Here is a 170,489-nt window from a genome sequence, read left to right on the forward strand (position 1 = left end):
CTCGCAGCAGTGCCCTCATGCGTCGGCGCATGACGTACTCATCGCGTTCAGGGTAGAGCCCGGCCCACAGCTGCTTGAACTTTGTCTGCCGCGGCGGCCGGCGATTCGTGTTCCCACACCCGGACGACGTGCCAGCCCTCGGCGGTCAGCCGGTGGTCGGTATCGCGATCACGCGTCACGTTCGCGGCGAGTTTGTCGGCCCACCACGCGGCATTGTTCTTGGGGTCCGTCGCATGGTCGGGGCAGCGATGCCAGAAGCAACCGTCGACGTAGACGGCAACGCGACGCCGCGGAAAGACGAGGTCGGCGCGTCGACGTAGTCCCGGCAGCGGCGCCCGATCGACGAAGAAGCGGAGTCCCCGCCGGTGCAATTCGCGACGCAGCGCCACCTCCGGTTTGGTGTCGCGACGGCGTTGTTTGCTCAGCCGAGCGCTTGTCGCTGGGTCGGTGGACGGCACCCTGCCACGGTAGGCCTGCTCGTCAGTCGTCGGATTCCGGTTCGGACCAGGTGGGTGCGAATCGGTTGCGCCGCTCCACCTCCGCGTGGACGGAATCGACGAAATCGTCGAAGGACAGCGTGATCGACTCCGGCGGTCGGCCGTTGCGCGGCGGCGCGTTCTCGACGTCGAAAAACCGAACCGAACCCTCGGTGTCGTACAACCCGATGTAGACCTTTTCGAACAGATCGTGCCGGGTGTCTTCGGCGCCGAGGTCGACCCACAGTTTGTCGTCGCCACCGAGCACAGGCCGTTTGCCGCGGCCCGTTCGCTTGGCCAACGTTGTGACGTGGTGCGCGAACGACGACTTGCCGATATCACTCGCCTTCGTCGGATCGCCGTCGTCGCACGTGGTGTACGGCTCGAACATCACCGCAACCAAGACGCTGTACGGCTGACGCTGATGCAACACCATTGCCTCGCCGCGCAATTCGTGATCGTTGCGGACGATGTTCTTGGTCCAGCGTCCCAGTTTGCCCGAGGTCGGGCTGTAGTCCTGGAAGCTGTAGGTCTTGATCGACACGCACAGCACCAGGCCGAGCGTCGGGTCGATCGACTTGACGTCCAACCGTTTTCGGCCTTTTGCGACGTCGACGGTCGCTTCCTGGCCTGCGCCGCTCGCGGTCGGTGTGATGTCCGGGTAGCGGGATCGAAGTGCGTCGGCGACGGTCTGCGCCAGATGATTCGAGAGGCGCTGCGCGTAGTTCTTCTTCTCGCCGCGGTCTGCGTCGGGTGCGGGTTTCGTACCGCTGAGGCGAAGTGCGCGTGCGAGAGATTTGGGTGCGGGCACCGGGAACAGCCCGTCGGTCATGCGGCGACTTCCGGGTAGCCGCCCATACGGTCCAGATGACTTTCGACGCCATCGAGGAAGCCCGCCGGAAAGCGGAGGTTGCCACGTCGAGTGCGACGAAGAAAACCTGCCGTTGCGCGTGCCGACAGTAGTCGTGAGTCGTCGAGAAAGCCGGAAAGGTCTTCGTAGGGTTCGTTGACCGGCCAGGTCGAGCAGTGGACGCGGTAGGCCTTGCCTTTGCTACCCCATGCTGCGGTCGGCCAGCGTTGCCCGTGCTCGAGCAGGGTTTCGCCGGTGGCGTCGTACGGGATCGGGTTGTCGAGTCGATTGCCGACCCACGACGCCATCCGGACGCTCACCGCATTGCCGATCAGTTTCCAGCGATGACCTGGACGAACGCCTGGCGCATCGGTCGTGGGGGCCGTCCAGTCGGGGTCGAAACCCTGCAGCCGTTCGGCGTCGACGATGCCGGGGGTCACGATCTCGCCGGACGGCAACAACACGGCCGGCGGACTTGCGATGCCGATCGTCGAGCCACCTTTGAGTGTCGGCACGGCGTTGACTGCCCAGCCGAGGCCGCGGATGCCTTCGGTCCAGTAGAAGCCACACGGGTGCTCGTCGGCGTCGCCCATCTCGGTCGGCGCGGCGTCTTCGCCGAACAGCACGGTACGAGGATCGTCGGTTCTCGACGCGAGCATCAACACCCGCTGGCGACGTTGGGGGAGTCCGAAAGCGCGCGCATCGACAACTCGATAGGCCCAGGTGTAGCCGAGCTCTTCGAGTGCATCGGTGATGTGTCGCATCGCAGCACCCTGGCCGAGGGCCAACATAAACGGCACGTTTTCGATCAGGAGCCAGCGTGGTCCACGTTTGCGTTTGACCAAGCGGAAAACCTCGTCGACCAGCCCTGATCTGGTGCCGCCGATGCCTGCCGTACGCCCGGCCTGGGACAGATCCTGGCAGGGGAATCCTGCTGCGACGAGTTCGATTCCGGATGGCAACGACCGGAGTCGGGTGACGTCGGATTGCAGCGGAACGTCGGTGAATCGCGCTCGCAGGACTGCCTGCGCACCGGCATCGATCTCGCACAACAGCTCTGTGCGCCAGCCGTGCTCGCTGAGCCCGAGCTCCAACCCGCCGATTCCGGCGAACAGCCCGACCATGCTTGCGGCAGCCACGCACAACCCTTTCGAGACAGATAGTTCCGGCGATCTTGCAACGACTTCTCGAGGAACGTTACTCGAGCCCGCCGACAACATCGCGCAACGACGCAGCGCGAGGCCTTGACCTCAACCGAGCTTCAGGTTCGAAACTGTTGTTGCAGGAATGAGGCGACCGGAAAATCGGTTGGTTCTGTCGGTACCCGGTGGGACCATCTCGCCAAGGGGAAATCAACAAGTCTGGGGTGTTCGGTGTCGGTAACGACGGAAGTGCAAACACCGGATTGGGATCTGCTCGATGCGCACAACGAGCGATTGCAGTCCGGCGTCGAGCCGCAGCCGCAGCCGGACACCCGCAATTCGCTGCTCCGCTTCTGGCCGCACATCAAGCAGTTCCGCCTACCGCTCGGTGGGTCGATCCTCCTGTCGTTCGTCGCGATGATGACCGGCATCGTGATCCCGTTGATCACCGCCCGCATCATCGACGGACCCATTGCGGATCGCCATTTCGGCGCCCTGTGGCTGCCAGTCCTGGTCGTGCTCGCGTTGGGTTTGGTCGACGCCGCAGGTGTGTGGGGTCGCCGTTGGCTGGTCGCGCGCCCGTCGAGCCAATTCGAAATCAATATGCGTGCCAAGCTTTTTGCGCGCTTGCAGACGCTGTCGGTCGGCGTGCACGACGGGTGGGATTCGGGCCAGCTGCTGTCGCGGGCAATCTCCGACATGTCGACGATGCGCAGATTCGTCGCGTTCATCGCGCCGTTCATCGTGATCAACACCGCGACGGTGATCGTCGGATTCGTCGCGCTGTTCGTACTCGATCCCAAGTTCGGACTCGTTCAGTTGGCGATCGCAATTCCATTGCTGTTCTTGTGTATTCGCTTCGAGCGTTTGTACAGGGTCGCAGCACGGCGGGCCCAGGATCAGACCGGTGATGTCGCGACGACGGTCGAGGAGGCAGTGCAGGGCATTCGTGTCGTCAAGGCGTTCGGTCGCGCTGCGCACGTCGGCGGTCTGTTCACCCGGCAGGCTCGCGACCTGAAATCCACCGAGCTGCTCAAGGTTCGCTACGGCGCGTTCCTGTGGTCGGTGATGGTCAGTTTGCCCGCTGTGTCGATCGGTCTGATGCTGGCCGTTGGAGCGCACGCGATAGTCGACGGAACGATGACGCTCGGCACGTTGGTTGCCGGCATCACCTTGGCGACGTTCATCCAGTGGCCCATCGAATCGTTCGGCTTCCTGCTTGCCGAGCTCAACAATGCGCGCACTGCCGCCGACCGATTCTGGGAGATCATCGACCTGCCGATCGACATCGACGAGCCCAGAGCCCCGCGCGCGCTACCCACGCCGTTACGCGGCGACCTTCGCTTCGATCAGGTGGGCTTCCGCTTTCCCGATGCCGAACGCGCTCAACTCGACAACGTGTCGCTGACCATCGGGCCAGGTGAAACTCTCGCGCTGGTCGGAGCAACCGGTAGCGGCAAGACGGCACTGCTCAACCTCGTGCCGCGGCTGTTCGACGTCACGGCAGGGTCGATCACCGTCGACGGTGTCGACATCAGGTCGCTGCGTTTGGAAGATCTTCGTTCGATTGTTGCGGTCGCGTTCGAAGAGCCGGTGCTCTTCTCGGCGAGTGTGCGCGAGAACGTCGCGCTCGGCCGGCCCGAGGTGAGCGACGACGAGGTTCGCGACGCGCTGGAAGTAGCGCACGCAACGGAGTTCGTCGATGCATTGCCGTGGGGACTCGACACCAGGATCGGCGAGCAGGGGCTCAGTCTGTCCGGTGGGCAGCGACAACGCCTTGCGCTCGCTCGGGCTGTGCTGTCGAGGCCACGGATCCTCGTTCTCGACGACCCGCTCTCGGCGCTCGACGTCGACACCGAGGAACGTGTTCAGGCCGCGCTGCGACGCGTACTCGAACACTCGACCACATTGCTTGTCGCACATCGACCGTCGACGGCCGCACTCGCGGACCGAGTGGCTGTGCTCGAGGGCGGCCGCATCACCGAAACGGGAACACACGAGCACTTGCTCGAAACATCGAAGCAATACCGAAACCTGATGGGAGGTGTGCACGATGACCGACACCGCTGAGGCCGGAAAAGACACGGCGACCCAGCCGACTCCGATCGACCTTCGGAAGGAGTCATCCGCACCTGCCGCGGAATCGTGGCGTGGCGTCGCGAACGAGGACAAGGAAATAACCGCCGCCGGAAATCTGGTGCTGGCGAGCCGTTCTCGGCGATTGCTCGCGTCGCTCGTGCGGCCGTACAAGCGGTCTGCGTTGCTTGCGCTCGCGATCATCCTGATCGACAACGTCGCGATGGTCGCGGGACCTCTGTTCGTCGCGTACGCACTCGACGTAGGTGTCGACAAAGCGCTCGGCGGCAACTGGGGTCCGCTGTACTGGGCGGTCGGCGGCTTCATCGGCATGGCGGCGCTGGGTGCTGCGACGACGTATGTCTTCCTCCGTGTCTCGGGCAAGTTGAGCCAGAGCATTCTCTTCGACCTGCGGCTGCGGGTGTTCGATCACGTGCAGCGACTCAGCGTCGGCTTCCACGAGAAGTACACGTCTGGTCGGATCATCTCCCGCTTGACCAGCGATTTGGAATCGTTGGAGAGCTTGCTGGAGAGCGCACTCAACGATGCCATCAGCGCGATCCTCTCGGTGGTCACCATCGCGGCGATCCTCGTGTACCTGGATGTTCCGCTTGCGCTCGTCGTCATGGCAGGCTTCGTTCCCCTGATCTACGTCACTCGCTCGGCACAGCGTCGCCAGCGTGCGGGATATCGCCGAACCCGCGGCACCATCGCCAAAGTGGTCGTCCACTTCGTCGAGTCGATGGGCGGCATTCGCGCGGTGCAGGCGTTTCGCCGTGAGGTCCGCAACGAAACGATTCTGGCGGGCGAGGATTCGCAGTATCGGGCCGCGAACGCCGACGCGCTGCGCGGTATGGCGACCTACACGGGGCTGACCCGACTTATCGGCAACGTCACGACCGCGGTCATCCTCGTGGTCGGCGGTTGGCGAGTGATCAACGGCCACATCGAGGTCGGCGTGCTCGCGGCCTACCTGCTCTACCTGCGGCGGTTCTACGGTCCGCTCGACGAGCTTGCGCAGGTCTTCAACTCCTACCAGTCGGCGGCTGCTGCGCTGGAGAAGATATCGGGAGTGCTCGAAGAAGAGCCGGAGGTCGTCGAGCCGCTGCATCCGCAACCTATCGGATCGGCAACGGGGGCAATGACATTCGACAAGGCCTGGTTCTCGTATGCCAACGATCCGGCCAAGCCCGTCCTGCCGTCGTTCTCGCTGGACATTCCCGCGGGTCAAGTCATCGCGCTCGTGGGTGCCACAGGCGCGGGTAAGTCGACTCTGGCGAAGCTGCTGGCCCGCTTCTATGACCCGTCGGGCGGTGTCGTGAAACTCGACGGCATCGACTTGCGCGACATCAGCGACAACGATCTTCGTCGCAATGTCGTCATGGTCAACCAGGAGTCGTTTCTGTTCTCCGGCTCGGTTGCCGACAACATCCGACTCGGTCGGCCGGACGCGAGCGATTCTGATGTGCACGACGCAGCCCGAGCAGTGGGTCTGTACGACGTAGTGATGGCACTGCCGGACGGGTTCGACACCGATGTGCGGCGTCGCGGTGGTCGGCTCTCGGCAGGGCAACGCCAGCTTGTCGCGTTTGCGCGCGTCTTCTTGGCGGCGCCGGCCGTCATCGTCCTCGACGAGGCAACATCGAGTCTGGACATTCCAAGCGAGCGGCTGGTCCAGCGCGCTCTGGAAACCGTTCTCCGGGACCGGACCGCGCTGATCATCGCGCACAGGTTGTCGACGGTCGCCATCGCAGATCGGGTTCTTGTGATGGACGGCGGCCGCATAGTCGAAGACGGTTCGCCGGACGACCTGATTGCCGGCTCTGGCAGATTTGCGCGTTTGCATGCAGCGTGGCGCGAGTCGCTGGTGTGAATGGGACGAACTTGGAAGATCTTTGCCACCGCTGGTGCTGCCGGGCGCTGCGTCGCATAACGTAGACGAGTGACCAATCCAGCTCAGGGGTCTGCACCGTCAGACGAAGCCGTCAGCGCTTGGCCTGCGATTCTGACATGGCAAGCCCACAACGCTCCTCGGATGGAATCGGTGCGAGTTCAGGTCAGCGGCAACCGAATAAAAGCGTCAGGCCGCATCATCGGCGGCAAGTGCTCCGACCACCCAGCGTTCAGCGCCTCCTACGACCTCGTGACCGACGAGAACGGCGTCACTCGTCGCCTGTCGATGCGCACGTCCATCGCGTCGGGCGAGCGGCAGACCTCGATCAGCCGTGACGAAGAGGGCTACTGGATGATCGAAAGCGGCAGCACCCATCTGCGTTCGACCTTCGGGGGAGCGCTCGATGTCGACGTCGTGCTGAGTCCGTTTTTCAACACGTTGCCGATCCGGCGTTACGGCTTGCAGACGGCCACCGAGGATCGACAGGTGCCCGTTGTGTACGTCAACCTGCCCGATCTCGGAGTGCAGGAAGCGAGCCTCACCTACAGCAGCGGCAGCGATGGCATTCATGTGCTGTCGCCGGTGTCGAGTTCTTCGGTGACGGTCGATGCCGAGGGCTTCGTAATCGACTATCCAGGCCTCGCAGTTCGCATCTAGGCGGCTCCGCCGCTCGTGCGTCTTTTCGGCGGGCCCGCCCACCGAAAAGACTCACAAGGCGCGAAGCGCCCCACCCCGTCGCCCGGCGTCACGAAACGCCTCCAACCAGCCGATATCGCCTGGAACGATGCCGGTGATGTCCCAGCGTTCCGCTTTTTCGTAGCGCTGGCGTGCGTCGAATCCGGCACCGACCAGATCGGCAAGCGACCCTGCCGCAAGCGTCTCGCGCGCTGCGGCGAGCACGGCTAGCGTCTCGTCCAAAGCGTCGAGCAATGCGTCGGCGTTCGCCTCGCACATCGCGCGCACCAAGTCGGGTGCCGTCGCCGCTACCCGTGTGCCATCGCGAAACGACCCGGCAGCGAGGCCGAGTGCCAGGTCCCCACCAGCCGCGCCCGATGTTGCCAGCGCCTCGGCAAGGACGTGCGGAAGATGCGATATGCGGGCGACCGCACGATCGTGCTCGTTTGACTCGGCAGGTATCACAACCGAGCCGCAGGCCAGCGCCAATCGCGTCACTGCCGACCACACCGCGGGGTCCGCGCCGTCCTCTGCCGCGACTACCCATACCGCGTCGTTGAACAGCTCAGCGAACGATGCACCCCAACCCGAGTCGGCGGTGCCAGCCATCGGGTGACCGCCGACGTAGCGTTCGGTCAAACCGACGCGAGCAACGGCCGCGGCAACGGGTGCCTTGACACTCACGACGTCGGTCAAAGGGCACCCGGGAGCGTGCTCGGCCACCGCTGCGAGCACGGCATCGACCGCAGGCATCGGCACCGCGACGACGATCAGTGCGTTGCCCTCACGTGCCCTGACCAGTGCGGACCTCAAGTCCGAGGTCGCATCGAAACCATCGGCGACGGCGTCACGAACCGGATCGGCCGACCTGTTGTAACCCCAGGCAGTCCGGCCGGCGGCGACGGCCGCACGAAGCAACGACCCCCCGATCAGACCGAGTCCGAGTACGCAGATCGGCGGTTCGACGTGTTCTGACACGCACTCAGGTTTTCACACTCGCCGCTGTTCACGGACTCTGACTTCAACATTTCAGGGTGGGCGGACTACCGTTGCGCGCATGGCTGCACAGCGTTCGAGTATCAACACAGCACCCTCGGACGACTTCGACGATCTCGAAGGATTCGGCGTTGCGGTGACGCGGGAAGAGGGTGTGTGGAAATGCACTCCACTCTCCTCCGGTGCTCTCACAAGCCTGCACACCGCCGAGACCGAGTTGCGCGAGCTGAGAAGTTCGGGCGCGGTGTTCGGGTTGCTGGACATCGACGACGAGTTCTTCGTGGTCCTGCGTCCGGCGCCTTCGGGCACGCGGATGTTGCTGTCGGACGCCACGGCCGCGATCGACTACGACATCGCAGCCGAGGTGCTCGACGCGATCAACGTCGAAATTCCGGACATCGACCCTGACGAGCTCGACGACATCGAACCGTGGGAAGAGGGCGACCTCGGTGTGCTCGCCGATCTCGGTCTGCCGGAGCCGGTATTGAGTGTCATCGTCGCGGAGACCGACCTCTACCCGGACGAGCAGATCGGCATGATCGCGGCTCGCCTCGGCTTCGCAAACGAGCTCGCGGCTGTGCTCGACAAGCTTCCCCGGTAGCGGGTTTTGGACGACGAGACGCTCATCCGCGCCGCGATCGACGCTGCGTCACTAGCGGGTGACGGCGACGTTCCGGTCGGTGCAGTTGTCGTCGATGCTGCAGGCAACGTCCTGGCTCGCGCAGCCAATGCTCGTGAGGCGACGGGTGATCCGACGGCGCACGCCGAAATCCTTGCGTTGCGTGACGCCGCGCGGGTCCACGGCGACGGGTGGCATTTGGACGGGCTCACCTTGGCCGTCACTCTCGAACCCTGCACCATGTGCGCGGGCGCGCTCGTTCTCGCACGCGTCGAGCGAGTTGTGTTCGGCGCGTGGGAGCCGAAAACGGGTGCGGTCGGGTCGCTGTGGGACGTCGTCCGTGACCGTCGATTGAATCATCGCCCGCAGGTCCGGGGCGGTGTCCTGGCAGATGAGTGCGCTGCGCTGCTCGACGACTTCTTCCGTGCACGACGCCGCGACGTCGGCGAACTCTGAGCAAGCAAGTTTCTTCGACTCCCGACGAAAAAAGACAACTTGGTGCGAATATTGCCTCTGTGCCGGACGACCCGGCGCGCAAACTCTGACGGAGGAACCATGGGTATTGCAGACGATGCGAAGAGCACGGCTGAGAACATCGGCGGTCAGGCGAAGGAAGTAGTCGAAGGCGCGCTCGGCAAGGCAGAGGAGCTGGCCACTGCTGCAAAGGATGCGCTCCTCGAGGGTGTCGACAAGGCAAAAGAGGCAGCAACCGATCTCAAAGACAAGGTCACCGGCGGCGGATCCGGCGTCTAACGTCGCGATTTAGCGCAACTGCCGATCTCCGGTAGAGTCTGCGGCGGTGGCGTGTCCGAGCGGCCTAAGGAGCACGCCTCGAAAGCGTGTGACGGGTAACCCCCGTCCGAGGGTTCAAATCCCTCCGCCACCGCCATAGAAACCCCTCGCTTAGCAACTCAGCGAGGGGTTTCTTGCTGTCAGCGTGCATCGAATCGGGTCGGCGTGCATCCCGACTGACGCACGCCGACCCGAATCGACGCACACCGATCGACCCAAACCCCCTACCGCACGAACGTCGCGGTGTAGTCGATGTTGTTCAGCACGTTGGAGTCCCTTGTCGTGGTGTTGATGCGGCCGATCACAAGTCCGAGGCCGAGTCGAGGCTGAGCTTCCAAAACGACCGTATAGGTGACCGTCTGCTGCGGTGCGAGCGTCGGTATTGCGAATGTGACGGTGTTGCCCGCGACCTGACCGCCTGCTGGGTCGACGATACGGGCGAACATCAGGTGCGACACCGTTACGGTGACACCATTCGATGGCTGCGCACCGTTGTTACGCACGGTGATCGTCGATGGGACCGTCGACCCTCGTGGAGCGTTCTGCGGGGTGGCGATATCGATCGACACATCCGAGGGCGCGTCGCCGGGTTGTTGGCCGACGTTGAGGACCGACAAGCTCAGTTGCCCCGTACTCGGCCCGATTCCTGCCGCCGTGTCACCCGTGTACGCGGCCGTGATGACGTGCGCCCCGGACTTCAACTTCGAGAAATCAGCCTTGACCAGAACGGCTTTGCCGTTCACCACCGGCACAGGCCCGCCCATTGCCGCCCCGTCCGCAGCGAATTGCACCGTGCCCGCACTGACCGGCCCGGTTGGATCGGTGGTGATCGTGGCGGTCAGGTCCAGTTGCTGGAAGAAGGCGACCGGGTTGCGGTTGGCGGTGACGGTCGTTGTCGATGACCGGGTGTAGACGTCGATCTGTTGTTGCGCAGTCGATTCCAGGTAGACCTCGTTGCCCAGATAGCGCGCTTCGACGCCCCCCGTGCCAGCAGCGAGCGGCGGTGACGTCGCGCTACCGTCGGCATCCAGCGGCACCGGCTCGCCGAGACTCGTCCCGTTCTGCGAAAATGCAATGGCACCAGTTGGTTTGGGTGCACCGGCCGGTCCGGTGACCGTCGCGCCGACCACAGCCCCCGCAAGCACAGGCGGCGGTGGCAGGGTCAGGCGAGTCTCGGTCCCGAGCTTGGCGACGTTCTGGTCCAGCGTCTTTGTGTTCGACGCGAATCGAGCATCGCCCGAGTATTTTGCCGTGACGACTGTTGTGCCGAGCGGCAGATTGTCCACCGGAACGCTTGTCGCCGAGGCCGGTCCGGTTGCGGCGAGTGGTACCGGCTCACCGACCGGATTCCCGCCTATCTCGAATTGCACTGTGCCGGTTGGTCGATCGCTCACACCGGAGTCCGGAGTGACAACGGCCGAGAACGTCACAGGCTGGCCGGGATAGGACGGATTGTGGGACGACTCCAAGGTCATCGTCTGACCGTCGGCGTCGACGAGCAAACCGACGCTGCCGAAAACGGGAGCGAAGGTCTTGTTCGGATCGTCGCCGAGGTAGGTCGCCAGAATGTGGTGGGTGCCAGGCAGTAGGTTGCTCACCGGTGGCAAAGTCACTGTGCCGGAGTTCAATTCGAGCGGACCGCCGACGTCGTTTCCGTCGATCTTGAACTGAACGTGACCGCTCGGCGTACCGAAGGACGGAGTTGTACCTTCTTGCTGCGATATCTTCGCGGTGAAGGTCACCGGTTGTCCGGGCTGCGAGATGTAGTCGGTCGCATCGGTCGTCACCTCGATGCTGGTGGGTACCTCGACATCGTGCAGCCGGAAGGTTGTCTCACCGATGAGGTGCGCAGGATCGTCGGTGACCGTTGCGTTTACGACGAAGCCTTCCGGCAGTGACGCCTGCTCGGCAGCGGGCAATGCTCTGATCGTCGTCTCGGCGAACCCCTCCGAATCGGTGTTCACCGAGATGCTGGACTCGCCATTGGAGAATTTCGCTGCGGCACCCTGCGTCGACGGCAATGTGAACGTGATCGATTTGTTCGCCTGCGGACCCTCGATCGCATCCACGAATCGCACTCGAAGGGGTTGCGCGAACTGCTGATCCGAGTACGCACTCTGACTGTTCCCCGAAATCAGCTCCACCCGACTGCGTTTGGCTGGGATCGGGACCACCAGGTCGACGTGTCCGTCGTTGCGGCCTTCCTCGTTGCCGAAATCGCCGTTCGGTCCGCTGTAGTAGGACGGCGTTTGGCCGGGCACGCTACGAGCGAGGGACTCGCCACCCCCGCCTCCGCCGCCACCGCCGTCGTCACCGTCGTTGGCGCCGTGACCTTTTCCGCCGCCGCGGTGTCCGCCGCCGCCGCCGCCTCCTCCTCCGCCGGTGCTGCTGCCGGAGCCGTCGCCGCCCTTGGTTCCGCTCTCCTCACCGCCGAGACCGCCTGGGCCGCCACCGAAGCCGCCGCCCTTGCCGTCTTCGGGATCGACACCTGCGGCTCCACCGTCCCCACCGTCTGCGCTGAATCCGTTGCCGCCGCCACCGCCGCCGCCCCCGCCGATCACCAGGTACTCGGAGCGTGCGTCGTGAGTCGAGGCATCGCAGTCGGCGTCGGTCTGGCTCACCGATGTCGAACCGCCGCCACCTGCGCCGCTGTAGGACGCGTCCGAGTCGGCGGTCCCTCGGCCACCGCCCCTGCCATTGCCCCAACCGCCGCTGGCGCCACCGTAGTGCCCGACTTCGATCTTCAGCTGCTTGCGTTCGGTGACCGCAACGACGGCTTGGACGCCGCTGCCGGACCCGCCGGTGCTGACATTGTCGTCGAAGTCGCGGCCGCCGCCACCACCGGATCCGCCGAGTGCGTCGACGTAGAGCTCGTTGACGCCGTCGCCGACGCAGTAGTACTGCGCTTCCTCGCCTCGGACGCCGAACGATTTGGTGCGAACGCCATCGGCGGACGTCAGAAACAGAATGTAGCCGTCACCCGAGACGGACGCCGTCTGGATGTTCGAATTGGTGAGTGCCTGTGCGGCAAAGGATGTGCCGCCACCTCCGCCCGCGCCGCCTGCACCTTTTGCGGCTTCGGGTCCGTGCACGATCGGGGTCGCGGGTGCCTGGGCGCCACCGCAACCGCCGTGTTCGTAACCGCCTCCGCCGCCACCTCCACCGCCTCCGCCGCCGGTGGTGTCGAAGGTGCCGCCGGCACCGCCTTCTTTTGGACCAGTGCAGCTCAGCCCGCTCGAGGTGTCGCCCGCTGGGTTGTTTTCACCGGCGCCGCCCTCGTACGGCGGAACGTCTTCGTAGCTGAACGGACCGCTGCCGTCGCCACCGTCGCCACCTTGGCGTCGAGGTCCGCCGCCGCAATAGAAAAACGTCGAATCCCGCACGGGCGAAACGGAATAGCAGTCGGGCGCGCTGCCACCCGATCCGCCACCGCCACCGGCAACAGCAATGGGTTCACCGTTGTAGAGCACGGCCGAGGCACCGCCGCCGCCACCGCCGTCGTAACCGTTCGAGTACACGGTGCCGAAGTTGGTGACGTTGGCGATGGCGAGTCCCTTCGGACCACCGGATGCGTAGGGGGAATACCCGCCGTCGCTGGTGCCGCGGCACCCGACCTGCACGTCGAACTCCTGTCCTGGCGTGACGCGCAGGCCGCCGGTGACCTGTCCACCGAGCCCGCCGATCCCTGCGTAGTTCGGGTTCGGCGTCTGGCCTTCGCCGCCGACAGCCTCGATGTAGAGACTGGTCGTCCCCTCGGGGACTTTGTACTTCTGATTGCCCGCAGTGCAGTGATAGGCGTGAATGGTGATCCCGGTTTCGGCGTCGAACAACACGTCGGGTGCGATCTCGACCGGCGGGGGCGGTGCGGCGGCGGCCAGCGGCGGGTCGACCAGCACGGCGGCGGTTCCGGCGCCGACGAGGATCGCGCACGTCGACACCACCAGAAGACGATCGAGGAACCCACTCCTGGACATGGGAAACTCCGTTTCGGCCCGCGTGCCCCCGCGAGCAGAACGTTAGTGACGGCACAGTCGAAATTTGTGTTCGACATGCGGGGAAAGGCCGGATTTGCCCGACCGATCTCCGGTCGGTCGGAGATCAAGTCATCAGAGTGCGTCGTTTCGGGTCGGTGTGCTCCCGATCGAGTGCACACCGACCCGAACTCGTGCTCCCTGACCGATCGTCCACCGGACCGATGAGTCCGTAGCTAACTGTGCGCACGACCTCCACCGATCCACACCACACCGAAAGGCCCCCATCTGCGCGAGATGAGGGCCTTTCGTCGTGTTCCTTGGAGCGTCAGGAGATCTTTACCGGCTCCGGTTCCTTCGCCACATCGCCGTGCCTGCGAAGGTTCAACTTCTCACCTTCGACGTCGATGTTCGGCACGATGCGGTCGAGCCACTTCGGCATCCACCAGGCTGCGTCACCGAGCAGCGCGAGCAGCGCCGGGATGATCAGCATGCGCACGATGAATGCGTCGAGGAGAACGCCGACTGCCAGTGCGAAGCCCATCGTCTTGGCGGTGGGGTCGGATTCCAGCATAAATGCGCTGAATACCGAGATCATGATGATCGCCGCCGACGTCACGACGCGCGCGCCGTGGTGGTAGCCGGAGATCATCGCCTCCTTGGCAGGCTTGCCGTGGACGTATTCCTCGCGCATACGAGTCACGAGGAACACCTGGTAGTCCATGGCGAGACCGAACACCAGGCCGATCAACATGATCGGTAGGAAGCTCACGATCGGGTGTGGATCGGCGATCAGCCCGAACTTGCCTTCCTGGAAGATCAGCACAGTCGCACCGAAGGTCGCTGCCATCGACAACAGGAACCCGAGTGCACCGATCAGCGGAACCAGGATCGAACGGAACACCAGGATCAGCAGCAGGAACGCTGCACCTGCGACGATCGCGATGTATGGAACGATCGAGCCGAGTAGCACGTCGTCGACATCGGCAAAGATCGCCGTCGTACCTGTGACGCCGTACTCCAGCCCGTATTCGTCGGTCAGCGCCGATTCCGCGCCGCGGACCTCCTTGACCAGATCCTTGGTGTCCTGGTTGTTCGGGCCCGACTTCGGAACGCCGTCGAACGTTGCGCCCGCTCCGTCTTCGCTTTTGTTCGGTCCGATCACGTAGTCCATATCGGAGTACGAGACGAGTTGCTGGCGGACTGCGTCGAGTGCTGCGTCACGACGATCCGGTGCAACATCGGCAAGGTCGACCGCGATTTGCAGTACGCCGTTGCTGCCCTCGCCGAATCCGTCGGTCCGCAGTTCGTAGGCCTGGCGGACGGTGGTGTCGGTCGGTGCACTCTCGTCGCCGGGGAGGCCGAGGTTGAGGTTGACCGCGGGCAGTGCAAGCAGGCCGAGGACGACGATGCCGAACGTCAGCGCCACGGCCGGTGCCTTGCCGATCCACTTTGCGACGCGCTGACCGTTGGATACGACGGAGTCGTCCTCGGGATCGTGCTTGGCGATGAACGGCAGCTTCGGTTTGAACAGAGCCTTACCGAAGGCTCCGAGCAACGCGGGCATCAATGTGAGCGCCACCAGCACCGCGAACGCCGCTGCGATTGCGCCGCCGATACCCATGAAGGTCAAGAATTTGACGCCGACGATGCTGAGGCCGCTGAGCGCGATGATGACGGTGAGACCAGCGAACACGACCGCAGAACCAGCTGTACCGAGTGCGGCACCGGCTGCCTCTTCGGGTGTGTCGGCGACCGTGAGTTCGTGTTTGTATCTCGACACGATGAACAGCGCGTAGTCGATCGAGAGGGCGATACCGATCATCGACGCGAGGAACGTCGTGAAGGTGGGGATGGAGATGATCGATGTTCCCGCCATGATCAGCATGGTGGCTGCGCCCAACCCGACGACCGCGGTGATGAGCGGGATGAACGGTGCGACGAGGGCGCCGAAGGCGATGATCATGACGATCAGTGCGACACCCATACCCATCAGTTCGGCGGAACCGCCGGGCGCTGCGTTCTCCTGTGCGATCGAGCCGCTTAGCTCGACGGTGAGGCCGGCGTTGCGCGCGTCGTCGGCGATGTCGTAGGCCTTCTCACGATCCTCGGGCGTGATGTCCTGGAACTTGGCGATCGTGAACTTGGCGCCCAATGTTGCGACGGTGTCCGGCTTTTCGGTGTTGAGAACGTTGAGCGGTGCACCACTGCAGTCGGCTCTGAACTGCTCCGCTGTGCGGTCGGCCGTGAGACACGTTGCGCCATCGCTGGTTTCGAGCTTGCCGGCCGTGGTGATCGGGCTTTCGATCTGCTTCTCGTGATCGACGATGTCGAGACCGTTGAGCTTGTCGACCAGCGCGTTGATCGCCGCTTCGTTGTTGGGGTCAGTCAGCTTCTGCCCCTCGGGAGCGGCGATGACGTAAGTCCCTGTGACGGCGTCGAAATCGAACGCGTCCGAGGCCCCGGGAAAGTGCTTGTCCAAGATTTCCGTTGCCCTCTCGGAGGGCAGGTTGGGCATGGTGAAGTCGTCTTCCATCGGCTGCGATATCGCCGACGACAGGACGCCGAGTCCGATGAGCAACACCAGCCAGATCGGCAAGACAAGCCATTTTCGGCGGAACGCGAACTTCCCCCACCGATACAAGTAAACGGACACGATTTTCTCCTCGATGGCACGTGTGGATGTAGGGCACGAAATCGCACAGAGTCGAGCTCCCCCTCCGAAACTGCGTGCTCCTACCGTTCGGTAGGTACGCTACCTACCGCACGGCAGGTAGACAATCGAGTTTTCTGAGTCGAACCTGTGAGAATCGCAATAGGAAGCTGTCGACCAATGAGGGTCCGGGACACAAAAGGGTCCATCCGAACGACCGCGATCCGTCTGATTGCGGCCAAGGGCTTCGATCAGACGAGCTTGCGCGAGGTCGCGGACGAAGTCGGTATCACCAAGGCCTCGTTGTACTACCACTACGCATCCAAAGCGGATCTGCTCGCCGAGATCGTCGCGCCGATTTTCGACGAAATGCGGCTCATTGCAGTAGATCTGGACGAAACGCCGTATAGCGCGAAGGCTGTACAGGATTTGTTGGGCCGCTACGTCGCGAGCTTGGTTCGGCAGCGTGACGTCGGCGTTCTTTTCGTCCGCGACGCGGTTGCCATCATCAATGCGGTTGGGGATCGGTTCCCAGAGTTGATGCAGATCAACGAGCGGATGCGTGAATGGCTCGCCGGACCGAATCCGTCTGTCGAGGTGCAACTTCGCGCGGCCGCCACGCTCGAGGTGCTCGGTGTCGCACTGACTGCCAACGAATTAGTGCCAGATGCGACGGTCGTGGACATAGAACGAGTGCTGTTGGGTGTCGCGTTGTCTGTTCTGAACGGCACGCCCGCCTAAACTGACGCCACCTAGGAGCAGGGGAGGACGGTCGGCGTGCACATCACCGCGAGGGTGGACTACGCCGTGCGGACGTTGCTGGAGTTGGCACACGCTCCGGAGAGTCCGACCAAGGCCGACGGACTCGCGCTCGCACAATCGATTCCGCCGAAATTGCTCGAGACGATTCTCGCCGAACTGCGCCGCAGCGGACTCGTGGCCAGCCGGCGCGGGCCCGACGGTGGGTATTGGCTCTCGCGGCCGGCAGCGGAGATCAGCATCGCTGACGTCATCCGCGCTGTCGAAGGTCCGCTTGCGTCGGTCCGCGGCGAGCGACCCGAAGATGTGCAGTACACGGGGTATGCCGAGCCGCTGCAGCGCGTGTGGATCGCGGTGCGCGTGAATCTCCGAGCGGTACTCGAGCGGGTGAGTATCGCCGATGTCGCGATGGACGAGCTGCCCGACTTCATCGCCCAGCTCACCGCGGACCCACAGGCATGGCAGCGCCGCGAAACCGTCAGTCCAACCGTCGATCCGTAGGCGCGAGTGGGCCCGCCATTCTCGGACCCGAGAGTTTTCGTTCCATGCGGCCGAGTCCGGTGCGCAGCGGTTGGGCGAGGTACTCGCCGAGGACGACGCCTGCGGCCAGCGCCAAGCCGATGCCGATCGCGGTCATGATCGTCGAGGTACTTCCTCCCGGTTCGACACCCAGTTCGTACAGGCCGCGATACAGGGATAGGCCGGGAAGCAGCGGCGTCAGTCCAGAGACGGCCACCACCAGCGGCGTCACCTTGATGCGGCGTGCAATAACACCGCCGCCGAGGCCGACGAGCGTCGCGGCGACCGCGGACGAGCCGATCGCACCCAGGTCTGTGAGCTTCAATGCGCCGTACACGGCACCACCGATTCCGCCGGCAATGCCCGCAACCGCCATCGCCCGGATCGTCGAATACGACGCAAGTGCGAAGCAGGCGGCCGCCCCGATGCTGCCGAGGATGATGACCGGCAACTGCTGCGGCGTCGAGTCGACGACCTCCGGTAGTGGGGTTCGGGGCAAGCCGAGCAGTACAGCGGATTTAAGCGCGAGGACGACGCCCGCGATCAGGCCCGCGGTCATCAGCACGGTCTCCATCGTCCGACCGGCGGCCGTGACGTAATAGCCCGTGATCGCGTCCTGGACCGCGGACACGGTCGAAAGTCCGGAGAGCAACACCGTGACCGCAGCGGCGACGACCAGCGTCGGTTTGTCGGTCGTCAGCAAACTGCTGCTCACAACGGCCATCGCGGTCAGCGTCGCTACCAGACCGCCGATGACCTGCTGGAAGAAGAACGGCAGCGCAAAGCTGTTGAGCAAACGACCTATCCGGTCGACCACCGCGCTGATCACCATCGCGACGATCGCGATGTCCCAACCGCCGCCGAGGATCAACGTGATGAACGCGGCAAGACCGCCCCAGGCGATCGTTGCAACCCAGCGCGGATACGGGTGACCGACTTCGGTGATCTTCTGCAACTCGATCTGTGCAGCGTCGGCACCGATGCTGCCTCGGACGATCTTGCGGATCAGCACCTCGGTCGCGGTGAGCCGGGTGTAGTCCAGGCTGCGGGACCTGACGACGCGCAATGCGGTGACGGGAGCCATCGTCGTTCCGCGATGACAGGTGACGGTGATCGACGTGAAGATCACGTCGACCTCGCAGTGCGGCAAACCGAGCGCGGAGGTGAGCGCGAGGATCGTTGCCGTCACGTCGGAAGCGCCCGCGCCGCTCGACATCTGGACTTCGCCGATTCGTAGGGAGAGGTCGAGCACGAAGTTGACGGTGGAGTCGTCGGGAAGTTGCGGGCCGATCACCTCGGTGGTGTCGGAGTCGGTCGGCGACGGTGCCGTCGGATGCCACGCGCGGCGGCGGAGCAGGTTCGTTCGTCGCACGCGATTGGACGTGGTTCCGGTGTCTTCGCCGGTCCGAGTGTCGAGCAGGTGCCAGCGATGACGCGAGTTGGTCGTCGCTGCTCGTTTGTTGCTTTTCACGCTCTTACATCACCTCCACGTTCTGTTCAGGGTGCCTGGTTTCGAGTGACGGCGGACACATTCGGGCACGTCGTGTAGCGGATCACACAAATATTGCACCGGTCTGCAAACTTGCACGGTTCTGCAAGTTCCGTACAGTTAGTCGCATGACCAGTTCAACCGGACTTCGAGACCGTAAGAAGGCTGCGACCCGAGCAGCACTCAGCGCGGCCGCGGTTCGACTCTCCCGTCTGCACGGTCTCGACGCTGTGACCGCAGAAGCCATCGCCGCCGAAGCCGATGTCTCCACCCGTACCTTCCACAACTACTTCCCTTCGAAAGAGGACGCAATCCTCTATCAAGCGGAGTCCTCGGTTCAGGAGTGGGTCAACGACCTTCGCGCGCGCCCTGCACACGAGCCGATCTGGGATTCCCTCGAAGCTTTGGCCATCGCCTACGTCAGCGACGACAGCCGCGATCTCGAAGATTTGAGCGTCGTTTCTCGGCTGGTCGAGCAGTCACCTGCATTGATGGCCAGGACGGTGCAAATGCACAACACGGTGTCGCGGCTGTTCGGCGAAGCCATTGCCGACCGCACAGGCACCGACATCGACTCAGATCTTTATCCGAACCTGCTGCAGGTTGCAGTCGGGGGAGCGATGAAGACCGTGATCGAACTCTCCATAAGTGAAAACGCCGGCGGCCGGACGCCCGAGCAACTGGTGTCCGAAGCATTCGCGCTCCTTCGCGCAGGGCTACCGCAGCCCACTCACAACTGACGACCGACAACTTTCACGAGGAGAATCGTGGCTACCTATCTGTATCGAATCGGTAAGTTCGCCTACCGAAGAAAAGGCGTAGTGCTCGCCGCCTGGCTGGTACTTCTTGTACTTGCCGGTGTCGGCGCGGCCACGCTGTCCGGGCCGACGAGCGAATCGTTCTCGATCCCGGGTACCGAGGCGCAAAAGGCTCAGGACCTGATGGCCGAGCGCTTCCCTGATCGCGCCGAAGATCCGATGAACTCGCTCAGCGCGCGGTACGTGATCCAGGCTCCCGCCGGGCAGACGCTCGAGTCGCCGCAGAATCAAGCGGCGATGGACGCGATGATCGCCAAGGTCCGCGAGATTCCGGACATCAAGGGTGGTGCCGAGCAGGTATCCAATCCCGTTGTTGCCGAGCAGAACATGACCCAGATTGCGCTCGATCAAGCTGCCAAGGACGGGTCGTCGCCGGATCAGGCGCTCGCCAACGCCAAGGCAGTGTCGTCGCTGAGTCCCGACAAGACCGTCGGCTACTTCGAAGTTCCGTTCAACGGTGGCATGAGTGACGTCACGCCGGAACTGCGCCAAGAGATCGGTGACGCGGCCCAGATCGGCCGCGATGCAGGCCTCACCGTCGAGGTCAGTGGCAATGCGGCCACCGAGCAGACGATGCCGGGTGGAGCCGCCGAACTGGTCGGCATCGGCGTCGCAGCAGTAGTTTTGATGATCACCTTCGGTTCGCTCGTCGCAGCTGGTCTGCCTCTGATTACCGCGATCATCGGTATCGCCATCGGCAGCCTGGGCATCACCATCGCGACGGGGTTCATGGATCTCAGCTCGATGACGCCCACATTGGCGATCATGATCGGTCTCGCTGTCGCGATCGACTATTCGTTGTTCATCGTCAGCCGCTACAGGCATGAGCTGGAGGAAACCGAAGACCGCGCGGAAGCCGCAGGTAAAGCGGTCGGCACCGCCGGGTCGGCAGTGGTGTTCGCCGGCTTGACCGTCATCATCGCGTTGGTCGCTCTCCGCGTCGTCGGGATTCCGTTCCTGTCGGACATGGGTGCAGCTGCGGCATTCACCGTGCTGATTGCTGTACTGATCGCACTGACGTTGCTGCCGGCCCTGCTTGGACTGTTCGGCCGCAAGGCGATCGCCGGTGGGATTCCGTTCCTGAAGTCGCGTGTCGGCGAAGGCGATCCTGCGAAGCCGAACAGGGCTGTCCGCTACGCACGATTCGTGACGAAGGCTCCGGCGCTGACGTTGGGTGCAGGCATTCTGTTGCTCGGCTTGCTCGCGATCCCTGCGACCAACCTCGCGCTGTCGCTGCCGAACGAAGGCACCGCTGATCCGACGACGAGTGCACGCAAGGCCTACGACCTCGTCGGCGAAAGTTTCGGACCGGGCAAGAACGGTCCGCTGCTGGTGGTCGTCGACGCCAAGGACGCGCGAGTCCCAGCAACCGACGCCTTCGCCGATGTCGTCCGGACCATCGAGGCGCAGTCGGATGTGTCGAACGCGCAGATCGTCGGCGTCAACCAGGCCGGTGACACAGCGCAGATTCTCGTCACCCCCGAAAGTTCACCGAGCAGCGACGCGACGAAGGATCTCGTCCAGAATCTTCGTGACGCGGAATCGGAACTGCAGTCGAGCACGGGTGCCAGCTACGGCATCACGGGTCAGACCGCGTTGGAGAACGACATCTCGGACCGACTGCAGAGCGCGCTCATCCCGTATCTGGCAGTGGTCGTCGGCCTCGCGTTCGTGCTGCTGATGCTGGTCTTCCGGTCGATCCTCGTACCGCTGACCGCCACGCTGGGCTTCCTACTGAGCGTTGCCGCGACCTTCGGTGCGACGGTCGCGATCTTCCAGGAAGGCTGGCTCGGGCTCATCTCGAATCCGCAGCCGATCGTCAGCTTCATGCCCGTCTTCCTCATCGGCGTGGTGTTCGGTCTGGCGATGGACTACCAGGTGTTCCTGGTCAGCCGGATGCGTGAGGAGTACATGAAGGGTGCGAGCGCCAAGGAGGCTGTGGTCGCCGGGTTCAATCACGGTGCCCGCGTTGTCACCGCTGCGGCGATCATCATGATGTCGGTTTTCGCGGCCTTCATGGCAGAACCCGATTCGTTCATCAAGGCAATGGGCTTCGCGCTTGCCGCGGCTGTTTTCTTCGACGCCTTCATCGTCCGGATGGTTATCATTCCGTCGGTCATGGCACTGCTCGGAGATGCTGCCTGGTGGCTGCCCAAGTGGCTCGATCGAATTCTGCCGAACGTCGATATCGAGGGGCAGAAGCTCCAGCTCGCTACCACTGACGAACTGCGGAAGGATCTGCAGCCAGTCAGCTGAGTCTCCAAAATCGACGGGCCCATCGGTCGGACGCCGAAGCAAACAAGCAACTTGCTTCCAATTCCGGCAGGTGGGCCCGTCGTCGTTTTCGTTGGACAGTTGTTCAAATTCGATAGTTGGCTCGATTTCGCCCCGTGAGGTTCTCCAAATGGGAAGTCGGCGACCGATGAAATGGGTTCGTTTCGGATTGCGTTGCGGCACTTGATCTTCCCGACCGGCTCGGGATGTGCCAATATGTCGCCGTGTTTCCCTACTCCTCTGGTCCGGCTGCTGGATCCATGCCGTAAGTGATCTCGACTAGGCGACACGCCCAAAAATTTCTCGGCCCGACACGCCGGTTGCGTAATTATTGCGCGACTCACACCGATGGACTGGCTGTGAGCACCCTCATACTGCTACCGTTCCGCACCGGGCCGGGGAAGAAGGAAGTGCCCCGCATGGCTTCAAGTCGCAGAACGCGTCGTGGTGTCGGCGCTGTTTCGATTGCGACCGGTCTGATCTTGGGTGGCTACACCGCCCTCGCAGGTTCGGTTGCTTCAGCAGCGCCCTTCACGTCCACGGTGACCGGTGGATCGACGGGCACCGTCACGCCTATTTTTACGACGGGAACGATCACCGGCTCGTCCACCGGAAGTTCCACTGTCGGCAGCGCAACAGGCGCGAGCACCACGGGCAGCACCCTCGGCTCGGCAACGGGCGGAGCCACCGGCATCACCACAGGATCCGTCACCGGTGTCTCTTCCGGGAGCGTGACCGGCGCAACCACAGGTTTGACGACTGGCGCGACGACCGGATCGGTGACATCGTCCACCACCGGTGCGGCGACCGGACTCACGACAGGCGACACAACGGGTGTGACGACCGGCGCGGTTACGGGCACGACGACCGGCGCGGTGACGGGTGCGACGACTGGCGCGGTCACGGGTACGACTACGGGTACGACAACTGGCGCGACTACGGGGCTTCCGACGGGAGATACGACCGGTCTGCCGACCGGGACCGTGACAGGAACGACAACAGGCGCGGTCACGGGGCTTACAACAGGTGACACAACGGGTCTGACGACTGGCTCGGTTACGGGGACGACGACGGGTGTGACATCCGGTGCAGTGACGGGTGCAACCACAGGCGTGACGACGGGGTCGGTAACTGGGGCGACGACGGGAGTTACGTCCGGAACGATCACCGGGACGACAACGGGAGTCACCACCGAGGCTGCCACAGGTCTTTCTACGGGCTCGGTGACATCGTCGACCTCCGGCGGCTGGATCACGTCAGGCTTCACGACAGGCGCAGCAACGGGTAGTGCGACCGGAACTACTACCGGCATAACTACGGGTGCCGTGACCGGCACGACGACTGGTTCGACCACTGGCGTGACTACTGCGGGTGCCACAGGAATTACGACGGGTGCGACGACAGGTGCCACCACGGCAGGCGCGACGGGCATTACAACGGGTGCGGCCACAGGCATCACCACAGGCAGCGTCACTGGAATTACCACGGGTGCAGCGAGTGGTTCTGCGACTGGCATTTCGACGGGTTCAACGTTGAGCGCAGCCACCGGCGTCACGAGCGGGTTCACATCCGGAAGCGTCACGGGCATTCCGACGACAGGCACGACAGGCTTCACAACTGGAACAGTCACCGGAATCAGCACCGGCGGGACGACGGGTTCGACCTCCAGCACCTCCATGAGCGCAGCGACGGGCGTGACGTCTGGCTTCACGACGGGTATCCCGACCACGGGTACAGCCACCGCTAGCGGTTCCGCGACGGGCATCACGTCGGCGACAAGCTCGGTCACAGGCATCACCTCCGGCACTGTCGCCAGTTCGGTCACCGGAATCACCACCGGCACGGGGATCACGACCGGCACGATTACCGGCACAGGAATTACGTCGGCGACAGGCTCAGCGGCCGGCATCACTACCGGCGCCGTCACAGGCATTCCGACTGCTACTGGGATTACTACCGGGACGATCACCGGCATTCCGACAGTGACGGGTGCGGTGACCGGTGGTCCGACGGTGACGGGCGCGGTAACCGGGATTACTGCCGGCACGATCACGGGTGTTCCAACTGTGACAGGTATACCGACCACAGGTTCGGTCACCGGAACGGTGACGGGAATTCCGACCTCGGGCGCCGTGACCGGTGTTCCGACGGTGACGGGTATCCCGACCTCGGGCACGGTGACGGGAACGGTGACCGGTGTTCCGACCACTGGTTCGGTGACTGGTATCACGACGGGCACGATTACCGGCATTCCGACTGTGACCGGTGTTCCGACGGTGACTGGCATTCCGACCACGGGAACGGTGGCCGGCACGGTGACTGGTGTTCCGACGGTGACCGGTATTCCGACCACGGGAACGGTGGCCGGCACGGTGACTGGTGTTCCGACGGTGACTGGTATTCCAACGACTGGTTCGGTGACTGGTATTACGACGGGCACGATCACCGGCATTCCGACTGTGACCGGTGTTCCGACGGTGACTGGCATTCCGACCACGGGAACGGTGGCCGGCACGGTGACTGGTGTTCCGACGGTGACCGGTATTCCGACCACGGGAACGGTGGCCGGCACGGTGACTGGTATTCCGACGGTGACTGGTATTCCAACGACTGGTTCGGTGACTGGTATTACGACGGGCACGATCACCGGCATTCCGACTGTGACCGGTGTTCCGACGGTGACTGGCATTCCGACCACGGGAACGGTGGCCGGCACGGTGACTGGTATTCCGACGGTGACGGGTATCCCGACCACGGGTATTCCGACGGTCACTGGCACGGTGACGGGCATTCCGACAGTGACCGGTGTCCCGACCACGGGTATTCCGACGGTCACTGGCACGGTGACCGGTATTCCGACGGTGACGGGTATCCCGACCACTGGTGTTCCGACAGTGACGGGCACGGTGACCGGTATTCCGACGACCGGTATCCCGACGGTGACCGGAACGGTGACGGGTATTCCGACGGTGACGGGTATTCCGACCACGGGTATTCCGACCGTGACGGGCACGGTGACGGGCATCCCGACAGTGACCGGTATTCCGACGACTGGTATTCCGACCGTGACTGGCACGGTGACCGGTATTCCGACGGTGACGGGTATCCCGACCACGGGTATTCCGACAGTGACGGGCACGGTGACCGGTATTCCGACGACCGGTATTCCGACGACCGGTATTCCGACGGTGACTGGCACGGTGACCGGTATTCCGACGGTGACGGGTATCCCGACCACTGGTGTTCCGACCGTGACTGGCACGGTGACGGGTATTCCGACGGTGACGGGCATTCCGACGACCGGTATTCCGACGGTCACTGGCACGGTGACGGGTATTCCGACGGTGACGGGTATTCCGACCACGGGTATCCCGACCACGGGTATTCCGACGGTCACGGGAACGGTGACGGGTATCCCGACGGTGACGGGCATCCCGACAGTGACCGGTATTCCGACGGTGACGGGCATCCCGACGACCGGTATCCCGACCGTGACTGGCACGGTGACCGGTATTCCGACGGTGACGGGCATCCCGACGACCGGTATCCCGACGGTCACTGGCACGGTGACGGGTATCCCGACGGTGACGGGCATCCCGACCACGGGTATCCCGACGGTCACTGGCACGGTGACGGGTATCCCGACGGTCACGGGCATCCCGACAGTCACGGGAACGGTGACGGGCATCCCGACGGTGACGGGCATCCCGACCACGGGCATTCCGACAGTGACCGGCACGGTGACCGGTATTCCGACGGTGACGGGTATCCCGACGGTGACGGGCATTCCGACGACTGGCATTCCGACCGTGACTGGCACGGTGACCGGTATTCCGACAGTGACGGGTATCCCGACGGTGACGGGCATTCCGACGACTGGCATTCCGACCGTGACTGGCACGGTGACCGGTATCCCGACGGTGACGGGTATCCCGACAGTGACCGGTATCCCGACAGTGACGGGTATCCCGACCACGGGTATTCCGACGGTGACCGGCACGGTGACGGGTATCCCGACGGTGACCGGTATTCCGACCACGGGTATCCCGACGGTCACTGGCACGGTGACGGGTATCCCGACGGTCACGGGCATCCCGACAGTCACGGGAACGGTGACCGGTATTCCGACAGTGACGGGTATTCCGACAGTGACCGGTATTCCGACAGTGACCGGCACGGTGACCGGTATTCCGACGGTGACGGGTATCCCGACAGTGACCGGTATTCCGACAGTGACGGGTATCCCGACCACGGGTATTCCGACGGTGACCGGCACGGTGACGGGTATCCCGACGGTGACCGGTATTCCGACCACGGGTATTCCGACGGTGACGGGAACGGTGACGGGTATTCCGACCACGGGCATTCCGACAGTCACGGGAACGGTGACCGGTATTCCGACAGTGACGGGTATCCCGACCACGGGTATTCCGACGGTCACTGGCACGGTGACCGGTATCCCGACAGTGACGGGTATCCCGACCACGGGAATTCCGACAGTGACCGGCATCCCGACGACCGGTCTGCCTACAACGGGTCTGCCGACAACCGGCTTCCCGACGACAGGGTTCCCGACGACGGGCACGCCGACTGGCGTGGCTACCGGACCGACAACCGGCCTCCCAACGACTGGTCTTCCAACAACCGGCTTCCCGACAACCGGCTTCCCGACGACCGGCACGCCGACTGGCGTGGCGACCGGGCCGACGACCGGTCTACCGACGACGGGTCTGCCGACAACAGGTGGGCCGACCGGTCTGGCTACCGGACCGACAACGGGCTTCCCGACCGGCCCGACGGGTGTGACGGTTGGCGGTCCTACCGGGACGACGTTGGTGAGTGCTCCGACAGGCGGCGCGACGAGCTTCGGCCAGTCGACCGGTGTTCCGGAATTGGCTGGTCGAGTTCAGGCGGGCCCGGAGAACTTCGCCGGCTTCTTGCCGACGACGGGCGCGAAACTTGTTTCGCTGATGGTGATTTCCGGTTTGGCGATTGTCTTCGGAAGTCTGTTCATGGTGGTTGGACGACGCAAGTCGCAGGGTAAGCGGGTCTGAAACGTGGCTGAAAAGAAGAACATGCGGACGAATCTTGCGACTTTGCAGGAGCGGCTGGAGCGCACCGTTTTCGGTGAGGCATTGATCAGTGCGATGGTGGTGACGGCAATACTCGTCGCAGTCGTGTGGTCGATGCCCGAGTCCACGATCCGTAGGGCTGTGCTTCCGCCGTTGGCGCCTATCGCGATAGGTGTTGGGCTGGATCAGAATTGGCGCGTGTTCGCGCCGGATCCGCCGCGTCGTCTGGACACGATCGAGGTCCACGTCTTTATGCCTGACGGCTCGGATCGGGTGTGGACGTTGCCACACGGCGATCCGATCATCGGGCAGTATTCGTGGTATCGCTGGCAGAAGTTGAAGGAGAACCTGCTGACGAACCTCCAGGTCACCGATCAGGCTGTGCAACTGTTGAATCCGGAGTTGTGGACCAATTTCGTGCACTGGGTTGCGAAGGAGATGGCTGGCTCTGAACAGCCGGCGCGTGCGCAGGTTCTGTTGCAGATGGAAGCTCTGATTCCGCCGGGGTCGACCGCGCCCCCGCAGATAGCTCAGCGCATCGTTTACGACGAGTTCTTCGAGGTCAAGCCATGACGACAACGACCAAATCCCGGTTCTCCTGGGTGTCCGCGGGCGTCGAGGCATGGCGGAAGTTCTGGTTCGAGCCGCAGTCGGCGGCGACGCTCGGCTTCATCCGCATCGCGTACGGCGTGCTGGCGATCGTGTGGACCGTGTCCCTGCTGCCGGACCTGCACGACCTGTTCGGCGAATCGGGTGTGCAGCCAAAGGCAGCTCCCGGCGACTATCAGTGGAGCGTTCTCAACATCTGGTCGGGCGACATCGCTGTATGGGCCGTCTGGGGAACCTTGATGGTCGGATCGATTGCGCTGACCCTCGGTTGGCACAGTCGGCTCGCGGCTCTGCTCGTGTTCGTCTGCATGGTTTCTTTCCAACGTCGCGACATCTACGTCTTCAACTCCGGCGATGTCCTCGTTCGGATGGAAGCGCTGATGCTGGCACTCGCTCCGTGTGGTGCGGCATTGTCCTTGGATCGACGCCGAACCGCCGGTTCGTTCTGGTCGGCACAGTTGCGGGCGCCGTGGGTAATTCGTCTGATGCAGGTGCAGTTGTCGTTGATCTACTTGGTCACCGTGCACGGCAAGGTTGCAGGAACGACGTGGAACGACGGCACTGCTGTCGCGTACGCGCTGCAGTTGCGAGATTTGCAGAATTTCGCTGCGCCGGAATGGCTTTGGACGAGTCCGTTCTTCATGAACGTCGCAACCTGGGGCACGTTGCTGGTCGAGTTGGCATTGGGTGTGTTCGTTTGGAACAAGCGTTTGCGCCCGTATGTGCTGATCGCGGGCGTCGTCATGCACCTGATGATCTTGACCAGTCTCGCTGTCGCCTTCTTCAGCTTTGCGATGTTCATTCTGTATCTGTCGTTCGTGTCGCCGGAGACGGCTATGCGTTGGGCCGAGAATTTGAGCGGCCGCGCGTTGCGTGACCGGAGCCGTAAGGTCGTCGGCGTTCTTGGACGAGAAGGTAAGGCCGCCGCAGCCGAACCTGTCGCCGCCGTGGAACCGAGGAGTGCCGACGCCACACAATCAGCTGACGACGCCGACGAGCCTGCGCGGAGTCGGCATCGTCGTGAACTAGCCGAGGCGGAATCGTCACGGCTGCAGGAGAAGTCGTCACGGCGGTCACGTCGCCGGGCAAAGGCGGCCGATCCCGAGCCTGTGGATTACTACGCCGACGCACCCGAGGCATTTACGCCACCGGAAGCGATCGAGCCGAATCCGCCCGGTCAGCGGCGTTTCGACGCCTTCTCGAGGGACTGATTCGATTACCGAGTCGTACGTGCAGCCGCGATCGTCGCGGGAGCGCTGGTCTGACCACGGTCGTCTGCTGGCTCGGGGTCTAGGTCAGACTCTGCTCACGGTCGGCGTCGTTGTCCTGCTGTTCGCGGTGTATCAGGTCTGGTTCACCGGTGTGATGAACAGCTATCGGCAGTCGCAGTTGACGAACGCTCTGACCGAGCAGTGGGACCGTGGCGCCGATCCTCTCGCGGCGGATTCGGGTTCGCTTCCGACCCCGCCCATCGGGTCCGGGGTTGCGTTGATTCGGATCCCCGCGCTGGGCAGTGACTACGTGAAAGTGATCGTCGAAGGTACGACGCAGGACGCTTTGACCGATGGGCCTGGGCATTACGTAGGTAGTGCTCGTCCAGGTGAGGTCGGGAACTTCGCCGTTGCCGGGCATCGGGGCGGGTACGGCTCGCCGTTCGACGATCTGGACAAACTTGTCGCAGGCGACGCGATCGTGATCGAGACGCGCTCCGACTACTTCGTCTACCGGGTCCTCGGTGATCGAGCTACCGGCGATCCAACGGTTCGCGATCAGGAGGGCCTGCCAGGTAGGGAGGTTGTCGATGCATCGCGGATCGATGTCGTCCTCCCTGTGCCATCGCGTCCGGGCGAGCTGCCGACGAGGCGACTGCTCACTTTGACCACGTGCCAGGAAAGATACTTCACCCTCGATCGAATGATCATTCATGCTGAAATGGTCGGTGATCCGCGACCGAAGGCGAATGGATTGCCGGAAGAGTTGAGGTGATCGAATAATGTACGGTTGGATTTGGCGAAAGTTGCCCGGAGGAACGTTCGCAAAACTGGTCGGTTGTCTGGTTTTGTTTGCGCTGACGGTAGCGGTACTGTTCTTGCTCGTATTTCCCGCAGTCGAACCGTTGCTGCCGTTCGATAATATAACTGTCAACAATTGAGACCGCCGACCTGAGTCAACGTGTCAGGCGAAGAATCCGCCCATCGTCGGCGTCAGCGCGCACGTTATTCCGTTGACGTATGACAATGAACCGTACAGCGTCCCGACGATTCGTCCGGTACCCGATTTGACGGTCTTCGACAATTGCGGCACATCGCCGATCACGTCGTCGAGCGTTTCCAGTCCGCCGATGTTGGTGTCGACGTTGAGCCACGCGAACTTGAGGTCCGAGTGTGCGGGCAGCACAGGGATGGTTGGTGCGGCGTAGACCTTGACTTCGCCCACCGGAACTTCGGGCACGGCCGTCGGTCCGGGGTGAACCCATGCCCGCGTCATTGCGACGGGGGTGATTCCACCGCCGCAGCCGCCACCGAATGTAGGCGCTGCCTGCGGAAATGGCTGCGGGACATTGGTTGCCGGCGAAAACGATCCCGTGCTCGGACCTGCGAAATGCAGTAGGTCCTCGGCAATGGCAACCGCTTCCGGCGAATCGGCAGCTGCGATTGCCATGAGGTCGCCCGACGTCGGAGCGGCGGGTTCGGCAGAAGCGGCCCCCGAGGTGGCGAAGGTCAACGCCGCGATGGTCGCGACGAGTGCTGGTCCCCAGCTGCCGATGCGGTGTGTCCTCATTGTGCGCTCCTCCGGAAACGAGCAGGTCAACCCGCCCTCGTGCATGCCTGAATCGGAACTATCGAAAGACTGCACCACAGCCACCGGGCGCAGTCAACTCATTGTTCAACTATCGCGAAGATTACTGAAGACTTCGCGCGAGCCAATCTTCTCCGATCGCAAACAATGGATTTGGAGCGAGGTATTCGTAGCCGAATTACGTCCGGATGAGTGACTATTTCGATCGTTATGAAGCCGTTATGAACGGCCCTCGATGGTGACGCACGAACAATGCTGACAAGGCAACTGACGCGCAAGCGATGCGCACTCTCGGACTGTGCTCCGGTAAATCGAAGAATGCGAAAGGTTGTGAGACATCCAGGGTTGCCATGGCAACGAATGTGACAAGAGAAGACCCTGCGGGCATAGGTCGGAGCTGACAGGGATCGATTGCCAACACTGAATAGGGGGAGTTCGTTGACTACTGGACGTGCGCCCATCCCGTCGGATGCGTTCCCACTGTCGTCCGCGCAGCGCCGCATGTGGTTCGCGCAGCAGCTCGCCCCTGAGGTACCCATCTGCATCGCTCAGTACGTCGACCTGTACGGCGATTTGGACTTCGAGCGGCTCCGTCGGATCACGTTCGAGGTCGCTCACGAGTTCGGGTCGCCCTTCCTGCGGGTGGTCGAGGTCGACGGCGAGCCGTACCAATACGTGGACCATGACGCGAAGGATCGGATCCTCCTCCACGACTTCCGTGACGAAGCAGATCCGATGGCAGCAGCACGGAAGTGGATCGACGACGACTACCTGAAGCCCGTCGACTTCGAGCGTGACCTCCTCATTCTGAATACGGTTCTCCGCGTCGGCGAGCGCCACTACCTCTGGTACAGCCGGATTCACCACATCGCACTCGACGGCTTCGGTGCGGTGACGATGCTGAACAGAATCGCGGGCCAGTACACCGCCGAGGTCGAGCAGACCGAGCTCAAGGTTGCACCCGCAGCCGACCTCCGCACGCTGTACGACCTGGACCTGGAGTACCGCTCGTCGAGTCGTTTCGAGAAGGACAGGGCCTACTGGGCGGGCCGGGTCGAGGGGCTCGAAGACGGTTCGACGCTTGCCCGACGAGTCGGCGAGCCGACCGCACACGTGAGTTTGGAAAGTGCGGCGTTGCCCGACGACGTCGTAACCCGACTCGAATCCAGCGACTCGTCCGCCGCCGTCGTTGTCGCCGCCTTCGCCACCTACCTGTCGAGGTTGACGGGTAAGCAGAGTGTGCTGATCAACCTGCCGGTGCTTGCCCGCGGAACCGCGCTGCTGCGACGCTCCGGCGGAATGCTCGTCAACATGGCTCCGCTGAACATCAGCGTCGAGCCGGGCGACACCGTTGCCGAATTGGTCGCACGCGTGCAGCTCGAGCTGACCGGTGCACTACGGCATCAGAAATGCAGCCTCGAAGACATTCGCCGCGACGCCGGCGTCCGTATCGGTGAGCGCCGTTTCACCGGGCCGATGATCAACGTGATGCTTTTCCATCAAGAGGTGCGACTCGGCGACGTCGTCGGCGAGTACAACATCGTCACCTCGGGACCCGTCGACGACCTGCTTGTCAACGTCTACCAAAGTGGTACCCCCTCCAAGACGTTCATCGACTTTCGTGCCAACCCCAATTCCTACGACGATGACGAGCTGCGTACGCATCACCGTGCATTCGTCGAGTTGTTCCACGAATTTGTCGAAGCGGATACCGCTACGTCCCTGGCAACGATCCATCGCGCGACCGCCGAGACCGGGGACCTGCTTCGGCGGGACAACGATCGCCTCGCCTTCTGGAGGCGCGAACTCGCCGGTGCTCCGGAGTTGCTGGAGCTGCCCGCAGACAGGGCGCGACCGGTCAGCCAGTCGCACGACATCGGCTACACCGACGCCGACGTTCCCGGCAAGGTCGGCTACGCCTTGTCCCGACTCGCAGACGACTGCGAGACAACGGTTTCCGCAGTAGTTCGCGCGGCACTCGCGCTGCTGCTGGCACGGTTGTCGGGAACATCCGACATCGCCATTGCACTGCGCCCGAACGAACCGTCGTCGAACCCGGTGGTGTCACGGACGCTGATCGAGGCGGCGGAACCCTTCTCCGATTTGCTGGGCCGAGTCGATGCCGCGGGAGCAGTCGCCGCGGCACACGGCGGAGTGCCGGTCGACGATCTGCTCACCGAACTCGGCGTCGCGCGTAACGAAGCTTTCGCGCCCTTCGCACAGGTGTTGCTCGAGGTGTTCGACGACGCAGGAGTCGAGCCGGTCGAGCATCGAGACCACTTCGATCTGCAGGTGGCCGTGTTCGAGAGCCGTTGCGCGCACTGCAGTGCAGAAAGCCTGAAGGTGCAGGCGCGGTACGCAACCGACCTGTTCGACGAGACGACGGTCAGCGCGCTGGTGCAGCGGTTGGTTCGAGTTCTCGGTGTCGTGACGTCGCAGCCCAAGGTCGCCGTCGGCGACATTGCGGTAGTGACCATCGAAGAGTCGGAGGCGCTCGTCCCCGCTTACCGCCCCGCAGTGGAGTCGGAATTCCTGCCGACGATCCTCTCTGCTGCAGCCCGCTTGATTCCGGAATCGATCGCAATCGAGTACGGCGATCGCACGGTGTCCTACAGCAAGCTCGACGAGTGGTCCTCGCGTCTGGCGCGCGTCCTGATCGCAGCCGGAATCGGACCGGAAACATATGTGGCGCTGGCACTTCCGCGCTCGATCGAATCGGTTGTCGCGGTCTGGGCGGTCGCCAAGTCGGGTGCCGCCTTCGTCCCTGTCGATCCGAACTATCCACGCACGCGCATCGACTACATGATCGAAGACTGTGGTGCCGCAGTCGGTCTGACGGTCTCGCGGCACGTCGCCGCGCTCCCGACGTCGACGAAGTGGCTGTTGCTCGACGATCCACAGGTCGCGGACGGCATGGCCAACGGGCCTGTGACGGACGCGGAACGCTGCCGACCGCTGCGACTCGAAAATCCTGCCTATCTGATCTACACCTCGGGCTCGACAGGATTGCCCAAGGGCGTTGCCACTGCACACGCGTCGATCGCGAACATCGTTGCCGAACAGCGTGTCCGAGTTCATCCGACCGGTATGTCACGGGTTTCCGCGTTTTCGTCGACGAGTTTCGACGCCAGCATCTTCGAGCAGTTGCTCGCGTTCGGCAGCGGCTCCCGGCTCGTCATCATTCCGCCCTCGGTATACGGCGGCGACGAACTGCGAAACGTGTTGCGGACCAAGCGAGTAACCCACGCCTTCTTCCCACCGGCAGCATTGGGTTCCCTCGATCCCGCTGGGCTCGAAGCGCTCGAAGTGATCACCGTCGCAGGCGAGGCGTGCCCGCCGGAACTTGCAGCACGTTGGGCGCCCGGCCGCCGGCTGTACAACGCGTACGGTCCGACCGAGACGACCATTGTGGTCAACATCAGCGACCCGCTGGTCGAAGGCGAGACGATCAATATCGGCTCGATTCTGCCGGGTGTTCGCGAAGTTGTGTTGGACGACAAGTTGCGGCCAGTTCCCGTCGGCGCGGTCGGCGAGTTGTACATCGCAGGTCGCGGAGTCGCCCGTGGCTACCACGGCCGTGCAGGGCTGACCGCGACGCGATTTATGGCAGATCCGTACGGTGAGCCGGGCGATCGTATGTATCGCACAGGCGATCTTGTTCGTTGGATCGGTCCGGTGTCGGCGCCCAAGATCGAATACGTCGGCCGCTCCGACTTCCAGGTGAAGATTCGCGGATTCCGCATCGAACTCGGCGAGATCGATGCAGCGTTGACGGCACATCCCGCGGTGTCGTTCGCCGTCACGGCCGGCCACGCTGCGCCGTCGGGTGAGACTGTGCTCGTTGCGTACGTCGTTGCCGAAAACGGTGCGACGATCGCCTCGGACGGGCTCAAAGCCTTTGCAGGTGAACGGCTCCCGTCCTACATGGTTCCGCAGACGATCATCGTGCTCGACAAGATTCCGCTGACGCCTGTCGGAAAACTCGATCGCGCAGCGTTGCCAACCCCCGACTTCACTGCGAACGCCGACACGTATCGCGAGCCGACCACGGCAGCCGAACAGGTTGTCGTCGAGATCTTCGCCGAACTTCTCGGCCTGGAGCGGGTCGGCGTGGACGACGGCTTCTTCGACCTCGGTGGCAACTCGTTGGTCGCGTCGCGGGTGATCGCGCGCATCAACGCTGCGCTCGGCACCAACGCCGGTGTGCGCGAACTGTTCGACGCGCCGACCGCGGCCTTGCTCGCCGATCGGGTGCAGCAGTCGAGCGGTCCGGCGCGTCCGGTGCTTCTTGCCCGCGAACACACCGACCGGGTAGCGGTCTCGGCTGCGCAGCAACGTATGTGGCTGGTCAACCAGATGGATCCGACAGCGGCGACCTACAACATTGCGATGTCGATCCGGTTGACGGGCGCGTTGGATATCGATGCCTTGTCTGCTGCCGTTGCCGACGTCGTCGAGCGGCACGAGTCCCTCCGCACCATCTACCCAGGCACCGACGACGGACCGATCGCACACATCCTCGGCGCCGGCGCCTTCAGTTTCGACACGCAGGTCGCCCCCGCGACCGAGGCGGACCTGCCGGTGCGCCTGAACGAATTCGCTTCCGCCGGTTTCGATGTGAGCCGTGAACTGCCGATGCGGACCGCCGTGTTCGCTCTCGCCGCCGACGTTCACGTCGTCGCGTTCGTCGTTCATCACATCGCAGCAGACGGTGCGTCGATGGCGCCGCTGGCACGCGATGTGATGACCTCCTACATCGCGCGCAGCCACGGTGACAACGCGCAATGGTCCGCCCTGCCGGTCCAGTACGCCGATTACGCGCTCTGGCAACAGGAACTGCTCGGCGACCCCACGGACGCGGACAGCGTTGCCAGGACCCAGCTCGACTACTGGACGACCGCGCTTGCCGAGGTGCCTGAGGTTTCGGCACTCCCGACGGATCGGCCACGTCTGCCCGGACGATCGGCTCGCGGTGACGTCGTCCGCTTCGCGATACCCGCCGAATTGCGGGGCACATTGAGCGATCTCGCGCGTCGACACGATGCGACGCTGTTCATGGTGTTGCATGCGGCGCTCGCCGTGGTTCTCGGTCGCCTGTCAGGTGCCCGCGACATCACCGTCGGCACTCCGGTGGCGGGCCGCGGCGACGGATTGCTCGACGACCTAGTCGGCATGTTCGTCAACACCGTCGTGCTGCGGACCGTACTCGACCCGACGGCCTCTTTCGACGATCTCGTCCGCCGGGCTCGCGAGGTCGATCTCAACGCCTTCAGCAACGCCGATCTGCCGTTCGATGTGCTCGTCAATGCTGTTCGGCCGCAACGAACTCCGACCCACACACCGCTGTTCCAGGTGATGCTCGCCTACCAGAACAACACGGCGGCGCATTTGGAACTCCCGGGTCTCACCATCGACGTCGACGAGGTCGACACCGGTACAAGCAAATTCGACCTGCACCTGATGTTGACGGAGGACCCGGAGCAGACGGGGGAGCCGATCGATGCGGTTCTCACCTATGCGACGGACATCTTCGACGAGAGCACAGTTACTGCGTTCGCGCAGCGTTATCTGGCAGTTCTCGGCGACGTGGCGTCGTCAGCCGCAACGCCGATCGGCGACCTGGAGATCCTCGGCAGCACCGAGTTGGCGTTGCTCGCCACGTGGAATGCGACAACCGTCGAGGTTGCCGACGAGATGTTGCTCGATCGGTTCGCAGCGCAGGCCGCGCTGACCCCAGACGCCGTAGCGCTCGAATTCGGTGATCGCACAATGACCTACGCGGAATTCTCCGCCGAGGTCAACGCGCTCGCTCGACACCTGATCGGTGTCGGCATCGGACCGGAATCGATCGTCGGACTGGCGATGCGCCGCTCGGTCGACCTGGTCGTAGGAATGTATGCAGTCGTTGCCTCGGGCGCGGCCTACCTGCCTATCGATCTGGATCATCCAGCCGAGCGCACCGACTATGTCATCGACAGTGCACGTCCGGCGGCCGTGCTGACAACCGCCGCCGAGCGCTCCGAATTAGCTCTCGCGGCACCGGTTTTCGTCATCGATTCACTCGACCTCACCGCCTACGCAACGACGCCGATCGAGCAGCGGGAGCGCACGGCGACCCTCGGGCCGGACAACACGGCGTACGTCATCTACACCTCCGGTTCGACAGGACGTCCGAAGGGCGTTGCCGTCACACATCGGGCCATCGTCAACCGGCTGCGGTGGATGCAGGCCGAATACGGACTGACCGAATCCGATGCAGTGCTGCAGAAGACGCCGTCCACGTTCGACGTATCGGTGTGGGAGTTCTTCTGGCCCTTGCAGATCGGTGCACGCCTTGTCGTCGCCGCACCGGACGGCCATCGTGATCCCGCCTACCTCGCCGACATCATCGGTCGTCGCGCGATCACCGTCGCACACTTCGTCCCGTCGTTGCTCGCCGTGTTCACAGCAGCTGCGGACCGCGATCGGTGCGCGCCGTTGCGAATGGTGTTCTGCAGCGGCGAAGCGCTGCCCGCTCCGACGGCCACCGCCTTCCTCGCTCTGTCCTCGGCTCAGCTGCACAACCTGTACGGACCCACCGAGGCGGCTGTCGACGTCACCTACTGGGAATGTGTCGACACCGACGAGACGACCGTGCCGATCGGTGCACCGGTCTGGAATACGCAACTGCACGTGCTGGATTCGCGGCTGCGGCTCGTCCCGCCCGGAGCGGTCGGCGAACTGTATCTTGCCGGATCACAATTGGCCCGCGGCTATGTCGGAAGGGGTGGACTGACGGCCGACAGGTTCGTCGCGTCGCCCTTCGAATCCGGCGCCCGGATGTACCGGACCGGCGACCTGGTGGCATGGCGCGCCGACGGGAACCTCACCTACCTCGGTCGCTCCGACTTCCAGGTGAAGCTGCGTGGTCTACGGATCGAACTCGGCGAGATAGAGCAAGCGCTGCTGGAAGATTCGTCGGTTGCTCAGGCCGCCGTTGTCCTCAAGCACTCCGACACTCTTGGTGACGTGCTGGTCGGCTACGTCGTTGCAGCCTCGGCTGCAGGCGTCGACACGATGGGACTGTCCGCCAGGATTGCCCGTCGCCTGCCCGCCTACATGGTGCCGACGCAACTTGCGGTCCTCGACGAGTTCCCGTTGAGCGCGAACGGAAAGCTCGACCGCAACCGGCTACCGATGCCTGAATTCGTCTTGCCGGTAACCGATTACGTCGCACCCCGCACCGCTGCAGAGGCGGTCGTGGCCGGCGTGTTCGCCGACATGCTCGGTGTCGAGCGCGTCGGCATCGACGACAATTTCTTCGCACTCGGCGGCAATTCACTTGTCGCCATGCGGATGGCTGCGCGAATCGGGGCTGCTCTCGATACCGAGGTCGCTGTCCGCGAGTTGTTCGATGCGCCGACCGTTGCGCAGCTTGTCGAGTTGCTCGATTCGACCGCCGCAGACAAGGCAGGCCGTCCGCAGATCGTCGCCGCGTCGCGTGACGGTGAGCTGCCGCTGTCACCCGCTCAGCAGCGGATGTGGTTCATCAATCAGTTCGACACGAACTCGTCGGCATACAACCTGGCGTTCTCGCTCCGGCTCACCGGCGCCCTCGACATCGATGCACTGCAAGCCGCCAGCGCCGATGTGGTCGCACGGCACGAGTCACTGCGGACCCGCTACCCACTCGGAGCAGGCGGACCTGTCCAGGTGATCGAGCAGGCTGTCGAACTTCCGCTCGAAACCATCGAGATCGCCGACGACGCAGAGCTGACCGACCGGATCCAGCAGGTGGTCGCCGCGGGATTCGACGTCGCAACCGAAGTCCCGATCCGGACCCGACTCTTCCGTCTCGGCACCGCCGATCACGTCCTGACCGTTGTCGTGCAGCACATTTCGGCAGACGGCTTCTCGATGGCGCCGCTGGCACGTGATTTCATGGTCGCCTACCAGCACCGCGTCGGTGGCACCGCACCCGATTGGGCACCGCTCGAGTTCCAGTACGCGGACTACGCACTGTGGCAACGCGACGTGCTCGGCGCAGAGAGTGATCCGAACTCGCTCGCGGGGCGGCAACGCGAATACTGGGAGACGACTCTCGCGGGTGTGCCCGACTTGCTCGAACTCCCGACCGACCGCCCGCGGCCTGCGCAGCGCTCCGGAGCAGGCGCTGTCGTCGACTTCGAGATTGCACCTGAGCTCCATGCAGCGCTGATGCGTCTTGCCCGAGACAACGGTTCGTCGATGTTCATGGTCGTCCATGCGGCCCTTGCGATCGTCGCCTCCCGACTGTCCGGCAGCGACGACATCGTGATCGGTACGCCGGTCGCCGGCCGCGGTATCCGCGAAGTCGACGACGTCGTCGGGATGTTCGTCAACACCCTGGCGCTGCGAACCGCCGTGCGAGACGACGAACGCTTTGCCGACCTGCTGCGCAGCGTGCGGTCCACCGACCTGGCGGCCTTCGCCAACTCGGACGTGCCGTTCGAGCGGGTCGTCGAATTGCTCGATCCGGTGCGCTCGGCTGCGTTCACGCCGCTGTTCCAGATCATGTTGGAGTTCCGCGACATCCCGCGTCCCGACGTGGAACTGCCCGGGCTGTCGGTAGCACTTGTCGAAGCAGATGCCGCGTTGGCACATTTCGACCTGATGTTGTCGTTGTCCGAAACGTTCGACGCAGACGGAACGGCTGCAGGGGTGCGTGGCGGGATCCGCTATGCGACAGATCTGTTCGACGCCGCGACGGCGCAGACCTTCGCCGAGCGCTTCGTCCGCGTGCTCGAGGCAATCACCGCCGACTCGGCAGCCGTTGTCGGCGATATTCCCATCGCCTCGACCTCCGAGCTGGCCGAGTTCGCGCCCGCTTACGGACTTCCGAGTCTTCGGGCAAAGTTGTGGCCCGAGATCATGGCCGGCGCCGTTGCCATGCGCGGCAGCGCAATCGCGATTCGAAGCAATGGCCGATCGCTGACTTACGACGAGATCGATGCCTGGTCCAACCGGCTCGCGCGTGTGCTGATCGCGCGCAATGTCGGACCTGAGTCGTTCGTCGCGCTGGCGATCACACGCTCGGTCGAGTCGGTCGCCACTGTCTGGGCCGTCGCGAAAGCGGGCGCCGCGTTCGTTCCGGTCGACCCGAACTATCCCATCGAGCGAATCACCTACATGCTCGACGATTGTGCTGCCACGCTTGGCATTACAACGGGCAACCAGATCGGCAAGGTCGCGGCTGCGCAGATCCCGTGGCTGCAACTCGACTCCGAGGAAGCTCGCGACGACATCGCAGCACAGTCGGCTGCACCGATCACCAATGTTGATCGCACGGCACCACTGCGCATCGAACACCCCGCCTACGTCATCTACACCTCCGGTTCGACGGGTCGGCCGAAGGGTGTCGTCGTCACGCACACCGGGCTCGCGAACCTCACTTCCGAAGTGCGTGAACACTTCTCGATCACACCGGCATCCAACGTCTCGCACCTCGCATCGCCGAGCTTCGACGCATCGGTCTTCGAGCAGACGATCGCGTTCTCCGGTGGAGCCACCCTCGTCATCGTTCCGCCTGAGGTCTACGGCGGAGCCGAACTCGCACGGCTGCTCGTCGCGGAGGATGTGACGCACACGTTCATCACGCCGTCCGCCCTTGCCTCCATCGATCCTGCTGACCTGGTCTCGCTGAACACGATCGTCGTAGCAGGCGAGGCATCTCCGCCGGAATTGATCGCGCGCTGGGCACCGGGTCGCCTGGTGTTCAACGGCTACGGTCCGTCCGAAGCGACCATTGCATCCAGCATCAGTGCTCCGCTGCAGCCGCACGGCGTGATCGACATCGGCAGCCCCGCAACGGGTTTCCGGCAGGTTGTGCTCGATGCGCGGTTGCGTCCAGTTCCGGTCGGCGTCGTCGGCGAACTGTACGTCGCAGGCCCGGGCCTTGCCCGCGGCTACCACGGTCGCAGCGCGCTGACCGCTGCCAGGTTCGTCGCAGATCCGTTCGGCGAGCCGGGGCAACGCCTCTACCGCACCGGCGACCTCGGTCGCTGGACCCATAGTGGCGTTGTCGAATACGTCGGTCGCAGTGACTTCCAGGTGAAGGTCCGTGGGTTCCGTATCGAACTCGGCGAGATCGATGCGGCGTTGTCGCAGTCCGACGATGTATCGTTTGCAGTCACCCTGGGCCACGAAGCGCCGTCGGGGGAGACCGTGCTCGTCTCCTACGTTGTGCCGGAAGCCGGCCGTGCCATCGATGTCAGTGCGCTGAAAGATGCTGTGGCACAGCTACTGCCGTCGTACATGGTGCCTTCGGTCATCACCGTGCTGGCAGCTGTGCCGCTGACGCCGGTTGGCAAGCTCGATCGCTCGGCCTTGCCGGTACCCGACTTCGCCGCTGCCGTCGACAGCTACCGGGAACCGGCGACCGCTGCCGAGACGATCGTCGCGCAGATCTTTGCCGACCTGCTCGGCGTCGAGCGTGTCGGTGCCGACGACAGCTTCTTCGAACGCGGTGGGAACTCCCTTCTCGCGACTCGAGTTGTGGCGCGAGTCAACGCAGCACTCGGATCCGCAATCGGCGTCAAGACGCTGTTCGACACCCCGACCGTCGCAGCGATCGCAGCTCGGGCGCAGGAACGTGACGGTGCCGCAACGCGTCCCGCCCTGCAGACGCGCGAGCGCACGGCCGCCGGCCCGCTGTCCTGGGCGCAGCAGCGGATGTGGTTCGTCAACCAATTCGACACGGCCTCATCGGCGTACAACATCCCGCTTGCGATTCGCATCACCGGCACGCTCGACGTCGAAGCATTGCGCGCGGCAATGTCCGACGTCGTCGGCCGCCACGAAGCACTGCGCACGATCTATCCGAGCGGTGCAGACGGTCCCGTAGCGCAGGTGTTGGACGCGTCCGTCGAGTTCGTTGTCGAGACTCGCTCGGTTGCCGAGAACGACGTCGTTGCAGAGGTAACGCGTTTCGTCGCAGCAGGCTTCGATGTCACCACGCAGCTACCGGTTCGCTTCGGCCTCTTCCAGATCGGCGAGAACGACCATGTCGTGGCTGTCGCCGTCCACCACATCGCGGCGGACGGTGCCTCGATGGCGCCGCTGGCCCGCGACGTTGTGACCGCTTACGCGGCGCGTTCCAACGCCGTCGCCCCCACGTGGGAGCCACTCGCGGTTCAGTATGCCGATTACGCACTGTGGCAACGAGAATTGCTCGGCGACGCCTCGGACCCGACCAGCCTGGCAGCAGCGCAAGCGAACTTCTGGACCGACGCACTCGCCGAGCTGCCGGAGTCCCTCGCGCTGCCGACCGACCGCCCGCGGCCGGCCCGTCCGTCGCTGCACGGCGATGTGATCCGGTTCGCGCTCACGCCCGCACAGCACGCCGGTCTCGTCGACCTCGCTCGCAGCCACGACGCCACCATCTTCATGGCGGTACACGCGGCACTGTCGGTACTTCTTGCCCGACTGTCGAATACGGCCGACATCGCCATCGGAACGCCGGTCGCCGGTCGCGGCGAGGAAGCATTGGACGATCTGGTCGGAATGTTCGTCAACACGATCGTGCTGCGGACCCGACCCGACGCCGGACTCACCTTCGCCGAACACCTCCGGCGGACGCGAGAATTCGACGTCGCGGCATTCGGAAACACCGATCTTCCGTTCGAGTCTCTTGTGGACACGCTCGCCCCGGCGCGTGCGACCGACCGTTCGCCACTCTTCGGTGTCCTGCTCGAATTCGGAAATCATGGTGGGGCGCAGTTCGAACTCGACGGCCTCGGTATCGAGGCTTTCGAGCCGAGTCTCGCGGTTGCGAAGTTCGATCTGCAGTTGTCGATCAGCGAGCGGTCAGGCGGTGGACTGGACGCTGCATTCACCTACGCCACCGACCTGTTCGATCACGCAACGGTGCAATCCTTCGCCGACCGCCTCGCGATGATCGTGAACCAGGTTGTTGCAGAGCCGAATACGACCCTCGGCGACATCGACCTACTGACCGCTGCCGAGCAGCAGACGATTCTGACCGAGTGGAATCACGTCGGCGCGGACGTCGAGGCTGTGACGTTGGTCGACCTGTTCGATCGCTCGGCCGCGCTACGCCCGACCGCGGTTGCCGTTACCGCAGGCGATCGCACCCTGACCTACGCCGAACTGTCGGGGCGGGCAAATCAGCTCGCCCGACTGCTGATCGCCCGCGGTGCGGGCCCGGAAACGCTTGTCGCCGTTGCGCTGCCGCGCTCGGCCGAACTCGTCGTCGCATTGCTCGCCGTACTGAAGTCCGGCGCGGGCTACCTCCCCGTCGACGTGACCTACCCGGCAGACCGTTTGGCGTTTATGTTCGCCGACGCCGCGCCTGTCTGCGTGCTGACGATGGACAGCGAATCCGCGGGGGTGCCCGACACCGAGGTTCCCGTCGTTTCGCTGGATTCGGCATCGATCGTTGAGCAGATCGACAGCTTCTCGACCGCGCCGATCACCGACGTCGAACGTCGGGCCGTTCTTCGGCCCGACGCGACCGCGTACGTCATCTACACGTCCGGCTCCACCGGACGCCCGAAGGGCGTCCTGGTCCCGCACGCCAATGTCGTTACGCTGCTCACCAATACGGCCGTGCAACTCGCCTTCGACGAGCGTGACGTCTGGACGATGTTCCACTCCTACGCGTTCGACTTCTCCGTGTGGGAACTGTGGGGACCGCTCGCCTACGGCGGCAGGCTCGTCGTCGTCGACTACCACACGGCACGGTCGCCGGAGGCCTTCCTCGAGCTGCTGCGGCACGAGCAGGTCACCGTCCTCAACCAGACGCCGACGGCGTTCTACCAGCTGGCAGCCGTCGAAACCGCAGGCGCGCAAACGGTATTGCCGCTGCGCCTTGTCATCTTCGGTGGGGAGGCACTCGACCTCGCCCAGCTCGAACGGTGGTACACCCACCACTCCGACAACGCGCCGCTACTCGTCAACATGTACGGAATCACCGAGACAACCGTGCATGTGACGGCGCTCGAACTCGACCGCGAGTTCGCGCGCAACGCATCGGCAAGCGTTATCGGACAGGCCATCCCGGGGCTGAGCACCTACATCCTCGACGACCGCATGCGGCCTGCGCCGATCGGCGTGACCGGCGATCTGTACGTCGCAGGCGCGCAGCTTGCGCGCGGCTACCTCGGCCGTACCGACCTGACGAGTAGCCGGTTCGTCGCGAACCCGTTCGGCACCAACGGCGAGCGGATGTATCGAACGGGCGACCTCGCCCGCTGGAACCGTGACGGCCTGCTGGAATACCTGGGCCGCAGCGACTTCCAGGTCCAACTACGCGGGTTCAGAATCGAACTCGGCGAAATCGAAGCGGCGCTCACCCGGTTCTCCGGGGTTGCACGCGCCGTTGTGAAGCACCACGTAGCCGACGGGCGTACCCCCGAGCGCCTTGTCGGCTACGTGGTCCCACAATCGGACTCGTCGGTCGACAACGTGTCCATAAATATCGAAGAGGCGCTCGAATTCGTCGGCCAGCAATTGGCCGCCTACATGGTTCCGGCGACACTGCTGGTCCTCGACGAGTTGCCGGTCACCTCGACGGGCAAACTCGATCGAAAGGCGTTGCCGAATCCCGACTTCAGCAGCAGGTCGGTCGCGTCACGCACGCCGGCCAACCAGCTCGAGCAGACGCTCGCGCAACTGTTCGCCGAGGTGCTCGGACTCGAGTCCGTCGGCGTCGACGATTCGTTCTTCGCCCTCGGTGGCGACAGCATCATGTCGATTCAGCTCGTCTCGCGTGCCAAGGTAGCCGGTGTGCAGTTCGCACCGCGTGACGTCTTCGAACGTAAGACGGTCGCTCGCCTTGCCACCGTCGCGCAGTTCGGCTCCAGCGCAGCGCCTGTCCTCGAAGAGCTCGCTGGCGGTGGCGTCGGTGACCTGCCGTCGACCCCGATCGTGCGCTGGATGCACAACCGTGGCGGCACCTTCGACCGCTACTCCCAGGCAGCGCTGCTGACCCTCCCGGTCGGCATCGACGCGAACAATCTGATCGGAGCCGTCGCTGCCGTCGTCGATCACCACGACATGTTGCGATCGCGCCTATTCGAAGGTGCGCTGTCCGTCGGTGAGGTCGGCAGCATCGATGCAGCGGACATCGTGCGTCGCGTCGCCGTCGAATCTGTCGCCGATTCCGACGAGTTCTTCGCCTTCGCCGGCTCCGAACTCGACGCCGCAGCGGATCGTCTCGATCCGCCGTCGGGAATCGTGTTGCAGCTGGTGTGGTTCGATGCCGCCCGCGGTGCAGGTCGATTGCTCATCGTCGCCCATCACATCGCGATCGACGGTGTGTCGTGGCGAATCCTCGTACCGGACCTCGCTACCGCGTGGGCGCAACTGAGCCAAGGAGCCGAACCGCAACTTGCTCCCGTCGGTACGTCGATGCGCCGCTGGGCGCACGGCCTCCTCGACGAAGCGCCGAAGCGTCGTGGCGAACTCGCACACTGGGTGCGGACACTCTCGGTCGACGAGCAGCCGATCGGATGGCGTGCGCTCGACCCGAGCATCGACGTCAACGCGACCGTGCAGACAGTCTCCGTCGCATTGCCCGCAGACGTCACCGACCTCGTGTCCAGCAGCTTGCCCGCAGCGTTCCACGGCTCGATCAACGACGGTCTCGTCGCTGGTCTTGCTCTGGCACTGACGAAGTGGTGGCGCAGTCGCGGCTCCGACATCAGTTCCGAGCTGATCAGTCTCGAAGGTCACGGACGTGAAGAGTCCGCTGTCGACGGCGCCGACCTCGCCAGGACGATCGGGTGGTTCACCACGATCTTCCCGGTCCGGCTCGATGTTGCGGCGCTCGATGTCGACGACGCATTACGCGGCGGTCCCTCGGCCGGTGCGCTGGTGAAGGCCGTCAAGGAACACCTGGCTGCGATTCCCGATCACGGCATCGGGTTCGGGATGCTCGCGTACCTCGACCCCGAGAGCGCGGCGGTGCTCGCCGAGCTGCCGACCCCACAGATCAGCTTCAACTACCTCGGACGCTTCACCTCCGCGGTGGAATCGGCTCCCGAGTTCGGTTGGTTGCCGGTCGAAGGTTTCGATCGCGGCAGCGCGTCCAATCCCGAGATGCCAGCGGCGGCAGCACTCGATATCAATGCCGTCACGCGCGACACCGAACGCGGCGCCGAACTGCACGCAAGCTGGTCGTTCCCATCCGGCGTGCTCGCAGCCGAGGACGTGGAAGAGCTTGCAGCACTGTGGGTAACGGCGATGACAGCACTCGCACGTCATGCGGCACAACCTGATTCGGGTGGCCTGACCCCGTCCGACCTGCAACTCGTGCACCTCGATCAGGCCGCGATCGAACGCCTGGAGGAGCGTTATCCGACGCTCGAATCGGTCTGGTCGACGTCACCGCTGCAGTCCGGGCTGCTGTTCCACTCCCTGCTGAGCGCCGACGATCTGTCCAACCCCGCCTACATGGTTCAGCTTCGGCTCGAACTACGCGGCACGGTCGACGCAGACCGGATGCGACGTGCGGGGCAAACCCTGCTCGATCGGCATGCGAATCTGCGGACGGCATTTGTTGCCGACGAGGCGGGCCACCACCTGCAGGTTGTCGTCGGCCAGGCGGAATTGCCGTGGCGTGCGGTCGATCTGTCGACCGTTGCCGAGTCCGAACGGGCAGCGGCATTGCAATCGGCGCTCGCGGCCGACGCCACCGCCGGCTTCGATACGACGGCGGCACCGCTGCTTCGGATGTGCCTGTACACGTTGGGTGACGGCGAGTTCACGCTGTCGATCACCAATCACCACATCCTGCTCGACGGCTGGTCGATGCCGCTGCTGATCAAAGAACTGATCGTGCTCTACGCGACGGACAGCGTCACCACCGAGTTGCCGAGCCCACGCTCCTACAGCGAGTACCTCGCGTGGCTGGGTGCCCAAGACGCCGACGAGGCTCGTGCGCGGTGGACCAAGGCGTTGCACGGCACCGAGGATCCGACTCTGCTTGCTGGCGTCGTTGCTGCCGAAAGTAGCGCGCCGTCACAGGATCTCGTCCTCGACCTCGGTTCCGACCTCACGACCGAACTGCAGCGAATCGCCGCGGATCGCGGCATCACGCTCAACACGATGATCCAGACCGCGTGGGGAATCGTGTTGGGAGCGTTGACGTCACGTCGCGACGTCGTGTTCGGCACCACGGTGTCGGGTCGGCCGCCGCAGCTGGCGGGCATCGAATCGATGATCGGCTTGTTCATCAACACGATTCCGGTCCGGATCACCCTCGACCCGTCGGAGAGTCTCGGCCGGATGCTCGACCGCATCGCAGGCGAGCAGGCGGGACTTCTCGACTGCCACCACGTCGGTCTCACCGAGATCCAGCAGGCAGTCGGGTTGGGCGCTTCGTTCGACACGCTGAGTGTGTTCGAGTCGTACCCGGTCGACGCGGCCGGTATGTCGGACGACACCGATATCGCAGGTATGCGCATCGTCGACGTGGCGGGCACGGACGCCGCGCACTACCCGCTCAGTGTCGTCGCGTACCTCGACGACGAGTTGCACCTGAAGATGAAGTACCTGCCCGACCTCTTCGAGGCCAACGCCGTCGAGGCGATTGCGGCGCGGGTGCAGCGAGTGCTCACGGCGATGGTTGCCAACCAGGACCTGCCGCTGGTTCGGCTGTCGGTGCTGTCCGACAACGAAACTCAGTTGCTGGCACCGGTTCGCGGTGCGGCGGGTGGAACCGTTCGGACGCTGCCGCAACTGTTGTCCGATACCGCGGCGGCAGTGCCGGATTCGATTGCGATCCGCTACAACGGACGGTCGGTCACCTACCGTGAACTCGACGCCGAATCGAACCGCATTGCTCGGGTTCTGATCGACGAGGGTGTGGGTCCGGAAACATTTGTCGCGGTTGCGTTGTCGAGGTCCATCGACTCGATCACCTCGATCTGGGCGGTGGCAAAGGCGGGCGCAGCGTTCGTTCCGGTCGATCCGAACTACCCGACCGACCGCGTCGACTTCATGCTCGCCGACTCCGGCGCAACAGTCGGACTCACCACACGGACCTTCGTCTACGGCCTGCCCGGCGGCATGCCGGACGATCCGGGGACCGTCCGGTGGCTCGTCCTCGACGAGGCAGGTACCAAACGCCGAATCGTCGGCAAGCCGGCCGGCCCGATCTCGGATACGGACCGTACGCTTCCGGTGCATCTCGCGAACCCGGCCTACCTGATCTACACGTCCGGCTCGACCGGCAAGCCGAAAGGCGTTGTCACAACCCATGCGAGCTTGGAGAACTTCGCTCTCGATCAGATCGGCCGCTTCGATCTGACGGCGGCGGCTCGGGTTTCGCACTTCTCGTCGCCGAGCTTCGATGCGTCGATCTTCGAGTACCTGCTCGCCTTCTCGTCCGGTGCCGCGCTTGTGATCGTCCCTCCGTCGATCTACGGTGGCGACGAACTTGCCGAACTGTTTGCAGCAGAGGGTGTTACCCACTGCTTCGCAACCCCGGCCGCATTGTCCTCGGTGCATCCGCACGGCCTCGACGCGCTGCAGTACCTCCTCGTCGGTGGTGAAGCGGTGTCGCGTGAGCTGACGAGCATCTGGGCGCCGGGGCGCAATTTCGTCAACGTGTACGGACCGACCGAGACGACGATCGCTGCAACGATGAGCACGCCGTTGGCAGTCGACGGACCGGTGACGATCGGCTCGCCGATCAGCGGTGCGAGCGCAGTCGTCCTCGACGCGCAACTTCGGCCGGTTCCGGTCGGCGTCGCGGGCGAGTTGTATCTCGCGGGTATCGGTTTGGCGCGGGGCTACCATGACCGCCGTGGTATGTCGGCGTCGCGCTTCGTCGCCGATCCATATGGTGCGCCCGGCACCCGGATGTACCGCACCGGCGACCTGGTTCGTTGGGCCACAGACGATTCCGGTCGCCTGACCATCGACTACATCGGTCGCTCCGACTTCCAGGTCAAGGTCCGTGGCTTCCGTATCGAACTCGGCGAGATCGACACGCAGCTGATGAACCATCCCGACGTCTACTTCGCCGTGACTGTCGGCCACAGGGCACCGTCCGGTGAGACCGTTCTCGCTTCCTACGTTCTGGAAGCCGAAGGCTCCACCATCGACACCAGGGAACTACGCGACCACCTTGCGAAGCAGGTTCCCGCCCATATGGTTCCATCGTGGATCGCCGTGCTCGACGAGGTGCCGCTGACGCCGGTGGGCAAGCTGGACCGGCGTGCACTGCCGATCCCGGACTTCTCGCGCGACGGCGTCGACTACTGCGCGCCGGAGACGAACCTCGAAGTCGCTGTCGCCGCGGTGTTCGCAGACGTTCTCGGCCTCGACAAGGTGAGCATCGACGACAGCTTCTTCGACATCGGCGGCAACTCCCTCGTTGCGACGCGGGTGATCTCGCGCCTCAACGCCGAGTTGGGCATCAGCGTCGGCGTGCGCGCGGTGTTCGAGGCTCCGACAGTCCGACGCCTTGCCGAAAGAGTTTCCAGCGAAACCACATCGACAATCTCGCGCGCAGCTCTCGTGCGGCAGGAACGACCGGACATCATCCCCGTCTCGGTACCGCAGCAGCGGATGTGGTTCATCAACCAGTTCGACCCGACCTCGGCCGCCTACAACATCCCGATGGCAATCAGGCTGTCCGGCAAACTGGATCGGTCCGCGCTGGTCGCGGCGGTCCGCGACGTTATCGAGCGGCACGAAATCCTGCGCACGGTCTTCCCCGACACCGCTGCAGGTCCGAGTCAGCAGATTCTCGACACCGATCAGGTGGTCGTCGATCTCAACCGCATTGCTGTCGACGAGTCCGAATTGCTCGGCAGGATAACGGCCTTGGTCAGCCTCGGCTTCGACGTGACACGTGACGTGCCCGTCCGCGCCGGGTTGTTCGCCCTCGGCGAGGACGAGCACATCGTCGCCTTTGCCGTTCACCACATCGCGGCAGACGGTGCGTCGATGGCACCGTTGGCGCGCGACATCGTCAGCGCCTACGTCGCCCGCTCGGCGGGAACGGCACCGCAATGGTCCCCGTTGGCAGTGCAGTACGCCGACTACTCACTATGGCAACGCCAGATCCTCGGATCCGAAACCGATGCCGCCAGCCTCGTGTCGACCCAACTCGACTACTGGCGTACCCAGCTGGCAGGCGCGCCGGATGTTCTTGCGCTTCCGACCGATCGCCCGCGTCCGGTGCAACAGTCGTTCGCCGGCAGCGTCGTTCGATTCGAGATCGACGCCGACCTGCATCGTGCGCTCACGTCGCTTTCGCGTCACAACGACGCGACCATGTTCATGACGTGCCATGCGGCGCTCGCCGTACTGCTCGCGAGACTGTCTGGGGCGCAGGACATCTCGATCGGCACACCGATTGCAGGCCGAGGTGAACGCGAACTCGACGACCTCGTCGGCATGTTCGTGAACACGCTGGTTCTGCGCACCCGGATCGACTCGTCGGCGACCTTCGCCGACCTGCTTGCCTCCCATCGGGAGACGGACCTGACAGCGTTCACCAACGCCGACGTTCCGTTCGAACGGCTTGTCGACGTGTTGCAACCGACACGCTCGACTGCGTACTCGCCGCTGTTCCAGGTGTCGATCGAATTCCAGAACAACGAACGCCCGCACCTCGAGCTTCCCGGCCTGCGCGTCGAGGGTCTCGACCTCGCACCGTCGGTCAGCAACTTCGACCTCGAGCTGATCCTTGCGGAGTCGACAGGCGACGACGGTGGCCCCGGCGGTATCGAGGCGGCGTTCACCTTTGCGACCGACCTGTTCGACGCGCAGACCGTGACGGCGTTCGCCGAACGTTTCGTCAGGATCCTCACCGCGGCCACGGAGGCAGCGACGTTGCCGGTCGGCGACATCGACCTCATGACAAGTGCCGAAGTAGCCGAACTTGTTCCTGCGCAGGGCAACCTGTCGGTGCAGCCGCGCCTGTGGCCCGAGATTCTCGCCGGTGCGGCCGCAACCAGCCGTCGTGCAGTCGCCTTGCGGTGCGAAGGCCGCTCGGTGTCCTATCGCGAACTCGACGAATGGTCCAACCGGCTGGCGCGAGTCCTCATCGCGGCAGGCGTCGGGCCGGAATCGGTTGTCGCGCTGGCATTGCCGCGATCGATCGAATCGGTGTCGGCAGTCTGGGCTGTCGCCAAGACCGGTGCCGCGTTCGTTCCCGTCGACCCGACCTACCCGGCCGATCGCATCACCTACATGCTCGGCGATTGCAGGTCCGCAATCGGTCTGACCACCGCGGCCGTTCGCGATGGACTTCCCGATTCCGTGGCATGGACTGTCCTGGACGACCCGAAAATCGAAGCGCAACTGCGGAATACCTCGTCGGCCACGCTGCGGGACGCCGAGCGGACCGCGACTCTTCGCCTCGAGCACCCGGCCTACGTCATCTACACATCGGGCTCGACGGGTCGGCCGAAGGGTGTCGTCGTCACCCATGCCGGTCTTGCCAATCTGGCCGAAGAGGAGCGGATGGCGCTGGCGCTCACGCCCGAATCGGTTGTCTCGCATCATGCTTCGCCGAGCTTCGACGCGGCGGTGTTCGAGCAGATCATGGCATTCTGCGCCGGCGCGACGCTCGTGATCGTGCCGCCGACCATTTACGGCGGCGACGATCTCGCAGACCTGGTGGCTCGTGAGCACGTCACGCACATGTTCATCACACCGACCGTCCTCGCAACGTTGGATCCGTCGGACATCGGAGCGGTCGAGACACTGCTGGTCGCAGGCGAAGCGTGCCCACGCGAACTCGTCGACCGCTGGTCGCCGACGACACGCATGATCAACGCCTACGGACCGACCGAGTCGACCATCATGGCGACCCTGTCGCAGCCGATGACCAGCGACGGCGCGATCACGATCGGCCGCCCGTCGCGCGGCTTCCATGTCGCAGTCCTCGACACGCGCCTTCAGCCGGTACCGGTCGGAGTTGCAGGCGAGCTGTACGTCGCAGGACCAGGCTTGGCCCGCGGCTATCACGACCGGCCAGCCTTGACGTCGTCGCGCTTCGTCGCCGACCCGTTCGGTTTGCCAGGTGCGCGGATGTACGCAACCGGGGACGTCGTGCGCTGGATCGCAACACCGACCGGCACCGAGATCGAGTACGTCGGCCGGTCGGACTTCCAGCTCAAGGTCCGCGGCTTCCGGATCGAGGTCGCGGAGATCGACACCGTCCTGAGCAGCCACGCGAGCGTCTCGTTCGCGACGACACTCGGCCACACGGCGCCGTCCGGCGAGACTGTCCTCGTGTCCTACGTCCTGCTCGACGGCGACGAGGACACGACGTCGGAGCTGCGGGAGTTCGCCGCCGAGCGGTTGCCGTCGTACATGGTGCCGACCGCGGTCGTCGCCATCGACGAGGTGCCGCTGACTCCGGTCGGTAAGTTGGACACCCGCGCATTGCCTGCACCCGACCTCACCTCGACGACGCACGAATATCGCGCGCCGTCGAACGAGATGGAGACCGCGATCGTCGAGGTCTTCGCGGAGTTCCTCGGCATCGACCGCGTCGGCGTCGACGACAACTTCTTCGACATCGGTGGTACGTCGATCATGGCGACGAAGGTGCTCCCCGCCCTGCGGGACCGCCTGAACAGACAGATTCCGCTGCAGGCGATCTTCGTCCAGTCGACCGCAGCCGATCTCGCGACGCATCTGGCGGCCACCAGCGACACGACCGATTCGATCGACGAGGCGCTGCGGGTGCTCGTGCAACTGAAGACGGGCGGCACGAAACCCGCGCTCTTCTGCGTACATCCTGCGGTCGGGCTGTCGTGGGGCTACGCGCGACTCGCCCATCAACTAGGCGACGATCGCCCGGTCTACGGTCTGCAGTTGCCTGCGTTGAGCGGCGAACCGAAGTTCGAGTCGATCCCGGATCTTGCCCGCAGGTACGTCGAAGAAGTTCGCGCCGTGCAGCCGCAGGGCCCGTATCACCTGCTCGGCTGGTCGCTCGGTGGAGCGATCGCGCACGAGATGGCCGTCGAACTGCGGGCCGCCGGCGAGGAAGTTCAGACGTTGGCACTGATGGACAGTCATCTCGCAGGGCCGGACGGGTTCGACGAGACCGAGCGCCCCGGGTTGAGCTTGAAGGAGATGGTGCGCCACCTCGGCGTCGAGCTCAACGGCTACAGCGGCGTTGCCGAGCTGACCTTCGAGCAGGCGATCGAACTCATCGACGAGTCACTCGGTCATCAGACGGGTCTCACACCGACGCATCTGAAGCGGATCAACGCCGGTTTCGAGAACGTCGCCTCCTTGATGAACGACTTCACACCCGACGTGTTCGACGGTGACGCGCTGTTCTTCACCGCGGCCAACTCGTCGCGGGGTTCGGAGTTGGTCGGGGAGTGGGACAGGGCGGTCGGCGGACAGATCGTCGAGCACGCCGTCGATTGTGAGCACCACGAAATGATCGCCGGCGAAGCGGTCGACGTAATCAGTGAGGTGTTGCAGAGCTACATCGAGAGGTAATTCGATTACGTCGACGCCGATAGGGCAAGAAGGCTAGGAGAAGGCGAGCAGTCATTCGACTGTTCGCCTTCGGTCGTGTGTAAAACAATGGTTGCAATATTCAGTGCACACAAAAACCCCGATATCCGCTGGAGTCGAATATCGGGGCGCTTGTGGGGTTGTTTATTTGACGAGCGTGAATTGCATGATGTCGAAATAGCCGTCGCGGAACATCGTCGCGCAGCCCGACAGATACTTGATGTACCGATCGAATACCTCTTGCGAGGCAATCTCCACGGCGTCGTCGTGACGGTCGATCAGGTTCTGGGTCCAGATTTCGAGAGTCTGTGCGTAGTGCAGCTGCAACGGATGGATTCGCTCCACGCGGAAGCCGACCGCTTCTGCTCCGGTCCGGACCCACGGCGGCTCGGGGAGCTGACCACCGGGGAAGATTTCGTCGATCAGAAACTTGCAGAAGGAGAGGTAGTTCCGGTCTACCTTCAAGCCCATGTCGCGCAGTTGATGCCGGTGGTATCCGACGATCGTGTGCAGCAGCATCCTGCCGTCGGCGGGGAGCAGATCGTGGCACAGGTTGAAGAAGGCGTCGTAGCGTTCCCTGCGGAAATGCTCGAACGCGCCGATGCTCACGATGCGATCGACGGGTCCGCCGTCGTACTCTTCCCAGCCCTGCAAACGGACCTCGGCAGAGCGATTGCCAGGCAGTTTGTCGAACAGACCCTGCACGTAATCGTGCTGGTTCCGCGACAGCGTCAAACCGATGACGTTGACGTCGTACTTCTCGATGGCGCGCATCATCGTGCCGCCCCAGCCGCAGCCGACGTCGAGCAGTGTCATACCCGGACGAAGATCGCACTTCGCAAGTGCAAGATCAACTTTGGCGACTTGAGCCTGCTCCAGCGTCATGCCTTCGTGTTCGAAGTAGGCACAGCTGTAGGTGCGGGTCTTGTCGAGAAACAGCCCAAAGAAGTCGTCCGAGAGGTCGTAATGGGCTTGCACATCCGTATAGAACGGTGCCAGATCCGTCATCTTCGAGTCCCTCCGCCATGTTCGGTGGGTGCTCGAAAGTGCTACCCACAGACATTATTCGGAGCGGACGACCGGGCGGATTGGACTATTTCAGCAGATCACAATGATGCCGATGCACGTCTTCAAGACGGCGGGCGGCGGTGGAGTTGCCAGTTCGTCGAAGCCTGGATCTCCAGGCCCTGCAACGGGTTTGCGCTCGATCTTCACAGCCTGTACCCGCACCGAATCGGTGACGACCAACTCGCCGAGGCTGTTGATACCCAATGCCTGCGGTGCGACGAGACCTTCGATCGGCACCTCGAACGGCGTCGTCGTACCTGCGGCGAGGCCGAGTACACGGTTGTGTCCGGTGTCGGCAACGAAGACGTCGCCCGCGCCGTTGGCAGTGACAGCCATCGGTCCTGCGAGCGGGCCGAAGGGCAGCGTCGACGGTCGGGCAGTGGCGGTCATGTGGACCACCTGATTGGTCGGGGCATCGGCGATGAACATGCCGCCCTGCTGGCTGAAGGCCACGTTCGGGGCCGCATTCATGCTTGTGATCGGCGGTGGCGCGACGGGCATCGGCTCGGCCGATGCGCCTGCAGGCGCGAACGTCGCGAGACCCAAGGCGAGGAGAGCGGAGGCGGCCAAAGTTCGCCGACCTGTCGTGAAATCTTGTGTACGCATCTCTTCTACCCAACGTTGCTCGGCACCGACCACAGGCAACCTAGCACTCGGACGGGGTTGTGGTAACCAGTCCGCACGTGCGCTTGCATGCGTCGAAATCGGTTCGAGGTGAGGTCTGCCGGGCAAAGAATTGAAATGAATTGCAATTCGCCATTGACTCGGAAAGTGCCGCCGTGGTGAAGTTATTTATGGCGACAATTCGAGAGGCCTCGCCTGTCTTCATGTCGAGCGTCATGTCGAGTCCCATGCGCAGTCTTCTGTGCAGTCCTATTCGCACCTGCCGAAAATAACCTCTCTCCTTCTAGGAGCAAAGAATGAAGCTGTATCCATCGATCCGTCGAGTCTGCGCAATTTTCGCGGTAGTTGCGGCCGGCGCCGTCGTCCCTGCAATTGCGAGCGCTGCCCCACCCGTGCCATTTCCTTCACCGGTATTCACGCTCGGCTGCGCACAGCCTGCGCCGCTGACCCTGTCCGCGGCATCCGCCCAATCCGGACCCGAGGCGAACCCACCGATCGGTGCGGGCCAGGTCCGGTTCGAGGCGCGGCCGGCCGTGCCGTTCCTTTCCGGCGCCGGGCGCATGGTCGTCGGCTGGGTCAATACGAGTAACGGCGCGAACGGCATGGTCGACCTCGACGGTCCGCTGCCGGTGCTCTCGAAGACGGTCACAACAGGGTCGGGACGAATTCTCGTCGCGATGTTCGCGCCGATCGACGGGATCCTGTGCCAGGTGAATCCGTCCGCATCGGTGATCGTGGCCTAGCGGTCGATAAGCGGGGCACGCCCGTCAGCGTGCGCCCATTCGGGTCGGTGTGCACCATGCTGAGTGCACACCGACCCGAACCGGAGCATCCTGACGTGTCATCCAGGCCGAGTCGGCGAGGGCCGTGGCGATCCGGTTGCGAACGCTCGACGTAGGCGCTCCAGAAATGCTGCAGGCTCTGCGAGATCGCTCCAGGTCCACCGAACAACGGTCCATCCGGCTGCGCGGAGACCGTCTTCTCGGAGCTTTTCGGCTACGACGACGTCTCCCGGCGTTTGGCCAGGAGCGAGGTGGCGAACGTATTTGCCGAGTCCGTCGAACTCGCCGATCACGCCGAACTGCTCCCACAAGAAGTCAACCCTGGCCAGCCAACCGCCGAGCACGGACAACACATCGATCTGCAGACTGGGTGCAGGCAAACCCGCAACATGAATCGCGACTCTGCTGCGCGACTCGCCGACGCTCTCCGACCGACCGTCGACAAACGAGACAACTCTTCGGGCGGCACCTGCACCTCTGCGATGACGATGTCGTTCGGGCGCAACGTCCACGGCACCCTCCTCGAGCCGCGTTGCAGCGTCGCCGATCACCACCGCCTGCTCGAACGGCAGCAGCCGACCTAGATCAACAATCGTTCGCGCGGGCGTGGTGACCCGAAGACCATCGACAATCCGAATCTGGTCGGGTGCGATGCCAACCGCGTGGGTCCGTATGCGGCTGGACGATCGGGCGGTTGCACCACTCCTCGTCACGTGGACCTTGGACAGGTCGACGTTCCAGATCGGCAAGCCGTAGATCGCGGCTGCAGAGATATGGCTGAGCACAGCGTCTGTGTGTAGTCCTTGGACAGTCGCTCTGGCCACAACGCGATGACGTTCGGCGAAGTCCAGCCGAGCCATGTCCTCGCTGGAGGCGTAGACGCCCGGACGAAGTCGAGTCAGCGCGCCGTTGCGGCACCACCGTCTCAGCTCATCGTCCGAGTAGCCATGTGCGAGGCCATCCGATCGTCGCAGCAGACGCGGATCGTTCGATTCCATAGCTTGCGATCGTGCCCGACCGTTCCGCCGCCCCACTTCGGCCGACCTGGGCTTTCGTCTCGCCTGTGGATAACTTCAGGCCTGTGGATGACACGTCAGGATGCACCGCTCAGGGTCGGCGAGCATCAAATCAATTGCACACCGACCCGAATCGGCGCACCCTGATCGACCTACAACACGACAAGCAACACACCATCGGCAGCGCTGCGGCGCACGCGAGCCAGGGAAGGTAGCCTTCGGGAAGTATGTTGATCAGGCTGCTTCGCACTTATCTGCACCCCTACCGCAATCAGTTGGTGGGGGTCGTTGTGCTCCAACTGATCTCCGTGATCGCGGCGTTGTATCTGCCGAGCCTCAATGCCGACCTCATCGACAACGGCATCACCAAGGGCGACATCGGCTACATCTGGTCGACCGGCCTGATGATGTTGGTGTTCACCTTCGTCCAGATTGTCTGTGCTGTCGGATCTGTCTTTCTCGGTGCTCGTGCGGCGATGGCCGCCGGTCGCGACATTCGAGGCGCGGTGTTGCATCAGGTCGGCACGTTCTCCGCGCGCGAGATGGGCCACTTCGGTGCGCCGTCCCTGATCACGCGCAATACCAACGATGTTCAGCAAGTTCAGCTGCTTGTCGTCATGAGCTGCACGATCATGGTCATGGCGCCGATCATGTGCGTCGGCGGCATCTTCATGGCATTGCGCGAAGACCTCGGTCTCTCGTGGATCCTTGTCGTCGCGGTGCCTGCACTCGGACTCGTGATGGGCTACATCATCGTCAAGATGGTGCCGGAGTTCCGCTCGATGCAGGTGAAGATCGACGCGGTCAATCGTGTTCTGCGCGAACAGATCACCGGTATTCGAGTGGTCCGCGCCTTCGTCCGCGAACGTAACGAGACGTGGCGATTCGGCGTTGCCAACACCGAACTCACCGAAACCGCGCTCAGTGTCGGTCGGCTGATGGCGCTGATGTTCCCGGCGGTGATGCTCATCAGCAACATCACCAGCGTCGCTGTCATCTGGTTCGGCGGGTACGAGATCGAGTCCGGCGACATGCAGATCGGTTCGCTGACTGCGATGCTCAGCTACATCATGCAGATCCTGATGTCGGTGATGATGGCGTCGTTTATGGCGATGATGGTGCCGCGAGCCTCGGTCTGCGCCGAACGCATCAGCGAGGTGCTCGACACGGAGACGAGTGTCCAGCCGCCACGCAAGCCCGAACCTTTCGCCGCCCACCCGGGACTCGTCGAGTTCGGTTTTGCCGAGTTCGCCTACCCGGGCGCCGCGGAACCGGTGCTCAAATCGATCAGCTTCCGCGCCGAACCCGGCGAGACCACGGCGATCATCGGCGCGACCGGGTCGGGCAAGTCGACGTTGCTCAACCTCATCCCACGCCTGATCGACGTCACCGACGGCGCTGTCTACGTCGGCGAGACGGACGTCCGCAATCTCGACCCCGATCTGTTGCGTTCCCAGATCGGCGTGGTGCCGCAGAAGCCGTACCTGTTCTCCGGAACGATCGCCAGCAACCTGCGCTACGGCAACCCCGATGCGACGGACGACGAACTGTGGCGCTGTCTCGAAATCGCTCAGGCGGCCGACTTCGTCAGGGAGATGACCGAAGGACTCGAATCGCCGGTGTCCCAGGGCGGTACAACGGTCTCCGGCGGTCAGCGGCAGCGTTTGGCGATAGCACGGGCGTTGGTGAAGCGACCGAGTATCTACCTCTTCGACGACTCGTTCTCGGCGCTCGATCTCGCGACCGACGCGCGCCTGCGTGCGGCGCTCAAACCGGTGACCGAGCAGGCGACCGTCATCATCGTTGCGCAGCGGGTGTCCACCATCAAGGACGCGGACCGAATCATCGTGCTCGACGACGGCGCAATCATCGCGATGGGTAAACACGACAAATTGCTCACCGAATGCCCTGAGTACGCCGAGATCGTCGACTCACAGATGGCGGCGACATGACCCGCCCGGGAATGGTCGCTCCAGGAGCGCCCGGCACCAAGCCGAAGTCGTTCGGCCCGTCGCTGAAGCGCCTGTTCAACCGCCTCGCGCCGGAACGTCTAGCACTGCTGATCATCGTGGGACTCGCCGTCATCAGCGTTGTTCTGACGACGCTCGGACCGAACATTCTCGGCCACGCGACCAACATCATCTTCGACGGAGTCGTCGGCAAGGATCTGCCTGGCAACACCAAAGAAGAAGCGATACAACAACTTCGGGCGAGTGGCGACAACACGGTAGCCGACATGCTCGGCAACATGGACGTGACGCCCGGTGTCGGTATCGATTTCGGCGCCGTCGGGCGAGTGCTCCTGCTTGTGCTCGTGATCTATGTCGTTGCATCGGTGTTCCAGTGGTTGCAGGGGTACCTGCTCAACATCACGATCCAGCGGACGGTCAAGCGCCTGCGCAGCGACGTCGAAGACAAGCTGCATCGACTGCCGCTGAGCTACTTCGACGGGGCAGCCCGCGGCGATGTGCTCAGCCGCGTCACCAACGACGTCGACAACGTGTCACAGAGCCTGCAGCAGACGATCAGCCAGATGATGATGTCGGTCCTGTCGGTGCTCGGCATTCTCATCATGATGCTGTGGATCTCGCCGGTCCTGTCGCTCATCGCCATCCTGACGGTGCCCGCGGCCATCATCGTGACGGCGGAGATCGCCAAACGGTCGAAGCCGCACTTCGCGGACCAGTGGAAGCACACTGGCTTGCTCAACGCTCAGGTCGAAGAGGCGTTCACCGGGCACGAGTTGGTCAAGGCCTTCGGTCGCAGTGCCGAGGTCGAGGAAGCCTTCGACAAGCGCAACGAGGAACTGTTCCAGTCCAGCTTCAGGGCGCAGTTCATCTCCGGAATGATCATGCCTGCGATCATGTTTCTGGGAAACCTGAACTACGTCCTCGTCGCGGTCGTCGGTGGTCTTCGGGTCGCGTCGGGTCAGCTCAGTCTCGGCGAAGTCCAGGCGTTCATCCAGTACTCCCGTTCGTTTACCCAGCCGCTCACCCAGATCGGTGCGATGGTGAACCTGCTGCAGTCGGGCGTCGCCTCGGCCGAGCGGATTTTCGAGATTCTCGACGCAGACGAGCAACGGCCCGATCCTGATCCGGAGGAGCGGCCGAACGTCGATCGCGGGCGCGTCGAGTTCGAGAGCGTCTCTTTCCGCTACGAGAAGGACACCCCGCTGATCGAGCGGTTGTCGCTCGTCGCCGAACCCGGTCAGGTGATTGCGATCGTCGGGCCGACGGGTGCGGGCAAGACGACGCTGGTGAACCTGATCATGCGGTTCTACGAACTCGACTCCGGCTGCATCACCCTCGATGGCGTCGACATCTCGAAGATGAGCCGCGACCACCTGCGGTCGCGAATCGGCATGGTGCTGCAGGACACCTGGTTGTTCGGCGGAACGATCAAGGAGAACATCGCCTACGGGAACCCGATGGCAAGCGAGAAGGACATTCTTGCTGCAGCGCAGGCGGCATACGTCGACCGTTTCGCGCACTCGTTGCCGGACGGTTACGACACCGTCATCGACGAAGAGGGCGGGGGCGTCAGCGCGGGTGAGAAGCAGTTGATCACGATTGCCCGTGCATTCTTGGCGAAGCCGTCGATCCTGATCCTCGACGAGGCCACCAGCTCGGTCGATACCCGGACCGAGTCCCTCGTTCAGCACGCGACCGCGGCGCTGCGCAGCGACCGCACCAGTTTCGTTATCGCACATCGACTTTCGACAATTCGCGACGCGGACCTGATCGTCGTGATGGAGCACGGACAGATCGTCGAGCAGGGCACGCACGATCGGCTGCTCACCAGCCGTGGCGCTTACTATCGGCTCTACAACAGCCAGTTCGTCGGCGCGGCTGCTGACGCCTGAGCACGCCTGGTTGGATGGGAGGGTGCCCTCCGAATCCACGCCCGACCTGTTCACCGTCACAACACAACTGCCTGGCAAGCATGGCCGAACGGGACTGCTGACCACACCGCACGGCGAGATTCGGACCCCCGCTTTCATTCCGGTCGGCACCAAGGCGACGGTCAAGGCAGTTCTCCCCGAGGCCGTGAAAGAGCTTGGCGCGCAGGCAGTTCTGTCGAACGCCTACCACCTCTACCTGCAGCCCGGATCGGACATCATCGACGAGGCAGGCGGTCTCGGCGCGTTTATGAACTGGCCTGGACCGACCTTCACCGACAGTGGCGGCTTCCAGGTCATGTCACTCGGCGTCGGGTTCAAGAAGGTGCTCGCCATGGAAGCGGTCGGCGTGCAGAACGACGACGTCATCGCGTCGGGAAAAGAACGTCTGGCCAAGGTCGACGACGACGGGGTGACGTTCAAATCGCACCTCGACGGGTCGGCGCACCGGTTCACTCCCGAAGTGTCGATGCAGATTCAGCATCAGCTCGGTGCTGACATCATCTTCGCCTTCGACGAGCTGACCACTCTGCTGAATACCCGTGGCTATCAAGAACGATCGGTCGCTCGGACGCAGGCGTGGGCGATCCGGTGCGTTGCCGAACACGAGCGATTGACGGCCGAGCGGTCGCACAAGCCCTATCAAGCGCTGTTCGGCGTAGTGCAGGGTGCGCAGTACGAGGATCTGCGTCGTGAAGCGAGTCGCGGGCTCGCATCGATCACGGGTGAGACCGGTCGTGGATTCGATGGTTTCGGCATCGGCGGTGCGCTGGAGAAGCACAATCTCGGCACGATCGTCGGGTGGTGCAGCGACGAGTTGCCCGAGCACAAGCCGCGCCACATGCTCGGCATCAGCGAGCCCGACGACCTGTTCGTCGCCGTCGAGAACGGTGCGGACACGTTCGACTGCGTCAATCCGTCACGAGTAGCTCGAAATGCCGCAATCTATTCTCCGACTGGACGTTTCAACATCAACACCAGTCGATTCCGCCGCGACTTCACGCCCATCGACGACGAGTGCGACTGCTACACCTGCGCGAACTACACCCGCGCCTACCTGCATCACCTGTTCAAGGCGAAGGAGATGTTGGCGTCCACGCTGTGCACGATTCACAACGAACGATTCACCATTCGACTCGTCGATCAGATCCGCGAAAGCATCGACGGCGGCTGGTTCGACGACTTGAAGAAGCAGACGCTAGCCGGCTTTTACGGGAACTGAGACCGACGCTGCGTACGAGGGTTCGCGCTTCTTGATGAACGCGATCGCACGGTAGGTGATCGGGAGTACCAACACCTCGACGAGCGTCTTCCACAGGAAGCCGACGATGACGTAGTTGACGAAATCTCGCCAGGTGGTGATGCCGATGACGCCGGCGGCGATCGAGCAGAAGATCAGCGTGTCGGCGAGTTCGCCGACGACCGTCGAGCCGATCAATCGTGCCCACAGATGCTTTTCCTTGGTGCGTTCTTTGATCAGCACCAGAACCAGCGAGTTGAGCAACTGGCCGACGAGATAGGCCATCAAGCCGGCGAACACCAGACGCGGCACGACACCGACGACGGACTGGAACGAGTCCTGGTTCTCGTAGAACGACGCCGAAGGCAGTTCGACGGCGACCCAGAAGCAGAACGCACCGAGGATCAGCGCACCGAAGCCGAGCAGAATCGCCCTGCGCGCAGCCTTGAAGCCGTACACCTCGCTGAGAATGTCGCCGAGAATGTAGGCAAGTGGGAAGAGGAAGAAGGCGCCATCGGTGTTGATCGGCAGAATCTGGAGCGGACCGAGCGAGAGCTCCGACGTCCCGAAGAACGCCACGCCCTTCGACGCACAGACGTTGGAAATGATCAGCGTCGCGGTGAAGAGGGCAACAATCGTCGGGTAGAACCCCCTGCCGACGTGCGCAAACGCGGTGTCGGATGAGGCGGGGTCCTGCTTGTTGGGCTCGGTCACGCGCTACATCCAATCAGCAGGATGACCAGAGCGCACAATCGAGCGGTGGCCTCAGGCGCGAAGTTTGCGTATCGCCCCTCTAGTCTTTCCGCTATGACCAACGCTGGCGGTAATGACGACTGGCTGCGCAAGCGCGACGATTCCGGCGCGGCGCCGGGTGCGACGCCACCCGCGGACGAAACCACTGTGAACCCATCGCCGTATCCACCGGCCGATGCCGGACCTCAGTACTCGGGTTATCCCCTCGATCCGAACGCCGGAGCGGCCCCGCAGCCGTACCCGGGTTACGGGGCCCCGCCGCAGGGGACGCCGTACCCGACACAGGCGTTTCCTCCGCAGCCCAGCTACGAGCAGCCCGGTTACCCACAGCAGCCGAGCTATCCGCAGCAGCCGGGTTACCAACAGCCGGGCTATCCGCAGCAGCCCGGTTACCCGCAGCAGCCGGGATATCCCACCGCGTATCCGCAGTCGTTCGGTGACGTCCCGCGCCCTCAGGGGACCAACGGAATGGCCATCGGATCGCTGATCACCTCGATTGCGGCGATCCCGCTGTTCTTCTTCTGCTTCTTCCTCGCGCCGGTCGCGTCGATCGTCGGCGGGATTCTCGGGTTCGTCGCGTTGAATCAGGTGAAGCAGACCGGCCAAGAGGGACGCGGAGTTGCACTCGCGGGCCTGATCGTCGGGGCGGTCGGGCTGGTGTTGACGATCGTCCTCGCAATCATCTTCATCGTTGCGATCGGCAGTATCGACTACACCTACTGAGTCACAACCCAGGGCGTGCGGGGGAGTTGAGCCGGGTCGAACCTGTCGAGCAACTCCGCCGGCGTCGTTCCGTTCAGCTGCAGTGATGCCGCGATGATGGCGACGACATCGCTCGTGGTGCGGCCGGCGGCGAGGTGGTCGGCCAGCGTCACCGGTCCGTCGCGTTTGGCGAGCCGCTGGCCTTGTGAGTTCAAAGCAAGCGGGACGTGGACGTACGCGGGGACCGGCAGGCCGAGGGTGTGCGCGAGATAGACCTGGCGAGGTGTCGACGGCAGCAGGTCGTCGCCGCGGACCACTTGATCGATCTTCTGTTCGGCGTCGTCGACCACGACCGCGAGGTTGTATGCGGGAGTCAGGTCGCCGCGGCGCAGGACGAAATCGTCGACGACGCCGGTGTAGCGGCCGTGCAGTTCGTCGGTGATCGTCAACTCGTTGACCGTTGCGCGCAACCGCAACGCGGGAGCCCTACCTGTGGCCCGCAGCGCAGCACGCTCGGAGTTCGTCAGATCGCGGCAGGTGCCGGGATAGGCGCCCTGCGGCGCGTGCGGCGCCGAAGCCGCCTGCTGGATTTCGCGTCGTGTGCAGAAGCATTCGTAGGTGGAACCGGCATCGTGGAGTCGGGCAATCGCGGTTTCGTAGCGCGGCAAACGCTCGGATTGCCGAACGACGTCGCCGTCCCAGTCGAGTCCGATCGCAGCGAGATCGGCGAGCTGATGCTCTTCGGAGCCGGACCGCGCGCGGTCGAGATCTTCGACCCGCAGCACAAAGCCGCGGCCTGTGGATCGCGCGAAAAGCCATGCGAGCAAAGCTGTTCGAAGGTTGCCGAGGTGGAGGTCACCCGACGGGCTCGGTGCGAACCGACCGTGACCCGCAGCCGACCGCGGGACGAATTTTGCTGGGTTCACAACCGCCCAAGATACTGCAGGCGGCTACGCCGCTCGTGCGTCTTTTCGGCGGGCCCGCCCTCCAAAAGGACTCACGAGCCGCTTGCGGCCTCAGGCTTTTCGGCCGAGAAATGCGAGCACCGCGGTCTGCTGGTTGGCATCGACGGGTGCGTCCAACTCCGGACCGAAGGCGCCGGGTGTCCGAATCGCCGGACCCATGCTTTTCGCGAACGCGTCGACCCACTCGAGGTCGGCAGCGTCGATCGTGTCCTCGATGCCCGTCGCGTGGGCGATGTCCCAGCCATGGACGATGAGGTCGGCGCAGAAGAACGTGTCGAACGACGCACGCAGAGTGGTCGTGCCGAAGCCGCCGTCGTACTCGCGATCGGCCTTGGCGGGATCGTCGAGAATGCTCTGCACCGCATCACGCGTGTGGTGCCACGCTGCGGACGGATCGTCGTCCACTGACGGTCCGGGCGCCACCGAGAGGTCGACCTTCGTCACGAAGTCGGCTTGGCTCTCGACGACGTGGCGAAGTACGTCCCTCGCGGTCCATCCTTCGCAGGGAGACTGCGCGTCCCAGTTCTTTGCCGGCACAGCGTCGACACGATCGGTCAGCGCGGCGGCGAGCCGACGGTAACGGTCGGCTGTGGGCTCTTCGGGTGTACTCGTCGTGTTCATAAATTAATTGTCAGCCTGGACCGCTGTCCGGCGATTGCACATTTCGGACAACTTCGAGGCGGGGTCGCAACTGCGTCAGGTCGATCTCGTCGCCGTGTTCCAGCTTTGCCGATATCCCCGCGGCAAAGAGAACGAGACCCGGCCCGTCTATTTGGTGTGGTGGGGCTTCGCCTTCGTTCGCCAACCGAAGCTCGGCCCGCCGCAGCAAGGTCAGTGCACCTTTGACATTGCCGCGCTGAATGTGGGTGATCCCGACCGCTAGTTGTGCGAGGCCCTGCCACAGTTCACGCTCGGACTGGGGCCCGTTCTTCCACGCCGCCTCGAGTACTTCGTGCGCGTTGAAAGCCAGGCCGCGGTCCAGCAAATCCTGTGCGTAGGTGAGCGTTTCGGCAGGTGGAAGGTCGAGGTCGTCGGGGATGCGCTCGACTCCCTCGCTTCCCGGCGGCAGTGGTCGACCGAGTGCGTCGCGGGGTCGTGAGCTGCGCGCCCTGCCGTCCTCGTCGCGATCACGTTCGATGTCGGGCACGCCCCGATCCTACGTGCGTCACGATCACGTCCAATTCCGCAGAATCGCCGTCGAGGCATACGTGAGCTGTACTAACGTCGCCCAGATGAGCGACATCGCCGTGGTCGTCGGCGAACTCCGCGAGGAGTGGGGGACCACAGACCGAATGATCGCAAAGCTCTCGTCGGCGCAATGGAATCTCGAGACGCCGAGTCCAGGCTGGCGTATCAAAGATCAGATCGCGCATCTCGCAACCAGTGACGCTGCTGCCTTGGCCGCCGCGAAGTTTGCTGGCCTCGCGACGCCGCCGTCACCGGCGGAGGTCACGGGCAAGGCGTTGGATCCGTCGGTGCTCGGCGACCAGTCCGCGCGACTGACCGCGCGTATGCCCCAGCCCGTTGTCGTCGGTCTGTGGCGTGCCACCCGACGAAAGCTTGCCGAGACCTTGATCGAGTTACCGAGCGACCGCAGAATTCCGTGGTTCGGCCGGTCGCTCACCGCGTCGGCGATGGCAAGTGCTCGCATCATGGAGACGTGGGCGCACACCGTCGACATCTCGGACGCCCTCGGGCTCGGGATCGACGCAACCGATCGACTCAGGCACACCGCGTACATGGCGGTCGAGAATCGTGACGGCTCGTTTCGAGCGCACGACCAGGACCCGCCCGACGAAGAAGTTCGCCTCGAACTCACGCTGCCGAGCGGCGTCGAGTGGATTGCCGGACCCGCGCACACGTCGTCGAGAGTGCTTGGAACGGCGCTGGATTTCTGCCTGGTCGCCGCGCGCCGCAGACATCGCGACGACACGGATCTGCAGGCCGTCGGTCTTGCGGCCGACAGGTGGTTGCAGGTGGTTCAGGCCTACGCGGGAGCCGCTGGAAGCGGTCGGCAGCCTCGCGCCCTCGAGTCCAAGGCCGACATCTTTATGCCCGACAACGAAAGACGTGCCGATGAGCAACAGCAGTGAGCAAGCATTGTCCGACGAATTGGGCGGTTCTCTACCCGAACGGTTTCGAGAGCTGAGCGAGGAGCGGCTCGCCTGGCTTCTCGAGACCCTGAAGTCGGCGAAGGTCGTCCAGCTCGCCGACCTGGACAAGAGCACCGAAGACACCATCAACGGTCTTCCGATGATGTTGCGCGGGCCCGTGCGAGCGATCATCGGAGGAAAGAAATGACCGAGGTCGTCGATACCAGGGCAGAGTTGGTCAAGCTGTCGAGGATCTTGAACGTCGACGTCTCCGAACTGGCATTTCTGGAGACGGTCGGGTGGCAGGCGTTGCGAGAGTTTCGGCAGCAGGCGACCGATCAGTTTTTCGTCGCGGCCGAGTCGAGGCTCAAGAATCTCGCCGCTGCCGCCAAGCTGGTGCCCAATCCGGTGATCGTGAAGCTCGCACCGAAGTACTTCGAGCCGAGGATGGCGGCGGCGGTGGCCAGCTTGATCGACGAGGACAAGGCGCTCAAGCTCGTTCCGAAACTTCCTGTGGGGTTGATGGCGGACGCGTCGGTGTACATCGATCCCCGTCGGGTGGGTCCGCTGATCTCGAAGGTGCCGATCGAGGTTGCGCAAAGGCTCGCACCGATCCTTTTGGAGCGCGAAGAATTCATCACGTTGGGTCAGTTCATCGACTTCGTGACGCCCGAGATGCTGGCGGGTCTGCTACCCGTCGTCGACGACATCTCGCTGTTGCGGATCGCGGAGGTCACCGAGAACAAGGCGCAGCTCAACGTCATCATGCCGCTCATCGATGACGCACGAATCGGTCGGACGATCCAGACCGCCAAAGAGGCGGGCATGCTCGGCAACGCCGTCGAACTGCTGACCGAGGTGAGCCTCGAGGTCCGTGGGCGGATGGTGAATGTCGCTGCGCAACAGAGTGACAGCGTCCTCGACGCGCTTGTGCACGCTGTGCATTCCGCCGGAAGCTTCGCGATGCTCCTACCGACGACGACCTGGATGGAGCCGCAGAATCTGGCGCGTTTCGCAAAGTCGAAGGCTTTCGAAACCGCGGACGTGATGAAAGGCGTTGTTGCCGCGGCAGATCGCGACGATCTCTGGGCAGCCGTCGTTCCGCTCGTCCCGAACTTCACCGCCGCCGGGCGTCGAGAGTTTGCTGCCGCACTCGGCAACGTCGACGGGGTGGAAAAGCTGGTCGATGCGGCGGCTGCCGTCCCGGCACTGTTCCCTTTGATACTCCCGCTGGCAACCGATCCCATCAAGGAACGGTTGGCCGCCGCTGTCGGCAAGCTGGAGGTGTCGGAATTCGAACGAATCGTCCAAAGTGTCATCGCTGCAAATGCTTTGACCGAACTGTTGCCGATCGTTCCGATGTTGCCAAAGGCCGCCCAGGAGCGGGTCTCCGACCTTGCCGCGAATTTCGACCCGACACAGATGCGCGAGGCACTGGTCGATGCGAGTGAAAACGGTGTGCTGCCCGAGTTGCTCGAGGTTGCGGCCGGAATGCCGCTCGCCGCGCGTGAACAGACGGTCGGGATCATCTCCGACAGCGCCGAAGACGACGATCTGCTCGGTGTGACCCTGGAACCCGACGATCAGCAGAACGTCTGGAATCAGCTGCTCAAGCTGGCCGACGACGTGCCTTTGCCTGCCCTGGAGCAACTTTCGCAGCGTGCGGCATTCCTGCCACTCGACGGTGTGATGCCGTCCGTGCTCAAAGCGGCCGAAGCGACGAACGAGTGGACGACCAGCTTTGCGATCCTGAGCGGGATCCACAAACGTGCCGAAAGCGAAGGTGTGCCGCTCGAATTCACCGTTCCGGCACGGCTGATCCAGATGGCGGCCGAAAAGGCTTCGGAGACAACTGATACCACGGATTCGCTCTGGTTCGCGAAAGCTCTTCTCGCGCAGTATGCAAAGGACGATGCCTACGCGAAGACGTTCGATGACACCGCAATTCATGCCTCGGCTGCTGTCAGGGGAGCCGCGGAAAGTGCGGTCCAAGTATCGATGGGTTTGATCGGCGAAGGTACGCAACCGATCCGGTCCGTCGCAGCCGTGGTCCCGGGAGGTAAGACCGTCACCGACGCTGTCACCGGTGCCGCCGACCTGGCCACCGGTCTCGCGTCGTCGTTGTTCGGTCGGGCGAAGGCTGCGAGCAAAGCCGTCAGTGACGCTGTGGCACCGAAGGATCCGGAGTAGCCGGCGAACCGTTAGAGCTGAGCAGCAGCAGCGCGACATCCGACAAGCCAGGCTCGAGATCGAGTAGGCCGGCGGGTCCGCGAGTGTGGAGACAGTCGCGAATCCGGTCGTCGATCCCCCCGATCAGAAACTCGAAAACCTCGTCGGGCAATTCGCCGCTCACGGCATGCTCGTGCACGCCGAGTGCACGGGCCGCACGCATGCGGTCTGCGAACAGGGTGATCATCCTGCGGCGATACCCGGTCAAGGGTGGGCCTGCGATGAGTGCCTCGATGTGTAGTGCGCGGCCGACGGCGGGTTCTTCGGTGAGGATCGTGAGGTAGGCGGTCAACGAGGTGCGGACCAATTGTTCCCAGTCCAGTTGCCCAGCCGATCGAATTGCGTTGTTGAGCGGAATGCCGACAAGATCGACGATCAACTCGAACGCGGCCGCAAAGCACTCTTCCTTGGTGTCGAACAGTTCGTAGAAGGTGCGCCGCGAAATCTGCGCGCGGGAGACGAGGTCGGCGACGGTCACGGGTTGGTAGCCGCGCTCAGCGACCGCGTCGAGCATCGCAACGTAGAGACGTCCGCGCTGGGATTCGAGGACCTCGGCGCGGCTCAGTCGGTGTGGACCACGTGGCAACTTTGCGTCCGACGAGGTCACCTTCATTCCGCCACGATATCAACTCCTAGCTGCGGGCATCCGGTTGTGAACCGTGCCACTGTCGCTTCGAAAAGTGAGGAACGCCAGGGTGGTCGACGCTCGCCCGCAGGTTGCCATGTCCGTCAAATAACGTACATACCAACGCAATTGGCCGCTGTACGTTTGCGTACATCGCGACCGACCGTTGGAGGCCCGTCAGGGAACCTGCGCCGAGATTCGACCTGAAGCCGTATCACCTGGCATGGGCGGGTGCGGCGTTGTTCGGGCTCTTCGCGTTGCTCACACTCGGAAACGGCGTCTCCACCGAGAAGCGCAATCCGCGGATCACCCTCGTGCTCCCCGCAATTGTGATCAGCACTTGCATCGCGGGAATCATGTTCCTGGTTCAGCTGGTATTCACCGTGATTGCCTCGGACGCGTTCTCGGTCGACGCTCTGTGGACGGCGTTCGTCACAACTCTTCTGATCGTGACTGCCGTCGCCCTTCCGATGGACGCGTTCATCGGAAGGGCGACAGTCGTCGGAGCGGACCGAGCGATTCGTGGTGAGCAAGCAAAAAATCGGGCCGGTCGTGAGCGGTGCGCCCTCGCGTATGTTCGCGCTGATCCCGTTGATAGTGGTGTTCTACGCAATACTCCTGCTGCCGTACATCCTGATCGTGCCGATGTCGATGATCGTCATGAGCGGGGGAGCGGAGACGTTGTTGATCTTGCCGTCCTTTGCTCTGATTGCGGTCGAGTTCGTTGCCGGCGTGCTGCTCAGCCTCGCGCCGATCGTCATGGTGATCGAGAAGACCGGACTAGTCGACACCTGCAAGCGGACGTACAGCCTGACCCACCCTGCACTGGGGCGTCTGCTTGCAATTCATCTGCTCTGGTTCGTCGTTGTCGTCCGGATCTCGATCGTCACGATGATCGTCGGAATGATGGTGCACTGGATCGCAATGGTCGTAACGCTCGCGATCGGAATCTCGTTCTTCCGGATCCTGCAAACCCTGATCTACCACGATGTTCGGGTCCGGCAAGTGGGCTATGCGGAGGAAGTGCTCGCCGAACGCGAGGCGGTGCGCATCGCGGCACAGGCGCCGCCGAGGTAGGTCGGTAGGCCACGCGCGGAGTCTCTCGGACGCAAAGAAGCCCGCCGAATTCGCATTCGGCGGGCTTCGATTCCGATCTTGTGGCGGAGGATAGGGGATTTGAACCCCTGAGGGCGTTAACCCAACCCGCGTTCCAGGCGAGCGCCATAGGCCACTAGGCGAATCCTCCGTGGAGCAGCATACCGGCTAACCCCCTCGTTCCAAGAATCGCCGACCGCTGCGGGCTCTGACGGTGCGTCCCGCTACACTCTTCGATGGATCCCGCGCGGCGCGCATCCTGTGAACTCCCCCAGGGCCGGAAGGCAGCAAGGGTCAACGGGCTCTGCCGGGTGCGCGGGGTCCCCTTACATTTCTGGCCGCCGTACGTAGGAGCGACCGACAGTCGTCATTCGAGTAACGTGACACGCCGACACCGTGCCGTGATCGTCGTGCCGTCGAAAGGTCGTCAGCAGGATGCCTACCCAGACCCAATACGGGTTGATGAGTCCCGATGAGCTCGTTGCCGAGCGCGATCGCCAAACGGCGAACTACACGCAGCTCAAGTCGCAGAAGCTGACGCTGGATCTCACCCGAGGTAAGCCGTCGTCTGCGCAGCTGGACCTCTCGCAAGACCTCCTCTCGTTACCGGGAACCAACTTTCGTGCTGCCGACGGTACTGATTGTCGAAACTACGGCGGACTGACCGGCTTGCCCGAACTGCGGGCGATCTTCGGCGAGCTGTTGGGTATTCCCGTCCAGAATCTGTACGCGGCCGGCAATGCCAGCCTCGAGTTGATGCACGACACTGTCGTCTACTCACTCTTCGCCGGAACGGTCGATTCGCCGGCACCGTGGGCGAACGAACCGGGTCGCAAATTCCTGTGTCCGAGCCCTGGCTACGACCGGCATTTCGCGATCACCGAGGCATATGGCTTCGAGATGATCGCCATTCCGATGAACCCCGACGGACCCGACGTGCACGCGATCGAAGAGCTCGTCGCGAACGATCCCTCGATCAAGGGACTGTGGGCGGTACCGAATTACTCCAATCCGACGGGTGTCGTCTACTCCGAGGCTGTCGTCAAAGCTCTCGTCTCGATGCCGACGGCAGCTCCGGATTTCCGGCTGTACTGGGACAACGCCTACGCCGTCCATCCGCTGGTCGAAGAGGCCGCACCCAACCTCGACGTGTTGGGGATGGCCGCGGCCGCAGGCAATCCGAACCGTCCGCTGGTGTTTGCGTCGACGTCCAAGATCACCTTTGCCGGCGCAGGGGTGAGCTTCATCGGTGCTTCCGAGGCGAACCTGAAGTGGTACGTCCAGCACGCAAGCAAAAAGACCATCGGGCCGGACAAGGTCAATCAACTGCGGCACGCCCAGTTCTTCCAGGATGCCGACGGCGTCCGTGCCCATATGGCGAAACACCGCAAGATCATGGCGCCGAAGTTTGCGCTGGTCCGCGACATTCTCGAAGACCGCCTCGGTGCAAGCAAGACCGCGTCCTGGACCGATCCCAAGGGCGGCTACTTCATCAGCCTCGACGTGCTCGACGGAACCGCGGGGCGCGTTGTCGCATTGGCGAAGGAAGCCGGGATCGCATTGACACCGGCAGGGTCGGCATTTCCGTACGGCAAAGACCCCGACGACCGCAACATCCGCCTCGCCCCGTCGCTGCCGCCGCTGGACGAGGTCGCGTCGGCGATGGACGGCGTCGCAACGTGTGTGTTGCTCGCCGCGACCGAGAAGCTGATCGCCGGTTAACTGCCCGGCCGGTCGTGGCAGGATCGAAGCATGGCACTCACGCTGCGGCTCGCGCAGGACCCCGACGCGGACAAACTGCTGTCGGAATCACCTCTCGCGTTGTTGACGGGAATGCTGCTGGATCAGCAGTACCCGATGGAGGCCGCGTTCGGCGGCCCGAAGAAGATCGCCGACCGCATCGGTGGACTCGACGTGCACAAGATCGCGGAATTCGATCCCGACGAGTTCGCGACGCTGTGCTCCACGACGCCGGCGATTCACCGTTATCCCGGCTCGATGGCGAAGCGGATCCAGGCGGTCTGTACCTATCTCGTCGACGAATACGACGGCAATCCGGAAGCGCTCTGGACCGTCGGCGACCCTGACGGCAAAGAGGTGTTGAAGCGGCTCAAGTCGCTGCCGGGCTTCGGCGATCAGAAGGCGCGGATCTTCCTCGCCCTGCTCGGCAAGCAGGTCGGCGTGCAGCCCGCGGGCTGGCGTGAGGCTGCGGGAGCCTACGGCGACGAGGGGTCCAGGCGTTCGGTCGCCGACGTCGTCGACGCCGAAACGCTCGGTGAGGTCCGCGAATTCAAGAAGCAGGCCAAAGCAGCGGCGAAGCAGAAAGCTTGATGCGTCAGGTTGCGCCGTTTGCGGTCAGCGGGCGTCCAGTTAGCTGCACACCGACCCGGATCGGCGCACCCTGACGAGCCTCAGCATCCAAGAACTTCAGCGCCGACCCACCAGCAGCGTTTGAGTCGACCGGCCCAGCGGACCCTGCTCGTCGAAGAGTGCGGACTCCGCCATCCCGATGCCGTGCGGCTGCGGATAGGTGACCGCATCGAGGCACACCCATTCGCCGACCGGCTGTCGGTGCAGCGTCACGGTCAGGTCGGTGTTGATGAAGACGTAGCGGTTCCAGTCGAGTGTTGCGCTGACGCCGTTACCGGAATCCGCGGCCGCGAGGGTGCGTTCGAGCGGACTCGGGTCGTGTCCGGCGACGATCGGCTTACGTAACCGGATCCAGCACACAGCGGGTCCGGGTTCGATGAAAGTGCCTGATACAAAACGATATTCGATCGCGGTGTGGAAGCCGATCTTTTGATCCGACGGAAACGGTGCATCCCCGCGTGCTGTGTCGGGACCTGGACGACTACCGGACGGAAGCACCGCAGGGTCGAGCTCGAGCGGGGGATCGGATCGTTTGATGCGCCATGCGTTCGCCTTCATCACGACGCCGCGCTCGGAGCTCAGCGTCGCCTCGATCAACTCGACGCTGCGGCCCGACCTCGTCACCCTGGCCTCGACGGTCAAGGGTGCAAGCGGAACCGGTCCGAGTATTTCGACGGCGACCCGACCGACATCGAAACCTTCACGTGGCTCGCATCTTTCGATGACATGGCCCAGCAACGCCGACGGCGGACCGCCGTGCTGTGCGTCGGGCGACCAAGGTCCACGGGTGTGTTCGGTCGATTCGAAGCGGCCGTCACCGATCGGGATGTAGAAGGCGTTCACGTCGCCAGTGTTCACTATCGCGACGGTGGTTCTTCCTCCAGCCCGATTCGCTTGTGCAACGCGACGAGCGGTTTCGGTGCCCACCAGTTCGCCCGTCCGAGCAATTGCATAAACGCAGGAGCCAGCACACTGCGGATGAGCGTCGCGTCCGCGAGGACGGTGATCGTGAGCCCGAGCCCGAACAGCTGGATGAACGAGATGTTCGCCGACGTCATGGCAAAGAAGACGATTGCCATCAAACCTGCTGCGGCCGTGATGATTCGGCCGGTCCGGGCGACTCCGAGCGCGACGGCGTGGGTGTTGGCGGCATCGGTACGGTCGGAATTCAACCACTCTTCACGGATTCTGGAGAGCAGGAAAACCTCGTAGTCCATCGACATGCCGAACGCGATGCAGAACATCAGGATCGGCATCGTCGGCACAAGAAAGCCGGTTGCCGTGAAGTCGAGCAGACCGGAGAGGTGGCCTTCCTGGAAGATCCAGACCATCGCCCCGAATGCGGCCGTCAGCGAAAGAGTGTTCAGCACCAGTGCTTTCAACGGGAGCACAACGCTGCCCGTGAACAGGAACAACAGCACGAAGGTCGTCAGAGCGATGAGGCCGAGCGCGAGTGGCAACTTCTCGCCGAGCGAATCGAGAGTGTCTTCGTTCTGCGCTGCCGCACCCGTGAACAGAGACTCACCCGGGCTGGGTATTGCGCGCAGCGCATCGATCTGACGGGTGCCCGCATCCGAGAACGGGTCGGCGCTCGTTCCGATGCTCAGGTAGGTCCCGACGCCGTTCGGAGGGAAGGGCGACTGATCCGTGATGCGCATACCCGCGCTGAACACCCCAGCCTGTGACAGCACACCGGTGACGCCGTCGACCTTCGAGAGAGCGCTTGCGTAGCTGGCCAATTCCTCCGACCTGCCGTCGAAATCAGGCAGAACGACAGTGGTCGTCGCGGCAGCGTCCTGTGCGAAATCGGTCCGCATGATGTCGCCGACCTGGCGGCTGGTCGCGTCCGCGGTATTCACGCGGTCGTCTGGTGAACCGAACTTGACGTTGAGGAAAGGTGCTCCCAGGAACAACAGCAAAACGATGACGACAACGGCAACCGGCGCGGCCCTTCGCATCACAGCGGTGACGCCGCGGTACCAGAGCGTCTGCTCCGGGTCGGGGACGGTGGGCGTCGGGCGACCGGTGCGGCGACGCCACCACACGCGCACATCCAGCGCATTGACTCGGCGACCGAGCAGAACGAGTGCTGCAGGCAGCACCAGAATCGACGCGAGCGCCGCGGTACCGACAACTGCCAGTCCTGCATAGGCGAACGATTTGAGGAAGTACTGCGGAAAGACGGCAAGTGCGGCAAGTGACAGAGCGACGGTCAGTGCCGAGAAGAAGACGGTCCGCCCGGCCGTCTGCACCGAGCGGAAGACGGCCTGTTCGGGTTCGAGTCCGCGCTCGAGTTCCTCGCGGTATCGACTCACGATGAACAGGCTGTAGTCGATCGCCAACGCCAGACCCATGGCTGTCGTCATGTTCAGTGAGAAGATCGATACGTCGGTGACCAGCGTGAACGCTCGCAGGATCGCAAGTGTCGAGACGATGGCGAACAGACCGACCAACAGCGGTAGCAAGGCCGCGACGACACTGCCGAACACCCAGATGAGCAGCAGCAGCGTCAGCGGGATTGCTATTGCCTCTGCAACGGCAAGATCCTTGGTGATCTGATTGTTGATCTGCTGGAAGACGACTGTGAAACCACCGGCCCTAACCGTGACGCCGTCGGCGGTACCGGTCAGTCCCTCCACGATGCGCTCGGCGCGAGCGGGCGCTTCGTTGTCGTCGCCGGCCACACGCGCCGTGACCAGCGCACTCAGGCCGTCTTTGCTTCGCAGTGCGGACGCAAGATTGGCGGGCACCTCCCAGTAGGAGGTGATCGCGCTGACCTCGGGTTCGGCTCGAAGAGCTGCAGCGATCCGGTCGCCCGCTGCGCGTGCAGCAGGATTGGAGTCGACCCCGTCGGTCGTGGTGATCAGCAGTATGAGGTTGGGCTCACCACCGTGAAAACTGTCGTTGAGAAGGTTTGTCGCCCTGGTCGATTCGGCATCGGGAGGGATGAAGCCGCCACCCTTGAGGTGGTCTGCAGCCGAGGCCCCGAACACGATCGCCAGGAAAGCGACGATCAGGGCCCCGACGAGGACGATCCGCGGTCGGTGGACCGCAAGCCTCGCAACACGGACGAGCATTGACGTCCCTCCGCATGCTCGGCACAAACCCCAACGATCAAACTGGCGGCGTCAGGATATCGTCGTCGCTGCCTGCGCGGGACGGAACGTCTCAGTCTCGTTCGCGATTCGGCTGGCCCGACCCGAACGGTCCCGGTCGCTTCTGTGAATGTCCGTGCACACCTTCGGAATACGCGGTTTCGGCATGCTGAGCAAAGTCGATGCCCCCAGTCTCGTCTTCGGCACTCACGCGGAATCCGAGCGTCTTGTCGATCAGTTTGCCGACGGCGAAGGACACTGCGAACGCGTACGCGGCGACGACGACAGCACCGACAGCCTGTTTTCCGAGCTGAGCCAATCCGCCGCCGTAGAGCAAACCCTCGGGGCCGCCGGTCATAACCTCGGCAGCGAGGAAGCCGATCAGCAGCACACCGACTACGCCGCCGACGAAGTGCACGCCGACCACGTCGAGGGAATCGTCGTAGCCTGCACGGAACTTCCAGCCGACAGCGAACGAGCACACGACACCGGCGAGCAGGCCGACGACCAGCGCACCGACGACAGTCACCGAACCGCACGACGGCGTGATCGCGACGAGTCCGGCGACGACGCCCGATGCCGCACCGAATGTGGTCGGACGGCCGTCTCTGATCTGCTCGACCGCAAGCCAGCCGAGCATGCCGAGGCAGCCCGCGATCATCGTGTTGAGGAATACCGCCGCAGCCATGCCGTTCGCTGCGAGCGCCGACCCTGCGTTGAAGCCGAACCAGCCGAACCACAGCAGGCCGACGCCGAGCAGAACGAACGGCAGGTTGTGGGGTCGCATCGCGTCGGCCTTGAAGCCGATCCGGGGACCGAGGACGAGCGCGAGGGCAAGCGCAGATGATCCTGAAACGATCTCGACGACCAAACCGCCTGCGTAGTCGAGTGCTCCGAACTTCGCGAGCCAGCCGTCCGGTCCCCACACCCAGTGCGCGACGGGGGCGTAGACGAGGGTCGCCCAGATCGGCACGAAGAGCATCCACGCGGAGAATTTCGCGCGGTCCGCGATGGCACCGCTGACGAGTGCGACGGTGAGGATCGCGAAGGTGAGCTGGAATGTTGCGAACAGCAGTTCGGGCACGTTGCTTCGGACCGTGGTCGGGTCGATGCCTGCCATGCCGACGTGATCGAGGTTGCCGATGAGGCCGCCACCTGCGTCGTCACCGAATGCAAGGCTGTAACCAAAGAGCAACCACGCGACCGTGACGAGCGGGATCGAGATGAAGCTCATCATGATCATGTTGAGGACACCCGTCGAACGGACCATCCCGCCGTAGAAGATCGCCAGACCCGGCGTCATCAACAGAACAAGAGCCGTACTCGCAAGCAACCACGCTGTGGCGGCAGGATCGATCGACACTTCTATCTCCTTCGCAGGCCGGATGCTCGCAAGAGAATATGGCGAGCCGGTCCGTCGATCGTCGGCGGGCTATCGAACGGCTACACGCCGGTGTGGTCACGGAGCGTTGCGACGATCCCACTCGACGGTTCCGTCGATCCGCCGCTCGTTGCGCTCCAAGCGGATTGGACATCGTCGTGAGTAGTCGCGAGAACAATGCTCGTCGATTGCGCGAAGACGTCGAGGTACTCGTTCTGTGCGCCACCGATCAGCCGCACCAACTCGTGCCGTCCAAGTTCGGTGGTCCGTTTCTCTATTTGCGACGGAGCGAAGAACATCTGCGGCGTGGGTCCTGGCAGAGTGTCGTCGCCGTTGAAACCCGCTGGGTCCTCCCAATGCGTCGAACCGACGGTCAGCGACAGCGCCAGACCGGCTCCGAAAAGGGTGTGGACGGTGCGTCTGGTCGAGGCATTGCCTGCGACGTCGACGTAGATGATCGGTTCGGTGAGCGTCGAACCAGCGAGCTCGTCGTAAGTGATCGTTGCGTCGTAGCTGCCGAGACCGTCGACGTAATCACGATTGCGTTGTGAGGTCAGGCCGACCACCTGCGGACGGTTCGGGTAGCGGCCGAGGCACCAGGCCGTCGCTGCTGCGGTCTTGCTGGATGCGCTCGACAGAACGATCGTCGAGGCTTGGTGAAAACCCGCCTGTTCGAGCTGGTCCGCGATCAGCCAAGCCGTTCCGAACAGTGGACGAACAAGCGATTCCAGCCCTTCCCGGGTCGGATCTTCGGGCCCGGCTGGGAGGTAGGCGTTGTACAGCGCAGGCAGTTGACGACGATGTGGTGTCGCATCGAGCAGCCGTGAGCCGGGTTTGCCTGTGGGGGTGATGGTCGCGTGCGTCGACATCGGCCAGAAGCCGTAGAGACGATCGCCGACGCTCGCCAGTTCCGTCGAGCTTGCGACAACTTCGGCGAAACCCCACGCGGGAACTCGGCCCCAGCCGTCGGGCGCCGGAAAGAACTGCCAATAGCCGAGCACGTCGCCCGCCGTCGCATAGGTGACGTTGTTGGCGGTGAGTGCAAAACGTTGCACCTCGACGACAACCTGCCCGTCCTCCGGATCGGGGGTTGTCGCGGCACGGACTTCGGATATGCGCGGATCGTCGCGCCGGACAAGCAGATCGACACCTTGGAAGGTCACGTCGGCGAACCTACCGGCGCCGGCCGACAAGTCGGTGAACTCGCGGCTGCCGTCCCCGCTTGTCGGCGCGCGCCGGTACCCTCACCCGCGTGGCCCTGTACCGGAAGTATCGACCCGCAACCTTCGCCGAGGTGGTGGGGCAGGAGCATGTCACCGAGCCGCTGAGCACCGCACTCGATGCTGGGCGAATCAATCACGCGTACCTGTTCTCGGGTCCGCGTGGGTGTGGCAAGACGTCGTCCGCTCGAATTCTTGCCAGGTCGCTGAACTGCGTCGAGGGACCGACGTCGACCCCGTGCGGGGTCTGCGTTTCCTGCGAGGCGCTTGCTCCCGGTGGGCCGGGCAATCTCGACGTCATCGAGCTGGACGCCGCGAGCCACGGCGGTGTGGACGACACCCGTGAATTGCGTGATCGTGCCTTCTTCTCCCCGGCGGAATCGCGTTACCGCGTCTTCATCGTCGACGAGGCGCACATGGTCACGACCGCAGGCTTCAACGCGTTGCTCAAGATCGTCGAAGAACCGCCGGAACACCTGATCTTCATCTTTGCGACGACCGAGCCGGACAAGGTCCTGCCGACCATTCGCTCCCGGACCCATCACTATCCGTTCCGGTTGCTGCCACCTCTGACCATGCGCGGTCTGCTGGAAAGGATCTGCGCCCAGGAGAGCGTCGCTGTCGAGGGCGCTGTGTATCCGCTGGTCATCCGTGCGGGTGGTGGTTCGCCGCGAGATTCGCTGAGCGTGCTCGATCAGCTGCTCGCCGGCGCGGGCGACGAAGGTGTCACGTACCTGCGCGCGTTGGCTTTGCTAGGCGTCACCGACATCGCGCTGATCGACGAAGCCGTCGACGCTCTGGCAGCCAACGACGGCGCAGCGCTCTTCGGCGCTGTCGACAAGGTGATGGAGGCGGGTCACGATCCGCGCCGCTTCGCCGTCGATCTGCTCGAACGTATCCGCGATCTGATCCTGCTTCGCGCTGTTCCCGACGCAGGCGAACGCGGTCTGGTCGATGCTCCCGGCGATGTACTCGAGCGGATGTTGGACGAGTCCCAGCGGATCGGTCCGGCGACGCTGGCGCGATATGCAGAGCTTCTCCATGCCGGGCTCACCGAGATGCGCGGCGCTACCGCTCCTCGACTACTCCTCGAAGTGATCTGTGCCCGGATGCTGCTGCCATCGGCGTCCGACGCCGAATCTGCGGCGTTGCAGCGGATCGAGCGCATCGAACGTCGACTCGATGTGACGCGACCGTCGGGCGGCTCCGACGTGGAGAGCGCGGCAGAGCCTGCTCCCGTGGTCCGTCGACGCAGTGTCGAAAGGCCTGAGGCCGCAGCGGTTTCGCCGCCCGCGGTCGTGCCGGCTGCCGTCGAGGCGCCCGCAGTTGCGCAACAACCTGCACCGACCGAGCGGCCTGCTCCGCCGACCGTGACACCACCGGAACAGGCCCCGCCCGCGGCGCAGCCTGCATTCAGGCGGTCGTCGCAGCAGCCGGCCGAAGCACCGCCCGTCGCCAAAGGATCGGACCCGCAACCCGAGCCAGCAGCACAGGAGCAAGCAGTTCCGGCAGCAGCGTCCAATCAACCCGACGCCGTCGCGGTTCGCGCCGTGTGGTCCGAGGTGCGGGCGAAAGTTCGGGATCGCAGCCGGACGGTCGAGGTTATGCTTTCCGGCGCAACCGTGGCCGATGTGCGCGAAGGCGTCATCGTCCTGACGCACGAATCCGCGCCTCTCGCAAAGAGACTCATGGAATCGCGCAATGCTGAGGTCGTGCGCGATGCCCTCCGCGACGTGCTTGGTGTCGACTGGGAGGTCCGGTGCGAAACCGGATTGCCAGGTGCGTCCGCGGCCGTCAAGCCTGCCAAGAAGGCTGCCCCGCGCACCGCTCCCGCAGACGGGGGTCCACGGTTCTCGCGCCCGAGTCGCGGGCAACCAGAGGCGCCTGCGCGATCGTCGTCGCCGTCGACCGACGACGAGGTGCCCCCGCCTCCTGAGGAGCCCGACTATCCGGACGACCCGAGTCCGCCACCGCCTCCAACCCCGGAGGAGGAAGACGAGATGATCAAGGAGTCCGCGCAGCCGGTCGACCAGGCCGACAGGCGTGACCCCGACGATGTCGCATTGGAGCTTCTGCAGACCGAGCTCGGCGCAAAACCGTTCGACGTTTGAGCCTCGCAAAGGCAGTGCGGGTCAGTTTGGTCGGACCCGCCATGCGTGCGGTCGTCGGCGGCCATACTGACACGAGCCACATCGTCCAAGGGATATTGACGGGAAATTGACATGATCTTCGGTATTGACGTGTTCGGGCTGATTCCCGCGCTGATTCCTTTGTTGCCGAGCACGATTCTCGGCTTCGTTCCGGATGCGTTCGGGGCGCTCGGCGAGTGGGGCGCGTGCATCGCGCAGTACGGGGCCGAGTCGCCGTTGTGCCAGGGTCTGTAGCTGAACGGGGCCTGAACGGCGCTCTAAGTTAACTGAAATTCGCATATTTTCCGGATTTAAGGTGGGGCAGCTTCCATCCGCATGCCTGTTCGTTCTATGGTGGAGCGTGCAATGGACCGCTCTACTGCGTTGGCGATGTTTATACAGCGTCAACATTCGTCGGGAATGGACGTGAAGTTCGTACACGTCCTACTGGCGGCCCCGCCAACAGGCTTGCCGATTTCTCGGCAGCCGATCTAGTTCGAACGAGCGGCGCTGGCCGCACACAGGAAGGAAGACGTCAAAGTGACGACAGAGGCGTTTATCTACGAGGCTATTCGCACTCCGCGTGGCCGTGGAAAGAAGACCGGGTCGCTGCACTCGGTCAAGCCGATCGATCTCGTGGTCGGACTCATCAACGAGCTCCGCGTCCGATTCCCGGACCTGGACGAAGACCGCATCTCCGACGTCATCCTCGGATGCGTCGCACCGGTCGGCGACCAGGGTGCAGACATCGCGCGCACCGCAGTGCTCGCCGCAGGTCTGCCCGACACCGTCGGCGGCTTCCAGCTCAACCGCTTCTGCGCCTCCGGCCTGGAAGCTGTCAACCTTGCTGCACAGAAGGTTCGCTCCGGCTTCGACGAGCTGGTCATCGCAGGTGGCATCGAGTCGATGTCGCGCGTGCCGATGGGCAGTGACGGCGGCGCATGGGCCATGGACCCGGCCACCAGCTACGACACCTACTTCGTGCCGCAGGGTGTGAGCGCCGACCTGATCGCCACGATCGAAGGCTTCTCCCGCGACGATGTCGACGCATATGCCGTCCGCTCGCAGGATCTCGCGGCCAAGGCGACGACCGGCGGCTACTTCGCCAAGTCGATCGTCCCGGTCAAGGACATCAACGGCCTCGTCGTGCTCGACAACGACGAGCACATGCGTCCCGGCACCACGTCGGAAGACCTCGCGAAGCTCAACCCGTCGTTCTCGATCATCGGTGAGATGGGCGGCTTCGACGCAGTTGCACTCCAGAAGTTCCACGCCGTCGAGAAGATCAACCACGTTCACCACGGTGGAAACAGCTCGGGCATCGTCGATGGCTCCGCGCTGGTCCTCGTCGGCAGCGAAGACGCAGGCAAGGCTTCCGGCCTGACCGCGCGTGCACGCATCGTGGCGACCGCTACCAGTGGCGCCGATCCCACGATCATGCTGACCGGTCCGACTCCGGCCGCCAAGAAGGCCCTCAAGCAGGCCGGCCTGACCCTCGACGACATCGACCTGGTCGAGATCAACGAGGCGTTCGCGTCCGTCGTCCTGAAGTTCCAGAAGGACCTGAACATCCCTGACGAGAAGCTCAACGTCAACGGCGGCGCCATCGCGATGGGTCACCCGCTCGGTGCCACCGGCGCCATGATCACCGGCACGATGGTCGACGAGCTCGAGCGTCGCAACGGTCGTTACGCCCTCATCACCCTCTGCATCGGCGGCGGCATGGGCGTTGCCACCATCATCGAACGCGTCTGACGCCCAACCGAAAACTTCTAGGAGACAAACGCTGTGACGACCACAGAAACCGCAAACATGATCGGTTGGGAAAAGGATTCGGACAACATCGTCGTACTGACGATGGACGACCCGAACCAGGGCGCCAACACGATGAACGAGCTGTACAAGAACTCGATGACCGCAACGGTCGAGCGCTTGGAAGCTGAGAAGGACGACATCGCCGGTGTCGTGCTGACCTCGGCGAAGAAGACCTTCTTCGCCGGTGGCGACCTGAAGAACATGCTTGCAGTCGGCCCCGACGACGGCCAGGCACTGATGGACGAGCTCGCCCAGATCAAGGGTGCGCTGCGTCGCCTCGAGACTCTCGGCAAGCCTGTCGTCGCCGCGATCAACGGCGCCGCACTCGGTGGCGGCCTCGAGATCGCACTCGCAACGCACTACCGCATCGCCGCCGACGTGCGCGGTGTGCAGATCGGCCTCCCTGAGGTCAGCCTCGGCCTGCTGCCCGCAGGCGGTGGCGTGATCCGTACCGTTCGTATGCTCGGTCTGCAGGGCGCGCTGATGGGCGTGCTGCTGCAGGGACAGCGCAACAACCCGACCAAGGCCAAGGAAATCGGCCTCGTCAACGAGCTCGTCGGTTCGGTCGAGGAATTGATTCCTGCCGCGAAGGCATGGATCAAGGCCAACCCCGAAGGTGGCGTTCAGCCGTGGGACAAGAAGGGCTTCAAGATCCCCGGCGGCACCCCGTCCTCGCCCGCATTCGCAGCGAACCTGCCTGCCTTCCCGGCCAACCTGCGTAAGCAGATCAAGGGCACGAACATGCCGGCACCGCGGGCGATCCTGTCCGCAGCCGTCGAAGGTTCGCAGGTCGACATCGACAACGCGTCGCTCATCGAGTCGCGCTACTTCGTCTCGCTGCTCACCGGCCCGGTTGCGAAGAACATGATCCAGGCGTTCTTCTTCGACCTGCAGTCCATCAACAACGGTGGATCCCGCCCGGAAGGTGTCGCGAAGAAAGACATCAAGAAGATCGGTGTCCTCGGCGCAGGCATGATGGGCGCAGGCATTGCCTACGTCTCGGCGAAGGCAGGCTACGAGGTCGTCCTCAAGGACGTCACCATCGAGGCAGCAGAGCGTGGCAAGAACTACTCCGAGAAGATCGAGGCCAAGGCCCTTTCTCGCGGTAAGACCACCGAAGAGAAGTCGAAGGAACTGCTCGCTCGCATCACCCCGAGCGCCGATGCCAACGACTTCAAGGGCGTCGACTTCGTCGTCGAGGCAGTGTTCGAGAACACCGAACTCAAGCACAAGGTCTTCCAGGAGATCGAAGACATCGTCGATCCCGACGCATTGCTCGGCTCGAACACGTCGACCCTGCCGATCACGGGCCTCGCCGCCGGTGTGAAGCGTCAGGAAGACTTCATCGGCATCCACTTCTTCTCGCCTGTCGACAAGATGCCGCTGGTGGAGATCATCCGTGGTGAGAAGACCTCCGACGAGGCGCTTGCTCGCGTGTTCGACTACACGCTGGCCATCAAGAAGACCCCGATCGTCGTCAACGACAGCCGTGGCTTCTTCACCTCGCGCGTCATCGGTACCTTCATCAACGAGGCCATCGCGTTCCTCGCCGAAGGTGTCGAGCCTGCCACGATCGAGCAGGCAGGTCTGCAGGCCGGTTACCCGGCGGCGCCGCTGCAGTTGGCGGACGAGCTGAACATGAAGCTCATGCAGAAGATCGCCAAGGAGACGATGGAGGCCGCCGAAGCAGGCGACACCACCATGGGCCGCGAGCGTCACGCTGCGCAAGAGGTCATCGACTACATGGTCAGCGAAGGCCGCCCGGGTCGCCTCGAAAAGGCCGGCTTCTACGAGTACGACGAAGACGGCAAGCGCACGGGTATCTGGGCAGGTCTGCGTGACCACTTCAAGACCAAGCCCGAACTGGACGTTCCGTTCCAGGATCTGATCGACCGGATGCTGTTCGCCGAGGCGATCGAGACGCAGAAGTGCTTCGACGAGGGTGTTCTGACCACCACCGCCGACGCGAACATCGGCTCGATCTTCGGCATCGGCTTCCCGGCCTGGACCGGTGGCGTGCACCAGTTCATCGTCGGTTACCCGAACGGTGGCAAGGCGGCGTTCGTCGCCCGCGCCGAGGAGCTCGCGGCCAAGTACGGCGAGCGCTTCACCCCGCCGGCGTCTTTGCGCTAGCGCGCTCGTGAGTCCTTTCGGAGGTTCCGACCTCCGAAAGGACTCACGACCCCGGTTGTCCACAGGTTTATAGTTATCCACAGGGCAATCCAAAAGCCCAGGTCGCGCTTCCGGGCCCATCCCCCGTGACCGCACTATTGGCGTATGACGTCTCCTCGGTCCGCCAACAACTTTCAAGTGTTGCTCGATTCGCAGTACGGCCTCGCGACTCAGACGCAACTCGCTCCCTACGGCTACGCCCGCCCTCGACTACGGCATCTGGTCGAAACCGGGCAGTGGGTGGCAGTCCTGCGCGGCATCTACGCCGTCACCAACGGACCGCTCACACGGCAGATGGCCTTGATGGCCGCACTTCTGTATGCCGGTCCGCGGGCAATTCTGAGCCATCGAACCGCAGCGGAAGAATGGCGCATACTTCCTGTCGATCCGACCAAGCCGATTCACGTGACCGTTCCTTACGGCGAATCCGCGAAGTGTCAATCGCCGACCTACGTCTCGCCTCCGGCGGCCGGAGCCCGACCGCTGCCACTGGTAGGCGACCTGCGCCATCCCGGCGTCGTCGTCCATCGGTCGCGAGCACAGGCGCATATCGCGGTGGACGGTATCTTCCCTCGAACCAAAAAGACCGACACCGCAATCGATCTCGCCGTCGGCGAACCGTCGGCCCGCGCTGCGCACAGTTCTCTGATCGCAACGGTGACCAATGCGAATATCCGCTTGGACGACATCCGAGGCTGCCTGGAGCAGCGTGCGCCACGTCGCTATCGGAAGGCGTTGGATGCAGCTGTGGCGCTACTGGCTTCGGGCGTGCAGTCGGTACTCGAACATCGCTACGTCGTCGATGTCGAAGAAGCGCACGGCTTGCCTGTGTCGCGTAAGCAGAGTCCGGTCGTCGTCGACGGCAGGACGCTGTACGAGGACTGCGACTACTCGGACGTCGGCGTTCCGCTATTGGTACGACTGGACGGCAAGCGCGTACACGCGGTTCCGCAGGTGGCCTTCAGGGACCGACGCCGTGACAATGCCGCGGAGTTGGCGGGTAGACCACGCCTGACCTTCGGCTACGAAGAAGTCACCGAGAAGCCGTGCGCTGTTGCTGCCGAGGTCGAGCACGTGCTTGCTCGCAACGGGTGGGTCCGAAAAAACCCCAGGCAGCTGCCCTGCTTGTGAGTCTTTTCGGAGGGCCTGACCACCAAAAAGACTCACGAGCGGCGGAGCCGCCTCACTCCCACCAGGGCCGCAACGGCAGTTCGGCCCGACCCTTGTCGTCGAGTTTGACCGACAGCACCTGATGCAGCTGAACGACATTGCGCTCGAAACCCAGCCGCGACCCCGCCATGTACAGACCCCACACTCGCGCGGTGCCCTCGCCGACCTCCGCGACGCAGGCATCCCAGTTGTCGACCAGGTTCTTGCACCACTCGGCGAGGGTCAACGCGTAGTGCTCGCGCAGGTTCTCCTCGTGGCGCACTTCCAACCCGACGTTCTGAATATCGGTGATGATGCGCCCGGACCCGATCAGTTCGCCATCGGGGAAGACGTACCGATCGATGAAGCCACCGGCACGGGCGCTGCGATTGTTGTCGGGACGCGTGATCGAGTGATTGAGAAACAGGCCGCCGTCGCGGAGTTTGCTCTTCACGAACCCGAAGTAGGCCGGATAGTTCTGTACTCCGATGTGCTCGGTGAGGCCGATGGACGAGACCGCGTCGAATTCGGTCTCTTCGATGTCGCGATAGTCCGAATGTCGAACCTCGGCGAGACCCGACAGCCCTTCGTCGGCAATCGCCTTCTGCGCCCATTCGGCTTGTTCGCGGGACAGAGTTGCGCCGATGACCTTTACACCGCGGCGCGCCGCGTAGCGGACCATCGAGCCCCAACCGCACCCGATGTCGAGTAGTCGGTCGCCCTCTTTGAGCCGCAACTTGTCGAACACGAGCCGGTACTTGTTCTCCTGTGCTTCTTCGAGCGTCTGGCCGATGTTCTCGTAGGCTGCGCAGGTGTACGTCATCGACGGACCGAGGACGTACTCGTAGAAGGTGTTCGAGACGTCGTAGTGGTGCGAGATGGCTTCTGCGTCACGGGTTTTGGAGTGCCGAAGACCCTCTGCGATGCGACGCCAGCGGGGCAGTGCCTCCTGCGGCGGCGGTGCGATGGGACGAAGGAGTTCCCAGCCGAGCGAGCGGGTGATATTGGCGATCGTCAATGCCGACGGTCGACGGAATTGCAACTGCTCTTCCATCACCTTGAGGACCTCGTACGGGTCGCCGGGGTGCGTTCCCGTGATGTCGAGATCGCCGGAAACGTATGCGCGGGCCATACCCAGATCTCCGGGCGCGGTCGCGAGATACGTTGTGCCACGCGGTGTTTTGAGCTCCATGCCGTACTTGGCGTCTTCCGGCCCGGCGGTGCTGCCGTCGTAGGCGGTGAACCGGAACGGAACCTCGCCATCGGCGAGAATCTCGAAGATCTCGGCGATGGTCAACTTCGGAGGAGCGTCTGCGCGGGTGTCGTTGCGTTCCTTGTATGTGGTCATTTGCGTTGCACCGCCTTCGAATAGAGGTCTAACAGCCTGGAATCGGGGTCGTATTCGGCCTTGAGCGCGGTGTACGCATCGCCGCCGTAGAGGACTGCGAACTCGTCTTTGTTGTAATAAGCGTCGGAGTACAGCGATTTATGCCCGTCGAAGTCGGTGACCTTCTTTTCGATCAACCGATTTGTCAGCCCCTCGGAATCGCCGGCACTCGAGGGGACCGACGACCAGAACCCGACGTTGACGTAGGTCCGGTCGGGTGCGATGGGATAGAGGGGCCATGGGCGTTTCGCACCACCACCCGGCTGACGTAACCGCAGGGGGCACAACCAGATCGGCTCGATCGGGACTTCGGCGAGGAACCATTCGACGAAGTCCGCAGTGCGTTCGATCGGGACCTCGATGTCCTGGACGACTCGTTCACGTGGCGGATTGCCGTGCCTGGCTTCGATGCGGTCGGCGATGCCGTATTTGTGGTCGAGTGCGATGAGCTTCCAGTAGACGCTGCTGCGACGGTATTTCGCCGGCCAGAACCGTCGGATCTTGGGGTTCTGTGCGCCGAACGCCCGCGAGCACCAGAACCAATCGGTGTCCCAGCGCCAGAGGTAGTCGCCGATGGTGAGTCGGTCGGTTTTGGCCTCGGGTCCGTCGTGCTGAATCGACCGGTAGAAGATGGCTTGACCGGTGACGTAATCGCTGGTCGGGCCCGGCTCAGCCGTTCGGTTACCGAGCGTCAGATAGCTTTCGTCGGCCGTGAACACAACGCCGTCGAGATAGTCGACCGGAACGCCGTCGTAGCTGCCATCGGTGATGATGCGGTCCATCGTCGCGGCGAGATCCCGGACGTCGTGAAAGCGCAGGTGCCGGATCGAGACGTAAGGTTCGACGGTTTCGAGTTCGATCTTCAGTCGTGTGGCGTAGCCGAGAGTTCCGTAGGAGTTGGGAAAGCCGGCGAACAGATCGGCATTCTTTTCCGGTGTCGCCGTGACGATAGTGCCTGCGCCGGTGAGGATGTCGATCTCGAGCACGGATTCGTGGGGGAGGCCGTTGCGGAACGACGTCGACTCGATGCCGAGGCCGGTGACGGCGCCGCCGAGCGTGATCGTCTTGAGCTGCGGCACGACGAGAGGTGCGAGACCGTGCGGCAGTGTCGCAGCGACGAGGTCCTCGTAGGTGCACATTCCTGCGACATCGGCAGTCTTCGCGACCGGATCGATCGCGATGACCCCGGTGAGGCCTGACACGTCGAGTCCGGGCGCCGTCGACTTGGCCCGAGCGCGGAACAAATTCGAGGTCTTTTTCGCGAGGCGCACAGTTGCGTCGGCAGGAATGGCCCGGTAGCTCGCGAGCAGACGGTCGACGCCAGCTTGATGCGCCGCGAACCCCGTTCTACGGGACGCGGACCCAGCAACGCGACCATTCATAGATGCGACCACTCTTCGACGGTATCGCTAGATTGTTTGTTCGGCTACCGATATTCGGACTCCCCAGAGGAATCTTCATGCAGATGTAGCGTGCGCGTCAAACGGTGGACCGGATGTCCCCGACGGTTCCTGCTGAGCGACCGAAACTTTGAGCTCTGTGATCCCCGTCACGACGGTGTAGGTCGCGGCGCTATGCTGATCTTCCTGCTCCAAGGGGTGATCGCATGTCAGACGGAGAACCGCAGTCCACCCAACGGGACATGCGGCCTTCGATCGTGGCCGAGCTCGAGGCAGCTGGGTTCGAAGACGCTGTCGAGATAGGCAGGGGTGGTTTCGGCGTCGTCTACCGCTGCGCGCAGACCTCGCTCGACCGGACCGTCGCGATCAAGGTGTTGTCCTCGGACCTCGATGCCGAGAACGTCGACCGATTTCTCCGCGAAGAGCACGCGATGGGACGACTGTCCGGCCATCCCAACATCGTCGACATCCTGCAGGTAGACGTCACTTTGACGGGGCGGCCCTACATCGTGATGCCCTTCCATGCGCAGGGTTCTCTCGACGATCTGATCCGTACCTCGGGGCCGTTGTCTTGGTCTGCGGCGCTTCGAATCGGTGTGAAGCTTGCGGGCGCTATCGAGTCGGCGCATCGCGCGGGAATACTGCATCGCGATGTGAAGCCCGCGAACATCCTCGTCACCGCATACGGCGAACCACAGTTGACGGACTTCGGAATCGCCCGTGTGCCAGGAAGTTTCGAGACGTCCAGCGCCATGATCACCGGATCACCCGCGTATACGGCTCCGGAAGTGCTGACCGGCCGACCGCCGACAGCCGCGTCCGACGTGTACGGACTCGGTGCAACGTTGTTCGCGCTTGTCACCGGTCATGCGGCGTTCGAACGGCGAACCGGGGAAAAGGTTGTCGCACAGTTCCTTCGAATCACGACCGAACCGATACCCGACCTGACGGGTAGCGATATCCCACCCGATGTGTCTGGCGCTATCGAAGCTGCGATGGCGCACGACCCGACCGACCGACCGAGTACGGCCGCCGCGTTCGGCGACATGTTGCGCGAGATCGAAGCCAACAACGGATTGCCGGTCGACGAGATGGCGCTGCTGTCGGCGGATGCGATAACGGCGGCAGCCGAGCCGCGAACGAGCAATCCGACGCCGACGCGGTCGCGAGAACGTACATCGACCTCGGCGGTGCCACGCACTGCGGCAACGAAGTTCCGGCCACCGTCGCACGCCCGGGCGTGGTTACCGCGGCCACGGCTGATCGACGTGCTGCGAGCGGGCAAGCAACGTCGGCTGACCGTAATTCATGCGCCGGCCGGATTCGGCAAGACGACCTTGGTCGCGCAGTGGCGCGACGTCCTGACGGGGGCGGGGATATCGGTCGCGTGGTTGAGCGTCGATCTCGACGACAACAACGTCGTGTGGTTTCTGACCCATCTGGTCGAAGCGGTCCAGCGGGTTCGGCCGGAACTTGCTGATGGACTTGCAGATTCGCTGGAAGATCAGGCGGAGGACGCACAGCGATACGTTCTGACGTCGCTGATCGATCAGATCCACGAAAGCGGCGAAACCGTCGCTGTTGTCGTCGACGACTGGCAGCGGATCACCGACGAAGGTGTCGTTCGCGCGCTGGACTTTCTGATCGAAAACGGCTGCCACCACCTGCGAATCATCGTGTCGAGCAGGTCGAGAGCAGGACTGCCGCTGAGCCGCATGCGAGTTCGTGACGAACTGGTCGAGATCGATTCGGATGCACTGCGTTTGAGCGTGGACGAAGCTCGCGCATTTTTGGTCGATCGCAACGGGCTGCGTTTGACCGACTCCGATGTGGCGGGCTTGTGCGAGTCCACCGAGGGCTGGTTCGCTGCACTACAACTGGTGTCACTGTCGTTGAGCAACCATGCAGATCCTGCCGACCTGATCCACAGGCTGTCCGGACGGCACCATGCAATCGGCGAGTATCTGGTCGAGAACGTCCTCGACATGCTCGAACCTCGAATGTTGGAGTTCCTGCTCTCCATCTGTGTCGCGGAACGCGTTTCCGGTGATCTGGCGTCGACCCTCGCGGATACCGACGACGGACAAGCGATGTTGGAGGAGGCCGAGGAGCGTGACCTGTTTCTTCGCCGTATCGACGACGATCGCGAATGGTTCCGATTTCAACTCCTGTTTGCGGACTTTCTTCGTCGAAGGCTGGAGCGGGATCAGCCCGGCCGCGCACGCTCGCTGCATCTGAAGGCGTCGATCTGGTTTGCCGAGCACCAATTTCTTCGGGAGGCAGTCGATCACGCGATTGCCGCCGCCGATCTCAAGCGTGCACTCGAACTGGTCGAGACGAGTGGGATGGAACTGATCGATGGCTCACGGCTCGCCACGTTGCTCGGTCTGGTGGCCAAATTGCCTACACCGCAGGTTGTCTCGCGGTCGAAGCTGATGTTGGCGGTGGCCAAGGCAAACGTGTCGTTGCACAGGTCGACGGCAGCACGCTCTGCGCTGGACCGGATTTCTGGACTACTGGACCGAAATGCCGCGACCGACAATGCAGCTCGCATCGAAGCCGACGTCGTGAAAGCGGCCGCCGAGGTCGGTGCGGACCGCGTCGTCGATATAGATCAGCTCGTCGCCGAGTGCCTCGAACATCCTGAATCGGTTGCTGCCGGTGTCGTCTCGGAGGCAGCGAACGCGGCGACCTTCGCAGCCCTCGGTCGCTTCGAGTTCGACGCCGCGCGTTCGCGTCAGTCCTGGGCGCGGCCGTACCACCAACAGTCGTCGGGACCGCTCGGGCTTGTCCACGGATACTGCTACGCCGGGATCGCAGCTCGTGAACAGCTGGACTTCGTTTCGGCAGCAGCCAATTTCGTGCAGGCTCAGGAGGTGGCCGCTACCGCCGAGCACGCACGATTGCACGCAACCCGAATTGCGAACGCCATGCTCGGTGAACTTCGCTACGAACAAGGCGATGTCGCGACCGCGGAACGGTTGCTCGACGAAAGCCGCGAGCTCGGTGCCGATTTGGGGGTCGTCGACTTCCTCGTCGCCGCCTACGTCACGGGTGCACGTGTCAAAGCACTTCGTGGCGACCTGACCGCCGCCGCAACGATCTTGCGTGAGGGGGCTGCCATTGCGAGTCGTCGAGTGCTGCGGCGTCTGGCTGCACACGTACACCGTGAGCAGTTGCGGCTGGGTCTGCCTGTCGCGGAGATACCCGTCACCGTCGACGACGCGGCGACATACGACGGAATTGCCCTCGCGACGAGCCAGATCGTGGAGAGTACGGCGATCGCACGTCTGCTCGCCGCGCACACGCTCGACAGCGACGACGTTGCCTGCACGCGAGCCCGCAAGCTCGCGAACATCATCGAAATGCAGAATCGGCCGCGCGCAGGCCAGCACGCGCAATTGCTGTTGGCATCGGCTCTCTTCGCTGCAGGTTGGCTCGCCGAGGCGAAGGATATTGCCGTGTTGTGCGTCGCACGGTGCGCCGAGCTCGGCACCGGGCGTGTTCTGCTCGACGGCGGACCACAGGTTGTCGAGTTGCTCGCGGAATTGCGCCGCGACCAACTGGAAAACCGGTGGCAGCCGCATTGGCCTGCGGTTCCGAAACCGTTCCTCGAGGAGCTGACAAGGTCGACCGACTGAGGCTCCGATCGTCGTGGCAGGGCAGGATGGTCAGTGGAATTGCCATCGATCAAGGAGTGAACACGTGGGACAGGTCAGCGCGAGCAGTTCGGTGACAGTCGACGCAGCACCGCAGGCGGTGCTCGCCGCATTGTCGGACTACGAGACGGTTCGGCCGAGGATTCTCTCCGAGCACTACCGGGATTACCGCCTTGTCTCCGGCGGGCATGGCGACGGAACGGTCGCCGAGTGGACCTTGCAGGCGACGTCGAAGCGCAGTCGCAACGTCACGGCGACGGTCGCTGTAGCAGGCAATACGATCACCGAAACCGACGGCAATTCGTCGATGGTCACCCGGTGGACCGTCGTCCCGAGTGGCAGCGGTTCGGAGGTCACGACGAAGACGGAGTGGACCGGCGCAGGCGGTATCGGCGGATTCTTCGAGAAGACTTTCGCACCGCTCGGATTGAAGAAGATTCAGGCCGAAGTTCTCGCGAATCTGAGCAACACGCTGGCCTGATTCGTCAGCAGCAGCACCCGTTCGGGTCGGCGTGCGCTGAGTCGAGTGCACCCCGATCCGAACACGCGCACGCCGATGCCTGACGACAACTACCACCACTCATGGTTAGCCTGGCTTCAGGCCAAGGCCACGAGTAGGGGGAGTGCATGTCGCTGAAAGTCGATCGGATCAGCAAGCGCTACGGCGATTTGCTGGCATTGAACGAGACCAGCTTCGAAGTGGCCGACGGTGAGATCTTCGGCTTCGTCGGCAGCAACGGCGCGGGCAAGACGACAACGATGCGGATCGTTCTCGGCGTCCTCGCTGCCGATTCGGGGGAGGTGCTCGTCGACGGACACCCAGTGGATCTCGATACCCGCCGCCGGATCGGCTACATGCCCGAAGAGCGCGGCCTCTATCCGAAAATGAAGGTCGGCGACCAGCTGAACTTCCTCGCGCGCCTGCACGGGCTGAGCAAGTCCGACGCGGCGTCTGCCGTCGAGCGCTGGACCGAACGACTAGGCGTCGAGCAGCGGCTCGGCGATATGGTGTCGGCGTTGTCGCTCGGCAATCAGCAACGCGTCCAATTGGCGGCGGCCCTCGTGCACGACCCGAAGGTGCTCGTGCTCGACGAACCGTTCTCGGGACTCGATCCCGTCGCGGTCGACGTGATGAGCGCGGTGCTGAAGGAGAAAGCAGCCGAGGGCGTTCCGGTGATCTTCTCCAGTCACCAACTCGAACTCGTCGAGCGCGAATGCGACCGGGTCGGCATCATCGCGGGCGGTCGGATGCGCGCGCTCGGCAGCATCACCGAGTTACAGGCACGTGGTAATCCGCAGTTGGAGGTGTTCGCGCCGAGCGCACCACCTGGCTGGGCGGCCGGAATTCCGAATACCGTTGTGCTGCAAGAGGGAAAGGGTCGGACCCTACTCGAACTCCAGCCCGGTGCCGACGATCAGGCGATCTTGCGTGCAGCACTCGCGACCGGGCCGGTGCATCAACTGATATCTCGCAGACCGTCTTTGGCCGAACTGTTCCGAGAGGTTGTCGCCTGATGAATCCGATCTTGCTGGTCGCCAAGCGGGAATTTCTCGTCAAGGTCTATACGAAGTCCTTTGTCATCGTCAACGCCTTGCTGCTGGTCGTCGTGGTGGCAGGGCTGATCGTGTGGGCCGCCGTTCGCTCCGACGACGACGGCGCAGCGACGAAGATCGGCGTGACGGGCTCGGCGACATCGTTGTCCGAGACGATCGTCGCGACAGGTCGCGCCGCGGGAACGACGATCGAGATCGTCGACGTCGCAGGTCCGGACGAAGCGCGCGCGCAGGTCGAGAACGGTGACCTGGAGGCTGCCTTCGTCGGCGACGCCGACGTGGTTGTCGAGGAGGATTTGTCGCCGGAGTTGCGGGCCGTGTTGCAGTCGGCTGTGCAGAAGAACGCACTCGACGGAGCACTGCGAAACAACGGAGTCGACCCGGCCGAACTCGCTGCGCAGGTCGGCGATACGAACCTGGCCGTCACGGCGTTACACCCGCAGGCGAGCGATCACGACCAGCGGATCGCTTTGGCGCTTGTCGGTGCGGTCCTGCTGTTCATCGGGGTCGCGAACTTCGCGCCTGCAGTGGGAATGGGTGTGACGGAGGAGAAGTCGAGCAGAGTCGTCGAGTTGCTGTTGTCGACGATCAAACCGTTGCACCTGCTCTGGGGAAAGATCATCGGCCTCGGTGCGGTCGGACTAGCGCAGGTCGTTGTCATCGCGTCGGCGGGGTTGATCACGGCGCAGGCCACCGGTCTGCTCGAAATACCAACGGCAGCAGCCGGAATGCTGATCGCGACGCTTGTGTGGTTCGTGCTCGGATTCGTATTCTTCGCGACGCTGTACGCCGCAGGCGGCTCGATGGTCTCGCGCGTCGAGGAAATCAACTCGACGACTTTGCCGGTGATGTTGCTGCTCATGGCATCTGCGTATCTCGGCTTCTTCGGAGTCGGCAGTCTGGACAGCAATTTCTACAGCATCATCAGTTGGATTCCGCCGTTCTCGTCGATCCTGATGCCCATGCAGATCGCGGCAGGCAACGCATCGACGTTCGAGGTCGTCGGCACCATTGCCCTCATGGTTGCCGCCTGCGCGGCGTCGGCCTGGGTGTCCGCGCGGATCTACCAGCGGTCCGTATTGCTCACCGGCGCAAAGGTTTCCTGGGCACACGCACTCGGCCGCTGAACCGGGCCGAGTGCGCGAACGGCAACTACAGACCGCACCCGATGTCGAACAGGTTGCCCTCGGGATCGCTGAGCGTCGCCCATTTGGTGCCGAACTCGTCGTAGTCGGCAATGTGTTTTGCGCCGAGGGATACAGCTCGCGCGATCTCGTCGGTCCATTCGGCAGACACCAGATCGATGTGAACGGTGTTCTTGCCGGGATTCTTGTCGGGCACAGCGATGAACATCAGTACCGGATGGGCGCCCGATGAGCGACCCACCGTTGCGAAGTACTCGCTTGCACCCTCGTCCACGGGGCGGTCGAGTAGCCCACCCCAGAAGGTGGCCAGCTCGGTCGCATTGGCGCAGTCGAAGGTGATGTGTTCCAGGGAAATTGCCATTATGTGCTCCTTCGATCGGTGTGGTTGATCAGGCGGCGTGCTGAATCGGCCAGCACACCTCGGTTCTGAACGTGGTGGCGTCGTCGGTGTGATTGGGACCGACGAGGTAGATCTCTCTGATCGGGTCGGGGATCGCGACGTCGTGCTCGGCGACGTGAATGCCAAGTGCTCCGTAGGTGCGGTCGCATTCTTCGAACGGCCCTGCGTGCACAGCGACCGCCAGCCGCGCAGGCGGCAATACAAGCGCTTCGAGACCTTCGACAACCGGAGTACCGGCGGGCACCGGGACGAACGCGACGACCTCGCCGGAGTCGTGTTCGAAGAATTCGCTGGAGTACGTAGCTCCACCGGGTCCCGTGATCTCGATCCCGTGTTGTTCCGCCGTGATGTACAGCTGCGGGAAGACGGCCCCACACCAGTCGCCGACGTCGCGACGTGCAACGACCGCTCGGATCGCCAGTGTGGAAAGCGCTGCTACGGAGCGATATTCGACAGCCAACGCGTCGATCGGGCCCAGCAGCGACCGCAACGATGCCACCACCTGCTGGGTGCGTGTCAGCTCGGCTTCCATACGTTCCAGGTGCGCCCGCATGGTGGCGTTGCGAGTCTCCGGGTCTGCCGCGGCGAGAACGGTTCGCACTTCCGGCAGCGGCATATCGAGATCGCGCAGCCGGCGAATCAACTGGGCGCTGCCGACCTGAGTTGTCGAGTACCTCCGGTAGCCGGAATTCTCGTCGATCGTCGCTGGTGAGAGCAGGTCGATGTCGTGGTAGTAGCGCAGCGTCTTCACGCTCAGATGAGTCAGCCGTGAGAACTCCCCGATGGGTACCAGTGCCGTCATGGGTTAGAGCAAACACCCTCCAGCAGGTGGAGAGTCAACGGTTTGCTCAGCCGAGCAGAAAAACCAGTTCCCGAGTGCCTGCGTAGCGGTACGACATACCCAGGTAGACGCCGGGTGTCACTTCACGCATCTCGTCGATGAACCACGGCAGTTCCGAACGTGTGTAGTCGATGATCCAGCACGCCCGGCCGTCGGTCGCAGACGGAGCAACGTACACCGAGCCTTGTACGCCTTCGAAACCGAACGGCGACAGTCGATTTCGGACGAAACCCGGATAGAAGACCTTGCCGATCCAGATGGCAGGAGCGATCGCCGCCGTGACCGGCGGCGACAGGACCCAACCCGCCTTGACGCCCATCGGCGGGGCACCGGCCGTAGCCCAACGATAGATCGCGTCGTGTTGCCCGGGATTGCATCGAAAGCGCAGCGAATCGACTGTGGCGCCCCGATTTTCGGTGTACAGGACGCAGTCGCCACCGAAACCGATGGGAGCGGCAGTCGCAGAACCTGCGCTCGACAACCCGAATGCCGCCGCGATCCCGACGGCCGCGACGAAGCTACGTACTCGAACTCCCCGGGTGCTGCTCATGACTTGGCCTTTGGAAGTGGTTTACCCCAACTCGGCATTTCCGATAGTAGTCCGGCGCGGGCGTCGCCGGCAGTGGCTGGGCAACGTCTACGCTGGATTGTGACGTGAATGGACGACGGCACCGCCGTTGAACGAAAGGGAGCGGCATCGTGCAACCAGGTGGACAGCCCGACATGGCGCAGATTCTGGCGCAGGCGCAGCAGATGCAGCAGCAGCTGATGGCGGCGCAGGTAGAGATTGCGGAGACCGAGGTGACGGGTCAGGCCGGTGGTGGACTTGTCACTGCGACGGTCAAGGGCAGTGGTGAGCTGGTGGCGCTGACGATCGATCCGAAAGTGGTCGATCCCGACGACGTCGAAACTTTGCAGGACCTGGTCATCGGTGCGATCTCCGATGCGAACATGCAGGCTCAGCAGGTCGCGGAAAGTAAACTCGGCCCACTCGCGGGCGCTCTCGGCGGCGGCGGTGGACTTCCCGGCCTGCCCGGATTCTAGCGGGCGAGCGTGTACGAAGGTCCAGTTCAGGATCTGATCGACGAGCTCGGCAAACTGCCCGGCGTCGGCCCGAAGAGCGCACAGCGCATTGCCTTTCACCTGCTGTCCGTGGAGCCACCCGAGATCGATCGGCTGCAGGGCGCTCTGCAGAAGGTGCGCGACGGCGTGCAGTTCTGCATCGTGTGCGGGACCGTGTCGGACAAGGAGATGTGCCGCATCTGCTCGGATCCGCGTCGCGATCGCACGATGATCTGCGTGGTCGAGGAACCGAAAGATGTTCAGGCAGTGGAACGTACGCGAGAGTTCCGCGGCAGGTATCACGTGCTCGGTGGTGCACTCGATCCGCTGAGCGGAATCGGCCCTGACCAACTGCGGATCCGAGAGTTGCTCGCCCGCATCGGAAATCAGGACGACGGCGTCGACGTCTCCGAGGTCATCATCGCGACCGATCCGAACACCGAAGGCGAAGCGACGGCCACCTACCTGGTTCGTATGCTGCGCGTGTTCCCCGGACTTTCGGTGACGAGGCTCGCGTCCGGATTGCCGATGGGTGGCGATCTCGAATTCGCCGACGAGCTGACCCTCGGGCGCGCGTTGTCGGGCCGGCGGGCGATGTAAGAAACAGGTGGTGCAGGCGGAGCCGAGGCGCTCAGCCTGCGCGTCGCACCGAGTCGGCAAGCACGGCAGTGCAGCCGCAACCGCCGGCGAGGTCGAGACAGTCGACTATGAAGCCGTGTCGTGCAAGGAGACGGTCGGTGCAGTCTTCTTGCGTGCACTCGATCTTGTTTCGGCCGAACATGCCGTCGACGTGCACGATGAGTGTGCCGTGGCAGTGATCGCTTCCGGTTTGGCAGGAAAGACATTCCATACCTCCCGTAGTACCACCGCACGCCAACGGCACTGCGGACATCCGGGGGTGTGTTCGTTCGTGATCATGAAGCGGGGGATTCTCCGCTCGCCGTGCTGTCAGGCCCGACCGACGGTCCAGTAGCCGACCAGCAGCGCCGGTGCAGCGATCAACGCGACAAGGATGCCGAGAGCGGCCCGCTGCCCTGCGGTCGTCTTGTTCAGCGCAACGGTCGCTGCGCAGGCGACTGCAGCGACGTAGGTGACGATCGTGATCACGAGTGCGCCGATCGCGAACGAATAGTCGGAATTTGTCGCCGAATCCGGGTCGAAGCCAACTTCCAGGCTTGCCAGTAGTCCTGTGAATGCTGCGATGGGCGCGAAGACCGCACACGTCAGCCCTACTTTGAGCAGGGTCGATCTGAGGGTGTCCTCCATCGTTCAGCGACGTCCGGCCGCGAGCCGTTCTTTGCGTAGCTTGTCGACCTCGGGCAGATCGAGAGGCGGAAGTTCGTCGACGCCGAGCGCACGGCTCAGCAGGAGGTCGGCGAGTTCGGGATTGCGCGCCAACGCCGGACCATGCATGTAGGTGCCGATCACCGAACCCTGGACGACACCCTCCAGCCCGTCGCCGACGCCGTTCCCCACCCCGTGGGTCACTCGGGCAAGGCCGGCGGCCGACGGACCCAACGAGGTTCCGCCGCGATGGTTTTCGAAGCCGGTCAGTGCGGCGGTGAGGCCGTCGATGGTCGGCTTGGTGAGTACCTCGCCGATCGAGCGCGTCGCCTGCGGTGCGGTCGTGCAATCGAGCATCTCGACGCCGTCGACTCGTTCGCCGCTCGAGGTTTCGTACCAGCGTCCGAGCACCTGGATCGCCGCGCAGATGGCGAGGACCGGTGTACCTCGTTCGGCGGCGCGTTGCAGGCCCGGATATTTCTGCAGATGACGCGTCGCGAGCCGTTGTGCCGAATCTTCTGCTCCGCCAAGGGTATACAGGTCCAACGACTCGGGAACGGGGTCGCTCAAGGTGATTTCGACGACCTCCGCGTCGTAACCGCGAAGCCGGAGCCGCTGACGCAGGATCAGCGCGTTGCCGCCATCGCCGTAGGTGCCCATGACGTCGGGGAGGACGAGGCCGATACGAACGGTCGAGTCAGCCACGTCCGGTCTCCAATGCTCGGTTGAGGTCGCGGAACGAGGTGTAGTTGGCGAGCACCTCGACGCGGCCCGCGGGACAGGATGCGATGGCTCGCACCGGATCCGGCACGGTTGTGTGCTCGACACCGGCGTAGGTCAACCGCACTGCGAGGTCGGTCGCGCGTTCACCGGATGCGACCACCTGAACGCCTTCGAAGTGCTCGAAACGTACGTCCCACAGCCACGACAGATCCTCGCCGTCGGGCACCTGGCCGTTCACGGAGATCACCAGACCGTCGACCGAGTGATCGATCATCGACAGCGCCTCTTGCCAACCTGCGGGATTCTTCGCGAGCAGCATCCGGACGTTGTGCGGTCCGACCTGGACGGTGCTGTAGCGACCGGCCACCTCTTGCACGGATGCTGCCGCAGCAACGGCTGCGGCCGGATCCGCGCCGAGGACGACTGCTGCCGCGACTGCCTGTGCGGCATTGCCGCGGTTCGCCTTACCCGGCAGTGTCAGCTGCATCGGAATCGTCAGGCCGTCCGGACCGTAGAGGTTGTTGTCGTCGAGCCACCAGTCGGGAGTCGGTCGAGCGAAATCGGATCCGGTACTTCGCCAGTGCGGGCCGTCCCAGACGATCGGCTCGCCGGTCCGTGGGCAGCTGACCGAGTCGCTGGCCCAGCCGCCGCCTGCGGCAACCCAGACAACTTTGGCTGCGTCGTAGGCGGCGGACGTCATCAGGACGTCGTCACAGTTGGCGATGACGGTCGTTTCCGGATGGCGTTCGAGGCCGGCGCGGAGTCGGCGTTCGATCATGTTGATCTCGCCGACGCGGTCGAGTTGGTCGCGGCTGAGGTTCAAAAGCACGACCACCTCGGGTTTCACGGCGTCGCAGACGTGCGGTACGTGCAGTTCGTCGACCTCGAGCGCGGCGAGGCGCGCGGTCTGGTTGGCGGTGAGTGCAGCCACGATGCCTGCGTCCATGTTCGCGCCGTCTGCCTGCGTCGCAACGTCGCCGATCGTCGCGAGCGCTGCCGCCGTCATCCGCGTCGTCGTCGATTTGCCGTTCGTTCCGGTCACCACGACCGTGCGCCGACCTTCGCCGAGTTGGCCCATGATCGACTTGTCGATCTTGAGTGCGATCAGGCCGCCGATCATGGAGCCTTTGCCACGTCCGGCTTTCTGCGACGCCCACGATGCGGCCTGTGCGGTGCGGAGGGCGAAGCGGCCACGCGGAGAGATCCGCTTTCTGGTTTCACGATCGAGCATTCGCCGAGTTTGGCACAAGTAGTGCGGCCGACGTCGGCCACCCGCGTGTGGGGTTCGGCACCGGCACCGGCACCGGCACCGGCACCGGCACCGGCACCGGGTCGGCTAGGACAACGACCGGTGGTTTCGGCAAGCGCGGTGTCGCGGCCATAGCGCCGGTGATGACGACGACTCCGCCGATGACGGTGAGGACGGTCGGTTGTTCGCCGAGAACGAGCCAGGCAACGGCGATCCCGACGACCGGGACCAGCAGCGAGAAGGGAGCGACGATGCCGGCCGGGTAGCGCGTCATCAGGTAGGTCCACAGGCCGGAGCCGGCGATCGTGCCGAGGATCACGATGTAGGCGAGCGCGATCAGGCCGATCGAACCGTTCGCGTCGAAAGAGTTGGCGAGGTCGCGCCAACCGGTGGTCGGTCCTTCGACGGCTGCCGAGATCGCGAGCAGCGGCAGCGGGGGAACGACGGTCATCCACAACGTGAGCCGCATCGGGTTCTCGGGCTTGGCCAGTCTCGAGCCGAGGTTGCCGAAAGCCCAGCCGAGACCGGCCAGCAAGGTCAGGAACACGGGTAGCAGGGTCGCGTGCTGCGCGCGGTCCCAACCGATCGCGACCATCCCGCACAACGCAACTGCGAGGCCGATCAGCTGACGTCTGTTGAACTTCTCACCGAGGAGCAGCACACCGAGGACGACGGTGAACGGCGCCGACGACTGCAGGACCAGCGAGGCGAGCCCGGTCGGCATACCTGCATTCATCGCCGTGAACAGGAACGCGAACTGCGCGATGCCGAAGCCGGCGCCGTAGAGCAGCAGCCACTTCAGCGGCACCTTCGGGCGAGGGACGAACAGCACCACCGGAATGGCGATGACCAGAAATCGAAGCCCGGCGAAAAAGAACGGCGGAAAGCGGTCGAGTCCGGCGCGAAGTGCGAGGAAGTTGAGACCCCAGAGCAGTACGACGGTCAGGGCGAGCAGGCGGTCGCGGGTGGTCATGATCCCATCGTGCGGGCCGCAAACCGTCAGTACAATCGAATAATACTTAGGCGATAATGTAGCTACGCTACGTTATCGCTCGTGAGTCTTTTCGGAGGTCGGGCCCTCCGAAAAGACTCACGAGCCGCTTGCGGCCTCAGGAGGTTTTTCGATGGACACACAGCGGCTGCGCGTGCTTCGCGAGCTTGCTGATCGTGGCACCGTCGCCGCGACCGCAGCGGCCTTGTCGATGACGCCATCGGCGGTGTCGCAGCAACTCAAGATTCTTGCGCGGGAAGCGGGGGTCACCCTGTTGGAGCCGGACGGGCGCCGCGTCCGGCTCACCGACGCGGGCAACGCCCTCGTTTTGCGCGCCGAGGACGTGCTGGCGGCCCTGGATCGCGCCGCGGCCGAGATGGAGTCCTATCGCGGATCGCCACGAGGCAGGGTGCGTGTCGCGATGTTTCCCTCCGGCGCTTCGCTGCTGCTACCGCTGGTCCTCACCGCGATGGCAGGAACGGACGTCGACATCGAGGCGGGTGACGAAGACCTGCCGTCATCGGCGGTACCGCGACTGCTCGCCGACTACGACGTCGTGCTCACCCACCGCGACGACCGTGCGCCAGCTATCAGTTCGGATCGAATCGCCTCCCGCACGATCCTGCGCGAGCCGATCGACCTCGTGCTGGCGAAGACGCACCCGCTTGCAAGCGGTACGTCGGTCGCGCTGACCGACCTCGTCGACGAGAACTGGATCAGCGTCCGCGGTGGACTTCCCGTCGACGACGTGTTGCTGTCGATCGCTGCCGTCACCGGCGTGCAGCCACGAGTCACCCAGCGGCTCAACGACTTCAAGGTGATCGAAGCAGTCGTCGCGGCCGGGTTCGGGGTTGCGTTGATGCCTCGTCACGCCGTCGGCAACCCGAATGTTGTCGTGCTTCCGTTCACCGGAGTGCGCGCCGGACGCAGCTACGAACTGGCGACTCGGCGCTACGCCGATCAGCGACCCGCGATAGCTGCGGTGCTCGACGCGTTCGTGGCTGCCGCTGCGGCCGTCGAGGCCGCGCGGTAGTTATTCGGGCTGCCGCGCACTTGTGAACGCGAACTCGTCGGCAACCATCGCTGCCAATTCGAGCAACGCGCGGCGGGTCGGTTTGCTGACGAGTTCCAGGTCGATTTCGGCGCCCTCTGCGAGGTGATCGTCGAACGGGATGACCTGCACCGCGCGAGTGCGATCGAGGAACAGTTTGCGCAACTGGTCGATATCGATCGAGCTTGCACCGCGACGCGAGGAATTCACCACGACCACCGTCCGCTCGACGAGCTTGCCGTAGCCGTGGTGCTCCAGCCAGTCCAGCGTCGCCGATGCGCTGCGGGCGCCGTCGATGGCGGGGGAGGTGACCAGTACGAGCGAACTCGCCATGTCGAGCACACCCGTCATCGCCGAGTGCATCAAGCCGGTGCCGCAGTCGGTCAGGATGATGTTGTAGTACGACTGCAAGATGCCGATCGCCGCGCGGTAGTCGGCCTCGCTGAAGGCTTCCGATACTGCCGGATCCTGCTCGCTTGCCAGCACCTCGAGGCGGCTCGGAGCTTGCGAGGTATGCGCGCGGACATCGGAATAGCGGTGAATGCTCTTGTCGTCGAGCAGATTTCGTACCGTCGAATTGGTCTGCTTCGGAACCCGATGTGCGAGGGTCCCCAGGTCCGGGTTTGCGTCGATCGCAATGACGCGGTCGCCACGTAGCGATGAGAACGTCGAGCCGAGACCGACGGTCGTCGTCGTTTTGCCGACGCCGCCCTTGAGCGAGAGGATCGCAATTCGGTAGTCGCCGCGGACCGGCTGATTGACGCGGTCGACAAGTTCACGGTGCGCAATGTCGGCAGGCGATTCGCCCGGGTTGATCGACTTACCCGATGCCTTGTGCAAGGCGAGACGCCAGCCGCTGCGGGGCGGGCGCTTCGCGCGGCGCAACAGACTCAGGTCGTTGACCGACGCAGGTGGCTGCGGTGCGTGCTGCTGCGGCGGGGGACCGCCCTGCCACTGAGGCTGCGGTGGCGGCTGCTGCGCCGCGGCGGGCGGTGCCCAGCTGTAGACGGGGCCGTTCTGCTGCTGGCCCTCTGGCGGTGCCTGGTACATCTGCGCGACGCGATCTTCCTGGAAGGGAACGCGTCGGACGGTGCCGTCGGAGCTGATCTCGGCTCGCTCACGCGGTAGCTGACCTGCATCGAACGACTGGTGGGAGGACGGCTGGACCGGCCGCTGCTGCGTCGGCTGCTGCTGTTCCGCATGCTGCGGAGTCGGGCCGAAACCATTCTGCTGCCAGTTGCTGGGAGCTTGCGGGTACTGCTCGGGATGGTGCTGCGGCTGCTGTTCGTTCTGCTGGAACTGCTCCGGCCGCTGAGTCGGGGGTGCTGTGGGCGCCGGGGGCGCAGAAGGTTGCTGAGCTTCGGATTCGCTCCGATCCGGCGTGGAGTGGCCATTCCGCTTACTGGGCGGTTCGCTCTGCAGCCACGGCGGCGTGGACGGACTGTAATCGTTGCTCACGGCTTCCCCCCGAGAATGTGACACGTTTGTTCGTGCTGGTATTGCGGCGACCAGGCTAACACTCGCAGGCGAATCGGAGCGATTCGAGCGAGTGGGACCAGCTATTTTTCGGCATGCGAAACGGAGAAGGGAGCCGGCAGCTGCCGACTCCCTTCGAGAACGTTGCTTTCGCTCAGACTGCCCTGTTCACGGCCGACACAACGGCACGCAGCGACGCTGTCGTGATGGACGTCGCGATCCCGACACCCCACACGACCTTGTCACCGATCGCGCACTCGACGTATGCGGCGGCTTGGGAGTCGACGCCCGACGTCATCGCGTGCTCCGAATAGTCGAGCACCCGAACGTCGATGCCGATACTGGCGAGCGCGTCCACAAATGCGGAGAGCGGTCCGTCGCCGGATCCCGAGATCTCCTGCTCTTTGCCGTCGACCTTCACCACCGCGGTGATCGAGTCGATGCCGTCGTCGGTCTCCGATGCCGTGACCTTCTGACGAATTCGCTCCAGCGGCAGCAGGCGATGCAGGTATTCGTTCGCAAAGACGTCCCACATCTCCTTCGAGCTCACCTCACCGCCCTCGCCGTCAGTGATCTGCTGGATCGCGCGGGAGAACTCGATCTGCAGTCGCCGTGGCAGAGCGAGGCCGTGGTCGGCCTTCATGATGTAGGCGACGCCACCCTTGCCGGATTGCGAATTCACGCGGATCACGGCCTCGTAGGTGCGGCCGACGTCCTTCGGGTCGATCGGCAGATACGGGACCTGCCACAGGATGTCGTCGACGTCGGCGTCCTGTGCGTCGGCATCGAACTTCATCGCGTCGAGGCCCTTGTTGATCGCGTCCTGGTGGCTTCCCGAGAAAGCGGTGTAGACCAGATCGCCACCGTAGGGGTGGCGCTCCGGAACGGGCAGTTGGTTGCAGTATTCGACCGTGCGGCGGATCTCGTCGATGTTGGAGAAGTCGATCTGCGGGTCGACGCCACGGGAGAACAGATTCATGCCGAGCGTCACCAGGCAGACGTTTCCGGTGCGCTCGCCGTTACCGAACAGGCAGCCCTCGATACGGTCCGCGCCGGCCTGGTAGCCCAATTCGGCTGCGGCAACGGCAGTTCCGCGGTCGTTGTGTGGATGCAGCGACAGGACGACCGATTCGCGACGAGCCAGATTCCGGCTCATCCACTCGATCGAGTCGGCGTAGACGTTCGCCGTCGCCATCTCGACCGTTGCGGGCAGATTGATGATCATCGGATTCGATGGCGTCGGCGCGATGATCTCGGTGACGGCGTCGCAGACGTCCCTCGCGTAGGAGAGTTCGGTACCCGTGTAGGACTCGGGCGAGTATTCGTAACGCCACTCGGTGTCCGGGTACTTGGCTTGTTCGGCGAGACACTTGTGCGCTGCGTCGGTCGCGATCTTCTTGATGGCGTCACGGTCGGCTCGGAAGACGACCCGGCGCTGCAGGATCGATGTCGAGTTGTAGAAGTGGACGATCACCTTCGGCGCGCCGGCGCATGCGACGAAAGTGCGCTCGATCAGTTCGGGGCGACACTGCGTCAGGACCTGAATGGTGACGTCGTCGGGGATTGCGTTCTCTTCGATGATCTCGCGTACGAAGTCGAAATCGGTCTGGCTGGCCGACGGAAAGCCGACCTCGATTTCCTTGTAACCCATTCGCACGAGCAGCTCGAACATCCGTCGCTTGCGAGCGGGGCTCATCGGATCGATCAGTGCCTGGTTGCCGTCGCGGAGGTCGACTGCACACCACATCGGTGCTCGGTCGATGACCTTGTCGGGCCAGGTGCGGTCGGCAACTGCGACCGTTTCGACCTCTTCGGCGAAGGGGCGATACCGGAATGTCGGCATCGAGGAGTTCTTCTGAGGGTTCCACGCCGGCTGATCGGCGGGGGCTGGGCGGGTCGGCGGATTGATCGTGCGCGAACCGGAAGTGAAGGCGTCTGCGGGTGACATGTCTGACTCCGAGATTTGGGGGACGGGTCGTCCGTACTTATGGATCGACCGGCGCGACTGGACCCCGCGACGGGAAGCCGGTCTGGATCAGACCCCGCCGCGGCAATCAAGGAGGAGCCGCCGCTGCATAGTTCGGAAGTCTACATGGGGCCTGCGGGGCTGGACAGGCAATACCGAAGGCATCGTCGCCGGCAAAAGCATTCCAGAATTCAGTGCACGCCTGTACACTCAGATTCGTGAAGGCTAATCCCGAAACCAAGCAGGCCGTTGTCGACGCCGCGCGTACCTGGCTGGGCGACCGCGACCCGGCGACCGTCTCGTTGCGCGAAGTCGCGCGTGCGCTGGGGACGACGCCGACCTCGATGTATCGCCACTTCGACTCGATGCACGACCTGCGGGTTGCGCTGGGTCTGCAGCAGGGGACCCGTCCGGTAGTTGCCGAGGCACCCACCTCTGTCCCCGAATCCTTCACCGATTCGTTCGTCGACCGTGCGGCCAGCCCCGAGCGAATCCGCACCGTCATCGCTGAATTGATGGGCGAGACATTCTCGATCGGACCGATCGGTGTCGGTCCAGGACAACGCGCAAAGGCAGTCGCACAAGGCCGAGTCGGCACCATCGAAGTCGTGCAGGGGCCGAACAGAACGCTGCATGCGCAGGTGCCGGTCAGCTTGGAGATCGTGATCGTCGTCGGTCGTATGCGCAAGAACGTCGCAGCTCGCATCGTGGTACCGATTACGATCGCGCCCCAGGTCAACGGGGCACTCGAATTGTTGATCGACGTCGTTCGCCCGCGCCCGAGCGCTATTGCGGTCACCTTGGACGAGCGTCGAATGTCTGCCAATGTGCTGAAGATCGGTCGTATCGACAGCCTGCTTCGCGCGCAGACGATCACCTATATCGACACCGTGCTGGACAGCCCGGCCGGGCGTGCGGCGACGGTCATCGATCTCGGCGATCTCATCGACACGGCATGGCAGCCAGGCATGATCGCCAGCTGATTGCGGTATCCGCACCTACGATCGGAATTCGACGTGAGGAGCGGTGATGCGCGGATCGAAGAAGCCGGTATCCCTCGAGAAGCCTGCGGAGGCGCTACGGCCCTACCCGAGGAAGCCTCCGGTCAAGCTGATCGACTGGGCGATGTTGCTGTTGGCCCTGGTGTCGGTCGTCTTGCTCGGGTGGATCACCTTCTGGACCGTCGACCCCGACATCGTGCACTGGGTCATCTACGTCGACTACGCGGTCTGCGCGATCTTCGCGATCGAGTTCGCCTACCGCTGGCGCAAATCGGGCGAGGGCTGGATCTTCCCAGCGAAGTACTGGTACGAGGTACTCGGCATGATCCCCGTGTCCGACCCGGCCTTTCGCTCCTTCAGGTTGTTGCGGATCATCGTCGTTCTTGCCCGACTCGGACGTATGGCCGACCGCGCATTCGGTGAGCGGATCACGGCAGCGATCGTCAACAAGTTCGTCGGCACGATCGTCGAAGCGATCAAGCGTCCGATCACTGTCGCGGTTCTCGACGAGGTCGGCGATGTACTGCAGACCGGGCACTACACGGGCAATATCGCCCGCGCTCTCGAGGAGAATCGGGTCGAGCTCGACAACATGATCCTCGAGCAGATCAAGCGCGACCCCCAGGCGGGCCGGCTGAAGTTCATTCCGTTCCACGACGACATCATCGGTCTGGCAACGGACACCACGTTCAGGATCATGTTGCAGGTGCTGGCGGACCCTCGTACCGACGAATTGGTGTCGGACGCGATCCGCGAGAACGTCGATCAGATAAAGATGGCTGTCCGAGGTAAGGACGCCGCGAAGCGCGGGGCAAAATCACCGGTATGACCGACCGGATCGCGGTAGCGCGCAGCTACATCGACGCACTCGTTTCCCACGACGGAAAGTCCGTTCCCTTTGCGCGAGGCGCGGTCCGCTACGAGGTCGGAGTCAAGACCGGTCGTTCGGGTAAGCACTTGCAGCGCAGCCTTTCCCGTGGGCCCCAGTACCGAGTGATCATGGGTGTCCGCAAGCTGGACGCCGCCGTCGACGGCGATGTCGTGCACACCGAATATCTGCTCGACGCTGGTCTGTTCGGGCGCAGGTTGGCGACGGTACGTATCACCGAGGACTTCGTGATTCCGTCGTCCGACCTACTGATTCACCGGATCGACGCGAAGATCACGTTCCGGAAGAAACGTCAGTGAGCTTCGTGATGCCGGATCTCGTCCCGCATCTGTGCGAATCGGGTTGTCTCGAACGCGATCATCACGGCGAGCACAGCGGTCAGTAGTCCGAGCGAGGCCAGTGCGGGCAGCGCGGCAGCAACTGGGATGAGCGCAAGCAACACGACGATGGTGACCACGCGGGACACGGCGATCGTGCGGACCGCGTACCACTTGAAGAACACCAGCGCCGCGATGTAGAGCGCGACTCCACCGAAGAGGGTGAAGATCGGGACTCCGTAGAGAGCATCGGTCAGGTCGTGCTCGGTGTCGTCGCCGACGTAGCTGAGAACCTTCTTGAGGCCGAGCGACAGACCGATGACGCCGACGATCATCGGCAGATGCGCGAACGAGTAGCTGTTTCGCGCAATTTTGATCTGCAGTGCGCCGCCCGCCTTGTCGAGTTCGTGTTCGACGGCGAGTGCCGTGACATCGAAGTAGGCCCACCACATCAGTGCCGACACGGCGAGGCCGAGCAGCGACGCGACGATGATCGCCCAGGAGATCGGCAGGCTGACAACGCCGATTCCGATCGAGACGATCGACTCGCCGAGCGCGACGATGATAATCAGGCCGTGGCGTTCTGCAAAGTGCGTGACAGAGCGCAGAATCCAGCCGTTACCTGCGAATACTGTGCCGAGGTAGTCTCCGGCGAGCGCACCGACCCACAGCAGCGTCTGCACGGTTCCCGTCGTCTGCGACGCGATGAGCAGCAGGGTCGTGCTGATGGCCAGCGACGGGAGCCAGCGAAGAACAGTTCTGCGGAACCGAGGTTCGTCCTTCCCGATGACCCAGAAGATCGAGATGTGGACCGCGCGAACGACGAAGTAGCCGATGGCGAAGACGACGGGCCCAGACAGTCCACCAGGCAGGTCGTCGAACGCCTCCGGCAGCGCAAGCGCGATGATGAACGAGGCGCCCATCGCCGCGAACACCGCCACCTTGACGATGCCCTCGTCGGCGCGCGCGAGGTTGCCGAGCCAGGCGTAACCGACCCAACTCCACCACAGCACAGCCAGCACGAGTATCGACCGAAATACGTTGGCGGCGCTGGTGTTGTCGGCGAGTAGGTCGGTAACCCTGGTCAGGGCGAATACGAACACCAGGTCGAAGAACAGTTCCAGCTGCGAAACCGTTCCTCGCTCGGACAACGCCTGGACCCGTACACGTTTGGGGGTATTCACGGTGCAATCGTGCCAGAGTGCAGCGCACCTGCGCGCGGCGAAGCCGCTCAGACCGATTCGCTGATCCAGATCGGCGTCCAGTCGGTCAGTTCGTGGAATCGGCGAAGTTCCGCGAGCCCCGAAACCGATCCGAGCCATGACGCGTGTGGTGGGTTGGTCGTGTCGAAACCGCTCTGGACGAACGTGAGTCGGGTCTTGCCGTCGGATTCGGCCAGCTCCCACGTCTGGACGCCGGGAGCACCCCAGTCGACGGTCACCTTCTGGTTCGGTTCGAGCTCGAGAATCTTCGCGGGAGGGAAGGGAGCGTCGAAGCCGCCCATCGCGTACCGACCCCCGACCCATGGCTCGATCGAAATCGGGTAGCCGAACCACGTCGATACCTTCTCGGTGTCGATCAGCGAGTCGTAGACCGCTGCGGGCGTCGCGTCGATGAGCGTTTCGGCGCGGAACTCGGTATCGGAGAAGTCGTGTCGCATCGTGAGCTCGCGACCCTCCAGCAGGTCGACGAGGTTGGCTAGCGACATCGCCCAGAAGGTGTGCAGCACGCCGCGAATCGTCTTGCCTTCGAACATTTCCTGGACGTCGAAGTGCGATTGCGACAGCACGATGACCGTGGTGTCAGGGGCTTCGGCTTCGAGGGTGATCGAGGTGGTGGTGTCGACGCCGTCGAGCAGCCAGGTGAAGGTGAGACCGTCGTCGTCGACGTGGGTGAGTTTTTGGTGCGGGGCATCGCCCTCGGGTGTGTAGCGGCCCCAGAATTCGTAGCGGCTCGGCAGCTCGACCTCGACTTCTTCGGCGAACCAGCGTCGCAACGTATCCGGATCGGTCAGTGCGTGTAGGACTGCTGCCTTGGGCGCCGCAACTCGTGCGCGCACGATCATCGGTTCAGTCATCGTTCTCTTCTCCTTTGGGGTAGCAGGCGACGGCGAGTTTGAAGGCGTCGCCTTCGGAGCCGCCGTAGCGGGTGAACAGGTCTTGCAGGGTGGATTGCAAATCCGCGAGGAATTGCTGGCGGTGCTCGGTTGGTACTCGGATTTCGCCGGATACTCCGATCGATGGCAGTTCCGGTCGGCGCCGGTCGAGCGCTGCCACGTCGGCTTGCACGTCTTCCATGAGGTCGAGCAGGTAGCCGAGGCTGAGTTCGTCTTGGACTTTGCGCTGGCCGATCCGGCCGACGAGCCGGGGTGACAGCCAGTAGGACCGGGCTGTCGCCTGGTAGATCCCCTCGTGGATCCCTCGGACTTTGCGTTCGGATACCTGGTCGACGAGGCCGGCGTCCACCAAGCGTTTGACCTGGTAGTAGACCCGCTGTGGCGTCTGGCCCAGTACCTGCGCGATCTCTGTGCAGGTCTTGGGTTCGGCCAGTTGCCGCAGCACCTCGATGCGTTGCGGCTTGAGCAGGGACTCGGCCTGCTCGAGGTTTTCCAAGTACACGACGTCTCTCATAACAAAAACCACTTTGAACGTAAAAATATGTTTTGTCAATAGGTGATCGGGCGCACGTACTGGGGCTGAGCGCCACACGGGACCTGGTTCTCGGTAGGCTCACAAGCTGGAAACCCAGTTACCAGCACTTATTCGGAGGTACATCCGCGTGGCTCTCGTCGTCCAGAAGTACGGGGGATCGTCGGTCGAATCGGCCGAGCGCATCCGACGCGTCGCTGAACGGATCGTCGAGACGAAGAAGGCCGGCAACGATGTCGTCGTCGTCGTCTCCGCGATGGGGGATACAACCGACGAATTGCTCGACCTCGCCTCCCAGGTCTGCCCATCACCGCCTGCTCGTGAGTTGGACATGCTGCTCACCTCGGGCGAACGCATCTCGAGCGCGCTGGTCGCGATGGCGATCTCGTCGCTCGGTGCGCAGGCGCGGTCGTTCACCGGTTCGCAGGCAGGCGTGATCACGACAAGTGCCCACGGCAAGGCGAAGATCATCGACGTCACGCCCGGCCGGGTCCGCGCAGCGCTCGATCAAGGGTCGATCGTTCTCGTTGCAGGCTTCCAAGGCGTCAGCCAGGACAGCAAGGACGTCACGACGCTCGGTCGTGGCGGTTCGGATACGACGGCTGTTGCACTCGCGGCCGCACTCGACGCCGACGTGTGCGAGATCTACAGCGACGTCGACGGCGTCTACACCGCCGACCCGCGCATCGCGCCCAACGCGCAGAAGCTCGACCGTGTCTCGTTCGAAGAGATGCTCGAGATGGCAGCGTGCGGCACGAAGGTGCTCGGCCTGCGGTGCGTCGAGTACGCCCGCCGCTACCACGTGAAGGTGCACGTCCGGTCGTCGTACACGGACAATCAAGGCACCTACGTTTACGGATCGATGGAGGACATTCCCGTGGAAGAAGCCATCCTCACCGGTGTTGCGCACGATCGCAGCGAGGCCAAGGTCACCGTGGTCGGTCTGTCGGACCAGCCCGGCTACGCGGCACGGGTCTTTCGTGCCGTCGCCGACGCGGACATCAACATCGACATGGTGCTGCAGAACATTTCGAAGGTCGAGACCGGTAAGACCGACATCACCTTCACCCTGCCGAAGACCGACGGACCGCTCGCGGTGGAGAAGTTGACGAAGCTGCAGGAAGAAATCGGCTTCTCCAACATCGTGTACGACGATCACATCGGCAAGGTCTCACTCGTCGGAGCAGGCATGAAGAGCCACCCGGGTGTGACGGCAACCTTCTGTGAAGCGCTTGCCGAAGCCGGCATCAACATCGACCTGATCTCCACTTCCGAGATCCGAATTTCGGTCCTGTGCCGCGATACGGAATTGGACGAGGCTGTTCGAGCGTTGCACGAAGCATTCGACCTGGGTGGCGACGAAGAGGCCGTCGTGCATGCGGGAACTGGAAGGTAGTAGCAGTTATGGGTTTACGAGTAGGCGTAGTCGGCGCGACCGGTCAGGTCGGCGCTGTGATGCGCACACTTCTCGAAGAACGTAATTTCCCCGCCGACGAGGTGCGGTTCTTCGCATCGTCGCGGTCCGCAGGTAAGACGCTGCCGTGGCGCGGCACCGACATCGTCATCGAGGACGCCGAGACGGCGGACCCGACCGGTCTGGACATCGCGCTGTTCTCGGCGGGCGCGACCATGTCGCGTGTGCAGGCACCGCGGTTCGCTGCGGCCGGCGTGACCGTCATCGACAACTCGTCGGCATGGCGCAAGGATCCCGACGTGCCGCTGGTCGTCAGCGAGGTCAATCCGGAGCAGACGCGCAATCTGGTCAAGGGCATCATCGCCAACCCCAACTGCACCACCATGGCGGCAATGCCGGTCCTCAAGGTGCTGCACGACGAGGCAGGTCTGAAGCGGCTGATCGTGTCCAGCTACCAGGCGGTGTCGGGTAGCGGGCTCGCCGGCGTCGAAGAGCTTGCGTCGCAGGCTCGTGCCGTGATCGACGACGCGGAGAAGTTGGTCAAGGACGGCAGTGCCGTCGAGTTCCCGGCGCCGAACAAGTACGTCGCGCCGATTGCCTTCAACGTGCTCCCCTTGGCGGGTTCGATCGTCGACGACGGCAGTGGTGAAACCGACGAAGATCAGAAGCTACGCAACGAGAGTCGCAAGATCCTCGGCCTACCCGACCTGCTGGTCAGTGGCACCTGCGTGCGCGTTCCGGTCTTCACGGGCCATTCGCTGTCGATCAACGCCGAATTCGAGCGGCCGCTCTCCGTTGCGCGCGCGCAAGAACTGCTCGCCGCTGCTGCCGGTGTGAAATTGGTCGATGTGCCGACTCCGCTGCAGGCCGCAGGTGCCGACGAATCGTTCGTAGGACGCATTCGCCAGGATCCGGGTGTTCCGGACGGACGTGGCCTCGCGCTGTTCGTCTCCGGCGACAACCTTCGAAAGGGAGCTGCGCTCAACACGATTCAAATCGCAGAGGTCTTGCTCTCGCAGTCCTGAGATTCGCACGGGGTGAGACCTCCACAGAATCTTCACATCGCCCGACCGTGATCACCACGACCGCTGCATAGAGTCGTCCCCATGAGTGATCCGGGCAGGGTTGAGCAGGGCAGACGACAAATTCTCGTCGTCGACGACGAACCGATCATTTCCGATTCCATCGCGACGAGGTTGCGCGCGGAGGGATTCGACGTCGACATTGCGGCAGACGGTCCGTCGGCTGTCGAGGCGAGCAAACGCCTTGTTCCCGATCTCGTCGTGCTCGATGTGATGTTGCCGGGTTTCGACGGACTGGAAGTCTGCCGCAGGATCCAGGCGGATCGGCCGGTGCCGGTGCTGATGGTCACTGCGCGAGTCGACGAGACCGACATGCTGATCGGACTCGGTGTCGGAGCTGACGACTATCTGATCAAGCCGTTCAGTATGCGCGAACTCGTTGCGCGGGTGCATGCGTTGCTCAGACGATCCGATCGCGGTGCTGCTGCCGCAGCGGCTGACGTGATGCGGGTCGGTGACGTGCGAATCGATGTGCAGGAGCGTCGAGTTCAACGCGGCGAGAGTGAAATTCATCTGACCAGAACCGAATTCGATCTGCTGCTGTTCTTGGCAGAGCGTCCGCGAGCAGTCGTCGCCCGCGAGACCTTGCTCGAGCACGTGTGGGGGTGGGGCAGTGCGGGGGAAAGCAGGACCGTCGACAGTCATGTAAAAGCGTTGCGGCGCAAGCTCGGCGGCGATCTAATCCGAACCGTTCACGGTGTCGGCTACGCGTTGGAGCTACCGCGATGACGCGCGGTTGGTCGTGGCTACCGCGCCCGCTAGACCCCCTGGCATCGTTCAAGGCGAAGGTCAGCGTGCTTGTCGGCGGTGCGCTGCTGTTGGCGAGCGTGACCTTCTGGTTCGTTGCTGATTGGCCGTTTCGGTACGCGCTACTGCTCGCATTGGTGGTTGCGCTTGTGCTGACTCAGTTACTCGCACACGGGATGACGTCGCCGCTGCGCGAAATGACAGCGGCCGCACAGGCAATGGCCCGCGGTGACTACAGCATTCGGGTACGCGCATCTTCGCGTGACGAAGTCGGCCAGCTGGCAGCGGCTTTCAATGCGATGTCCGCGGATCTCGCTGCGGCGGAACAGTATCGACGCGAATTGATCGGCAATGTATCGCACGAGCTTCGTACCCCGATCTCGGCACTGCATGCGGTGCTGGAGAACGTCGTGGACGGCGTCGCCGAACCGGACAACGCAACGATGCGAACCGCGCTCTCGCAGACCGAAAGGCTCGGCCGACTGGTCGGCGATCTGCTCGACCTGTCGAAGCTGGAAGGTGGCGCAATAGTGCTCGACCTCGACACCTTCGGCGTAGCCGAATTCCTTCGGGAAGCGGTCGAGCACACACACGCCAGCGTCCGGACCCAAATTCGAGTAACCCCAACCGATCTCGTCGCAACCGGAGACAGTGCGCGTCTACATCAGGTGGTCGTAAATCTGCTCGACAATGCGACGCGGCATGCACCGCCGGGTAGTCGAGTGGTGGTCGAGGCCGAGAGCACTCGCAACGGTCTGCAGATCGACGTCTGCGACGACGGTCCGGGGATTGCACCTGCCGAGCGGGAGCGGGTCTTCGAACGTTTCATCCGCGGCGGATCCACCGACGGCGGGACCGGTCTCGGTCTAGCTATTGCGCGGTGGGCCGTCGAATTGCACGGCGGGACGATCGAGGTGGTCGACCAGAGCGTCGGCTGCCGCATCCGCGTCCACATTCCATCAGGCCACATTCCAACAGGGCAGCCCCATTCCGGCGAAAGTGACACGAAATGACCACTGCAGTAACAGAACCCGGCAAACCGCAACAACCCTTCGGGCCGCAGCCGGTGCCCGTGCGGCGCGCGACGATATGGCCCGAAAAGGTCTGGCCCGCAACGCAGTCGGCAGCGGCATCGTGGCAGGTTCTCGCAGCGACACTGGTGGTCGGCTGGATTTGCTCCATCGTCTGGCACTTCGACAGCGTGAGCATCGGCTTCCTGTTGACCGCGATTCTGGTGTTCGGCGTCGCATTCGGAACCGCGCGACGACGCCCGACCGCAACAGAAGCTGTCTGGATCGCACTGACCCTCGCGTTGCTCAGCGTTCCGGCCTTCCGGGACGCGAGTTGGCTCGCCGTGTTGTGCATCCTTGCGTCCTGGGGCGCCGGTTGGACTGCGTTGGTCGGCGGTCGAACGTGGACCTCGATCTTCTTCGGCGCGTTCGTCGTCTGGATGCTGCCCGCCCGAGTGCTCGGTTGGACGACGCGCGGCGGCCGCGTTCTACTGCGCGGCAAGACGAGCGGACGCAAGCTGCGGATCCTCGGGGTGGCGGCGTTGACCGTCGTATTGGTCGGCGCATTCGGAGCGCTGTTTGCCGGCGCTGATCCCGCCTTCGCTCACCTCGTTGCGGGCGTGACGCCAGACCTCGATGCTCCGACCATCTCGGGCCAGGTCTTCGTCGGCGTCTTCGCGATGGTCTTCGTTCTTGCGTCGTCCTACCTCGTTCTATTCGTTCCCAAGTTCGACGCGATCGCACCTGCTCCGGGGAAGTCTGCGCAGCGCTGGGAGTGGGCAGTCCCGCTGTCGGTGCTCGCTGCGCTCTTCGTGGTCTTCGTCGGTGTGCAGATCACGGTGTTGTTCGGTGGCAGCGAGCACGTGCTGCGGACCGAAAACCTCACGTACGCGGAGTATGCGCGCCAGGGGTTCTGGCAACTTCTCGCCGTGACGGCGCTGATCCTGCTTGTCCTCGCCGTTGCGATCAGAAAGGCCCCACGCGAGTCGTCGTCGGATCGCACCCTCGCTCGGTCACTGATCGGGGTTCTGTGTGTCTCGTCGATGGTGATCGTGAGTTCGGCTGTGTTCCGCATGTGGACCTACGAACAGGCCTACGGCTTCACCGAGCTGCGGTTGCTCGTAACGACCATCGAACTCTGGCTCGGATCGATCTTCCTGATGATTTGCGTTGCAGGGGTGAAGATGTCGGCACCGTGGTTGCCGCGCGCTGTGGTCGGCGCCGGCGTCGTTGCCCTGCTTGTGTTGGCGGCGTGGAACCCCGATGCCTACATCGCCGATCGCAACATCGACCGCTACGACTCCACCGGAAAGATCGACGTGTCGTTCCTTTCGACATTGTCCGCGGACGCGGTTCCGGAGTTCGACCGACTGCCCGAACCGATGCGATCGTGCCTGCTCTCCAACGCGGCGGACCGCCTCGACGAGTCGGAGCCCTGGTACCGATTCAACCTGTCGCGGACACTCGCGCGCGCCACGCTCGACGACCAACCGAAGCGCGACAGCAACTGCCTGACAACAGTCGGCAGATAACCCGCTCGCCGCGCCGAGGTGTCGCTAGGGTGTGACCATGACTCGGCGCGGCTGGGTCGGGGACTCTCTTATCGTGGTCGTCGTGCTGGCGGCTGCGCTGATGGTGCTGCCTGCAGCAGGTGTAGCGGCGCCGTCGCAGCCCCGACTCTGCGAGGTCAGCAGCGGACGGCAATTCCCGCGAGCGGAACCAGCGGAAGTCGGCATGGACCCCGCGGCTCTGACCGATGCCGTCGCCTTCGCCGCGGACCGAAATCGTGTGAACATACAGATCTTCCGGCGCAACTGCTTGGTCGCAGAAGGTCCACGCAATCAGGAGACGGGCAATCTTGCGTGGAACAACTGGAGCATCGCAAAAAGTGTGACGTCTCTCGTCGCGGGTCTGGCGTACGACGAGGGTCGGCTCGGGCTCGACGATCCGATCGGCAAGTATCTCGCTCCCGGTCTCGGCGATTCCGCCCACCGAGCGATCAAGGTCCGGCATCTGCTCACCGAGACGTCGGGTCTACTGAGCGCGACGGTGTCCGAAGGTGCGAGCGGCGTCGTCCAACTCGATCCGGATGTGGTTGCTCAGGGGTTGGGAATGCCCTTCGCGCATCAACCCGGTTCGGTGTTCGAGTACAACCAGCGCGCCGTCGATCTGCTCGCAGCTGTCGTCGAAATTGCAGTCGGAGAACCGTTTCAGGATTACGCGCAACGAAAGTTGTTCGACCCGTTGGGTATCGAACGCAGCGACTACTATTGGGCCCGTGATCGGTCGGGTCACACGTACGGCTTCTCGTTCCTTCTGATGCCGGCAAACGATCTCTCGAAACTGGGATTGCTGCTGCTCGGCGGCGGCAGCTGGGGCGGCGAGCGCATCGTCTCGGCCGAGTATCTGCGGATGGCGATTACGCCGTCACCGCGAAACCCCTGCTACGGCTTCCTCTTCTGGTTGCAGGCACCCGGTTGCGAAAGAGCGTCGTTGCCCACCGGCATCTTCTGGATGTCGGGTCTCGGTATGCAGAACGTATTCGTGGTGCCGAACCTCGACCTCGTTGTCGTGTGGACCGGTGCCTTCGGAAACCGGTCGGGTCTCGGTCCGATCGGTACCTCGCAGAACACGTCGGAACTTCCACACAGCTTCTTTCGGCTGCTGTCCAGAGCGATAGTGGATGTCGCCGTGCCCGACCCGGGTCCGTATGTCGAACCGCCGCTGCAGGATCCGGACGTGAGCGACTTCGCCGACGCAAGCATTTCCCTCGCCATTTTCGGTATCGGGCCCGCCGCGTACCCCGGTTGCACACTCTTCGAGTGCCTCGGCCTGCGCTTGGCGCCGCCTGCTGCCAACTGGCCGCCCGGCTGCGCGATCGTCGTCTGTACCGGTACCGATCCGAGAACGCCAGGAATCAGGCCCGGGTGAACCGCCAGGCCACCGCTCCGATGGCAAGTGCCACGGATCCACCGACGATCGATTCGGCGGGCAGTGACAGTCCGACGACGATGCAGCCGACCGCCCCTGTCGCAGCAACCCACCGTTGCCGGCGGCCGAGGGTCCACGCGCTGGCATTGCAGACCAAGTAATAGAACAGCACCGCGAACGACGAGAACCCGATCGCGGACCGTAGGTCGACGCTTGCGGCGAGCACCGCTACCACCGCACCCACGGCGAGTTCGGCGCGGTGGGGCACTGCGTGCTTCGGATGCACCGCGTCAAGTGCCTTCGGCAGATGTCGGTCGCGTGCCATCGCGAGGACGGTGCGGGAGACGCCGAGGACGAGGGCGATCAGCGCGCCGACGGCTGCGACGACGGCACCGATGCGTACGAATGGCGCGAGGGCGGGCGCGCCTGCACTGGAGACGGCCTGAGCGAGCGGGTCCGTCGCCGTTGCGAGAGTGTCGGGGCCGAGAACTGCCAGGACGGCCACTGCGACGACGACGTAGACGACGAGCGTGATCGCAAGAGCGGTTGTGATGGCACGGGGGATCGTCCGGGCCGGATCACGCACTTCTTCGCCGAGCGTCGCGATCCGCGCATAGCCTGCGAAGGCGAAGAACAGCAGTCCCGACGCTTGCAGGACGCCGTGCACGTCGGCGGTGCCGGAGCCGAAACCCGTCGCCGCATTCGGTCCGAATGCGCAGACGGCGACGACGATCGTCAAGACGGCGAGAACGATCGCGACGATGACACGCGTCGCAACTGCGGACTTCTGGACGCCGAAGTAGTTCAGGGCCGTCACGGCGAGCACAGCGGCAACGGCAACGGCGTGTTGTTGGGCAGGCCACGCGTATGCCCCGATCGTCAACGCCATCGCAGCGCACGATGCGGTCTTGCCGACGACGAATCCCCAGCCTGCGAGGTAGCCCCAGAACGCTCCGAGCCGTTCGCGCCCGTAGACGTAGGTGCCGCCCGACTGCGGATACAGCGCGGCCAAGCGTGCCGACGACGAAGCGTTGCAATATGCGACGACCGCCGCGATCGCCAGGGCAATCAGGAGGTACGAGCCAGCGGACGCTGCCGCGGGGGCGAATGCGGCGAAGATGCCGGCACCGAGCATCGCCCCGAGACCGATGGTCACCGAATCGAAGAGTCCCAGCCGCCGTTTCAATTCGGCGGGCTTGTCCGTAGTCACGGCGGTCATCCTGCCCGACCCGAGTGAACAGTGGTGTCGGCGGCAACGAAGAAGGCCGCTCACCGAAGTGAGCGGCCTTCCCAGCGTCGACGTCCCACAGGCGCCTCTCGGCAAGTGGTCGCTCGTGGCGACTATGGGGTGGGGCCCGGGGCTTGTTCGGACGCCGACAGTGTGGTCAACGACCCCTTCTGGAAATGTATTCCCGACGGCGCTCCGCGCCTCGTGAGTCTTTTCGGAGTGCCTGCCCTCCGAAAAGACTCACGAGCAGCGAAGCTGCCTTATGAATAGAACATGACACTCAGCTCAGGAGTAATGCTCTATCGGGTCGACGCCGACGGTGAGATTCGTGTGTTGATCGCGCACATGGGCGGTCCGTTCTGGGCTCGCAAGGACGAGCACGCCTGGTCGATCCCCAAGGGCGAGTATGTCGACGAAGAACCCGAGGTCGCTGCCGTCAGGGAGTTTCTGGAGGAGATGGGTTCGCCGGTCCCTGACGGAGAGCTGGTCGACCTGGGTCAGTTTCGGCAGTCGAGCGGCAAGAAGATCACCGCGTTCGTGCTCGAGGCCGACTTCGACGCAGCTGCCATCGTCAGCAACACCTTCGAGTTGGAGTGGCCGCCGAAATCAGGTCGTATGCAGAGCTTTCCCGAAATCGACCGTGCAGCATGGTTCGACGTGCCGACTGCTCGAACCAAGCTGGTGAAAGGTCAGATCCCGATCCTGGATCGGCTCGTCGAGTACGTGGGGTCACGCGCCGGCGACGCGAATCAGAGCAGCCCGAACCAGTAGATGGCACAGGCGAGGATGAAAACGATCACGGTCTGCATAGCTTCTCCTCCCGTTACCTCCACTATGGGCACGGGTTGGGATTGCTGTCACGCAACGGTTTCATCACACGAACTACGCAGCTGGAATGACCTGAACCAGGACGGTTTTGACGTTCGTCTGCAGAACGGTCGCAGCATCGTCGTCGCCTGCGAGGTGTGCGATCAGCGCCTGCTGAAACAGACCGTCGAACAGCGCGTACATGACCCGAGGGGAGACGACGGGTTCTGCGCCGAGTAGCTCGGCGTAGCGAGCCACGATGCGCCAGATCATGTTTTCGAGACTTTTGTCGATGTCTGCGACGTCGGCGCGAAAGGACTCCTCGAACATCGACTGCACCCGCAGGTCGTACCAGAGGCGGTGCATCGTTGCTTCTTCACGCAGCGTTGCGGCCATCGCGGCACCGAAGCCGGCCTCTAGTTCTTCGGGTGTTCGGGAATGGGCGACGACATCGTCGTAACGCGTGACGCAGCGTGCTTTGTAGAACTTGACGCAATGCGTGATGAGGTCGACTTTGTCTCTGAAGTAGTAGTGCAGCACGCCGTGTGAAAACTCGGAATTCTGCGCTATCTCACGCAAACTTGTTCGCGCATAACCGAGTTCGGACAGGGTATGCAGCGCTGCCTCGGCAAGCTGATCGCGCCGTTCGGCGAACTTGTCGACCTGACGGCGCGAAATCCTGTCGGCATTTTTCTCGGCGACCGATGTCACTGCGTTGACTCTCCGTGCTTGCGTGCGCGGCACACTGTGCACCGCGTCGGGCAAGTGTACCGCCGCACCTATGACGTCTGTCCAGAAAAATCTTGACGACTGTCCAAAAAAGCCTTGACACTCGTCCAAAGTTCGAGAAGTCTGTGAGCTACATCACTTCGACGGCAACCCTCGAAACGGCGAGGTCAGCAGTCGGATTCGGCGAAATCACGGAGGCAGGGTTCTCGATGAGTGTCTTTGATCTGAGCGGGCGCAAGGCGTTGGTAACCGGAGGCGCGCAAGGCCTCGGCGCGGGGATGGCAGAGGCGCTGGCACGCGCCGGTGCGGCGGTGATGATCGGCGACGTTCAGGAGGGCGCCGGCAAAGAGACCGCCGATGCGATCGGAAAATCAGGGGCAACAACAGGTTTCGTCAAGTTGGACGTGACGAGTGACTCGGACTGGGAAGCTGCGGTCGCCGCAACTGTGCAAGAACTCGGCGGTCTGGACATCCTCGTCAACAACGCAGGCATCGAAATCTCGGCGTTGATCGTGGACATCGACCCCGACGACGTACGACGTATGTGCGAGGTGAACATTCTCGGCTCGTTGCTCGGTGTGAAACACGGCCTGCGAACGATGCGACCCGAAGGCGCAGCCGGTAAGGGTGGCTCGATCATCAACGTCTCTTCGGTCGCCGCAACAATCGCATTCCCCGCGATCGCCGGCTATTCGGCGACCAAGTCCGCCGTGGACCGAATGACGAAGGTCGCTGCCCAGGAATCGGGCAAACTCGGCTACGGCGTTCGCGTGAACTGCATCTATCCCGGCCTCGTCGCAACCGACATGGGCCTCGGATTGGCCTCGGACATGGCGAAACTCGGCCTGTGGCCCTCGCCTGAAGCCGCGGTCGGCGACGTCATCGGACTGACCCCGCTAGGGCGCCTGGGCGAGGTCGCAGACATGGCCGACGCGGTTGTCTTCCTCGCATCCGACGCAGCGCGGTTCGTCACCGGCATCGGACTGCCGGTCGACGGCGGCATGGGCATGTAACCGAACTCTCTGCACTGCAACCCACTTCAACGTCGAAGAAAGGCACCACACCCATGAGCACAACCAAGCCCGTCGTCGTCTACGGCGTGTCCGGTTACACCGGCCGACTCGTCTGTGAGTATCTGCGGGAGTTCAACGTTCCGTTTATCGCAGCAGGCCGCGACAAGGGCCGCATTCAAGAAGTCCTCGACAAGGTCCCCGGCATCGACGATGTCGAGCACGAGGTCGTCGAGGTCGAGAACACCGTCGAGGCGCTCACCGAATTGTTCACGGGCGCAAAAGTAGTCAGCAACATGGTCGGACCGTTCATCAAGTACGGACCCATCGTTGCCGAGGCCGCGCTCGCCGCCGGTTGCCACTACCTGGACACAACCGGTGAGCAGGACTGGCTGATGGAAGCCAAGACCAAGTACGGACCCGCGTACGCCGAGAAAGGTCTGGTGATCGCGCCGAGCATCGCGCAGATGTACACGACCGGGGAGATCGCCGCGAACATCGCACTCGAGACCCCAGGGCTGGACACCCTCGACATTCTGGTGCTGTGGAAAGGCTTTCCGACCTACGCCTCGACGCAGACGATCTTCACGATCCTCAAGGCCGACTGGTTCTACCTCGAGCAGAACCAGTACGCGAAGTGGGATTCGAGTGCGAGCGCCGAGGTCGTCGTACCCGGCCAGCACGAGACGGCGCTTGCGCTGCCGTGGGGCGGAACGTGTCATCCCGTGTGGTTCAAAGACGATCCGCGCGTGGCGAATTGCAAGGCCATGGGTGGCGTCTTCAATCGTGCTGTGATGGAAGGTGTCGTGCAGACGGCCAAGATGGTCGAGGAGCAGATCAAGACGCTGCCGACGGTCGAGGAGCAGGAAGCCGCACTCGCCGAGATTGCGGGCTCCGTCCAGGCCGGTATGCCACCGCGCGAGAATCCGCGTATCAACATCTCACTCGACTCGGTATATGCGACAGGCCCACTCGGCCGCGCGCACGTCGTGATCCACGGCAATCAGAACTACAAGCAAACCGGACTGCTGCAGGCGTACTCGGCCTACTCGCTGCTGCAGCAGCCGCCGAAGCGAGCAGGTTTCGCATCGGGTTGCCAAGCCTTCGGCCATCGTGAATTGCTCGGTGTACTACGCAGTTTCGGTCTGGTCCTCGAGCCGGTAGTCACCCGCAACGCCTAACACTCGTGCGTCCTTTTGGAGGTCAGGACCTCCGAAAGGACGCACAGGGACGGAGTTTCCGACATGCGTTTGACCGACTATCTCGACAAGGGTGCGTCGCTTGGAACGGCAGCACCATGCCTGACCATGGGCGATCGGTCCTACACCTACGGTGCCATCGTCAGTCAGAGCCACCGAATTGCCTTGGCGCTGAACCGGTCCGGCGTGCAGCCGGGTGACAAGGTTGCGATCCTGTCGGCCAACGACCCGACGGCGTTCACCTGCGTTTTCGGCATCAGTCGAGCAGGTGCGGTGTGGTGTCCTGTCAACCCGCGCAACGAAGCAGCCGAAAACCGCGATCTGCTGGACCTTTTCGACTGCAGATGCCTCATCTACCAGAGCTCGTTCCAAGCGCTTGTCGATCGCATCAAGCCGGAGCTACCGACGCTGACAACCCTCGTCTGCCTCGACGGACCAGCAGACGGCGCGTCGTCCTTCGAGGAGTGGATCGGTGAATCATCGACTGCTGATGCGGAATTCGGCCCGATCGACGACGTAGCCATGTTGGTCGGTACCGGTGGCACGACGGGCAAGCCGAAAGGTGTGATGCTGACCGGTCGCAACATCGAGACGATGTCTGCGCTGACACTGATGGGCTATCCGTTCGACGGCAGGCCGGTCTACCTCGCGCTGGCACCGCTGACGCACGCTGCGGGCGTACTCTGCTTCCCGATTCTCGCACTGGGTGGGCAGGTCGTGATCATGCCCAAACCCGATCTGCCACAATTTCTTTCGCTTGTCGAGCAGAAGCGGGTGACGCACACGTTCCTGCCGCCGACGCTGATCTATATGTTGCTCGAACACCCGGCGTTGGCTACAACGAATCTCGAATCGCTGCAATGCTTCTGGTACGGCGCCGCACCGATGTCGCCGACGCGTCTCGAAGAAGCGCTCGGCCGGTTCGGTCCGGTGATGGCGCAACTGTTCGGCCAGAGCGAGGCGCCGATGATGATCTCGATGCTGCCACCGAAAGACCATTTCAATACCGATGGCACGGTGGCACGTGCCCGGTTGGCGTCGGCGGGTCGGCCTGCACCGCTGGTGACCGTTGCCATCATGGATGCCAACGGCACGCTGCTGCCGTCCGGTGAACGTGGCGAGGTGGTCGTCCGCAGTTCGCTCGTCATGGCCGGCTACTACAAAAATCCGGAGGCGACGGCCGAGGCCGCCAAGTTCGGCTGGCACCACACCGGCGATATCGGCTATCTCGACGACGACAACTTCCTGTTCATCGTCGACCGCGCCAAAGACATGATCATCACCGGCGGATTCAACGTCTACTCGGTCGAAGTCGAGCAGGCTCTGCTGGAGCATCCCGATATCCAGGACTGCGGCGTGATCGGGTTGCCCGACGACAAGTGGGGCGAACGAGTGGTCGCCGTCGTCCAACCGCACGCGGGTCGGACGGTCGACGAAGGTGAGGTCATTGCATTTGTGAAGGCGCGAATCGGCAGCGTCAAAGCACCCAAAGCAGTGCTGATCTGGCCGGATCTACCGAGGTCGAAGGTCGGGAAAGTGCTGAAGAACGAGATCAAGGGTCAGCTGACGGGTTGACCCCGCCCTAACGTCGTAGTTTCCACTGGACGTATGAAAATCGTCCCCGTTGCATATCTCTCGTCGTACCTACTGTCGCTGCTCGGCAACTCGATAGCAGCGGTCGCATTGCCGTTGATCGTCTTGCAGGTCACCGGCAGTGCGCTCAGTGCAGGCATCGTCGCCGCGGCAACCGCCGTCCCAGCCGTTCTGGCCGGGTTGTTCATGGGTGTTGTGATCGACCGGATCAACCGACGAACGTCGTCGGTGGTCACGGATCTGGTCTCGGCCGCCTCGGTTGCCGCGCTACCCGTGATCGACATGATCACCGGTCTGAGCGTCGGCTGGTTCGTTTTGTTCGGGATCGTCGGGTCACTCGGGGATGTGCCCGGTATGACTGCTCGGGACGCGCTGCTGCCCGCGATCGTGCGGCACGGCTCGATCGCCTCCGAGCGACTTGTCGGCATCAGAGAAAGTCTCGGTGCGGGTGCGTTGCTAATCGGACCTGCGGCGGCGGGCACCTTGATGGTCGTTTTCGACGGATCGACGCTGCTGTGGATCACGGCAACGACGTCGCTGGTCGCGGCGCTACTCACTCTGTTGATCCCGCACTCCGTCGGGCAGATCGCAGAAATCCCTGCGAACGCGAGCAACTCCTGGACGCAGCTTCGAGACGGTTGGCGAGTGCTGTTGAGTAGCCGATTCCTGGTCGCGACGACGATGCTCAGCGTCGCGTCGATGGTCGTGCTGGCTGCGCTGCAAGGACTGATCCTGCCGGTCTATTTCACGCTCGAGGATCAGCCGGGCCGACTCGGCTTCGTCCTCACCGCTCTTGCTGCGGGAATGCTTGTCGGCGGCGCGATCTATGCGATTTGCGGTGCACGCATCGGTCGACGGACATCGTTCGTCGCTGGACTTTCGGGGACAACTCTCGGGTTTGCCTTGATCGCGACGTTGTCCTCGACCTGGGTAGTTTTCGGTGGGGCCTTTGTGGTCGGGCTGGCAAGTGGGTTGTTCGGCAGCCTGCTCGGAGTCCTTATGATCGAACGGATCCCAGAGGACATGAAGGGTCGCATCATGGGGACGCAAAACGCGGTGCTGACCATAGCCCCGTCGATCGGAATCCTCGGTGCCGCCCTGCTCACCCAGTACGGCAGCGTGAAGGTCGCCGCGATTGTGCTCCCCGGTGTGTGGCTCCTCGCGATGGCCGTCTTTACCAGGTCGCTGCTGGGTAATCTGGAACCCGAAAACGACCAGACGACCAACGACAAGACGGCGGTGGCCATCGATGCGTAGCAGCGAAGTGGCCAACCTTGCCGGGGTCACCGTACGGGCGCTTCGCCACTACCACCAGGTCGGCGTGCTCGAGGAGCCCGAGCGCGGCAGCAACGGCTATCGCAGCTACGACGTGCACGACCTCGTCCGCGTATTGCGCATCAAACGGCTTGCGTCCCTTGGGATATCGCTCGATCGGATGTCCGAACTTCTCGACGACACCGAGGATGCATCGTCGTTGCTCGACGAACTGGACCTGGAGTTGGCTGGACAGATCGACCGGCTGACGAAGCAGCGGGAGGTCATCGCTCAACTGCGTGACCACAACGCGGCGCCAGACCTGCCGCCCGAGCTTGCTCGATTCGCAGGCCCGTTCTCTGCGGCCTTTGCCAACGCCGGACTGTCCCCGGACTTGGCGAAAAGCGACCGGCTGCACTCGGTGTTGCTCGCCCATCTGGCCGGGGAGGACGCGATGCCGTATTTGACGAGCTTCTACGAATGGCTGAGCGATCCCGAGCGACTCCCGGCAGTAACCACGTTCGCTGAACGCTTCGGAGAGCTCGGCCCCGACAGCACCGACGACGACATAGCCGCAGCTGTCGATTTTGCCGTCGAGGCATTCGGATCCGTGGTCGGCGAGGGGTTCGTCGCCGATCTGAACCGCACGTTGGGAGGGTCTGCCGACCTGCTCGGCGACTACACCTTCGACCTGGTCAATGATCAGCAGCGGCAGGCACTCGAGCGATTCGACGCCGCGTCTCGCGCCAAGGCCTCCAGGAACGAGTAAAGCCCTGACCCGCATCTCTGCGGATCAGGGCCTACCTTGTGTCTCAACCAACACGTCGGGGTGGCGGGATTTGAACCCACGACCTCTTCGTCCCGAACGAAGCGCGCTACCAAGCTGCGCCACACCCCGTGTTTGCAACCTGCGTCAGCTTACAGCAGTTGGTGATTAGGACGTAAATCGCCAGCTCGCGGCTGTTTTCGGCGTAATGCGAGCACCGGTAGCCAGGCAAGCAGGGCCACGACGACCAGCGTCGTGAGCCAGGGCAGTCGCCACCACCAGCGGATTCCGACGTCTTGATCCGGCTGCGGCGCAACACCCCAAGGACGCGCCGTCGCCGACCACACCAGAAACGCGTCGCCGATCGGGAGCAGGCCGAATGCGTATCTCTTGGTATCGAGTCCGCTCACTGGAACGCCGAGCAACTCCGCCTCGGATGCGAGTGCAGCAGCAAGGTCGCCGTCGCCGTTGACTCGCGCCGCGCCGAGTGTGACCGCCGTGGCGGACAAACTGATTCCGAGTACGAGGGGTCCGGAGTCGACATCGCCGACGCCGTCGGTGCCGTGCGGGTATTCGCGAATCGCCGGACCGAACCCGAGCGGGTAGGCAAGAAACCGAGCACGAAATCCCGCGTACTGCTCCCGCGCGAACGCAGGATCGATCTCGACAAGAAATCGGTGGATCACGCTCTGCGACGTAGCACGCGCGCCTTCGATGGGTCGACCGTCGATTGGGTCGACACGGTGCGGCAGCAGACCCGTCGCGGGGTCGAGGCGCTCCCGAACCCCATCGAGCCAGCGCGCGATCGTGTCGCCGAAACGTGGTTGAACGAGTTGGTCGTGCAACGCCAACGACGCGATCGCCACCGTCGAGTCGACCGGCCAGGCCTGACCCGGATAGGCCTGCAGAAACGGCGTCGCAGCGGCGTCGAAGGCGGCAGCGAGGTCGGCGCTCGTCTGCTCGTAGCGAGCGGCTTCACCTGCGTTGACGTCGGGTTGTAAAGCGATGATTCCGCCGCGAAGCCAGTTCGTCCAACCCGCGTAGAAGACGCCGTATTCAGGAACCAGCCCGGCGCTGAAAGGCGCTGTGCCATAGCTGGATTCGATGCGAGACAACGCCCAGCGAGCTTCCTTCACTGCCGCGTCGGCGCGAGCTGTATCCGTCAGCCCGACCTGCACCCACGCCATCCCGTACAGCGCGTTGGCGAACAGATAGCCCTCGGGAAACTGTTGCTGCGCATCATGATCCGTGCCGCCGTCCAACGCCGACCGGACGAACTCGAGTTGCTTCTCAGCAGCACCGGGGAGTTCGTTCGTGCTCGCGGTCGGCAGCAGAAAACGGATCGAGGCGAGCAGGCACAACAAGCTGACGACAATTGCGCACGCCGCGAGAACTACCCGAACAAAACGGGTCAGCTCACCACTGCTTCCGACGTCGACGCGCCGTGATTCGTTCCGGAATCAGCCTTGCGCGGCGGTGCGGGAATCAGCGTCAGCAGCGTCGCTTCCGGACGGCAGCAGAACCGTGCAGGCGCCCACGGCGACGTGCCGATACCGGCCGACACGTGCAGTTGCGTGTGCGCACCCCACTTCGACGGACCCTTGACGCGGGAACGATCGATGTTGCAATTGGTGACGATCGCGCCGTAGAACGGCAGGCACAGTTGGCCGCCGTGAGTGTGGCCTGCGAGGACGAGGTCGTAACCGTCGTGTGCGAACTGGTCGAGGACGCGCGGCTCGGGGGAGTGCGTCAGGCCGAGACGTAGGTCGGCAAGCGGGTTGGGCACACCGGCCACCGTGTCGTAGCGGTCGCGCTTCAGATGCGGATCGTCTACGCCGGCACTGGCGATCCGCACACCCGCAACCTCGAGCTCGCGGCGGACATGCGTGACATCGAGCCAGCCACGCTCGGTGAACGCGGCCCGCAGGTCCTTCCACGGCAACGGATCGCCGAGGACCCGCTTGTGATCCTTCTTGAAGTACTTGAGCGGGTTCTTCGGGACCGGCGCAAAGTAGTCGTTGCTACCGAAGACGAAAAGTCCAGGACGAGCGAGCAACCCGCCGAGCGCCTGCACCACAGCGGGAACTGCCTTCGGGTGCGACAGATTGTCGCCGGTGTTGACGACTAGGTCGGGTTCGAGCCTGTCGAGTTCGCGCAGCCAGTTCTGTTTGAGGCGCTGCCCCGGCGTCATGTGCAGGTCGCTGATGTGCAGCACCCGAATCGTCGATGCACCGGGTTCGAGCACCGGCATCGTTGTTTCGCGGAGCGTGAATGCGTTGCGCTCGATGAGCGAGGCATATCCGATACCGAGGACGGCAGCGCCAGCTGCCCCTCCGGCGGCGCGCGTTAGGACCTTCCGGGTGTCAGACACCGTACAAGGATAATTGACGCGCGAAATCCGCGAGCGATTGTAGATACCGGACGCGTAGCGTTGCGCCCATGGCTGAACTCAAGGCGCAATTGCGGAGCGATCTCACGGCGGCGATGAAGGCAAAGGACGCGCTGCGGCGCGAGACCCTGCGCATGCTGCTCGCAGCTGTCCAGACGGCTGAAGTGTCGGGAACGCAAGCGCATGACCTCACCGACGAGGACGTGTTGAAGATCCTCGCGAAGGAATCGAAGAAGCGCGGCGAGTCTGCCGAGATCTACACCGAGAACGGCCGCGGCGAGCTGGCAGCGAAGGAACGCGCAGAGGCGCAGATCATCGACGAGTATCTGCCGACCCCGTACAACGACGCAGAACTTGCGGATGCGGTCGACACGGCCATCGCTCAAGTTGCCGAGGCACTCGGCGAGCGGGCCGTCGATGCGGCAGATGGGCCAGGTCATGAAGGCCGCCAACGCCCTTGTGCAAGGAAAAGCCGACGGTTCCCGCATTTCGGCGGCGGTCAAAGCCCGCCTCTAGGGCCTTCGGCTCGTGAGTCTTTTCGGAGGTCAGGCCCTCCGAAAAGACTCACGAGCGGCGTAGCCGCCTACCTCGGCGGTATCGGCAGCCCAGGTATCGGGGGCAGTGGCGGTAGCGGAGGCAGCGGTGGTCGGGGAGCGCCCGGCGGTGCAGGTTCCGGACGTGGTGCAGGCGGCGGCTTCGCACTGCCGTCGCTCACGTAGATGATCACCGTCGACCCCGGTATCGCCGAACCCGAGGGTGACGTTCCTGTCACCGTTCCGCGACTCTGCGTACCCGATGTGGTGATCGCGTTGACCTGGAAGCCTGCTCCGGTCAACTGAGCCGTCGCCGAACCCTGACTCAAGCCGGTGACGTCGGGGACCTGTGCGTTCTGTGATCCGCGCGCGTACTTCTGATCTATCGGAGGCAGCGCAGGAGGCGGGAAACCGCCGAGAATGGGCTTGATCGCGTTGTACCAGGTCCTGGCAGGTTCGTTACCGCCGAACAGGTTGCCGCTGCCGCAGTTGCGCAGCGGGAACGAGCAGATCTCGCCGGGCGTCGGGGTATCGCCGTAGACGTACGCCGCGCCTGCGAGGGAGTCGGTGAAAGCGAGGAAGCCCGACGAGCGGTGCGATTCGGTGGTACCCGTCTTGCCCGACACCGGGAGGTTCCAGCCCGTCGCGCTGGCAGCCGCGGCGGACGTGCCTGCGCCGATGTCGTCCTTGCTCATTGCGTTGGCGAGCGTGTTCGCCAAACCGGGTTCGACGACCTGCTCGCATGCCTGCTGGGACAGCGGAACCGGCTTCCCTTCGCGATCGAAGATCGAGTCGATCGGGGTCGGCGGGCACCACTTGCCGGACGACGCGAGGGTTGCTGCAACGTTCGACAGTTCGAGCGGATTGACCGCTGTCGGCCCGAGGGTGAACGACCCGAGGTTCTGTTCCTTGACCATGTCGGCGAGGCTCTGGTCGGTGAATCCGGACGTGCCCGGGTTCGTGTACGAGCGCAGTCCGAGGCGGACCGCCATATCGACCGTCGCGGGGACGCCGACAGCCTGGATCAACTTCACGAATGCCGTGTTGGGCGAGGTTGCGAGCGCTTCGGTCACCGACATCGGCGACTTGTACGGTCCGGCGTTCTCGACGCAGTACGTGGCGGCCGGGCAGCCTCTCGCGCCGCCGTTGCCGAGGCCTTTTGCCTCGAAGCGCTTCGGCACGTCGAGCGTGGCGTTGATGCCGAGACCTTTCTCCATGGCTGCGGCAGTGGTGAAGATCTTGAAGATCGAGCCCGCGCCGTCACCGACCATGGAGAACGGCTGCGGTTGCACGGTCTCGTTCTTGTCGCCGTCGAGGCCGTAGGTCCTGCTGCTCGCCATCGCGAGGATCCGGTGGGAGTCCTGCCCGGGAGCGATCACGTTCATGACCTCGGCGATGTCGCCGAGTTCGGGATCGGCCGCGTTGGAGACGGCGGCCTTGGTCGATGCCTGTATCGCAGGGTCGAGTGTCGTCTTGATCAGGTAGCCGCCGCGATCGATCTGTTCGCGACTGATTCCGGCGTTGACGAGGTACTGCAGCGCATAGTCGCAGAAGAAGCCACGGTCGGCCGCGGCGATGCAGCCACGCGGCAGACCCTTCGGCTCGGGTAGTACACCGAGCGGCTTGGTCTTGGCTTCGCGGATTTCCGCCGCGCGGCTCGGAATGTTCTGGATCATCGTGTCGAGGACGGTGTTGCGGCGTTCGGTGACGCCCTCGGGGTTGGTGTAGGGGTTGAGCTTGGAGCTCGACTGCACCATGCCTGCGAGCATCGCCGACTGCGTTAGGTTGAGCGCCGCCGCGTCGACACCGAAGTAGGTCTGGGCAGCGTCCTGGATCCCGAACGACGAGTTACCGAACGGCACGAGGTTGAGGTACCTGGTGAGGATCTCGTCTTTCGACAGCTCCTTGTCCAGCGTCAACGCCATCCGGATCTCACGAATCTTGCGAGCAGGCGTTGTTTCGATGGCCGCGCGACGCTCGGCGTCGGTCTTCGCCACGACGAGCAGCTGGTAGTTCTTCACGTACTGCTGATCGATCGTCGATGCGCCCTGCTGCACTTCGCCGCTGGTGGTGTTGGTGAGGAACGCACGAAGCGTGCCCTGCCAGTCCACACCCTGGTGCTCGTTGAACCGCTTGTCCTCGATCGAGACGATCGCGGCCTTCATCTCGTTCGAGATCTTGTCGCTAGGTACTTCGAACCGGCGCTGCTCGTACAACCAGGCGATCGGATTGCCCGCAGCATCGACCATGGTCGACACGGCGGGAACCGTTCCTTCGACGAGCTCGGCGGAAACGTTGTCGACGGTGTCGGCTGCGCGGTTGGAGATGAAACCGAAACCACCGGCGAGCGGGAACAGCAGCCCCGCCACCAGGACGGCCGCGAGGAGGCAGCTGCCCGCGAGCTTGGCGATCGTATTAGTGACGGACACGAGACACAGAGTACGTGGCGTCGGCGGCACGATCGATCCAGAAGGCTCGCTTTCGGGTCACGATCAGCGGGCAGCGGGCTCGGTATCCCCTCCAATTGGGGGCTCGCTTTATAACGTTTTGGTGTCCTATGGACGGTCGTACCAAAAAAGGCCCGCCTGCACTTGCGCCGGTGCCAACTAGTTCCCTAGATTATGTTCTCAGTGTGATACAGCTAACACGCTGAAAATGAATATGGTGTGGCTCACTGTGGATCACGAAGATCCACTTGCTACGCGAATTTCTTGAGCGCCGTTGATTCGGTGTTCGGACTGCAAAGGGGCAAACCGAATGCACATGACCACCCCGATCGCCCGACTGGACGTGGAAGAAGCAGAGGCAAGAATTGCCTGGGTATCGCAAGCCCGGTGTAGAGAAGTAGATCCAGACCAGTTGTTCGTTCGAGGCGCGGCGCAGCGTAAAGCCGCAACCATCTGTCGGCACTGCCCAGTGCTGATGCAGTGTGGCGCAGATGCTTTGGACAACCGCGTGGAATTCGGTGTGTGGGGCGGAATGACGGAACGTCAGCGGAGAGCGTTGCTCAAGCAGCATCCCGAGGTCGACTCGTGGTCCGACTTCTTCGAATCGCAGCGGCATCACCAGCCGGCTATGTAGCCGAAGATGTAGCCAAAAGATGTAACCAAGCAAAAAATACGGCGCAGGGACAGTCCCTGCGCCGTTTCTGTTTTTTCGTGAAACATCTGCATTCCACATTTATTTGTGGACCGAACGATTTCAGCCGTGTCGAGTCAGTTCGTCCGCGACGGCACGCAATGCATCGAGATCGACGACCTCGAACGGAAATGTCGGAACGCCGACGATAGCGACCCGCGGATGCGCACCCCTGAACCGTTGCAGGAGACGCTGTTCGCGCTTTGCCGTGAGAACACGTTGCGCGTGCACACGCAAAACACCGGCGGCCAAAGCATTTTCGGGCTTGCCTGCCGACTCGAGCTGATCCGCAACGGTCAGCGCGTGATCCGAAGAGAGCGAAGACAATTCGGGATGCGTGCGATTGAGGACAAGTCCGGCGAGCGGCATGTTCTCGGTCGAGAGTCGATCGACGAAGAAGGACGCCTCACGAAGCGCGTCGGGTTCGGCAGCCGAGACGACGATGAAAGCCGTTCCGGGCCTTGACAACAACTCGAACGTCCGTTGTGACCGTGCCCGGAAACCGCCGAACATCGTATCCAGCGACTGTACGAACACCGACGCATTGGACAACATCTGCCCGCCGACGATCGTCGAAACACCCTTCAGCGCGAGGCCCATCGCGCCAGTGACGATGCGACCGAAACCGCGACCGGGAGCAGTGAATACGCGAATCATGCGGCCGTCGAGGAAGTTTCCGAGCCGCTTCGGTGCATCGAGGAAGTCGAGTGCGTTGCGCGACGGTGGAGTGTCGACCACGATCAGATCCCAGATGCCCTTGTCGGACAGCTGGCCCAACTTCTCCATCGCCATGTATTCCTGCGTGCCACCGAACGACGACACAGCGGTCTGGTAGACGGGGTTGGCGAAGATGGATTCGGCCTTCTCCGGCGCATGCTCGACGACCATATCGTCGAACGTGCGCTTCATGTTCAACATCATCGCCTGCAGTTCGCCCTTGACCTCGGGGCCGAGATTCACAGGCTGCGGATCGTTGTCGAGGCTTTCGACCCCGAGTGCCTGCGCGAGGCGTCTTGCGGGGTCGATCGTCAGCACGACGACCTTGCGACCCTGCTCGGCTGCGCGGAGCGCGAGTGCGGCCGCTGTCGTCGTCTTGCCGACACCGCCCGCTCCGCAGCACACGACGAGGTGCGTGTTCGGGTCGGCGAGGATCCTGCCGATTTCGAGGTTCGGCGCAGTAGAAGTCGTCATCGCACACCCTGTTCGCTCAACCGTGCCGCCAATTCGTACAGTCCGCCGAGATCGACACCTTCGGCAAGCGCGGGAAGGTGCAGCCTGGCGACATCGACCTTGTCGAGTTCGCCCGCTGCGTCGTCCTGGCTCTGCAATGTCGACGAATGTTCGATCGTCTCGGTGATGAGGCCTTCGAAGTCCTTGTCCGACAGTTCGATACCGGCCGCCTGGAGACTCTCGCGCACTGCGGCGCTGTCGATCTCACCTCGCGCGGCATTCTCGCGGACCTCCTTCGCCAGGATTCCCTGCGATGCGCGGTTGACGATCACTGTCGCGACCTGCAGGTCGGCCGCGGTGAGGTCGGCGATCGCGTCCGCCGTTTCCTGTACCGGCAGGGCCTCGAGCAGCGTCACGAGGTGAACCACGGTGTCGGGTGAATGCAGAAGGGTCACAACCCCTTCGCTCTGGGAGGCGACGGGTCCGCCTGCAGCGAGGTCGGCCATCGCCTTGGTGACGTCGAGGAACGTCGTGATGCGGCCGGTCGGCGGTGAATCGACGACGACCTCGTCGTAGACGCGCTTACCGGCGTTGTCGGTCCTGATCACACATTCCTTGATCTTGCCGGTGAGGATGACGTCGCGCAGGCCCGGCGCGAGGGTGGTTACGAACTCGATCGCACCCATCCGCTTCATCGCGCGCCCGGCGAACCCGAGGTTGTAGAACATGTCGAGATACTCGAGAAACGCATGCTCGGTTTCGATCGGCAGCGCATAGACCTCGCCGCCACGATCGGCCGTCGCAATCTTGGTCTCGGTCGGAGGGAGTGGCGGAACGTCGAAGAGTTGGGCGATACCCTGCCTACCCTCGACTTCGACGAGCAGCACCCGTCGGCCGCCTGCTGCGAGCGTCAGCGCAAGGGCGGCCGCGACGGTGGATTTACCGGTGCCGCCTTTGCCCGATACGAAGTGCAATCGGGCCCTCTCGGCTTTCGCAGGCCACCTGTCCTCGAGTGGGTTGTCCACCTCGAGCGGATTCTCTGTTGAAGACACGTCACGAGCCTATAACTAGGTCTGTCGAACGAGCGGACCGATGGGGGAATCCGCATACACGAGGCAAAGGCGTCTACCCTCAGCGACATGAGTGAATTGACCACCTGGGAGTACGCGACTGTTCCGTTGCTCACCCACGTAACCAAGCAAATTCTCGACCAATGGGGTTCCGATGGCTGGGAACTCGTCACCGTGCTGCCCGGCCCGACCGGTGAGCAGCACGTCGCCTACCTGAAGCGCCCGAAGGGCTGAGTCGGATGGGTACCTGGACCGAACGCCTTGCGGAGCTCGACATCGCGCTTCCGCCTGTCGCGAAACCCGTTGCGGCGTATATCCCCGCCATCCGTACGGGCTCGCTGGTGTACACCTCCGGCCAGCTCCCGTTCGTCGACGGTGCGTTGAGCTCGACAGGCAAAGTCGGTGCCGAGGTCGACGCCGACGAGGCCAAGGCAGCCGCTCGTGCCTGTGCGCTCAACGCACTCGCCGCGATCGACAACCTGGTCGGGCTCGATGCGATCGTGCGGATCGTCAAGGTCGTCGGCTTCGTCGCCTCCGCGGAAGGCTTCACGGGTCAGCCGGGCGTCGTCAACGGTGCGTCGGAATTCTTCGGTGAAGTGTTCGGAGACGCAGGCATTCACGCGCGGTCCGCAGTCGGGGTCGCCGAACTCCCGCTCGGTGCGCCGGTCGAGGTCGAACTCATCGTCGAGGTTTCGTAACAGGAGGTGGGCGGGGGTGGTGCTCGAACATCCCGCGTACGGCCGGCTGCGGCAGGTAACGCCGACGGCTGCGGTGCTGTTGGCCGACAATCCGGGCAAGATGACGCTCGACGGCACCAACACCTGGATCTTGCGTGCACCCGACAGCGCCGAATGTGTTGTGGTGGATCCTGGTCCCCGGGACAAAGCGCACATCGGGCTGATCGCCGAGTCCGCGCCGGTCGCGATGACGCTGATCACCCATCGACATTTCGATCACACCGGTGGCCTGAAACGCCACAGGAAGCTCACCGACAGCCCTGTGCGGTCGGCGGACCCGAAGTTTCTGCACAAATCGACGGTGCCGCTACGTGACGGTGAGATCGTCGAAGCAGCGGGTCTACGGATCGAAGTGCGGGTGACTCCTGGCCATACCGGCGACTCCGTGAGTTTCGTGCTCGACGACGCCGTACTGACCGGGGACACGATCCTCGGCCGCGGAACGACGGTCATCGACACTCGCGACGGCACGCTCGCAGATTATCTGCGCTCGCTCGACATCCTCGCCGAAGTCGGCGAAGGTCGAGTGCTCTTGCCTGCGCACGGTCCGGATCGTCCCGATGCGGCGGCCGTCGCCCGTGAGTACCTTGCACACCGCAAACAACGACTGGAGCAGGTACAGGCCGCGCTGGACGTATTGGGTGCCGACGCGAAGCCCATGCAGGTCGTGCGGCACGTGTATGCCGACATCGACAAGAAGCTGTGGCCCGCAGCGCGCAGCTCGGTCAAAGCGCAACTGGAATACCTGAGGCGCTAGCGCGCATGTGCGTCCCTTCTTCAGGGCGGACCCTGGAGAAAGGACGCACGAGGCGCGAAGGCCCGCTATCGGGCTCGGCGTGCCAGACGCTCGGAGTCCGAGATGAGAACGCTCTTGCCTTCCAGGCGCAGCCAACCGCGGTGTGCGAAGTCTGCAAGCGCTTTGTTGACGGTCTCACGGGAAGCGCCGACAAGCTGAGCGATCTCTTCCTGCGTGAGGTCGTGTGTGACCCGCAGCGAACCGGCTTCCTGGGTGCCGAAGCGTTGTGCGAGCTGCAGCAACGCTTTTGCGACCCGGCCGGGCACGTCGGTGAAGATCAGGTCTGCGAGGTTGTTGTTGGTGCGACGCAACCTACGAGCGAGGACGCGCAGCAACTGCTCCGCGATCTCGGGTCGCTGATCGATCCACTCCTTGAGTGCGTCGCGGTCCATGCTGACCGCCCGAACCTCGGTGACGGTGGTTGCCGTCGAGGTGCGCGGGCCGGGGTCGAAGATCGACAGTTCGCCGAACATGTCCGACGGTCCCATGATGTAGAGCAAGTTTTCGCGTCCGTCTGGGGATCGGCGGCCAAGCTTCACCTTGCCGGAAACGATGATGTAAAGGCGGTCGCCCGGTTCACCTTCGTTGAAGATGACATGTCCGCGCGGGAAATCGACCGGGTGCAGCTGCTGGCTCAACGCAGCTACGGCCGAGGGCTCGACGCCTTGGAAGATGCCGGCTCTGGCCAGGGCCTCGTCCACGTGTGCTCCTTATGAGGGCAGAAGTTGAAAGTGCAGTCTACTTCGCACGGCTCCAACCGTAGTGACAGAGGCCACTTACCGCACAAGGAATCGCCGCGCCGATGTGTCCGAACCGTGTTCGGACTTTACTGAAGCCGGGGGTCGTGCCTGGTCAGCTGGCCTTTCGGACACTGAGGAGGCGGGCACCGGCAGCGCGGGTGCGTTGTCCGTCGCCACGATTGCGACGGCGGTGGAAGCGAGCGAGTGCGACAGGCATGCTGACCTTGGCCAGCGATGCGACCTCGGCTTTGCTGGCGGTGTCGAGGAACTCTTGGACCTCTTGTTCGCGGACGTTGAGGCGGCTCAGGCGAAACTCGACACGTTCCATGGCGAGCGCAAACAGCATGAGCAGCACCGGGAAGAGCACCACAGCGAGTCCTTGCATACCGGTGAGTAAACACGGCGAAGGTCTCAGAAGGAACACGGCACGGATTTTCTTGTCGGTCGTATCCGTACAGTTATGAGGTGCGAGCCACCGAATCGAACACCGAATCCGCCGGCGCAGGCGCGGCATCGTCGAAGTCGAAGGGCGAAGAGACTCGACTAGGCCTTGTGCGACGGGCGCGGAGGATGAACCGCCGTCTTTCCGAAGCGTTTCCGCACGTCTACTGCGAACTGGATTTCACGACACCGCTCGAATTAGCAGTGGCGACAATACTTTCCGCGCAATGCACGGACAAGAAGGTCAACGAGACGACGCCGCCCGTTTTCGCGAAGTACAAGACTGCCCGCGATTACGCCACCGCAGACCGCCTCGAGCTGGAGGAGCTGATCCGGCCGACCGGGTTCTATCGGAACAAGACGAGCTCGCTCATCGGGCTGGGTCAGGCCGTGCTCGAGCGATTCGACGGTGAGCTCCCGCACACTCTCGCCGAACTGGTCACGTTGCCCGGCATCGGCCGCAAGACGGCGAACGTGATCCTCGGCAACGCGTTCGACGTACCGGGCATCACGGTCGACACCCACTTCGGTCGGCTGGTTCGGCGCTGGGCGTGGACGACGGAAGAGGACCCGGTCAAGGTCGAGCACGCGATCGGCGAATTGATCGAGCGCAAGGAGTGGACTCTGCTCTCGCACCGCGTGATCTTCCACGGTCGGCGGGTCTGCCATGCGAAGAAGCCTGCCTGCGGTGTCTGCGTACTTGCGAAGGATTGCCCTTCCTACGGACTCGGGCCGACGGACAAGGAGACCGCTGCCAAGTTGGTGAAGGGTCCCGAACTCGAACACCTGCTGGCGATGGCCGGCCTGTGAGGTGAGGATGTCGAACTCCGGCAGGTGGTCGCTTGCTGTTCTCGTAGTGGTCGTGGGGTTGGTGGTCGCGCTGTGGCCGCGTGACGCCGAGCCGGACCCGACCGTGCAGCGCACCCCGCCTTCGTCCGGAGTCACCTCCGATACCGACCTCGGTCCGTCTCGAACCGCAGCAGCGCTCCGCCGATGCCCGACGCCGCAGCCAGGCTCCAGCCCGACACCGGGTCCACTCGACGGCATCACGCTGAGTTGCCTCGCAGACGGAACGACGGTCGACCTCGGCGCTGCGCTTGCCGGAACGCCGACCTTGCTCAACCTCTGGGCGTACTGGTGTGCACCATGTGCAGACGAGTTGCCCATACTGCAGGAATACGCGGAACGCGCGAAGCTGTCGGTGAACGTGCTGACCGTGCACTCCGATACGAACGAGGAGATGGCGTTGGCACGACTTGCGGATCTGGCGGTGCACCTGCCAGGGGTGCAGGACGCCGCACTGCGGGTCAGGACCGCGGTCGGGGCGCCCCCGGTGCTGCCCGTATCGGTACTGCTGCGTGCGGACGGGTCCGTTGCCAAGGTGGTCGTCAAACCGTTCACCAGTGTCGACGAAATCGCAGACGTCGTCGCCGAGAATCTCGGTGTCGCAGCGTGATAGCCGACAACGTGCCGCCGTCGGGTGGTGTCGCGGTGCCCGACTGGTTGCGTCGGGTCGCCGAGGAGGTTCCTACGGATTCGACAGGGACCAACCCCATCCTCGCCCGCTACGCAGCCGCCGACGCCGATGCCCGTGAGGCAGCGGTCCTCGTGCTGTTCGGTGGCACCGCCGACGCGGACCCCAACGCGCGCGGTGGATTACCCGCCGATGCCGAAGTGCTTCTGACACAACGAGCTTCGACGTTACGTCAGCATCGCGGTCAGGTCGCGTTTCCCGGCGGTGGCGCGGATCCGGGCGACGACGGTCCGATCGCGACGGCGCTTCGGGAAGCAGAGGAAGAGACCGGCCTCGATCCTGCCGGGGTGCAACCACTGGCGACGTGGCCCGGCATCTACGTCCCACCGTCACGCTTCGACGTCACCCCCGTCATCGCCTACTGGCGTACGCCTAGTGCCGTCGATGTCGTCGACCGCGACGAAGCCGAGCGGGTCGTGCGGGTTCCGGTGAGCACATTGCTCGACCCAGCCAACCGCTTCATCGTTCGGCATCCGCTCGGCTACTTCGGGCCTGCGTTCACGGTCGACGGGATGGTGGTCTGGGGCTTCACGGGCGGTATTCTCGCCGGCGTGTTCGCTGTGTCCGGCTGGGAGGTCGAATGGGATCGGTCGGATGTTCGCGATCTCGAATCCACCCTCGCCGCAGCGGGTATGGGAGACTCGCTCGTCCTGCCACCCGAGTTGGACTCACCGTCGCTGCGAAAGGTTGACCGATGACGTCGTCGAACTGGCTCGACATCGGTGTCCTCCTCATCGCATTGCTGGCAGCGACATCGGGGTGGCGGCAAGGAGCTGTAGCGTCCGCGCTCGCCTTCCTCGGCGTCGTACTCGGTGCTGTCGCAGGCATTCTCATCGCACCGCACGTCCTGGTCCACGTCGACGAGGGCCGTGCGCGGGTGCTCGTCGGTGTCCTCTTGATCGTGACCCTCGTGATCGTCGGCGAAGTCGCCGGCATGGTGCTTGGTCGCGCAGCTCGCAGCGGCATGCACAGCCCTGCGGCACGCGCGATCGACAGTTCCGTCGGTGCGGTACTGCAGGCCGTCGCCGTACTCGTCGCGGGTTGGCTGCTCGCGGTCCCGCTCACGGCGTCGTCGCAACCCGCTGTTGCGGCAGCGGTCCGTGGTTCGACAGTGCTGAGCAAGGTCGACGAGGTAGCCCCGGAGTGGATGCGTCGACTGCCGAGCGAATTCTCGGCACTGCTCGACACCTCGGGTCTGCCGGACGTGATCGGTCCGTTCGGACGTACCCCGATCACGTCGGTGGAACCACCCGATCCGAGTGTCCTCGAAAGTCCCATCGCGCGGACCCTGCAGGACAGCGTGCTGCGTATCCGTGGGACCGCGCCGAGTTGCCAGCGCGCGCTCGAAGGTTCGGGCTTCGTCGTCGCGCCCGAACGGGTCATGACAAATGCACACGTGCTTGCAGGTACCACCGAGGTCGCCGTCGACACCGCCGACGGACCCTTGGCTGCGCAGGTCGTGCTGTTCGATCCGTCGGTCGACATCGCCATCCTCGCGGTGCCCGGCCTCACCGCACCCGTCCTGTCCTGGGCGCCCGAACCGGCCCGAACCGGTGCCGACGCCATCGTGCTCGGTTATCCCGGCGGCGGACCGTACACCGCGAGCGCGGCGAGGGTCCGTGAGACGCTCGACCTCACCGGGCCGAACATCTACCGATCCGACACTGTCGAACGCGAGGTGTACACGGTTCGTGGGTCGATCAGACAGGGCAACTCGGGCGGTCCCCTTGTCGACAGTCAGGGCCGCATCCTCGGGGTCGTCTTCGGTGCGGCGGTCGACAACAGCGACACCGGCTTCGTCTTGACCGAGAACGAGGTGTCCAAGCAGTTGGAGATGGCTCCGTCGGTGACTGCGATCGTCGAGACCGGCGCGTGCATCCTGTGACCGCTGGTCAGAAGGACCGAGTAGCCGAGAGGGCTACGTAGCGAACCGGACGATTTCGGCAGTCACCTGATCGGGCCGCTCCTGGTGGACGAAGTGGCCGGCGGACCCGATGGTGCGAAGTTCACGCCGCGGTGCCCACCTCGTACATCGCGCGAGTGTGTTGACGAGGATGTACGGGTCGAGATCCCCGTGGATCTGCAGCACGGGGATGTTGATCTGCTTGTCCATGATCGCCATGAATCGTCTACCGTCCGTTCGCCATTGGCTACGGAAAGCCCATCGCTGATACTCCAGCGCGGAATGGGCGACGCCCGGAATCCTGATCGCGGACCGCATCCGGCGAGCAGCATCGGTGAACTCGGCGGTGCGCGGATACGCCGGACCCGACCGTGTGCGCAGGAGACGTTCGACCTCGAAACCACCGTCGCGAGTGAGGCTCCGCTCAGGGAGCAGCGGCACCTGGTATTTCAAGAACTTGGGCAGCCACGCCGACCGCTGGGGAGAGTCGCGCAGTACACCGCGTTTGAGGGCGATCGGATGCGGTGAGCTGACGAGGGCGATCGATTTGACGACGCGAGGGTGGAGTACGGCGGTCGCCCAGCAGACGAGTCCGCCGTCTGCGTGCCCGAGCAAGGTCGCATCCGTATGGCCGAGTGCGCGGACGAGTCCGGCGATGTCGCCTGCGAGGGTCCAGCCGTCGTATCCGCGGGGAGGTTTGTCGCTGTCGCCGTAGCCGCGCAGGTCGACGGCCACGGTGCGGAAGCCCGCTTCGGCGAGGCCTGTCAATTGGTGTCGCCACGACCACCAGAAGTCCCCGAAGCCGTGCAGCATCACGATGAGCGGTGCGTCCGTCGAACTCGGTCCCGCTTCGGCGACATGAAAGCGGATGCCGTTGGCATGGATGTCTCGATGGGTCCACGGACCGTCGAATCTGACGGTGGAGGGGTCGGGCTGTTCCACGGCGGCGTTCAGTCGAGCTTGCGTGAGTGCAAGCGGGCTTGCGTGACCACTAGCGGCCGAGTGCTCCGCTGGCGTGGCGGCCGTCGAAGCCGTCGTTCGCGCCGCCGGGCAGCACCGACTTTGCTTCCTTGAGCGAGCTGATGGTCTTCTCCGGCGCTCGGATCTTGCGGACCCGCAGATAGCCGAGCAACGCGAACAACACCACCGCGACGATCATCAGCAGGAACACGATCAGGAATGCGAGCCACCGTTCGAACCACAGCCAGTCGAGCAGTTCGGCAAGGAAGAAGAAGAAGAAAAACGAGCTGAACAGCAGCACGGTCAGCGCGAGGATGAAGAAGACGCTGCCGACGAGGCCCTTCTTGATCTCGCCTGTGACCTCGGCCTTGGCGAGTTCGACTTCGGCTCGAACCAGCGTCGACACCTGAGTCGTCGCTTCTTTGACGAGACTGCCGACGCTCGCCGACCCGGGTACGTCCACATCGGACAGCGGGATCGCCGTGATAGTCGTCGGTGCAGCGTGGCGGCCTGCACTGTCCCTGCCGTTGCTGCTCTTGGTGAAGCTCACTTGTCGACCCCTCCGGTTGCTCGGTCGTTCGGTACTCGGCATGTGCTGCTTCGCATAGCAGCGCATACCCGTCTCGTCCGCGTCTTATTCCAACACACCGTCGCGCTCATCATCGCGGCGCGCTCCGTGGACGCGGCCGCGTCGCAACAGTAGCGCCGATCCGATGAGTGATGCGGCCAAAGACGTGATCAGGACGGCGGCTTTCGCGATTTCGAGACTCGTGCCGTCACCGACGTCTGCCATCGCGAGTTCGGCGACCAGGAGGCTGACCGTGAATCCGATCGCGCCGAGTACCGAGAGGGCGAACATGTCCCTGTTGAAGAGGTTCGCGGGGCGTGTCGCGATGCCGGTGCGGATCGCAAGCCAACTGATCCCGAAGATTCCGATCGTCTTTCCGATGAGCAGACCTGCGATCACGGCGAGCGAGACGCGGTTGGTGAACAGCTCGCCGAGAACGTCGCTGTTCAGGGGCACCCCCGATGCGAACAGTGCGAAGACGGGGACGCAGAAGCCTGCTGAGAAAGGCTGGATACGATGTTCGAGCCGCGTTGCCGGTGCCTCCGCTTCGCCGCGGTCCTTGCGCACACGCGTCAGCAGGCCGAGTGCGACGCCGGCAATGGTCGCGTGGATACCGGACTCGTGCACCGCGTACCAGGCGAACAGCGCGAGCGGGACGTAGAGGAACGGCGTCGTGATGCGCCGATGCTGTGCGTAGGCGTAGCCGGCGAAAGTCAGTGCCGATGCGCACAGCCACAGCATGGCGATCGACGCGGTGAACAGGATCGCGATCAGCCCGATGGCGAGAAGATCGTCGACGACGGCAAGGCTCAGCAGGAACACTCGGGCGCCGGTAGGAATTCGGGAGCCCGTCATGGCGAGGACGGCGAGAGCGAACGCGATGTCGGTCGCAACGGGGATCGCCCATCCGCGGTCCATGCCGGGTGCACCGAACCCGATGGCAAACGCAATCGCCGCCGGTACGACGACACCGCCGCCCGCCGCGATGATCGGCAGCAGCGCCTTCTTTCGGTCGGCAAGTTCGCCGACGACGAGTTCGCGTTTTAGTTCGAGTCCGGCGACGAAGAAGAAGACGGCGAGCAACCCGTCCTGTGCCCAGGCGCCGATTGACAGCTCGAGATGTAGTGCGGAGATGCCGACGACGGTGTCTCGGACGCTGAAGTAGCTCTCACCGACCGGGGAGTTGGCCCAGATCAAGGCGACTGCCGCGGCGACGAGAAGTATTGCGCCACCGACAGTTTCGGCACGCAGGTAGCGGGTGAGCTCGGAGCGCAGCGGCTGGATCACGGTGGCCTCTCAGGCTCGGTTTCGTCGAATGGGGTCGTTCGATCGATGCCGACCAGACTTCCCGGCGCTCCGCGATCACTCTAACAAGAGATGGTGTGACAGCCTTGATCGCGCAGGTCAGGTGTTCTTTTTCGAGAGGCGTTGGGCGGTGCGTCAGCGAGACTTGATGTCCTCGAACACCTTCGGATCGACGAGGGTCGAGGTGTCGCCGAGTTCGCGGCCTTCCGCCACGTCTCGGAGTAGTCGACGCATGATCTTGCCGCTTCGTGTTTTCGGTAGTTCGGGAACGATGTGTATCTCGCGAGGCTTCGCAATCGGGCTGATCGAGCGAGACACCTCCGCTTTGAGTTCGTCGATCAGAGCATCGCCCGTGTTTTCCGCGCTGCCCTTCAGGATCACGAACGCGACGATGCCTTGGCCGGTGGTCTCGTCGTTGGCGCCGACAACAGCCGCTTCTGCGACGCTGTGATGCCCGACGAGTGCGGACTCGACCTCCGCCGTCGAGATACGGTGCCCCGAGATGTTCATGACGTCGTCGACCCGGCCGAGCACCCACAGTGCGCCGTCTTCGTCGTACCGCGCGCCGTCGCCTGCGAAGTACCAGCCTTGCTCGGCGTAGCGCTCCCAGTAGGTCGCTTTGTAGCGTTCGGGGTCGCCCCAGATGCCGCGCAGCATCGACGGCCACGGCTGATCCAGCACGAGGTAGCCGTTGGCTTCCTTCTCGCCGAGCGTCACGTCGTTGCCGTTCTCGTCCACGATCTTCGCCGAGATGCCGGGCAGCGTCGCCATCGCCGCGCCGGGTTTCGTCGCCGTCACTCCTGGCAGAGGGGAGATCATGATCGCGCCGGTTTCGGTTTGCCACCAGGTGTCGACGATGGGTGCTGTGTTGCCGCCGATCACCTCGCGGTACCAGCGCCACGCTTCTGGGTTGATGGGTTCGCCGACCGAGCCGAGCAGGCGGATCGAGGACAGGTCGTGCGCCTGCGGGATCTGGCGACCCCACTTCATGAACGTGCGGACCAGCGTCGGTGCCGTGTAATAGATTGACACGCCGTACTTTTCGACGATGTTCCAGTGTCGGTGCTCGTCGGGGGAGTTGGGCGTGCCCTCGTAGACGACCTGGGTGACGCGGTTGGACAGTGGTCCGTAGACGATGTAGCTGTGCCCGGTGACCCAGCCGATGTCGGCGGTGCACCAGTAGACGTCTTTGCCCGGCTTGTGGTCGAAGACATTGTGGTGGGTGTACGACGTTTGGGTCAGGTAGCCGCCGGAGGTGTGGACGATGCCCTTCGGCTTACCGGTCGTGCCCGATGTGTAGAGGATGAAGAGCGGTTGCTCCGCGTCGAAGGGTTGCGCCTCGTGTTCGGGTGACGCATTCGCCACGGTCTCGTGCCACCACACATCGCGGTCCTCGGTCCACGGCACCTCGACGCCGGTACGACGGACGACCAGAACGTGCTCGACCGAGTGCGGCACATCGCCATTGGCGTACAACGCCTCGTCGACAGCCTCCTTCAGCGGTGCTGATTTACCGCGTCGCCATTGGCCGTCCGTCGTGATGACGAGCCGCGCTTCGGCGTCGTCGACCCGCTGGCGTAGCGCCGTTGGGGAGAAGCCTGCGAAGACGACCGAGTGTGTCAACCCAAGGCGTGCGCAGGCCAGCATCGAGACGATCGCTTCGGGAATCATCGGCATGTAGATGGCGACGCGGTCGCCCGCTGTCAAGCCGATCTCGGTGAAATAGTTTGCAGCCTTTGATACTTCGGCCAGAAGCTCGGAGTAGGTGAGATCGAGACTGTCGCCGGGCTCGCCCTCCCAGTGGATCGCTACCTGATCGCCGTGGCCGTCGATCACATGCCGATCGACGCAGTTGTACGCGACGTTCAGTTTGCCGCCCACAAACCACCGTGCGACAGGAGCGGCGGACCAGTCGAGTACCTCCGTCCACGGCTCGTGCCAGTGCAACCGCGCTGCTTGTTCGCCCCAGAAGGCGAGTCGATCCGCTTCGGCGGCTGCGGCGAGTTCCGGTCCGGCATTGGCTGCCGCGACGAATTCGTCGCTGGGCGCGTAGGCATCCTGTGCAGGTGTACCAGTCATTCTCGCTGCCTCTTTCCGTGCATCGGTGAACGTAAGCCACTCTCGCCCGACATTAGTTCATCGGTTTGCCGTCGATACCTCTGGCGTCACGAGGATCCGCTGGTGCTCGGCGGGGGCATTGCACTGACAAAAGCCGTTCGAATGGCTAAGGTCCGACGCATTCGCCTGGCACGTTTCTCGATACGTGCAAGCAGGCATTTCTCATCGACCGACTAGCAGTGGGGAGCTCGAGTTGAGGCTGAAAAGAACGACCGCGATCATCGCGGCACTGGTGACTGCGAGTGGAATCGGGTTGGCGGGCTGTTCGTCCGACAGTTCCGGCGACAGCGACTTCGTGACCGTCAACGCTGGGGAACCACAGAATCCCCTCGTTCCGACGAACACGAACGAGAACCAGGGCGGCCGCGTCGTCGATCGGCTGTATGCCGGGCTGCGGCGCTACGACGCCAAGGGCGAGGTGTTCGACGAGATGGCGGAGTCGATCACCTCACCCGACAAGAAGAACTACACGATCAAGATCAAACCGGACTGGACGTTCACGGACGGAACACCGGTCACCGCAAAGTCTTTCGTCGACGCGTGGAACTACGGCGCACTGTCCACCAACGCCCAGTTGCAGAGTTACGTCTTCACTCCGATCGTCGGTTTCGCCGATGTGTCGGTCGATCCGCCTACGGCGCAAACGATGTCGGGTCTGAAGGTCGTGGACGACCAGACGTTCACCGTCGAACTCACCGAGCCGTCGATCGACTTCGAGATCAGCCTCGGCTACGCACCGTTCTACCCGCTGCCGGAAGTTGCATTCAAGGACATGAAGGCCTTCGGTGAGAATCCGATCGGCAACGGTCCCTACAAGTTCGCAGGCGACGGCGCCTGGGAGCACAACGTCAAGATCGACCTTGTGCCCAACGAGACCTACAAGGGTGGGCGGCCCGCGAAGAACAAGGGCCTGCGGTTCGTGATGTATCAGAACTTCGACGTTGCCTATGCCGATCTGCAGGCTGGCAATCTCGATGCCCTGGATACGATTCCGGGTAGCGCCCTCGGCTCCTACAAGCAGGATCTCGGCGATCGCGCGATCACCGTGCCGACCGCTCAGAACGCGCACATCGGCATCCAGACCTCGACGCCGCATTTCGGCGGAGAGGAAGGTCTGCTGCGTCGCAAGGCACTCTCGATGGCGATCAACCGAGAGCAGATTTCCGAGAACATATTCTACGGAACCCGTACGCCCGCAAGAGACTTCACGGCGTCGACGCTGCCGGGTTACGACGGGAACCTGCCGGGTTCGGAAGTGCTGGACTTCAACCCGGAGGAGGCGAAGAAGTTGTGGGCGCAGGCCGACGCGATCTCGCCGTGGACCGGCAAGTACGAGATCGCCTACAACGCCGACGGCGATCATCAGGCGTGGATCGAAGCTGTCGCCAACAGCATCAAGAACACGCTCGGCATCGACGCATCCGGCGTCAGCTACCCGACGTTCAAACAGGTTCGTGACGACGTCAACGCCAAGACGATCAACAAGGCCTTCCGCTACGGCTGGCAGGGTGACTATCCGTCGATGCTGCAGTTCTTGACCTCGCAGTACTTCAGCTTCTCGGAAACGAACAACGTCGACTACAACAACCCCGAATTCGATCGCCTGCTCAACGCGGCACTCGCGGCGCCGACACCGGAGGAGTCGTACAAGATCGTTGCGCAGGCGCAGGCACTGCTGCTGAAAGACATGGCCGACATTCCCGTGTTCGACTATGTCGCGGCTGCGGGTCGGTCGGACAAGGTGAGCACGGCTCCGCTGGCGTGGAACGGTCTGTTCGATTTCGAGAACATCGAGAAATAGGCGTCTTCGTCTTCGCCGCTCGTGAGTCTTTTCGGTGGTCCTGACCTCCGAAAAGACTCACGAGCCCTTCCCGAGGGAGGGCCTGCATGGCCTGGTACGTCGTTCGCCGCCTTCTGCAGATGATCCCGGTGTTTCTGGGAGCGACGCTGCTGATCTACGCGATGGTGTTTCTGATACCCGGCGATCCGATCGCCGCACTCGCCGGTGACAAGCCGATGTCGCCCGCTGTCGAGGCGCAACTGCGAGCGCGCTACCACCTCGATCAACCGTTCATCGTGCAGTACCTGCAATATCTGAAGGGGATCGTCACCTTCGACTTCGGTACCGCGTTCTCCGGCAGGCCGGTCCGCGACGAGTTGGCCCGCGCTTTCCCGATCACTCTCAAACTGGCCCTGATGGCGGTGGTGATCGAGGGCGGTTTCGGCGTCGTCTTCGGTCTGATCGCGGGACTGCGGAAGGGCAAGTTCTTCGACTCGACGTTGTTGGTCGTCAGTCTCGTCATCATCGCCGTGCCGATCTTCGTCGTCGGTTTCCTTGCCCAGTTCCTGCTCGGCGTGAAGTGGGGCATCGCACCGGTCACGGTGACGGGCAATGCGACGTTCACCGAGTTGCTCGTTCCGGCGTTCGTCCTCGGGTCCCTCTCGTTCGCCTATGTCTTGCGGCTGACCCGAAATTCGGTGGCGGAGAACATGTCCGCCGACTACGTCCGAACCGCGACCGCAAAAGGACTTTCCCGCCCGCGGGTCGTGGTCGTGCACATTCTGCGAAACTCGATGATTCCCGTCGTGACGTTCCTCGGAGCCGACCTCGGAGCATTGATGGGAGGCGCGATCGTCACGGAGGGCATCTTCAACATTCCAGGTGTCGGTGGAACGTTGTTCCAAGCGATCGTCCGTGGTGAACCCCCGACCGTCGTCTCGTTCGTGACGGTCCTGATCGTCATCTTCCTGATTTCGAATCTGCTCGTAGACCTGCTCTACGCCGTGCTCGATCCGAGGATTCGTTATGTCTGATTTCAGCAAGAAGCGAAGTGGCCAAGATCATTTCGTCGCACCGGAGGACGAGGTCGAGGTGCTCGGGACCGACGTGGTCGACGAATCGGGATCGCCGACGAGCATGTGGACCGACGCGTGGCGGCAGCTGCGCAGGAATCCGCTGTTCGTCATCGCGACGGTGCTGATTCTGTTCGTCCTCAGTGTCGCGATATTTCCCGGCCTCTTCACCGATCAGGATCCCCGTTACTGCAACGGTGATTTCAGTATGGATCGGGGCAGCGCAGGCCACATCTTCGGCTACGACAGGCAGGGCTGCGATATCTACGCCCGGACCGTGTACGGGGCGCGGGCGTCGGTCACGGCGGGCATCGGCGCGACGCTACTGTTCGTTCTCGTCGGCGGCACCCTAGGTGCACTCGCGGGATTCTATGGGGGACTGCTGGATTCGATCGTCTCCCGCGTCGCCGAAGTTGTGTACGCATTGCCGCTGATGCTGGCCGCGATCGTGCTTATGCAGTTGCTCGATTCGCGGACCATCTGGACTGTCGTTGCGATCCTTGCCGCGTTCACCTGGCCGCAAGCCGCTCGAATAGCACGTGCCGCGGTGATCGAGGCAAAAGGCAGCGACTACGTGCTTGCCGCAAAAGCGTTGGGCGTCTCCCGATTACGGACGCTGATCAGGCATGTGCTGCCCAACGCCGCTGGACCGCTGATCGTCGTGACGACGATCTGGCTCGGCGTATTCATCGTCACCGAAGCGACGTTGTCCTACCTCGGCGTCGGCCTGCCGCGGACCGTGGTGTCGTGGGGCGGCGATATCGCGTCGAGCCAGAAGGAGATCAGGTCGTCACCGATCCTGTTCTATCCCGCAACGGCTTTGGCGATCACCGTGCTCAGCTTCATCATGCTCGGTGACGCTGTGCGTGACGCTCTCGACCCGAAAGCGAGAAAGCGATAATGTCCGAGATGACCTTCGAGATGACCTCCGACGCTGTGCAACCGCTGCTCGAAATCAAAGATCTCAGCGTCTCGTTCACCTCGGGTGGCAAAGAGGTGCCGGCTGTCCGCAACGTCGACCTGACCGTATATCCGGGGCAGACGGTGGCGATCGTCGGCGAATCCGGATCCGGCAAGTCGACGACGGCGCACTCGATCATCAACCTGCTGCCCGGCACCGGAAAGGTGACGTCTGGTCAAATTCTGTTCGAGGGCAAGGATTTGGCAACTGCATCGGCGAAAGAGATTGTCGCGGTGCGCGGCACGGGTATCGGATTGGTTCCACAGGATCCGATGTCGAATCTCAATCCGGTGTGGAAGGTCGGATTCCAAATCGCGGAGACGTTGCGAGCGAACGGCATTGCGAAAGGAAAGGCTGCAAAACGTCGTGCGGTCGAATTGCTCACCGAGGCGGGGATGAACGACGCGGAGCGCCGCGTCAATCAGTATCCACACGAGTTCTCGGGCGGCATGCGGCAGCGCGCGCTCATCGCCATCGGTCTGTCGTGCCGACCGAAGCTGTTGATCGCCGACGAACCGACGTCGGCGCTCGACGTGACGGTGCAGCGCCAGATCCTCGATCACCTCGACGGGTTGACGCGTGAACTCGGCACCGCGGTGCTGCTCATCACCCACGATCTCGGGCTCGCCGCCGAACGCGCCGAGCATCTCGTCGTCATGTACCGCGGTCGGGTCGTCGAATCGGGTCCCGCACTGGACATCCTGCGGGATCCGCAGCACCTCTACACGAAGAAGTTGGTGAATTCGGCGCCGTCGCTCGCGTCGCAGCGATTGTCGTCGGTGTTGGCGCGCAAAGAGATTCAGGCGCAGGCCATCGAGGTCGCGACCCAGGTCGCCGATGTCGAGGATGCGAACGTCGTCGTCGCGTCGCAGCTTACGAAGAAGTTCAGCATCCGAGGTAGCGCGCCGTGGAAGTCGAGTGAACTCGTTGCTGTCGACGACGTGTCGTTCGCTGTGCGACGCGGGACGACGACGGCGATCGTCGGCGAATCCGGGTCCGGCAAATCGACTGTGGCGCAGATGGTTCTGGGTTTGCTGGAGCCGACCTCGGGGACGGTCGAGTTCGAAGGCGCCGACGTCGCGAAGCTGAGCAAGTCGGAGCAGTTCGCCTTCCGCCGCAAGGTGCAGCCGATCTTCCAGAACCCGTACGGCTCACTCGATCCGATGTACTCGATCTATCGAACCATCGAAGAACCGTTGCGGACCCACAAGATCGGGAGCACCAAGGAGCGTGAGGGTGTGGTTCGCGATCTGCTGGACAAGGTCTCGCTCCCGTCGTCGGTGCTGAAGCGGTATCCGAACGAGTTGTCCGGCGGTCAGCGCCAGCGGGTCGCGATCGCGCGGGCGTTGGCGCTGCAACCCGAGCTGGTGGTGTGCGACGAGGCGGTGTCGGCGCTCGATGTTCTTGTGCAGGCACAGATCTTGAAGCTGCTCAACGACCTGCAGGCGGAACTGGGATTGTCCTACCTGTTCATCACCCACGACCTCGCGGTGGTGCGGCAGATTGCGGACAATGTCGTCGTGATGAGCAACGGCAAGGTTGTCGAGGCCGCAAGCACTGTCGAGGTTTTCGACAATCCGGCGCAGGAATACACCCGCAAGCTGCTGGCAGCGATACCTGGGCGTGAGCTGTTGGTCGGGTCCTGACAGGTTGCCTTCGTAAGGGGTACGCCAGGGGGCACGTCTGGGTAGGTCCGAGCGACCTCAGTAACGTCACCGGAGTGCCGGACCCATTGCAACCACTCGCCGAGCTGCCGGGCGTGCGCGCCGCCGCCGACCTGGCGCGCGATGCGCTCGCCGAGGTGCACCGCCACAAGACCAACAGACGTGGCTGGCCGACGACTGCGGCCGAGGCTGCGGTGCGGGCCGCGAGATCGTCGTCGGTGCTCGACGGCGGGTCGACCGAATTGCCGTCCGAAGGTGAGCCGGGAGATCCGATCCTTGCGGGTGCGTTGCGCGTCGGTCAGGCGCTGGACGGTGACTCGTTGCCGATCCTCGTCGGGGTGTGGCAGCGCGCGCCGCTGCAAGCATTGGCTCGACTGCATCTACTCGCAGGCGCCGGCCTCGTCGAGGATCAGGATTCGCTCGGCCGGCCACGAGACAGCGGTGGCGTTGCGGATCGGTTGGCCATGTTGGCAGATGTGGTCGTCGGAAGTTCGGCGCCTGCGCCTGTCATCGCTGCTGTCGTACACGGCGAATTGCTCGCCCTACGTCCCTTCGGAACTGCGGACGGCGTCGTTGCCCGCGCGGCGTCGCGACTCGTTTCGGTAGCCAGCGGTCTCGATCCGCACAATCTCGGCGTTCCCGAGGTCACCTGGATGCGTCGAGAGGCGCATTATCGTGATGCGATCGACGCCTTCGCGTCGGGTGACCCGGCGGGCGTCGGGGACTGGGTGATCTTGTGCTGCAGCGCATTAGAGGCAGGCGCACGTGAGGCGACCTCGATCGCCGAAGCGATGAGTAGCTGACTTTTCAACGAAATGCTGTGCAGCGCTTGCACACACGTAAAAGCGGGCGGCGATGTCGTAAACGACTTCGCCGCCCGCTAGCACGGAATATCCGGTTACCAAGCGTGCTAAGGTGGGTTGTGTGGTTGGCCTCGGCGTCAATCCGACCTTCGTTGGTTAATCCCCGCAACCCGTGCAGGGTTTTCGCCAGCAAAGACCCGAATCACGCAGGCCCACAACGCTTCTGCCCTTGTCGCGGCGCGCTCCGCGTGGGTGCCTGATCTCCGTGCTGGGAATCGCGGTCGGGAGGTCGGTCCTTCTCTTCCGGCTCGACCTTGGCCTTCCGTTCTTCCGTATCTCCTTTGTACTCTGTGACTCCGCTCACATCAAGAGGAAGTTCTGATCGAGGGTTTTGGGCGTGTCGTCAGCGGCGACGGCGTAGAAGGCCGTACGTGATTGCGCCGGCGGCCAGCGCGCTCAGCCCGACGGCCGCTGTCGCAGCGACGGTCGTCGACGACGGCGCTTGGAATCGGGCACGCAGCGAGACCGGGTTGGAGAACGTGAGAATCGGCCAGCCGCGGGACGCCGCTTCTTTGCGGAGACCCCGATCGGGGTTGACCGCCGTCGGGTGTCCGACGGCTTGCAGCATCGGCAGATCGGTCAACGAATCCGAATAGGCGAAGCATCGGGCGAGATCGTAGTTTTCTTGTTCGGCCAGTTGTTCGATTGCTTGGACCTTGCCCTCGCCGTAGCAATAGAACTCGACCTCGCCGGTGTATTTGCCGTCCTCGACCGCCAATTGTGTGGCGGCCGTGAAATCCGCGCCGAGCGCCTCCGCGATCGGACCGACGACTTCTTCACCGGATGCGGATACGACAACGATGTCGTGGCCGCGGATCTTGTGGTCGGCAATGAGGTCGGCGGCTTCGGCGAAGATCAGCGGATCGACGACATCGTGCAGCGTCTCCGCAACTATCGACTTGACCTGAGCTACGTCCCATCCCGTACTCATCTTCACCAAATGTGCTCGCATACGCTCCATTTGGTCGTGATCGGCACCGGACAGCAGAAACAGGAAATGCGCATAGCTGCTCTTGAGTACCGCCCGTCGATTGAGTAGCCCCTGGTCGAAGAAGGGCTTACTGAATGCAAAAGTGCTCGACTTCGCGATGATTGTTTTGTCCAGATCGAAGAAGGCCGCGATTCGCTTCGTCGCGGTCTCTGCTGAACTCTGTGCCGTCACGGTTACAAGGATATGCACGAGCAATCGGCGGGTCGCATCGCGTTTGGTGTAGCGCGTCGTAGGAACGAACTCGTTCAAACTTTGACTTGCGATATCCGGCACCCTCGGGTGTAGTATTGCCGGTACCTGGACTTGTTCCAGGCGCGTTCAGCCCGACCCCCCGGGGCTGAACCCGACGACCCTCGCCTCCTCCCCCCCTGGCGAGGGTCGTCCTCTGTTTACGGGTCGGTCGTTCTTCAGTTTCGACGGCGTGAAGGGACCCCAGCCGCCGTCGAACGTTGTCGAGGGACCCCTCACTCCGGTTTCACACTCTGGCACCGCCGTACCAAAAGTTATCCACAAGGCCGAAGTTATCCACAATCGCGAGAAACCCTCTGTTGCGGTCGTGGAACGTGCGTGAGTGTTGTCGGCATGAACACCGACCGGCAGGAAACCGACCGCGACGACCGCACCCGAACAGGGGCGTTGATGGTGGTCCGCGACGTGAAACTGCGTGAAGACGTGCGACGCGTCGCGGCGGCCGCAGATGTCGCGCTCGACGAGGTTGCCGGTGTTCTCACCCGGCGGCTGTGGGGACGAGCATCGACCGTCGTGCTCGACGCAGATGCGGCGCGCGTTGTGTCGGACGACGAACTGCCGCGTCGGCGGGGAGTTGTCCTTGTCACCGACGGCGAACCCGAACTGACGGACTGGCAACGTGCAGCCGCCATCGGTGCCGAATACGTCGTCGGTCTGCCGCGGCAGGAGTCCCTGCTGGTCGGAGTGCTCGGCGCACGGCCGGAAGTCGGGTCGGGCGACGGTTTCGTCGTTGCGGTTGTCGGCGGTCGCGGCGGTGCCGGCGCGTCGACTTTCGCTGCGGCGCTTGCCTTGTCCGTCGAGTCGACGAAGTTTCGGTCGCACGCGATGCTCGTAGACGGCGACAGCTTCGGCGGTGGCATCGACCTACTGCTCGGCATCGAGAACGTCGCGGGTCTGCGCTGGCCGTCGCTGTCGATCGAAGGAGGGAGGGTGTCGGCCGCCGCGTTGCGCAATGCTTTGCCCGCCGCCTCACCGTATGTGTCGGTGCTGTCGTGCGCACGCGGTCACACGGCGCGAGACCCGAGTGCAGCAGCGGTGGCCGCCGTCCTCGACGCTGGTCGCAGCGCGGGCAACCTCGTCGTCGCGGACGTCGCCAGGCGGACCACACCCGCGACGGACACCTTCCTCGAGGCCGCGGATCTGGTCGTCCTGGTTGTCCCCGCCGAGCTGCGAGCGAGTGCGGCAGCCGAGGCGACAGCACGAATGGTGTCCGAGCGAAACGCCAATCTCGGTGTGGTCGTGCGAGGGCCGGCACCGGGCGGACTCCGAGGTACCGACATTGCCGATGCGCTCGGCCTCCCGCTGCTCGCGGCGATCCGGCCCGAACCCCGCCTCGCAGACCTCGTCGAGCGCGGCGGACTCGAACTCGGTCGACGCAGTCCGCTACGCCGTGCGGCCGAATCCGTCTTCGCCACACTCGGTGATCGGCCGAGAACTCGGTGGGCGGCATGACCGCGGTCGCGACGAACCAGTTGCTCGACCGAGTTCGGGATCGGTTGTCCCAGAGTTCGACCGATCCGACCCCTGCGACGGTCGCGGCCGCGATTCGTGCCGAAGCGGGTGGCGTGCTCGGCGATTCGGACATGCTTGCCACCCTGCGACTACTGCAGACCGAGCTCACCGGCGTCGGTCCACTCGACCCACTGCTTTCGGACCCGGCAACCGCCGACGTGCTTGTGACCGGACCCGATGCGGTGTGGGTCGACCGCGGGCGAGGGCTGCAGCGGTCCGACGTCACGTTCGCCGACGACGCTGCGGTGCGACGTCTGGCGCAACGGCTCGCTCTGTCGGCAGGGCGACGTCTCGACGACGCGCAGCCGTGGGTCGACGGTCGACTGCCCGGCGTCGGAAACACCGACTTCGGAGTGCGGCTGCACGCGGTCCTCGCGCCGATCGCCCATGGGGGAACCTGTCTCTCCCTGCGGGTGTTACGGCCTGCGACACAGGGCTTGGCTGCGTTGGTGAGCTCGGGTGCCATACCTCGAGACGCTCACGAACTGCTGCTGCGGATCGTTTCTGCTCGTTTGGCCTTCCTTGTCGTCGGCGGAACGGGGGCCGGAAAAACTACCTTGCTAGCCGCGCTTCTCGCACAAGTGGATCGAGGCGAGCGGATCGTGTGCGTCGAGGACGCGGCAGAATTGGCGCCTCAGCATCCGCACGTCGTCCGCTTGGTCGCGCGGGCCCCGAACATCGAGGGCGTCGGCGAGGTGACGGTCCGCGATCTCGTGCGGCAGGCACTTCGGATGCGTCCCGACCGAATTGTCGTCGGTGAAGTTCGTGGCGCGGAAGTCGTCGATCTGCTCACCGCGCTCAACACCGGTCATGACGGTGGCGCAGGTACGGTCCACGCCAACTCACCCGAAGAAGTGCCCGCGCGGTTGGAAGCGCTCGCTGCGCTCGGCGGAATGGATCGTGCTGCGTTGCACAGTCAGTTGGCAGCAGCGGTTCAGGTGGTCTTGCATGTGCATCGCAGAGCGGATGGTTCGCGACGGCTTGTCGAGATCGGCCTGGTTCGACAGAACGCGCACGGTTTCGTAAACATCGAGCCGGCCTGGCGTCCCGACTGCGACGCACCGGCAGCCTCGGCGCTGACGGTGTTGTTGGACAGACGGTCTGCGTTATGACGCTGGCTTTGGTGTGCATCGCAGCAGCGCTGATAGTCGCGCCATCCGAGTCCCGGCAGCGTCGGCTCGACACCATCTTCGAACGGGCCGGAGTGCGGAGAGGCTTTCCGAAGTTCGAGAACGTAATCGGATTGTGTTGCATGCCAGCGTTTCTTGTCGGCGGTCTGCACGGGTTGCTCGCTGCCGCGATGGTGGTGTTGCTGTTCCGTCGCAGGCGCGCCACCGCGTCGCGGGACGAACAGATGCAAGTCGAGCGGCGAAAGTTGTTGGACGGCATCGACATAGTGATCGGTGAACTGAAAATCGGAGCTCACCCGGCGGCTGCAGCAGAGGCGGCGGCTGCCGAATGTAGCGGCGTGGTCGCCACGGTGCTTGCGGTAGCGGCAGCGCGAAGTCGCCTCGGTGGGTCGGGCGCGGACGGGATCGAGGCCGCCGATACGGCGATCACGGCAGAGTTGGGGCGAATCGGGCACGCCTGGCGAGTCGCCGAGACCCATGGCCTTGCACTCGCCGAGCTACTGACAGCGGCCCGAACAGATATACTTGGGCGCCTGCGCTTTCGGAGTCGGACCGAGTCCAGTCTTGCGGGAGCGCGGGCGACAGGCACTGTCTTGGCAGGCCTTCCGGTCCTTGGCATCCTGCTCGGTCAGCTGATGGGCGCCGCCCCGTTGACGGTGCTGCTCGGCGGCGGCACCGGGGGAGTCCTGCTCGTCGTCGGCACCGCGTTCGCCTGCGTCGGCCTGCTGTGGACCGATGCCATCACCAGCAAAGTCGTTGCATGATCGTGCCACTGACGTTGCTTGCATGCGCGTTGCTTGTCCTTCCCGTACGCGCGTCCGCTCACCTTCGATTGCGCGAGCTCGGAGGAGATGTCGCGCAGGGTGTTTCTGCACCCGGCTCCAATGACGACGACCCACATTCCGTCGCAACCACATTCGATCTGCTCGCAGCGTGCCTTCGTGCCGGACTACCCATGGCGACGGCCGCCGCGGCAGTCGCGAGTACAGCTCCTCGGCAGTTGTCGTTCGCACTCCGACGAGCATCGGAGTTGCTCACGCTCGGTGCCGAACCAGCGACAGCGTGGGCCGACGCTGCTGCGGATCCTTCGATCGAATCGCTTGCTCGAATGGCGCGGAGGTCGGCGCGGTCGGGTTCGTCGTTGGCCGCTGCGATGACCGAGTTGGCAATCGCTCGGCGGATAGAGACAGAAGATGCTGCAGCGGCGAAAGCCGAGCGGGCGGGGGTGTTGATCAGCGGACCCCTTGGGCTGTGCTTTCTGCCTGCGTTCATCTGTCTGGGAATAGTCCCGGTCGTGATCGGACTCGCGACGAAGGTGTTGGACGGGGGATTGCTATGAGCAAACCGCGTAGTGAACACCGATGCGGAAACACCGTGTCGGAGAACGAGGGAGGGGATTCGAATGTTGAGGTCGGCGTACCAGGGGATTCAGTCACGACTACTACTCGCGATCACGGAGGACGACGGCATGTCGACCGCCGAATACGCAATCGGCACCATCGCGGCAGCAGCTTTCGGCGCAGTTTTGTACACGGTCGTGACCGGCGACAGCATTGTGAACGCGTTGACCCGGATCATCGACAAGGCGCTCACCACCTCGGTGTAACCGGTCGTCATTGCGCGATCGCCGACGAAAGAGGCGCTGCCACAGTCGAAGCCGCGATAGCCATTGCGGCCATCGTTCTTGTTGTCGTGATGTGTATCGGCGCGGTGCTTGCCGTGTCGATGCACATCCGATGTGTCGATGCAGCACGCGAGGCTGCGCGCCTGGCCGCTCGGGGCGACCGAGACAACGCGGTGTCGACAGCGGCTCGGGTTGCGCCGGATGGAGCCGTCGTCAGCGTTCGGGACGACGGCGATCACGTCATCGCGACCGTGCGGGCGAGTACGCCACTGCTACCGCTGCTCGACATCACGGCGGAGGCCGTCGCTGCAGTGGAGCCCGATGCCGATGACTGACAGGTTTCGCGACGAGCGTGGTGCCGCAACAGTTGTCGCGTGCTTCGTGATGCTTGCGCTGATTGTGGTCACGATGCTGATCGTCCATGTTGGGTCGCTGGTTGCGGTTCGTCATCGAGCCCAGTCCGCTGCCGACCTAGCAGCTCTCGCTGTTGCGGGATCGATCGAGAAGGGGGCTGACGCGGCGTGCGCCGCCGCAGAGCCGATCGCATCCCGGATGTCGGTAGCCGTGCGGGAATGCCGAATCGACGGTTGGGATGCAGTCGTCACGGTGACGGATGCGGTCCAACTGCCGACGTTCGGGGCAAAGGAGGTGCAAGCCATCGCACGGGCGGGTCCGGCGGACGAGGATTGACTGGCGAAACCAGCTACCGACCTGCGCCTCGAACCTCTCACCGAAAGTTGCCGTGCAGAATTCGGCAGCGGTGGCAGTATTCGTCGCATGAGCACCAAGGGCATTGGGGACACGGCGAAATCCCGCCTTCGCGGGTGGTTCCTGGCCGACATCACCGAGCAGCCCGCCAACCATCAGGGTCCGTATCGGAAGGTGGCCACCGAGGAGCAGAAGCACCCGTGGTGGAAGGTGATGTGCCTGACCGGCGTCGACTACTTCTCGACCCTCGGCTATCAGCCGGGTATCGCGGCGCTTGCTGCCGGAGTCCTGTCTCCTATGGCAACCATCGTGCTGGTGGCCCTCACGTTGTTCGGCGCGCTACCGGTCTATCGTCGCGTCGCGCGGGAGAGTCCACACGGCGAAGGCTCGATCGCGATGCTGGCGAAGCTGTTGCCGAAGTGGCGCGGCAAGATTTTCGTCCTGGTGCTGCTCGGTTTTGCCGCGACCGACTTCATCATCACCATGACCTTGTCCGCCGCCGATGGTGCGGCTCACCTCATCGAGAACCCGTTCGCGCCCGATTCTTTTCACGACAAGAACCTGATCATCACGCTGATCCTGCTCGCCCTGCTTGCGGCGGTGTTCCTGAAAGGGTTCACGGAAGCGATCGGCATCGCGGTCACGCTGGTCGCGGTGTTCCTTGCCCTGAATCTCGTTGTTGTGATCGTCGGCCTGTACGAGGTGTTCACTGCTGAGCGCCTGATCACGGACTGGACGTCCGCGATGACAACCGAACACGGCAGCATCTGGATGATGATCGGGATCTCGCTGCTCGTGTTCCCGAAACTTGCACTGGGACTGTCCGGTTTCGAGACCGGTGTCGCGGTGATGCCGCAGATCGAGGGCGACGCCGACGACACCGAAAAGGACCCGAACGGAAGAATTCGCGGTGCCCGCCACCTGTTGCTGACCTCGGCGTTGATCATGAGCAGCTTCCTGATCGCATCCAGTTTCATTACGACGATCCTCATACCCGAGGACGACTTCAAGGCCGGTGGGCCGGCGAACGGGCGCGCGCTGGCCTACCTCGCGCACGAACATCTCGGCGAGATCTTCGGCACTGTCTACGACGTCAGTACGATCGCGATTCTGTGGTTCGCCGGTGCATCGGCCATGGCAGGTTTGCTCAATCTGGTGCCGCGTTATCTACCTCGCTTCGGTATGGCGCCGGAATGGGGCCGGGCGGTACGCCCGCTTGTAGTTGTCTTCGCGGTCGTCGCCTTCGGTATCACCTGGTATTTCGATGCCAGCGTCGATGCCCAGGGCGCTGCCTACGCCACGGGCGTGCTTGTGCTGATCACCTCGGCAGCTGTTGCCGTGACGCTGTCGGCGGCGCGAAAAGGCGAGTCTCGCAAAGCGATCGGATTCGGTGTCGTTGCGGCGGTGTTCCTGTACACGACGGTGGCGAATATCTTCGAACGCCCCGAGGGCTTGCAGATCGCGATGCTGTTCATCCTGGCGATCGTCGTCACCTCGTTTGCATCGCGGATTCTACGGTCGTTCGAATTGCGCGCGATCGACGTTCAGTTCGACGACACCGCACGTCGATTACTCACCGAGGCAGCGGAATTCGGCCAGATCCGCATCGTCTGCCACGACGCCTACCGTCTGGACATGGAGGAATACCGGCTCAAAGAGGCGCACCAACGCAAGGACAGCCGGATCCCGGGCGCCGAGCCGGTGATCTTCTTCGAAGTCAAAGTGGTCGACGCGTCCGAATTCAGCGCTCATCTGCACGTTCGCGGGTGCCAGGAGGGGGAGAACCGCATCCTTCGGGTCGACGGTGCAGTGATTCCGAATACCGTTGCGGCAGTGCTTCTGCAGATCCGCGACGAATGGAAGACGTTGCCGCACGTCTACTTCGAGTGGACCGAGGGCAACCCTGTCACGAATCTTTTGAAGTTCCTGTTCGTCGGCGAAGGCGAGGTCGCTCCCGTGACGCGTGAAGTGCTACGCCGAGCCGAGCCCGACGTTGCTCGCCGACCACATGTTCACGTCGACAGCTGACCCAGCACAGCGGTGAGCAACCGCACAGCGCCGTCCTTGTCCAGCGGGTGATTTCCGTTGCCGCACTTGGGAGACTGCACACACGACGGACAGCCTGCGCCGCATTCGCACGATGCGATGGCGTCGCGAGTGGCAGTCAGCCATACCTCGATCTCGCTGTGACCGCGATCCGCGAAGCCCGCACCGCCCTGATGGCCGTCGTAGACGAACACCGTCGGTAGTCCTGTGTCCTGGTGCAAAGCGGTGGAGACGCCGCCGATATCCCACCGATCGCATGTTGCGACCAACGGCAGCAACCCGATTGCCGCGTGCTCGGCCGCGTGCAGTGAGCCGGGAAACCGGTCCAGCGAGATGCCGGAGCGTTCGAGCAATTCCGGTGTGACCGTGTACATCACAGCTCGGGTGTGCAGCGTATGCGCGGGCATGTCGAGTTCGATCTGGTCGAGGACTTCGCCCGACACCAGCTTTCGCATATAGCCGACGACCTGATTGGTCACCTCGACACGAACAAGTGCGACACGGACTTCGCCGTAACGCTCGTCGGTGAGCACCTCGTCGATGGTGATGTCGGTGACTTCTCGCGCCGATGTCGTCCATTCGGGTTCTTCGGTGTGGACGAGTGCGATGCCGTCGTCGAGATCGAGTTCGTCGACGACGAAGGTCTCACCCTGATGGATGTACACCGCGCCGCGATGCAGGGTCGCCGGTGCTCGTCCGGCATCGGAGGTGCCGAGCATACGGCCCGATTCGCCGTCGACGATGGCGACCTGATTGCCGATACCACCGCGAATGCTCACTGCCGCATGCGGATTGGTCTCACCTGCTACGAACCAGCCGTGCGCGCGCCTTCGAATCAACCCCTCTTCGGCGAGTGCGCTCAGCACGTCCCAGCCGCCGAGTTCGAGTACTTCGTCGTCGGTCAGCGGCAATTCCAAAGCGGCGCACAATAATTGCGGACCCAACACGTACGGGTTGGTCGGGTCTGTGACGGTCGCCTCGACCGGTTTGTCGAGCAGCGCCGCCGGATGGTGAACGAGGTAGGTGTCCAGCGGATCGTCACGCGCGACGAGCAACACGAGTGACCCCTGACCCCTGCGCCCCGACCGACCCGCTTGCTGCCAGAACGAGGCGACCGTTCCAGGGAAGCCGGCGACGACGATCGCGTCGAGACCAGCGATATCCACACCGAGTTCGAGCGCGTTGGTCGTCGCCGCTCCGAGCAGTGTCCCGTCGGCCAGGCCGGCCTCGAGTTCGCGCCGATCCTCAGGCAGATAGCCCGCCCGATAGGCCGCGACGCGAGAGACGAGGTCGGGATCGATTTCGGCGAGCAACCGTTGGGTTCCGAGCGCGGTGAGTTCCGCGCCGCGGCGTGACCGGACGAAGGTCAGCGTCCGCGCACCCTCGACAAGGAGGTCGGCCATGATCCGGGACGCCTCACCGGCAGCGGACCGCCGGACGGGCGCACCGTTTTCGCCAGTGACCTCTTTCAGCAGCGGCGGCTCCCACAACGCGACCGTCCGCGGCCCGTGCGGTGACCCGTCCTCGGTGACCGCGACGCACGGCGCACCGACCAACCGGGTCGCGGCCGCGGCAGGGTCGGAGGTCGTCGCGCTGGCGAGGACGAAGACGGGATCGGCGCCGTAGCGAGCGGCGATGCGGCGTAGGCGACGAAGAACGAGCGCGACGTTGGAGCCGAACACACCTCTGTAGTAGTGACATTCGTCGACGACGACGTAACGCAGGTTGCGCATGAAGAAGGACCACCGCGGGTGCGCGCGGAGGATTCCGATGTGCAGCATGTCGGGGTTGGTGAACAACCAGCGCGCGTTTTCGCGGGCCCATTGCCGGACTTCGGTCGGGGTGTCGCCGTCGTACGCGATCGGTCGGACGCCGAACAGGGCATCCGTCGACTCGGTGAGTTCGCGAACCGCGCGGAGTTGGTCGGCACCGAGTGCTTTCGTCGGAGCGAGATACAGCGCGGTGGCGAGCGGATCCTGCGCCAGCGTCGTGAGGATCGGGAGTTGGTAGGCGAGCGACTTTCCCGACGCTGTTCCGGTCGAAACGACGACGTTGCGCCCGCTTGCGGCGATCGACGCGGCCTCGACCTGGTGCGTCCACGGCTCGCTGACGCCAGCTTCGCGCAGCGCTTCGATCACCTCACGCGACGCCCACGTCGGCCATTGCGTCGTCGCCGCGGCTCGCGCGGGCAGATCGGCGACGTGGGTGAGGGGGTCGTCGGCAGCGGGTGTTCCGGCCAAGACACGGTTCAGCAACTGTCGGCCGTAGCCGAGTTGGGCGCCGTCGGCCACGTTGTCGTCGCCGGACGAGATGGTCACTCTTCGCTCCTCTGCCGAACTGCATTCCGGTTATCGGACGGCAAACAGACCGGCGGTTCATGTTTGCCTCTCATAGCCCCTCACCTGCGCTTTCACAAGATCAACTTTTTTGAATTGTTGCCGAACTCGACTGTCGAACCTAGCGGTCTCGTGGTTGACTGACTTCTGGTCGCAAGCTTCTGTGTTCGTACGCTCTTCGATGTGCAAGCGCTCGCAGGATCTCTAGTTGCGAGCGGTGTGCTTTGTGCTTCCTGAGGGGGTCAGAAGCGCAGCGGTCGGAACGGGCCCGGCGGGCTGTAAGTGCTGTCCGCCGATTCCGGTTAGACAGAAAAGGATCAGCATGGCACAGGGCACTGTGAAATGGTTCAACGCCGAAAAAGGCTTCGGATTCATTGCACCTGAGGACGGCTCAGCAGACGTCTTCGTTCACTACTCCGAGATTCAGGGCAGCGGCTTCCGCACCCTCGAGGAGAATCAGCGCGTCGAGTTCGAGGTCGGTCAGGGCACCAAGGGTCCCCAGGCCACCGGCGTTCGCGCAGTCTGATCGAATTCGTTCACTTCGAACGAGACATCCGCATGGGCTCGGTCAACTAGACGCGTCCAGCTCGTCCCCCGTCACCGTCCGGTGCCGGGGGACGAGTCGGTTCTGGGGCCAAGTGCGACATTGCGCGGATATATAGGACAAACCTTTCTGCCAAGTTCCGTGTCGCGATGTCGGCCACGACGATCTGACCTACTCTCGCGGTTGTGGTCCAGCTGTCCTTCTTCTCTGCTGAATCCGTGCCGCCCGCGGTCACGGATCTCAGCGGGCTGCTCGCTGGACCCGGCCAGGTAGTTACAGCGAACGGAAATGCCCGCATCTCGGTAGTCGTCGATGCGCAGTGGCGGGCCAGGGCGGTTGCCGCGCAGATCGAGCAATGCGGTTTGGACGCCGAAATCGGAGTGTCCGAGGAAGGACATCCGCTGGTCAGGACCGCAAGTGTGCCTGCGCTGGCACCGCTGGCCTCGCAGTGGACCCGCGGTGCGATCAAGTCGCCGCCGGGTGGCTGGGTGCCTGGTCCTCGTGAACTGCGGATCTGGGCTCTGGCCGCTGGTCACGGCGAAAACGGTGGCGAACGCTTCGTCCTTGCACTCGACCCCCGCGCGCCCGATACGCATGCGCCGCTCGCACAATCGCTCATTCGTGCAGGTATCGCGCCGACTATGATCGGTACGAGAGGTGCCAATCCGGGCCTGCGTATTGCCGGTCGACGACGACTGACCAGGCTCGCGGAAAACATTGGCGAAGCACCCCCCGACGCCGACCCGAACGTCGGCTGGCCCCCCTTCTGACGGGCCGCAGGTGGAGGAGAACTGCAGGTATTTGCATACTGTGTGCAACTCTGTAACTCGCTGGATGCATATATAACGGGTCGGCAATGGCCTGTGGTGCATGCTCGTGAGCAGCGAAGATCGATGAAAGGTACGGCAGCAGGTGGCAACAAAGGACAAAGGGACGGCCGCGGCATCGCCCGGGGCAGGACAGAACCTGCGTCGCCTCGTCATCGTCGAATCACCGACGAAGGCGCGGAAAATCGCCCCATATCTGGGACGCGGGTACACGGTCGAGGCATCCGTCGGCCATATTCGCGACCTTCCGCGCGGTGCCGCTGACGTGCCGGCCAAGTACAAGGGCGAGTCGTGGGCCCGCCTCGGCGTCGACGTCGATCACGATTTCCAGCCGCTCTACGTCGTCAGCCCGGACAAGAAGTCGAAGGTCACCGAACTCAAGGCCCTGCTCAAGGACGCCGACGAGCTCTATCTCGCAACCGACCCCGACCGCGAAGGCGAAGCGATCGCCTGGCACCTGCTCGAAACGTTGAACCCCAAGGTCCCCGTTCGCCGGATGGTCTTTCACGAGATCACCGAGGCGGCGATCCGCGCGGCCGCAGCTGATACCCGCGAGCTGGACAACGACCTGGTCGATGCCCAGGAGACCCGCCGCATCCTCGACCGTCTGTACGGCTACGAGGTCAGCCCGGTCCTGTGGAAGAAAGTTATGCCGCGCTTGTCGGCCGGTCGCGTGCAGTCGGTTGCGACGCGCGTCATCGTCCAGCGCGAACGCGAGCGGATGGCGTTCCGTTCCGCCGAATACTGGGACATCTCGGCCAAGCTCGACGCCGGCGCGGAAGCGAGTCCGCGGACGTTCGGTGCCCGACTCGCCAGCGTCGACGGTTCCAGGGTTGCCAGCGGTCGTGATTTCGGAGCCGACGGCAAACTCAAGACCAGCAGTGTCACCGTTCTCGACGAGTCGCATGCGCGTCGCCTTGCCGAAGCGCTCGCCGGTGTCGACCTCACGGTGTCCTCGGCCGAATCGAAGCCGTACACCCGCAAGCCCTACCCGCCGTTCATGACGTCGACGCTGCAGCAGGAGGCGGGCCGCAAGCTCCGCTACACCTCGGAGCGCACGATGCGGATCGCGCAGCGACTCTACGAAAACGGCTACATCACCTACATGCGTACCGACTCGACGACGCTGTCGGAGTCCGCGATCAATGCCGCGCGCTCGCAGGCCGAGGACCTCTACGGTCCGGAATACGTGCACCCGACAGCTCGGCAGTACACGCGCAAGGTCAAGAACGCGCAGGAAGCACACGAGGCGATCCGCCCCGCCGGTGACGTCTTCGCGACGCCTGGCCAATTGCACTCCTCGCTCGACACCGACGAGTTCAAGCTCTACGAGTTGATCTGGCAGCGGACCGTCGCGTCGCAGATGGCCGATGCCCGTGGCACCACGTTGACGCTGAAGATCGAGGGCGTCGCGGGCACCGGCGAGACGTGTGTGTTCTCGTCGTCCGGCCGCACGATCACCTTCGCAGGCTTCCTCAAGGCCTACGTCGAGAGCGTCGACGAAGAAGCGGGCGGTCAATCCGACGACGCCGAGTCGCGGTTGCCCGTGCTCGTCGAAGGTCAGGAAGTTACTGCCAGCGAGCTCAATCCGGACGGTCACACGACGAACCCGCCCGCGCGCTACACCGAAGCCTCGCTGATCAAGATCCTCGAGGAGATGGGCATCGGCCGTCCATCGACCTACGCCTCCATCATCAAAACGATCCTCGACCGCGGTTACGTCTACAAACGTGGCAGTGCCCTCGTGCCTGCCTGGGTGGCATTTGCTGTAATCGGTTTGTTGGAAGCCCATTTCGGCCGTCTCGTCGATTACGACTTCACTGCCGCAATGGAAGACGACCTCGACCAGATCGCAGGCGGACTCGAACAACGCGGAAACTGGTTGTCCAGCTTCTACTTCGGTGGCGAAAGTGGCGCCGAAGGATCGGTTGCACGGTCGGGCGGTCTGAAAACGATGGTCGGGTCGCGGCTCGAAGAGATCGATGCTCGTGAGGTCAACTCGATCAAGCTGTTCGCCGATGAGGAAGGTCGCGACGTCTTCGTCCGCGTCGGCCGCTTCGGACCGTATCTCGAACGCTCGGTAAAGAATCCGGACGATCCGGACGGCGATCCGATCTCGCAGCGCGCGAATCTTCCCGACGACCTGCCGCCCGACGAGCTGACGGTCGAGTACGCCGAAAAACTTTTCGCGACACCGCAAGAGGGTCGACGCTTGGGTCCCGACCCGGTTACCGGACACGAAATCGTTGCCAAGGAAGGACGATTCGGTCCGTACGTCACCGAGATCCTCCCAGAACCTGCTCCTGTGCAGGAGGATCCGGCCGCGGCGCCTGCGAAGAAGACTGCCAAGAAGACGGCGGCCAAGAAGGCTGCTGCCGTAAAGCCCCGTACCGGTTCACTTCTCAAGTCGATGGATCTCGCGACAGTGACGCTCGAAGACGCCTTGCGGCTGCTGTCGCTGCCCCGCGTCGTCGGTACCGACCCGACGAGCGGTGAGGAGATCACTGCGCAGAACGGTCGGTACGGTCCGTACCTCAAGCGCGGCACCGACTCTCGATCGCTCGAGAACGAAGAGCAGATGTTCACGGTCACTCTCGAAGATGCCGTGAAGATCTATTCCGAGCCCAAACGTCGTGGGCGCCAAGCCTCTGCTGCGCCGCCGCTGCGTGAACTCGGAAACGACTCTGCGACAGACAAACCGATGGTGATCAAGGACGGCCGGTTCGGTCCGTACGTCACCGACGGTGAAACCAATGCGAGCCTGCGCAAGGGCGACGAAGTCGAGTCGATCACCGATGCGCGTGCGTCGGAGCTACTTGCCGATCGTCGTGCTCGCGGACCGGTCACTCGTAAGAAGGCACCGGCCAAGAAGGCTGCCAAGAAGGCAGCAACCAAGACAGCCGCGAAGAAGACCGTGGCTAAGAAGGCAACTGCGAAGAAGACGCCGGCTCGCAAGAGTTGATCCGACAGCGGTCCGTCGCTGTCGGGGCTCGGCGCTAGGGTTCTTTTCGTGGCGCGAGTATTCGATCGATTGGTTGGTCAGCAGGCGGTGGAGGCCGAGCTCAGCGCGGCCGCCGTCGCCGCGCGGCGTGGGATCGGTGCGTCGGGATCGGCGATGACACATTCGTGGTTGTTCACGGGTCCTCCCGGTTCGGGTCGGTCGATAGCCGCGCTGTGCTTTGCTGCGGCGTTGCAGTGCACCGACGAAGGTGTTCCCGGCTGCGGCCACTGCCACGCCTGCACGACGACGATGGCAGGCACGCACGGCGACGTCCGTCGCGTCATTCCGGACGGTCTGAGCATCGGAACGGCCGAGATGCGGTCCATCGTCCCGATCGCATCACGGAAGCCCAGCACCGGCCGCTGGCAGGTCGTCGTGATCGAGGATGCCGATCGACTCACCGAAGCCGCGGGCAACGTCCTGCTGAAGGTCGTCGAAGAGCCGCCTGCAAAGACTGTATTTCTGCTGTGTGCGCCGTCTGTCGATCCTGAGGACATCTCGGTGACCCTGCGGTCGCGCTGCCGTCACGTTCACCTCGTGACGCCAGGTGTGGACGCCATCGCGGGCGTTCTGCGTGAGGTCGACGGGTTGGATGCGAAGACGGCGCAGTGGGCTGCCGGTATCAGCGGTGGCCACGTCGGCCGCGCGAGGCGTCTTGCGACCGACGAGCAGGCACGTGACCGTCGTAAGAAGGCATTGGGGCTAGCGGCTGCGGCATCGCGTCCAGCGCGGGCGTACGAGGCGGCTGACGAGCTTGTGAAGGACGCGGAGTCCGAGGCCAAGGCGATGAGCGAGGTCCGCGACGAGCGGGAGACCGAAGAACTGAAGACCGCACTCGGCGCTGGCGGGTCCGGCAAGGGGACCGCGGGCGTCATGCGTGGGTCCGCGGGTGTGTTGAAAGACCTGGAGCGGCGTCAGAAATCGCGCGCGACCAGGACGAGTCGAGACTCCCTCGATCGTGCGCTGATCGACCTCGCCGGGCTGTATCGCGATGCCCTGTCGGTGTCGTTCGGAGCGAACGGGACCTTGACGCACCCCGATATGGCCGACGAGGCAGGCAGGCTGGCCGACATGGCGTCGCAGGAAGGCCTGCTCCGGTGCGTCGAGGCGATCCTCGAATGCCGCGAAGCACTGGCCATCAACGTGAAGCCGAAGTTCGCCGTCGCTGCGATGGTCGCCACACTCGGTGCGGCAGTTCGCTAGCCAATAGCCGTTTGAACTGGGCGAATGTGACATTCGTCCCGCATAGCGGTACCGCTGTCGCATTCGCTCCGGGCCATCCATGGCAGCCCGTTTTCGCGTTGCGGCGAAGAGCAGATAGACTCGCCTGCGCCGCAAGGCACCGCCGCCTTAGCTCAGTCGGTAGAGCATTTCACTCGTAATGAAAAGGTCAAGAGTTCGATTCTCTTAGGCGGCTCCATCCATCCCCACCAGCGGTTATGCGATTCGCATAGCCGCTGTTTCGGCTTAGAACCGCAGGTATGGACCTCGGGCGCATTTCTGCGAGAATCTTGCGATGGTCGACCACGTGGCGCTCCAGCGTGAATCGCTGAACCGCATTCTCGCGGTCGTGCGAGGCCTCGGCGTCGGCGAAAGTCTCGACGTGACCCTCGACCGTATCGTCCGGGCTGTCGTTGACGTGCTGGGCTTTCAGGCCGTTGTTGTGAACGTCCGTGTGCCCGGCGACGAACTGGTGATCAAAACTGGTTTCGGGCCACCCGAGGTACTGGACATGGTCGGCGAAACCATGGCCCACTCGACCTGGTTGGAAGTGCTGTCCAAGTCGGACCGTTGGGGTGATCTCAGGTTCAGCAAGGACTTGGAGGCGCTCGACGTGGAGGGCCCGGTGGCGTACCGCGATCCTGACGTCTCGCACTATCCGACTGTCCCCGCCGGTGTCGGCGAGACGGCCTGGGAGCCGTCGTTCCTGTTGCTAGCGCCGATGTGGGCGGGACCGGACGACCTGCTGGGTGTCCTGAGTGTCGATCTGCCCGTCTCGGGGAGAGTGCCCGATGCGGAGCAATGCGCGATGCTCGAACTCTTCGCGGGTCAAGCAGGCGTGGCGATCGCCGAAGCGGCCCGCACCGGCAGCGCGCACGACGAACAGCTCCAATATCGGGTGGTATTCCTGAATTCGTTGATCGCCACAGCGATGCTGGGGGCCGACTCCCGGATTGTCGAGGTCAACGGCGCGTTCGAAGCCCTTGTCGGGCAATCGAACTCGGACTTGGCAGGCAAGGCGATAGACGATGTATTCGACGCAGCGGATACACCTTCGGAGGATGGCCAACCCGACGGCTCGTCCGATCGTCGAGTGCGTCGACCCGATGGCCGTTCTCGGTGGGCGCGAGTGCGGGTGCAGCGAGTCGAAGGGGCATCCGGTGAGCGGTACGTGTGTACCGCGGAGGATCGCACCGACGCCACCTCGAACTGGTCGACCTGCGGGCGCGCGCGGAACGAGACGATCTGACCGGCCTCGCCGTGCGCAGCGTCGCATTACTCGACCTGACAGAACGACTGGGGCGCGGCGACACGCCGTCCACCGTGCATGCGTTTATGTACTGCGATCTCGACAGGTTCAAGTCGGTCAACGATGAGTTCGGACATCCGGCAGGTGATCGCGTCCTCACCGAGGTTGCCGATGTTCTCGTCGAGTGCGCTGCCGAAGGGGATCGGGTGTGCCGGCTCGGTGGAGACGAGTTCGCTCTTGTCGTCACACGTGAATCCCTCGATGCCGTCGAGGCGCTGGCTCGTCGTTGCGTGGAGTCGGTCGCAAAGCTCGCCCCCTCGGACTCGGCGGCGCCGCACAATGACGATGGCGTGAGATTGTCGATCGGTGCGTGTGTCTTTTCGCGGGGAGGTGCGACACAGCATTCTGCGGCAGAGATCGTCGCGGCCGCAGACGCGCAGCTGTACAAGGTCAAGCGCAGCGGCGGAAACAGCTGGCGCGCAGTCGAATTGGATTAGGAAAGCCGATCCGCCGATGCAGTGTCGGCACATCACTATGTAACACTTCGGTTTTGGCCAACGATTACTTGAAGACATTGCAAAACGGGGAGGGTTTCAATGAAAAAATCTATGGTCGCCGCTGCACGGGTCACCGCGACCGCAGTGTCGGTTCTTGGCTTCGCTGCAGTTCTCGGTTCGGGAACGGCCCAGGCCGCGCCGCAGGATTGCACAGTCACGCGAGACCTGATCAGCGCGACCGCGGCGTGTCATGAGAACGAATTTCCCGCCGGCAGGGAGTACTCGCTGATCGTCGAATGCTTCGGCCTGGCGCCCATTCCGAACGCTTTTCCGTTCTTGGCCGTTGGTCCCTACCGCGGTTCGTGGAGTGGATCATTCAGCCCGAACGGTGGCGGCACCGCATCATGCCTCGGTCCCCTGAGTGTCGGGACAACAACCAACGCATACGTAGTGGTGTACCGCGACTGAGGCGGTGACATTGGCTCGCTTCGCTCGCTGGCTTCGGGGTCTAAGTCACGCGCGCTTCCCTCCTTCTCTGGTCGCTCCGCTCCCGCCGTCGTCAGTCCAGCTCGCGTGGACCCCTTCGCCGTGACACTGGCTCGCTCCGCTCGCTGG

The 170,489-nt window shown here is 63.7% G+C and carries 134 protein-coding genes, 4 tRNA genes, 1 other RNA gene and 1 pseudogene (1 of these 140 cut by a window edge); 85 read left to right on the top strand and 55 right to left on the bottom strand.

Features of this window, described 5'->3' with window-relative positions:
- The 4 genes in view from JGU71_RS14120 to JGU71_RS14135 are tightly spaced (at most 22 nt apart) and all read right to left on the bottom strand, a layout consistent with a single transcriptional unit that may run on beyond the window.
- A protein-coding gene (locus JGU71_RS14120) for a DUF998 domain-containing protein (RefSeq protein ID WP_233529207.1) crosses the window boundary here: on the bottom strand, positions 1 to 31 show its 5' portion. Its footprint begins 656 nt before the window's first position; the window shows 31 of its 687 coding nt (coding positions 1-31); it begins with the start codon at positions 29 to 31; its stop codon lies beyond the left edge, outside the window.
- A gap of 16 nt (positions 32 to 47) precedes the next feature.
- The gene (locus tag JGU71_RS14125; protein ID WP_199704794.1) at positions 48 to 458 is read right to left on the bottom strand and encodes a very short patch repair endonuclease; all 411 of its coding nucleotides are present in this window, start codon (positions 456 to 458) and stop codon (positions 48 to 50) included.
- A gap of 22 nt (positions 459 to 480) precedes the next feature.
- Positions 481 to 1,308: a hypothetical protein gene (locus tag JGU71_RS14130; protein WP_199704795.1), complete on the bottom strand. Its 828-nt coding sequence runs from the start codon at positions 1,306 to 1,308 to the stop codon at positions 481 to 483.
- Positions 1,305 to 2,450, bottom strand: coding sequence for a DNA cytosine methyltransferase (locus JGU71_RS14135; RefSeq protein ID WP_199705290.1), 1,146 nt, complete (start codon positions 2,448 to 2,450; stop codon positions 1,305 to 1,307). Before JGU71_RS14135 ends, JGU71_RS14130 begins: the two co-directional genes overlap by 4 nt.
- 312 nt (positions 2,451 to 2,762) lie before the next feature.
- Here JGU71_RS14135 and JGU71_RS14140 point away from each other — a divergent pair, with 312 nt between their 5' ends.
- The 3 genes from JGU71_RS14140 (at position 2,763) to JGU71_RS14150 (ending at position 7,095) form a co-directional block, all read left to right on the top strand.
- Complete coding sequence (locus tag JGU71_RS14140) at positions 2,763 to 4,538, top strand: ABC transporter ATP-binding protein (protein ID WP_372433186.1); 1,776 nt, start codon at positions 2,763 to 2,765, stop codon at positions 4,536 to 4,538.
- Positions 4,522 to 6,417 carry an ABC transporter ATP-binding protein gene (locus tag JGU71_RS14145; protein WP_199704796.1) on the top strand — a complete coding sequence of 632 codons (1,896 nt, stop codon included), beginning with the start codon at positions 4,522 to 4,524 and terminating at the stop codon, positions 6,415 to 6,417. Before JGU71_RS14140 ends, JGU71_RS14145 begins: the two co-directional genes overlap by 17 nt.
- Positions 6,418 to 6,486: 69 nt before the next feature.
- Positions 6,487 to 7,095 (top strand): putative glycolipid-binding domain-containing protein, encoded by a 609-nt coding sequence (locus JGU71_RS14150; protein ID WP_307829649.1) that lies wholly within the window; start codon positions 6,487 to 6,489, stop codon positions 7,093 to 7,095.
- Positions 7,096 to 7,146: 51 nt separating this feature from the next.
- Here the strand turns inward: JGU71_RS14150 and JGU71_RS14155 are convergent, their stop codons facing one another.
- Entirely contained in the window at positions 7,147 to 8,091 is a 945-nt protein-coding gene (locus JGU71_RS14155) for a prephenate dehydrogenase (protein ID WP_199704797.1), read from the bottom strand.
- A gap of 79 nt (positions 8,092 to 8,170) precedes the next feature.
- On the opposite strand from JGU71_RS14155, the gene JGU71_RS14160 reads away from it, so the two are divergent.
- From JGU71_RS14160 to JGU71_RS14175, 4 genes are all read left to right on the top strand, one after another.
- The gene (locus tag JGU71_RS14160; RefSeq protein ID WP_199704798.1) at positions 8,171 to 8,710 is read left to right on the top strand and encodes a tRNA adenosine deaminase-associated protein; all 540 of its coding nucleotides are present in this window, start codon (positions 8,171 to 8,173) and stop codon (positions 8,708 to 8,710) included.
- Between the two features lie 6 nt (positions 8,711 to 8,716).
- The gene (locus JGU71_RS14165; protein ID WP_199704799.1) at positions 8,717 to 9,184 is read left to right on the top strand and encodes a nucleoside deaminase; all 468 of its coding nucleotides are present in this window, start codon (positions 8,717 to 8,719) and stop codon (positions 9,182 to 9,184) included.
- Positions 9,185 to 9,283: 99 nt separating this feature from the next.
- Positions 9,284 to 9,481 (top strand): CsbD family protein, encoded by a 198-nt coding sequence (locus JGU71_RS14170; RefSeq protein WP_199704800.1) that lies wholly within the window; start codon positions 9,284 to 9,286, stop codon positions 9,479 to 9,481.
- Positions 9,482 to 9,526: 45 nt separating this feature from the next.
- Positions 9,527 to 9,617: transfer RNA gene (locus tag JGU71_RS14175), tRNA-Ser, on the top strand.
- A gap of 127 nt (positions 9,618 to 9,744) precedes the next feature.
- Here JGU71_RS14175 and JGU71_RS14180 read toward each other — a convergent pair.
- Entirely contained in the window at positions 9,745 to 13,494 is a 3,750-nt protein-coding gene (locus tag JGU71_RS14180) for an Ig-like domain repeat protein (protein WP_199704801.1), read from the bottom strand.
- Between the two features lie 325 nt (positions 13,495 to 13,819).
- Complete coding sequence (locus tag JGU71_RS14185; RefSeq protein ID WP_199704802.1) at positions 13,820 to 16,147, bottom strand: MMPL family transporter; 2,328 nt, start codon at positions 16,145 to 16,147, stop codon at positions 13,820 to 13,822.
- A gap of 177 nt (positions 16,148 to 16,324) precedes the next feature.
- On the opposite strand from JGU71_RS14185, the gene JGU71_RS14190 reads away from it, so the two are divergent.
- Positions 16,325 to 16,885, top strand: a complete 561-nt coding sequence (locus JGU71_RS14190) for a TetR/AcrR family transcriptional regulator (RefSeq protein ID WP_199704803.1) — start codon at positions 16,325 to 16,327, stop codon at positions 16,883 to 16,885.
- 36 nt (positions 16,886 to 16,921) lie between these two features.
- Complete coding sequence (locus tag JGU71_RS14195) at positions 16,922 to 17,404, top strand: RrF2 family transcriptional regulator (protein WP_199704804.1); 483 nt, start codon at positions 16,922 to 16,924, stop codon at positions 17,402 to 17,404.
- Here JGU71_RS14195 and JGU71_RS14200 read toward each other — a convergent pair.
- Positions 17,382 to 18,893 (bottom strand): threonine/serine exporter family protein, encoded by a 1,512-nt coding sequence (locus JGU71_RS14200; protein ID WP_307829650.1) that lies wholly within the window; start codon positions 18,891 to 18,893, stop codon positions 17,382 to 17,384. The genes JGU71_RS14195 and JGU71_RS14200 overlap by 23 nt on opposite strands.
- Before the next feature lie 146 nt (positions 18,894 to 19,039).
- Here JGU71_RS14200 and JGU71_RS14205 point away from each other — a divergent pair, with 146 nt between their 5' ends.
- Positions 19,040 to 19,651, top strand: coding sequence for a TetR family transcriptional regulator (locus tag JGU71_RS14205; protein ID WP_199704805.1), 612 nt, complete (start codon positions 19,040 to 19,042; stop codon positions 19,649 to 19,651).
- A 27-nt stretch (positions 19,652 to 19,678) separates the two neighbouring features.
- Entirely contained in the window at positions 19,679 to 21,985 is a 2,307-nt protein-coding gene (locus JGU71_RS14210) for an MMPL family transporter (RefSeq protein ID WP_199704806.1), read from the top strand.
- A 508-nt stretch (positions 21,986 to 22,493) separates the two neighbouring features.
- Here the strand turns inward: JGU71_RS14210 and JGU71_RS14215 are convergent.
- Positions 22,494 to 26,513 (bottom strand): ribonuclease E domain-containing protein, encoded by a 4,020-nt coding sequence (locus JGU71_RS14215; protein WP_199704807.1) that lies wholly within the window; start codon positions 26,511 to 26,513, stop codon positions 22,494 to 22,496.
- On the opposite strand from JGU71_RS14215, the gene JGU71_RS14220 reads away from it, so the two are divergent.
- From JGU71_RS14220 to JGU71_RS14235, 4 genes are read left to right on the top strand one after another with little or no spacing between them, the layout of a single operon-like run.
- Complete coding sequence (locus JGU71_RS14220) at positions 26,503 to 27,057, top strand: LPXTG cell wall anchor domain-containing protein (RefSeq protein ID WP_199704808.1); 555 nt, start codon at positions 26,503 to 26,505, stop codon at positions 27,055 to 27,057. The genes JGU71_RS14215 and JGU71_RS14220 overlap by 11 nt on opposite strands.
- 3 nt (positions 27,058 to 27,060) lie before the next feature.
- On the top strand, positions 27,061 to 27,648 hold the full coding sequence (locus JGU71_RS14225; protein ID WP_199704809.1) for a hypothetical protein: 588 nt from the start codon (positions 27,061 to 27,063) through the stop codon (positions 27,646 to 27,648).
- Entirely contained in the window at positions 27,645 to 28,895 is a 1,251-nt protein-coding gene (locus JGU71_RS14230; RefSeq protein WP_199704810.1) for an HTTM domain-containing protein, read from the top strand. The genes JGU71_RS14225 and JGU71_RS14230 overlap by 4 nt, the downstream gene beginning before the upstream one ends.
- 19 nt (positions 28,896 to 28,914) lie before the next feature.
- Complete coding sequence (locus JGU71_RS14235; protein ID WP_199704811.1) at positions 28,915 to 29,670, top strand: class E sortase; 756 nt, start codon at positions 28,915 to 28,917, stop codon at positions 29,668 to 29,670.
- Positions 29,671 to 29,859: 189 nt separating this feature from the next.
- Here the strand turns inward: JGU71_RS14235 and JGU71_RS14240 are convergent, their stop codons facing one another.
- Complete coding sequence (locus JGU71_RS14240; protein WP_199704812.1) at positions 29,860 to 30,465, bottom strand: hypothetical protein; 606 nt, start codon at positions 30,463 to 30,465, stop codon at positions 29,860 to 29,862.
- Positions 30,466 to 30,921: 456 nt separating this feature from the next.
- On the opposite strand from JGU71_RS14240, the gene JGU71_RS14245 reads away from it, so the two are divergent.
- A complete protein-coding gene (locus tag JGU71_RS14245; RefSeq protein WP_267908409.1) occupies positions 30,922 to 52,944 on the top strand; it encodes a non-ribosomal peptide synthetase in 22,023 nt (7,340 codons plus the stop codon).
- A 162-nt stretch (positions 52,945 to 53,106) separates the two neighbouring features.
- Here JGU71_RS14245 and JGU71_RS14250 read toward each other — a convergent pair whose 3' ends face one another.
- Positions 53,107 to 53,970, bottom strand: a complete 864-nt coding sequence (locus JGU71_RS14250; protein WP_199704813.1) for a cyclopropane mycolic acid synthase family methyltransferase — start codon at positions 53,968 to 53,970, stop codon at positions 53,107 to 53,109.
- Between the two features lie 90 nt (positions 53,971 to 54,060).
- Entirely contained in the window at positions 54,061 to 54,636 is a 576-nt protein-coding gene (locus tag JGU71_RS14255) for an NHL repeat-containing protein (protein WP_199704814.1), read from the bottom strand.
- A gap of 314 nt (positions 54,637 to 54,950) precedes the next feature.
- Here JGU71_RS14255 and JGU71_RS14260 point away from each other — a divergent pair, with 314 nt between their 5' ends.
- Positions 54,951 to 55,397: a hypothetical protein gene (locus JGU71_RS14260; RefSeq protein ID WP_199704815.1), complete on the top strand. Its 447-nt coding sequence runs from the start codon at positions 54,951 to 54,953 to the stop codon at positions 55,395 to 55,397.
- Between the two features lie 98 nt (positions 55,398 to 55,495).
- Here JGU71_RS14260 and JGU71_RS14265 read toward each other — a convergent pair whose 3' ends face one another.
- A complete protein-coding gene (locus tag JGU71_RS14265) occupies positions 55,496 to 56,434 on the bottom strand; it encodes a type IV toxin-antitoxin system AbiEi family antitoxin domain-containing protein (RefSeq protein ID WP_199704816.1) in 939 nt (312 codons plus the stop codon).
- A 245-nt stretch (positions 56,435 to 56,679) separates the two neighbouring features.
- Between JGU71_RS14265 and JGU71_RS14270 the strand changes: the two genes are divergently transcribed.
- From JGU71_RS14270 to tgt, 3 genes are read left to right on the top strand one after another with little or no spacing between them, the layout of a single operon-like run.
- Positions 56,680 to 58,404, top strand: a complete 1,725-nt coding sequence (locus JGU71_RS14270; protein WP_199704817.1) for an ABC transporter ATP-binding protein — start codon at positions 56,680 to 56,682, stop codon at positions 58,402 to 58,404.
- Positions 58,401 to 60,314 (top strand): ABC transporter ATP-binding protein, encoded by a 1,914-nt coding sequence (locus JGU71_RS14275; protein ID WP_233529208.1) that lies wholly within the window; start codon positions 58,401 to 58,403, stop codon positions 60,312 to 60,314. Before JGU71_RS14270 ends, JGU71_RS14275 begins: the two co-directional genes overlap by 4 nt.
- Positions 60,304 to 61,572: a tRNA guanosine(34) transglycosylase Tgt gene (gene tgt / locus JGU71_RS14280; protein ID WP_372433187.1), complete on the top strand. Its 1,269-nt coding sequence runs from the start codon at positions 60,304 to 60,306 to the stop codon at positions 61,570 to 61,572. Before JGU71_RS14275 ends, tgt begins: the two co-directional genes overlap by 11 nt.
- Here tgt and JGU71_RS14285 read toward each other — a convergent pair.
- Positions 61,549 to 62,304, bottom strand: a complete 756-nt coding sequence (locus JGU71_RS14285) for a queuosine precursor transporter (protein WP_199704818.1) — start codon at positions 62,302 to 62,304, stop codon at positions 61,549 to 61,551. The genes tgt and JGU71_RS14285 overlap by 24 nt on opposite strands.
- A 93-nt stretch (positions 62,305 to 62,397) precedes the next feature.
- Here JGU71_RS14285 and JGU71_RS14290 point away from each other — a divergent pair, with 93 nt between their 5' ends.
- Entirely contained in the window at positions 62,398 to 63,066 is a 669-nt protein-coding gene (locus tag JGU71_RS14290) for a DUF4190 domain-containing protein (RefSeq protein ID WP_199704819.1), read from the top strand.
- On the opposite strand, the gene gluQRS is transcribed toward JGU71_RS14290, so the two are convergent.
- The 3 genes from gluQRS to JGU71_RS14305 all read right to left on the bottom strand — a co-directional run bounded on the left by gluQRS (position 63,060) and on the right by JGU71_RS14305 (position 65,157).
- A complete protein-coding gene (gene gluQRS / locus JGU71_RS14295) occupies positions 63,060 to 63,971 on the bottom strand; it encodes a tRNA glutamyl-Q(34) synthetase GluQRS (protein WP_199704820.1) in 912 nt (303 codons plus the stop codon). The two genes, JGU71_RS14290 and gluQRS, sit on opposite strands and share 7 nt — an antisense overlap.
- A 90-nt stretch (positions 63,972 to 64,061) precedes the next feature.
- The gene (locus JGU71_RS14300) at positions 64,062 to 64,631 is read right to left on the bottom strand and encodes a TIGR03086 family metal-binding protein (RefSeq protein ID WP_199704821.1); all 570 of its coding nucleotides are present in this window, start codon (positions 64,629 to 64,631) and stop codon (positions 64,062 to 64,064) included.
- 10 nt (positions 64,632 to 64,641) lie between these two features.
- Complete coding sequence (locus JGU71_RS14305) at positions 64,642 to 65,157, bottom strand: DUF309 domain-containing protein (protein WP_307829653.1); 516 nt, start codon at positions 65,155 to 65,157, stop codon at positions 64,642 to 64,644.
- 85 nt (positions 65,158 to 65,242) lie between these two features.
- On the opposite strand from JGU71_RS14305, the gene JGU71_RS14310 reads away from it, so the two are divergent.
- Genes JGU71_RS14310 through JGU71_RS14320 form a run of 3 tightly spaced genes read left to right on the top strand, consistent with a single transcriptional unit; the run spans position 65,243 to position 68,293 of the window.
- The gene (locus JGU71_RS14310; RefSeq protein WP_199704822.1) at positions 65,243 to 66,103 is read left to right on the top strand and encodes a TIGR03084 family metal-binding protein; all 861 of its coding nucleotides are present in this window, start codon (positions 65,243 to 65,245) and stop codon (positions 66,101 to 66,103) included.
- Positions 66,087 to 66,311 carry a hypothetical protein gene (locus JGU71_RS14315; protein ID WP_199704823.1) on the top strand — a complete coding sequence of 75 codons (225 nt, stop codon included), beginning with the start codon at positions 66,087 to 66,089 and terminating at the stop codon, positions 66,309 to 66,311. The genes JGU71_RS14310 and JGU71_RS14315 overlap by 17 nt, the downstream gene beginning before the upstream one ends.
- Positions 66,308 to 68,293 (top strand): hypothetical protein, encoded by a 1,986-nt coding sequence (locus tag JGU71_RS14320; protein WP_199704824.1) that lies wholly within the window; start codon positions 66,308 to 66,310, stop codon positions 68,291 to 68,293. Before JGU71_RS14315 ends, JGU71_RS14320 begins: the two co-directional genes overlap by 4 nt.
- Here the strand turns inward: JGU71_RS14320 and JGU71_RS14325 are convergent.
- The gene (locus tag JGU71_RS14325; RefSeq protein WP_199704825.1) at positions 68,259 to 68,945 is read right to left on the bottom strand and encodes a TetR/AcrR family transcriptional regulator; all 687 of its coding nucleotides are present in this window, start codon (positions 68,943 to 68,945) and stop codon (positions 68,259 to 68,261) included. The two genes, JGU71_RS14320 and JGU71_RS14325, sit on opposite strands and share 35 nt — an antisense overlap.
- A gap of 226 nt (positions 68,946 to 69,171) precedes the next feature.
- Positions 69,172 to 69,303 (bottom strand): hypothetical protein, encoded by a 132-nt coding sequence (locus JGU71_RS30230; RefSeq protein WP_267908410.1) that lies wholly within the window; start codon positions 69,301 to 69,303, stop codon positions 69,172 to 69,174.
- A gap of 179 nt (positions 69,304 to 69,482) precedes the next feature.
- On the opposite strand from JGU71_RS30230, the gene JGU71_RS14330 reads away from it, so the two are divergent.
- Positions 69,483 to 70,034 carry a hypothetical protein gene (locus JGU71_RS14330; protein ID WP_199704826.1) on the top strand — a complete coding sequence of 184 codons (552 nt, stop codon included), beginning with the start codon at positions 69,483 to 69,485 and terminating at the stop codon, positions 70,032 to 70,034.
- Between the two features lie 81 nt (positions 70,035 to 70,115).
- Here JGU71_RS14330 and JGU71_RS14335 read toward each other — a convergent pair.
- Positions 70,116 to 70,203, bottom strand: a tRNA-Ser gene (locus JGU71_RS14335).
- 84 nt (positions 70,204 to 70,287) lie between these two features.
- Here JGU71_RS14335 and ffs point away from each other — a divergent pair.
- The 3 genes from ffs (at position 70,288) to JGU71_RS14350 (ending at position 72,383) form a co-directional block, all read left to right on the top strand.
- An RNA gene (ffs, locus tag JGU71_RS14340) (signal recognition particle sRNA small type) lies at positions 70,288 to 70,382 on the top strand.
- Positions 70,383 to 70,487: 105 nt separating this feature from the next.
- Positions 70,488 to 71,774 (top strand): aspartate aminotransferase type Ic, encoded by a 1,287-nt coding sequence (locus JGU71_RS14345; RefSeq protein WP_199704827.1) that lies wholly within the window; start codon positions 70,488 to 70,490, stop codon positions 71,772 to 71,774.
- A gap of 30 nt (positions 71,775 to 71,804) precedes the next feature.
- Positions 71,805 to 72,383 (top strand): HhH-GPD-type base excision DNA repair protein, encoded by a 579-nt coding sequence (locus JGU71_RS14350; protein ID WP_199704828.1) that lies wholly within the window; start codon positions 71,805 to 71,807, stop codon positions 72,381 to 72,383.
- Positions 72,384 to 72,479: 96 nt separating this feature from the next.
- On the opposite strand, the gene JGU71_RS14355 is transcribed toward JGU71_RS14350, so the two are convergent.
- The 4 genes from JGU71_RS14355 to JGU71_RS14370 all read right to left on the bottom strand — a co-directional run bounded on the left by JGU71_RS14355 (position 72,480) and on the right by JGU71_RS14370 (position 78,061).
- Complete coding sequence (locus tag JGU71_RS14355) at positions 72,480 to 73,280, bottom strand: thioesterase family protein (protein ID WP_307829654.1); 801 nt, start codon at positions 73,278 to 73,280, stop codon at positions 72,480 to 72,482.
- Entirely contained in the window at positions 73,280 to 75,499 is a 2,220-nt protein-coding gene (locus tag JGU71_RS14360) for an MMPL family transporter (RefSeq protein WP_199704829.1), read from the bottom strand. Before JGU71_RS14360 ends, JGU71_RS14355 begins: the two co-directional genes overlap by 1 nt.
- 91 nt (positions 75,500 to 75,590) lie before the next feature.
- Positions 75,591 to 76,880: an ammonium transporter gene (locus tag JGU71_RS14365; RefSeq protein ID WP_372433173.1), complete on the bottom strand. Its 1,290-nt coding sequence runs from the start codon at positions 76,878 to 76,880 to the stop codon at positions 75,591 to 75,593.
- Positions 76,881 to 76,960: 80 nt separating this feature from the next.
- Positions 76,961 to 78,061 (bottom strand): DUF2855 family protein, encoded by a 1,101-nt coding sequence (locus JGU71_RS14370; protein WP_199704830.1) that lies wholly within the window; start codon positions 78,059 to 78,061, stop codon positions 76,961 to 76,963.
- An 89-nt stretch (positions 78,062 to 78,150) separates the two neighbouring features.
- On the opposite strand from JGU71_RS14370, the gene JGU71_RS14375 reads away from it, so the two are divergent.
- The 5 genes from JGU71_RS14375 to JGU71_RS14395 all read left to right on the top strand — a co-directional run bounded on the left by JGU71_RS14375 (position 78,151) and on the right by JGU71_RS14395 (position 85,365).
- On the top strand, positions 78,151 to 80,229 hold the full coding sequence (locus JGU71_RS14375) for a DNA polymerase III subunits gamma/tau (protein ID WP_199704831.1): 2,079 nt from the start codon (positions 78,151 to 78,153) through the stop codon (positions 80,227 to 80,229).
- Positions 80,230 to 80,340: 111 nt separating this feature from the next.
- Entirely contained in the window at positions 80,341 to 80,502 is a 162-nt protein-coding gene (locus JGU71_RS14380) for a hypothetical protein (protein ID WP_199704832.1), read from the top strand.
- A 285-nt stretch (positions 80,503 to 80,787) separates the two neighbouring features.
- Positions 80,788 to 82,002, top strand: coding sequence for an acetyl-CoA C-acetyltransferase (locus JGU71_RS14385; protein ID WP_199704833.1), 1,215 nt, complete (start codon positions 80,788 to 80,790; stop codon positions 82,000 to 82,002).
- Between the two features lie 57 nt (positions 82,003 to 82,059).
- On the top strand, positions 82,060 to 84,195 hold the full coding sequence (locus JGU71_RS14390; RefSeq protein WP_199705300.1) for a 3-hydroxyacyl-CoA dehydrogenase NAD-binding domain-containing protein: 2,136 nt from the start codon (positions 82,060 to 82,062) through the stop codon (positions 84,193 to 84,195).
- Positions 84,196 to 84,339: 144 nt separating this feature from the next.
- Positions 84,340 to 85,365 (top strand): type IV toxin-antitoxin system AbiEi family antitoxin domain-containing protein, encoded by a 1,026-nt coding sequence (locus JGU71_RS14395; protein ID WP_199704834.1) that lies wholly within the window; start codon positions 84,340 to 84,342, stop codon positions 85,363 to 85,365.
- 52 nt (positions 85,366 to 85,417) lie between these two features.
- Here the strand turns inward: JGU71_RS14395 and JGU71_RS14400 are convergent, their stop codons facing one another.
- Entirely contained in the window at positions 85,418 to 86,731 is a 1,314-nt protein-coding gene (locus JGU71_RS14400; RefSeq protein WP_199704835.1) for a class I SAM-dependent methyltransferase, read from the bottom strand.
- A complete protein-coding gene (locus tag JGU71_RS14405) occupies positions 86,728 to 88,152 on the bottom strand; it encodes an FAD-binding oxidoreductase (protein ID WP_199705301.1) in 1,425 nt (474 codons plus the stop codon). Before JGU71_RS14405 ends, JGU71_RS14400 begins: the two co-directional genes overlap by 4 nt.
- Positions 88,153 to 88,376: 224 nt before the next feature.
- On the opposite strand from JGU71_RS14405, the gene JGU71_RS14410 reads away from it, so the two are divergent.
- The 4 genes from JGU71_RS14410 (at position 88,377) to JGU71_RS14425 (ending at position 94,510) form a co-directional block, all read left to right on the top strand.
- A complete protein-coding gene (locus JGU71_RS14410; protein ID WP_199704836.1) occupies positions 88,377 to 91,811 on the top strand; it encodes a serine/threonine-protein kinase in 3,435 nt (1,144 codons plus the stop codon).
- 64 nt (positions 91,812 to 91,875) lie between these two features.
- Positions 91,876 to 92,310 carry an SRPBCC family protein gene (locus JGU71_RS14415; protein WP_199704837.1) on the top strand — a complete coding sequence of 145 codons (435 nt, stop codon included), beginning with the start codon at positions 91,876 to 91,878 and terminating at the stop codon, positions 92,308 to 92,310.
- A gap of 146 nt (positions 92,311 to 92,456) precedes the next feature.
- Positions 92,457 to 93,344, top strand: a complete 888-nt coding sequence (locus tag JGU71_RS14420; protein WP_199704838.1) for an ABC transporter ATP-binding protein — start codon at positions 92,457 to 92,459, stop codon at positions 93,342 to 93,344.
- Positions 93,344 to 94,510, top strand: a complete 1,167-nt coding sequence (locus JGU71_RS14425) for an ABC transporter permease (RefSeq protein WP_199704839.1) — start codon at positions 93,344 to 93,346, stop codon at positions 94,508 to 94,510. Before JGU71_RS14420 ends, JGU71_RS14425 begins: the two co-directional genes overlap by 1 nt.
- 25 nt (positions 94,511 to 94,535) lie before the next feature.
- Here JGU71_RS14425 and JGU71_RS14430 read toward each other — a convergent pair whose 3' ends face one another.
- The 3 genes from JGU71_RS14430 to JGU71_RS14440 are packed head-to-tail and all read right to left on the bottom strand — an operon-like array spanning position 94,536 to position 96,319.
- Entirely contained in the window at positions 94,536 to 94,889 is a 354-nt protein-coding gene (locus JGU71_RS14430) for a VOC family protein (protein WP_199704840.1), read from the bottom strand.
- Positions 94,890 to 94,917: 28 nt separating this feature from the next.
- The gene (locus JGU71_RS14435; RefSeq protein WP_199704841.1) at positions 94,918 to 95,730 is read right to left on the bottom strand and encodes a MerR family transcriptional regulator; all 813 of its coding nucleotides are present in this window, start codon (positions 95,728 to 95,730) and stop codon (positions 94,918 to 94,920) included.
- A 46-nt stretch (positions 95,731 to 95,776) separates the two neighbouring features.
- Positions 95,777 to 96,319 carry a hypothetical protein gene (locus tag JGU71_RS14440; protein ID WP_199704842.1) on the bottom strand — a complete coding sequence of 181 codons (543 nt, stop codon included), beginning with the start codon at positions 96,317 to 96,319 and terminating at the stop codon, positions 95,777 to 95,779.
- A gap of 149 nt (positions 96,320 to 96,468) precedes the next feature.
- Here JGU71_RS14440 and JGU71_RS14445 point away from each other — a divergent pair, with 149 nt between their 5' ends.
- Both JGU71_RS14445 and recR read left to right on the top strand, forming a co-directional pair.
- Positions 96,469 to 96,813, top strand: a complete 345-nt coding sequence (locus JGU71_RS14445) for a YbaB/EbfC family nucleoid-associated protein (protein WP_199704843.1) — start codon at positions 96,469 to 96,471, stop codon at positions 96,811 to 96,813.
- 9 nt (positions 96,814 to 96,822) lie between these two features.
- A complete protein-coding gene (recR, locus tag JGU71_RS14450; RefSeq protein WP_199704844.1) occupies positions 96,823 to 97,431 on the top strand; it encodes a recombination mediator RecR in 609 nt (202 codons plus the stop codon).
- A gap of 31 nt (positions 97,432 to 97,462) precedes the next feature.
- Here recR and JGU71_RS14455 read toward each other — a convergent pair whose 3' ends face one another.
- Genes JGU71_RS14455 through JGU71_RS14475 form a run of 5 tightly spaced genes read right to left on the bottom strand, consistent with a single transcriptional unit; the run spans position 97,463 to position 101,060 of the window.
- The gene (locus tag JGU71_RS14455) at positions 97,463 to 97,723 is read right to left on the bottom strand and encodes a hypothetical protein (protein ID WP_233529210.1); all 261 of its coding nucleotides are present in this window, start codon (positions 97,721 to 97,723) and stop codon (positions 97,463 to 97,465) included.
- A 56-nt stretch (positions 97,724 to 97,779) separates the two neighbouring features.
- Positions 97,780 to 98,097 (bottom strand): hypothetical protein, encoded by a 318-nt coding sequence (locus tag JGU71_RS14460; protein ID WP_199704845.1) that lies wholly within the window; start codon positions 98,095 to 98,097, stop codon positions 97,780 to 97,782.
- Positions 98,098 to 98,100: 3 nt separating this feature from the next.
- Positions 98,101 to 98,820 (bottom strand): type 1 glutamine amidotransferase, encoded by a 720-nt coding sequence (locus JGU71_RS14465; protein ID WP_199704846.1) that lies wholly within the window; start codon positions 98,818 to 98,820, stop codon positions 98,101 to 98,103.
- Positions 98,813 to 100,069, bottom strand: a complete 1,257-nt coding sequence (locus JGU71_RS14470; protein ID WP_199704847.1) for a Mur ligase family protein — start codon at positions 100,067 to 100,069, stop codon at positions 98,813 to 98,815. The genes JGU71_RS14465 and JGU71_RS14470 overlap by 8 nt, the downstream gene beginning before the upstream one ends.
- Entirely contained in the window at positions 100,056 to 101,060 is a 1,005-nt protein-coding gene (locus tag JGU71_RS14475; RefSeq protein WP_199704848.1) for an EamA family transporter, read from the bottom strand. Before JGU71_RS14475 ends, JGU71_RS14470 begins: the two co-directional genes overlap by 14 nt.
- 151 nt (positions 101,061 to 101,211) lie before the next feature.
- Here JGU71_RS14475 and JGU71_RS14480 point away from each other — a divergent pair, with 151 nt between their 5' ends.
- On the top strand, positions 101,212 to 102,111 hold the full coding sequence (locus tag JGU71_RS14480; RefSeq protein ID WP_199704849.1) for a LysR family transcriptional regulator: 900 nt from the start codon (positions 101,212 to 101,214) through the stop codon (positions 102,109 to 102,111).
- Here JGU71_RS14480 and JGU71_RS14485 read toward each other — a convergent pair whose 3' ends face one another.
- On the bottom strand, positions 102,112 to 103,587 hold the full coding sequence (locus JGU71_RS14485; protein WP_307829655.1) for a MinD/ParA family ATP-binding protein: 1,476 nt from the start codon (positions 103,585 to 103,587) through the stop codon (positions 102,112 to 102,114).
- 172 nt (positions 103,588 to 103,759) lie between these two features.
- Complete coding sequence (gene leuA, locus JGU71_RS14490) at positions 103,760 to 105,553, bottom strand: 2-isopropylmalate synthase (protein ID WP_199704850.1); 1,794 nt, start codon at positions 105,551 to 105,553, stop codon at positions 103,760 to 103,762.
- Between the two features lie 236 nt (positions 105,554 to 105,789).
- Between leuA and JGU71_RS14495 the strand changes: the two genes are divergently transcribed.
- Genes JGU71_RS14495 through JGU71_RS14505 form a run of 3 tightly spaced genes read left to right on the top strand, consistent with a single transcriptional unit; the run spans position 105,790 to position 107,760 of the window.
- Entirely contained in the window at positions 105,790 to 106,554 is a 765-nt protein-coding gene (locus JGU71_RS14495; protein ID WP_307829656.1) for a TetR family transcriptional regulator, read from the top strand.
- 46 nt (positions 106,555 to 106,600) lie between these two features.
- Positions 106,601 to 107,401: an ion transporter gene (locus JGU71_RS14500; RefSeq protein WP_199704851.1), complete on the top strand. Its 801-nt coding sequence runs from the start codon at positions 106,601 to 106,603 to the stop codon at positions 107,399 to 107,401.
- Positions 107,398 to 107,760 carry a DUF8021 domain-containing protein gene (locus JGU71_RS14505; protein ID WP_199704852.1) on the top strand — a complete coding sequence of 121 codons (363 nt, stop codon included), beginning with the start codon at positions 107,398 to 107,400 and terminating at the stop codon, positions 107,758 to 107,760. The genes JGU71_RS14500 and JGU71_RS14505 overlap by 4 nt, the downstream gene beginning before the upstream one ends.
- On the opposite strand, the gene JGU71_RS14510 is transcribed toward JGU71_RS14505, so the two are convergent.
- Genes JGU71_RS14510 through JGU71_RS14520 form a run of 3 tightly spaced genes read right to left on the bottom strand, consistent with a single transcriptional unit; the run spans position 107,754 to position 110,408 of the window.
- Complete coding sequence (locus JGU71_RS14510; RefSeq protein ID WP_307829657.1) at positions 107,754 to 108,962, bottom strand: low temperature requirement protein A; 1,209 nt, start codon at positions 108,960 to 108,962, stop codon at positions 107,754 to 107,756. The genes JGU71_RS14505 and JGU71_RS14510 overlap by 7 nt on opposite strands.
- A 47-nt stretch (positions 108,963 to 109,009) precedes the next feature.
- On the bottom strand, positions 109,010 to 109,855 hold the full coding sequence (locus JGU71_RS14515) for an SRPBCC family protein (RefSeq protein ID WP_199704854.1): 846 nt from the start codon (positions 109,853 to 109,855) through the stop codon (positions 109,010 to 109,012).
- Complete coding sequence (locus JGU71_RS14520; RefSeq protein WP_199704855.1) at positions 109,848 to 110,408, bottom strand: winged helix-turn-helix domain-containing protein; 561 nt, start codon at positions 110,406 to 110,408, stop codon at positions 109,848 to 109,850. Before JGU71_RS14520 ends, JGU71_RS14515 begins: the two co-directional genes overlap by 8 nt.
- Positions 110,409 to 110,556: 148 nt before the next feature.
- Here JGU71_RS14520 and JGU71_RS14525 point away from each other — a divergent pair, with 148 nt between their 5' ends.
- From JGU71_RS14525 to JGU71_RS14550, 6 genes are all read left to right on the top strand, one after another.
- Complete coding sequence (locus JGU71_RS14525; protein WP_199704856.1) at positions 110,557 to 111,822, top strand: aspartate kinase; 1,266 nt, start codon at positions 110,557 to 110,559, stop codon at positions 111,820 to 111,822.
- Positions 111,823 to 111,830: 8 nt separating this feature from the next.
- Positions 111,831 to 112,865, top strand: a complete 1,035-nt coding sequence (locus JGU71_RS14530; RefSeq protein ID WP_199704857.1) for an aspartate-semialdehyde dehydrogenase — start codon at positions 111,831 to 111,833, stop codon at positions 112,863 to 112,865.
- 81 nt (positions 112,866 to 112,946) lie between these two features.
- A complete protein-coding gene (locus JGU71_RS14535) occupies positions 112,947 to 113,651 on the top strand; it encodes a response regulator (protein WP_199704858.1) in 705 nt (234 codons plus the stop codon).
- Entirely contained in the window at positions 113,648 to 114,682 is a 1,035-nt protein-coding gene (locus tag JGU71_RS14540) for a HAMP domain-containing sensor histidine kinase (RefSeq protein WP_199704859.1), read from the top strand. The genes JGU71_RS14535 and JGU71_RS14540 overlap by 4 nt, the downstream gene beginning before the upstream one ends.
- A complete protein-coding gene (locus JGU71_RS14545) occupies positions 114,679 to 116,211 on the top strand; it encodes a DUF4153 domain-containing protein (RefSeq protein ID WP_199704860.1) in 1,533 nt (510 codons plus the stop codon). Before JGU71_RS14540 ends, JGU71_RS14545 begins: the two co-directional genes overlap by 4 nt.
- Positions 116,212 to 116,248: 37 nt before the next feature.
- On the top strand, positions 116,249 to 117,610 hold the full coding sequence (locus tag JGU71_RS14550) for a serine hydrolase domain-containing protein (RefSeq protein WP_199705305.1): 1,362 nt from the start codon (positions 116,249 to 116,251) through the stop codon (positions 117,608 to 117,610).
- On the opposite strand, the gene JGU71_RS14555 is transcribed toward JGU71_RS14550, so the two are convergent.
- Complete coding sequence (locus tag JGU71_RS14555) at positions 117,597 to 118,820, bottom strand: APC family permease (protein ID WP_199704861.1); 1,224 nt, start codon at positions 118,818 to 118,820, stop codon at positions 117,597 to 117,599. The two genes, JGU71_RS14550 and JGU71_RS14555, sit on opposite strands and share 14 nt — an antisense overlap.
- Positions 118,821 to 119,111: 291 nt before the next feature.
- On the opposite strand from JGU71_RS14555, the gene JGU71_RS14560 reads away from it, so the two are divergent.
- The gene (locus JGU71_RS14560) at positions 119,112 to 119,609 is read left to right on the top strand and encodes an NUDIX hydrolase (protein ID WP_199704862.1); all 498 of its coding nucleotides are present in this window, start codon (positions 119,112 to 119,114) and stop codon (positions 119,607 to 119,609) included.
- Positions 119,610 to 119,720: 111 nt separating this feature from the next.
- Here JGU71_RS14560 and JGU71_RS14565 read toward each other — a convergent pair whose 3' ends face one another.
- Positions 119,721 to 120,356, bottom strand: a complete 636-nt coding sequence (locus tag JGU71_RS14565) for a TetR/AcrR family transcriptional regulator (protein WP_199704863.1) — start codon at positions 120,354 to 120,356, stop codon at positions 119,721 to 119,723.
- Positions 120,357 to 120,583: 227 nt separating this feature from the next.
- Here JGU71_RS14565 and JGU71_RS14570 point away from each other — a divergent pair, with 227 nt between their 5' ends.
- The 5 genes from JGU71_RS14570 to JGU71_RS14590 all read left to right on the top strand — a co-directional run bounded on the left by JGU71_RS14570 (position 120,584) and on the right by JGU71_RS14590 (position 126,199).
- The gene (locus JGU71_RS14570; protein ID WP_199704864.1) at positions 120,584 to 121,387 is read left to right on the top strand and encodes an SDR family NAD(P)-dependent oxidoreductase; all 804 of its coding nucleotides are present in this window, start codon (positions 120,584 to 120,586) and stop codon (positions 121,385 to 121,387) included.
- Between the two features lie 53 nt (positions 121,388 to 121,440).
- Entirely contained in the window at positions 121,441 to 122,565 is a 1,125-nt protein-coding gene (locus tag JGU71_RS14575) for a DUF5938 domain-containing protein (protein WP_199704865.1), read from the top strand.
- A gap of 63 nt (positions 122,566 to 122,628) precedes the next feature.
- Positions 122,629 to 124,158 carry an acyl-CoA synthetase gene (locus JGU71_RS14580; protein ID WP_199704866.1) on the top strand — a complete coding sequence of 510 codons (1,530 nt, stop codon included), beginning with the start codon at positions 122,629 to 122,631 and terminating at the stop codon, positions 124,156 to 124,158.
- Between the two features lie 33 nt (positions 124,159 to 124,191).
- On the top strand, positions 124,192 to 125,433 hold the full coding sequence (locus JGU71_RS14585) for an MFS transporter (RefSeq protein WP_199704867.1): 1,242 nt from the start codon (positions 124,192 to 124,194) through the stop codon (positions 125,431 to 125,433).
- Positions 125,426 to 126,199: a MerR family transcriptional regulator gene (locus tag JGU71_RS14590; protein WP_199704868.1), complete on the top strand. Its 774-nt coding sequence runs from the start codon at positions 125,426 to 125,428 to the stop codon at positions 126,197 to 126,199. The genes JGU71_RS14585 and JGU71_RS14590 overlap by 8 nt, the downstream gene beginning before the upstream one ends.
- Before the next feature lie 55 nt (positions 126,200 to 126,254).
- Here JGU71_RS14590 and JGU71_RS14595 read toward each other — a convergent pair.
- The 3 genes from JGU71_RS14595 to JGU71_RS14605 all read right to left on the bottom strand — a co-directional run bounded on the left by JGU71_RS14595 (position 126,255) and on the right by JGU71_RS14605 (position 128,567).
- A tRNA-Pro gene (locus JGU71_RS14595) sits at positions 126,255 to 126,328 on the bottom strand.
- A gap of 20 nt (positions 126,329 to 126,348) precedes the next feature.
- Complete coding sequence (locus tag JGU71_RS14600; RefSeq protein ID WP_199704869.1) at positions 126,349 to 127,560, bottom strand: hypothetical protein; 1,212 nt, start codon at positions 127,558 to 127,560, stop codon at positions 126,349 to 126,351.
- A gap of 47 nt (positions 127,561 to 127,607) precedes the next feature.
- Positions 127,608 to 128,567, bottom strand: a complete 960-nt coding sequence (locus JGU71_RS14605; protein ID WP_199704870.1) for a metallophosphoesterase — start codon at positions 128,565 to 128,567, stop codon at positions 127,608 to 127,610.
- Between the two features lie 68 nt (positions 128,568 to 128,635).
- Between JGU71_RS14605 and JGU71_RS14610 the strand changes: the two are divergent.
- Positions 128,636 to 129,101: pseudogene (locus JGU71_RS14610) on the top strand (GatB/YqeY domain-containing protein).
- Between the two features lie 67 nt (positions 129,102 to 129,168).
- Here the strand turns inward: JGU71_RS14610 and JGU71_RS14615 are convergent.
- Positions 129,169 to 131,529, bottom strand: coding sequence for a penicillin-binding protein (locus tag JGU71_RS14615; RefSeq protein ID WP_199705306.1), 2,361 nt, complete (start codon positions 131,527 to 131,529; stop codon positions 129,169 to 129,171).
- Between the two features lie 346 nt (positions 131,530 to 131,875).
- Here JGU71_RS14615 and JGU71_RS14620 point away from each other — a divergent pair, with 346 nt between their 5' ends.
- On the top strand, positions 131,876 to 132,199 hold the full coding sequence (locus tag JGU71_RS14620) for a WhiB family transcriptional regulator (RefSeq protein ID WP_199704871.1): 324 nt from the start codon (positions 131,876 to 131,878) through the stop codon (positions 132,197 to 132,199).
- Positions 132,200 to 132,319: 120 nt separating this feature from the next.
- On the opposite strand, the gene bagB is transcribed toward JGU71_RS14620, so the two are convergent.
- Both bagB and bagA read right to left on the bottom strand, forming a co-directional pair.
- Positions 132,320 to 133,447, bottom strand: a complete 1,128-nt coding sequence (gene bagB, locus JGU71_RS14625; protein WP_199704872.1) for an ArsA family ATPase — start codon at positions 133,445 to 133,447, stop codon at positions 132,320 to 132,322.
- On the bottom strand, positions 133,444 to 134,478 hold the full coding sequence (gene bagA / locus JGU71_RS14630) for an ATPase BagA (RefSeq protein ID WP_307829659.1): 1,035 nt from the start codon (positions 134,476 to 134,478) through the stop codon (positions 133,444 to 133,446). Before bagA ends, bagB begins: the two co-directional genes overlap by 4 nt.
- An 87-nt stretch (positions 134,479 to 134,565) precedes the next feature.
- Here bagA and sp36 point away from each other — a divergent pair, with 87 nt between their 5' ends.
- From sp36 to JGU71_RS14645, 3 genes are read left to right on the top strand one after another with little or no spacing between them, the layout of a single operon-like run.
- Complete coding sequence (gene sp36 / locus JGU71_RS14635) at positions 134,566 to 134,730, top strand: Sp36 family protein (protein ID WP_199704873.1); 165 nt, start codon at positions 134,566 to 134,568, stop codon at positions 134,728 to 134,730.
- 5 nt (positions 134,731 to 134,735) lie between these two features.
- A complete protein-coding gene (locus JGU71_RS14640) occupies positions 134,736 to 135,194 on the top strand; it encodes a RidA family protein (protein WP_199704874.1) in 459 nt (152 codons plus the stop codon).
- 16 nt (positions 135,195 to 135,210) lie between these two features.
- On the top strand, positions 135,211 to 135,990 hold the full coding sequence (locus JGU71_RS14645) for an MBL fold metallo-hydrolase (protein WP_199704875.1): 780 nt from the start codon (positions 135,211 to 135,213) through the stop codon (positions 135,988 to 135,990).
- A 65-nt stretch (positions 135,991 to 136,055) separates the two neighbouring features.
- Here the strand turns inward: JGU71_RS14645 and JGU71_RS14650 are convergent, their stop codons facing one another.
- Positions 136,056 to 136,730 carry a Crp/Fnr family transcriptional regulator gene (locus tag JGU71_RS14650; protein WP_199704876.1) on the bottom strand — a complete coding sequence of 225 codons (675 nt, stop codon included), beginning with the start codon at positions 136,728 to 136,730 and terminating at the stop codon, positions 136,056 to 136,058.
- 151 nt (positions 136,731 to 136,881) lie between these two features.
- Entirely contained in the window at positions 136,882 to 137,154 is a 273-nt protein-coding gene (locus JGU71_RS14655) for a hypothetical protein (RefSeq protein ID WP_199704877.1), read from the bottom strand.
- A 185-nt stretch (positions 137,155 to 137,339) separates the two neighbouring features.
- Between JGU71_RS14655 and nth the strand changes: the two genes are divergently transcribed.
- Genes nth through JGU71_RS14675 form a run of 4 tightly spaced genes read left to right on the top strand, consistent with a single transcriptional unit; the run spans position 137,340 to position 140,629 of the window.
- Positions 137,340 to 138,020 carry an endonuclease III gene (gene nth, locus JGU71_RS14660; protein WP_199705308.1) on the top strand — a complete coding sequence of 227 codons (681 nt, stop codon included), beginning with the start codon at positions 137,340 to 137,342 and terminating at the stop codon, positions 138,018 to 138,020.
- A gap of 7 nt (positions 138,021 to 138,027) precedes the next feature.
- A complete protein-coding gene (locus JGU71_RS14665) occupies positions 138,028 to 138,666 on the top strand; it encodes a TlpA family protein disulfide reductase (RefSeq protein ID WP_199704878.1) in 639 nt (212 codons plus the stop codon).
- Positions 138,663 to 139,442, top strand: coding sequence for an NUDIX hydrolase (locus tag JGU71_RS14670; RefSeq protein ID WP_372433174.1), 780 nt, complete (start codon positions 138,663 to 138,665; stop codon positions 139,440 to 139,442). The genes JGU71_RS14665 and JGU71_RS14670 overlap by 4 nt, the downstream gene beginning before the upstream one ends.
- Entirely contained in the window at positions 139,439 to 140,629 is a 1,191-nt protein-coding gene (locus JGU71_RS14675; protein ID WP_199704879.1) for a MarP family serine protease, read from the top strand. The genes JGU71_RS14670 and JGU71_RS14675 overlap by 4 nt, the downstream gene beginning before the upstream one ends.
- A gap of 33 nt (positions 140,630 to 140,662) precedes the next feature.
- Here JGU71_RS14675 and JGU71_RS14680 read toward each other — a convergent pair whose 3' ends face one another.
- The 4 genes from JGU71_RS14680 to acs all read right to left on the bottom strand — a co-directional run bounded on the left by JGU71_RS14680 (position 140,663) and on the right by acs (position 145,559).
- The gene (locus JGU71_RS14680) at positions 140,663 to 141,589 is read right to left on the bottom strand and encodes an alpha/beta fold hydrolase (RefSeq protein WP_199704880.1); all 927 of its coding nucleotides are present in this window, start codon (positions 141,587 to 141,589) and stop codon (positions 140,663 to 140,665) included.
- Between the two features lie 49 nt (positions 141,590 to 141,638).
- A complete protein-coding gene (locus JGU71_RS14685; protein ID WP_199704881.1) occupies positions 141,639 to 142,199 on the bottom strand; it encodes a phage holin family protein in 561 nt (186 codons plus the stop codon).
- Positions 142,200 to 142,241: 42 nt separating this feature from the next.
- A complete protein-coding gene (gene nhaA / locus JGU71_RS14690) occupies positions 142,242 to 143,462 on the bottom strand; it encodes a Na+/H+ antiporter NhaA (RefSeq protein WP_199704882.1) in 1,221 nt (406 codons plus the stop codon).
- A 153-nt stretch (positions 143,463 to 143,615) separates the two neighbouring features.
- On the bottom strand, positions 143,616 to 145,559 hold the full coding sequence (gene acs, locus JGU71_RS14695) for an acetate--CoA ligase (RefSeq protein ID WP_199704883.1): 1,944 nt from the start codon (positions 145,557 to 145,559) through the stop codon (positions 143,616 to 143,618).
- A 238-nt stretch (positions 145,560 to 145,797) separates the two neighbouring features.
- Here acs and JGU71_RS14700 point away from each other — a divergent pair, with 238 nt between their 5' ends.
- The 5 genes from JGU71_RS14700 to JGU71_RS14720 all read left to right on the top strand — a co-directional run bounded on the left by JGU71_RS14700 (position 145,798) and on the right by JGU71_RS14720 (position 151,879).
- Positions 145,798 to 147,399 carry a peptide ABC transporter substrate-binding protein gene (locus JGU71_RS14700; RefSeq protein WP_372433188.1) on the top strand — a complete coding sequence of 534 codons (1,602 nt, stop codon included), beginning with the start codon at positions 145,798 to 145,800 and terminating at the stop codon, positions 147,397 to 147,399.
- A gap of 86 nt (positions 147,400 to 147,485) precedes the next feature.
- On the top strand, positions 147,486 to 148,412 hold the full coding sequence (locus JGU71_RS14705) for an ABC transporter permease (protein ID WP_199704884.1): 927 nt from the start codon (positions 147,486 to 147,488) through the stop codon (positions 148,410 to 148,412).
- Complete coding sequence (locus tag JGU71_RS14710) at positions 148,405 to 149,352, top strand: ABC transporter permease (protein ID WP_199704885.1); 948 nt, start codon at positions 148,405 to 148,407, stop codon at positions 149,350 to 149,352. Before JGU71_RS14705 ends, JGU71_RS14710 begins: the two co-directional genes overlap by 8 nt.
- Positions 149,352 to 151,058 (top strand): dipeptide ABC transporter ATP-binding protein, encoded by a 1,707-nt coding sequence (locus JGU71_RS14715; protein ID WP_199704886.1) that lies wholly within the window; start codon positions 149,352 to 149,354, stop codon positions 151,056 to 151,058. Before JGU71_RS14710 ends, JGU71_RS14715 begins: the two co-directional genes overlap by 1 nt.
- Positions 151,059 to 151,132: 74 nt before the next feature.
- A complete protein-coding gene (locus JGU71_RS14720) occupies positions 151,133 to 151,879 on the top strand; it encodes a Fic family protein (RefSeq protein ID WP_199704887.1) in 747 nt (248 codons plus the stop codon).
- A 403-nt stretch (positions 151,880 to 152,282) separates the two neighbouring features.
- Here the strand turns inward: JGU71_RS14720 and JGU71_RS14725 are convergent, their stop codons facing one another.
- Complete coding sequence (locus JGU71_RS14725; protein ID WP_307829661.1) at positions 152,283 to 153,101, bottom strand: HAD family hydrolase; 819 nt, start codon at positions 153,099 to 153,101, stop codon at positions 152,283 to 152,285.
- A 411-nt stretch (positions 153,102 to 153,512) separates the two neighbouring features.
- Between JGU71_RS14725 and ssd the strand changes: the two genes are divergently transcribed.
- From ssd to JGU71_RS14765, 8 genes are all read left to right on the top strand, one after another.
- Positions 153,513 to 154,631 (top strand): septum site-determining protein Ssd, encoded by a 1,119-nt coding sequence (gene ssd, locus JGU71_RS14730; protein ID WP_199704889.1) that lies wholly within the window; start codon positions 153,513 to 153,515, stop codon positions 154,629 to 154,631.
- A complete protein-coding gene (locus tag JGU71_RS14735; protein ID WP_199704890.1) occupies positions 154,628 to 155,803 on the top strand; it encodes a TadA family conjugal transfer-associated ATPase in 1,176 nt (391 codons plus the stop codon). Before ssd ends, JGU71_RS14735 begins: the two co-directional genes overlap by 4 nt.
- Entirely contained in the window at positions 155,800 to 156,585 is a 786-nt protein-coding gene (locus tag JGU71_RS14740) for a type II secretion system F family protein (protein ID WP_199704891.1), read from the top strand. The genes JGU71_RS14735 and JGU71_RS14740 overlap by 4 nt, the downstream gene beginning before the upstream one ends.
- Complete coding sequence (locus tag JGU71_RS14745) at positions 156,582 to 157,160, top strand: type II secretion system F family protein (RefSeq protein ID WP_199704892.1); 579 nt, start codon at positions 156,582 to 156,584, stop codon at positions 157,158 to 157,160. The genes JGU71_RS14740 and JGU71_RS14745 overlap by 4 nt, the downstream gene beginning before the upstream one ends.
- Before the next feature lie 63 nt (positions 157,161 to 157,223).
- Positions 157,224 to 157,427: a DUF4244 domain-containing protein gene (locus JGU71_RS14750; protein ID WP_199704893.1), complete on the top strand. Its 204-nt coding sequence runs from the start codon at positions 157,224 to 157,226 to the stop codon at positions 157,425 to 157,427.
- Positions 157,428 to 157,444: 17 nt separating this feature from the next.
- The gene (locus JGU71_RS14755; protein ID WP_199705311.1) at positions 157,445 to 157,780 is read left to right on the top strand and encodes a TadE family type IV pilus minor pilin; all 336 of its coding nucleotides are present in this window, start codon (positions 157,445 to 157,447) and stop codon (positions 157,778 to 157,780) included.
- On the top strand, positions 157,773 to 158,135 hold the full coding sequence (locus JGU71_RS14760; protein ID WP_199704894.1) for an Rv3654c family TadE-like protein: 363 nt from the start codon (positions 157,773 to 157,775) through the stop codon (positions 158,133 to 158,135). The genes JGU71_RS14755 and JGU71_RS14760 overlap by 8 nt, the downstream gene beginning before the upstream one ends.
- An 87-nt stretch (positions 158,136 to 158,222) precedes the next feature.
- Entirely contained in the window at positions 158,223 to 160,181 is a 1,959-nt protein-coding gene (locus JGU71_RS14765; protein ID WP_199704895.1) for an APC family permease, read from the top strand.
- Here the strand turns inward: JGU71_RS14765 and sftH are convergent.
- Positions 160,166 to 162,511 (bottom strand): DEAD/DEAH box helicase, encoded by a 2,346-nt coding sequence (gene sftH, locus JGU71_RS14770; RefSeq protein WP_199705312.1) that lies wholly within the window; start codon positions 162,509 to 162,511, stop codon positions 160,166 to 160,168. The two genes, JGU71_RS14765 and sftH, sit on opposite strands and share 16 nt — an antisense overlap.
- Before the next feature lie 346 nt (positions 162,512 to 162,857).
- Here sftH and JGU71_RS14775 point away from each other — a divergent pair, with 346 nt between their 5' ends.
- The 8 genes from JGU71_RS14775 to JGU71_RS14805 all read left to right on the top strand — a co-directional run bounded on the left by JGU71_RS14775 (position 162,858) and on the right by JGU71_RS14805 (position 170,342).
- Entirely contained in the window at positions 162,858 to 163,061 is a 204-nt protein-coding gene (locus JGU71_RS14775) for a cold-shock protein (protein ID WP_005248460.1), read from the top strand.
- Positions 163,062 to 163,264: 203 nt separating this feature from the next.
- Complete coding sequence (locus JGU71_RS14780) at positions 163,265 to 163,849, top strand: hypothetical protein (protein ID WP_199704896.1); 585 nt, start codon at positions 163,265 to 163,267, stop codon at positions 163,847 to 163,849.
- A gap of 142 nt (positions 163,850 to 163,991) precedes the next feature.
- A complete protein-coding gene (gene topA / locus JGU71_RS14785; RefSeq protein WP_199704897.1) occupies positions 163,992 to 166,868 on the top strand; it encodes a type I DNA topoisomerase in 2,877 nt (958 codons plus the stop codon).
- Between the two features lie 48 nt (positions 166,869 to 166,916).
- Complete coding sequence (locus JGU71_RS14790) at positions 166,917 to 168,110, top strand: DNA polymerase III subunit delta' (protein ID WP_199704898.1); 1,194 nt, start codon at positions 166,917 to 166,919, stop codon at positions 168,108 to 168,110.
- Positions 168,111 to 168,251: 141 nt separating this feature from the next.
- Positions 168,252 to 168,327, top strand: a tRNA-Thr gene (locus JGU71_RS14795).
- Positions 168,328 to 168,423: 96 nt separating this feature from the next.
- Positions 168,424 to 169,377, top strand: a complete 954-nt coding sequence (locus tag JGU71_RS14800) for a PAS domain S-box protein (protein ID WP_233529215.1) — start codon at positions 168,424 to 168,426, stop codon at positions 169,375 to 169,377.
- 11 nt (positions 169,378 to 169,388) lie between these two features.
- On the top strand, positions 169,389 to 169,874 hold the full coding sequence (locus JGU71_RS29885) for a GGDEF domain-containing protein (RefSeq protein WP_307829662.1): 486 nt from the start codon (positions 169,389 to 169,391) through the stop codon (positions 169,872 to 169,874).
- Positions 169,875 to 169,973: 99 nt separating this feature from the next.
- Positions 169,974 to 170,342: a hypothetical protein gene (locus JGU71_RS14805; protein ID WP_233529216.1), complete on the top strand. Its 369-nt coding sequence runs from the start codon at positions 169,974 to 169,976 to the stop codon at positions 170,340 to 170,342.
- Positions 170,343 to 170,489 lie beyond the last annotated feature (147 nt).

The organism is Antrihabitans stalagmiti, assembly GCF_016482825.1.
GTDB classification, from domain to species: Bacteria; Actinomycetota; Actinomycetes; order Mycobacteriales; family Mycobacteriaceae; genus Antrihabitans; species Antrihabitans stalagmiti.

Excerpts from the sequence above, each read along its gene's own strand:
- JGU71_RS14270 (WP_199704817.1), top strand. The coding sequence starts at position 56,680 with ATGTTGATCAGGCTGCTTCGCACTTATCTGCACCCCTACCGCAATCAG.
- JGU71_RS14390 (WP_199705300.1), top strand. The coding sequence starts at position 82,060 with ATGATCGGTTGGGAAAAGGATTCGGACAACATCGTCGTACTGACGATG.
- JGU71_RS14405 (WP_199705301.1), bottom strand. The coding sequence starts at position 88,152 with ATGAATGGTCGCGTTGCTGGGTCCGCGTCCCGTAGAACGGGGTTCGCG.
- JGU71_RS14145 (WP_199704796.1), top strand. The coding sequence starts at position 4,522 with ATGACCGACACCGCTGAGGCCGGAAAAGACACGGCGACCCAGCCGACT.
- JGU71_RS14345 (WP_199704827.1), top strand. The coding sequence starts at position 70,488 with ATGCCTACCCAGACCCAATACGGGTTGATGAGTCCCGATGAGCTCGTT.
- JGU71_RS14435 (WP_199704841.1), bottom strand. The coding sequence starts at position 95,730 with ATGACGGCACTGGTACCCATCGGGGAGTTCTCACGGCTGACTCATCTG.
- JGU71_RS14205 (WP_199704805.1), top strand. The coding sequence starts at position 19,040 with ATGACCAGTTCAACCGGACTTCGAGACCGTAAGAAGGCTGCGACCCGA.
- JGU71_RS14515 (WP_199704854.1), bottom strand. The coding sequence starts at position 109,855 with ATGACTGAACCGATGATCGTGCGCGCACGAGTTGCGGCGCCCAAGGCA.
- JGU71_RS14620 (WP_199704871.1), top strand. The coding sequence starts at position 131,876 with ATGCACATGACCACCCCGATCGCCCGACTGGACGTGGAAGAAGCAGAG.
- JGU71_RS14230 (WP_199704810.1), top strand. The coding sequence starts at position 27,645 with ATGACGACAACGACCAAATCCCGGTTCTCCTGGGTGTCCGCGGGCGTC.
- JGU71_RS14540 (WP_199704859.1), top strand. The coding sequence starts at position 113,648 with ATGACGCGCGGTTGGTCGTGGCTACCGCGCCCGCTAGACCCCCTGGCA.
- JGU71_RS14310 (WP_199704822.1), top strand. The coding sequence starts at position 65,243 with ATGAGCGACATCGCCGTGGTCGTCGGCGAACTCCGCGAGGAGTGGGGG.
- JGU71_RS14575 (WP_199704865.1), top strand. The coding sequence starts at position 121,441 with ATGAGCACAACCAAGCCCGTCGTCGTCTACGGCGTGTCCGGTTACACC.
- JGU71_RS14320 (WP_199704824.1), top strand. The coding sequence starts at position 66,308 with ATGACCGAGGTCGTCGATACCAGGGCAGAGTTGGTCAAGCTGTCGAGG.
- JGU71_RS14360 (WP_199704829.1), bottom strand. The coding sequence starts at position 75,499 with ATGCTCGTCCGTGTTGCGAGGCTTGCGGTCCACCGACCGCGGATCGTC.
- bagB (WP_199704872.1), bottom strand. The coding sequence starts at position 133,447 with ATGACGACTTCTACTGCGCCGAACCTCGAAATCGGCAGGATCCTCGCC.
- JGU71_RS14735 (WP_199704890.1), top strand. The coding sequence starts at position 154,628 with ATGACCGCGGTCGCGACGAACCAGTTGCTCGACCGAGTTCGGGATCGG.
- JGU71_RS14750 (WP_199704893.1), top strand. The coding sequence starts at position 157,224 with ATGTTGAGGTCGGCGTACCAGGGGATTCAGTCACGACTACTACTCGCG.
- JGU71_RS14400 (WP_199704835.1), bottom strand. The coding sequence starts at position 86,731 with ATGACCACATACAAGGAACGCAACGACACCCGCGCAGACGCTCCTCCG.
- JGU71_RS14520 (WP_199704855.1), bottom strand. The coding sequence starts at position 110,408 with ATGAGAGACGTCGTGTACTTGGAAAACCTCGAGCAGGCCGAGTCCCTG.
- JGU71_RS14135 (WP_199705290.1), bottom strand. The coding sequence starts at position 2,450 with ATGGTCGGGCTGTTCGCCGGAATCGGCGGGTTGGAGCTCGGGCTCAGC.
- JGU71_RS14425 (WP_199704839.1), top strand. The coding sequence starts at position 93,344 with ATGAATCCGATCTTGCTGGTCGCCAAGCGGGAATTTCTCGTCAAGGTC.
- JGU71_RS14705 (WP_199704884.1), top strand. The coding sequence starts at position 147,486 with ATGGCCTGGTACGTCGTTCGCCGCCTTCTGCAGATGATCCCGGTGTTT.
- JGU71_RS14740 (WP_199704891.1), top strand. The coding sequence starts at position 155,800 with ATGACGCTGGCTTTGGTGTGCATCGCAGCAGCGCTGATAGTCGCGCCA.
- JGU71_RS14545 (WP_199704860.1), top strand. The coding sequence starts at position 114,679 with ATGACCACTGCAGTAACAGAACCCGGCAAACCGCAACAACCCTTCGGG.
- JGU71_RS14530 (WP_199704857.1), top strand. The coding sequence starts at position 111,831 with ATGGGTTTACGAGTAGGCGTAGTCGGCGCGACCGGTCAGGTCGGCGCT.
- JGU71_RS14215 (WP_199704807.1), bottom strand. The coding sequence starts at position 26,513 with ATGCCGGTCACTGTCGGAATTCCCGTGGTCGGGATACCCGTCACTGTC.
- JGU71_RS14170 (WP_199704800.1), top strand. The coding sequence starts at position 9,284 with ATGGGTATTGCAGACGATGCGAAGAGCACGGCTGAGAACATCGGCGGT.
- JGU71_RS14480 (WP_199704849.1), top strand. The coding sequence starts at position 101,212 with ATGGACACACAGCGGCTGCGCGTGCTTCGCGAGCTTGCTGATCGTGGC.
- JGU71_RS14255 (WP_199704814.1), bottom strand. The coding sequence starts at position 54,636 with ATGCGTACACAAGATTTCACGACAGGTCGGCGAACTTTGGCCGCCTCC.
- JGU71_RS14180 (WP_199704801.1), bottom strand. The coding sequence starts at position 13,494 with ATGTCCAGGAGTGGGTTCCTCGATCGTCTTCTGGTGGTGTCGACGTGC.
- JGU71_RS14775 (WP_005248460.1), top strand. The coding sequence starts at position 162,858 with ATGGCACAGGGCACTGTGAAATGGTTCAACGCCGAAAAAGGCTTCGGA.
- JGU71_RS14640 (WP_199704874.1), top strand. The coding sequence starts at position 134,736 with ATGGGTACCTGGACCGAACGCCTTGCGGAGCTCGACATCGCGCTTCCG.
- nth (WP_199705308.1), top strand. The coding sequence starts at position 137,340 with ATGAACCGCCGTCTTTCCGAAGCGTTTCCGCACGTCTACTGCGAACTG.
- JGU71_RS14380 (WP_199704832.1), top strand. The coding sequence starts at position 80,341 with ATGATCTTCGGTATTGACGTGTTCGGGCTGATTCCCGCGCTGATTCCT.
- JGU71_RS14315 (WP_199704823.1), top strand. The coding sequence starts at position 66,087 with ATGAGCAACAGCAGTGAGCAAGCATTGTCCGACGAATTGGGCGGTTCT.
- JGU71_RS14470 (WP_199704847.1), bottom strand. The coding sequence starts at position 100,069 with ATGCTCGATCGTGAAACCAGAAAGCGGATCTCTCCGCGTGGCCGCTTC.
- JGU71_RS14760 (WP_199704894.1), top strand. The coding sequence starts at position 157,773 with ATGACTGACAGGTTTCGCGACGAGCGTGGTGCCGCAACAGTTGTCGCG.
- JGU71_RS14430 (WP_199704840.1), bottom strand. The coding sequence starts at position 94,889 with ATGGCAATTTCCCTGGAACACATCACCTTCGACTGCGCCAATGCGACC.
- JGU71_RS14745 (WP_199704892.1), top strand. The coding sequence starts at position 156,582 with ATGATCGTGCCACTGACGTTGCTTGCATGCGCGTTGCTTGTCCTTCCC.
- JGU71_RS14260 (WP_199704815.1), top strand. The coding sequence starts at position 54,951 with ATGAAGCTGTATCCATCGATCCGTCGAGTCTGCGCAATTTTCGCGGTA.
- JGU71_RS14350 (WP_199704828.1), top strand. The coding sequence starts at position 71,805 with ATGGCACTCACGCTGCGGCTCGCGCAGGACCCCGACGCGGACAAACTG.
- JGU71_RS14240 (WP_199704812.1), bottom strand. The coding sequence starts at position 30,465 with ATGAGGACACACCGCATCGGCAGCTGGGGACCAGCACTCGTCGCGACC.
- JGU71_RS14505 (WP_199704852.1), top strand. The coding sequence starts at position 107,398 with ATGACCGACCGGATCGCGGTAGCGCGCAGCTACATCGACGCACTCGTT.
- JGU71_RS14460 (WP_199704845.1), bottom strand. The coding sequence starts at position 98,097 with ATGGAGGACACCCTCAGATCGACCCTGCTCAAAGTAGGGCTGACGTGT.
- JGU71_RS14395 (WP_199704834.1), top strand. The coding sequence starts at position 84,340 with ATGACGTCTCCTCGGTCCGCCAACAACTTTCAAGTGTTGCTCGATTCG.
- JGU71_RS14190 (WP_199704803.1), top strand. The coding sequence starts at position 16,325 with ATGAGGGTCCGGGACACAAAAGGGTCCATCCGAACGACCGCGATCCGT.
- JGU71_RS14805 (WP_233529216.1), top strand. The coding sequence starts at position 169,974 with ATGAAAAAATCTATGGTCGCCGCTGCACGGGTCACCGCGACCGCAGTG.
- JGU71_RS14800 (WP_233529215.1), top strand. The coding sequence starts at position 168,424 with ATGGTCGACCACGTGGCGCTCCAGCGTGAATCGCTGAACCGCATTCTC.
- JGU71_RS14250 (WP_199704813.1), bottom strand. The coding sequence starts at position 53,970 with ATGACGGATCTGGCACCGTTCTATACGGATGTGCAAGCCCATTACGAC.
- JGU71_RS14715 (WP_199704886.1), top strand. The coding sequence starts at position 149,352 with ATGTCCGAGATGACCTTCGAGATGACCTCCGACGCTGTGCAACCGCTG.
- JGU71_RS14410 (WP_199704836.1), top strand. The coding sequence starts at position 88,377 with ATGTCAGACGGAGAACCGCAGTCCACCCAACGGGACATGCGGCCTTCG.
- JGU71_RS14585 (WP_199704867.1), top strand. The coding sequence starts at position 124,192 with ATGAAAATCGTCCCCGTTGCATATCTCTCGTCGTACCTACTGTCGCTG.
- JGU71_RS14655 (WP_199704877.1), bottom strand. The coding sequence starts at position 137,154 with ATGCAAGGACTCGCTGTGGTGCTCTTCCCGGTGCTGCTCATGCTGTTT.
- sp36 (WP_199704873.1), top strand. The coding sequence starts at position 134,566 with ATGAGTGAATTGACCACCTGGGAGTACGCGACTGTTCCGTTGCTCACC.
- JGU71_RS14550 (WP_199705305.1), top strand. The coding sequence starts at position 116,249 with ATGACTCGGCGCGGCTGGGTCGGGGACTCTCTTATCGTGGTCGTCGTG.
- JGU71_RS30230 (WP_267908410.1), bottom strand. The coding sequence starts at position 69,303 with ATGCAAGTGCTGATCACAATTGCGGGGAGCACGAGGGTGATCCGCGGA.
- JGU71_RS14130 (WP_199704795.1), bottom strand. The coding sequence starts at position 1,308 with ATGACCGACGGGCTGTTCCCGGTGCCCGCACCCAAATCTCTCGCACGC.
- leuA (WP_199704850.1), bottom strand. The coding sequence starts at position 105,553 with ATGTCACCCGCAGACGCCTTCACTTCCGGTTCGCGCACGATCAATCCG.
- JGU71_RS14570 (WP_199704864.1), top strand. The coding sequence starts at position 120,584 with ATGAGTGTCTTTGATCTGAGCGGGCGCAAGGCGTTGGTAACCGGAGGC.
- JGU71_RS14160 (WP_199704798.1), top strand. The coding sequence starts at position 8,171 with ATGGCTGCACAGCGTTCGAGTATCAACACAGCACCCTCGGACGACTTC.
- JGU71_RS14665 (WP_199704878.1), top strand. The coding sequence starts at position 138,028 with ATGTCGAACTCCGGCAGGTGGTCGCTTGCTGTTCTCGTAGTGGTCGTG.
- JGU71_RS14455 (WP_233529210.1), bottom strand. The coding sequence starts at position 97,723 with ATGTCCGCAGTGCCGTTGGCGTGCGGTGGTACTACGGGAGGTATGGAA.
- JGU71_RS14420 (WP_199704838.1), top strand. The coding sequence starts at position 92,457 with ATGTCGCTGAAAGTCGATCGGATCAGCAAGCGCTACGGCGATTTGCTG.
- JGU71_RS14500 (WP_199704851.1), top strand. The coding sequence starts at position 106,601 with ATGCGCGGATCGAAGAAGCCGGTATCCCTCGAGAAGCCTGCGGAGGCG.
- JGU71_RS14765 (WP_199704895.1), top strand. The coding sequence starts at position 158,223 with ATGAGCACCAAGGGCATTGGGGACACGGCGAAATCCCGCCTTCGCGGG.
- JGU71_RS14675 (WP_199704879.1), top strand. The coding sequence starts at position 139,439 with ATGACGTCGTCGAACTGGCTCGACATCGGTGTCCTCCTCATCGCATTG.
- JGU71_RS14580 (WP_199704866.1), top strand. The coding sequence starts at position 122,629 with ATGCGTTTGACCGACTATCTCGACAAGGGTGCGTCGCTTGGAACGGCA.
- ssd (WP_199704889.1), top strand. The coding sequence starts at position 153,513 with ATGAACACCGACCGGCAGGAAACCGACCGCGACGACCGCACCCGAACA.
- JGU71_RS14710 (WP_199704885.1), top strand. The coding sequence starts at position 148,405 with ATGTCTGATTTCAGCAAGAAGCGAAGTGGCCAAGATCATTTCGTCGCA.
- JGU71_RS14440 (WP_199704842.1), bottom strand. The coding sequence starts at position 96,319 with ATGAGCAGCACCCGGGGAGTTCGAGTACGTAGCTTCGTCGCGGCCGTC.
- JGU71_RS14535 (WP_199704858.1), top strand. The coding sequence starts at position 112,947 with ATGAGTGATCCGGGCAGGGTTGAGCAGGGCAGACGACAAATTCTCGTC.
- JGU71_RS14275 (WP_233529208.1), top strand. The coding sequence starts at position 58,401 with ATGACCCGCCCGGGAATGGTCGCTCCAGGAGCGCCCGGCACCAAGCCG.
- JGU71_RS14325 (WP_199704825.1), bottom strand. The coding sequence starts at position 68,945 with ATGAAGGTGACCTCGTCGGACGCAAAGTTGCCACGTGGTCCACACCGA.
- JGU71_RS14265 (WP_199704816.1), bottom strand. The coding sequence starts at position 56,434 with ATGGAATCGAACGATCCGCGTCTGCTGCGACGATCGGATGGCCTCGCA.
- JGU71_RS14685 (WP_199704881.1), bottom strand. The coding sequence starts at position 142,199 with ATGCCGAGTACCGAACGACCGAGCAACCGGAGGGGTCGACAAGTGAGC.
- JGU71_RS14475 (WP_199704848.1), bottom strand. The coding sequence starts at position 101,060 with ATGACCACCCGCGACCGCCTGCTCGCCCTGACCGTCGTACTGCTCTGG.
- JGU71_RS14590 (WP_199704868.1), top strand. The coding sequence starts at position 125,426 with ATGCGTAGCAGCGAAGTGGCCAACCTTGCCGGGGTCACCGTACGGGCG.
- JGU71_RS14290 (WP_199704819.1), top strand. The coding sequence starts at position 62,398 with ATGACCAACGCTGGCGGTAATGACGACTGGCTGCGCAAGCGCGACGAT.
- JGU71_RS14300 (WP_199704821.1), bottom strand. The coding sequence starts at position 64,631 with ATGAACACGACGAGTACACCCGAAGAGCCCACAGCCGACCGTTACCGT.
- JGU71_RS14560 (WP_199704862.1), top strand. The coding sequence starts at position 119,112 with ATGACACTCAGCTCAGGAGTAATGCTCTATCGGGTCGACGCCGACGGT.
- acs (WP_199704883.1), bottom strand. The coding sequence starts at position 145,559 with ATGACTGGTACACCTGCACAGGATGCCTACGCGCCCAGCGACGAATTC.